We start from the raw sequence: 195,463 nt of genomic DNA on the forward strand, positions 1-195,463 counted from the left end.
CTGGTTGTGCTGCCTCTGGTTGTGCTATTTCTGGCTGCACAGCTTCTGGCTGCGTCGTGCTGGCTGGAGGAACAGCGGGTGCAGGTTCAGCAGCAGGTTGCTGAGGTGCAGGAGCTTGAGGCTGCGGTACAGGTACTATTTCACGAGTCCGCTCAATAATTCGCTCACGAACTTCTGTGTTGTTTGTCTCGGTTTCCTCTTGGGGTTCTACAGGTACGGGTACGGGCACAACCGGAGTTTGGCTCTGCTGATTGACAAAATACAGAGCACCTACGGTTAAGCCCAGAAGAGAAGTCAGCAGAATGCCAAGCAATAAACCTCGTGAAGCGCTATTGTCGTCTCTAACTCGCAAGTTCTCTTCGTATGCCTGACGCTCGACAACACGTCCCTGCGTATATCCATTCTGATAAGAGGCGGGAGAAGCGGTTCGGTTACCGTTGCCGATAGAAGGATTGGGGTTTACTATATCCTGATTTCCTAGCTCTACCTCGCGGTCGTTCAAGATGCGGCGACGGTCAGAGACTTGATTACCAGAAGTAGGATAAACCTGATGATGATCGTTTTGGATAGAGGTAGGGCGATCGCTCTGAATGCGAGTTCGATCGTTGTTATTTGAGTGAGTCATATTACACCAACAGAATTCAATCAAAAAGACATTTATATTAATCTGACCGTTCTCAATAGCCTTTAATTTACTATTGTTAAATCAAGGTCAAAGCTTCTTCTGGCAGAGCTTTAGAGCTATGAGAACTACATCAGGAGATGCACTTTTAACTGAGCAATGCAGACATCTATGAAAGGAGCGAACAAATACAAGTTAACAAGAACCATCCAGAAAGAACTCCTTCTGAGGAAATGGATGTTGTGATCTATCTTTGGACTGAATTCACCTCAAAAAGCAGCAAAAAATTATCCCATTTGAAAGAATGGCTTCCGTAAGATGGAGCGGTCTGCAATAGGGTATAAACATCAAGACCTCCAACTTCTTGAAGAAGTTGGAGGTCACAATAGGACTGCTACAAATAGGTTGAATTAGAATGCCCTTTAACGCAGCAAAGCGTCCCAAGTTGCGGGTCCAACTACTCCGTCTGACTCAAGCCCAGAATTACGCTGAGCAGCTCTGACTGCGTTCTGAGTTTCTGTGCCAAAAACGCCATCTACGGGGCCATTAAAAAATCCTGTGGCTCGTAGCCGTTCTTGTAGTTGAGTGACGGCTGGTCCGCGCATTCCCACTCTGAGGATAGGCAGATCTACGCTGGACTGAGCCGTTGCTTGAGCGCTGGAGTTGGCTGCTTGAGCAGATGTTCCGGCTTCCATATTGCCTGCACCAGCAGCAGGTGTAGGGTTAGGCGCTGTACTGGCTGTCTCGGTTGCGTTAGCCACGGCAGCCGATGGGGTCGCAGTCGGCTCAACGGAAGAAGGCGTTGGGAAAGCAAGGGTCGCAGCCGTTGTTTCAGCGGTATCAGGTGTAGCTGGACTACTTGCAGAAGGAGCGATCGCCCCAGTCGCAGAGGACATTCCGCTTACTGAAGGAGACGCAGGTAGCAATCGTTCCCATGTTCCGGGTCCAACAACCCCATCTGCGGTTAACCCTGCTGCTTGTTGAAAGGCGGTAACGGCGATCGCAGTACTCTCCTGATACACACCGTCCACTACGCCGCTATAGTAGCCCAAAAGCTTGAGCATTGCCTGCAACTCTGCAACCTGTGTACCCTGGCTACCCACTCGCAACGTGATGCGGCTACTTTCCAGTGGCAAAATCTCAGCATTCGGTGCAGGCGCTTGAGCTTCCTGGCTACTGCCGGGTGAAGCGCTTAAGCCAAGCAGCATAAAGCAGCCAATCAGTGCTACCTGCCCAATTTGCAGGCATCGAGGGAATGGGGTGGCGGTCCCCGGATTTTGCATCAAGTGAGTGCGGCTGGGCTGGAGTCCTGTTTGCATTGAGAGACCACGACTGCGGATCAAAATCCTTCTGAGTTTATCCCAAATTCTTGTCATGATGAATGAGGCGATCGCCAGAAATCCACAGATACAGTCAATGCGCTATTCACTTTCCAGCCGATTTCAAGCTGTTTTACTGGGAGCCGCTCTGGGAGAAATTTTAGGCACTCAGTGTCAGGTTATGCAAAGCCAACAGCCGCAAGTCAAACAGCCCTCTCAGTGGACGAGTCTAAGCCGTTGGGGGTTTAGCGACTCAACGCTTGCAAACAGGATTGCGATCGCACCAGCTTGGGGTCGCGTAGCTGTCCAGCTGATAAAAGGACTGATTCGAGGCGGCGGTGGCGAAACAAGCTGGATTAATGAGGTATTGGATGTCTTAGAAATTCCGTTTGAACAGTCGAACAGAGAACCGAATTCTGAACGAAATTCATCTGAACAAGATGAGGGCAGCCCCCTTCCAGACTTTCCACAGATTGACGCGGGGTTGGCGATCGCTGCCCTTCCGATTGCTCTGTTTTTTCATGCTGACCCTCATCAGCTAGAACAGGAGCTTCAACAGGCAGACAAAGTTTGGCGACATCGACCAGAGTTAAGTGATGGAGTTCTTGCCATCAGTTATGCCCTTTCCCTAGCGCTGAGAGAACAGCTTGACCCAACCCAACTCATTGCTGAAATCGTTGAAGAACTGGAGCTGAACCGCGATCGTCCCACAACGACAGACCCATCCGCTCCATCTAATTCTGCTAATTTTGTTGAGCAGCTTCGATTCGCGCAATCCTTAAACCAGACTAGCCTTGATAGAGCGACAGCTCAGATTCGCGACCAGCTTAGCAAATCACAAACTGGATTAGATGCGCTGACCATTGCGATCGCCTTTCACTGTTTTCTCAACACACCAGAAGACTTTTGCCTTTCCGTTATTCGTGCTGCCCAACTTCACCGAAACCCGCAAACCACCTGCCTTACAGCCGCCCTATCTGGAGCTTACAACGGGATTAGCAGCATTCCCTTAAGCTGGCGGAGTGCTCTGAGCCGCGGCAGTTCTGAACACTCACCCCTAAACCACCTGTGGGGCGTCGCTACCGAAGCGGAACTGCAACAGCTGTCTGACCAACTTTTAGCCGCCTGGTCTGGAGCCTATGACCTGGTTCACCTACTCAATTACCCCGGACAGACTTTTGCGATCGCGGCCCCAAAGGTCATTCGTCCCCACTAAACCCCACTCAGCAGACCCATAGCGTTTAGCGTTAATTGTAAGTAGATGGAAGGGCACCCCGCTCCCCGGGGTGCCCTTCCATCTGTAGACTCTTGTGCACCAACCTGTTTAGCTACAGCAATGAGTTCATACTTTCAACTACAAATGCTCAGCACTCTTTACTGTATCTTTCGCCTGGCTTTACAAATTTACATGCCTAAAATCTAGCTTGGATATACTATTACTCAGGGTTAGCTTTTTTGCTGTAAATCAGACAACGTGAAGTCGCCACTGTTCATGTCCATCTACCAAAACTCCCGCCTTTAGTGTGGCGTTGGTATCTCCAAAAGTTCCATTGTTTTTGCTAACACAGCTTGAGTTAGCACAGCTTGATCTAGCAAATCGATTCGGTGGTGGTAGATGCATCTCTTAGATATTTCTCAAAGGCGCTTTAACCGGCTTGTAAGGCGGCTGTTTGGGAAAGCAAAGCGCTATACCGAGGCTGATCAAACTCGCCGATTTCTGTCCAAGGTTTCAAAACTCAAGTCCAAACAGATTGCAGCGATCGCTCTCCGCCCTAATCCTCTGCGGCGAAAGTCGTCTGAGCGGGGTGGCTCCCCTTCACCTGTGGCTTTGATTTTGGTGGTTGTTTCTCTCACCAGTGCAATTGGGCATCGATTTTATAACGAACCCAAGCTTGACGTAAACACAATTGCCCCTCAAACCATTCGAGCGCCTGAGTCAGCTAGCGTTGTAGATAGTGAAACAACTGAAACCAAGCGGCAAGATGCCCGCACCGGAGCAGTTCCCGTTCTAATGGTTAACCAGGCAGTCAACCAAGAAATTTATCAGACATTACAGCGCTTGTTTGCTAGAGGCGATGAGTTGCGTCAGCAAGCAGGACCCCTGCCCTATATTGAAACTTCAGTATTATCTACCGGGACTCAACGCCATCTGCGACAGGCGCAAGAATGGGAATGGAGGACGATCCTGGCATCGGTGAATTCAGGAGCCCAAGCAACAGCTCCTCGCACTCGTCCAGATTCGCCATCTCAACCGCCAGGTGTGCAGGCAAGTTCTTCTCAGCAGCTTGCGATCATTGAGCTACAGGCTTATCAACAAAATGCTTCAGCGGAAGATTTCTCAGCTTTGAGAGAAGTCATCGTCCGTGCTCGCCAACGCTATACCACCACGGCAGAAACACTGGAGTCTTCTCTCAAAGACGAGCAAAGCAAGTTTTATGACCCCAGTTTCTTTAACCTGACAGATGCTGAGTGGAGCAGCACCAAATCCGGAGTTCGCCAAGCTCTGGAACGCATCCTACTTCAAGGAATTCCGCCAGGGCTACCTGATTCGCTACTAGAAAATGCAGTTCGGGCACAGCTTGATTTGACAATTCCAGCTGCATCAAAACCGCTGGCAAGCAAAGTTTTGATGAATGCCGTGCGCCCTAACCTGGTTCAAGATCCGGAGCAAACCCGTCTACTTGCCGAGCGGGCAGCCGAGGCAGTTGAGCCTGAAGTTGTGGAGATTAGGCGGGGTGAGGTGATTACTCAGGCAGGTGAGCCGATCAGCCAGTCCGATTTTGTCTTACTTGACCATTTTGGCTTGAGCCGCCGAGGAGTCAACTGGTTGGGTGTGATTGGCTTTGGCGGTTTGGTGGCGGGTGGGATAACTATTTTTCTGCTGGTTGAGCGGCGGTTTCATCCAGGCTTGCGACGACGCGATCACTTCCTGGTGGTTTTGCTGACACTGACGACTCCCCTGCTCATCGCGCTGGGCGTTCCGGCAACCAATTTGCCTGCGTTAGGACTGCTGATCGGCAGTTTCTACGGTTCTGCTTTGGGCATTACGGTAGTGGGTTTATTAAGCATCGCCCTGCCAATTGGCATGGAGATTTCCTGGGTCACGCTGACTGCCTGTGCGATCGGTAGTATTTTGGGTGCGGGCATGGCAGGGCGACTGCGATCGCGTGAAGAGCTGGCGCTATTGGGTGGCGGAGTAGGTTTAGCCCAAGGGATTATTTACCTGCTGCTGAGCCTGATTTTGACGACGCCTGCTAACCCCGTTTGGTATGCAGTTTTAACCCAATCGGTGCTGCAAGGGTTGATGGGGCTTGCTTGGAGCATTGTCGCACTGGGTATCAGTCCTTATTTAGAACAACTTTTTGACCTGGTTACCCCGATTCGTCTTGCCGAATTGTCTAATCCCAATCGCCCGTTGTTGAAAAAGTTAGCTTCTGATGCTCCGGGCACATTTCAGCACACCCTATTTGTCGCAACCCTGGCTGAAGCTGCGGCCCGTGCATTGGGCTGTAACGTAGAACTGGTGAGAGCGGGAACGCTCTACCACGATATTGGCAAAATGCATGATGCGCTGGGCTTTATTGAGAATCAGATGGGCGGGCCGAATAAGCACGACCTGATCGATGACCCCTGGAAGAGCGCAACCATTATCAAAAAGCACGTCAGTGAAGGGGTCGTAATGGCGCGAAAATATCGCTTGCCCAAGGCAATTCAAGCCTTTATCCCGGAACATCAGGGCAGTATGCTAATCACTTATTTCTACTATCAAGCGCAACAGCGAGCGAAAGAAAACCCCGACCTGGTGATTAACGAAGCCGATTTCCGCTATGACGGACCCATTCCTCAGTCTCGCGAAACGGGGATTGTGATGCTGGCAGATTCATGCGAGGCGGCACTGCGATCGCTCAAAGATGCTAGCCGCGATGAAGCTTTAGCAATGGTTAACCGCATTCTACGGGCCCGCTGGCAAGATAACCAGATGGTGGATTGTGGGTTAACCCGAGCAGACATGACTAAAATTGCCGAAATTTTTGTGCGCGTCTGGCAACAGTTCAACCACCAGCGCATCCCCTACCCCAAAGCAGCCTTCGGTACACAGCCTGCTCCTGCTGCGAAGTAAGCGGCAAACGTCAAGCAAATATCAAGCAAACATCAGGCGTTAGTGACCTGTTCAAATCGAGTTGCCAAATCTTCAATTGCTGCTTTTCGAGCAATCTGATTTATCCACTCCACAGGAATGTTGTCTAACCCATAGTAGATTCCGGTTAGACCTCCTGTGACAGCAGCAGTTGTATCGGTATCGTCGCCCAAATTAACTGCTTTCAACACCGCTTCAGCATAAGAATGAGTGTTGAATAAACACCAGAGCGCAGCTTCTAACGTATGAATCACATAGCCACTCGATTGAATCGCATCAACAGGTAAGCTAGCGATCGACCCATTTGTGATCCGCTCAAAGTGCGGCAGTTCTGAACTGTAGGGTGATTTCTGATAAATTTGCTGAACTCGTTCCCACCCCTGCCGATACGCCGTTTCCAGATCAGACCCTTGCAGCAGATCAATGGCAACACTGATGTAAATGCCACACGCAATCTGAGAACGAGGATGAGCATGGGTAATGCTGGAAACTTGATGGACGCGATCGATCAACTCCGGGAAATCTAGCCGCTTGTGCCAGTACGCCATCGGCAAAATTCGCATTAGAGAACCGTTGCCATTGCTGCGATCGCTGCTCTCACCCGACTCCAAAGGAGAAATGCCGCGCTGTAATTTGGCGATCGCCACTTGAGTCGTGTTTCCCACATCAAACGTTTCACCATGTGCCGTCCAGTACGCTTCACTGTACCAGCAGCAAAATTTTTCGGCGATGTCCTTCGGCGAATATCCGCTACAGAGGCTTTCTGCCAAACAAAAGGTTAGCGAACTGTCATCAGACCAGGTACCGGGCGATTGGTTCCAGGTGCCATAGCCCTGCATTCCTGCAACTGGAGCTATTGTCCGTTGAGCCCGACTTGTAAACTCGACTGGAACGCCCAGCGCATCTCCAACACACAAACCCATAAACCCAGATAAACAGCTAGACATAGTTTTTATTGAGGACTCTGAATGTTCCCTCTAGGCTATTGCGAACGCAATCAAAGATCATCAATAGCCAGAAGCCAGTTATGAGGAAGACAAGAAATGGAATGATGAGAGGGAATGCTTCCGATCGAGTAGAAGCAAATAGTAGAAGCAAATTAGACTGCGAAACTGCTGCTGCTCACTAGATCTGAAACATTCACAGGAATCTTCACAAAATAAATTAACCCAGCCCTTAGAAGATATCCTTCCAAGAACTGGGTTTATAACATTGCACTATTTTGCGCTTGCAGTCTGAATCAGTGCTACTTAACGGGCTCGCGAACTACCCCATCGGGCATGGTTGCCCCCTCTAGAGATGCGTCCTTGAGGTTAGACTGCTCCAGTTTAACTCCGGTCAAATTTGCGCCTGTGAAATTTGTCCCGGTCAAATTTGCGCCTGTGAGGTTTGCACCTGCCAGGTTTGCACCTGTGAGGTTTGTATTCCACAAGTTAGCGTTACGCAGATCTGCTCCGCTAAGACAGGAATAGCTCAGGTTGACTTGAGTCAAATCTGCTTCACTAAAGTTAACACGCCTTAGATTTACACTTCTTAGTTTTGCTGCAATCAAATTGATGCCGCTAAAGTTTCTCTGTCCGGCAGCATACCGGCTCAGAAGTTCAGGAGTTTTCATGGTTTATTTCTTCTAGTAGCGACGACGGTTATTATTGCCCCAACCGCCGCCACCCGAAGAGCCTCTATCTTCGCGAGGTTTTGCTTTGTTAACTCTCAAATCACGCCCCATCCACTCGGCTCCATCCAATGCTTCGATGGCTGCTGCCTCTTCTGCATCTGTCCCCATTTCAACAAAACCAAAGCCTCTCATACGACCCGTTTCCCGGTCAGTTGGTAACTGAACTCGCTTAACCGTACCGTATTCAGCAAAAACGGTGTTGACATCAGCTTCGGTGACTTCGTAGGACAGATTACCTACATAGATTGACATAAGCTACTCCGGTTAGAAAAATATCTGAGATCCAAATTTCGGATAGCCGTCTGCCGATGATATACAAACTAAACTTACACCGAATTAAAGCCTCACATTTACTATATCCTGAATCTTTGCTGGAGCAAGCGTTTTTTACCGCTCGTTCAAATTTTGTAGGTTAGGAAGGTTAGGAAAGAGAGAATGTAGACCAATTGTAATGATTGAAATTCAGTTTCTACAGCCATCTGGCTTTAATCATCAAGCTTCTTAAGAGATGATTTTAAAACTGAGAGTGTTTATATTTAAACATTTACATTCGGTCAAGCAGATTTGATTTGCGATCGCTCAAACCCTTCTCTGAGGGGAGTTCAAACAGGATTTCTATAACTTAATGAAGGTTAAGATTCAATTGTTCAGATAACTTAACGACCAATTCACAATTTTAGAGATAAGGTTAAGTTAACTGATGGGGAAGACAAACCCATATTTTATAAATTTTGACAGTTCGTTTTTGAAACCAGAGGATAAAGACATGTTGAGCACAGATACATATAACTTTGAAGTTCAGCCCGGGACTCGTAATCACAAAGGATATTTTGTTCAAGAAACTGCTTACAAGCTAGTTGGAATTGATCAGGCGGGTTGGGCACTGATTTGTCTGGACAACACGACTTGCCACTATGTTGATCCTGATAGTCTTCAGGAGTTACTAGGTTAAAATGTCGTGTAGCAAGGAACACAATTTCCTTTGGTTTGAGGACTGACGTTGCAGATTGTGAACGAAAATTGGGGCGTAGGGGCGTAGTTCCCGCGCCCCAATTTGTTTCTTTTGATGGTTCTTACAACCGCCAATTTCACAAATTATTTAGCCCTGCTATATGCTGGGAAAATATTCTGGGTCAATATTCATAGTGTGAGGCACGACTTAATGCGGGTTTTACTGCTTTATCCCCTTTTCCCAAAGTCATTCTGGTCTTTTGATAAAGCTTTGGAGCTGGTTGGTCGTAAGGTTTCTCTCCCTCCATTGAGCCTAACTACGGTCGCTGCGATCTTGCCTCAAACCTGGGAGTTTCGTCTAGCTGACCGCAACGTCCGACTAGAGAGCGAAGCTGACTGGTATTGGGCAGATTTAGTCATCATTTCAGGCATGATTGTGCAGAAGCCTGACATGCTACACCTGATTAGCGAAGCAAAACGGCGCGGCAAGCGGGTTGCTGTTGGTGGTCCTTACGTTACCTCTGTGCCGGAAGCGGCGCAAGAAGCGGGCGCAGATTTCTTGGTGTTAGACGAAGGCGAAATCACCCTGCCGATGCTGGTGGAAGCGCTGGAGCGAGGAGAAACTTCAGGCGTATTCCGTGCCAATGGGGAGAAACCTGATGTCACGACGACCCCCGTTCCCCGATTTGACTTACTGGATTTGCGGGCATACAACGATATGTCAGTTCAGTTTTCGCGGGGTTGCCCGTTTCAATGTGAGTTTTGCGACATTATCGTACTGTACGGTCGTAAGCCTCGAACAAAGGCTCCCGCTCAGCTTTTGGCAGAGTTACAAGCGCTGTATGACTTAGGCTGGCGGCGATCGATTTTTATCGTAGATGACAACTTCATTGGCAATAAGCGCAATGTGAAGCTGCTACTGCGAGAACTAGCGCCTTGGATGAAGGAACACGGTTATCCATTCCGTCTGACTACAGAGGCTTCTGTAGATTTGGCTCAAGATCAGGAATTATTGGATTTAATGATTGCAGCTAATTTTACAGCTGTGTTTTTAGGCATCGAAACCCCCGATACAGAAAGCCTTTCTTTAACTCAAAAGTTTCAAAATACGCGCAACTCGTTAATAGAATCTGTGCAAAAGATTAACGAAGTAGGTCTGCGAGTCATGGCAGGTTTCATCATCGGGTTTGATGATGAGAAGCCAGGAGCAGGCGATCGCATCGTTGAATTTGTTGAAGCGACCGCAATTCCACAAGCGCTCTTTAGTATGCTTCAGGCCTTGCCCAATACGGCTCTGTGGCATCGACTTGAAAAAGAAGGGCGATTGCTCGATGGCGACGATGAAGCTAACATTCACCAGACGACATTAACCAACTTTATTCCGACTCGCCCCCTAGAAGAAATTGCACGGGAATATGTCCGTTGTTTCTGGGATTTGTATGAGCCTAGCCGCTATTTAGCGCGAGTTCATCGTCACTTTCTGGCTATGAAACCAAACCCTAATAAGAAGAAGTTTAAAGTGCCAGAATTTTCTGACATTCGGGCGCTTTTTACCATTTGTTGGCGGCAAGGGATCAAGCGAGATACACGCTTTCAGTTTTGGCGGCAGCTTTTCTCAATCATTCGGCACAACCCAGGTGTGTTTGAAACCTATCTAGTTAACTGTGCTTTGAATGAACATTTTGCTGAATATCGTCAAATTGTGCGAAATGAAATTGAAGCGCAGTTGACGGAGTATCTAGCAGCGAAAGCAGAGTCCAATTTGAAAACTGCCGAACTGCAAGAACCCGCCGTTCTGTAGTATGGGCGCTTTTATAGTGCTAGTCGCTTAAGTTAGAACAAAGAAGGGAGGCAGGTCGAAGACCTGCCTCCCTTCTTTGTTCTAGCCTGTATGACTATAGCGATACCTTAACGCCTCACTCATACCTGTGGAAGACCGTGCCACACGGAGCTTCTAGACAAAAAACGTTTTGATCGAAATAGGCAGTGTCGTATCAACTCAGTTGTTCAGGATCAATCCCTAGCTCTCGTAGCTTTGCTGCTAACGCCTCAGCACGTTGACGTTCTTGCTCAGTCTGTTCTGAACTCCACAAAAGCAGATTTCCAGACGCATTCCACCAGCGCAACCAGTTGATTGTATGTCCTAACCGTTCTCCTCTCCAAATTCCTAGCCACAGGTCTAACTCAGGAATATGAATTCGCCCTTCCAAGTTGACAGGTTGCAGCACATAGCGCCCTGCTTGAAGACAGCGCACCTCTAGTTTGGGTTCATAAGGATCGTAAGTAACATAGGTCGGAACTTGTAAGATGTGTTCGTAAAAGTAAAGCTTGCCGTAGGGTGGCGTAGAGCGAACCGATAGTTCACCACCATCTTCTTCGGATAAAAACTCCATCACAACTGCCACGCGATCACCTTCTCGATTTGGGGTATAGCTGCGGCGAATTACCCCCTCAGCTACGGGATTTACACGAGGCACGTAGAGCCAATCAGGAGCTTTAACAACATTTTTTTATTGACAGTAGCAACCAGCCCAAAATTGGAGACAATCAGCATTTCAGGCAGAATTCGCTGATTTGCGCCTAGTGCATCAGTAAGGGCTGCTGCTAGGAGTGGTTGTTGAATATTTTCCACCGGGTCGTCAGGTAGTTTGTAGCCGGCAGGCAAAATGTCCCAGGTAACAGTTGGGGGTGATTGAGTGGATGGATTGTGTGAAGCGTGTAAAACCATCAGATTGCTCTCAACCTGAACAAATCATTGCAAAAGAAGCTTAGGAATAAACAAAATTAGTACATTTGTTGTCGCCTCAAGTATATCAACTTAACTTCCTGCTTCCTGAAGTTGGGTGGCAATGCGTTCACCAAATTCTGGGTCGGTATTTGCTAACCCTAAAAGCTGCAAGTATTCTTGCCAGGTTAAGCCTGTGGAAGCGATCGCCTTAAACGCTTCTGCCTCAATCTCTTGCTGAACTTGTAGTGATTCAGATTCGGTTTCTGCACTTTGAAGCTCACCTTCTCGTTGCTCAACCAACTTGATCACCTGTACATAAGCTTGAACAAACTGGCTCACCTTTTCTGAAGAAATATCATTAACGTCTGGGCTGGAGCGGTTAGGCGTTGTTTCCTCCAAAGTAGGAGTCGTCTCCTGGTTGGAGTTTGGTTGTGCAGCCCAACTCACTGGAGCAATAGCCAACAGTCCCCATGCCCAAGCTGACACCACCAAAACAATCCGTTTTAACCAAATCCAGAAAGTTGAACACATCGATATTCTGAGCTGTTGATTTTGAGATGTTGTAAATTCAATTCTTTTATCGTCTGAAACCCGTTTGGGCAGGATTCTCCACCCGGCAACATTTCAAAAGTTGAACAGGATTTTGAGATAAAAGCGGTTTTTGCAGTGAAGCCCTTAGAATTGAGGGAGGCGATGAGTAAATATACACGGTGAGAAGCATTATGGCGGGCGGCGATCAGACCTCTGGGACACTCTCAGATCGAGAATTGCAAATCCTGGAACTGGTGGCTGGTGGCTTGACCAACCAGGAGATTGCAGAAAAGTTAGAAATTAGCAAGCGCACTGTTGACAACCATATCAGCAATATCCTGACCAAAACTTCAACCGGCAATCGAGTTGCTCTGGTCAGGTGGGCCTTGCAGTGGGGGAAAGTTTGTATTGATGAAGTTAACTGCTGTACTTTGCCCATTTCTAGTGATGAAATTATTTCTTAATGAGTGCGTTTAGCTGAGATGATGAATCAACCGATCGCCCAAACTGGTGCCCAAACTGGAGATGTAGAGCAGCCTTACCAAATCCAATGTGATCGGTTGCCGTTGGCAATCTATCGCGAAGTAGTAGCCCATTTACGTCAAGTTGCGGGGGTCGAGGCGGGGTTGTTGCCTCAGACATCTCAAAAGTTTGACTATTTACAGAGTCAGGTGGGTGGGCTGTGGATTCAATATACGGCAGCGGCTGACCAGGCTTCGCATCTACGGGTGGAGCAGATTTTGGCGTACTATGGCGATCGCTACGGCAACTGGGAAGTGGTTAAACCGACTGAGAAGTAATCTGAGAAGTAATTCATGGGCGCGATTCAGGCTTTGAGAGGAACCCGCGATATTTTGCCAGAGGAGGTCAGCTACTGGCAGCGGGTAGAGACGGCTGCAAGAGATATTCTGGGCAGGTCGGCTTATCGAGAAATTCGGACTCCTATTTTTGAGCAGACTGACCTGTTCGAGCGAGGCATTGGTGAAGCAACCGATGTCGTAGGCAAGGAGATGTACACCTTCAAGGATCGGGGCGATCGCTCCCTTACCCTGCGTCCTGAAAATACTGCTGGCGTAATTCGCGCCTTTATTGAGCATCACCTCCACGCTCAGGGTGGGGTGCAGCGGCTCTGGTATACCGGACCCATGTTTCGCTACGAGCGTCCCCAAGCGGGGCGGCAGCGGCAATTTCACCAGTTAGGCGCTGAGTTGGTCGGCAGTCCCGATCCGCGTGCTGATGCAGAAGTCATTGCGATCGCCACCGACCTACTGCAATCGCTGGGCTTAAAGGCACTGCGAATGGACTTGAATTCAGTAGGAACTATCGCTGATCGGCAAACTTACCGAGAAGCCTTGGTTGCCTATTTCACGCCTCACCAAGCGGAACTAGATGCTGACTCTCAGGATCGGCTGACGCGCAACCCGCTACGAATTCTGGATAGCAAAGATGAGCGGACAAAGGCGATCGCTCAAGACGCACCGAGTATTTTGGACTATCTCAGCCCTGATTCTCAAAAGCACTTTGACCGAGTACGGCAGCTTTTGGAAGATTTAGGCATTTCCTATCAACTGAATCCTCGCCTAGTACGAGGGCTAGACTACTACACGCACACTGCATTCGAGATTATTTCTGATGACCTAGGTGCCCAGTCCACTGTTTGCGGTGGCGGTCGCTATGACGGCTTGGTTGCAGAATTAGGCGGACCAGAGACTCCCGCTGTGGGTTGGGCGATCGGTCTAGAGCGGCTGATTTTGCTGCTGCAACAGCAATCCCTTGCAACAGCAGCCGTTGATTTTTACCTCGTGTCGCGGGGCGATCGCGCTGAAGCCCAAGCCTTGAAACTTGCCCAAACCCTCCGTCAGCTTGGATTTGCAGCAGAACTTGATCTCAGCGGCAGTGCCTTTGGCAAACAGTTCAAGCGGGCAGATCGTAGTGGTGCAGTCGCTTGCCTGATCCTGGGTGATGCCGAAGCAGACAGCGAAACGGTTCAGATCAAGTGGTTAAAGTCAGGAGAACAGGAGGCGATCGCCCAATCTGATCTACCAGACAAAGCCGATGACCTACGCCGCCGAATTACAGATTTCAGAGAGGGCGCATAGAACGTGTAGGGACGCAGCATTCGGGCAACAAAAGCGTTAGAGGCAAAGACTTGAATCCGAATGCTACGCCCGGTTCGGATTCAACCCCAGTTCGAGTTCAGTTCAAGAGTATGCCAAATCCGACATGACGTTCGGATGAAAATCAAGGGTGAATCACAAATGGTTTGTTATGTCCAACTGGGCATGGCATCCGGAGGGCGTGGCATTCGGACGAAAATCATCGGTATATCGCGAGAAGAGTTTTCTGAATGCCGCGCCCCTACGTCATTCTTCCTCATTCCCCCCTTTCACCAACGCGACTCCGATCGCATCCACAACTCTTGCCACTGGAATGATTTCTAAACCAGAGTCAGAATTGGCTTGGGTATGAGGCACGATCGCCCGCTTAAACCCTAATTTTGCAGCTTCTTTGAGCCGTAGCTCCATTTGCGAGACGGGACGCACCTGTCCACCTAAGCCGACTTCGCCGATCAGCACCGTACCCGGATCAACGATGCGATCGCGGAAACTGGCAGCAACAGCGATCGCCACCCCCAAATCCGCTGCGGGTTCTCCTACACTCAATCCCCCAGATGAAGCAACATAAGCATCCAGCTTAGACAGCGGGATTCCCACCCGCTTTTCTAGCACTGCCAGGATTTGCAGCAGACGGTTGTACTCAATTCCCGTTGTGGAACGGCGCGGGGAAGCATAGCTGGTTGGACTGACCAATGCCTGCAACTCCACAACTAAGGGACGGGTACCTTCACAAGCGACGATTGTGGCTGTTCCTGAAGAGGCTTCATCCCGATTGCCCAAAAATAGCTCTGAGGGATTTGTCACCTCTTCTAAACCGCGATCGACCATTTCAAACACGCCTAGCTCATGGGTTGCGCCAAAGCGGTTTTTCACCGATCGCAGCAAACGATGACTGGCAAAGCGATCGCCCTCAAAGTACAGCACCGTATCAACTAAGTGTTCCAACACTTTAGGACCAGCGATCGCCCCTTCCTTCGTCACGTGCCCCACAATAAACAGCGTGATGTGTTCCCGTTTGGCAAGCTGCATCAGCGCCGATGTACATTCCCGTACCTGAGAGACTGAACCGGGAGCCGAATTGAGGGTGGCAAAATAGAGCGCCTGAATACTGTCGATAATCGCCACCTGCGGTCGCAGCGATTCCAGTTCCAGCAAAACTGTTTCTAAATCCGTTTCCGGCAACAGATAAAGATTGGACTCTGAGGGCGCAATTACAGCAGCTCCAGTTGCTCCATTCCTACCGTCTGCATCCTCTGCCACAGCTTGTCGAATATTTGGGGGCTGACGAGAACTTCCATTTACATCTCCCTCTTTGCCCTTCTCTGCCCCACACAAACGCTGCCAGCGCAGTTTCACCTGCTGCCCCGACTCTTCTGCACAGACATAAAGCATTCGGTATTGCGCCGATAGCCGATTGGTCACTTGCAGCAGCAGCGTTGATTTGCCGATACCCGGATCACCCCCAATCAGCACCAGGGAACCCGGAACAATGCCGCCTCCTAAGACCCGGTCTAACTCCGTATAGCCAGAGGACAATCGCGATTGAGGATAGTCGGAAATCTGCGGTAAAGTCAGCGACACAATTGCTTGAGGCGCAGTTGACTCACCCGATCGCCTAGATTTTGTGCTGGTTTTAGCAGCGATCGCCCCCACCCTTGAAGAACTTGCACTAGCAGGTACAACCTGCTCTACCATTGAGTTCCAACTGCTACAAAAGGGACACTTACCAAAATATTGAGGAGACTCTGCTCCACATTCGTTACAAACATATTGCGATCGCGACTTTGCCATTTTTATTAATGTTAGATTTGTTCAGCCCTGTTTAATTTTCAGCAAGAATCTTAAGAAACCGTGAAATGTAGCTCTAGCGCGATTTTCAGCGATCTCAGAGGGATCTTAATGAGGTAATATCTTAATGATAAAGTGATGAAAAATTAATTATCGAAAAGGTCACTTAAGGAGCGTTGAGTAAGTTGGAAAATCATAAAGAAAAAATACTGGTTGTGGATGACGAAGCCAGCATTCGTCGTATCTTGGAAACTCGTTTATCGATGATTGGCTACGACGTAGTAACAGCTGCGGACGGTGAAGAAGCTCTCGACACATTTCGCAATGCTGACCCCGATCTAGTCGTGCTGGACGTAATGATGCCCAAGCTAGATGGCTACGGAGTTTGTCAAGAGCTACGCAAAGAGTCAGACGTACCCATCATCATGCTAACTGCCTTGGGTGATGTGGCTGATCGCATCACGGGCTTAGAGCTGGGCGCTGATGACTACGTTGTCAAACCCTTTTCCCCAAAAGAGCTAGAAGCTCGAATTCGCTCTGTGTTGCGTCGAGTCGAAAAAGTTGGCACCACTGGAATTCCTAGCTCCGGCGTGATCCACATCAACAATATTCGGATCGACACCAACAAGCGACAAGTTTACAAAGGCGACGAGCGAATTCGGCTGACAGGCATGGAGTTTAGCCTGCTAGAACTGCTCGTGGGGCGATCGGGAGAACCCTTTTCTCGCTCCGAAATTTTACAAGAAGTGTGGGGCTACACACCAGAACGCCACGTTGATACACGGGTTGTAGATGTCCACATTTCACGCCTACGCGCCAAGCTAGAGGACGATCCTAGCAACCCAGAATTAATTTTGACCGCACGGGGCACAGGCTACTTGTTCCAAAGAATTATTGAGCCTGGAGAAAATGAGTAGTTCGTTCTATCCGTCCCAGGAGAGAGTCCATCTGATAGAATTTTTTAGGTTTCTATAACTTTGGTCAATGGGATCAACTCGGGCACGGATTGCAATTGACGCGATGGGCGGAGATCATGCGCCCGCCGAAATCGTCGCTGGGGCGTTAAGGGCACGCGAAGAACTGGACGTAGAAGTTTTGCTGGTGGGCGATCCGCAGCAAATTGAAACGTCTATGAAACATCACAACGCTTCTCAGGTAGAGGTCGTTCCGGCAGAAGGCACGATTGAAATGCATGAAGAGCCGCTTAGTGGCTTGAAACGCAAGCCTAAAGCTTCTATCAATGTCGCGATGGAATTGGTAAAGCAGGGGCGGGCCGATGGAGTGGTTTCAGCCGGACACTCTGGGGCTGCAATGGCAGCGGCACTGTTGCGTTTGGGACGGTTGAAAGGCATCGATCGCCCTGCAATCGGTGCAGTACTGCCCACTCTAATCGCCAGTAAACCAGTGCTGATCCTGGATGTTGGGGCGAATGTAGACTGTCGCCCTAAATTCTTGGAACAGTTTGCGATGATGGGCACGATTTATTCTCACTCGGTGCTAGGCATTGAAGAACCTAAAGTCGGACTACTGAACATCGGCGAAGAGTCTTCTAAGGGAAATGATCTGGCCGTTCGGACGCACCAAATGCTGCACGACAACCCTAAGATTCCGTTTATTGGTAATGCCGAAGGACGAGATGTGCTGTCGGGTAACTTTGACGTGGTCGTCTGTGACGGATTTGTGGGCAATGTGCTGCTGAAGTTTGCCGAAGCGGTCGGTGAAGTAGCGCTGCACATTTTGCGTGAAGAATTACCTCAGGGTCTACATGGTCAGGTGGGTACAGCTTTGCTGAAGCCCAATTTGCGGCGGATCAAGCAACGAATGGATCATGCTGAGCATGGTGGCGGTCTGTTACTGGGCGTTGCTGGAATCTGCATCATCAGTCATGGCAGTTCCCAGGCTCCTTCAATCTTTAATGCCATTCGTCTGGCTAAAGAGGCGGTCGATCACAACGTTCTTGATCAGATTCAATCCCAATACCAGAAGACCGAGGCGATCGCCCCGGACGGAGAGTAACTGTGCATCAATCAGGAATCGGCATTGCGATTACAGGAAGTGGTTCAGCCGCACCTCCTGTTGTTCTCGATAACGCTGGCATGAGCCAGTTTGTGGAGACTTCAGATGAATGGATTTCGTCTCGCACCGGAATTCGGCAGCGTCACCTGTCTGATGCCCAAGGTTCAGTGACAGATATTGCAACCCAGGCGGCTCAGGCGGCGATCGCTATGTCAGGCATCACTGCCGCCGATCTAGATCTGATCATCCTGGCAACCTCCACCTCTGACGATTTGTTTGGCAGCGCCAGCAAAATTCAGTCAGAACTGGGTGCGATCAAAGCGGCCGCCTTTGATATCACTGCCGCCTGCTCTGGTTTTGTGTTTGGCATGGTGACAGCGGCTCAATTTATCCGCACCGGTACCTATCGCAATGTCTTGCTGATTGGAGCCGATCTGCTTTCTCGCTGGACAGACTGGACCGATCGCCGTACCTGTGTCCTGTTTGGTGATGGAGCGGGTGCAGTCGTGATGCAGGCTCATGAGGGAGGCGATCGCCTGTTAGGATTTGAGCTACACAGTGACGGCAGCCAAAACCATTGCCTCAACCTTTCCTATCAGGCAGAGTCTAAAGAACTGATTGAGGGAGTTAGTGTCGGTAAAGGCACCTACCAACCTATTACGATGGACGGTCGGGAAGTGTACCGCTTTGCCGTCAAGCGAGTTCCCGAAGTTTTGGAAAAGGCTCTATTCCATGCCAGCCTCACCGTTGAGGATGTCGATTGGCTGCTGTTGCACCAGGCCAACCAGCGAATTCTCGACGCAGTTGCCGAACGGCTCAACATTCCCAGTCAGAAAGTCCTCAGCAACATGGGCGAATATGGCAATACCTCCGCCGCGTCGATTCCAATTGCGTTGGATGAAGCTGTGCGAGATGGCAGAATTCAACCCGGCGACGTGATTGCCGCCTCTGGTTTTGGAGCCGGACTGACCTGGGGTGCAGCTATTTTTCGTTGGGGCAAATGAAGTAGGGGCAAATGAATATGACTAAAACCGCGTGGGTGTTTCCTGGGCAAGGGTCACAGGCGATCGGCATGGGATCTGACTTACTCGATCTGTCTCTCGCTCAAGCAAAAATTGATCAGGCTGAGCAAATTCTCGGCTGGTCCATCCCTGAGATTTGCCAGAGCGAAGACGACAAAGTATCCAAAACGCTTTACACTCAGCCCTGCCTCTACGTCATCGAAAGCATTTTGGCGGAGCTTTTGCTCGAAAAGGGTCAACAGCCTGATCTGGTTGCAGGTCACAGTTTGGGCGAATACGTTGCGCTTTGCGTGGCAGGCGTGTTTGACTTCGAGACGGGATTACGTCTAGTCAAGCGACGAGCAGAGCTGATGGATAGCGCTTCAGATGGGATGATGGCTGCGCTGATTGGCTTTGATCGGGAGCAACTAGAGCAGCAGATCCAGCAAACTGAAAATGTGGTGCTAGCAAACGACAATAATTCAGGGCAAGTCGTGATTTCTGGCACGCCCGAAGCAGTAGAACAGATTCTTTCTCAGGTCAAGGCAAAGCGGGCTGTTAAGCTCAATGTCAGCGGTGCGTTTCACTCTCCGCTGATGGCAGAAGCCGCTGCTGAGTTTAAGTTAGTCCTAGACATCGTCGCCTTTCAAACCGCCCGTGTACCTGTCTTGTCTAATGTTGAGCCAACGCCTGCTACAGATGGGGAGGTACTGAAGGATCGGCTGGTGCGCCAAATGACTGGCTCAGTTCGCTGGCGAGAAATTTCTCTACGCTTGCCTCAGGAAGGGATGGAGCGGGTCATTGAGATTGGCCCAGGCAAAGTGCTGACCGGATTAATTAAGCGGACTAGCCCTGAATTAAAGCTGCAGAATATCAGCACGATTGAGGAACTTAGCGCTGCAAACTAAGTAGTAACTAAAGCCGTAGGATGGGTGGAGCATCGCAGAACCTGTGCTGTCAGAAGACTTTAGCCATTGAAGCTAACCCATCAGATGAGACTAGACACGCTGTGGATTGGGTAAAACCTAAGGTCTACCTAGTCTTTGTTGGGTTCCGCTTTGCTTCACCCAACCCACTACGGCGACTGTTTAAGTTGACACAACACAAAAAAGCTTGTACGGATTTCAACCAACTGATTGCGTAGGCTTAGCAGATAGGTTATAAGCCTTAGCCGATGGGTTCAGTAGACTGAGCGCCAAATCATGTCTGTGGTTTGAACGTATGTTAGTTTGTGTACTAGACATCTATCTTCGTACACAAACTTGCCAGTGGCACCGTAAAAACTCCTGAATTACTGTAGGGAGTTTCTTTGCGATCGCTTCCAACCATAGCAACCGAGTGAGAAGCTATGTCCTCACTGAACATTTTGGCGCAAATCTCTTTGGCTCAGGTGATTCAGTGTCATCCTCCGATTTTTGCCCCTGGTGCTCCGATCCAGCAAGTAATCAGCCGCAAGTCACTGGACTAATCACACTGCAAAATATTGCTGAATCTTTGGAGCAGCTTGTTGTTGAATACACCGATCGCATTGAGCAAGAAACGAGCGATCGCCAGAGCGACTGAGCAAGCCAATTTGCATCGCTGTCTGCACAAACCCTAGCAGGCTGAAGAACTGATTGAAACCATCAAATCAGGTTTAATGAAACTATGAATAAACCCATTATTATTTGTGTTGATGATGAGCCTGCGGTACTAGACAGCCTTAAAATTGAGCTTAAAAAAGCATTAGGAGATGAATGCATTATTGAAACGGCTGAAGGTAGTGAAGATGTACTAGAGCTGTTCCAGGAACTGTTAGATGAACAAGCCGAAGTCGCCTTAATTTCAGCTGATTACGTGGTGCCTGGGATCAAGGGCAATGAATTGTTGGGGTGTATTCATGAGCGATCGCCCAACATGCTCAAAATCACACTAACTGGGCAAGCAACCTTAGAGGCAGTAGGCAATACACTTAGACAAGCTAGATTGCATCGCTACATTTCTAAACGCTGGCAGCCTGAGGATCTGATAGCCGTTGTGGACGCAGTTCATAGCTATCTGCAAGACCGAAAACTGTCTAAACAAACCCATACATTACAGGAAGTCAATCAGCAGCTAAAACAACTGAATGCTTCGGTGGATCAAAGGATTCAGGAACGAACTGGGATTTTGGAGCAAGAAGCTTCCGAACGACAACAAATGGAGTCTGAACTGCGCCGACGAGAGCAAGAATTTAGAGCGCTAGTTGAGAATTCACCAGACGCAATCATGCGGGTTGATCGGCAGGTTCGATATTTGTATGTCAATCCAAAGGTGGAGCAAGAAACAGGAATTCCTGCCTCAGCGTTTATTGGTAAAACCAATCAGGAATTAGGGTTTCCTGAGCCATTAGCAACCCTTTGGCAGGATGCAGTTCAGCGAGTTTTAGAATCTGGGCAAGAACAAAGCTTGGAGTATGAAATCTCGCTGCCGGATAAGACTGCTTATTATTTTTCTCGCATTGTTCCTGAGATTGCACGAGATGGCTCAATTCAGTCTGTTTTGATTGTTGCGCGCGATATTACCGATCGCAAACAAGCCGAAGAAGAACTGTTTCAAAGTAAACGGTTTATTGAACGAGTAACTGACGATTCACCACAGCTTTTATATATTTTTGACCTGACAACGCAGGGAAGCATTTACGTTAATCATCAAATTTATGAAACGTTAGGCTATCACCCAGAAGAAGTTTTGCAAGCAGGTTCACAATTTCTTTTAGATAAATTTCACCCTGAAGATCAAGGGGTTTTAGCGGAATACGTCAATGCTTGGGCAGAGGTTGCAGATGGTCAGGTTGTAGAGCGGGAATATCGGCTCAAGTGTGCCAATGGCGAGTGGCGCTGGTTGCGATCGCGCGATGTCGTCTTTACCCGAGATGAGAACGGGGTTCCAACTCAAATTCTCGGTACTGCTGTTGATGTGACCACCCGTAAGCAAACTGAAGCCACATTGCAACAACAAGAACAGTTCCTCCGCAGCATTTATGAGGGGGTTGAAGAGTCCATTTTTGTGATTGACGTTTTAGAAGATGGCGAATTTTGCTATGCCGGGTTGAATCCTTCTCATGAACGCTTTACGGGCATTTCGTCTACCGATTTGTGTGGCAAAACGCCTGAGCAAGTGTTTCCACTAGAGTCCGCAACAGCAGTACGGCGACACTATCAGGACTGTGTGGATCTGGGCAAAGCCATCGGCTATGAGGAATGTTTGCCTTTTAATGGACAGGAGGTGTGGTGGTTTACCAACCTGGTGCCGATCTGGAATGGCTCTCGGATTCATCGCATCATTGGCACCTCAATTAACATCACCGATCGCAAACAGACAGAGCAAGCGCTCCAAGCCAGTCTGGAACGTGAACGAGCTGTCACCCGTGTGATTGAGCAAATGCGCCAGAGTCTGGACGTAGAGACAATCTTTAAAGCAACAACTCAGGAGCTACGGCAATTATTGAAGTGCGATCGCGTCGTTGTTTATCGCTTTAACCCGGACTGGAGCGGTAACTTTGTCTCTGAGTCGGTTGCCAGCGGTTGGATTCCTCTAATTCAAAAACAGGAACTTGAACCTGATCTGACGCAAAATTTCACTAGCAGCAAAGACTGTAAGGTGAAGCGACTAGAACCACCCACAGATTTTGTCCAAGATACCCACCTGCGAAATACTCAAGGAGGTATCTACAGTCGAGGCAATCGGGGAATCTGGGTCGAAGACATCTATCAGGCTGGGTTTAGTACTTGCTATATCGAGTTGCTTGAGCGGTTGCAAGCTAGAGCCTGCATGACGGTTCCGATTTGGCAGAGCAACAAACTGTGGGGACTGCTCTCTGCTAACCAAAACTCAGGACCACGCCGTTGGGAAGAGGCCGAGATAGGTATCGTCATTCACGTTGCAGCACAAATGGGAGTTTCCCTTCAACAAGCAGAACTGTTTGCTCAGGTGCAGCACCAGGCAGCAGAGTTGCGAGAAGCCAAAGATCGGGCAGATGCCGCCAACAAAGCGAAAGGCGAGTTTTTGGCAAACATGAGCCATGAACTGCGAACGCCCCTTAATGCAATTTTGGGATTCACTCAGCTTTTAGGGCGAACTCCTGCCAGTGCGCCAGAAGCTCAAGAATATTTAGACATTATTCTGCACAGCGGTGAGCATTTGCTGGAACTGATCAACGACGTTTTGGAAATGTCCAAGATTGATGAGGGTCGAGTCACGCTCAATCAAACCTGCTTTGACCTTTATCAACTGCTGAATAGCCTGGAGGAAATGTTTCGGCTCAAGGCGAAGTCTAAGGGACTGGAATTGCGATTCAATCGCACTGCTCAGGTTCCCCAGTTTATTCAAGCAGATGAGGGAAAACTTCGTCAGATTCTCATCAACCTGCTGAGTAACGCAATTAAGTTTACTCAAACTGGAAGTGTTCTGCTTGGCGTTGCGACGAGGATTGAGGAATCTGTGGGGAGGGACTACGAAAGCAGACCGATGACCAGTCCAACAGGGCAGGTAACGCTTTGTTTTGAAATTGAAGATACCGGACAGGGAATTTCGGCAGAAGAGCTTGACACCGTGTTTGATGCTTTCGTGCAGGCAAAAGCCGGACAACAAGCTCAACAGGGAACCGGTCTAGGGCTGTCGATTAGCCGCCGCTTTGTGCAACTGATGGGAGGCGACATCACGGTTAGCAGCACTGTGGGACAAGGCTCGACGTTTAAGTTTGAGCTTCGAGTTGACTCAGTTGTTTCTGCCAATCGACAAGGAAATACTCCTACACCCAGGAGGGCTGTCCGACTGGAGCCGCATCAGCCAACTCGCCGGGTGCTGATCGTCGAAGATCAGATTACGAATCGGATGATTATCGTGAAGCTACTGACTAAGATGGGGTTTGAGGTGCGAGAGGCGGGGAATGGCAAAGAGGCGATCGCCCTTTGGCAAAGCTGGTTGCCTGATCTGATCCTGATGGACATGCAAATGCCTGTAATGGATGGCTATGAGGCAGCTCAGCAAATCCGAAAACGGGAGCGAGAAGCACAACTATCGTCCGATTATCATTCCCACACTGCAATTATTGCCCTAACGGCCAGTGCCTTTGATGAACAGCGACAGCGGATGCTAGAAGCTGGCTGCGACGATTGCCTCTATAAACCGATTGGAGCAGATGAACTGTTGACGGCGATCGCTCAACGTTTAGGCGTGCGCTATGCCTATACTGAAACCCCTGAACGAGCTAATGAACTTCAGCAAAACACAGATACACCTGCCACAGAACGACCTTTACAGGCTTCAGATTTGAAGGTGATGCCACTATCCTGGCGCACGGAGCTACAGCACGCCGCGACTCAACTCAACCCTAGCCTTTGCACAAAGCTGATTAAGCAAATTCCTGCGGAACATGCAGAACTTGCCCGCGCACTGAAGAAGGTAGTCTATAATTTTCAGTTTGCGACCCTGATTGAGCTAGCTCAACCTACTCAGAGTCAGGAGTAGCGATCGCCACAAAAATGGTTTCCCAGGACGGACAAAGACTAGAGCTGGAGCCTATATGTCAAATCCCGATTCTAAATCAGCTGTTGATCTGTCCGAGGGGGAAAGGCTGTCTCTACCACCAGCGATCGCTTACTACATTCGTAGACTGCTGCGCCGCAACCTGGATCGGCTCCAGTCTAACCTGGCTCCAGAATCTGCAATTACCGTTAACGCTTTGAGCGATTTTGACGCAGTAATTGCAGACCTTTATGTGGAAACTGAAAAAATCAACACAGCCGTTTTAGAACTCAAGGCTCTGACGGTATCTCACCAAACGTTTAGTTTGCAAAAGTCAAAGCACCGTCAGGAATTGCTGGACTTAGAGCAACAAATCTTTGAGTTACTAGGCTTTGAATGGCAAGAAACAGACTACCAAAAAGTAATTTTGGTCGTAGATGATACACCCGAAAATTTGCATCTCTTATCTTCTACGTTGAGTCAGCAAGGCTATGACATTCGGGGGGCGATTAGCGGCTCAATTGCCCTGACTGGAATTCGCAACATCATGCCCGACTTGATTTTGCTGGATATTATGATGCCAGGAATCAACGGCTACGAAGTTTGCGAACAAATCAAAGCAGACACGCTGCTGCAAGACATTCCAATCATTTTTATCAGCGCCGTTGACGATGCCTTAGATAAGGTTAAAGCGTTTGAAGTTGGTGCGGTCGATTACATTACAAAACCCTTTCAAATTGAAGAAGTGCTAGCTCGCGTTGAGCTGCAACTTAACACCCGCAGTTTGCAAAAGCGGTTAGAAGAGCAAAACGTTCGCCTACAGCAAGAAATTGGCGATCGCCAGGACGCCGAGGACAAATATCGCAGCATCGTTGAAAACGCCATCGATGGTATCTTTCAAACCTCTCCTGATGGGCGTTATCTCAGCGCCAACCCTGCTCTAGCTAAAATCTACGGCTACGAATCGCCTGACGAACTAGTTGCCCAGATCAGCAATATTGGCCGTCAGCTTTACGTCCTCCCGACCCGTCGAGCCGAGTTCATCGCCTACATGCAGCAATACGGCATAGTTTCAGATTTTGAGTCTCAGGTCTACTGCAAAGATGGCAGTGTTATCTGGATTTCTGAAGATGCTCGGGTGGTCAAAGACGCAAATGACACGCTGCTGTACTACGAAGGCAGCGTCAAAGATGTTACTGAGCGCAGACAAGCCGAAGAAGAATTACGTCAAGCCCGTCGAGCCACAGAACAGTTGTTGCTCAACATTCTGCCCCAAAAAATTGCTGAGCGACTAAAGCGAGGACAGGCGCAGGTAATTGCTGATAATTTTGCTGAAGTCACCATTTTGTTTGCAGATATCGTTAACTTCACGCCCTATTCAGCCCAGGTACCACCTGTTCAACTGGTGAGACTACTGAATCAAATTTTCTCGACTTTTGATCAGCTCGTCGAACAGTATCGCCTGGAAAAAGTCAAAACTGTAGGAGATGCTTACATCGCGGTGGGTGGCTTGCCTCAGGTTAAACCCGACCACGCTGAAGCGATCGCAGACCTAGCTTTAGCCATGCAGCAGGCGATCGCCCAATTTCACCGCGATACAGGTGACTCCTTTTGCCTCCGCATCGGTATCAACACCGGTCCTGTCGTAGCGGGCGTAATTGGCACCAAAAAATTTAGCTACGACCTTTGGGGGGATACAGTTAACGTCGCTAGTCGCATGGAGTCCGAAGGCGTAGCCGATAAAATTCAAGTAACAGAAGTAACTTACAACGCCCTACGAGAGAAATACATCCTCAAGCCCAGAGGCAGTATCCGGATCAAAGGGCGGGGCGAAATGATGACCTACTGGTTACTTGGCAAGAAAGGGGAAAGCGCTCAGAGCTAGCAAGTGAAAATAATGGCAACCGAAATCGAACGAAAATTCCTGGTAGTTGGAGACGAATGGCGGAAATCTGCCATTGGAACGCTCTACCGTCAGGGTTACATCTTCTCAGACGTGCGGCGAACTGTGCGGGTGCGGGTTGCAGGCGAAAAAGGATTTTTGACGATCAAGGGTACGGCGGTTGGACTGGTGCGTCCAGAGTTTGAGTACGCAATTCCAACCGAAGACGCAACGCTAATGCTAGACACGTTGTGCGATCGCCCCCTGATCGAGAAAACCCGACATGTCCTTCGACAAGGTGATTTAACCTGGGAAATCGACGAATTTGCCGGAGAAAATCAAGGGCTGATCGTGGCAGAAGTTGAACTATCTGACGAAAATCAGCCCGTCGAATTGCCCTCCTGGATTGGACCAGAAGTTTCTCACGATCCGCGCTATTTCAACGCCGCGTTGGCCAAAAATCCTTTCAGCCATTGGAAGGAAGAGGCTAGGGGCTAGGAACTGGTTTATTTCCTGGTGCTTCCTGGTTCCTAATCTCCAGTTCGGGAACCAGGAAGCACTAGCCCCTAGCCCCCAGCCCCTAACCCCTCTTCAAACAGCCGCTAACTCCTTTCCTTCTGCTACACCTTCTGACATTTCAGCGGGTACTCCATCCTGTACGAGAGAAGGCTGCTGTCCATTTCGCTGGATCAAATTTCCCACCATTGCTAGCAGCGCATTAACTTTGCGAGTCCGCCATTCATCTACCAGGGCTATCACCTGATTGTGAGGCAGACGACGCTCCATTGCTTCTAGCAAGTAGGCGGCATGTCCCTTCTCATCTTGGGCAATGCTGAGAATGCTCTTCTTCAAATTGACACTCTGAGGATCGTCGGGCAGAGCGTTTGCCATTCGCGCAAAATCTTTACAGGCATCTAGCTCCAAAATATGAGTGCTGCCCAAAAATACAAGCCAGTCAATTTTTTCTGGACTCATATTTTCCCTAGAATAGCCCTCAAAGTAAGCATCAAAGAAAGGACTGCGCCGCCGCTCATCGGGTTTACCTTCTGCTGTGGTTTGGGGCACCTGCTTAAAGTCAATCACTTGTTTGTTGAGTTGCTTTAAGGCGTGGGCAAAAATCTGTCCGTGTTTGCGCTCGTCTTGAGCGTGGCGGCTAAGCTTTTCGGCTAACCAGTCATCCCCCTCCGCAGCGGCTCTCTGGCTGAGCGCTTCTAAAAAAGGGACTGAGCCTGATTCTGCAAGTTGAAAACCTGCTAGCAAGTTCGGGCGAGTCTGCAAATCCCGCATATTGCGCGCCGTGATGTAGGCGACTGCACCAGAACCAACAAGATGAAAAATTTGGGTGAACAAGTTCATAGCACCATCAAAGAGGAGAGTGTCTATGGTTCATCCTAATGAGTTTTGTAAATTTGGGGGTTGAGGTCTAAGGATAAGACAGGCAGTCACTCACACCCTCTGGAGCCTGCCAATATCTATAAGGCACAATAATTTATAAGGCACAATAATAAGAAGTCTTCGCTTAGCCTATCTGCATTCAGGCAATGCTGAAGCTCGTGCTATGGTTGTTCGCTACCATTGAAGCTGAAATGTGACCCAATGTGACGGGCTTGCACTTGCCTCTACAAGCTGATGTGCTTCTTTGACGATCTACCGATTTGGCAAATGATCTAGCAGATTTCATTCTCTGGCTCTCGATTGGTTTTGAATTGGTACTCCCAGTAAGACAGCGATGAAAGAATTATTTTTGGCTCAAGGACGGTTTTGGATGGCAGTGGCGATCGCCACCAGCGTTAGCTTCATTCCTATTGCCGCCCAAGCTCAGTTCATAAAAGATTCAGGGCAATCGGGTATAGAAGCTGCTCAACCTCGATTTACTAGCCCCACTGCTCCTGCGGTAGCGCAGACTAGTCCAACTAGCGCAACGATTAGCCGCGATCAGGCTCCGTTGCCCCTGAGTGCGGTATTAGAAACACCAATTGAGCAGTTTGAGCCAGCTTTTGCAGATGTGTCTACCGACCACTGGGCATACGAAGCTGTAACCCGCTTGTTTTACAGTGGCATTGTTTCGGGCTATGCGACTGAGTAAAATCTAGAAACTTAGCCTGAGTCCAAAACCTCATCCTCCTAGACGAATGCGGCTTGGATTTAGGCACTGTAGTCTACTGTAGTCTACTGCTGCTTCACGGTAAAAAGTTGATGAACTCATCTATGGCTTCGGATTCCCCACCAGATTCGCTTCCCAGTGTTTGGCACAATCTTGAAACTGAGAAAGCGCTGCGGTTGCTTCAGAGCGATCGCCAGACAGGTCTAACCGCTCAGCAAGTTCAAGAACGGTTACAGCGTTACGGTCTAAATGAGCTAGAAGAGCGCGGCGGACGCAGCAACTGGGCCATTCTGGTCGATCAGTTCAAGAACATCATGCTGCTGATGCTGATCGCAGTTGCGATTATCTCAGCCATTATAGACATTCGCAGCGCATTGGCAGAGGGAGTCACACCTGTTCCCAAAGACGCGATCTCCATTTTTGCGATTGTGATTCTCAATGGAGCGTTGGGTTACATCCAGGAAAGCCGCGCTGAGAAAGCCTTGGCAGCGTTGAAACAGCTTGCTTCGCCTAAAGTTCGGGTAATCCGAGACAGCAGAACCATGGATATTGACTCTAAAGAGTTGGTACCCGGTGACTTGATGCTGTTAGAGGCAGGAGTACAGGTTTCAGCGGATGGTCGTCTATTAGAGGCTTCAAATCTGCAGGTGCGAGAAGCTGCCCTCACCGGAGAGGCGCATGCCGCCAACAAACGGGCTGAAATTGAGTTGCCTGATGATACACAGTTAGGCGATCGCATCAACCTGGTCTATCAAGGAACTGAAATCGTGCAGGGGCGCGGCACCGTGTTAGTCACGGGCACGGGCATGAAAACAGAGCTGGGCCGCATTGCCGAATTGCTCCAGTCCGTTGAAACCGAGCCAACCCCGCTACAGCAGAGAATGACGCAACTGGGCAACGTCTTAGTTTCAGGTTCGCTTGCCTTGGTTGCGCTGGTCGTGATTGGCGGCTTGCTCCGAGCTGGAAGCTGGGAACCTTTAGAAGATTTACTAGAAGTTTCACTCAGCATGGCGGTGGCAGTTGTGCCGGAGGGCTTGCCTGCCGTTATTACTGTCACCCTGGCATTAGGAACGCAACGGATGGTGCGCCGTCACGCGCTGATTCGCCGACTGCCTGCGGTGGAGACGCTCGGTTCTGTCACCAACATCTGCTCTGACAAAACGGGTACCCTCACCCAAAATAAGATGGTGGTGCAGTCGCTCCATACGGTAGATGCTTCCCTGCGCGTCACTGGAGAGGGCTATGACCCGACGGGTGAGTTTTACCATGACAACGAAGTTGCGTCTCCCCAAGACAGACCGGACTTAAAGGCGCTTTTGCTAGCGTGCATAATCTGCAACGATTCGATTTTGCAGAAAGAGAATGGAAGCTGGACAATTCTAGGTGACCCGACTGAAGGTGCCTTGCTAGTCGTTGCTAGTAAAGCTGGACTCGACCGTCACTATTGGACAGAACATTTGCCTCGCGCAGCTGAGTTTCCCTTCTCGTCTGAGCGCAAACGCATGAGCGTAATCGTGAAGGATGAAGGAAGAGGGGCAAAGGATGAACTGGCTAGCTTTATTCCTGGGGCAGAGTCACTCGTTTTATTCTGTAAAGGATCGCCTGAACTGGTGCTGGAGCGGTGTCAACAGATTCGCGTGGGCGGGCAGGTACAGCCCCTGACAGAGGCGCATCGCAACCAGGTTTTACAGACAAACAACGATTTGGCATCGCGCGGTTTGCGGGTATTGGGCTTTGCCTACAAGCTGCTCAATCAAGTACCAGCAGAAGGTTCCGATGAAACGACGGAGCAAGAATTGGTTTGGCTGGGCTTGGTGGACATGCTGGACGCACCCCGACCCGAAGTGCGTGATGCGGTTGCCAAATGCCGCACCGCTGGAATTCGTCCAATTATGATCACGGGTGACCACCAGTTGACCGCACAGGCGATCGCCGAAGACTTGGGCATTGCTAAACCGGGCGATCGCGTCCTCACTGGCCGCGAGTTAGAAAGACTAGACGCAGCAGGCTTAGAGCAAGAAATCGATCACGTCAGCGTGTATGCGCGGGTTGCTCCAGAACACAAACTGCGAATCGTGCAGGCCCTCCAGCGTCAGGGCAAAGTCGTAGCGATGACCGGCGATGGCGTGAACGATGCGCCTGCTTTGAAACAAGCAGACATCGGTATCGCGATGGGCATAACGGGCACAGACGTGAGCAAAGAGGCAAGCGATATGGTGCTGTTAGATGACAACTTTGCCACGATTGTCGCCGCTACGGAAGAAGGACGAGTCGTCTACACCAACATTCGTCGCTTCATCAAATACATCCTCGGCTCAAATATTGGCGAAGTGTTGACGATTGCAGCTTCCCCAATTTTGTTGCCGATGGGGGGCGTACCGCTCACTCCACTGCAAATTCTATGGATGAACCTGGTGACAGACGGCTTACCCGCCCTAGCGCTAGCTGTAGAACCAGCAGAACCCAACGTGATGAACCGTCCACCCCACGACCCAGAGGAAAATATCTTTGCGCGGGGCTTGGGACTTTACATGGTGCGAATTGGTATTATTTTGGCAATCCTGGCGATCGCCCTGATGGTGTGGTCATACAACTACAGCCAGCAGTCTGGTGACCCTGAGCGGTGGAAAACAATGGTCTTCACGACCCTTTGTTTAGCGCAGATGGGACACGCGATGGCCATTCGCTCAAACAGCCGTCTCACCATAGAGCTAAATCCCTTCTCAAATCCCTTTATCTTAATGGCGGTTGGCTTAACGACGATCCTGCAACTGCTGCTAGTCTATGTTGAGCCATTGCGGAACTTCTTTGGAACGCACTACCTCAGCCCGTTTGAACTTGCAGTTTGCATCGGCTTTAGCTCACTCATGTTTGTTTGGGTTGAGCTAGAAAAGCTGTTCATTCGCCTATTCTTAAGCAGACGCATGGGCTAAACGCACCGTACACCTTGTAAAAATGTATTTGAAAACTCTCCACCTGCGCCAATTTCGCAACTACCGAGATCAGCAGGTGGAGTTTTTTGCACCTAAAACCATCCTGTTAGGAGACAATGCTCAAGGTAAATCCAATCTTTTGGAAGCTGCCGAACTGCTGGCAACCTTGCGCTCGCACCGGGCAACTCGCGATCGCGAACTCGTGCAAGAGGGGGAAGCTATTGGTCAAATTACTGCCACGCTCGAAAAAGACACAGGCTTAACCGACTTGGCGATCGCCCTCCGCGCTAACGGTCGCCGCACCGTTGCTCTAAACGGTGAAACGCTGCGAAGACAACTCGACTTTTTAGGCGTCATGAATGCCGTCCAGTTTTCTAGCCTGGATCTGGATCTGGTGCGGGGCGGACCTGGACAACGACGTAGTTGGCTGGATGCTCTGCTCACCCAACTGGAACCCGTCTATGCCTACATCTTGCAGCAGTACAATCACGTTTTACGCCAGCGCAATGCATTCCTCAAACAGCAGCGGAAAGATGGCGATCGCCCAGTTCCAGTTAGCTTTGTAGATGAGGCAGTCCCAGCAGTTGAATCGTTGGCTGAATCGGCTGGTAGTGAGGTGATCCCACCCGATGCAACCCAGCTTGCCATCTGGGATGCTCAACTTGCGGCAATTGGCTCCCGCGTGATTCGTCGTCGTGCCAGAGTGATAGAACGGCTGGCTCCGATCGCCCAATCCTGGCATCAGGCGATCAGCGACAACAAGGAACTGCTTGAAGTAAACTACGCTCCCAATGTTGGATTGGAGCAGGATGATCCCGCTGTGGTGCAGCAGGCGTTTCTAGCAAAAATTCAGCAGCGGGCGATCGCTGAACACTATCAGGGCACAAGCTTAGTCGGACCGCACCGCGACGAAGTGGAATTCACCATCAACCAAACCCCTGCACGGCAGTACGGCTCCCAGGGACAGCAGCGAACCCTGGTACTGTCGCTGAAGCTAGCAGAATTAAAACTAATCGAATCCGTTGTTGGTGAAGCGCCCTTGTTGCTGCTAGACGATGTATTGGCAGAGCTAGATCTGAACCGCCAAAACAAACTCCTGGAAACCATTCAGGATCGATTCCAAACTCTGATTACTACAACGCATCTCGGTTCCTTTGATGCACAGTGGCTTAAATCTTCTCAAATTCTTACGGTTGAGGCAGGAAAAATTTGCCAATCGTGAAACCAGCGATTTCAACCACTGGATGATTAGACATCCTGCATGAATTACTTTTTGAGGCGTGAATGGTAATGTGGCTGCGCTGCACTAACATTCACGCAGGAGGTCTATTGATAAAACGAGTAGTCATACCAATCACACACCGGTTGATAGCCGATCGCCTGATAAACGTGATTGGATGTAGAATTCGTCTGATCCGTAAACAACATGCAGTAATCACAGCCCTGGTCTAGCAACCTCTGGCTGAGTGCCGCTACGCAAGAACTGGCATAGCCTTTGCGGCGATATTCAGGCGGTGTGTAGACAGGTGAAATCCAACCGCCATTGGGTAAAGACTTTCTGCCGCCAGCCATTGAGACGGGCACTCCATCGTGCCAAAGATACAGCGTTTTTTGGGCTAGAGCACGATCAACTGAAGCTTCGGCATTATTTTCAATTTGACCTAATGCTTCAATGTCGAACGCTTTCAACCAGTTGATTAGGAGGGAGCGATCGCCTTCCTCAGCAAGCTGCAAGTATCCACTCGCCTGAGGAATGGACTGTACCTGCACAAGCTGATTTGCCCACAGTTTCAGGCTCAGTTTGTAAGATTGCTGTGTTAAGGCCTGCCACTTTTGGGCAAAGGCAGTAGCAATGTCTGGCAAACTGCTGACACCCGGTAGCGGTTCCTGATGAGTACTCAGGTCTTGAGCAATCAAATCTAATGCTGCAAAATCCCGCACTTGGGACAAAATTAAATAGCGGGGCGAAATCCATACGGCAACAGCAAGAATATCCTCTGCTTCTACGGTTGCCAGGTAAGGAGGGCGAGCGCGAGGTTGAGGATTGTGCAACAGGGCATAGCAGGCTCTCAGCAGCATACAGTGCTGCGCTGTGTGTTGCTCCAGGTGATCTTTTACTCTTTCATAGAAGCGATCGGCAGCCTGAAAGTGGTTAAGCTTCATACAGCTTTAGGCGATCGCCCTCGACACTTTCTGTCGTCGTTCAGAGCTAATCGGCGTAGCTTGCAGTTCAGGCGGATAGAGTTCCTTTAGCGTATCCAGGAAAGCGTACACAGCAGGCGAATGCAGGGCATCTGCCAGCATTACCACCTGGATATGGCGATAGAGCGGCACGGGCAAGGAACAAACTTGAATTTCTGGAGGCAGCGGTTCGGTCGCCAGACGAGGCAGCACCGTTACCCCCAAACCGCGCTCAACCATGCCAACGCTAGTTGAATCTTCCTGAATGTCATAGGCGATGTTGATCGGCTGCCCCAATTCAGCAAAGTGTTGACGAGTCAAAACGGAACAGTAATCTAACTTGGACTGCCCAGAAGTCATGATCATCGGGTAAGTTGCCAGTTCCTCCCAAGTCAGAGGGGTCTCGGGACGCTGCAATTTGGGCGGCAGCAGCACGACGTATTCATCGCGCATTAGCTCCCAACCCTCAAACCCGTCAGTGATTGGCATACAGGTAAAGCCGACATCTACCCGTCCTTCGCGCAGGGCTTGCTCGACCCGATCGTCATCGCGGTATTCAATTGGGGTAGTGGTGATGTCAGGAAAGTAGTGCTTTAACCGCACAATCACTTCAGGCAGGAGACGAGTTGCGACGCTGCGAAACACACCGACGCGCACCTGTCCGCCTTTCAACCCTTTGGTCAGGTTGACTTCCTTGCCGATGACATCCAGCAGCTTCAGCATGTCTTCAGCGTGATCTTTGACCCGTTCGCCAATCGGGGTGAGTCGTGCGCCATGTCGTCCGCGTGAAAACAGGACGACACCTAATGATTCTTCTAGAGCGGCGATCGCATGACTGATTGCTGACTGAGAAACCTCCAGACGCAGGGCAGCTTCGCTAAAATTGCTGACTTCTGCGACTGCAACCAGCGCCCGCAACTGGGAAAGCTTAATTCCGTCCAGGTTACCTGTTCTCATAAAACATCCCCAATTCTGGTTTGATTTTCGCGCAACTGCCCCGATCAATCCAGTCTTTTCCATGAATTTTATTAATGGAAGCTATGCACCTCTTTGTTAGATCACCTCTTTAAGATGAAAGGGCACCCCGCTGAGCGGGGTGCCCTTTCATCTATGGCTCTAATTCGACTATTCAGTCGGAAAATCTCCGGGCTGAACGGTCAGGTTCACCGTTTCTCCATTGCGAAGCACCTGCATCGAGAGGTCTTCACCCACGCTGCTATCTGACACAATGCGCTGCACTTCCTCAGAAGTGGGTACAGCCTGTCCACCAACCTGCTGAATTACATCGCCAGCTTGCAGTCCCGAACTAGCGGCGGGGGAGTTGGGTTCAACTGCAATAATTACAACCCCTTCCTCTACTGGAATCTGCACATCAATGTTGGGATCTTGGCTAAGGCGCTCTTTTAACTCTGGAGTAATGGTCGCCATCTGAATGCCCAGATAAGCGTGTTCAGCTCGGCCCGTTTCAATGAGCTGGTTGGCAATGTCTTGAGCCGTGTTGATGGGAATGGCAAAGCCTAAACCCTGTGCACCACCGATGATGGCGGTGTTCATCCCGATTACTTCACCCCGCTCATTCAGCAATGGCCCACCAGAGTTACCAGGATTGATAGCAGCATCCGTTTGGATGAAGTCTACTCGTTTGTCGGGTACACGCACGTCTGCGCTGCTGCGTCCTGTGGCACTGATGATCCCGGCAGTGACAGTGTTGTCGAGTCCAAGGGGGTTGCCAATGGCGATCGCCCATTCTCCCGGTCGAATTTGCTCCGAATCGCCCACTTTAACGGTGGGTAGCCCGTTCGCCTCAATTCTGATGACTGCAACGTCTGTGACGGGATCAGTTCCCAATACTTCACCGCTAAACTCGCGCCCGTCTTTAAGCGTTACTGTTACCTGGTCAGCACCATCTACAACATGGGCATTCGTTAAAATCAGTCCGTCTGCATCAATTACAAATCCTGACCCTGTTCCCTCTTCGACCCGAGTTGGAGGTGAATTGGGATCGCCCGATTCACCAAAGAACCTGCGTCCGAAAATTTCAGGTATACGAGTACTGACGGTACGTGAAGAATCGATTCTAACCACAGCGGGACCAACTTGCTCAACCGCTGCTGCGATGAAGTTTTGGTTGACTGGGATTAGCGATGCACTGGGAGCCGCCGAGTTGATGGGTAGTTCGCTTGTTTGAGTCTCAAGGGGTGGCTGAGCCGGAATGGGCAGCTCAGACCCCACCAAACGATTGCCGATGATGCCAACTCCTGTACCTGCTAAGATCAGCGCCAAGTAGACGGGTGCCTGTCTGAAGGGATTGCGTCTCTTGCGATCGCTAGGTGCATCCGTTGCAACAAAGTCAGAAGCAGGAATTGAATCTTGCAGATCAGTGTTTTGATGGTCAGAGTCGTTGCGACGGCTTATTTTCATAGTCCTCCGGAGTGTGAGATGCTAGCGTGAATAATTGGATTTTGAATGTCTCGTTCAGTTTGTTGCGCTTGCTGAACCGAGATGTAGGGCAGGTCATGCCGTGGGCTGATTTAGATATCTCTGCTACTAGTATCTAAATCTTAGATAGCCTTTGTGACATTGACATGGCGACCTTACCGCAAGTGAGTGAAGATTTGGAGTAAAGCGTTAGGGCTACCGATGGGACTTTAAGCCGTCTAAGAGATATAAAGGAATCTTGAAGTTTGTCATCTCAACTTCATCTCTGCAACATCTCGATGACAAGTCTGCCTGGTAGTTTTTAATCACAGGTGAATGAATGCTAGGGAGGGAGGCGACCGCTGCTGGCTCTCAAGAAGCCTAGTCTTGATAGCAATACCTTCAGCGATCGCCCACTCCTTTTTTTCCCGATCGAAGGAAGCTCATCCTAGCGTCACATCTAGAAACATCATGATCACGAATCCGACCATCACTCCGGCAGTCGCAGACTTTTCACAGCCGAGGCGATGGGATTCAGGAATAATTTCATCGCTGATCACAAACAGCATTGCTCCAGCCGCAAAACCCATCGCCACAGGAAGGAAGGGTTGAGCAATTGAAACTGCACCAGCGCCAATAACGCCACCCACGGGTTCAACTAAGCCCGTTATCAAGCTAATCAAGATTGCGTCTCGTTTGGAATAGGCCTCACCCAGAAGCGAGATCGCTACGACTAACCCTTCTGGAATGTTTTGTAGACCGATGCCCACAGTCAGGGCAATCGCATTGGAAATGTCATCTCCACCAAAGCCAACCCCAACTGCCAACCCTTCTGGGAAGTTGTGAATGGCGATCGCAATCACAAACAACCAGGCTCGCTTCAGGTTTGCTTGTTTGCTACCCTCTTGTCCCTTAAAGAAGTGTTCATGCGGGAAATAGCGGTTGCTCAACCACAGAAACACGCCACCTAAGACAATACCAAAAGCCACAATCGTTGCGGCATAAACGGAGCTGTTAATCTGAACAGTGGCAGCTTCTAACCCTGGAACCACTAGCGAAAAGGCTGTCGCTGCTAACATCACGCCCGCACCAAACCCCAACAGGACACCCTGAGCATTTTGGGTGATTCGGGTGAAAAACAGGATGGGCAGTGCTCCTACGCCTGTTGCCAGACCTGCGATGGCACTGCCCAACAATCCAAGATAGAGGGTGGGAAGTTCTAGCATGAGTTTTATAGCTAAGAATAGCTCCGACCGCGCCACTGAGTTGGAGTGCGGAGGGAAGAAAGCAAAATCCGCAGAACTGCCGCCGGATCAGCTAAAGGAGACAACCAGAAAGCCCACTTTCCTTTGTCTGAGGTGCGGGCATAGGAAGGCGCGATCGCCCAAAGCAAAGCAACCCGCATGATTACCAGAGCCGTGTTTAGTACTAGTGCCACCAACACAGGTAAGGAATTAAAGCCTACCGCCACGAGTGCTGCAAGTCCCAGCAGGTTAATCAGGGGCAAACCTTGGACAGCCAATAGAAATGCTAAGTCGCCCCATTTTTGGGCAACGGAGGAGGCATCTTTGAGATCGAGCGATCGCCCCCATTCACGCCAGGTTTCCGCCACCCCTTCATACATCCGCACCTGCAACAGCTTTGCGCCATCCAAGAAGCCAACTTTTGCGCCCCGGCTGGCAGCATATCGAGCCAGAGTGACATCATCGCAAAATGAACTGCGGGCGCTGGTGTAGCCGCCTAAATCGGTGAGGAGCGATCGCCGACAGAGAAAACATTGCCCATTAGCCATGACTCGCTCTGAACTGTCTGTCGCTGCTCCCGCCGGGCCAAACCGATACACCAGCGTCATCAGCAAAGCAGGCTGAAGCCAAAATTCACCCGAGCTTTTGAGAATAAACTGAGGCGACAGCGAAACCAGGTCATAGCCTTGCTCGGTTGCCGTTGAAACTAGACTGGCAACCAAACCTTTTTGCGGGCGCGTGTCTGCATCAATTCCCAAAATCCACTCGCTGCCCTCGGAGCTAGACAAGAATCCGTTGTGCAGCGCCCAAGGACGACCCACCCAGCCAGACGGCAGAGGATCATCGGTCATTAGCCGAAAACGGGGATCGTGCTGCTGTGCTGCCTTCACCAGATCGACCGTACCGTCCTGGGAGCAGCTATCAACAATAATTATTTCCCGCACTTCGTATCCTTGGTGGCTAAGCCCGTCAAGACAGGGACCAATTCGCTCAGCTTCATTCAAAGTTGGAACCACAACGCTCACCTGACCCAGCAAATCGGGCGTAGGTTGGCAAGGGGAAAGAGGCGGCTGCCGCCCTGGCCCTTGAAGTAAGCGAGAAAGTAGAATGGCGATCGCCGGAAACTGCACCAAAACGAAAAAAAAGGCTACGGCCCCAACCCAAAGGTCAGCAGCAGTAGCCCATACATTTCCAACAATCATCACTTGGCACTAACTCCAACAGCAGCGGGAGGCTGCTTGGGCTTTAGCGATTCCGTCTCACTAACAAATCCGGTAACAGAAATTGCTTCAAGGTCGGCAGTTTGTGATGTGCGCCAGCAGATCACAGCAGGAACCACCCCTAAAACAACTCCCAGAACAACCGGAATCCAGATTCCAGCAGCCAAACTCATCACCGTGGCGAAAACAAAATTGCCCAGGTAGATGACGATTGGCAGATTCAGTTGAGAACGCTGCAAGACGGGCTGTCGCGTGCGCCAAAATAGAGCCGCTACCGTCATAAACACTGCACCTGTACCCATCCATCCAGCAAAGTTTTGGTAGGGCATTCCAAAGAAAGCTCCGGGCTGATGCCAGTACCAGAAGGGCATTGCCGTTTGGCTCATAGCTGGATCAAGCACAAAGTCCCAAGAGGTGAGTAGCAAAGCGCCCAGGGCGATCGCCACAATTTGTCTCAACCAGCCAAACTTGGGCAGCTCACCTGCCGCATTCACCTGACCAATTCCCAACCCGGCACGAGCTAGGAGGTAAGAGGCTAAACCCAGGTAGAACCAGGACAGAGGGATAGTAAATGGCACCAGACCTGCAATTTTGTACCCCAAGCCACTCAAGTAGCTGTAGTCGCTAAAAGGAAAGCCAGTGCTAGTTCCCAGTAGCTCACTGCTTAAAGAAATTAGAATTGCTGGCAGCATAAAGACTAGCCAGTTGCGTAGACCCAGCGTGCGATAGGCATAAACCGCAACGGCAATCGTCCCCAGCAAAATATAAACCACACCACCGCCAGCCATACTCCACTGAAAGAGAGTTTGTCCCGCAGGCAGCAGTGAGAGAAATTCAGGATGCGGCATCACCAGCAGCAGCCCTGCCAACCCGAAAGCCATTGCTCCGAGGTGACCAATTAGACAGAAGCGTTCAGCAGTAACCAGTTGCTTCATTACAAACTCTCCAAAGTAGGATGCTTAACGTGAGCTTCCTATTAGTTTACAAATGTTTAAGAAAAATCTGGTGACAGAATAGTACCGCAAAATCAGCAGATTTGTAAATTTCACTTCCTATATTAGGTTGAATATTTTGGAACAGATCCCGCTTCAAAATACTCTGCCTTAGTTGGTATAAGTATCCCGGATTCTATAGACTTGCTAGAGAAACATGATGTGCAATTGGGTACATCTTTGCAAGTACAGTTTCTTCTTATTGCATTTAGCTAGGGATTACGGTGTTTTTAGAAACTATTTTGATTGGGTTAGGAATTGTTGCGCTGCTGCTGGTACTGGGTGCCTTGGCGCTAGAAATTCGGTATCGCCGCCATCCCGGAAACGATCTGGTGATGACATCGGGCGACTGGAATTTGGAGGTATACGAACCTCATCGCTACCTGCTGGTAGGCGAACCGGAACTGCCCAGCCGTAGCCCCAGAGTCGAAATCATGGTGTTGGAAGTTGAAGCCGATGTGACGCTGCTTTCAAAGGGAAGCTTGGACGAGATTACTCACACGATTAAAGTCACACCACGCCATCCCGATACGCCAGCCCGACCGGATGGTTACTGGTTTGGCTACATCATTAAGCGCCACAAGACCACCCGTCTAGAAGTGTCGCTCGACATTCGTGGGAAAGAGCTAAACCAGCTTCAGGCAGCCTGGGTACGAATTCGCTATTTGACCTACGGTCCACGCGGCAGAATTCCCAAAGTTTGCCATGTGATCGTGCCCCTCAAGTTTCCGGCAACGGAAGATTCACAACGTTGGCGGCCTACGCTTCATGCCGATGTGCTGCCGGTTAAAACTCACCTGCTGACTCAGCTGGACAATCCAGTTGAAATTGTGAAGCGGTATGTGATGCCCCATGCTCAACCCGGAGATATTGTCACGATTGGCGAAACGCCTGTAGCCGTGATGCAGGGACGGTTTCACCATCCTAGTGAAGTGCGTCCGGGATGGGTGGCGAAGCGGCTGTGTTTCTACTTCATGACGACTTCCACGCTGTCTTCTGCCTGCGGAATGCAGACGCTGGTGGATATTGTTGGTCCAGTGCGGGTGGTGTTTGCGTTTGTAGCGGGGGCGATCGCCAAAAAATTCCTTAACCAACCGGGGATGTTCTATCAACTTGCAGGCGAACAGGCACGACTAATTGACGACGTAACGGGTACTTTGCCTCCCTACGATCAGTTCATTGTGTTGGGACCGGAAAACCCGCAGCAAGTGGTGGATCAGATCAAAGCTGAGACAGGTCTGTCTGCTGCGATCGTAGATGTGAATGATCTCAAAGCAGTTAATATAGTGGCATCCACTTCTGGTATTTCAAAAGGTTTACTAGAGCAAGCTTTGGTCAGCAACCCGGCTGGCAACGACGACCAACAAACGCCAGTGGTGTTAATTCGCCCAACTGAAACAGCCGTTAACCCAAAGTCTGCCCAACATTCAAAGCCAACGACTTGAGCAAGATCAATTCTGGGGCTGATAGATTTTGGAATTGCTGTCAAGATAGTAATGACGACTGAATAGTTAACCCTGGCTAAAGGCGATCGCTCATCGATCGTTTTATTAGCGATAGACGGCGTAGACGCAAGTTGGACCTTACATCCCATGACTTCAGCGCTTCCTCAAACCACAAACATTACCGTTCGCCCGTTCCAGTTCCGGGATTTGGAGGCGATCGCGCATTTCTCGTTGGAAGGGGCCGAGGTCGAGCAGCAAAGCGTCTCCCTCAAGTTGGGGCAACGCCTCCAGCACCTTCGTCGCTGGTATGGACTACTCAAGTTTCTCAGCCTATTTCCCAACCCACTTCAGCATCTCTTCTCAGCCTACGTTGCTGAGCAAGGGAACCGAATCCAGGGGATCATTCAGGTTTCGCCGTTTAACCGCACGCGCAGCACCTGGAAAGTTGATCAGGTCGCAGTTGAGGCGATCGCTCCCGCTAAGGGCGACCAGCCGCTTTCCTCAGACATTGGCTCACAGCTATTGCGCTACTGCTTCCAGGCAATTTGGGAAGCGCGAACCTGGCTGATTGAGGTAGATGTGAATGACAAGTCTGCCCTAGCGCTCTATCGCCAAAACGGATTTCAGTCTTTGGCAGAAATGACCTATTGGGCGATCGCCCCAGAGCTACTCGAAGCTCTGGCAGAGCGTGAACCTGACCTGCCCAACTTGCTGCCTGTCAGCAATGCCGATGCTTCCCTGTTGCACCAGCTCGATACGGCCTCCATGCCGCCCCTGGTACGTCAGGTATTCGATCGCCAAATTTTAGACTTCAAGACGAGCCTGCTGGGTTCCTTCTACTACGGCATGACCAACTGGGTTAGCCACACCGAAGTGATTAGCAGCTATGTGTTTGAGCCGCAGCGCAAGGCCGCTATTGGCTACTTCCAGATTAAGCTTTGCCGCGACGGAAGTCGTCCTCATGTAGCGCAACTTACTGTTCACCCGGCTTACACCTGGCTCTACCCAGAGCTGCTGTCACAGATGGCGCGAATTGCTCAGGAATTCCCAGCTCAGACGTTGCGGTTAGCTTCAGCAGACTACCAGCCAGAACGAGAAGAATATCTGCAGCAAATTGGTGCCAGCCGCACTGAGCACACCTTGATGATGTCGCGCTCCGTCTGGCATAAACTGCGCGAGGCAAAGCCTGTCTCTCTCGAAGGGCTACACCTCTCCGAGGTACTGCAAGGCTTCCAGCCTGCTCGCAAGCCTGTTCCCAGTCGCATTTCCTTGATTAAGTCAATTCCGTCGCTGCCGCAGCCTGGGTCTGGGCAAACTCCATCGACCTCACCTGCCGAGTCCCAGTCCTCAAACTCGGCAGATAATACTCTGCCCGATTTACCCGATAGTCCTAATCTAGGATGATATCAGCGCTGGGATTGGATGTCGGCAAAAAGCGAATTGGAGTCGCAGGCTGCGATCGCACAGGGCTCATTGCTACCGGACTAACCACCATCGAACGCCGTTCTTTCCTGCAAGACGTAGAGCAGTTTCGCTGCATCGTTGAGGAACGTGAGGTGCAACTGCTCGTTGTTGGCTTGCCCTACACGATGGATGGCTCTATAGGGTTTCAGGCAAAACAGGTGCAGAAGTTTGCCAGTCGGCTCAGTACAGCACTTCAGCTTCCTGTGGAATACGTAGACGAGCGGCTGACTTCCTTTGAGGCAGAACAGGCTTTGCTGGCAGAAAATCGCTCCCCTTCGCGCAACAAAGCTTTAATCGACCGTAAAGCCGCCGCCATTATTTTGCAGCAATGGCTTGATGCGAGACGCAATTCTCAATAGGCCGTTTCGGTATAGTTAGGGTACAAACAAAATTCAATCAGACTAGTTATGGTTCAAGTACAAATCATTGTCTTTGATGGATTTGATGAGCTTGATGCGATCGCTCCCTTTGAAGTTTTGCAGACTGCGGCAGCGATGGGGGCTGACGTCCAGGCAGAACTGGTCACTCTAGACGGCTCCACAGAGATTATTGCAGCCCACGGCTTACGGATTCAGCCGTGGGCAAAGCTCAGGGATCAACTAGACATTTTGATTGTGCCAGGTGGAGGTTGGGGAGACCGGGCCAAGCAAGGAGCATGGGCAGAAGCCCAGAGAGGCAAAATACCCGCAGCAATTTCTCAGTTGCACCAGAGCGGCACAACAATTGCTTCAGTGTGTACAGGTGGGATGTTAGTTGCCAGCGCAGGACTGCTAAAAGGTCGTCCAGCCGTCACTCACCATGTGGCGATAGAAGAGTTGAAAGCCATGGGTGCAGAAATCGTCAATGCTCGTGTTGTAGATGATGGCGACATCGTCACAGCCGGAGGCGTCACTTCTGGTATAGACCTGTCGCTGTGGTTATTGGAACGATATCTTAGCCCTCAAGTCGCTTATGAGGTAGAGCAAGAACTAGAGTACGAGCGTCGGGGTGTCGTATGGCAAACAGTTAAAAACGCCCTCTAAAGGGAAACTGGAGCTGCCGAACTAGCTTTCCTATGCTAGAGCCTAGTCACCCAGCAAATCACCCAAAATCACGACAAACTTGTTTTAACCTTCTTGCTGAAACGCATGAGTGGAGATAACTTCTGGGAGAGGGCGAGTCAAATCAACCCAATTAGAATTATTCAGGGAGTGAAACGGATCTAGTCATGCTGTAAAGTTTTTTGTGGCGGGGCTGTAGTAATACTCCTTGCCGATCGCTCTCATCCTGAAATTCAGGGAGCAGCATACAGCAAGACGCAAGTTGTGATCAGAGGAATAGCATGACCGATTCAGATATGAGCAGAGAGAATCCGGGAATGGATGCAGACGAGGCAGACATCGACGCACCAACCGTCAGCTTGACCGATGAACAGGGGCGATCGCTGCTTTGCTATGTCGAACGTTCTTTGGAAGTTGAGGGTAAAGAGTACGTGCTGCTGATGCCCGTTGACAACCCCATTGAGATTTTTGCTTGGGAAGCAGATGAAGAAGATGAGGATGAAGAAACTCTGATCGACATCGAAGATGAGGAAATTGATGACATTTTCCCAACTGCCCGTGCAGTTTTGGCGGAGCAAGACCTCACCCTCAATCGCTCAGCGCTGACTCTGACTGCTAGCGGAGATCTGCCAGCAGCAACCGAAGATGACATCATCACCTTAGACATTGGCGAAGATGAAGCCAACCTGGACTCTGAGCAGTTTCAGCTTTTGACAAACTTTTATTACGAAGAGCAAGAATACGCTGTTTGTACGCCGCTCGATCCTCTTTTATTTTTCGCTCGGATGAATTCGGAAGGCAACCCTGAACTGCTTTCACCAGAAGAATTTCAACTGATGCGATCGCAGTTAGAAGATCAGCTATTTGACGATTTGGAGTAAGTTTTTCCTTTAAGTGCAGAAATGAGTGGCGATCGCCACTCCCTCTATTTTCTATATCCTATTTCCCAAATTGGGGTAAGCGCTCTTTTGGGGTGATGGCTCATAGCAACTTCACCCCCCCTCACTCACGTCATTCTTCACTAGGCTTTACGATGAACGATTGATCTACCCATTCTCAAACCACAAGATCTCATGACAGTCACCCAGCGCATCTCCAAGTGGTTCTTTTACCTGATTGTTTTTCCTGCGACGCTCGGTCTGTGTGGATGGCAAGGTTGGGTTTGGTGGAGTTGGGCAAACGCGCCCGCAGATGCTGCAACCGAACAGCCTGCTACAGCTGAACAGCCTGCTACAACTGAACAGCCTGCTACAGCCGAACAGCCTGCCACAACTGAAGCCAAAACAGTTCAGTTTCAAATTCCAGAAGGCACATCAGCTCAACAGATTGGGCAAGACCTTGAAGCTGCAGGTTTGATTCGTTCTACAACGGCCTGGAATTTGTGGACTCGCTGGCAAACGTTGCAAAATCGTGAGGGTGGCTTTTTAGCTGGCACTTACGCACTGTCACCGAGTGAACCGATGGAGGCGATCGCCAACAAAATTTGGCGGGGAGAAGTCGTCCAGCTCAGCTTCACCATTCCTGAGGGATGGTCGACTAAGGAAATGGCGGAATATTTTGAAGAGCAAGGCTTTTTCACTGCTCAGGAGTTTCTAGCTGCGACTCGGCAAGTTCCGCGTGACCAATATCCCTGGATACCCCGGCAGCTTCCCCTTCTAGAAGGGTTCCTTTATCCCGACACCTACCAGGTTGAGGATGAGGTAACACCTGAATCAGTAATTAACCAGATGCTAGATCGTTTTGAGCAGGTTGCCCTACCGGTTTATCAGCAGGGACAAACGCAATTTTCCTTGCTGGAATGGGTGACACTCGCTAGCATCGTCGAACGAGAAGCAGTAATCAGCGAAGAGCGTCCTCAGATTGCTAGCGTGTTTGCCCGTCGCTTGCGAGAGAATATTCCCCTAGGAGCTGACCCCACGGTTGAATATGCCCTTGGCATTCGCCAAACTCCAGAGCAACCTTTAACCTTGGACGAGGTCAACACGCCATCTCCCTACAACACCTATGTCAACGCAGGGTTACCCCCTACGCCGATTGCCAGTCCAGGTGTGTCTAGTCTGGAAGCTTCTCTAAACCCAGCCGATACGGAATATCTCTTTTTTGTCGCCCGCTATGATGGGACTCACGTCTTTAGCCGTACTCTGGCAGAACATGAAGCTGCCCAAGCTGCCATTCAAGACGATATAGCAGCTCAGCAACAAGGCAGTGAAAACTAGCTACCGCAGGAATCTGTGAGGGTCAACTGCAGGGATCAACAACCAAGTGTATCCAAACCCATCTAAGATTGAGACGGAGTAGCCCTGGTATCGCTTAGGGCATCTTCAACCAAGAGGGCAAACGTTATCTGAACTTCAATCCTTTTATGTCTTGGGGCAAACTGTTACAACCTGATCTAATTTTGGGAGACTCGATTTTGAGTTTGTCTCCTAAGCTGTTACAGCATTACAACCTGAAGGGGTTGGTGTTGGACGTAGACGAAACCCTGGTACCCATGAGTGCTGCCGAAGTTTCAGAAGAACTACGGCAGTGGGTCGAGGAAATTCGCCCATCGGTAGCGCTGTGGCTGGTCAGCAATAACCTGAGTCAAAACCGGATTAGCCGCATTGCTCAGTCGCTTAACCTGCCCTACATTTTGGGCGCACGTAAGCCTTCTCGTCGCAAGCTGAGGCAAGCCGTCGAGGCAATGGATATCCCAGTCGAGCATGTGGCAATGGTGGGCGATCGCCTCTTCACCGATGTTCTAGCAGGAAATCGGCTAGGCATGTTTACAGTTTTGGTCGAGCCGATGGTCAATCCCGCTAAAGTTGCCCGGCGACACCCAGTGCGAACTGTGGAAGTTTGGCTTTCGCAAATCTTAGGAGCTTCCCTGACCCAGCAACATAACTTTACAAAACCTGATGAATTCTAAAGAATGTAAATATAAAGAAAACCTTAAAGCAGCCAGGACAATCCAATTTTTCTGGCATTCTACTAATAGATTAAATGGGGTCAGCAAATATAAAGACCCTAGCCCATAAATCCCTATGAATACTCTGTAGAGCGCCAGTCCGGCTTTTGTAGGGCTGGCGCTTTGCACATTGGGAGACTTAACGCTGTACTAAGGGACTAGGACTGGAGCAGAGGGCTAAATTCCCAAAGTGTCAGAGGTTAGTGAAAAATGAATAGCAGATCGTTAAGTGTTCGTTACAAAAGTTTTACTCCACTCTCATGAAGGCAGCCCAGACTTTAGTCATCAAAATCGGTACTTCTAGCTTGACTCAAGCGGATAGCGGCTATCTCGCACTCTCCACGATTGCGGCTTTAGTAGAAACGCTCAGCCAACTGCGTCGCCAGGGGCACCAGGTGATTTTGGTATCATCGGGTGCCGTTGGCATTGGCTGTGCTCGACTCGGCATGAGCGAACGCCCCCGCACCATAGCAATGAAGCAAGCCGTCGCCGCTGTCGGACAGGGAAGACTGATGCGGGTCTATGACGATTTATTTACCTCGCTCCAGCAGCCGATCGCCCAGGTGTTGTTAACTCGCAGCGACCTGGTGCAGCGCAGCCGCTATGTCAACGCCTATCGCACGTTCCGCCAATTGCTGAAGTTGGGAGTGGTACCAATTGTCAATGAGAACGATACGCTAGCCGTCGATGAGCTAAAGTTTGGCGACAACGATACGCTTTCAGCGATGGTGGCGAGTTTAGTGGAGGCAGATTGGCTGTTTCTGCTCACGGATGTCGATCGCCTCTATTCTGCTGATCCGCGCTCCAATCCTGACGCTAAACCGATTAGTCTGATAGACAAATTTGACCAACTGGAAGCACTCAATGTGGAAGTGGGCGATCGCGGCTCTGCGTGGGGCACAGGTGGCATGGTGACAAAAATTGCAGCCGCCCGAATTGCCGCAAATGCTGGAGTTCGCACGGTGATTACAGAAGGGCGATCGCCCCATAACATCGAGAAAATCCTTCAAGGAGAAGCCTTGGGAACCCAGTTTCAGCCACAGCCACAGCCATTCAACGCTCGAAAGCGCTGGATTGCTCACGGACTGGTGCCTGCCGGAAAGCTGTATCTCGATCCGGGTGCGGTCACTGCCATTTCTCAGGCAGGCAAATCACTCTTGGCAGCCGGGATTGCTGAAGTCGAGGGAGAGTTTCAAAGCCAGGATGCTGTGCAATTGTGCGATCGCAGCGGACAGGAGGTCGCTAGAGGCATCGTTAATTACAGCAGCAGTGAGCTACAAAAAATTAGAGGAGTTCACTCCGATAAAATTCCAGAAATTTTGGGCTATTCAGGCGCAGAAACAGTAGTTCATCGTGACAACTTAGTTTTGAATACCTGATGCAACTTCAATTTAGCTACCTTTTTAACAGAAACGGAGGGAGGGCTAAGCCCTCCCTCCGTTTCTGTTACTGAATTAAGTGCCTACCGATCTTTAGAACGCGCCAAAGTTGTAGCCAACACCTAGCATCAAGCCTACAGCCGGATTGTCAAACACAGTTGCATTCACAGCAGCCGTTGCAGTAATCCGGGATGTGATAGGCACATCTACTCCGCCTGAAAGCAGGAAGTCAACGCTACCATCATCTCCAGTAGAGATTGCAACGCCACCTCCAACATAAGGAGAAACTCGAAGACCTAGTTCTCCTGATACATCCTCTGTTACGTCGGTTACGCCAGGGATAAAGTCAAACGTGACGGGAACCAAAATGGTTGGATCATCAGAGAACAGGACAGCCGGACGTACAGACAAAAAGCTGGTTAAACCAATTTTGCTGAAGACGGCAAAACTACCTTCACCGAGGGCTGTGTCTCCATCACCGAGCCCGATGTTACCACCGACACCAATGTAGCTGGGACCAGACCGAGTTGAGCGACCGGGTGTAACACTCTGAGCAACTTGCCCAGCAGCAGGTTCAACGCTAGTTTCTTGTTCTTCAACAGTCTGACCGTCAACCATCTCAGGCTGTTCGGTTAAAGCTGCCGCAGAAGTTGAAGCTGTACTGTCTTCTACATACTCTTCGGCTACAGTTACAGATTCAGCCGGAGCTGCAGTGGAATTAGCTTGCTCCGTTTCAGGAGTCGCCGTGATTACTGGCAGTTCTTGAATGTCTGCCAGTTGAACTTGCGCTTCAGTCGTTACATCTAGTGCAGTTACATCTGGTGCAGTCAGACTTTCGCTGTCAGCAGTCACAGTCTGCTCAGGTTGAACGGGGGCGATCGCCAACCCAAGTTGAGTTTCTACTGCCTCTACTTCGCTTGCAGGCTGCTCACTCACAACATCAACCGATGCAGAATCTACAGTATTAGCCTGCGCAACCAGTGCATTGGAAACAAGGGCTAAAGCAGCAAGACTCAGCGAGACAGAAACATGTCTAAATAGCATGATGTTTACACTCACTCCTCAATGGTTCTTAGAAATTAAATGTCGATGCAGTCCAATCTCAGGTGGGTTGCCGTCTTCGACTTACACAAGTGCCTTGGAAACAGAGTAGTCAAGATCAAAAAGTACTCAGGTAAACCCATCGGTGAACCACCTGGTAGTTTGGACGTAAAAAGCCAGTTTTTGAGCCTTTACGTACAAATTTGATATCATTCAGACACTCAGTAGCGAACAATAAGCACTGGTATAGCCTGGGGCAAATGCCAGAGAATGGAACAGGCTCTATCCGCCAATTTAGGAAATTATGACGGCATATGCCACCAGTCTTGAGGCATATATGCAAATTTCGGTCGCAAAAGTCCAATTCTTTGCAAATTACTCTGGATTTTTAAGACTTGCTAAAAATCCGATCGCTCTTTGATTACTTTTCTCTCCAGTACTTTTTTCTACACAGTACTTTTGGAGTTGCCAACGGGTTCAATGACTTCTCTGACTCGATAAATTGGGCGACCCTGAGACTCATGGTAGGTTCGCATAGACAACTCCGCCAACAGCCCAAAGCTAAATAGCTGAACTCCAGTGAGGAACAGCACAACCGCCAGAATCAGGAGGGGGCGATCGCCAATGCTTTGATCTAGCCCCAGCTTGAGAAAACTGAGGTACACGCCCAACAGAATCCCCAACGCCATCGAAACTAAACCAAACCAGCCAAACACATGCATCGGGCGGGTGAGGAATTTTTTCATGAAGAAGATCGTAAACAGATCCATCAACACGCGAAACGTTCTCCCCAAGCCATATTTACTCTGTCCAAAGCGACGAGCATGATGGCGCACAGGCATTTCTGTGATCCTGGCTCCTTCGATAAAAGCCAGCGCGGGCAAAAAGCGATGCAGTTCCCCATACAGGTTCAAATCGGCGACCAATTCTGAGCGGTAGGCTTTGAGCGAGCAGCCATAGTCATGCAGCTTTACGCCAGTCACTTGCCCAATCAACCAATTTGCTATTTTGGAGGGCAGCAAGCGAGTTAAGGCTGCATCCTGCCTGTTTTTGCGCCAACCGCTAACCAGGTCATAGCCTTCCTCTAATTTCGCCACCAGTTGCGGAATGTCTGCTGGATCATTCTGCAAATCTCCATCCAGCGTAATTAACACGGCACCCCTAGCGTAATTAAAGCCAGCCGCCATAGCTGCGGTTTGTCCATAATTTCGCCGCAAAACCACCACGCGTAAATCTTTTCGCAACTTTGCCTGCTGGTAAAGCAACTCCGTCGTGCCGTCGGTAGAGCCATCGTCTACACAGATAATCTCATAGGAAAAATGATGGTCTTTGAGAATTTGCGAGACCTGATCCAGCAAATGGGGAACACACTCTACCTCGTTGTAAATCGGCACGATGATAGACAGGTCAAGCTGTAGCGCTGACGCAGATCGGTCGCTATGGTAGTCGGGATGCAGCACTGTTTTCATGGACACTCACTCACACTCAAACTGAATACTCACACTTGATCGCTTGCAATCGCTCTCTAGAAGTGTCGCCGTATGGCTAAGCTATATTCTACGGCTGTAGAGCCAGGCTATTCCCGCACCTGCTAGTTCTGCTAAAAGGCTCACTAAGCGGTAGACTGCGACTGCACTGACGACCATTGCAGGTGGAAAGTAGTTATCCAGAAGGGCGATCGCCGTTGCTTCAAAAACGCCAATGCCACCGGGTGCGCCAGGAATTATCAATCCTAGCAGCCATGCAACGCTAAAAGCACCTAGCAATAACGGAACTTGATCCCAGGTGATCGCCCTGAGCGCCATCACCGTGAAACAAAAGCCTGCGCCTCGAAGCCCCAGAAATATTAACTCTCCCAGGAGTGGCAAGAAAGGATAATGCTGAATCGGAGGAATAGCCGGAGCAGGATTTTCAGTGCTATCAGCATCAACCCCTGTTTTGGGCTTTTTCAACCGACCGACTAACCGAATTGCCGGATTCAAGCTACGGGGATGCACCGCAACCAGCACCACGCCTAAACCAAGCAATTGCAAACCTTTGTAAGCTGCCGAACTGCTGACCAGCGCAACAATCAGTGCCGCTGCCGCCATCAGCAGCGGTTCTAGCAAAACGCTCAAGCTAGCAATTTCTAAAGGAATGCCTGCGGCTTTAGCCGCCCAGGCGCGTCCATAAAAGTGCCAGACGTTCCCCGGCAAATATTTGGCAACGTTCGTTTGCAGGTAAACTCGACTGCTCCAAAAGCCAGACACCGGATGATTTAACCCCGCTAAAATCCATCCCCATACCCAACCCGTCCAAACATGCGCTAGCAGCGTGATAGTGAGAGCGATCGCCAAATATCCCCAAGCTTCTGCTCCTACCCGAATGGATGCAACTTCCTGCCAATGATCCCTCAAGGTTTTAGCAATGAAAAATAGCGTCCCACCCAGGATGAACCAGCGGAGGTAAGGTTTTAGTTTTTGCATGAGGGGAGGGAGAAAGAGGGAGGTTAGGGATTAGGGGTGCGGAGTACTTTATACAGAATCCGTTTCGTAAAGAAGAACTATTGAGTGTACGGGCGAAGCATTCGGCAGAAGAATTGTGCTTCAGTGGCAGAGATTGTGACCGAATGCTTCGCCCCTATAGATGCCGCTATCCTACAGACAAATTTGGTACCACCTATTTAGGAAGAGATGGGGGATGCCTTTAAAGACTTGTGCAATTAGAGTTTTAGGTGTCAGGACTTTTATAGCTGGCGATCACGCGACCTGCACCCCGTAGCTGATGATAGTAGGCTTTGGCGATCGCTCCCCCCTCAGCAGACAGCGGATCGATACCAATACCATTGCGCCCGATCGCCTTACCAGAGCTGTGGATGTAGCCTTCTTCGCCCAGATAAAGTCCAACGTGAGTACAGCGATCGCGACTGCCAAAGAAAACTAAATCTCCTGGCTGCAACTCCTCTACAGCAATCGGTTGAACAAATGCCTCCTGCTGATAGGCATCTCTGGGTAGCCAGATGCCAACCGCAGCAAAAGCCGTTTGAACTAATCCAGAACAGTCATAGTTCGGCCCAACCGTGCCGCCCCAGAGATAATGGTTAGGTTGGGTCATCGCTTTGCGGGCAAAAGTAATCACCCTGGGTAAACGGGCTTGGATTTTGGATGGGGAGATGGCGATCGCCCGATAATTTTCTTCTGCCACGCTCAGCAAATCCAGGTCTTCTAAGGGCAGCCAGCCTGGATAGTCATCTTCACAGAGGCAAACTTTAACCGCACCTGTACTGTTTTGAACTGCTCCTAGACTGTCTTGAGGCTCTAAAGCGGCTTGATCTGAGAGTGATACAATACGCAACTGACGACCCGCTACTGCTTGAGTTGCCAGGTCTTTGAGTTCAGGCGAATCATACAAGTTGAGGTTTGTTTGACACTGATATTCAACTGGTCGTCCCGCAATCAGAGCCGACTGCAATTCTGAGAAAGAAACCATATCTAAAACTCAAAATTCAAAACTATTTCTCAACTGGGTATGACATTTTTTCGTCGAGATGAATCGTTAGAACAGTGGGGCGATCGCATTCTCGCTGCGACCTGGGCAGAATTTCCGGGCTTAGCCCAAAACCAAATTGCCCTGACCTGGATCGTCTACGATGATCCGGTTCCTGTAAATACCGGAGGAGCACTTAGCCCCGCCGAATTTTGGCAGCACTCGGTACGCGGCTTTGCCTATCGTGGGGTCGAGCGAATTTATCCAGCCAGCGTCGTAAAGCTGTTTTACCTGGTCGCCGTCTATGAATGGCTGGAGCGCGGCATGATTGCCCCGTCTGCCGAATTAGACCGGGCGATTCGCGACATGATCGTAGATTCAAGCAACGACGCAACTAGCCTGGTAGTAGATATATTGACAGGCACAACCAGCGGGCCAGAACTCCCTGCCGCTCCGTTTGAAACCTGGAAAAATCAGCGCAACCTGATCAACCGCTATTTTCAGTCACTCAACTGGACTGAATTGGAAACAGTCAATATCAATCAAAAAACCTGGTGTGACGGCGCTTACGGACGCGAACGAGCATTTCTGGGAGAGCTAATGGAAAACCGCAATATGCTGACAACAAACGCCGTAGCGCGATTGCTGCACAGCATTATAGGCGGTGTGGCAGTGTCATCGGGGCGATCGCAAACGATGATGGCGCTGATGCAGCGTCGTCTTGACCCGGAAGCCCTGGCTGCCGATCCTGAAAATCAGGTGACGGGCTTTTTGGGTGCAGGACTGCCTCAGACTGCCAGGGTATGGTCTAAGGCAGGGCTGACCAGCAAAGTTCGCCACGATGCCGCCTATGTAGAATTGCCGGAGCGATCGCCCTTTTTGCTGGTCGTTTTCACTGAAGGCGAAGCGCATAGCAAAAATGAAGCCATCCTTCCATTCGTGGCTCAACAGGTAACCGCCGCGATTGACTCAATAAGCGCCTCGACCTAGCCGAACCGTTTTCTGAGAATCGATGCTCCAATCAGGTCTAAGGCTTTTTGCCTGGCGCAAATAGGGATGATGAATCTCAGCTAACGGGTCTAGCATGTTGACGTGGATCAGCAGACGAATACAGCGCTCTAGACTGCCCTCGACATGCATTTGCTGGACATCCAGCAGCGGTACATTTTGCCAGTGAACCCGTTCACGGGCGATCGCCGCTGGAAAAATCGCATCCAAATCACGAGTCACCGAAAACGTAGCGCTGACAATATCGTCCGGGTCAATTGGGTTGAGGCTTTCCAATTCATCTAGCAGTTCCCTCACCGCATCGCGAATTGCCTCAACCGAATTTTCTGAGACTGTCGTTGCCCCTCGAATTGCCCGAACTTTCCAGCCCACGTTAAAGCCCTCCCATTAAATGACTAGAAGCTATATTTAGTTTGCGCCCCCAAGCGGACGTTTGAGAAGTCTAGCCTATAGCCTGAATCAATGCAGGATTAACTCTGAGGGAAGAAATTGAGTTTAATTCAGTTTAGGTCACTTCCAGCACCTATTTGCCAAACGACCTAGAATCAATGCCCCTAGGGACGGTATAGCCACAGGGGTAAACCGCTTGTAGCTAATTCAAACTCTACCCAGTCAACTCCGGTTGACAGTCCCGTATGCAACTGAACACTACCCGACAGGACCCGATTTAGCAGGCTTTTTCGCTCCTCCAGGGTATAGCACTGTGTTTTGTCGGGGTCAAGTCCAGCCAACTCTGCGGCCCAGCGGCGAGCATCTTCTTCGGTCCCCAAGCGATCGACTACGCCTAACGCTAGTGCCTGCTGTCCGGTAAAGATACGTCCATCTGCAAAGCTCTTAACCGTATCTACAGCAAGATTTCTAGCTTCGGCAACTGTTTGTACAAATTGCTGGTAGCTGACATCGATCAATTCCTGCAAAATGTGCTGCTCCGGCTCAGTCAACTCTCGATCAAAAGCGAGGATGTCTTTGTAGGGTCCAGACTTGATCACCTTAAAGGAAACGCCAATTTTATCAAGCAGGCGTTCCAAGTTGTTACCCCGCAGGATCACACCAATGCTGCCGGTAATCGTCCCAGGATTGGCAACAATGTGGTCAGCTCCCATGCCGATGTAAACCCCTCCCGAAGCTGATATGTTGCCAAAGCTAGCAACGATCTTGACCTTTTCTCGCAGCTTTCTGAGAGCGCTGTAAATTTCCTGAGAATCGCCAACTGTTCCACCGGGGCTGTCAATTCTCAGCAGCAGCACCGGAAATTTTCTTTCTTCAACTGTTTTGAGAGCTTCTAAAACTCGTTTGCGGGTTGATCCAGCGATCGCTCCGGTAATTTCAATGCGGGCAATTTGTTTCCGAGAACTCGGCTTAAAGGGCCAGATCATAATGTAGTGAAGCGATTAGACAGTTAAGTTTATTAAGCAAGGCTAAATTATAGTGTGCCTTATCTAGAGAAATTTGGTGGAGCGATCCAGCACCACCGCCACAGCAATTCTTAATATAAGTACATATTCAGTTAATATATGTAAAAGCCTGAGCCAGAATCATGCATCTAAAACTAACCGAGTCCCGACTACCCTTTGCATCACTTCTGCTGATTGCCCCCTTCTTCCTTTGGGGCACTGCAATGGTGGCGATGAAAGGGGTGATGCCTCACACAACTCCGCTGTTTTTGGCAGGCATTCGGCTAGTGCCCGCAGGCGTGTTAATTCTGATTGTTGCTGCACTCATGGGCAGGTCCCAACCCAAAGGTTGGCTTGCCTGGCTCTGGATCGGCTTATTTGGGCTTGTAGATGCGACCTTATTTCAGGGTTTTCTGGCAGAAGGGTTAGCTAGAACCGGGGCTGGTTTGGGTTCAGTCATGATTGACTCACAGCCACTCGCAGTCGCGGTGATGGCACGGTTTTTGTTTGCGGAACAGGTGGGACTGTGGGGTTGGCTGGGGTTGGCGTTTGGTGTATTTGGAATTAGTCTGCTGGGCTTACCGGATGCCTGGATTTTGGCTTTTTTACACGGTGAGGTATCTGTCAGCGGGCAAATCGGGGTAGAGGCAGTGCAGCGGCTTTTTCAGAGTGGCGAATGGCTGATGCTGCTGGCAGCACTATCGATGGCGGCAGGTACGGTAATGGTGCGGTTTGTTTGCCGCTATGTCGATCCGGTTGTGGCAACGGGCTGGCACATGATCTTGGGGGGAATGCCCTTGTTTGCACTCTCTGCAACGGCAGAGGCGCAGCAGTGGGTACAGCTTCAACTTCCTGACTGGATGGCTTTGAGCTATTCAACGATTTTTGGCAGTGCGATCGCCTACGGCTTGTTTTTCTACTTTGCTTCTAGCGGCAACTTGACCAGCCTCAGTTCATTGACCTTTCTCACGCCTGTCTTTGCGCTACTGTTTGGCAATCTATTTCTAGCGGAGGTGCTTAGCCCAATTCAATGGATTGGGGTCGGCTTTACCCTGGTCAGTATCTATTTGATCAATCAGCGGGAGAATTTGGCTGAGAAGCTTCAAGGTTTGATGCAGCGGCAGAGGGAGCGATCGCTCACATATCAGGCAGCAAGTAGCACTGAAGGCAAATCTGCCTTTTCAAATTCGCTACCTTTACCGAACAGTGATCCTACTGAGGTATCATCGGTAAACATAGGGATGCGTGACTCAGAATCAGAATAGCTTTAACAGGAAATATAGACAGACAAAAAGAAACTCGGTCCGGCTGTCAATTTTGTATTGAGAATTAGCAATATCTAAAATTGAGAGAGCGATCGCCCTATTGCGGCGTTTGAGATGATTGATTTCTATAATTGAGTCTGTCTACACAAGCTAAGAATTGGACTAGCATCAAGTCTTGTTAGTTATAGCTGCTTATCTAACTATGTCCGAGTTTGACAAGCTGAATATGAATATTATGTCTTGACTTAATATTCCTGTGTTTTTTCTGTGTTGGTTGCCAAAATCTAACTCTGATGTTTCGTTTTATGAGTAACATCTATTCTCAACTCATGTCTTTAGCATTTACCCTGGCAAAAGCCGCACTCCTGTAGCCCAGCTAGATTTTTACTCCTAAACAATCGGGAATCGTTTTGTGGAATAACCATCAGGATTGAGTTAGCTTGAGTTGACATCTGCTCGAATACCCGGACTAGATCTTCGATCCCAAACTCGAACTACCATGTCCTATCGTTTAAGTTTATTGTTAGTTACCTGCCTTACGGGCCTTGGTGTAATCCCCGTCTTACCTCTGGGATTGCGAGTCGATGCAGCTGTAACGCTTCAAGAAATCACAAACTCCACGGATGCTTTTGCTCCGGGTCAACGGTCTGGCACTAACGCTTTCATGATGGAGCTAGCCCAGTCCGAGTCTTCGCCTTCTCCATCTGCTACGCCAGAATTACCGAATCTCTTGCCTGGTAGCCAGGGGCAAGCTGTGACTCAACTGCAAACCATTTTGCAGGAGCTAGGTCACTACACCGCAGCAGTTGATGGAAAGTATGGAGACAGCACCGCTGAGGCAGTCTCCAAATTTCAGCAAGCAGCAGGTCTAACGGCAGATGGTCGAGTTAACACTGAAACTTGGGAAAAACTGATAGCAGCCCAAGCAACAGAGGCAATAGAAGCAACAAATACTTCAACCGATGCTTCAGGAGCTACAGAATCAACCGCCGAAACTGAATCTGCTGAGGCAACCAATGCATCCAGCAGTGGTCTAACCTGGTGGATCTTGAGCTTTTTGGTAGTCCTGGGGGTTGCAGGTGGACTGTTTTACTTCCTACGGATGGAAAAGCTTGATGCAAAGCGTCCTAGTTCCTCATTAAAAGGTGGATTAGCTGACCAGTCGCCGACGCTGGAAACCCCCACCCGCCCGTATTTCCCAAACGGCAGCAGCAAGCGTGATTTAGTTCGTTCTGAGGTAGTTTCCGGACACATGGAAGATGCTTCAGATATGGAGGGGACTTCTCGACTCTCCAAGATAGACATCGTTCAGGAGTTAGTCAGAGATTTGCACAGCCCTGACCCCAGTAAGCGACGCAAAGCAATTTGGGAATTGGGACAGCGGGGAGATTCGCAATCACTTCAGCCACTAGTAGATATGATGATTGATGCGGATTCCAGCCAACGAAACTTGATCTTGGCAGCTATCTCGGAAATTGGCGTGCGATCGCTCAAACCCGTTAACCGTGCCCTGCTGATCTCGCTGCAAGACAATAGCCCTGACGTTCGTAAAAACGCGATTCGAGATTTGACCCGGATCTACGATCAAGTCGCGCAAGTTAGTCATCTGCTGCGCCATGCGGCTGAAGATGGCGACGACGAAGTGCGGGAAACAGCCCGTTGGGCCTTGGGTCAGCTTAATCGCATTAAAACTTTGACCGACTCTTTGCCAGAGTCAGGGGCAAATTCAACGGCTCTCCCGAATTCTGTAAAACAAGAGCAACTGCCGCAAGATTCCTCGACTAGCTCTGATCGCCATACTGAGGAATCCGAGCCGCCTAGCTCAAATTATTACTCAGAAAATTCGTCTGGCTCAAATTATTACTCAGAGGATGCTCCCGTTTCAGGGACAAGCGATTCAAACTCAAATTCAAACTCAAATTCAACCAACGAAACTTTCTGGTAGCGCTATTAGTTGCAAATGTAGGTTGGATTGAGGCACGAAACCCAGTGAGTACAACAGTTGTGTTGGGTTCCGCTTTGCTTCACCCAACCTACTGATTCAAGAAGGGGGTTCCGGTGCAAAGAACTCATAGCGATTTTTGCCTAGCTCTTTAGCACTGTACATGGCTCGGTCTGCTTTGACCATCAAATCATCCATGTCCGTTCCATCGAGGGGATAGATGCTGATGCCAAGGCTGGTCGTGATCAGAATGGACTGTTCTTCCAGGACAAACTTTTTTGCGAGCGTCTCCAAAATCTTTTCAGCCACTCTAGCAACATCTTGAACACCAGGAATTGCTGGAAGCAACACAACAAATTCATCCCCACCCAAACGCGCTACCAGGTCGCTGCCTCTGAGGCATCCTGTTAACCGTTGGGCGACTGCCTTGAGCAGCAGGTCACCGACCTGATGCCCAAGCGTGTCATTGATGGCTTTAAACCCATCCAGATCAAGAAACAGCAATGCAGCTAGCTGTCCGTGGTCACTAGCCCAAACTAAAGCCTCCTGCAAACGGTCTTGCAGCAGTTTTCGATTAGGTAACCCGGTCAGCGGATCGTGATAGGCCATTTGCCGCAGGTGGGTTTCAGCTTGCATTAGCTCAGCGTTAGAGCGCACCAATTCGGCAGCGGTGCGTCTCAATTCTTCTTCTACTTTTTTGCGCTGAGTGATATCGCGAATGATGCCGACCAGAAACTGGTTGCCCGCTGCATCTCGGTGGAGCGATCGCTTGGTTGCAATCAGGTGGGTGATTCCGTGAGCATCGGTGAATTCTTCTTCACTTTCTTGAGCGGTTCCCGTTGCAAAAGTCAGTTCATCTTGCTGCCGAAACGCGATCGCTTGTTTCTCTGAGAAAAAATCGCTGTCTGATCGTTCTAAAAGTGCTTGCAGCGGCTGCCCAATTAAGCGACAGTAAGCCTCGTTGAGTACGATCCAGCGATGGTGATTGTCCTTCACAAATATCGGGTCGGGAATGGTGTTAATGACAGATTGCAGAAATTCTTTTGACTTTTTCAACTCTTCCTGGAGGTGAGCAATGTAACCCGTAACGGCAACCGCAGAACCGACCAAAGCCATCGCAGCAGGAACCAGCGGAATCCACCATCCTTGAAGTAAGGCAAGGTAGCAAATTCCGGTTAGGCTGGCGCTGACAACCAGAACGCTAAGTGCAGACTTGCGCGGAGATCGAAGCTCCCAGACTACGCTAGCCCCGACCCAAGACCAGACCAAGATCCAGCCAAGTTCCAGTGGATCGGGCCAAACTCTAAGGAGCGATCGCCCCTCTAGCGCTGCCCCTAAAATTTGATGAATAAAATTGGCATGAAGCTCAACCCCTGACATCTGACGGATTTCTTTCCCCAAGCCGCTACTGTTGGAGGTATAGAAAAAATCCTTGAGGCTGACTGCCGTAGAGCCAATTAAAACAATGCGATCGCGCAGCAAATCGGGCGGCACATTTCCGGTCATCACATCGCTCAGGGAGATCATCTCGAACCCAGACGGAGCATTGTAAAAGTTGACCAACACCTGATACCCGCCGCTATTTCTCATTCGTATATAGCCACCATCACTGGGCTGAAACTGATGGAAGACTGCCTGCCCTAACTGGAGATACTTAGGATTGACATTGGCTGGTTTTGGCTCAACGTTTTCTGACTGCAAATAGACTAGGGCGAGCTTTAACGCAAAACTGGTGTGAGTTTGCCCATCTACCGTCCAATACAGCAAAGAGCGACGGATTCTGCCATCGTCATCTACGACAACGTTGTTAAAACCGATTTGATTTCTGTTGCTTAGCGCGGCAGGTGGAGCAACTGCAAAACTGTTTTCGTCCTCAATTTTTTCAATTCCGACCAGGTTAGAGGTTGTCTCAAAGACCTGCTCTAGCTCAGACTGACCTGCCCCAACCGAAAAGTCTCGGTAGATGTCCAGCCCAATTGCACGAGGCTGATAGGAAGCTAGCTTTTGCAGCAGTTCTGCCATTCTTTGGTCGGGCAGGGGCCATTCCTGAATTTGCCGCAAATCTTGCTCATCAATGCCGACAATTACGATTCGATTGTCAATCGCTTCTGCAGGACGCAAACACGAAAGCTGATCAAGGGCTGAAAGCTCTGCTGACTGCAATAGCCCAAACATTCGCAGTAAAACGACGCATCCTGCAACACTTGTAGCAGTTGGCCAAACTCGGCGATCGCCCTTCAGCCATTGCTTAAAATTTGCTCGTGGACGGGTTGCTTCTTCGTCTGGCTGCGTGGGTAGGTTCAAGTCTGTGCCCTCTATTTCAGCTACGGTTCATGCAGCAATGTAAACAAGAAGGAAAGAAATGAATTGGAGGAATGCAGTCCCTCAAGCTCATCCTTTCTTCTGACGCTAACTGAGCTGCCCCTGTAACTTTTTTGCCTAGAGTGCCCGGTGGAAGCTGAATAATATCTCCCTCAGTTGAACTTTTTTATCTTTTCTAGAGAGTAAAATTTGTCACCTCCCTCTAGAAAAGTCCTGGGGTTGCCAACTCCTTACAGAAATCCATCGCACCTTCAAGCCTCATCTTTCCAAACCCAGTCAACATTGGGTTTGATTTTGGCTAAGTTCTAACCTTTATTTAGAAGGGGAATCTGGATACGAAAGGATGAATTGGACAAAACTTCGTTAACGCCTGCAAAGTCAAGCTGAATCTGCCCTGAGATCACTGCGATCGCTGCGGTGATAGCGATCGCCTGAATAACGGAGACAGCTTTGTAGCTAAGGGAGCGTGCCATGACGAATTCTCTGATCAGGATATTATTCGTTATCGTGCCTATTTAGAGAAATAGAAGTGACTTCAACGCCCTTCTTGGTGAGATCTTCATCACAACTAACACCAATTCCTAAAATTAGGGCTATAGGTGGAGGGGCATCCCACAGAGCGGGATGCCCCTCCACCTATAGCCTCTTTTGAGAGAAACGTTATAACAAGTTACCTTCCTAAAATTTTTGGGAAAGCCAAAATTTTTTAGTTGCTTGAGAGGGCCGTCCCACCTTTGCAGTAGAATGACCTTCTGTGGAAAATCTGAATTGATGGCTAGGGTGCAAGCAACGGTGTTGACTTCCCCATACCAATTTTCCAGCTCATTGCTCAGACACTCTTGTTGAACTCGCCTGCCGATCATGCCAAAGGTTCTCGTCTCAGATCCAATTGACCAAGTTGGAATCGATATTCTCTCTCAAGTTGCCCAGGTCGATGTCAAAACAGGTCTACCAGTAGAAGAGCTGGTTCAGATCATTCCAGACTATGACGCACTCATGATCCGCTCTGGCACCCGTGTGACGCAAGAGGTGATTGAGGCTGGGACTCAGCTCAAAATTATCGGACGTGCGGGCGTTGGGGTTGACAATGTTGACGTGCCTGCGGCGACCCGTCGCGGTATTGTTGTCGTCAACTCGCCCGAAGGAAACACGGTTGCCGCAGCCGAACATGCGGTGGCAATGATGCTGTCGATGTCGCGGCATATTCCTGATGCTAACCAGTCCGTTAAAAGCGGCAAGTGGGATCGCAAAAGCTTCACAGGGGTAGAAGTTTATAAGAAAACATTGGGGATCGTAGGGCTAGGCAAAATTGGCTCTCATGTGGCGGCGATCGCCCGTTCAATGGGAATGCGCCTGCTGGCCTTCGATCCGTTTCTCTCTACCGAACGCGCCGACCAAATTGGCTGCCAGTTAGTTGAGCTAGACTTGCTGTTCCAAGAATCGGACTACATCACACTGCACTTGCCCAAAACGCCAGAGACCTATCACTTGATTAATAGTGAATCTCTGGCAAAAATGAAGCCCACCGCTCGAATCATCAACTGTGCCAGAGGTGGCATTATTGACGAGCAGGCATTAGCAGAGGCGATCGAGCAGGGCAAAATTGCTGGGGCTGCGCTGGATGTATACGAGACAGAGCCGCTGGGTGATTCTCCTTTGCGATCGCTGGGTAAAGAGGTCATCCTGACTCCGCACTTGGGTGCATCCACAGAAGAAGCTCAGGTTAACGTCGCTATTGATGTCGCCGAGCAAATCCGTGATGTGCTGTTAGGATTGCCCGCTCGTTCTGCGGTTAACATTCCTGGTCTACGACCTGACTTGTTGGAAAAACTGCGTCCTTACTTGCAACTGGCAGAAACCTTAGGCAACCTGGTTAGCCAACTGACAGGAGGACGGGTCGAGTCATTCAACGTCAGGCTGCAAGGCGAGTTAGCCAATAGCGAAAGTCAACCTGTTGTAGTCGCTGCGCTGAAAGGACTGCTCTCTCACGCCCTGCAAGAGCGAGTCAATTACGTCAACGCCAGCATTGAGGCAAAAGAACGGGGAATTCGGGTGATCGAAACCCGTGATGCTGCGGTCAAAGACTATACGGGATCGCTGCACCTGATGGCTAAAGGCTCTCTCGGCGAACATTCAGTGACGGGAGCGCTGTTGGGCGATAGCGAAATTCGGATCACCAGCATTGACGAATTTCCGATCAACGTTCCGCCTAACCGCTACATGCTGTTTACGCTGCACCGTGACATGCCAGGAATCATTGGCAAAATCGGTTCTCTGCTAGGCAGCTTCAATGTCAACATTGCCAGTATGCAGGTTGGACGCAAGATTGTCAGAGGTGATGCAGTCATGGTGCTAAGCATCGATGACCCACTGCCCGAAGGCATTTTGGCAGAAATCGTCAAAGTCCCAGGCATTCGCGATGCTTATACCGTAACGCTTTAGCCACGATCAAAAAATTCTATCTTGATCCATCTGTTCGCTTAGCCAAGCCCGAATGGTTTGGTGCACTTCTCCAGCAACCTCATCTAATCCATGACCTGCGTTGGGGTAAAGCACCAGCCGCTTGGGCTCAAGTGCCCTATTGTAGACGTAGCGTGAGCAGAGTGACGACAACACAGAATCGTGTGTACCATGCAGCAGCAATAGTGAGCAGTGGCTTGCCAATGCTGAAACAGAATCTGTGCCGTAGGATTGTGTTGCTAGAGTCACCACCGTGCGAACCACCTCTGCTTGAGCTGCTGCTTGAATTACAACCGCACCGCCAAAAGAATGACCAATCAGGGCGATCGCCTCAATTCCTTCATTCTCTAGATAATTGATGCCCGCTAACACGTCTAGAACGGACTCTTTCAGGTGCGTGGAGTTGCGAAACTGAAGGCGTAGTGCAGCAATGCCATCACTCATTAAGTCTTGACAAAGCCGAGGATAAAGCCCTTGCGCGGGGGTATCCCAATTTCCACCAATTCCACCAACCCAAATCGCAGCTTGTTTAGTTGCTTCTATTCGGTAATATTGGCAATGAACAACTCCTTGGGGTGTTGCCAGTTCAATTGGATAGTAGCTGTGCTGACGGGGTTCGCCCCCAAAATCTTGAAACATCGTTCTGAAAGGCTTACTGTTGCTAGATAGCACACGCTTTCTCCTATCTTGTATAGATTCAGTTTCAACGTGGCGGGGATAAATATCCTCTACCTGAAGCCCAGGATAGGTCTGCGATTCCATTAAGATGAAAGGTTACCCCAAACACAGTTAGGCCGTAGAAACGGTTACTTATTAAATACTTATTGAATAGGTAAACAGGGACGGAGATTCTCATCAAAAACGTAGCATCCGTTCACGTCCAAGCTGTTCTCTAAGTTAATGACATCCTGGCTGCTAGAACTCACGGTAACATCTGGAATAGCCCTCTGGTTTTGACTACTGCTGCGACTGTTGGGATGGGTAGCACAGATTCGGGTTAAATTCACTACTCTGCCATCTTCGGTTCATATGTAGCAAAAGAAAGTATCGTTCAAGTTAGATTCGCTCAACAGCGGAGAGATCAATGGAAAAATAAGAGTGTCGCCAGCAGCAATCTAGGTAAGAGAGGCGATCGCCAACCATAAGAAAGTAACCGTCAAAACACCTGTCAAACTCAAAAACTTCAGCATAGGATTACTTCGATACAATTGGAGAACTCACTTACAACTCAAAACTCAAAATCTATCACTTGCATAAATGCTTGTGTGGAAATGCCAACGCTAGTTAGCACAATGCTTAACGCACTTACGACGGGTAATATTTTCAGCAATCGCCGTTGACTGAGAACTTGTTTTAACAGTCGCTTAGTGTAAACGAGCAATCACTCCAATCCAGTCAGCACGATCGCTAAACCTGTACTGAACGCCAGCACCAACACCAGCCCAACAGCCACATTACCTAAAGCGATCGCGCTAAGCAACAACTAAATCATGTACCTAATCGTGAGCATGAGTATGGCTATGGATAGGGAAACCCTCACACTCACTATGTCTTTGAATCGGGATAAGCCGCTTATGTTATGGAAAAAGTTCTTTCAATAATCGGCTTATGTTAAAGCGCTGCATGAGTAGGTTCAAATCGCCAGCAGTACTCCACCAACTGTATATCCTACAAACCCTGACGTGGTGAGAGCGATCGCTGAGTTGGGGTCAATACAAGTAGACTTCATCCATTTGGATTGCAGACGAAGCAATTTTTTTGGTGCTGTGAACAAAAGCCTCAGCCAAAGTCTCAATATCCACCCAATCTGCCTCTGCGTTTGGTCTCGCGTTCGGCTTGACGAAAGAGGAACAGTCCCAAAGAAAAATAGACGACTCCATTGGCGAGGGCGATCGCCCACTGTCCCCAGTTCAGCCCCAATTCCCGCGCCATCAGATCTCGCAGTAGTCCTGCTCCGGGTGTCATCGGCAGCAGCAGCGCAAATATTCTGCCTGACCCAACCCAGGTCTCAGTAGGAACGGATAGTAAAAATAGCAAAGCAAATTGAAAAATACCGAGTAATTGTTGGACTCGTTTCAACAACAGGGCTAGGGACCCCATTGCAAACGCTAGCCCGTAGGCTCCTAGCAGCACGGTGATAAAGGGCAATAGCAGACTGGGCGGAAAGGAAAGCTGACTGCCCGTGATCGCAATGATGATGAGTAAAATGCTGATATTAAGTGTGATTTGAATGGTGAGACTGGCGATCGCTCTCACCAAAAAAACCTTTGATGCATTAAAAGGTGAGAGAAAAAGCTGCTCCAAAGTTCCGGTTTGCGCCTCATTTTGCAAACCTCCAGCAATGTCACTCATGATAAACAATACTAGTGTCCACAGGACATAGCCAATTACAACGGCGTCCAGGCGATCGCCAAACTGAAGCCCTGGTCCTGCAATATATTGGGCACTGAGAAAGAGTCCATAAAAAATGGAGGTTGTGATAATGATGCCGCCAATTGCCTCTGTAGAATAGCGAATCAGTTGAATCCAACTGCGCCTGAGTTCTGCCAAAAATAGCTCAACCAAGGGTTTTCTCCCGCACCAGTTTTAGAAAAATATCTGTTAAGTTCGCTTGATCTCGGTAGACTCTGACCAGTGGTAGAGGCTTCAGCACATCAAGGATTTGATATAGCTCGTCTGACTCACGCACATAAATCAACTGTCCTTGAAAGGTGCCACCTAACTCTTTCACTTTACTCACTTTTTCTGAGTCTAAAGGATGCTCTAGCTCAATCGTGTAAGCGGTTCCTGAGAACTGGCGAATCAGTTCTGAAGTAGGTTCTTCAATTGCAATTTTGCCCTGTTGGATAATTGCGACCCGATCTGAAAGTTCTTCTGCAATGTCGAGTTGATGTGTAGTGAGTAAGATGGCTCGCCCCTCAGCAGCAATTTCACGAATCAACTGTTTTACGGTTTGGGTAGCTTCTACATCCAGTCCTAAAGTGGGCTCATCCAACAACAACAGTTGCGGATCGTGAATTAGGGAAACGGCGATCGCCAGTTTTTGCTGCATCCCGCGTGAGAGCGTTTGCACGGTCGTACTTCTTTTGTCGGCTAGCCCAAATCGTTCCAATAATTCTTGCCCACGCTGCCGAGCAGTACGACGAGTTAGACCGCGCAGCACGCCAAAATATTCCAAATTTTCCTGGGGCGTGAGTCGCCAGTAGAGGTTGCGGTTGCCCTCCAAAACAGCACCAAGCGATCGCAAGGCACGTGAGTCGCGATGAGGATTGCGTCCAGCAATGCTGACCCACCCCTGATCAGGCAAAATCAGCCCAGCAATCATCTTGATCGTGGTTGTTTTTCCGGCTCCATTTGGCCCTAAAAATGCCAGAACCTCACCCACCGACAATTCCAGGGAAACATCCTGAACTGCTTCTAGCACCTTGCCCTGAGATCGATAAGTTTTTCGCAGACGTTGAGCTTCGAGGACTCTCATAGTATTTCTAAGATTGACTGAAGTAGAGAGCCAGAAGAAGCACCTCTTAACCTGTATTCTCACAAATTTGAAAGGGGTAAGGTAAGCTGCAAAATGGTAGATGTGCTTTTATCTAACTCACGCTAGCCTGATCGGTTGATCCGTGTGAATGAGGTGTACGTATGTTTATTCCACCGGGATTTTATCAACACTCTGTCATGACCTCACTGGGAAAGATGGTCTACTACACGGCTGAGGGTCAGCCTTGGGTGACTCAAGAAGTGCCCCATGCCGATGTCCCTACACTCGTCTTCTTTCACGGCTTTGGTGGCGGCTCTTCTTCCTATGAGTGGTCTAAGGTTTATCCTGCCTTTGCCGCCCAATATCGCATCCTGGCACCTGACCTGATCGGCTGGGGGCAGTCTGACCATCCCGCCCGCGACTATAAAGTTGAGGACTATGTAAACACGCTGATTGAATTCATGGAAAAGACGTGCAGTGGACCGACAACGGTGATTGCGTCGTCTTTGACGGCTGCTTTTGCGATCCGAGCGGCGATCGCCCGTCCTGAATTGTTCAAATCCCTCATCCTCACTACCGCCGCAGGGCTATCTGACTTTGGTGAAAACTACACTCGCAGCTTCTTCACTCAATTAGTGAATATTCCTGTAGTTGATCGCCTGTTTTACACTGCTGGAGTCGCTACCGGCTTTGGCATTCGCAGCTTTTTGGAACAGCGTCAATTTGCCCGTCCAGAGCGAATTTCTGACGAAATTGTTGAGGCATACCTGGAGTCGGCGACCCAGCCCAATGCTGAATATGCAGCCCTTTCGTTTGTGCGGGGCGACCTGTGCTTTGACCTATCGGAATACATGACCCAGATCACCGTGCCAAGCGTAATCCTCTGGGGTGAAAAATCTCAATTTACGGGTCCAGAAATTGGTCGCCGTCTAGCTGAAATGAATCCTACTGTGGTTCAATTTCATCAGCTTACTGATGTTGGGCTAACTCCCCAGCTCGAAATTCCTGCTGTCACTGTTGGCTTGATTCAAAAGTTTCTACCCCCGCTAGAGCCAGCAGAATAGAGCATCAGCATAGCGAGCAACTACAGAGGACAACAAACTACGGCTATGACCTATTGCCTGGGCATTATTACTCAACATGGACTCGTGATTGCTGCTGACTCTCGCACTAATGCGGGCGTAGACTACATCTCTACCTACCAAAAGCTATTTGACTTTTCCTTGCCTGACCAGCGAGTAATTTTGCTCTGCACGTCTGGCAATCTGTCGATGACTCAGGCTGTTCTCCATGCCCTGCGGCGTGACCTTAAACTAGGGGAAGGGGACACCCTTCACAGTTTGCCTACCCTATTTGACACGGCTCGTTACGTAGGCGCTAAAATTCGTCAAGTGCAAGAGCAAGACCGCTCATGGCTAGAGCGCGACAAAATTGACTATCACTGTAGCTGCCTCCTGGGAGGACAACTTCCAGGGGAAGAGCCAGCACTCTATTTAATCTATAGCCAGGGCAATTTTGTTCAGGCGACCCGAGAAACACCTTTTCTGCAAATTGGTGAAACCAAGTATGGCAAACCGATTCTCGATCGCACCTTAACTTTTGAAACGCCCCTAGAAGCCGCCACAAAATGTGCGCTTTTATCAATCGACTCAACCATGAAATCCAATATCTCGGTTGGGCCACCGATTAATCTCATTAGCTATGCTGCTAACAGCTTTAATGTTAAGCATCAGCTGCGGCTCCGAATTGGAGATCCGTACTTAGCCAAAATTCGCAAGCTTTGGGAAACGTCGCTTCGTCAAGCGTTTGACCAAATGCCCGATATCGAGTGGGATCACGATTTAGGAAACTTACAGGAAGATATTTTCACAGATTAGTGGCTAATGTGAAGAGATTTGCCTGATTTTTCAAGCTGTCCTAAAAGCTGTCCTAAAAGCTGGATTTACGACTATATAGACTGACCAACAAGCTTCTGTGAACTTCAAGTTATGCGCTTGACAGGACTGCATCTGCAAGACAATCATGGATTATTACGGTGAAAATACCTAAGGTCAATAACTCGTTGAGGCTCTGAAGTGCTAGCTACAGTAAAAATACGTACTAGCAAACGACGCACAAGCTCTAAGGGGTGCAGAAAATTAAAGCTGTGTTGCAGAAAGTCAGAGTTGTGTTGCAGAAAGTCAAGGTTGTGTTGCATATTAGAGTAGGTTGTTGCATGGACTGTTTCTATAGATTGTTCAGAGCTGTCCTTCCGAACTGATTTTCATCTACCAGGTTCATTTCAGTTCGTTCTACCTACAGATTTATCTACCGCAGTTTTAATTGCACCGTTTTTTAGTCTCAAGCGGTGTCCTAGTTGGCATAGTTTTTACCAGTACCAGTAGAAGTTTATTTGCGTGTAAGAAGGGAACCCAGTGTTAGCCTGACAACATCTAATTTGACGCTCCAAACGACTCTCCTCCCTTACTCTCTTTTGACACAGGCTAGGGTAGACACAGTCTTGCCTGAACTCAAAATGCTGCTTTTAGCCCTCAAGTGGGATCTTGAGGAATTGCGCTAAAAGCAAAAGCTTACATTCTTAGATTGAGAGATCAGGATCATTTCTTAAACCAGCCTCTGACACTTCAACTCAATAGAAGTGAAGGGATTTGCTTCGACTACCAATTTTTAAGTTAAACCTCTTCAAAATCTGCCTAAAGACGCGCAGCACACCAATCGGATCAGATATCTCATTCCCATGCTTACTCCAACATCTATTAGCTCATTAGAACCTCCTGTAAAGACTTGTGAGATAGAAAACCTCAGCGAATTGATTAAACATATTCAATCCTGTGAACTGCAACAGTTTACAGGACGACTAGATTTAGATATTAAAGAAGCCTCAAACTCACTGTGGAGTTTGTTCTTTTATACAGGAAAGTTGGTTGGAGCCGCCAGTGAGATGCATTCAGTTCGATGCTGGTATCGCCAAATGGCTCAAGCTTGTCCCCAATTCAAGCAGGCTACCTATGAGCGCAAGCTAGACCAACCGCAATGGAGTTATTTCTCCATCCAAAATTTGTTGAAGCAGGGAAAAATTCCACAGAAGCAGTTAGAGAGTGCGATTGAGGGCTGTGTCACTGAGATTTTGTTTGATATTTTTCAGCAAGATCAGCAACAGGTTGAGCGCTTGCCGATCCAGTTAAGTTATCGTCGGGTTCCTCCTAAATTTCAAGATTTGCTGCAAATTCCCATTTCAGCTCAGCAGGTTTGGCTCAAGGCTTCACACGACTGGAAACTGTGGCAGCAGGCGGGTTTTGATCAATATTCTCCAAATCTAGCTCCTGTTATTTGGAGTAAAGAGGAATTACGCAAACATACTTCACCTGCGGCATATCAGAATGTGACTGCGTTAGTGGATGGCGATCGCACTCTACGAGATTTGGCAATTCGACTAAAACAGCCCTTGGTATCTTTAACCCGTTCCATCATGCCCTACGTTAACCGAGGCATTATGGGGCTAATTGAAGTTGAGGACTTTAACACTTCAGCCTTACCTAACTCTAGTGCTGCTCCCTCTACATCGACAGCTAATCAGCAAGAGCCAGCAAAACCTCTAGTGGTTTACATTGATGACAGCCGCTTTGACCGAATCACAATGGGACAGATTTTGCTCAAAGCAGGCTACCGATTCATCAACATTCAAGACCCATTACAGGCATTGCCAACGCTGATTGAGCAGAAACCTGATCTCATTTTTCTAGACTTACTCATGCCGGTCACCAATGGATATGAGGTATGTGCCCAGATTCGCCGTGTCTCAGCACTTAAAAATACCCCAATCATCATGGTGACTAGCCGAGATGGAATCGTTGATCGAGTACGCGCCAAACTGGTGGATGCAACTGGCTTTATTGCTAAGCCAATTGAATCAGAAAAAGTACTCACAACTTTGCTGGAGCATCTACCAACGGTTCAGGCTGATCATCCTTCTCCTCAGCCTCAAACGTTAAACAGAAACCTGATTGATTGGCAAAAAAAATTGGGAAGCCCTGTAAAGCAACTCTAACTTCCCTGAAAAGACTCTGCTGGGTCAATGGCAAGAAGAGTTTTACAGCCCAATGGACGGAATCAGGAAAGTATCCGGAGAAGCAAGCCAATTAAAGGGTAAAAGCAGATACCACTTATAAGTTCTATTTTGTAAACACGGCACATGAGTACAGTTCTTTTAGTTGAAGATAGTCGCACAGAAACCGAGGTGCTTACTCGATTTCTTAAACAAGCAGGGTTAGAGGTAATCAGCGTTGCGTCTAGTGAAGATGCTCGGCTTAAGCTTCAGTTGTATAAGCCTGACCTGGTGTTAATTGATGTAATTTTGCCAGGACAAAGCGGGTTTGAATTCTGTCGTGAGTTAAAAACTAATGCCAACACGCAAGGAATTCCAGTTGTAATTTGTTCAACCAAAGGAACTGAAGTCGATAAACTTTGGGGCTTGCTGCTGGGGGCAGATGCCTATATGCCTAAACCTGTTGAGCAAGAAGAATTAATCCATACCGTAAAGCGGTTAATGACAGTGTGACGTAGAACAAAATTTTATGGCAACTTCACTTGATCCAAAGCTGCCAGTGAGTTCAATGCTGGCAGCGGCGAGTCTTGATTTTCTATCGCCCGAATTGCCGCCACCGGACAACCGGGAGCGGTTACTCCGCGTACATTTGAGTTTACAAGATAGCGCCTTATTACCGCTGAAACACACAACAGAAGTAATCAGGGTAAATGGAGAGGATATTTTGCCCATTCCTGAAATGCCTGATTGTGTCTTAGGCATTTGTAACTGGCGAGGAGAAATGCTTTGGCTAATTGACATGAGTCATTTGGTGGGGCTTTCTCCCCTATCCTGGCGAAAACAAGGGACGGCAACACCCTTTGTAGTTGTAACTGAAAGTGATGAACAGGCATTAGGACTGCTAGTGATGCAGGTTGAAGAGGTTGAGTTCCATTCCTTAGAAAACCTCCAGGCACCCACATTAGGCTTGCTTTCGCCGGGGTTAATGCCATTTGTGTTAGGGGTTTTGCCAAATAGTGGCACTCCTGTTTTAGATGTTTTGGCGATCGCTCAGCATCACTTTGAATAACTCAATGAGTTATTCGTTAAAAGCTAGCAGCTCAATCTTAGATCATCCGCACCAGTCAGCAAGGAGAACCAGTCGTGCAAAAACTTGATCAATTTCAACAATTTCTAGATGCTCACCCTTCAAATGGGCTACCCCCCAACTCAGCATCTGGTTCTACTTCTAACTCTGTTGTGAATGGCACCATGACTAACACGACTGAAGAAGATGTACTTCAATGGCTGCTCAACCTGTCCAATCAGATGAGCCAAACAGAAACCATTGATCTTCTGTTAATGACCGTGGTGACAGAAGTTCAACGATACTTCCAGCTAGATCGGGTTTTGGTTTACCAGTTTCACAATGAGAACAATGGTGCTGTTTTGGCGGAAGCCATTGTCTCAGGATTTACTCCCACTATTAATGAAGCGTTGCCAGCGATCGCCTTTGGAGCAGCTCACTCAACCCTTTATCAGCAGCAGCAGATGATTGCGATCGAAAACGGCGCAAAATATCTCACGCCTCATCAGCGCCAACTGTTAGATCGGTTTCAGGTCGCGAGCAGCCTCAGCCTTCCTGTTTTGCTACGGGGCGGCGTATGGGGTCTGCTGGTCGCCCAACGATGTGCGATTCTGCGCCCCTGGAGTGAAACCGAAAAGCTGGTGTTGCATCAAGTCAGGACTGAACTTCAATTACACCTTCAGCCTTTAGCGCTACACGCACAGCAACGGCGACAAGTTAAGGTAGAGGATGCTTTCGCCCAAATTCTAGAGAGAACGCAGCCCTCCTCAGATACCAACACAGCACTTGCAAACTTGTGCCAGGAGTTAAGACTGTTTTACCGAGCCGATCGAGCAGTCGTTTACCGATTTCATTCTGACTGGAGCGGTGAGTTTGTGGCTGAGTCAGTTGCGGCCGGCTGGATTTCGGTGATTCAAGAACAGGAAATAGATCCTAGTCTCAGATCAGCCGATATCATCAACCACGATCGCTGCACTACAAAGCGGATGGGTTCTCCCCCCCAGCCCAATGACAATATCAAAATCCTCAAAGATACTCAGGGCGGCAGCTATGTAAAACGGATGGATGTGAAGCAAGTCAACGATATCTCCAAGGCTGGTTTCTCCGCTTGCTACCTAGACACGCTGGAAAAATATCAGGCTAAAGCCTATCTTATTGCTCCTATCTATGAAGGCAACGAACTTTGGGGACTGCTCGCCATCTATCAAAACACTGCACCTCGGCAATGGCAGGAGCAGGAAGCTGCACTGTTGTTAGTCTTAGGTGAGCGGCTGAGCATGATGTTGACGCAGTTGAAATATCTAGCGCGACTGCAAGAAAAAACAGACCAGCTCCAAATCCAATCTCAACAGCTTACAGAATCGGTAGAGCAAGGAGTAGCCCACAACAAACTCATTTCCAGAATTGGACTGGCTCTAGTTCAAGAAAAATACTCGCCTGACAGTCTTTTAGACTTTGTGGTGAGAGAGCTTCGCAAACAGTTAAAGAGCGATCGCATTGCTGTTTATCGCTTTTACCCAGATTGGGGCGGTGAGTTTGTGGCGGAATCGGTTGCTGAAGGCTGGGTAAGATTGGTGACTCCAGAAATGAATACCATTTGGGAGGATAGTTACCTTCAGGAAACCCAGGGGGGACGATATCGCAACAATGAAACCTTTGCGGTAGATGACATTTATCAAGCAGGACATGCAGAATGCCACATTGAGGTGCTGGAGCAATTTGAGGTAAAAGCTTATGCGATCGCTCCCATCTTCCAGGGTAAAAAACTGTGGGGGCTGATCGGAGCCTATCAAAACAGCCACTCTCGGCATTGGAATGAACTGGACGTAAATCTTTTATCTCAAGTAGGTGTACAGATTGGGCTGGCACTCCAACAAGGAGAATATTTGGAGCAATTACAGCAGCGATCAGAGCAATTAAGCAAGGTTGCAGAGCAGGAGCGGTTGATTACAGAAGTTGTTAACCGCATCCGGCGATCGCTTGACATGCAGCAAGCCTTTAAAACAACTACCCGAGAAATCCGCAATTTCTTAAAGGCTGATCGGGTTGCCATCTTCAAGTTTGACCCAGATGGTCGAGATGGCAGGACTGTTGCAGAAGATGTTAATTCTGCCTACACGGCTGCACTTTCTGTTAAAGTCACCGATCATTGTTTTAGCGAAAACTTTGGTCGAAAGTATAAACAGGGCTGGGTGAGCACCATTCCAGATATCTATCAAGCAGGTCTAGCAGACTGTTACATTGAAGTCCTTTCCCAATTTCAGGTCAGAGCAAATCTAGTCGTGCCCTTACTCAAAGGAGAGGAACTATGGGGATTGTTCTCCATTCACCAGTGCAGCGGCCCACGAGAGTGGCAAGACTCTGAAATTGAATTTGCCAAGCGAATCGCAGCTCAGCTAAACGTGGCGATTCAGCAAGGGGAATACCTGGAGCAAGTACAGCAAAAGTCTGAGCAATTAGCAAAGGTTGCCGAACAAGAGCAGCTAGTCACCAAAATTGTGGATCGTATTCGGCAATCACTCGACACTCAGCAAGCCTTTAAAACAACCGCTAGAGAAATCCGCAATTTCTTAAACGCTGATCGAGTCGCTATTTTCAAATTTGACCCAGGCGGCCGGGATGGCAAAACCGTTGCAGAAGACGTTCGTTCTGCTTACACCGCTGCACTCTCTGTTAAAGTTACCGATCATTGTTTTACCGAAAACTTTGGCCGGAAGTATAAGCAGGGTTGGGTAAGCAAAGTCTCAGATATTTACGAGGCAGGACTAGCAGACTGTTACATTGAAGTCCTTTCTCAATTTCAGGTCAGGGCAAATTTAGTGGTGCCTTTGCTCAAAGGAGAAGAACTATGGGGTCTATTCTGCATTCACCAGTGCAGCGGCCCACGAGAATGGCAAGACTCTGAAATCGACTTTGCAAAACGAATTGCGGCTCAGCTCAACGTCGCCATTCAGCAAGGGGAGTACCTGGAACAATTGCAGCAAAAGACAGAACAGCTTGCCACTGCCGCCCAGCGAGAAAAGATGGCAAAGGAGCAGCTTCAGCAAGAAGTAATGCAACTGTTGTCGGCAGTTCGTCCGGCGTTGGATGGCGATCTGACGGTTCGGGCTCCCATGACCGAGGATGAAGTGGGCACGATCGCCGATGCTTACAACAACACGCTGGGCAGTCTGCGACAGATTGTGACTCAAATGCAGATTGCCTCTCAACAAGTTGCCCAAACTTCTCAGATCAGTGAGTCCTCGATCGCCAGTCTGACTAACCAGGCAAAACACCAGTTTCAAACGCTGAGTCAAACTTTAGAGCGGGTACAGCTTGTGGCCAGTTCCACAGAAGCAGTGGAGGCAAGCGCCCAACAGGTAGAGGTCGCTGTACAGCAGGCGAATCAAATTGTTCTCGCAGGTGATGCCGCAATGGATCGCACCGTAGATGAGATGCAAAACATCCGTGAAACGGTGGCAGAAACGAATAAGCGACTGAAGCGACTGAGCGAGTCTTCACAGAAGATTTCTAAAGTGGTGAGTCTGATTAGCAATTTCACCACTCAAACTCAACTGTTAGCGCTAAACGCTTCGATTGAAGCGACGAGAGCCGGGGAATATGGACGCGGCTTTGTAGTGGTTGCCGATGAGGTGCGATCGCTGGCTCGTCAGTCTGCGAATGCGGCAACCGAGATCGAGCAACTGGTGCAGGAAATTCAGGCAAACACCGCCGAGGTGTCTACTGCAATGGAAACTGGCATTCAACAAGTTGCATCAGGAACCACCGTGGTTAGCGAGGCCCGTCAAAACCTGAATGCGATCGTTGCAGCCACCGACCAAATCAGTCAGCTTGTGGCTAGCATCACTGGCGCGACACAAGAACAAACGCAGCAGTTTAAATCGATGAAGCTGACCGTTGCTGAGGTCGCAGAGATTGCTCAGAAAACCTCAAAAGATTCTGTCGAAATCTCGCAATCATTCAAGGAACTGTTAGCGATGTCCCAAGACCTGCAAGTTCAAGCCAATCAGTTCAAAGTCAAGTAAGCTTCACTCATCTTTCTGTTAGGGGCGAACGAATGTTTGCCCCTACCTCATGTTTACTCCGTAGCATTCACACCCACCAACCATGCCCTTAGATCCGGACATTCGCGAGGAAACCTATCCCTACTTTTTGCAAGAGGCACCAGAACTATTGCAAGCTCTGGAACAAGGTTTGCTGGATTTGCAAGACGGTTGCAGCATCAATCAAATTAATGCCTTGATGCGAACGACCCACACGCTCAAAGGGGCAGCAGCAAGTGTGGGGCTAGAAACGATCGCCAACATTGCCCACTCTTTAGAAGATATCTTTAAGGTGCTTTGCAGACCTGAAGTCATCATCGATCCAGATGTAGCGGCTTTGTTGTTTGAAGGATACGACTGTCTGGCACGACCGCTAAGGGCTGAAATTACAGGTAGCTCGATCAATACTGCCGAAATTCTTGACCGCTCGGCTGCCATTTTTGCCCAGCTTGAGGCCCGGTTAGGAGACTGTTTTAACCAAGAGGATTACCTGCCTACCTCAGAGGAGCTAGGGTTTGATATCACACAGTCCATGTTTGAAGTGGGCGTTACCCAACGGTTAAATGACCTGGCTCAAACAGTTGCCCAGGCTCCTCCTCATAAAGTTGCGGCGACTCTCCAAATTCATGCCGAAGTGTTTTTTGGTTTGGCCGAGTCCTTGAGCTTGCACGGATTTGGGGCGATCGCCGCAATCACACTTGCAGCCCTAGACCAACATCCTGATCAGGCTGTCACCATCGCGCAATTAGCTTTAGCTGATTTTCAGGCAGGATGCGCGGCCGTGCTAGCAGGCGATCGCACTCAAGGAGGACGCCCCTCCCTTGCCCTGCAACAGCTTGTAGAGCCCGTTCCAGCTAACGTGACGGAGACGTCGCAACCGGACTGGTTAAGCGAATTTGACGCTGCCTTCGAGCAGGAAATTCAGCAGCAGGAGCAGAGCGATGAACTCAATTTAGAAACTACATCTGATGCAGCCTTAACAGATGTAGTTTTGGGAAATTTGGAAGACTTGGAAGATCCTACTATCCGCTCTTTTGAATTAGAAGCAAGTTTAAAGGATAAATTTACCTCAGTTGACCTAGAACTTCCCCTAGAAGCCTCAATCTACCCAATCGGCTTCCCAGAAGACTCGGCAGTCATTCTTCCGGATACTGAAACCGAGCTTGAAGCGGATACTGAGGCAACGATTGAAGCCGCTACAGAAACTATTACAGATGACATTACAAATAACTTTATAGAAGACATTACAACAGGAGACATTACAAATGACATTGATATTGCCCCTATTAACTACCATGAAATAGAAACCAACCATTCTACAGCGACCCAGACTTCGCCTGATTCCATCACGGATACAACGGACACGTTAGAGGAGCCTGTTGTTTCAATTGCTTCGTCAGATTCTCAATTGGAAGACACGAGTGGCGATCGCGATACAACCCATGAGATTATTTATGCTTCCGAGCAATTCACTGTTGAAGCGATCGCCAATACAACGGAAACTACAGCCACCAATGATATTGAGCACTCTACTCCTTCCCTAAAAACTCACCATCAAAAACATCGAGGATTGTGTAAGGTATTTCAATGGATTCGAGATTCCTTCCTGATTCAAGCTGGACTGCACCCCGACAACCAGTTTTCTGAGCAAATCGGAGACTCAGCAGAGGTTCCTGCAACTGCGACTCTAATGCAAAGTTCTGCTGAGCAACCATTAGAGGAAGCAGATCCAAAAGAGGTAAGCCCCAAAGAAATACCCTCAAAAAAGGTAAATCTAAAAGCGGAAGATCAAAAGGTTGCCCCAGCAGAAACGCAGCATGAACAATCTGCCGCTTTATTGATGGAAACCGTCTGGGCACCCTTTGTCCTGGATGAACTCATCGTCCAGCCAGAGGGGGCGATCGCCGATTCACCTTCTACACTTTCCCAATCACTCGCTCCCGGCTCTTTAACCACTACTAGGGAACCATTTCAGTTATGGCCCCTGCAAGAAGAAGATTCGCCTTCCCTGCAATCAGAACCTCAAACTAGATCTCAAACTACGTCTAAAGTAGCTGATTCGATCGCTTCCAAAAAACATTTTCGATCTAATCAGGTGCGGGTCAATGTAGAACATCTTGACCAGCTAAATTATTCAATTGGGGAATTGCTGACTCAACAAAATCGTCAGTCGCTCCAAAATGAACGCCTGCAAGCGGAAGTAAAACTACTATTAAAGCGGCTAAACCAGCACCAGCAAGTGCTGAGCCAGCTTCAAGATCAGGTCGATCGCCAGCCTTCGCAATCGTTATCTGTTGAGCGAAAACTGGTAGCAGCCAAGCGCACAATGTCTCCCCTTCAGGCTTTGCCTTCAACGTTTGGCGATCGCTTCGATACTTTAGAACTGTCTCGCTATAGTGATTCTCATTTGCTGGTTCAATCTTTGCTAGATGACACGATGCAAATTGCTGAAGCGGCTGAAGCGATTGACCTATTCTCTCAAGAGTCTAATCAAATTTTCGAGAAACAGCAGCGACTGTTAGCCGGAACTCGTGATGCATTGATGCAAGCTAGAATGCTGCCCTTGAGTGAGGTATTCAACCGTATTCCACGTGTTTTGCAAAAGTTAAAAACCTCAAGCGACAAGCAAGCTCACCTGGAACTGCACGGAACGGAAGTATTGGTTGACAAGGCGATCGCCGAGAAACTCTACGAGCCGTTGCTGCACCTAATTCGCAATGCGTTTGATCATGCCATTGAGCCAGTTGTAATTCGCCGCCAACAGGGCAAGCCAGATGTCGGGCAAATTGGAATTAGCGCCTATCACCAGGGCAAATATTTGATTATTGCGGTGCGAGATGATGGCAAAGGATTGGACTATGAGCGAATTCGGCAGCGACTGGTTGAGCGTCAATTGGTTTCATCCAACCAGGCAAGTACTCTTACTCAGTCTCAGCTAATCGATTTCCTGTTTGAACCAGGCTTTTCCACGGTTACCCAGGTCAACACCACTTCAGGACGAGGAGTGGGTCTAGATGTTGTGCGAGAGCAAATTCTGGGATTGCAGGGGGCAGTCAGCGTACAATCGGCGATCAATCAGGGAACTACTTTTACACTTCAGATTCCGCTGAGTTTGGCGATCGCCAAACTGTTGATTTGTCAGGCGGGTACTGGAACTTACGCACTCACCACCGACGCGATCGAGCAGATTCTAATTCCCACATCTGAACAGATTCAAGAGCGGCAAGGTCGCAAAATCTTGCACTGGCAGAAAGCAGGCACTTCACAACTAATCCGGATTCATTCCATTGCAAAACTGCTAAACTACCGTTCATCCATTACGTCTTTATCACCTCAACCCGCATCTGTCACTTCACCCTCAGACAAACACGTCCTCTTGATTCGCCATCAGGGAGAACTGATCGGCTTGGAAGTCGATCACCTGATTGGAGAGCAAGAACTGGTGATTCGTCCGTTGGGAACCAGACTGGGCTCGCCCAATTATGTCCAAGGGGCAAGTGTTTTAGCCGATGGACGGCTCACTTTAGTCGTGGATGGAGGGGCATTATTACGGCAAGTCCTCAATCAACCGCTAGCCCCTCGTTCTTCAAGCGTTGCTCCCATGAGTTCTCAAATCATGGAGCAACCTCCACTACAAACAACGGCTACTCTCATTCCCACCTCTAACTCTAAGGAGTGGGAGGATGATAAAACAATTTTGATTGCAGAAGACTCGATCACAGTGCGACAAACACTCACCCTAACGCTACAAAAAGCAGGCTATCAAGTGTTACAAGCCAAAGATGGACAAGAAGCGATCGAGCAACTGCAACAACCCAATAATGTTCGGTTAATGTTTTGCGATCTGGAAATGCCTCGAATGAATGGCTTTGAATTTCTTAAACAGCGACAGCAGTTTCCGGCGATGGCAAAAATTCCCGTGATTGTTTTAACCTCGCGCAGTGGCGAAAAGCATCGTCTGTTGGCAATGGAACTGGGTGCAACGGCTTACATCACAAAACCCTACATCGAGCACAAGCTGCTAGGAATGGTGGCAGACCTGTTTGAACCAAAAGAGATAGAAGTGGCCGCGGACTGAGTTCATTACTGAGCAGAACTATGCATGACGATTCAAAATTAGAGAAGCTGATTGTTTTTGCGATCGCCAACTATGATCTAGCGCTGCCCATTGATCAAGTGCTGCGGGTAATCAACTACCCCCTTGATACAAGCAAATCACTCGAAAAAATCGGGTTGATTCAATGCGGTCGCCACACGATTAGAGCAGTGAATTTATCTCAGCAGCTTCAGCTCGAAACCCCTGATGCCCAGTCTTTGCCATTTCTGATGTTAGTTCGAGGGATAGATCAAGAACTGTGTGGCATTCCAGTCTCCGCTCCACCCGATGTGATTGAAATTTCTATTGAGGCACTACAGCCGCTCGAATGGACTTCTACCACATCCCCGTTGCTCAAAGTAGTCAGCCATACTGCTGTCGTTAAGCAAACGGACGAAACCCTATCTATCCTTTTGCTTGATCTGTATCAAGTGCTAGCTGACTCAACACAAAAACTACTAGGTGCATCTATAGCTTGAGCTAGCCTTCCCTTGTCATCTCTATCATAAAGGCTACTTTGCTTGCTTTTGCTTCTGTTCAAGCTTCTGCATGGCAAACAGAGCGACCCCAATCAAGACAAAGGAGAAAATTGTTGTTAGAGTTCCTAGCGCGTACAGGGCTGGGGATGTAACGTTTGTGGTCATTCCAAAGATCTCTAGAGGCAGCGTGTTAGTTTCTCCAGAGATGAGAGAGGTGCGGGTAAATTCGTCGTAGGAAAGGGTAAAGCCAAGTAATCCAACGCCAATCACACTGGAGGCAATCAACGGAAAAACAACTCGCCAAAAGGTTGTGCGATCGCTTGCTCCCAAGTCTCGTGCAGCTTCTTCATAGGCAGGGTTAAAGCGTCCAAAGATACCCAACATGATCAGGAAGGCGAAAGGCAATGTCCAGGTCAGATGTCCGACCAGCGCCGAGGAATACCATTGAATCGGCAGATTCAATAAGTTGAATACAATTCCTAAACCGAGGGAAACCAAAATGCTGGGAACGATCAGACTCGATATGGTGAGATAAAAAATCAGATTTGATCCTCTAAATCGGTAGCGAAAGGCTAGTCCTGCCATGACGCTAAACACAACTGTGATTACCATGATGGATAACCCCAGCAGAAGCGATCGCTGAAAAGCGGTGACAAAATCACCCACTCGCTGTGGACCAAACACCGCCATAATCCAGTGAAAACTAAATCCACGCATAGGGAAGAAAAGCTGTCCCTCTGGACCCTGAAACGATAGCAGAAATACTGCAAACATTGGCCCGTAGAGAAACAAAACAAACAGTCCAAAGAAGCCTAGAAGTAAGTAATCAGAGAGCGATCGCTTCTTCTTTTCTGAGCTTGAAGAGAGGGATTGAGTTGCTTGTGCCATAAGAGGGATGAGGTATGAAGGATGAGGGGTAAAGTGGCTACTTAGAGCTGCTTCCGAATATCTACAACTCGCAAAATCGCAAACACGATGAGCAGGGTCAGCGTTAATAGCACGATCGCATTGGCGGCAGCAGCAGGATACTGCAAGCTATCGATTTGATTTTTGATCAAGTAACCGACTGAGGAAGATTTGCCGCCACTCATGAGTCGCATCGTGGCAAACTCTCCCATTACTAGCGTCACCACAAAGATGGTACCGATCGCAATTCCGGGAGCTGATAAAGGTAAAATAATTCGCTTTTGGATATTAAAAGCAGAGGCACCTAAATCTTCTGCGGCTGAAATCAGAGCGCGATCGATCTTCATCATGCTGTTGAAAATGGGAGCGATCATAAACAAACAATAGAGATGCACCATCGCCAAAATCACCGCAAAATCAGAGAAAAGGAACATCTCAACAGGGCGATCGACAATCTGTAAACCCATGAGTGCTTTGTTGATCAAGCCTTCTCTTCCTAGAAAAGGAATCCAGGAGATCATGCGAATGATGTTGGAAGTGAGAAACGGAACTGTACAAATCAGAAACAAGATCGTTTGCCACTTTGTACTCTTGATCCGAAATGCCAGGCAATAGGCAACCGGATAACTAATTAAAACGCAGACCAGCCACACCAGAAACGCAAACTTGAGAGTGTTAACGTAGGTCGATAAATACGCTGGAGAGGTAAAAATTCCGATGTAATGCCTCAGTGTGAAACCGGGAGTAGTGGCAATGCCGTTAAAGTTCCAGAAACTCACGATCAAAATAACGGCAATGGGTAGCACCAATCCAAACAAAAAGACCAGGGTTTGGGGTGCCGCCAGGAGGTAGGGGCGTAAGGCTTTTGATTGAGTCATGGTAAGGATGAAGGGATGAGGGATGAGGAGTAGGCGATGAGGATTAGGCAACGATGAATTCTGTCCACTTGTAGACGAGATATTCCTGTTGCTGCATAAATGAGTTCCAGCAGACGACGTTGCCCATTCGTTCGGTGAAGGAACCGCCATCACGCACGGCACCCGCTGATTCAATCTTTTTACCGAAGGGATCAATCATGTCGATCGCCGCTGGTTTTCCTTCATACCAAAAATCCCATTCTTCAGGTTGCATAAAGTTGCGAGCTTTCTCAGGCGCGGCACTGTAATACCCCTGTCGACTCAAGAATCCGCCTACCCAGCCATCTAGCATCCAGTTGAGGTAGTCGTAAGCTGCATCTAAGGCAATGCCAGAGAGATTTTTGGATAATCCTAAACCACCCCCCCAACCGCGATAGCCCTCCTTCAAAGGAGCATAGATGCATTCAAATCCTCTCGCTTTCACAGCCGTGACCGCAGGCGACCACATCGATTGCAGCACGACTTCACCGGAGGTCATGAAGTTAACCGACTCATCAAAACTCTTCCAGAAAGCACGGAATTGCCCTGCTCGCTTTTGCTCAATCAAGAGTTTGGTGACTTGATTCAATTCTTCTGGAGTCATGTTGCCTTTATCTTCAAAGGTCATCAACCCCTGTGCCTCAAGCACCATTGCCGCATCCATAATGCCAATGGAGGGAATATCCAACAGTGATGTTTTCCCTCTAAATTCTGGGTTAAACAGCTCTGCCCAGGACTCAATTTTTCGACCTACCAGATCAGGACGGTAGCCCAGCGTGTCAGCGTTGTACTGAAAGGGAATCATCGTTGCCCAGTTGGTAGGCTCTGGAGCAAATTCTGTAGAATCTTGTCCGGTGACATACATCACCTTACGGGGAGCTGTGCCTTGAGAGGTATTCACTCTCGCACCAGAATACAGTTCTCCGGTGGTAAAAATTGGGGTAATTGCATCAAATTCTTGAATGCGGCTCACCTCAATCGGCTGAAGGTTTCCAGACGGCACCACCAGCGGCAAACTAAAATACTCACCATCATAAATGTCGTACTGTTTTGGTTGAGTCACGGCAATTTGTACATTTTCTGCCGTACTCAGCGCCCGCATTTGAATCTTAAATCCTAAGTCTTCTTCGGCTTTGACCCGGATATCATTGATTTGTGCGGCTCCTGTACCAATCAAACGTAAGGTGACATCTTTGATCTTATTAGTATTGATGGTCGGGCCTTGCGCTGGGTTGTTAGGTGTGCCGCTGGGAGCTTGAGCTTGGGGAGACGAACAGCGTGCAGCTGCTAATGCGGCTCCCGTCGCTAATCCTCCTTGAATGAAGGTGCGTCGATTAATCTTAGACATGGAGTGGGTGCTTGATAATGGGTGGTTGGGGATTGACCGATATGACAAGCAAATGACGAGTTCATAACAAATTAGTGGGGAAGAAATACACAATTTCCTTCTGACCAACGCAATGTCACCAGTTGTCCTTCAGCGTAGGAACCTGTTTCCCAAGCTGTGGTAGGAGATTTGTAGAGCAGTTCTTTGCCTGTCTTTTCTTCCATCAGAACAACCCGTGTAACGTAGCCTGTCATCTCAATGGAGACAATTCGAGCAGTAATGTGATTTGCACGAGGAGTGGGTTTTTCACTGGCTGCATTAGGGTAAGGTTCGATTTGCATCAAATCAGGACGAATCGAGCAAGCTGCCATTGAACCCACTGGAACCGCATATCCACGAGAATAAAGTGAGCCAATGCCTTCTACGCCTAGCTCAATCACATCCATACCGGTACCTGGATCGGGAGCGCAGTGAAGGACTTTGCCCTGAAAGATGTTGTTGTCGCCCATAAATTTTGCGACAAACTGAGAGGCAGGCAATCTAAACATTTCTGCTGGAGTTGCCACTTGATCTAACCGTCCCTGACTCATGACCACGACCCTATCTGAGAGGGAGAATGCTTCTTCAGTATGGTGTGTGACTTGCACAAAGGTCATGCCAAATTGCTTTTGAATCCGGCGCAGTTCGGTTCGCATTTGGACTCGCAGGTTCTCATCTAATGCGCTCAGGGGTTCGTCTAGCATCAACACTTGTGGACGAGTGACTAGCGATCGCGCCAAAGCAATTCGCTGTTGTTGCCCGCCGCTCAGTTGGCTAGATTTGCGATCGCCCAAATGACTTAGCCCCACCAACTCCAGCATTTCGCCGACACGGGCTTTGCGCTCCTGTGCTGAAATGTTTTGCATTTCCAAGCCAAACTCAATGTTTTGCCAAACCGTCATATGGGGAAACAGCGCATAGCTTTGAAACATCATGGATGTATTGCGCTTGGCGGCAGGAATGTTGTTGACTCGGCGATCGCCAATTAAAACATCTCCACTGGTGATCTCCTCATGCCCAGCAATCATCCGCAATACCGTTGTTTTGCCACAGCCGCTTGGACCTAGCAAACAACAGTAAGAGCCTGCTGGAATGTCTAGCGTGACGTTTTCAACTGCCGTTACAGGACCGTATTTTTTGGTCACCTGTCGAAGTGACACCCCTGCGGCCGCATTGGCTAAAGCGTGTTGAATATCAGTTGCCTGTACTGCGGTGGCTCCATTAACCAGGGTCTTTCGTGCGTCGATCGTCATAGCCTTCTCCTACAAAACAATAAGATAGACACAAGAAGCTGCCGCATTAACCTGCTGGAGGATTAACCCGTTCATGCTTTAATTGTGAGAACCTCAGGGCAACACTTTAAGTGCGAGGAAAGCAAACAGTTCCTATCTTTTTTCAAAAAATTCACCAATAGCAACAGCGGTTTAGCTGCTGCTAAGAAAAAACAATTGAGTTTAGTTAATCGTTTCATCTCAAGCAAATTTGTATTACTGAAAACAGTTTTGTTTAGATACCTCTAGGGTATTAGGGGTAGCAGGGTGGGAGCGATCGCATACTTGTTGATCAAAGAGATGATTTTAGATAAGTCGAGCAGTAGATTGTTATCTAGAGAAGTAGAGGAAAAATTCTTACACCTGACCTGAAATATATTCATCCCAACATTACACAAAATGAATTGTGCTAGTTCGCAAAATAAATGTAAGGATTTGTAAAATTGTAAGATTGCGTGTTGAACCGCCTCGATGTATGGAATTAACAGGCAACATCATTTAATCCCATTAATTTAGGAGCGTTGATGGATGCGGGTATGATTTACGGATTTCAAGCCCCTCTGTAGGGTCATGGCAATGCCATGACCCTACGAAATTCATACATCAAACCAGCAACACTCTCTAGGGAAAGGGCGATCGCTACACAAACGCACTAAGCTTGTATACAATACCTGTATACATAAATCTCGGGGCATTATCCAGAAAACATTGCATGAGAAATATTGCTCTTCCCTGACCGATTAAACTCTACTGGTAAATTGTCCTGCAATCACCCAGTATTCTCACAAATGCTTTCATAGCCAAAGATTTCTGACTATGGTTCGTACCTCCAAAGCGGCTCAAACATCCCAGTCAAAAGCAATTGAGAAGCCAACCGAAGAGTTTATTTACACCGAACTTTACAACACTATCTGTGAACGACAGTTGCTTCCCAAAACCAAATTAGGAGAAGCGATGTTGGCAGAACATTATGGCGTGAGCCGCACCATTATTCGACAGGTGTTACAAAGATTGGCGGGCGATCGCCTGGTCAAGCTAGAACCTAATCGAGGGGCATTCGTAGCCCATCTCACGTTGAAAGAAGCACAGCAAATTTATGAAGCGTGGCGATTAGTAGAAGCAGCCATTATTCGTGAAGTCGTTAAAACCATCACGCCAGAGCAGATCGCATCTCTACGAAAACTCATTACAGCCGAGCGAAAAGCTTGTGATGCAGAAGATTATCCTTTGCTAGCTCGCTTGTCGATGCAGTTTCACACGCAACTGGCTGACCTATGCAGTAATCAGTTTCTGAGTCGTTTTCTCAAAGAGTTAATTCCTCAGACCGCACTGGCTTACTTCTATGAAGTGAAAAAGATGCCAGTCTGCATGAAGGATGAACACGGTGAAATTCTCGATTTAATTGAGTCCGGTGATGAGGAAGCTGCCGTTGCTGCGGCTAAACGACATTTGGATGGCATTGAAGCGGCCCTGAATGCCCAAGCCTCTCTCGATCAGCAAGCGTCTCTCGTAGACAAGCTGAAATTGAGAGTGCCTTCACTATCCTGAGTCTGAATCGTCAGAAGTGAGATTTTTCTTTGGCACATTGGGTAAAAGTTCTTCCTGTTTTGCCCAGTTATAGATTGTGCTGTGACTAATTCCCGTTAGCCCCTCAATTTCACGCAGCGTTAGCCCAGAGTGATACATGCGAATACAAATTTGCTTGGTGTCGTCAGAGTAGCCCCGCTGCACATAAGTCTCGATAAATTGGCGACTACAATTCTTGCATCGATAGTTTTGTTTACCCCGTCGATGTCCATTTTTTTGAGATTGCTCTGACCCACAGTGAGGGCATTTCATCAGAATCGGCTTTGATTCAAGGATGCATTGAGATAAGACCATTGGTTGTACAAGTCCATGAATACAGTAGACCTTTAACTCCTGCATTTACAGGCAAGAATTAAACAGTCGTTGAATTAGGGCTTCAAGCTAAATTTGGGAAAAAAGTTAAATTCAGCTCAAGATTTTTAGGAGTTGAGACTACCTCAACTTGCATACGTTTTTGTCTACCAAAATTGTATACAAAATTTGTACGCAGAATCTGTGTTAAGTGTTACGTTTTGCTTCATCAAGGGAGTGAGCGACTTTTGATTCGTCTTCATTCCCCAATTGCTACTTTGAGAGTGTTTAGGTTGCGCTCGCCCAAAAAACTTGTACTTACGGACAATACGGAGGCAGTAGTGTAAAACAAAGGTAGTTATTCCTCACCCATCACCATGTCTAGCCCCGCGCAAGTATTTATCTGCTACGCGCACAAAGTCAGCTATTCCTCGATCGCCTGCTGATGCACCTAGCACCGCTGGAGTAGGAGATTAGCGTTTGGTCAGATCAGAGATTGGAGATTTTTCAAGAGGGAGGGGACAAGCTCTACTTCAACACCTCGCTCTGCGAGTCTTTAACTCAGTAGCGATCGCATTCCCCATACACAGATCACTCCAGTTGCCATTGCCAAGAGCGAAACGCGGGTTTTCCAGGCAACGAGAATGGTGGCGATCGCTGCCACCACTTCTGGCAGTCCACCTCCGACAATATTGGGCGCAACGATAGAAACCAGTACCGTTCCAGGAATGTATTCTGACCAGATTTTTACTTTTTCGGATAGGGTAAAACGCTGCACAATCCACAGTCCGCCTGCTCTGGTGGCATAGGTGACGACTGCCATTCCCAAAATCACCCAAAACGCTTCAGGACTAATCTGCATGACGTAAAGCTCCTACGAAACTGCCGATGATTCCGCCAATGAGGATGTACCAGTTGCCCGGAAGCCAATGAGAAGTGGCGATCGCGGCGATCGCAGCAACCAACCACGGCAAAAAGTCAGACTTGCCCCGCCACAGTGTCACCAACAGTGCAATAAATACAGCCGTGAACGCAAAATCCAAACCCCATTGGGCAGGATCATCCAGGGCTGCACCGACGGTTTGTCCTAACAGCGTTGAACCTGTCCACGCAATGAAAGCAACAATTCCGCTGCCGATCAGAAATGCACCGTTGAGATTTCCCTTAGAAAACTCACCCATCGTCAATGCCCAGCTCTCATCAGATAAGAAAAACAGCGCTCCATAGGCTTGCCAGGGACGAAGGCGCAAGAACCAGGGACTTAGCGCCGCGCCCATCAGGATGTGTCGCAGGTTAATCACCAAAGTGGTGAAAATGATAGTGATAGCAGGCAATGGAGTTTGCCAAAGCTCAACGGCAATAAATTGAGACGCTCCAGCAAAAACAAAGCTACTCATAAATAGCGCTTCAGCTAAACTCATGCCTGCCTGACGCGATAAAGCGCCAAACACTAAACCATAGGCAAAGATGCCAATGGCGATCGGAATGGTTTGCTTGATGCCAGCCACCAATCCTGCTCGATCGAATGTGACAGATGCTTCCATAAGCTGCAAACCGCTAGAGCAATGATGAACTCTAGCTTACAGACATCCGCAATATGATTCTTGAAGAATATTGCCCTCTTTGGCGTAAAACATGTGGCAGGGAATACGCCTTGTAGCGACTTACTTAAAAAGCGGAATTATCCAAGCAGCCGTAATGCTAACCAAAATTGCTAATTCTAGAACGGGCATCGCTTGAACTGCCTGAAACCAGGCTGTCCCTGAACTTTGTCGCAGGTTTGACCACCAGCTAGAGAGATGGGTAGACCACAGTTTAGGACTATCCTGCTCACGAAATCGCCAGTTCAGCATGGACAGCAATAGAGGCACCCCACCCACTTTTGCATTTATCAGAAGGTGAAGAGCGATCGCCACCACCACAATCACCCAAGAAATTAAGTGTGCGTAATACCAGGCGTGGTTGAGTTCTCCTCGTGGCAACCATTTCTCACTCATCATCTTGCCGCTAAACAGAGCAAAGGTGAGTGCAATTAGTGTAAAGGTGTTAGTGAACCGATTGAGTGTATACCACCAAATGGGTTTACCCACTTTAGACAGTTGAGGAAAAGAATCAGGTTGAACCAGTCGCCTTTGTCCTCGATGAAATGCATAAACCACAAAGGCAGGAAAAATCAATAAAGTCCACAGTCCAAAAGTTCCATGTATTCCTTCAATTTCCCGATAGTCAGGAAGTGGAATTTTTCCCCAACGCCCGTCATAGGTGTTGTAAGTCCAAAAAGCGGTGAGAACTGCACAAATGAGAAAAAGCCCAGTGAGTCCATGCAAAGTCCGCAGGAGGAATGGTTGATATGGCTGACTTGGTTTCATAGAACAAAGCTGTCTGTCATGCTGTAGTGGAGGCTAACTTCTTGCAGAACACCCAGATTATCTATATGACTAGTCATATACTAATATGAAAATATATCGGCTTCGAGGGTGTTACTCATCTTCCCCTTTCGTTTAGTGAATTGCTTATGTCTCTTGCCCATGTCATTCTCGGTTTGCTCCAACAGCAAGAGCGGACGGGCTATGACCTCAAAACTGAGTGCTTTGATGATTGCATTGCCCATTTGTGGCCGGCTGACCAGGCGCAGATTTATCGCACTCTAGATAAGCTAGAGGCGCACGGCTGGATTAGCTGCACAGTTGAGATCCAGCACGATCGCCCCAATCGCAAAGTCTATCGCATTACCCAGTTTGGGAAGGAGGAGCTAACCCAATGGCTTCAGACCCATCAGCCTCTACCAATTTTGCGAGAACCGCTGCTTGCTCAACTTTACTTTGCGGCTCAGCTACCCGATCAGGCGATTGTGGAGCTATTGGAGCAAGAATATGCAGCACGGCGCGAAAAGCTAGCTGAGTGTGAAGCTATTCAAATTCCATCTGTGGATGATCCAGCTGCGTCTCGCGACCCCAAAATGCATCAGTTGGTATTAGATTTAGTGACCCGACGAGAACAGACCTATTTAGATTGGCTGAGGGATGCGATCGCAACAATTCGTACTGAGTCAGCCTAATTCCATTGACGCTGTTGTTTGAGTGGTTAACCATATGAATGAGGCATTTGCATCTAATGATATGCAAAGCAGCATTCATTCACCGCTGGTTTCAAATATGTCACTACTTACAACGGGTGATCCGGCTCCCTGGTTTGTCCTTCCTTCAACCTCAAATCCAAACTACATCTTTGATACGGTTGGTGGACATCGTGTCATTCTTTGCTTTCTAGGTAGCTCAAAGCTAAAAGTATCAGCAGCTGTATTAGAAAAATTTTGTAAATTACAGCAGCAGTTTGAACAGTCTGAGACTCCATTTTTTGGAGTTTTCATTGATCCGGACGATGCTTCCCTGGCTCATCTGGTCCAAAATCCTACCTACTTTAAGCTGCTTTGGGATTTTGAGCAGAAAGTGAGTCTGCAATATGGAGTCTGCGGAGTGAGCAATGAGGAAGGGGGCGATCGCCTCCACTACGCTCCGACTACCTTTGTCTTAGACGAAAATCTTCGCGTTCTCCAGACTTTTCCCATTCAAGACCCGACTCATCACGTCGCACAAGTGCTTGACTTTGTTCAGGCACTACCTGTGGAGGCACCTCGGTTTGCCAGCAGACAGGCTCCGGTTTTGCTCATTCCTAATGTGTTTGACCGTGACTTTTGCCAGCATCTAATTCATCTTTATGAAACCAAAGGCAGCAGAGACTCTGGCTTCATGCGTCAGGTTGATGGTAAAACGGTCGAGGTAATGGATTATGAGTTCAAACAGCGACGCGATTTTCTAGTAGAAGACCCACCTCTACTAGAACAGGTCAATCATCTGATTCTGCGGCGAATCAAACCCGAAATTGAAAAAGCCTTCCAATTTAGCATCAGTCGATTTGAACGGTATCTGGTCGCCTGCTACGAATCGACCAACCAAGGATTTTTTAATCGCCACCGCGACAACACTACGAAAGGAACTGCCCACCGTCGATTTGCCATGTCGCTTAACCTCAACACAGGCGACTATGAGGGAGGCTGTTTGAGCTTTCCAGAATATGGAAATCAGCTTTACCAACCTGGCGTAGGGGAAGCGATTATTTTTTCTTGTTCCTTACTGCATGAAGCAACGCCCGTAACTAGCGGTCGGCGGTTTGTGCTGCTGTCTTTCTTTTATGACGATGAGGATGCCAAGCTGCGCGAACAAAACCGCAGGTACGTTGTCCTCAACTCAGAAACGAACCCTACTTCCAAGGCAAGCAGCGCTCAGCCCCAAAAGTCATCGTTAGGATTCCAACCTAAAAATCGTAAAAAGCGCTAATAACTACTAGTTTTCTATAGTTTCCTATTTTTGACGCTTTATTGCTTGCCTGTCTCTCGGCTAGGAGTCAGGCACCTAACCGATTGAATCATCGTCTCTTAAGCAATGCTGTAGACTTTCAAAATTTTCTAAATTGTGTCACAAAAGCACTTAATACTGAACCGAGAAAGCTCTAAATTAAGAACTAAGGGTGTTAAGCACGATAGGGGTGTCGAGGAAAAGAAATTATGCGTCAAGTTTTATTTGTAATTGCTGGCTGTCTAGCTTATTTAGCTTTCAAAAGTTTTGCAGATGCGTCTGTGCTGGTTGTCACCTCTGACCCTTCGCTTAGCGGTCTTTTGGCTTCGTCACCGCTCGAAGCGTTTGTAAATCAGGCTGATTTTGGCAGTAGCCCTGCCCCTGCACCAGATCTCTTATCTTTTGTCATGTATGAGGCAGATCCGGTCGAGTCTTCGGTCAACCTGCGTGACTGGATGCGACTGTTGAATCTGAGCGAACCAAATTCGCCTGAAAATACGCTGGCTCACATCGTTGCCTGCTTATTTACCCGCGACCTCGGTGTTAGCGGCAACCTTGAGGCTTCTGTAGATCGCTGGTTGAGTGAGCAGGGGCAAGCAAACAAATCTGCCTTGCTGCCCTTTGATATGTCTTCTCCTTGGGTGAATACGCTGAGCTTGGCAGGAGTAGACGAGTCACCAGAAGGCGATCGCATCACTTATCACCTGCAAGGCACCATGCGAACCTCCGTCCCCAACGAATTCTTCCCGGTTGAGCTATCGATCGAGATGGTCAACGATGGAGAAGGAGGCTGGCTAGCTGAAGACTTTGAAGTCTCCCCCAATGGTGAATTTGAAGCACTTCCCAATGCTGGATAAGGGGATCAGGGACTAGGGATTGGGGTCAGTCGCACTCTCGCTAATCACCAGGAAACGAGGGAAACTTACTGACTCCATTCATCCCAAGCTGCGCGGGTCACCTTGGCGATAACTTCTTCGCGAGTTGCATCATCAGCTCTAGAATCTGAGACAAAAGCTGCTACTGCCAAATGTCTACCATTGGGCAGCGTCACCAGTCCGACATCATTGGTTGCTGCGGTTATACCGTCTACGGTACCGGATGAACCTGTCTTGTGAGCTACAACCGTTCCTTCAGGCAACAGTCCTTTAATCCGCTGTAAGCCTGTTGGGGTCTCTGTCATCAGTTGCAACAGCAATGCTTGACTAGAGTCTGAAAGTCCTTGACCTTCGTGCAGTGCGTGCAACAAAGCGACTGCTGCATCAGGTGTTGCATAGTTGCGATACTGCAATGCGCTGTCTTGCCCTAGCTCCTTTTCTGTATCGGCTACAACAATGTCATTGATGCCCAAACCACGCAAATATTCAGTTACAACTTCCGGCCCGCCAACCAGACGTAACAGCACGTCGCAAGCTGTACCATCACTTTCAGACACCATGTACTTCAGCAATTCCGCCACACTTAGCTCTACCCCTTGCGGATTTGCGTCTCGAATGGGGCTGTGCTGAAAGTCCGAGACAAAATCGTCAGGTTGAACCTGAACTCTCTGCTCCAGGTCTAGCTTGCCTTGATCGACTTGAGCCAGTACAGCCATCCCAATGGGAAACTTGTAAACGCTTTGCATCGGGAATTGCTGGTCGCCGTTGAGCGTAACCGTCTCTCCAGTTTCTAGCACCGTGGCTGTAACTCCAACCCGTCCTTGAGCAGTATTGGATATTTGCTCAATCTGGTTATAAAGTTCGTTCTCGCTGTTCTCGCTGGGTGTGGTAACTTCTCCCGATATACCTGTTCTACCGTCCTGGTTAACCGCTCTACTGCTGGAGTCAGTGTTTGTACAGCTAGCGGCTAACAAGGATAGACAAAAGCCGCAAAGCCACAGCTTTTTCAGCATCATTGAATTCATAAACTTCTGGGGAACCAAAACAAACAGCTTGAAGATACATCTACAAAATGCTGGGTTCCAGAATTTATGAAATTATTAGTAGGTTGTAATAGTGGGAATCTCAAAATAAATGAGGATGTTCACCTTCTAAGATGGTAAGTAGGTGGACATAAATAAATGGTGCTGTAGGGTGCTGTTAGGCGTAAGCCGTAACGCACCGCATCGCAAGGCTTTGATGCGTTACGCGATCACTAACACATCCTACAAATAATTGGGGCTTTCTACTTATCGAAAACGCTCTCAATTTAAGTCAAGCAAGACACGGTCTAGGTTACATAGTCCGGGCTATGAGGTTGCGAAGCCTTTACTCGCTGTTTTGGTTGATTTCGATGCAGCCGAAGTGAACTTGACGATCTTAGTGTTTGGTTTGGAGCGGTGCTGTTGCTTAGCCAGATAGCGTTCGTTAATTTCAACCAGGCTGCGACAACGTTCATATTCATTCTGAAAAAGCTGATAAACATCTTTGTAAGACAGATGAATATTAAATTCCAATTCTTCAATTTCGAGTAAGTTTAGCGTTATTTCCAGAAGTTTTGTCCTGGTTTTGGTGTCATCGAGTTTAGGTTCTCTACATGTCTGCAACAGTTCAAAGTGTGTCTCGACCGGTACATATGGCTTTATGTCAATCGCAAAGTCTTTTGTACCATTACTCCTTGTATAGCTGACAACTCGCCCAACGGCCTCGTACCCGCCAAACCGTTCAAGTTTGTCTGCTGCATGGATATCTTTATCCAAATAAAGCCAAACATGATCCAGTACTCTTATCTGCTCCTGACAACCTTTGTAGGGAACAACCTTGACGTTTCGCAGCAGAAAAGCAGTATCTCCAGTTTTGTTAGCCGTTTCCCAATGGTTTAAACATCCCTGAAAACGAACGGTCTGGCCCAGCCAGTCAGCAAGAGGTCTACAAGCTATCGATGACTTCTGCATCTTGATACTCCCATAACTCTTCTTCTACTTTTGAAAGCAACGTACCCTGCTACTGAACTGAACCTGGCTGAATATAGCTGGATTCCCAAGCGATTCGATCGTCGGAAATCTAGACATCAAAATTACGTAAGAACTAGGCTGATTTCTTCTGCCGCACGGGGCGCTTGTAGGCAGACTTTTTCTTAAGTCCGACGATTTGGGCTTCGCTGCTATCGGCTCCAAATTGGGCAACCACAGCATTTTTAGCTTCAAGAATCGTGTTGTGAAACATCCACTCAGATTGACGGGCAGCATCCAAAGCAGCGCGATATTGAGCTTTGAGTTGGGCTTCGAGCTTCTGTGATTTCAACATCTCAACTTGTGCTTGCTCGATCTGAGAAATTGAGGCTTCTTTGCGATAAGGGGCATATTCAGTGATGGTTTGCAATCCTTCAAAGATGTCTTGATCCGCATTCAGGACACTCGGAGCTAAGCGATTGTTTGTGTTTTGGGTCGTCATTGTTCGGTTCCTTTGGAATTGACTGGATGATGTGAAGGTGCCCGATCGCAGCCAAGGACTAATGAACAAGCGATTGTTCTTAAAAAATCTTAAACAAGAGTAGGCAATGAATTTCGAGAGTTTACTTCATCTCGACTCATCAATTCGTTCAATTGATGGGTCGATTCGTAGATTCGACTAGTCAATTCGTTCAATCGACTAGTCAATTCATTTACTCGACCAGTCAATTCGTTCAATTGATAGGTCAATTGGTTTACTTAACGAGTCAATTCGTTCAATCGATGGGTCGATTGGTTTGCTCAACAGTTTGCTTGACGAATCAACATAGAGTTACAGCACGTCGCTGTAGCTGCATAAGAGGTGAGTAGAGAGAATGTACTGCATATCCCATAGCACATTCCCCATCCCGTAAGAAATCTGAGAATATGCAGAAAGATTCGGCTATCCAGCCTAAGCGACGCATTATGTAGAAAAATTCGAGCTAAGCACTGAATTTCCGGTGTTATGCTGAATCATTCTGCCTAAGATCCCACAGTTGGATCTTAGGCAGAAACTTTCTGTCTAATAAGTTGTTGAGCTGCCTGGTCCCAACTGTTAGTGCCTGGGAACCCTATACCAACAGCGGAGTTGGAGCCGACGAACACCGTTAGTCCGACGACGCGACTAAGCGGCGTTCGCGGCTCAACTCCGCTTTATACAGCCTGCTCTGTGCGTAAGGACACATTCTTTCGTATACTCATCCTCGACGTGCAGTACTTGTGAAGGTGGTTCGCGTGCCAACGCTTCAAGTCCAAGAAGCTTACTCTTTTTACAGAACATTTATCCTTGATTACAGCCGCAATAAAGCCGAGATTTATGAGCAGTATGGCTTTTCCTTGCAAGGAAGCATAGGTTCAAAAGATTGGGAAGTATTCGCGGCAATTTTAGTGAACGATAGAGCAAGAAGAGGCGATGGGGCAGATCTGGTGAACTACGAAGTAAAATCTGCCACGATTGGAAGTAGCTTTGAGTACCAGTACCACAGAAATCGTGGACTAAATAAACTAACTGATGACAGGGATGTAGATCACATTTTCGTCGCTAGAAGTGAAACCTATATGAATGTTGAAGTTTGGTTAGTTGAGCGTACCAAAATAATCCCTATATTTGATAGGTGGCTGCCCGAACTCATTCAAAACTATGAAGCCGCAGACAGGCAAAGATTTCGACGTTCAGTGACTTACGGTTTTGTTAGGAACCAAGGCATTCGACTACTAGAAATCACGGGTGGAGAACTACGCTATTTTCTTTAAACGACTTAGCTAAAGGATTCAAGATATTTTCAGCAATCCAGACAATAACAGGTACACAAACAGCATCGCCAAACCCTGTCAAAGCTTGATTGATTTGTAGTGGGAGTGGATAATTGTCTGGAACACCTTGCAGCCTCGCATACTCCCGGGGTGTCATGAGGCGCATTTTTATAGTTCCTTGTCCAACTCGAACAAGCATTTGCCGACTGCTACCACCTCTAGCAGTTCTGAGACAACCAGCAAGACCATCTTTTCTAAGTTCTGCCCTTTGCTTACCTTCACGAACTCGCCTATACATAGGGCAGTATGAATATGTTGATAACTCCTGTAGTCCTTGTAAGTATTCGAGATTGATGGATGACATCATATTTAAATGACGTTTTACCTCATTGTCAGACCACCAGCGATCATCGTCATCTGAAATGTTTTCTATGACAAAGCTCAAGTCAGCTTTTATCTTTTCTGGCAGTGATGGAACATCCAAAAAGTTCCAGCATAGATCGAGATTGGTTATAACTGCCTTTCCGAGTGCCTGCGTTTTAAGTGAGGAAGAACGCTTAGAGAAAACGAATATATCCTGATTGGCGTTAGATGCTTGCATTCCGACAACGAATACTCTCGGTCTGCTTTGAGGTACAAAATGAGCCGCATCAATAGCAAAAACATCACAAGCATAACCTAGCCGATTCAATTCTTGAATTGTGATTCTGAAGTCTTGTCCGCTATTTGACGTTAGCCACCCGGCTACATTTTCCAGCATCACAATCTTAGGCTTATTTACTTGACTATCAAGGATTTGGGTAAATCCCCAAAAAGCACTAGAATGCTGTCCATCAATACCCTCTAAATTACCTGCCAAAGATAAATCAATACAAGGAAATGATGCTGTTGCAAGTATCGTGTCAGGAATATCGGCAGGACAAATGGAAAAGATATCTTGAACCTTATAATGCTTAGTTGCGTCTTGAAAATGGGCTGAGTACATTTCAAACTTGCTATGCGCCCAGTCGTTAGCAAAGACAACGTTCCAACCTACTTGCTCTAGTCCTAATCTGACTAAACCAATTCCTGCAAAGTACTCCGCACATGTTAAGTGACCGTAAAGACTTACAGGCTCTCTTACACCAACTAAAGCCTTGTTTTTCATTACAGAAAGAGGCATAGTGCTTACGTTACCAACTTTACAAGAGTAAATTCATAGCCATTGCTATGAAAGCATAGCGTTATCCTTACTGCTGAGTCAACTAAATTTATGAGGCGATTTGGGGAGAAGCTATATCAACTAAGGATGCGGCGAGGCTTGACATTGACAGAACTAGGTGACCTGCTAAGTGTTCACAACACATTTGTATCGCAAATGGAGAAGGGGAGGAAGGTTCCTAACGCTGAAATGATTCTTAGAGTGGCAGATGCTTTTGGCGTGACTACTGATCAATTAATGCGTGATGAGTTGGATTTGCCGGAAGAACATTGCTGAAATGCTGTACAACAACGCCCATGCACCCGACCGCTGAGAGGTTGTCTGTTGAGCAACCGAGACTGTCTGCGGCGGGTGATGGGCAACGTTAGACTGCCAAGTCCTCCATGAAGGCGCAGCTTGGAGGTTGCCTATCGGTATCCAGCGCGATCGCTCATCTTGTAGGGTACGTCGTGACGCACCTCTTTGCATTTAATTGCGTAATTTCTAATGATATTTACCCGCTTTTGAGTGGGTGTTGAAGTGAGTTTGGTTAGAGGATAGAGATATTGAGAGTTTAGATTCTCAAAGGTGCGTGGTTACTTGGCGTGCTGTGATAAGAAGTTGAGCGATCGCTCCCATGCCAGCTTTGTAGCCTCTGGATCGTAGCTATCGTTATTCTCGTTACCAAAGGCGTGCTGCGCCTGATAGCGATAGAGCTCGTGATTGACGTTGCCTTCCTTTAATCGTGCCTCCAGGTCATCAACCTGTTCGGGTGGGAAGAAGCTATCCTGCTGAGCAAAATGTCCTTGAAAAGGAATGCTAATCGTGCGGGTATCAGCAGCTTCAGCGGGTGGAACCCCATACCAGGAGATAGCAACATCAGCTTCGGGGACGTGAACCGCCGCTAATACGGTTAAGGCACCCCCCATACAAAACCCCAGAACTGCTACTTTGGGACTGTTTTGCTGGAGATACTGTATGGCACCGCGAATGTCCTGAGTTGCCGCATCGCCAAAATCAAGTTCGTTCATGAGATGGGCTGCTTCTGCCTCTTCGAGAGTGACCTTTCCCCGATAGAGATCAGGCACCAAAACTCGATATCCTTGCTCGACGAGCTGATTGGCTACGCCTTTGATTTGGTCGTTCAATCCCCACCATTCTTGAATGACGACAACTCCAGGAGCATTACTTTGATCGGCAGGCTCAGCATAGTAGCCAGAGCAGGTTTGTCGATCTGGACGCTGAAAGGTGATAATTTCTCCCATGAAGTTTCTCCTAAAAATTAGATCTCCTGCAGTCCGTTTTTTTGGGTCGCTTATCGAAACAGCTTAGTCTGCCGAACGATTAGCCCAAGTCCTCCTAACAGCAAGGCTACTACCAGAATGATGATAGGCAACCGTGATGCGTGAGTTTGGTTAGCAGGAATAGCCTGACTGTCACCAGAGACATTATCTTCACGGGATTGATTATCTACCGTTTGAGTTTCTTCCGTTGAAGTGGTCGTTTGAGTCGAAGGACTAGTTATTGGCGCAGTTCCTCTACCCACGATCGCCACATAGCTTATTTCAAAGGGCTGGAAGTCTGCTCCGGCTTGGGGCGCACCGTTGAACCGTAGCTCATATTCACCTGCTTCTGGAAAGACGACTTCAGCGCCAGGAATGCCCTGATATTGTTCAGCAGAGATTGCTTCAAGGGTCGGCTCTAGCACCGGAGCTTCCCCTTCAGTGTAGGGAGCGGAATAGACCGTTAGCTTACAGTTACATTGCTCTAGGGGCACGATCGCCCCTCCTTCCTGAGTGAGAGCAACCCAAACTTGGGCAGGCTCTCCCGATTTGGGACTGTGGTTTGGTTCAATGTGCCAGAGTCCAGCGACGTTACCAGAGACTTCAACTTTGTGGGCAAGGGTGGACGTTTCTGCCCATAACAAAAGTGGGGCTGTGAGTAAAACAGGAGTTAATCTACTGATTTTTACTGGGGAAAACATAAAATTTTTCTAATGCGAGGAATGACCAGAAATGGCGCGATCGCACTAACACCACTAAGAGGGCAATCCCTCCTAACACCACTGCTGCAATCTGATTCACCAGGGATTGCTCAAATCCACCCAGATAGTGAGAGCCCAGTAGAATCGTATGAATAGCAGCCAGAATAAATGCTGGAACGCTGAGCAGATGGAGCGATCGCCAGTGTTTTCCTAATCGTTTCACCATGCGATCGAAACTGGTGAGGGCTAGTGGCGCAAGCAATGCTAACGATACAATGCCTGCCCAACTGCCGATTTGATGAGTGGGTAGCAAAAAGGGAATGGCTTGAACATTCCAGCCCATCGTGAGTGTGTGACCAATGTGAGCCAGCGCCAAAATGAATGCTCCTACACCCAGCGCACGACGATAGCGGAGCGGTTGCCCCCAAAGCCGACTAATAGGACGGGCAATCAACGCTAGCATCAGGCAAACCAGGGATGCGTGCCCGGTGTAATCGATCATGTCCCCTGTTCGCAGCAAGGTGAGAATGCCAATGGTGAGCGTGAGCCAACCGCCCATGCGAAAAAGTTGACTGCGGCGATCGCCACTCACCAGCGACCCGACCAGTCCTACACCCAGCATCAGCGGCAACGTTCCTAGCCCAAACGCCAGCATGGTGACACTGCCAATCCAGGGATCGCCTGTCTCTGCTGCCTTAATCTGTGCCGCGTAGAGGAAACCGCAGGGAATCAGCCCCCAAACGATACCCAACAGTGCCGGAGTCCACCAGTGAGACGAAAGTGATAGTTTCACCATGCCGCTGCTGAGGCGGTTGTGCCAATTCTTTTGAGTAAGCGGATGTAAAAGTGGCAGACGTGGGACAGACTCCGGGTTGATTTGCGATAGTCCAAACCAGATTAGCAAGATGCCCGTCAGAATAGCCATACCTTGACGCAAAGCACTATCAACTCCAGCAAACTGCCCACTTGCAATAAGTACGGAACTCAACGCACCAATGCCTGCTCCCACGAGGGCATAGCTGAGCAACCGACCTAGATTGAGCAATCCATGAAAGCAAATCTGCTGCTGCCAGGATGGTTTTTCCTGTTGTTGTGACAGGGAAAAGGCGACAGTGATTGGGCCACACATACCTGCACAGTGTCCAAAGCTTCCCAAAAATCCTAGAGTGGCAATTAGCAGCAAATCCAGCATGGTCAATCTAAAGCAACCGTCGATAACTGAAGTCTCTGGATCAAGCTTAGAGTTTGTTGAGCAGCGATCGCCCCTCTCTGAGTAGAGAAGTACCAGGTTGTCTGCCGAAGATGGCGATCGTCAACAGGATCGCAGATGACTGTTTCCACACGAACTCCTTCAACTGGATCAGACGTTTATCATCCCCACCAACTCTTCGGTGTTCGTCAAAAAACAGGCTGTAAAACTTTCACGAAACTTTCAGGGTTGAGCGCTCGCTCAACCAGTTTGCATCTATTCCACCTGATCGGGATCAAGCCCCATTTCTCTCAGACGTTCTGCTAAACGGTTCGCTCGCTGCCGTTCTTGCTCTGCAACTTCCTGAGCGGTTGGCAAGAGAGTCCCCTCTGGGGTTGCCCAGCGTAACCAACGGGTGGTGATGCTCTGATAGGTTCCCTCCCACAGGGTGAGGGTGAGTTTAAGCTGTTCGCTAGTTAATCGCCCCCAATCATCTGGCTCCATCGATTCGTAGAAGCCGTTGTGAGCCGTGAAGCCAGCCAATTCGGTGGTGAAAGGGTCAAACCAGATATATTCTGGGACGCGCAGTTGATCCTGATAAATTTGCTTCTTCTCGACTTTGTCGCGGATGGCAGTGCTTTCTGAGATCAGTTCTATAACTAAATTGGGTGATTTTTCTTCTTCCCAAACGACCCAGCTTTTGCGCTCTTTTCTGGGAACGCCCAAAACGACAAAGAAATCTGGCCCACGGAAATCTTGATTTCGTGCTTGTTGAAGGCTGAAGTAGACAAACATATTGCCGCCGACGAAGAAATCTTGGCGGTCAGCCCAATGTAACTCCAGGGATTCGATCAGCAGGCGCATTTGAGCGGCATGGCGAGGTGTTTCCATTGGAATGCCATCGTCGTAAGGAAGTTCATCTTGGGTCGGAGGGATGGTAACTCCGTAATATTCCAGCTCGCGCCGTCGGGATGATTCGATGTCGATGGACATGGTAGCAACTCCGTGTCTGTAGTCTGCGATCTACCTGTGAACCAGGGGCTGAACGGCTAATGATGTAGATCCTAACTACATTGTCCCTCGTTCTGCCTGGTGTTTGATCAAGCGTTGCACACTGGCGAGAGTTGGGTTGAGTTCGTAGCTGCGGCGTTCGGGGTGATTGAGGTAGGCAACTTGTTCTTGCTCGATCATCAGCACATCCTGACGCACTAGTCCGTCTAGCAGTTTTTGAGCCGAGCCAAACATCTTGTTTTTGACAAAGCGGCGAAAGCGTTCGGGGAGTTTGTGCAGACGATGGAAGGCGTTGAGCGAGGTGAAGTGAATCAGGTAAGCCTTGGTGCGGGTTTCGTGGATGGGGCAAAACAGGCAGTAGATTTTGAAATCGTTGCCTAGCGCCGATGCCCAATGGGGGTAAACGTAGCTGACGTCGAGCGGTTCGGGGTGGAGCCGCCGCAGTGCCGGAAAAATGAGTTGCGAGACTGACCAGATTTTGTCGATTTTGTAGTAACTCTGTGCCTGATAGTGAGCATCAACGCGATCGCCCCCTTCCTCTAACCCCTCCAGCTTTGCCTCAGCCCAAGCCTGATAGTCGTCGTGCAGATGCCCGTGATACATATCCATCAGGTTTTCGATCAGAAAAGAGAAGTGAGCGTTGCACTCAATGATCGAAACGGTGGCAATGTAGTTGAGGTGATCCCATTCGGGCAAGCCCATTGGCTGCACAGTAGGCTGCATTTCTCCACTGATAGATTCCTGCAATCCTTGGGTGCTGGGATAGAGCCAGATGAAACCATCTTGATCCCGCACAGGATAGCGGCGAATTTGGCAGGTAGGTAGCTTCTGGTTGTCTGCCAGGTAAGGGACAGCGGCGCACTGTCCTGCTGAGTTGAACTGCCAGCCGTGATAGGCGCACTCCAGCCAATCACCAATCACCTTGCCTTCGCTCAGCTTGACGTGACGATGGGGGCAGCGGTCTTCTAAGGCATGAATCTGACCTGTGCGATCGCGATACAGCACGATATCCTGATGCCAGAGTGTGATCCCCACGGGCTGCGTCTGCACTTCGCTGCTGCGGGCGACGACATACCAATGATTGGGGTTGATGCCCAGCCGCCGCACATCTCGATGGGTAGAAGAAACGTCCGTGATCATATCTGCAACATTCCTTGGGGATTTACCGAGAGCAGCGATCGCCGCTGAAGCCCTTCCCGGTAAAGGATCTCGTTTGCTGCCAGTAGGCCGCTGCTGATTGCCCGTTCCATTAAGCCGCAGGGGAAGGGCATCTTGACCCAGTCTCCCGCAAATAGCAGGTTAGCGGCAGAGGTGCTGGTTTCGGGGCGATCGGCGTAGCTGTTGGGCGGGAATCCGGCGAAGTTTTTCTGATTCACCAGTTCCCGATGCAAAACCGTTGCCTGTTGCAGTTCCGGCACGATTTCGTACAGTTCTTGCTCAAAGGTGGTCAGCAAAGCCTGTTGCGTTGGGAACTTGGCTTCTTTGTAGCAATAAGCGTGAAGCTCGACAACGCTACCCCCCGTACGTTCTGCCCAATCGATGTAATCTTCCTGGATGCGGTGATAGAGGGTGATGCTGTCGGTGAGGCTATAGCCCGACAGGGAAGCAAAGTTGCTGTGCTGCCAGGGAAAGTCACGGTCAAACCAGAACCGAGCCACTGCAAATGGGTCAGCCACCGCTAACTGTTTGACCTGCTGTGCCACCTGAGGATGGGCTTCACCTTCAGAGAGAGAAAACAGATGTTGAACGCCCGGTACGTCTGCCGCAAATACATAAAAGTCTGCTTCTACAGTTTCGCTCGGCATTGCTTCAGCGGCGATCGCCACCAACTGCACCTGTTCTTCTTGCCGCTGGATCACCTGAAAGCGGGGCAAATCGCGCTGGGCGGGACCACGCTGAACTCGTCCCTGTGAGTTATACATTGCGCCATGACAGGGACAGTGAAACGCACCGTCCTCCTCTTCGTGCACGGTGCAGCCCTGGTGAGTGCAGCTGAGGGAAACGGCTTCGTTGCTGTTGGCAGCGACCGCATAGACCGCATCGCCCGCGCCAAAGTATTCCAACTGATCTGTGCTAAGCAGCGGATTGCGCTTTACCCAGAACGGCACCCGACTGCTGCTATTTCCTTGCTGATAGCTGAGGGCTTTTACCTGCCCCTGATCCCAGCGCACACCGCTGACGGTGACATCCGTGAGAATGGTGCCGCCACTTTGCTGAATCGACTGGGCGATCGGATCTACCAGGCTTCTGCCCATGTCTTGCCGAGTGCCGTTAAATGCCAGCCCTTCTGGATTGCCAAAGAAGTAAAAGTGAAAGAACTGCATTAGCTCTCCCGCACTCATGACATCGGGTGCATTCAGGCTGGACTTGGCGAAGGGCAGAAAGTAAAGGTCGTACAGCCCTTGAGGAAAGCCTTCTTTCGTCCATTCCGCCACGGACAGATGGTCGAGCCGCTGGAAACTCTTTTGAGCATTGAATCCAGTAATTTCACGAAACACCTGCCAGTGTTCATACTTGGTTAGGTTTAACCCCCAACTCAGGCGATTGGAAGAAGACACCGCCAGATCAACAATATTCCAGGGGAAGGCAGAGTGGCTGGGGCGGAAAACTTCGGGGCGATACTGGCGATCGCGATAAACCACCGAGTAATATTCCAGCGACTTGAAGTTATCCGTTGCACCGATCTCCTGAACTAACCCCTTCAAGTTGTAATACTGCGGGAAAAAGCCGTGGAACCCATGCTCCATCATGAGCGTTTGGTCGCCCACCTGGATTTCCCAACTGGCAACTTTGCCGCCCAGTTGAGCCGATCGCTCTAAGAGCGTGACGGCAAATCCACGCTGGCTAAGTTCATAGGCACAAGCCAAACCCGCCAAACCACCCCCCACTACAGCAACACTTTTGGGCTGGTTGAGATAGCGGGGTAAGTCAAGCGTGTCTTGCTGAAAGACGGAAGGCTGGGGTTTGGCGAGGCGAGAGTAGCCGACCAGTCCTCCTACGGTACCGATTCCGAAAAGCTTGAGTAATGTTCGTCGAGAGACGGATTTCAACAGGGCAGAACCTAACGCTTCACTCATTATTTACGAAAACTAAGGCAGGAATGGATGTTTGATGCACTGAGCACTTTAAGACATGAATCATACCAACCCTGGGCGATCGCCCTCTGCTCTATCCAAACCCTAGTAAAAGCCTTATGAAATGAAGGATTCAGCCCTTTCTAGTGAAATCGTTAGCCGATAAAGCTCTTTATCATGTCTCTACATTCGAGAGAATACCCGATTTGTTGATCCCTGCTGTTCAAGCCTGTTTCTAGCGAGAACGGGACGATCAAGCTCCACCTAAAACTCGTAGGATGCGTTAGCGTCAGCGTAACGCATCAAAGCTTTGACAGACGTGCGTTACAGCTCTGCCCAACGAACCCTACAGCGTTGCGTAATGCTCCTGTGTCTTTGCGCCATGCTACTTTGTCTTCCCGCAATGCTGCTGCGTCTTTGCGCCATGCTCCTGCGTCTTTGCGCAGTGCTCCTGCATCTTCCTGCAATGCTCCTGCGTCTTCCCGCAGTGCTGCTTTGTCTTCCCGCAGTGCTGCTTTGTCTTCCCGCAGTGCTGCTGAAACGTGCAGCGCCTCAAACGTGAGTTGGGTCAAAGGAACATCCAACATAAGTTGAGGGCACGAAACCCAACACAGTCCTTTGCTCCTGGATTTCGTGCCCTCAACCTAGCCTATAGTCAACTAACTTGCATAGTTCCTCTGCTGTAGGGGCTTGGCAGTGCCAAGCCCCTAACCGGAATACCGCACTTCATTAAATTCATGCTCCTTACTGTTTCGGTTTTGCTGCCTGCGTATCAAACACCGCGCCAGCGCCATAGGAATCAATATCCATTGCTTCAGAACCACCTCTGACCAGCAAACTCAGCATTGAGCCAAGCTGAAACCAGATGAGTAGTGCAGTTGGCACCACAACGATCGTTGCCAATCCAGCGGCAAACCACCAAACCAGGCTAAATACTGAAAAGCTAGCCGCCATGAAAACCACCAGGCAGACCGTCAAGCCGAAATAAGCGGCGATCGCATGGGGCGTTGCATAGTTGATTTTGGATTGAGACTGACGGTTTGTATCCCACTGAGCGACCTGATATTCCAGGATGTCTTTGAAAATGAACCCAAAGGCGATCGCAAAGAAATTGCTCACCATAATCAGCGTAAACACAGGAGGATTAGTAAAAGGTTCAGGGTTCATGATTAAATGCTCCGCAGGAGTGCTCGTCAGTTAACAAATGTAAAGATAAGTATATAGCAAGTCGTTTGATGCTGAGGTCTTATGACAGTCTGCTCTCTGGCGTGGCGATCGTATAAACCCGTAGGGGCGCGGCATTCGACCCCTATCTCTTGGTTCTGAACCGGACCCCACTCGAATGCCACGCCCGGTTCGGCACAACCATTCCCTTAACGCGTCCAGTTCGGCACAACCATTCCCTTAATCCGAACCGGGCGTGGCATTCGGGCGAAAAAAGAGGATGGGTGGCGAATAAAGTTTGCCGAATGCTGTGCCCCTACGGTCTAATTCAGATTAGGCATAGATTTTAGGAACTGGAATTGTGACCAATCACTCTGAAGGGATGCAGCCCATTGCCTCTCTGTTTCGCACTCCGCTTTACGAGCTGTATCGCGAAGCTCAAGCCCGCATTGTCCCTTTCTCTGGATGGGAAATGCCTGTGCAGTACAGCGGCATCTTGCCCGAACATCGGGCTGTGCGTGAGGCAGCGGGGATGTTTGACATCTCCCACATGGGGAAGTTTGCACTAAACGGCGCAGATGTGATCGACGCGCTTCAGCTACTTGTTCCTTCTGATTTGAGTCGTTTGCAGCCCGGTGAAGCACAGTACACGGTTTTGCTGAATGCTCAGGCAGGGATTATTGACGATCTGATCGTTTACTACCAGGGAGTAGACGCGAAGGGCGATCAGCGGGTGATGCTGATCGCCAACGCAGCTACAACAGTGAAAGACCGTGATTGGCTGCTGGCAAATCTGAGTTCAGACCTCAACTTTCAAGACTTGTCGCCTACAAAAGTTTTGTTAGCGGTGCAAGGACCAAAGGCAGTTAGCTTACTTCAGACCTGTGTGCAGGAAGATTTATCTCAGGTCAAACGGTTTGGACATCGGGAAGGCAGTGTTTTGGGACAGCCCGGTTTTTTGGCACGGACGGGCTATACGGGCGAGGATGGCTTTGAGGTGATGGTCGATCCGCAGACGGGGATTGATCTGTGGCGATCGCTCCTCAAATCTGGCATTACCCCCTGCGGCTTGGGCGCACGCGACACCCTGCGGCTCGAAGCGGCAATGGCACTCTACGGGCAGGACATTGACGAAACCACCACACCGCTCGAAGCGGGTTTGGGATGGCTGGTTCACCTTGACCGCAAAGGGGACTTCATCGGTCGCAAGGTGCTTGAGGAGCAGAAGCAATTTGGCGTAGCGCGAAAGCTAGTCGGGCTACAGATGGAAGGGCGAAACATCGCCCGTCACGATTATCCAGTGCTGTTTAACCAGGAAAAGGTTGGGGTTGTTACCAGCGGTACCGTGTCTCCAACTTTGGGGAAGGCGATCGCCCTTGCCTACGTTCCCACTCACTTAGCTAAGACGGGGCAAGAGTTAGACATTGAGATTCGCCAGAAAGCATATCGGGCGATCGTTGTGAAACGTCCGTTTTATAAGTCGGCAGCAATTCCTACGCTTTGAGGGGCGATCGCACCCATTGCTCTCACCTCTGCTGAAGTTTTTGCTTAGGACACTTGCTTGAGTCACTACAGTTTCAGCAAATCTGAAATCTATGAGCATTTTTGTCCGGCTACTGTAGCTTTTTCGGCTTTTACGGAATAATTTTGTTTGAGGTATTCCCCTCAAATCTTTATTGGCAACCTGCTATGGCGCTCGAATATCCCGAAGACCTAAAGTATCTCGACTCCCATGAGTACGCTCGGCTAAATGGCGACATTGCCACCATTGGCATTACTGCTTTTGCGGTTGATCAGCTTGGCGACATCGTTTTCCTGGAGTTGCCCGACGTTGGCTCAGCCCTGACCAAAGGAGAAACCTTTGGCACTGTCGAATCTGTGAAAGCGGTAGAAGATTTGAACGTTCCGATCTCAGGCACTGTAATCGAACGAAATGACCCAATGGTCGAAGCGCCTGAGCAAGTGGCAAAAGATCCTTACGGTGAGGGCTGGCTGCTCAAGGTGAAATTTGAAGATGCCAGTGAGCTAGACAGCGCTTTGTCTGCCAGCGAATATCAGGCGCAGGTCGAAGGGGAATAGTCTGTTTAGCCTGACCAGACCCAGGCAGCTAAGGCAATTATTCTGCTATTTATTGCAAAGTATTGCAGAATAGTCAGAAATCTGATCAATTCAGATCCGTTCTGATCTGTCTTTGTTGTCGTTCCCCCTGCACTGCCTCCATGTCTTCAGATTCTCTTGATCTGCATCCCTCATCCGATTTGAGCCAGTCCGATTCTGATGCGTCATACGCTCAGGTTGACTCGTCTGCCGTCTTCCAAAATGGGAATGGCTCCGCTAACGGGTCAACCAAACAGGCATTTGGTGAAGCGCAAGGGGAGTTTGAGCGCAGGCATATTGGACTCAGTCCAGCGGACGTAGAGGAAATGCTGGAAGCTTTGGGCTTTTCGACACTGGAGGCACTGATCGATCAAACGATTCCGCCTGCAATTCGTCTGCAAAAGCCGCTGGAGCTATCAGGTGGGTCGAGTGAATATGAGGTGTTGCAAGAGTTGAGGGCGATCGCCACTCAAAATCAGATTTTCTACTCTTTCATTGGCATGGGCTACTCGAACTGCATTACGCCCCCGGTGATTCAGCGCAACATTCTCGAAAATCCGGGTTGGTACACCCAATACACGCCCTATCAGCCAGAAATTGCTCAGGGACGACTGGAGGCAATGCTCAACTTTCAGACAATGGTGATCGACCTGACCGGACTGGAGATCGCCAACGCTTCTTTGCTTGATGAAGCAACCGCTGCTGCCGAAGCGATGACAATGAGCTACGGCTTACACAAAGGCAGTGCCAAAGCCTTCTGGGTTTCCGCAGCCTGTCATCCTCAAACCATTGACGTGATCCAAACTCGCGCCAAGCCGCAGGGGATTGAGGTGATCGTGGGCGATCACCAAACCTTTGAGTTTGATCAGCCTATTTTTGGTGCACTGCTGCAATATCCGGCGACAGACGGCACGATTTACGATTACCAGGAATTTATCCAACGGACGCATGAGGCAGGCGCACTGGTAACAATGGCAGCAGATTTGCTCAGCCTCACCTTGCTGAAGCCACCAGGGGAACTCGGTGCAGACATTGCCGTGGGCAATACCCAGCGGTTTGGCGTTCCTCTGGGCTATGGCGGTCCCCATGCAGCCTACTTTGCCACGAAGGAAGCGTACAAACGGCAGATTCCAGGACGACTGGTGGGCGTTTCTAAAGATGTATCGGGACGACCTGCACTGCGACTGGCGCTGCAAACCCGCGAACAGCATATTCGTCGGGACAAGGCGACCAGCAATATCTGTACGGCACAGGTGCTGCTGGCGGTGATGGCGAGCATGTATGCGGTCTATCACGGGCCGGAAGGACTGCACCAGATTGCCCGTCGCATTCATCAGCGCACTGCAACTCTGGCAGAGGGTTTGCAGCAATTGGGCTATGAGGTGGGTACGCCATTTTTTGACACGCTGCGAGTAGAGGTAGGCGACCGGGCTGAGGAAATTTTGGAACGGGCGATCGCCCACCGCATCAACTTGCGTCGATTGGGCGATCGCGCCATTGGTATTTCCTTGGACGAAACTACGTCTGAGCCGGACCTGCTGCACCTCTTTAAGGTTTTCCTAAAAGGAGAAACGCCCCACTTTACCCCATCGACTCTTTCTCCCCGGAGCAATTTTCAAATTCCAGTCGTCCATCAGCGAACGAGTGCTTACCTGACCCATCCCGTTTTCCACCGCTACCGCTCTGAGACGGAACTGCTGCGCTACATTCATCGGCTTCAGGCAAAGGATTTGTCGTTGACAACGGCAATGATTCCGCTTGGCTCTTGCACGATGAAGCTAAACGCGACGGCTGAAATGATTCCAATTAGCTGGCCTGAGTTTGCTCAGATTCATCCCTTTGCGCCGCTGGCACAAACTCAGGGCTATCAAACCCTGTTTCAGCAGCTAGAGCAAATGCTGTCAGAAATCACCGGATTTGCCGGGATCTCGCTTCAGCCTAATGCCGGATCGCAGGGCGAATATGCTGGACTGCTGGTCATTCGGCAATATCACGAGCAGCGTGGCGAAGGGCACCGTAACATTTGCCTGATCCCAGAATCGGCGCATGGTACTAACCCCGCCAGTGCAGTCATGGCTGGGATGAAGGTTGTCCCGGTTGTTTGTGATGCAGACGGCAACATTGATGTAGCTGACCTAAAAGCAAAAGCCGAGAAGCATCGCGATCATCTGGCAGCGCTGATGGTGACCTATCCTTCGACTCACGGTGTGTTTGAGGAGGCGATTCAAGAGATTTGTGCGATCGTCCACCAGCACGGCGGTCAAGTCTATATGGATGGCGCAAACATGAACGCCCAGGTTGGGCTTTGCCGTCCGGCAGATTTTGGCGCAGATGTCTGTCACCTCAATTTGCACAAAACTTTCTGCATTCCTCATGGCGGCGGCGGACCGGGTATCGGACCAATTGGCGTAAAACCCCACTTGAAACCCCTCCTGCCAGGTCACTCTGTCGTTGACATTGAAGAAGTCTACTCAGAAGGTGACGTTCAAAGTTCAAAATCCAAAGCTCAACCTGCTCGAATCGGTGCAGTTGCTTCGGCTCCCTGGGGCAGCAGCAGCATTCTGCCAATTTCCTGGATGTACATCGCCCTAATGGGATCGACTGGACTGACTAGAGCCACACAAGTCGCGATTCTGAATGCTAACTACATCGCTAAACGATTGGAGAATGATTACCCCATTCTCTACAAAGGCAAAAATGGACTGGTTGCCCACGAGTGCATTTTGGATTTGCGCCAGTTTAAGAAAACCGCTGGGATCGAAGTTGATGATATCGCCAAACGGTTGATTGACTACGGTTTCCATCCACCAACGGTATCCTGGCCGGTTGCCGGCACGGTGATGGTGGAGCCCACCGAGAGTGAGTCCAAGCAAGAGCTAGACCGCTTCTGTGATGCCATGATCGCAATTCGCGAGGAGATTCGCGAAATTGAGCAGGGGAAAGCCGATCGCCAAAACAACCTGCTCAAAAATGCACCCCATACTGCCGAAATTCTCATCAGCGATGAATGGGAACGTCCTTACTCTCGTAAGCGCGCTGCTTACCCAACTTCCTGGACGCAAGAAAACAAATTCTGGGCTTCAACCGGACGAATCGATAATGCCTATGGCGATCGCAACCTAATTTGTGCCTGCCTACCTATGGAAGCTTACGCAGAATAGGATAGAGAAACGCAGGTTGGGCTGAAGCATGAAACCCAACAGGTCTAAAACTCTAAGATTGTCGGGTTTCGCTAGCTCAACCCAACCTCTAGGTCAGGAGCGTATCCTATGGTTCAAAGCCTACCGATTAGCAATTTAAGTTTGTACGATATCAAAGCCAAGTTTGATTTGAGGGAAGCGCAGGACGAATCCTTCTTCCCGGAATGGTATCAGGAACTACCAGAGCTAACCGAATCGGAACAGCAAGCTTTGGATCAGATTAAGCGCAACTTCCTATATCTAAATGAATCTCCCCTAGCGGAAGTTGCTGTGAAAATGGTTGTTTTGTCGCCCTTACTGTCAATGGCAGGCTTTTATCAGCCACCGTTTCGCTTTTCTACGGAAGCATCGGTTCAAATCACTGCTGAGGATGACGGGCAATTGTTTCGTGGAAGGATTGATGTGCTGGTGCTGCAAGAGCGCTTCTGGATTCTCACTGTTGAATCAAAAGAAGCTGGCTTTTCACTCAAGCAGGCGATCGCCCAAGCACTCGCCTACATGACGGGTAATCCTTACCCTGAACGCCCCGTTTTTGGTCTAGTAACCAACGGTAGCCACTTCATTTTTCTGAAGTTGACTCAACGCGAAATACCTCAATATGCTTTGTCAGATGAATTCTCTTTAATGAAGCGCAGTAACGATCTATATCATGTCCTTAAGATCTTGAAGCACCTGGGAAAATCGCTAGTCTTTTAGGAGAATCTTGACGGAGAAGGACGCATGACAAACTGGTGGCAAATCTTCCCACAGGGGCGGCAAACGCTGACGATTGAAGATGCTGAAGGTGAAAAGGTGGCGATCGCCTACGGGGAAGCCGGAACCGGACAGCCCCTGTTTTTGCTACACGGCATTGGCAGTTGGAGCTATAGCTGGCGGCACAACGTCAAACCTCTGTCGCAGCACTTTCGAGTGATTTGCCCAGATGCAAAAGGTCATGGCTTCTCGCCTGCCTCCACTGCACCGGAAACGGTCGGGCATCAAATTGTCGAACTAACCCGGATCATCCAGGCATTGACCGATCAGCCTGCCATTTTGGTGGGAGAATCTCTGGGCGCGTTAACGGCTTTGGCGGTAGCACAGGCTCATCCAGAGTTGGTCGAACGGCTGGTGCTGATCAACGTGCCGATCTTTCCGCGACAGTTGCCGAGTTTGGGAATGCGATCGCTTGCTGACATTCCTCTAGATCTGGTGCGCTGGTTTGATCAGTCACGCCTGATTCGTTCCTTTGCGCCTGTTGTCCGTTCCATCACCTGGCTGATGCGGCAGGAAGTTGTCGCTGACCCAAACTCCATTACAGATGAGGAAATTTACTGGCTCACCTATCCCTATGTTGAGTTCCCCGGCACAATTACTCAGTTTGCGACAGATTTACAGCAATCGGCGCGAGAAATTCGCAATTTGCAAACCGGACAACCGAGTATCATTCGCACCATTCAGCAAGATCTAGCCAAGGTGGTTTGTCCGACGTTAATTCTGTGGGGAGAGTGCGATCGCTGGTTTCCCGTTGCGGATGGCGAAAAACTTCACGCTCACCTGCCAAACTCGCAGTTTCAGGTTATTCCCAACTGCGGACACAATTCCTCTAGCAGTGCGGCTCCAGTAAATGAAGCGATCCTGACCTTTATGCAAACAGAGGCGGCTACTCGGTAAGGGGCGATCTCAAGACACAGCCTGTCTGAGGAGGAAATATCTCTACGCTCAAGTTTGTAGCAGATTTGAGAAAAATTTGCTGCTGGCTGACTCGATTCAGACCATAGCCCCAGATTGATCCCAATCTCCAATTTCTATCGCTTTAAGCAAACGCTGAACCCAAATCGGGAGGAACGTCCTGCCAGCGACCAGGACCGATCGCCCGCAATGCTTCCTTCAACACAACATCTCCGGTGTACAGCGCCCGACCTACAATCACTCCCGTTACACCCGTTGGCTCTAGCGCCAGCAGACTGAGCAAATCGGTTGTGGAGCTAATGCCGCCGGACGCAATAACGGGAACCGAAACGGCTTCTGCTAGCTCTCTCAATGCCTGCTGGTTAGGCCCTTGCAGGGTGCCGTCCCGGTGAATGTCGGTGTAGATGATCGCGGCAACGCCTGATTGAGCCATTTGCTGAGCCAAGGCGATCGCCTCTACCTCAGAAGTCTCTAGCCAGCCGCGAGTCGCGACTTTGCCATTTCGCGCATCGATGCCAACGATGATTTGTTGGGGAAATTCCTGACAAAGTTGATTCACCAAATCGGGCTGCTCGACTGCGACCGTTCCTAGAATGGCGTAGCGGACTCCCATCTTGAATAGGTTAACGACACTTTGGCGATCGCGCAGTCCACCGCCCACCTGAACGGGCACATTCACGGATTGGGCGATCGCCTCAATAGCCTGCCAGTTAACCGGATGCCCTGCCTTTGCTCCATCTAGGTCAACCAGGTGCAGCCGAGTTGCGCCCTGCTCAACCCACTGCTGCGCTACAGCTACCGGATTTTCGTCAAACACCTGAGACTGCTCATAATCTCCCTGATAAAGCCGGACACAGCGTCCTTTGAGCAAATCGATCGCTGGAATCACATCCACAGCTGCTAATCCTCTCTATATCTATCAACCACAACGCGTTAGACCCACTCTTATCTAAGGCAGGATGTTTTAAGGCGTACCCCGCTCCAAAATACCCAGCCTGATGTAGAAACGGTGTTAGGACTCTGCTTACATTAAAGAAAGCCAGAATCATAAAATTGTGCACCGTTCCGCGCCCATAGTGTATGGTATCCCCTAAACGTATTGAGAGGCTCAGATGTACAGTCAAGAAGGTTATACGCAACTGACGTTTCACTACATTGACGGTCGTAGTGAGTCTTTTACGGTTTACGAACCGATTGAAGACGCTGCCAACCCTCCAGGACTGAATTTAGAGGTACGCCACCTGTTAGAAAAAGACTGGTGGATCGTAAACCTAGAGGAACAAACGGTGTTTATCAACATTGATAATGTGATCAAAGTTGAAGTGAAGCCTGCTATTCCTGACCTCAGAGGGGAAGGCGTTTTTTCTAATGCTGACCAGGTGACTACCATTAATCGGATGCGATAAGGATAACCATGCAGCCAAGCGTAAGTCTAATTCGGGCTGAAAGTTATGAAGTTCAGCAGCTACGGGCTCATTTAGAGCAGTTGCTAGAGCCTCTGGGCGGAATGGCGGCGTTTGTGAAAGCGGGCGATCGCGTCTTACTCAAGCCGAATCTGCTGACGGGGGCACGTCCCACTAAGGAATGCACGACTCGTCCAGAGGTGATCTACTGTGTTGCCCAAATGGTGCAAGAAGTAGGTGGAAAGCCCTTTTTAGGGGACAGCCCCGCCTTTGGCAGTGCCGCAGGAGTAGCCAAGGCAAATGGCTATTTGCCCTGGCTAGAGAAATTGGGTGTCCCCATTGTGGAGCTGCAAGGCAAGCGCTACGAAACGGTTAGTGCAGACTTTAACCATCTGCTGCTTTGCAAGGAAGCGATGGAAGCCGATGTGGTGATCAACTTGCCTAAGGTGAAATCTCACGTGCAGTTGACGCTAACTCTGGGTGTGAAAAATCTGTTTGGCTGTGTTCCTGGCAAGATGAAGGCTTGGTGGCACATGGAAGCTGGGAAGGACAGCGATCGCTTTGGCAACATGCTGGCCGAGACGGCTCGGGCGATCGCCCCTAACCTGACCATTATGGATGGCATCATCGGTCATGAAGGCCAAGGTCCCAGCGGTGGTGAACCTCGTCTCTTGGGTGTTTTGGGCGCTTCGGCTGATGTGTTCGCGCTTGATCGAGCGATGGTAGAAATCCTCAATGCTGACCCCGCTGCGATCCCCACAGTGGCTGCTTCTCAACGCTTAGGAGTTTGCCCTGAGTTGGAATCTATCCATTTCCCTCATCTCATGCCCCAAGAGCTAAAAATTCTCGACTGGAAGCTACCCGAACAGCTGATGCCGATTGACTTTGGTGCACCTCGCGTGATCAAATCGACCTTCAAGCATCTCTACATTCGGTTCATTAAAGAACCCATTGCAGCTTATGCTTCCCAGGCGCATTTGTAGTTTGAGAGAAGTTATACCAAATCGTCTATAAAGTAGCAGTATCGGTAGGGGCGAAGCATTCGGTTACAATCCTTGCAACTAAAGCACAATTCCTTGACAGAATGCTTCGCCCGTACACCCAATAGTGCTTCTTCCCAAAGCGGATTCCGTATTAGATGATGTTCTGGGAAAAGATTTAACCCTCGGGTAGGGGCGGATTTTGACAGAGCCTTTGCCCATAACCGATAGCTTAGTTGCTAGACCTGCCCTTAGGCGGTGTTAGCTACAAACTAGACTCTTCAAGAATTTCCTCAGATTGACCCGGTAGCTCTATCGAAGAGATGATTCTGGGAACAGGCAAGAGATACCGGGTTTTTCCTAGTTCTTCCTGCAATTCTTCTGTTTGGGCTGCGATCGCATTATATTGATTGACCAACTTAGAATACTCAGCGTAAAGCGAATCATACTTGGCGACGGCAGCATTATGGTCACTTGCCATTTGGTTATGCTGCTCAACTGCTTTGGTATAGTCTGCCTGCAAAGAAGCCGGGATTCCGTCTGGATAATCCTGATTAAATGTGGTGATTTTTGACTGCAAGGTCTGAATTTCAAAGCTAGATGAACTTAGCTCCAGCGTCATCTCTTTTAGCCAAGATTCCATCTCTTGCATTGCAGAATGCTTTGCACCAAGTTCTACCTCAAGATTGCTGAGTTTAATCCGGTCGTCCCGCTTATCAAAGTTTTGGACGCTGACAAAAACCAGATTCACGCCGAAAAGAAATGCGATCGCTGTAACCAGTCCAAGTAGCCGAATTCTAAACATCGTTTGCACTCTCTGATGCTCTAACCAATCTTTTAAGCTAGCTGCTAGCAAGCCGCCCACTGGCGATCGCTAACAATAGGGATAAGCCAAATGCCAGCCGATACCAAACAAAAACCCAGGTACTTTGGCGCTGCAAGAAACGAATCAACCAGGCGATCGACAGATAGGAAAAGATGAAAGTTGAGATAATTCCCACAATCAGGGCAGGCAAAACATCCAGGTGATTTCTGATCTCGGTCGACTGGTAAAGGGTGGCGATCGCCAAAGTTGGCAAACCTAGCAGGAAAGAAAACTTGGCTGCTGCCTGTCGCTCCAGTCCCAAAAACAGAGCCATGGTCATCGTCGAACCAGAGCGAGAAGTTCCTGGAATAATCGCCAGCATTTGCCCCAACCCCACCAAAATTCCGTCCTTGATTTCAAGCAGGTTGAACCCCCGCTTGCGACTGCCAATTTTCTCAGCCAGACCCATCAAAAGCGACATTATGATAGACATGCAAGCAATGACCAACGCCCCCTCTAGTACGGATTGAGTTGCCTCTGGCAAAAGCTTTTTGTAAAGCAACCCTCCTGCCAATGCGGGCACCGTACCAATCGCAATGCCAACAAAAATTTTCCACTCCTCTTGTTCCCAGTTCTTTTTGCGAAAAGCCGTCCAGCTTCCCGTCAAAGTCTGGTAGATGTCTGACCAGAAGTAGATTAGTACTGCAATGACGCTGCCAAACTGAATTGCGTCTACAAAATACTTCTCTCCCAAAACATCCCAGCCAAACACTCGGGTAAACACGAGCAAATGCGCTGTACTGCTAATGGGCAGGAACTCGGTTATTCCCTGAACAAGCCCCAAAATAACGGCTTGCAGCAGATTTACTTCCCCAGCGGCGACAGACTCGGTTTGAGCAATCAATGAGGGCAGGAAGGATGCGGGCATTAGATCATGAGGTAAGGCAAGTGTGCATTCCACAGACTGAGTCCAACTTGTTAAGTTGGTCATTAGAGTTAAACCTGCATTGATTTCGGCCAAACCCATGCTCACTCCTCAATAAAGTCCAAGTTTCAACAAAATTGCTGCCCTAATTTAAGCTTGAATTGCTGAATGTGTCTGCCTTAAAGCCTCAGCTATACAAAATCTTTTCACCCCGGCACTATTCAAGCGACAGGCTAAAAGATGCCAAATCCCTACGCAAATCTTACGCAGTAATCTGCCTCTATCCCGGAATTTTTAGAGAATCAGGAGCTTGGAAGGTTTTGAGAAGGCGCGTTTTCGGACTTAAAAAACTGCGCTATTGTTGTTAAATATGCCCCCCAGGGGGATAATTTTGTGATATGTTAAAAAAAGTAAATTAATACTCATAATACTTTGTCTTCTTTTACTCCGTCATCGACAGCCCTCTACCAGGCTCGTCTAAAAGAACCCTCTTTAACTGAAGCGCCTTCCGAGAGTTGGGTGGGCGATCGCATCTCACCAAGTCGCATCTCGCAGTCCTGGCGGTTTTTTGCAGCTTCTGTATTTTTAGTATCGGTACCTGTTTTTTTTCAAGCCCCGTTAGTTAGATGGTCGCCTTGGCTTAGCTTAACTCTAACTTTGGCTTGGCTAGGGTTGGGCCAGTGGCTTCAATCTCGCCCTTCAAGTAATCCCTCTAGTAAGCTCTGGGGCGATTTGCTATTGGGGTTCGCTTGGACGTGGCTAGCAGGTTCGATTTACTGGGGTTGGTTTAGATGGGAGCCACTCCTGCATTTGCCGATTGAAGCGGTCGGACTGCCATTCACCCTTTTGTGTCTAGCCAAACAGCGCGGAAAGGTGGGTAACTGGTTCTATCTGGGTTCCTTATTTGGCACAGTCATGACGGATCTGTATTTCTACATAGCGAACCTGATTCCCCACTGGCGACAGCTAATGCAGGTGGAGCCGAGCCAAGCGCAGTCTATTTTGCAGGATGCGGTGGCTCAAATTCAAACTCCCTGGGGAGTCTGTTGGGCTACCTTTCTGATCATCATTCTTCTGGTGGTGGGTTGTTTACCCATCCGCTCTCGACAGCTACACTGGAGAACGTTTAGTGGAGCCGTGTTGAGCACTTTGCTAGTTGATGGTTTGTTTTGGCTAGCTGCTTCCTCCGTCTGAGTCAAGATATGATTTGAGGTATCCTGAGTCGACACGGCAACATAGTTCACTGAAGACACAGGTCCTTGGCACTGTTGCGCTAGTATGGAATCTCCTGCTAAGGAGCGTTGCGCTATGGCACCGTGCTGAAGTTGGGTCTACAGAGAATTATTGAGGTTAAGGTTTCCAATATTTGTATTTTGGGAACCTTCGTGAGTTATGGATAGATGCTTCAGGATGCATCATAGGGAAAGATCAGCGGTTCTTAGCCTGTGGTGACTTCACAACCCGTTCCCCATCTGATACTTCGTAACGAGTCAGGTAATCGTTATCTCTCCTTAGCAGGCAGCAATTGCTGGACTGTCGGGCGAGGTGATGATAACAACTTTGTGCTGCCTGATCGCTGGATTTCCCGTAACCATGCCATGCTTCAACGGATGGAGACGGGAGAGTTTTACTTGATCGATTTAGGTAGCCGCAATGGTTCGTTTGTCAACGGACGGCGAGTCAGTGTGCCTGTAACGCTACAAAATGGCGATCGCCTCACCTTTGGGCAGACCGAGCTAGAGTTTTACTGCCCTCCCATCGAGCACATGACTGACGCTTCGATGGGGGGAGTGCCAGATTCAGAAGAATTTACCGCTACAGCAACCCTGCATGTGCGACGGTTGATCTCGGTGCTGGTGGTTGATATTCGTGACTTTACGGTGATGACCCGACAGCTTGACGAGAAAGTGCTGTCTGAGGTGATTGGCACCTGGTTCCGCTGTGCAGGAGACATCATCCGCGAATACGGAAGCTGGGTTGATAAATACATTGGCGACGCGATCATGGCGGTCTGGATTCATGGCGCTCAAGGCGTTAGCCATGATGAAATGATCCGCATTGCTCATGCCCTCAGCGCTCTACACAAGATGACTAGTCAGCTGCATGAGCGCTATCCTTTGCCATTTCCGCTACGGGTTGGGGCAGGCCTAAATACGGGCTACGCGATGGTTGGAAATACCGGAACAGGCGATCGCCCTGATTACACTGCTTTGGGTGATACAGTCAATGCGGCCTTCCGACTAGAATCGTCAACTAAGCAAATCGGTATGGATGTTGCCTTGGGCGAAACAACCTACAAATATTTAGCAGCCTCTGGTGCTAACCCCAAACTATTTAATCAATACACCGTCAGTATGAAGGGTTACGACTCGCCGACCTTGACCTATGCAGGCTCTTTTGCTGATCTGAATACTTTTCTGCAGATAACCGGGAAGGTGTAGGGATCAAAGGCTATCGTTTGGGGATCGATTGAAAAATTGGACGGGAAGATTCTCAAGGGTGGCGATCGATTGACCAGCGGAAGTGGTAGTCTCTAAGTAAGCGCTGTGTATAGCTTGCATTGCATAGGTTTGAGTTCAATCGATTTAGATTAATTTGGAGCGGGAGGGATCTTACTAATGAGACGACTGGTTGGCGTAGTGCTGGTTTTAGGTTTACTGGTCGGTTGTTTAGGATGGCTAGGGTTGCCTCAACCAGCCATTGCAGCTAATTTGAGTAGCCTGACCTTCAATTCATCCCCAGTCTTGGCAGCAGATATCCGAAACAGTGTGGATGACAAGATGCTTGAGCTGGGTAGAAAGTTGGACTTAAACAACACAAATGTCCGTGCTTTCACCCAATATCCCGGACTGTATCCCACCTTGGCTCGGATGATTGTTAAGAATGCACCTTTTGATGAAGTTGAAGATGTCCTGAACATGCCCAACTTGACCGATCGCCAGAAGGAAATTTTGCAGGCAAATCTGGATAAGTTTACCGTGACCCAGCCAGATGATGCTTTTGTTGAGGGAGGCGATCGCTTTAACAACGGCATTTATCGATAGGACTGGTTAAAACCGAGTTAAATTTAATTCTTTCATCTCTGTCGAATTCGACTCGCTCTCTGTACAGTAGGTTTAATCCAAAAGTTATTTCAGGTCATCCTGCATTGCTTTTGCTACTGTTCTCAGGGAGCGATTTTTAATTGCCACATTCGTTAGATTTTGATGTGCTTGATTTAGCCCTCTCTCAGCCATTTGATGTTTTAGTGGTAGGCGGTGGGGCAGCGGGGCTATATGCAGCACTTTGTTTGCCGGAGCATTTTCGCGTCGGACTGATTACCAAAGATACGCTCTCGCTTTCTGCCAGTGATTGGGCTCAGGGCGGCATTGCAGCGGCGATCGCTCCCGAAGACTCTCCTATCCTCCACATCGAAGACACGCTCAAAGCTGGAGCCGGACTGTGTGACCCTGCTGCTGTAAAGCTGCTAGTTGAGCAAGCCCCCCGCTGTATTCAATCTTTAGTCGAGATGGGTGTTGGGTTCGATCGCCACAACGGAGACCTGGCGCTCACTCTGGAAGCTGCTCATTCTCGGCGGCGTGTACTTCATGCCGCAGATACAACGGGCCGGGCAGTCATCACCACGCTGACGGCACAAGTACTGAGCCGCAAAAATATTCAGGTGTTCTCGCAAGCGTTTGCCGTAGATCTCTGGTTAGCTGCCGATCGCTGCAAAGGCGTTAGCCTTGGCTACCAGGGAAAAGTAATCTGGCTACAAGCTGGAGCCGTTGTGTTAGCCACTGGCGGCGGCGGACAAGTTTTTGCTCAAACGACTAATCCTGCTTTAAGTACCGGAGATGGTGTGGCAATGGCGTGGCGAGCAGGCGCACAGCTGCGCGACCTGGAGTTTGTCCAATTCCATCCCACCGCATTGACTAAAGCGGGCGCACCCCGATTCTTGATTAGTGAAGCCGTTCGGGGAGAGGGCGCACATCTGGTTGATGAGCAGGGGCAGCGATTTGCTTTTGACTACCATCCTGACGGAGAGCTTGCTCCCAGAGACGTGGTTAGTCGGGCAATCTTCAGCCACCTGCAAAAAACGGCGACTGATTTGGCGACAGCCCATGTTTGGCTTGATCTGCGTCCCATTCCAACTGAAACGATCCGGCATCGCTTTCCCAACATTATTCAGGTGTGTCAGCAGTGGGGCGTAGACGTGTTCCATGAACCGATCCCGGTTGCTCCTGCTGCCCATTACTGGATGGGCGGTATCACGACCGACTTGATGAGCCGCACTTCGATTCCAGGACTGTATGCGGTGGGAGAAACAGCTAGCACGGGCGTACACGGAGCCAATCGACTGGCTAGCAACTCTCTGTTGGAATGTTTGGTTCTTGGCGCGCAGCTTGCCCATCTGGAGCTTCAACCCGCTTCAGAATTAGAGAGCGGAAGAGCGGGAGAGCAGGAGAGTGGGGAAGTCTCGCTGGCTTACACTCCAGATGCGGCGGAGGTCGCTCAGGTTGAAATGCTGAGGCAGGAAATTCCTAAGCTAGTTTGGCAAAGTGCTGGAATTTGCCGAGAACAGCGATCGCTTGAAGAGGCGATCGCCCAAGTCGAAACCTGGCAACAAAAATTTGCTGTGCTCTCACTCACTCAAACTTTGGTAGACCTGCAAGTAGATCACTTCTTGCAGCTAGACGTTCCTAACCCTGACTTGCTGCTGCGAACCTGGGGCGAAACGCGCAATCTTTTAGATACCGCCTATCTGATCCTGAAGAGCGCTGCCTTGCGCACTGAGAGTAGGGGCGGACACTACCGGCTGGATTATCCTCACACAGAACCTGACTGGCAAGTCCACACATTGGTTTGCCATCAAACCTGGCAAACCTCGACCGCTTCTCCCCAACCCTCAAACTTTAACCCCTAACCCCTTTACCTTCCAGAAAAGGCTTTGCCAACAGCAGGCTACAGATCGTCTTCGCGTCTACCGCTTCACCTGATTGGATGGCTTGCTCTAGCTCTTGAGGAGTCATGAGAATAGTTTCCATATCCTCATCTTCGTCTTGGCTGGGTGGAAGCTCAAGCTTCTCCAAGTCCTGGGCTAGAAACGCGTAAATAATTTCATCAGAGTAGCCGGGAGCCAAGAAAAACTCTCCCAACTTTTGCCAGCGATGAGCCCGATATCCAGTTTCTTCCTCAATTTCTCGCTGCACGGTTGCTGCCGGATCTTCGTTCGGTTCGACAGTTCCCGCCGGAAACTCTAGCAGACGACCCTGTGCTGCAAAGCGATATTGCCGCACCAGCACCAGCTTTCCATCAGGAGTGACTGGAACTGCCAGCGCCCCTCCCGGATGGCGAACACATTCCCAATCGCCTTCGACCTGATTGGGCAGGCGCAAACGAGTGACTTCAAAGTTAAACTTTCGTCCCTGGTAGAACAGCCGTTTGCTGAGAAGTTGGGAAGGCTCTTGACCGGGTGGCATGAAGGGGGATGGGGATTAGGGATCGGGGGCTAGGGATTGGATACTGCTCCAAAAGCTTCATCGCTATTGGACGAAGTTAGCGGCAGCCTGACTGGTGGAGGTGAGGTAGAAGGTGCTGGCGGGTTTCATGGCTAGACCAACGTCCCGAAGTCCTTTGATTGCTAGCATCGCCTCACTGTCGGGCTTAGCGGGAACTTGAGCGTTCCGGAAGCCGTTGGTTAGCTGGGCTAGAGCTTCCTGCAAAAGCTGACCTGCATCCATTGCCAGCCAGCCCTGATCAGTTTTTTGACGAAACTCAAAGTGCAGGTGGGGCCCAGTCGAATTGCCCGTACTGCCGACGCGACCAATCACTTCACCTTGCTCGACCCATTCTCCTGGCTCGACAAACAGTTCAGACATGTGGGCGTAGAGCGTTTCAATGGTTTCGTCGCCGTGGGACATGACGACCGTTAAGCCATAACCGCCCATGAAGTTAGCGATCGCCACTTTTCCGGTGTAAGCCGCGACGACAGGGGTGCCCATAGGTGCGCCAATGTCGGTGCCCTGGTGCAAGCGATAACCACCAGAAATGGGGTGCAGCCGCCAGCCAAAGGCAGACGTGATTACAGAGGGAATCGAGAGCGGAAACATCAGGCTGACGTTGCCATTTCCAGGGAGAGCGGAAGGGCGAATGGTGCGGCTAAAGTATTCTCTGCCTGAAGGGGTGGTGCCGCCGATGGTCACGCCGCTAGGTCCAATGCTGACTGGACCTAACCGCAGAGTACGATCGCCACTTTGCGAGGCGGCTACGGTTTGAGAATTGCAGATGCTAGCGGGTACATTTTGACCGCTCGCTACCGTTGCCTGACAGCCTGTTGAGCGCTCAGAGAAGACTACCGCAGGCTGTTCATAGCCTTGGGTTGCGCCGATGCTGTACTCGGTCGAGTCAATGTAGCTGTTTTGCTCGACTGCTGGAGCAGAGTTGGATGGACTTAAGTTGGATGGACTTAAACTGTCTGCTGTAATGGGTGTGTCGCTAGACAGCCCAGGCACCACAATCGTCGAAGCATCGGGTGCAGGTTGGCTGGAGGCTTGACTGGGAGAAGAACTAGGGGCAGGGCTTGCTGCTGGGGGTTGCGTCACAACGGGAGCCGGAGCAGGTTCAGGTTCAACCACGACTGGAGCGGGGGGCGCAGGCTGCGGGCTGCTTTCAGCAGGCATCAGCAGGTCTTGAGCGCTAGGAACAATTACTTCCGAAGCATCAGGTGTTTGGGCAAAGGTGACCATACTGCTGCTGAGGATGCCTAAGCCACCTAGCCAGCCGATTCTTCGAACTAGTAGCGATCGCTGAACGGAAGATTGGGTTGAAATTCGAGTATTACGTCGTTGAGTCATCACTGCGTCCGCTACGTTAAAAACTTGCCCTGAGCGATTTAGGCTAACTGTTTAAGTCTTATTTATATTGCACTCAACCTATGATGATGCAACAAACCGGGTGAGACTTCCTCCAGGTGGTCATCATTCTAGTCGTCTACTTGGGGCATTCGGTTCCATCAGCATGGAATTACGATGATTTGCCAGCAGACTAGACTGATGCACTATTGCCCAGATTGCCATACCCCAGACTGATTGTACCGGGCTTGAGGCTAATTTCGGTTGAAGTAGCGGGATTTTCCTGGTTCAAGCAAACTTGCAGGTCGCCTGTTGCAGAAACACCCGTGACCTGTGCGGTCTGCTCTGCCCCAGGCTGATCGATTGTAACAAGGTGCCCGATGCTGGTTAGGAGTGCCTGATAGCGCGGCAAGATTGCTTCGATGCCGTGCTGCTGCCAGAGTTGATAGCCAGCCATCATGCCTTGCAAGGCGATCGCCGCCAGCATTTCTAATGAAGAAATCGCCGGATCGGGCTGCTTCAGAATTTCCTGCAAGTTAATTCCTGTGGGTGGAACGGGATTCTGCCAATTGATCCCCACGCCTACGATCGCTTGTGTGATTTGCCCCTGCTGCATTCGCGTCTCAGTCAGAATGCCACCCAGCTTGCGTTTCTGCACAACCAGATCGTTCAGCCATTTCAGCCCGACTGGAATACCGTAGTTTCGCAATGCTGCTGCAATGCCCCAAGCGCTACAGAGTGTCAGTTGAGCGCTATTTTCTACAGGAAGATTGGGGGTAAGCGCCAGGGATAAGTACAAGCCGCCTGGAGAAGACTGCCACTGTCGCCCCCATTGCCCTCGCCCAGACTGTTGCTGAAGGGCGATCGCCACGGTGCCTTCGGTTGCGCCCTGGTCTAGCAAATTCCAGAGCACACGATTGGTTGAATCAACGGTTTCAAATAGGTGAACTGTAAACGACGGCTCATTGGCTTGGGACAATTCTTGCCCTGATCGAATCTGATCGCGGCAATGCGATAAGGCGGTTTTGAGCTGATCTGGATCGAATCTCAAGGGTGAAGTCAGCCTGAATCAATGCGGGTTAGACTAGCATAGATTTTGCCCCCTTCACCCATGACAACTTCTGTAGCAACCTGGCAGTGGCAAACTTGGCAAGGGCTGCCATACCTGACCTGTAGCCTCCTGGAACCCTGGTCGCACGGTTTTTTTACCCAGCAGTTTTCGCCGCGATCGCCCGCTGAATTGGTGAAAGTGCTTGATCCGGCAGTTCCGGCTTATCGCATCCGCCAAGTTCACGGAAACAGGGTGCTAAGTCCCTCGGAAGTCGAGCAGTTTCAGCAGGAGCAAATGTCCTCTGAATCAGGCGATGAAATTGAAGTTATCTTTCCCCCTGCGGATGGCTTGCTGACGGAGCAAGCAGGCCAGGCAATATGGGTCTGTAGTGCAGACTGTGTGCCTGTGCTGATTGCAGATGTTGAAACTGGGCAAACAGCAGCAGTTCATGCAGGTTGGCGCGGTACAGCGGGCGCGATTGTGCCAGAAGCGATCGCTCGCCTGTGGACACAGGGCAGCAAACTGCACAATTTAAGAGTCGCAATGGGGCCTGCGATCGCCGGAGAAGTTTACCAAGTGTCCACCACGGTTGCGGCTGAGGTTGGGGCAACCGTGGTGCAAGATGTGGTTAAAACAGAACCTACTCCAGAGCCAGAGGTGATTTTGGCAGCACTGAGAGAATTGCCAGAGTCTCCTTTGTTAAGTGACCCCCAGCCAGGACGGGTACGGCTAGATGTGCGACGAGTCAACGAGCTTCAGCTTGAGCAGGCGGGCATTCCCCCAGAACACATTGCGATCGCCCCCTACTGTACCTATCAGCACGCTGAGCATTTCTTTTCCTATCGTCGCGATCGGCTCAAAAAAGTGCAGTGGTCAGGAATTGTGAGTCGGAGACTGCCCTAGCCCCTAGCCCCTCTTCTAGTCACGCCAAAGAGCAATCCCACCCAGTAAACCCATGATGTTTTCCACGATGGTGACGTTGGCGGGTAAGTTGAGCGTGACTTGTCGGGCTTCGCCGCCCCCGATGTAGAGACGCTCGTAATTAAATAGATGCTCTAGAGTGGCGATCGCTTTTTCTAGACGACGATTCCAGCGCTTTTTGCCAATCGATTCTAAGGCTGTCCGTCCAAGCTGCTCTTCGTAGGTTTGATCTTTGCGAAACGGGTGATGTCCCATTTCTAAGTTGGGTACCAGTTTCCCATCGACAAATAGAGCAGAGCCAAAACCCGTACCCAGCGTGATCACTAGTTCCACACCTTTTCCGGAGACGGCTCCTAAACCCTGAATATCAGCATCGTTCGCGACACGGGTAGGTTTGCCCAGTTTTTCAGTCAGGGTTTTCTCCAGGTCAAAGCCGACCCAGGAAGTATCAAGATTTACGGCAGTGTCAATGATGCCCTGCCGCACCACGCCTGGGAAACCGACAGAAACCCGATCGAAAGCTTGAGCAGATGCAAGCTCGGCGATCGCCCCGACAATTTTTTCTGGCGTAGCAGGCTGAGGTGTATCTACCCGCGATCGCTTGTTCTGAGGCTCGCCTGTCTCGTCTAAAACCAGCGCTTTGACTCCGCTCCCACCAATATCAACCGCTAAAGTTTTCATTCCAAAGTTTATAAACTGTGAGGATACCCTATAGCCGTTCAAAATGGGTAGGATTTGCCCTAAAGGAGGTACTTCTCACAACTACCCATCTTCAACTGATTTAAGCAATTAGTTTCAGAACAGCCATATCGATCCTAGATCATTTTCCTAGATCATTTATTAAAATGAACGAATTGGGAAAGACCAATCCCTGTGGGGATTTGCCTCTCGCAACTCGTTTCACAATTGATTTGAGATTGCTACAGTTTAGCGATAATAAAAGTCGTAGTCACTGAGAGAAATGATTCTGGAACGGACTGCGTGATAGTAGAATCTGGCTTTTTCAGTGACAACTCGAAGAGTTTTAAGTACCGCTTTTTCTAATAGCGATTGTTGTGGATGTTCAATTTTGTATTGGGTGTCAAAATATTCCTGCTTGTCTTTTGGTTCGGCTTCTCCGTTAGAGATTTTTGCCTTCTCAATTTTGTCATCAAAGAATTCAACCCCTTCCATTGAATCGTGCCTGACTGGCAGACCCACTTTGGCTGCAGCTAACCCCATTGCTGTGCCGCATCCACGATAAGTGCCGTGTAGCTCAAAGTAACGGGCGATCAATTCAAACTGCTCTAGAAATTCAATTTCTTTTCCTGCATCTTTCTTCAACACAAACAGGAATTCGTAGACCCATTTAACGTTTTTGTCCTCTAGATTGATGTCTAACTTTTGAGACAAATATCTCAATCGTTCCAGCCATTGAAGCCTGATTTTTCTGAGGCGATCGCTTTTCACGTCTACACGCAGCTTTTCCTGTTTAATAATGCTGGAGCAACTTCTAGCTGTAATTCCTGGAAGCCACTCATGGTCCTGAGGAAAAGGTGCCAAGATGCGAACATCTGAGTCAATATTGACACAGTAATCAAACATGGATAACGCCTTCTCTAACAAGCATTTTCTGTCATTGCTGTGGTAAAAAAAGTGTCTTCGATGCTGAATGGGAATAACATTACAGCAGTCCGCAAAGGCTTTCGACTTATCTGTAAAAATGAGAAAAGGAGTACCAGAGGAATACTTCTCTAAATCCTTTGCTAGCTCCCTTGCCAAAGCTCGATAAGTTGAGCCATAGGCCAGAGTGCAAAAGCAAAAAGTTTCTTGCTTCTGAGTCATTTCTCTTATTTACAACCTATTAAAATTACTGATAGAGAGTGGTAAAACGATCTAAATTTAATTTTAGTTGCTTCAATAGACCGCACCCTAATTGACCATATCCAAATTAGATTATTTGAACCTGCTCAAGATAGAAGTCTACCAAAAGATAGAATTTGTCTTCTAATCAAGTCTATGGGTTGAATTTTATAGAAATAATCAATGCGCTGTGGCTTACTACATCTCATCCTGTTTCGATTGGAATCGATAAAAGACGTATCCATCCCGAAACGGATAGTCATCTGAGACGTGCTGAATAATTCCCTGGTCGAGCAGGATTTGCCCTAGATGGATAGCTTCTTCACGAGTACAGTTTTGGGTTTGCACTAACCATGCCACAGCTTCTGAACCAATAAAGCAAGCCGGATAAAGGTTTTGGCGATACCAGCGATCGCTCACCTCCACACCAGCCGATCCTTGTATAGCTGTAGCGATCGCCTGAATCTTTTCATCGGTCAACAGTTCCGCAGGGGCAATGGTGGCCGATCGCTCACTCGCTTCAGCGGTGTTTGTTGCACTGCCGATGAGGGACAAAGTGGGTTTGTCAGTGTCGCCATTGGAGAGTTGGGGAGAATTTTTGGCATTCGCGGCAGGAAGCTGTCGCCACAATGCAACGAATTCTTCGAGGTGGGGCGATCGCAAGTGCAAATCCCGTTGGGGAAAAGGAACCGTGATGCCGTATCGCCTTAAGCTTGTCTCAATCCGATAGTACAAATCGCTTTTGACGCGAAACTGCTTTTTGGGTTCGCCCGTCCAGACCATTAGCTCAAAGTTCAGCGCACTATCTCCAAGCCCCTGAAACCAAACCTCAGGAGCGGGTCTAACTAAAACATCGGGGTGACTGCGGGCAGCTTCTAGCAATGCAGCCTGGACTCGATTTGTATCAGAATCGTAGGCGATGCCCACGGGAATCCGAATTCGCGAAACCGGATCGCCATGACTCCAATTGACCACTTCGGTTTCCAAAAATCGGGAATTGGGCACGATGATTGTCACCTGATCGAGCGTGCGAATTTCGGTACTGCGCGCCCCAATGCGTTCGACGGTGCCCATCAGCTCTGCGACTTTGACAAAATCTCCGACCTGAATTGGGCGTTCCAGGGTAATAATCAAGCCGCTGATGAAGTTGTTGGTGATGTTCTGAATACCAAAGCCAATTCCCACACCCAGGACGCTAGCAATGATGGCGAGAGAACTAACATCTAAGCCCCAGATCTGCAGCAGGACGATGAGCCCTAAAAAAGCTAGCGTGTACTGGGTCAAGATAGCAATGACATCCTGAATCCGGAGTTCTGCACCCGTTCTGCTGAGGATGTAAAACCGAAATAGCCGAGTAACGGCACTGACTGCAAACCAGAGCCCGATGGTGAGCGCTAACAGCAGCAGCAGTTGCAGCGCTGAGTAATTGCCTTCTCCTAAACCCACGATGGGAGTGTTGAGGAAGTTAAGCAGGGAGTAGCGTAACCCCCTCATCTCCGGAAACAAATCGGTGATATAGAAAGCGACAGCGGACCAGAGCCCGATTTGAATGCCTAACAGAGCAAGCTGCAAAAATAGTCGAGCAGATCGTTCTCTCGGATGAAATAGAGCATCTGGATCGCCTAGCCAGTCGCTCAGACGGTGAGACAGCCATTTCCCTAGAAACCGCAGCCCCAGATGAAAGGCGATCGCCACCACCAACACAACCGCACTAAATATTGCGGCCTGTTGAAAGTAAGCGGGCGATCGCTCTAACTGTCCCCGACGCAAAGCTGCCTCAATGTCACTTCGCCAGAGAGTCGCCTGACTTAAAGGGTTGATGCCTGTGGTGACATCACCGTCAGTGACCGTGATCAGGTTGCGGTTGCTGGCTTCACTCCGAATGATCGTCAGCTTGTCATCACGCTCTACCCGAATGTCAGTAGGCTCAGCCGATCGCACTTCCTGCCGCAGCGCTTCGTTAATAATTTCAGCCCGCTCAACGGCCGTTAGATTTCCCGATCTGCCGATTTGAAATAGCTCAACTCCATCCACTACCACGGGTGCTTTAACCGTCTGAGTCGCTAACGGAACTTGAGCTATTCCTGGAAAAGTCAAACTCAACAGCAGCGTTAGCGCTCCCAGCAACAGCCACAACCAACGACGGTTCCGATGCAGGAGTTTGGGAAGGGGTGATGGCAGCATAGAGAGAAATTAGTTGAAGGCGGGGAGAGCATTATGGGTTATTAGTCGTCTGTCAAGAGACGGCTTTGCTCCGCCGCTGCATTTGGAACGCGGGGGCGCAGTTGTTCTAGTAAAGTGGTTGCCACAAACCAAACGCCTAACCCCATCAGCAGCAAAACACCCAACCCCACCAGCCACATTAGCAGCGTATTCTTCTGCAATGGGTTTCCTTGAGCATAATGAGTGTGTTCTCGGACATTCAGTTCCGTTGAGTTGCTGTCATCAAATTGGGTCAGGGCTGCAATGATTTTATAGGGACCGATTCGCAAGGTGTCTTTGCTAGACAAAGGCTGGCTGCCCTTTTCAATCAGGCGACCGTTAAGGTAGGTGCCATTGGCGCTGCGGTCGGTGATGTAAAGCTGGCGCTCGGCAAGGGTGATTAGGGCATGAAAGCGAGAAACCTGTTTGTGAGGTAGCTCTAACCGCGAAACGGCTTTTTCGCCCAGATTTTCGGGCATCTGATCCATTTCTCGCCCCAGTGCGATCGGCGGAACTAAAACTGGCTGCTGTAGCTCACCCGTCACTGGGTCTTCCCACGTCAGTTGCACGTAAAGAGATGCGTCGTCAGACATAGCAAGGTTTCCAGCGATTATTTGCAAGTTGGACTCACTTCTGAAAGTAACCTATATAGTGCCAATCATCTAAGATTAGGACGAAAAGAGGTGGGGTCTTGCGCCGTCTCTTTTCGCCCTAATTTGATAACTTTTTGATGACTTACGGCTATAACTGAGACTGAAACTCAGCTCAATATTCTGCGTCTTAAGTCAGGGAGGATGCTTTTAGGAAGTGCCTGTCTCCGAACTGCACTAGAAAATTCTCCGGATTTGACCAGAATCATCGGCTAAATTTGAGCGAAGGCTGCGATCGCCCTGCTATTTCCAACCCAGCAAGTGAACATTTTACGGCTGTTTCAACCTATCGATCCCGACCGACCTCTGGGGGGACGCTACAAAGTCATTAGCCAGCTCGCAGCAGGTGGCTTTGGTCAAACCTTTTTGGCAGAAGACCTGCATTTGCCTGGAAATCCTCGCTGCGTGGTCAAGCAGCTTCAACCTCAAGTCAAAGATCCAACCAGCCTGCAAATTGCGAGACGGCTATTTGACACCGAAGCTCAGGCTCTCTATAAACTAGGTAACCATGACCAGGTTCCGCGACTGCTGGCTCACTTTGAGCAAGACCAGGAATTTTATCTGGCTCAAGAACTGATTGAGGGAGAGCCGCTAAGCGAGGAAATGAATGGGCAACCCTGGCGTGAAAGTCAGGTGATTGCTTTGCTGCGAGATACTCTGACAGCACTTGCCTTTGTGCATCAGCAAAACGTCATTCATCGCGACATTAAGCCGTCTAACCTGATTCGGCGCAAGTCAGATGGCAAGATCGTGCTGATCGATTTTGGAGCCGTGAAGCAAGCTAGCACAGTGCTGGTGAACCCGGAGACTGGCCCAACCCAAACTATTTCGATTGGCACGCATGGCTACATGCCCAATGAGCAGTTGGGTGGAAATCCTCGTTTTTGCAGCGACGTTTATGCTTTAGGGAAACTGGCAGTTCAGGCGCTGACTGGGGTGCCACCGAGGATGCTGCATGAAGATCCGCACACGGGCGAAATTTTGTGGCGCGATCGCGCCCCTCACGTCAGCCCACAACTGGCAGACATTATCGACAAAATGGTGCGCTATGACTTTCGCGCCCGTTACCCGACAGCAGCGCAAGCTCTAGCAGATGTGCAACAGTTGCCCGTTCCTGCTGATGAGTCGGTTGTGCTGCCAGTCAAGCAAGTGGTTGTCGAAACTCCTATCGGAACGCAGTCAGCTCAGGAAGCAGATATTCCCACGGCAACAGCTCCTACACTAGCCGCTAGTGAGTTACTGGGTAAACCTTCCGCTCAGCCAACCGAATCGCTGTTGCCCCCTCCCCCTTCCCGTCCTGCTCCATCGCCCGCTCCCCTGCCTGCTGTTGCCTTGGCGACTCCTACACCTCAGCGGGCAGGCACTTCTTCAACCGGACTTCAGTCAATCTTGACGCAAATTCAGACCCTAAGACCCATTCCCGTGCTGGTAGGAGCGGGTGCCGTAATCTTAATTTTTTTAGTTGGCAGAACGGTTACAGCTCCTCGTGCTGAGCAGACGGCTTCCAACAACTCCGTTCCTAGCGCTGTGGCTGAAAGTCCAGAGAACTCAGAGTCTGACGCGGAAGCACAAGTTACGGCTCTGCTGACGGAGGGCGATCGCCTGCGACAGGCAAACCAATACCAGCCCGCCCTAGATCAATATGATCAGGCGATCGCTCTTAACCCCGACAATTCTGAAGCTCACTGGGGACGCTGCTATAGCCTGGTTTACATGCAGCAAATTGACTCCGGCATTACAGCCTGCAATCGGGCCCTAGAAATTCAGCCTGAGTATCCAGAAGCACTGTGGCTCAAAGGATATGCTCTAGATCAAAAGCAACAGCACACCGAGTCCTTGAAGCTATATGACCAGGCGATCGCGCTCAAACCTGACTTTGCTCAAGCCTGGAGCAACAAAGGAACGGCACTGCTGCTGTTAGAACGTCCTCAGGAAGCGATCGCTGCTTTCGACCGCGCCACCGAACTCGACCCCAACCTGGCAGAAGCCTGGAACAATCGAGGAGCCGCCCTTTGGAGCCAACGCCGGTTTGACGAAGCAATCAGCTCTGTTAATAAGGCGATCGAGGTCAGGCCCGATTACCAGGATGCGATTAATCTGCGAGAGCAGATGCGGCAGCAGTTAGGGAGATAAGAGGCTAGGAACTCTCAGTCCCCAACTGCAAACCTTAACCTAAACGCAATCTTCAAATTACCTTGTCTTTAGTTGAGCAGCCTAATGTAGTGTACAGAACATAGGCTAGCAACTCACATGCTCCATTCTTTTGCTCTAGAGGCTTCTCCTCAGCCCGATCTGCGCCAGCTTCTAGAAGACCTTTACCGAGGAAGAAGTTTGCACCCCTACTGTAGCGGTCAGGCAATACCCATGCTGCCTCATGAGATTTGGGTTGTTTGCCGGGGTGTGGTACAGCTTGGAACACTCTATGACACAGGCGACGAAGCTTTAATCGGTTTAGCCTGTCCCTCAATGCCATTTGGATTGTCACTCGCTCTAATTCGCCCCTATCATGCAGTTGCGCTGTGTGATGTTGACCTGATGCGCTTGACGCTGAATGAGGTTGAGCAATCGCCCATGCTAGCTCAGGGAATTTTTCGTCACGTCACTCGACGGCTGCGCCAAACAGAAGCGATTTTGGCAATGGTAGGCTATCGTCGCGTTGAAGATCGGTTACGTCATCTATTGCTACTGTTGAAGCAAGAGGTGGGTCAGCCTATAGCAGGAGGAACTCGACTGACAGTCAGGCTAACGCATCAGCAGCTTGCAAATACAATTGGGACTACTCGCGTCACAGTCACTCGTCTATTAAGTCAGTTAAGGGAAGAAGGCTGGTTGATCATTGACAAGCATCGACACATTGTCCTTTTGCCTCATGCAAAGGTATAGCAATGGGTCATGGGTCAGTGATTTAGGGATTAGGTGACGGATGAGAAAATCAAATAACAGTCGAACAACAGTCAAATAAGAACAACAGCCGAATAACAGAAGCAGGGAACACTAGACTGACAGCACACTTCTAGCAACTCTATCTTACGAACGAGCAAGCTCGCTGGATGCTGAAGTGTTTGAGGCTTCAGCGGGGGGCTCAGATGGAATCGGCTTTAAGATGACTGCCTCGTAGGGAACCACACCTGATGATTCGCTTTGGATGCAGCGAGCAGCCTGCATCGATAAGTCAAGCGATCGCCCCTCGATATAAGGGCCACGGTCGTTAATTCGTACGACGACCGACTTGCCGTTTCTCAAGTTTGTCACTTTAACAAAGGTGTCAAAGGGTAGAGTGCGATGGGCAGCCGTCAAATCATGTTGATTAAACACTTCGCCCGTTGCAGTAATTCGACCATGGAAATAAGGTCCATACCAGGATGCAAGTCCCCCGAAGGTTTGCTCCGTCTCGACTAGCCCCATCAGGTAATCGCGGGTTTCTGTCACTGAGAGCGTTTCTCCTCCTAATGCCGTGCGGAGGTTGTTGACCCAGGAGATTGCCAGTTGTTTGCTGTCGTGGTTGATGTCGTCTGCCAGTTGATCATTCACCACAAACAGTACTTCCCCTTCTGCCTTAGCTCCAGGTTGACTATCTATGACCGCAGGACGTACCGCAGATGGAGACAAGTCACGGTCTTGCAAAGCTTGTCTGATCTGATTCGCAATTTGACTGGCGTGGGTCTGACTGGGAACTTCTGCAACCAGATGACCTTTCACCCGAATCTGAAATACAGTCTCGCTGTTGGGTTGATTGGATGCTGCACTAGATTGAGACGCATCGCACTGACTCGCCGATTGAGCCGCTGCACTAGCAGTATTAGCAGAACTGTAGCGGCCAGCCCGCATCACTGTAACTGAAGGAACACCCGCCCACAGATTTTGGCGCACGACCTGGGGCAAGTTGGGCAAGTTGTTTAACACTTGCAGAATTTTGCGAGAAGAATCACTCTCTGCGCGATCTGACTTGGTGCTATCCTGCATGGCAATGCGGGAAGCCCCTCGCGAGCCTTGAGCAATCACCCAATTTGAGGTATGGCTTGGGGCAGCCATTGCGATCGCCGGTTGACTATCTCCGCCAGGACGAACCAGAGAGTAGCCCCCTACATTCCACCACGAAGAATGCGAGCCTGGACGAGGCGAGTTTGAGCGTAAAGATTCTATCCCCCCATTCAAATTTGTCTTCAAATTTAGCAAGGCTGACCAGGGACGGGCAGCATCAGGAGATGAAACGGTTCGATTAGGGGTTTGATTAACTGAAGGATATGAGATGGAGTTACTTACCACAGCAAAGGCTTTGTCAGAAAGCACCCTGAATAACTCGTCCGGAGCTTTAAAAAAGCTATAGGGCGAGAAAAAACTGCCGATGTAAGAAGCAATCCAAAGAAATCCAAGAAAGTTCATGAATCAAGAATGTTACGGTAGATTGCGTTAAATTGGCACAGTATTCGATTATACGGTTTTAGAGACAAGACAAATCCTCCCCAGGAAGAATTGACGATCCCCGTCGATTTTTCCCAAAGGCAACTAATTACTCTCAGTTTGAAGATAATTTTGGCTAAATCTGCTGATTTGCTCACTCAGGAAAGCTGGGACTCAAGTTTGAAGCAGCGCTTGCAAACGCACCTGCATCAACTGGTTCGCGATCGCCACCCCTACCTAGCGAGTGCGGGGCATTTTTTTGTGAAGCAATACATTCGTCAGCAGTTAACTCAGTGGGGAGAGGTAGAAATTTACGAGTTTGAGTTTCAGCAAAAATGTCACCAAAACTTAATTTTGAATCTGCCGGGTCAATCTGTTAGACAAAGGGCTCCGATTCTGATTGGCGCACATTTTGACGCGGTTCCTGGCTCTCCTGGTGCAGATGATAATGCAACTGGGGTAGCGGTTTTGCTAGAGTTAGCGCGATTGTTTGCGGCTAAGCCAACCCCCTGCCCGATTCGCTTAGTTGCGTTTGACCTGGAAGAAATGGGGCTTGCTGGCAGCGATCGCTATGCTGCACATCTGCACCAGCAAAACCAACCCTTACGTCTGATGCTGTCGTTAGAAATGTTGGGCTATTGCGATCGCACCCCCAACTCCCAACGCTACCCTGCTGGACTTGCACGATTTTATCCAAATCAGGGCGATTTTATTGGGCTGATTGGCAATCTCAAAACGATTCCTGATTTGATTCGCCTGAGCCGCAGCATTCGTCGGGTCGGCGTACCGTGTGAATGGCTCCCTGCGGGAAATCGAGGCATGATGGTGCCCGATACGCGTCGCAGCGACCATGCCCCATTTTGGGATCGGGGCTACCGAGCACTAATGGTCACTGACACCGCAAACTTGCGAAATCCGCACTATCACAAAGAGAGCGATCGCCTCGAAACCCTTGACCTCGATTTTCTTACAGGGGTTTGCCAAGGACTCAACTATGGACTTCGCCAACTGTAAGGTCGCAAGCAAAAATTAAAACAAAGAAAGACAATCTGATCAAAACAGATATCCCCAGATAGGCAACCTATATTGATTAATTTGAGGGCTAAGTCATACCCTCTCGATTCACCTGCCAAAAACAGTCAGGTTTCAATCCATCCACAATTCTATGGAGTTGGTATGTCCTACGTTAATGGCACGATGATGCAATTCTTCCATTGGTACATTCTCCCGGATGGAAGCTTGTGGAATGAACTCAAACACAATGCAGCAGATCTAGCCAAAGCAGGTTTCACCGCTCTCTGGTTGCCTCCTTCTTATAAAGGAAGTGGGGGTGGCTATGACGTTGGCTATAGCGTTTACGATATGTTTGACCTGGGCGAATTTGACCAAAAAGGTTCAGTTGGCACCAAGTATGGCACCCGTGACGAATACCTCGCCGCAATCAAAGCAGCCCAAGCCGCAGGTATTGAAATTTACGCTGACGGCGTATTCAACCACAAGAATGGTGGCGATGAAATTGAAGAAGTTACGGCTATCCCGGTTGCCTTTGACAATCGCAACTGTGAAGTGAGTGGCTCCCAGCAAATTAAAGTTTGGACACATTTCAAATTTTCGGGACGGGGCGACAAATATTCCAGCCTCAAGTGGCACTGGTGGCACTTTGACTCGGTAAACCACAACGCAGATCGCCCCGGTGACAGCACAATTTACCGATTTAAAGACAAACAGTTTGAAACTGGGGTAGACCCTCGACTGGGCAACTACGACTTTCTAATGGCCTGTGATTTGGATATGGGAGTCGATGAAGTACGAGGTGAACTTAAGTATTGGGGTGAGTGGTTCCTTGACACGACCGGAGTGGATGGGTTTCGCCTTGATGCCGTGAAGCACGTTCGCGCCTGGTTCTTTAATGAATGGCTCGACCACGTCCGGCAGCACACGGGACGCAATCTCTTTGCAGTGGGTGAATATTGGGCAGACGATGCAGAAGCGCTGCACTGGTTTCTCAAAGAAACTGGTGGGCGAATGTCACTGTTTGACGTGCCGCTACACTACAACTTCAGCCAAGCCAGTAAGTGTGGTGGCAGCTATGACATGCGGCAAATTTTGGATGGCACGCTAGTCCAGCAACAGCCTGCCCTGGCAGTCACTTTTGTAGAAAATCACGATTCTCAACCGCTCCAGGCACTCGAATCAGTGGTTGAAAGTTGGTTTAAGCCGCTTGCCTACGCAATTATTCTTTTGCGGTGTGAAGGATACCCGTGTGTATTTTACGCCGATTACTATGGTGCACATTACACCGATAGGGGTTACGAGATCTGGCTAGACAAGCACGGCTGGCTGATCGACAAATTTCTCTACGCGCGCAAGCACTTTGCCTATGGTGAGCAGTACACCTATTTTGACCACCCTGATGTAATCGGCTGGACTCGTCTAGGCGACGAGGAGCATCCCAAAGCAATGGCTGTGTTGATGAGTGACGCTGCAGGCGGCAGCAAATGGATGGAAGTTGGCAAGCCCAATACCACCTTTTATGACTTGACCGAACACGTTGACAAACTGATTCAAACCAATGAGCATGGCTGGGCAGAATTTTGCTGCAACGGCGGGTCTGTTTCGGTTTGGGTAGAGAAGTGAGGGTGTTTAGGGTTTAGAGCTTCTAAACCCCAAACTTTCAAGTTTCTAAAAATGTAACCAATTTAACTCCTGCCCTGCTGAGATGTCACATTAGGAGAGTGAGCGTTTAAGCGCTGAACCAATTCCGATTTAGCGCCATCTTAGTGAGGAGAATGATTATGAAGTCTGCATTTATGCCGCTGTTATCGCTACGCAAAGTTTGCTACGTTTTGCCTGTGGCGATCGCCACGACTCTACTCAGCTTACCGATGGTTTCGCCTGCTTTAGCTCAGGAACAGCTAACCAGAACCGTCACGGTAACGGGACGTGGTATTGAAAACATTCCAACTACGATTAGTCAGGTACGTTTGGGCGTTGAGGTGCAGGGCAGAACGGCTGAGGAGGTGCAGCAGGAGGCGGCACAACGCACAAATGCAGTTGTGGAATTGCTGCGATCGCGCAATGTCGATAAACTCACCACCACCGGAATTTACCTCAGCCCTCAATACAACTTTGAGAATGGTTCACAGGAGTTAGTTGGCTATACGGCTTCTAATACTGTGAGCTTTGAAATTTCGACTGAGCAAGCGGGAGACATTTTAGATGCCTCAGTCAATGCGGGTGCGACTCGGATTGATGGCATTAGCTTTACGGCTGAGGAGGAAGCGATCGCCACTGCCCAAAATCAGGCTTTGCGAGAGGCAACCCAGGAAGCTCAAGAACAGGCGGATGTAGTGCTTGGTGCACTGGGACTAACCCGTGATGAAGTAGTGAATATTCAAGTGAATGGTGCAGTGCCCCCCATGCCTCCGATTCCATATGGCAGAGCGGCAAGTGAAGCAGTAGCTTTATCTGATGCACCAACCCCTGTTGTCGGTGGCGAACAGCAGGTGGAAGCGTCTGTAACGCTTCAGATTAGCTACTAGGAGAATCAGGGGCTAGGGCTAGGGGTTGAGGGCTAACTCTCTAGCCCTCAACTCCAATTAGAAGGCAATAAACTTCTCAGAGCGTACCTGGTTTGGGTTTGCTCCCATAGAGAGAATAAACTCGTAGATTTCGGAAACGCGATCGCCCACTCCGCAGATGTCAATTTCAAACTGAGAGAGGTCTAGGTCTTGGGCAACCAGTGCTGATTCTGGGCTGCGGTGAATTGCTTCTACGTAGTGGAACGGTCGCCATGCTTGTTGGAGCGATCGCCAGTAGTCGTGATACGGCAAACAGTCTACTGTCTCCGGGTTCGCCAAGACTAACCACACAGGTTGACTGTGACCGCAGTCTCGCAACCAATCAATTTGGCTCTTCAATGGGGCAATTCCTGACCCTTCAGCAACGTAGAGGCGAGGACGTTTTGGCAGTTGATTGAGCGTCATTAACCCGTAAGGTCCCCGCACTGGAATTGTTGCCCCAATTTCTAGATCTTGTATGTAAGCAGAACTCCAGCCCACCCGAGATACGCAGAGCTCAACTGTTGGGCAGCGCTCTGGAGAGGAGGCGATCGAGTAGATTTTGCTAAACTTGCGTCCGTCTCGTTCAAACTTGGGCCAAACGGATTGCCCAGGCAAAAACTTAAACTCTGGATTGCTTAGATGTACCCAAATAGATTTGATCGTTGGGGTAATGTAGCTAGAATCCAATATCGTAGCGAGACAGTCCATCGGTGCCGATGGACGTAAACATTCCAAACTTTGCATTCGCTTAACCCGTGCATCGCGGGTTTGACACAGAACAAATGCTTCAGATAGGCATCCTGACTTAAAAGGAGCAATTAGACCGACTTGGGCTAATGCCTTTTTCACAGTTGCGGCACAGTGCCGGATTTTCACCGAACTTTCCCCAAGTTGAACTTCACGTTCAACTCTGGTTGGGCTGATTCCCCAACCAATCTAGAAGCCATTGGGGCATTCTAGCTCAAGTGGTTACCCCAATTAAGTTGCTTAAGAAATTCAGATTTCAAGATGGACTCAAGGCACCTGGATTAGAATCAGTCCAGTTACAGCAAACGAAACGTGTCTTAGATTTTCACCATGAGCAACTCAGAAGCGTGGTACATCGTTAAGCAAAGCAGTGGACAGTGCGAAATTTTGCCGCACCCACCCACTGAGAAAGATTTAATAGGAGCCGAAAAGTGGGGACCGTTTGCTTCAGAGACAGAGGCGATCGCCCGTCGAGTCGGCTTAATTCGCGCGGGTAAGTGCCAGCCCGCTTAGATAGTGCTGCTGGTTAAAGCTTAAAAGGTTAGGACCGAAAGATTACTGCGGCTGCGGAACCGTCTCTGCCCTCTGGTTTTGCCTTTCGGCAGTGATGCGTTCGTTCAACACTTGCAGCGCTCTAGCGTATTGAGGATCGGCTGTAGTGCCAATTTGGGTGCGATCGTCTAGAAGCTGCTCCTGCTGCTCTTCGGTCAGCTCAATCTCCACATCGGGTGCGATTCCGGCGTGGTTGATGTCTCGACCGCTAGGAGTTAAATATTTTGCAACCGTGACGGCAATTCCTGAACCATCGCCCAGTCCTCGCACAGACTGCACTAACCCTTTACCAAAGGTTTGGGTTCCGACTAGTACGGCGCGATCGTTATCTTGCAGCGCACCTGACAAGATCTCGCTGGCGCTAGCTGATCCGCCATCTACCAGCACCACCAGAGGCTTATCGGTCAATGCTTGACCATTTGCACTCTCTTGATCGGATATACCCTGGCGATCGACTGTCGAGACAATTACCCCGCCATCTAACCACATCCGGGCAATATCAATGCTGGAATAGAGCAATCCACCTGGGTTAGAACGCAAGTCTAGAATGTACCCCGTCACATTTTGTGACTCCAGGTCTTGAATCGCTGCCTGCATTTCCTCAGCCGCATTAGCGCTAAACTGCGTCAGACGAATATAGCCAACTCCGCCGGTTGAGCCTTCTTGATAGCTGTAGCGAACTGGATGTAGCTCAATCTGCGCCCGCTGCAGCGGAAACTCAAGCTGCTCTTCACCTCGACGAATAGTTAGTGTAACCTCCGAGCCAGCCGGTCCGCGAATGAGATTAACAGCCTGGTTGACATCCATTCCTTCAGTGCTTTGACCATCGATCTGGACGATGACGTCTTGCGCCAAGATACCCGCTTCAAAGGCAGGCGTGTCTTCGATGGGGGAAACAACAATTAGCTCGTCTGTTTCTTCGTCTTGAGCAAGCTGAATTCCAACTCCTGTTAGCTCTCCAGACGTGTCAATCTGCATGTTCCGGAACTCTTCCGGGTCCATGAAGCGAGTGTAGGGGTCTTCAAGCTGCTCCAGCATGTCTCGAATGGCATCGTATGCTTCTTCGCGGGTGCCATAAGAACGCCCCAGATAGTCCTGGCGAACAGCCCTCCAATCGACTTGATTGAAGGTAGCATCGACATAGTTGCGATCAATTAATTGCCAGACTTCATCAATCAGCTCTTTGGGACTCTCCTGCAGGAAGGCTTGCCCACCCGACATGTGTACACCTGCGCCAGTAACGACCACAGCAGTAACTGCTACTGCTGTTGCACCGAGGACAAGCCCACGCTTTGTGATCACCATAGTCTGAAATTGAGGAGAGACTGCAATTGGAGTACGCTCAATCTAACACAGGCAAGGCTGGACGGCAGGTGCGATGTGCCAACAATCAAAAAATCTGGGGATGATCTGAACTAATTTAAAGACTCAGTTAAGGTTCGACCCAACGTCCATCTGCCTTGATTAAGCCAATCAACTCCTCGACTCCCCGATCCTCCGGAACCTTCTTGATCTCTTCGCGCCCACGATAGAGTGAGATGTAGCCTGGTTGCTTACCGACATAGCCATAGTCAGCGTCAGCCATTTCGCCAGGACCATTGACGATACAGCCCATTACTGCGATGTCTAGACCTGTCAAGTGCTTGGTCGCTTCACGAACTTGATGTAGCACTTCTTCCAGGTTAAACAAGGTGCGTCCGCAAGAAGGGCAGGCGACATATTCCACCATTGTTTTCCGGAGTCCCAAAGCTTGCAAGATGCTGTAGCAAACTGGGATTTCTTTTTCTGGAGCTTCGGTTAGAGAAACGCGAATCGTGTCGCCAATGCCGTCTGCCAGCAAAGTTGCAATTCCTGCGGTGGATTTGATCCGCCCATATTCGCCGTCTCCAGCCTCAGTCACGCCTAGGTGTAGAGGGTAGTCCATATTCGCCTCATTCATTCGCTTGACCATGAGACGATAGGCTGCGACCATCACAGGCACTCGTGATGCTTTGAGTGAAATGACCAGATTACGGAAGTCTAATGATTCACAGATGCGAATGAATTCCAGAGCGGACTGCACCATGCCTTCGGGTGTGTCGCCATAGGTAAACAGCATTCGTTCTGCTAAGGAACCGTGGTTGACTCCAATTCGCATTGCCTTTCCCTGATCCCGTAGGGAAATGACTAGGGGTTCTAGGGTCTCGCGAATTTTTTCGCCAATTTCGTCAAATTCGGTTTGGCTGTATTCAGTGCGATCGCCCGATGGCTTTTCAAATACATAAAGCCCTGGATTGATTCGCACTTTATCAACATGTTTAGCCACTTCCAGCGCGATTTTCATGCCGTTATGGTGAACATCGGCAACCAATGGCACAGGCTGGTAAGTTTGAATCAGCTTCTGTCTAATTTCTCCGACTGCTTTAGCGTGAGCCAAACTGGGCACCGTTACCCGCACAATTTCACACCCTAGCTCATGCAGACGGCGGATCGCTGCAACAGATCCATCTACATCCAGTGTGTCCTCGTTGATCATCGACTGCACGACGACAGGATGATTACCCCCAATGGTGACGCTACCCACTGCGACAGGACGAGTTTTGCGGCGATGAATCGTGGTATCAAAAGCGGCTGAAGTGCTGGAAGCACCGGGAACAACTGAATTTTGCAGAGTCTGCATATACGATTGGGCTAATTGTGGTGGTTAAGACTATCGAAATAACAAGCCTCTGCTTTCCAGATTGCCACAGATGGTGTGCGTTTGGCTCTTACTCTTTTCTGGGTAAAAGATTGGTCTACAAAGGGATTGATTAAGGTAATTTTACTGCTGTAGCAATTCAAAAGTGGGGTGTGAAAGGTGCATCTCGACGGTGGACGCCTTTCCCAATCTACTTTTGCTCTATCTTAAATTGCGATAAGTCGATTGAGATGAGCTAACATAATCGCAAGCAAAATTAAAAACAATTCTTGAGGTAATGGTATGGGTGTGAGGTTCAAGAGTTTACTTGGTACGTTAGCACTAGTTGCCTCCTTTACGGCGATCGCTGACGTGGCTAGTGCCCAAGAAGTCAGAGGCGATGTACAGACACTTCCAGAGGCTTTCGAGCGGGCTTTCTTCCGCAACGATCGCAGCTACTACGAAAATCGATCGCTGTTTCGGCAAGCCAACTATATTTTGGGGCAGGGTTCCATTATTCAAAATGGTTTCCCCGAAAACGAAATTACTAGAGACGCTAATTTGGTTAACCGGGTTTATGACGAGGCACTAGCCATTCAGAGCACGAGCGATCCACTAATTCGCACGGCTGACCTGCCTACCCCTTACACCACATCGCTGCAACTCCTTCCAGTTCAGGCTCCACAAACAACACCGTCCACGTCATTCTCACTGCCTCCTGTGCAGAGTGCTCCCTTTAGCACACCCGTTGCTGTACCCGCTGCTCCTGGACCTGTTCCAGCACTCTGGTAGTTAAGGCATTCCTTAATTTGAGTTTGAAATAGAGCGTTGGACAAAGCTTCCACGCTCTATTTTTTATGGCAACACCGTCGTGTATCTAGGCAAGATCAAGACAACTGGGAAAAGGGTACGCCAGAATTGAGAAGCGAATTCAACTAGAATATGCTTCTCGAAATCGCTGCGACTTTACTGTTGGGAACCTGGCTCTTCTGGCTAGGGATGCGACTGGGAAAAGTGCTGCTTCGTCAGGGCGTTACTGCTAACGACCTGTTCAAAGGAAAAGCTCTCTTCTCTTTTATATTTCTCGGTGTCTACGTCGGACTGTTGGTGCTGGCGCTGAATCTCCCTCAGTGGCAGCTTTTGCCCCTGGAATGGCGAGCGCATGGAATGCGAATTAGCTGGACTGCGATGCGGATACTGCTGCTGGGGTTTTGCGGTACAGCTTTTGTTGTCAGTTGGCAAACTGCAAAAACGCAAGTCTTGGCAGTGATTTTGATTGGTTTGTTGGGTGTCGGTGGGTTTAGCGGAGTAGAAGCTTATGTATTGGCTCCGATTCACGCCTCTTTAGGCAACAACCTGCAAGCCAACGGAGTGTATAAGCAAACGTCTGCTAGCAGTTGCGCGCCGGCTGCCCTAGCAACGGTGCTGCGTCTATGGGGAATTGATGCCACTGAATCAAGCGTTGCCCGTCTAGCGGGAACTAGTCGTCTGGGAACCTCGATGCCACAGTTGATCATGGCAGCTCGTGCTCTGAACATGGATGGACTGGAGCTAAGTCCAACCTGGGAGCAAATGCAGCAGATTAACCGACCCGGAATTTTGGGGGTTTGGCTATTTGATGGAATGCGTAAAGCCCCTCATGCGGTAGCGCTTCTGGTTCTGGATACTGATACAGCCACGATCGCTGACCCTGCTAGAGGCAGAATTTATCACTTGAACCGAACTCAGTTCAATCAGGTTTGGCGGCAGCAATATGTGCCAATTTTTTCGCCAACTGAAACCCTTTTAACTCCTGAACAAGCGGCTGAGCAGCTTGCTCGATTGGGCTATTTCAGTCAGGTGTCAGGTGAGCTGAGTCAGGCTATTCGCAGTTTTCAGACCGCAGTGGGAGTGAAAGTGACGGGGGAGCTAGATCCTGAAACTGTCTTGTTAATCAGCGGTTCTAGTCTGAGTAGCGTACCAACTCTCACCAAACCCTCTTTAGAAATCGTCCAAATCGTCTCTTGAGTATCGGCTTGATGGGACGGGAGAACGCCAGAGGGGAAGGACGATCGCCACTCCAACCATGCCCAGGGCTACGCAAGAGGCGAGCACCAACCCCAAGGGAATCTCGACCGATTGCAGAAACAAAAATTGAATGGTGACAGGTCTGGCATTTTGAACTGAGATCAGGGCGATCGCACACACCCAACCTGCAACAATCACTGAGGTCAAAAAATTCGCCATGAACTGAAGGGGGAGAGAAGTACGTGTTTACAAGGCTCCATCTCAAAGTTTTGAGCAAGCTCTCCGTGGTTTTAGGGATGAAATCAGCCTCAAAGTGATCGCGATCGCCTACCCTAAGGGTAATTTAAGTCTAAATACCTCATCAGGGCGATCGAACTTCACTTACATCCCATCGTAGAGTAAAGCCTATGAACCCGACCTACTCCATCCATCGCAGTATCCGCGTTTTGAGTATTACTGCCATCCTAGTCAGTATTTCTGCCCTAGCACCATTCTCTAGAGCGCTAGCGCAGCCAGATGCAGGAGAGTTGTTTGAGAATGGCGTGGAGGATGTCAACGACGGCGACTATGAAGAGGCAATTGAAGAATTTAATCAGGCGATTCAGCTTGACCCTGGATATGCCGCAGCCTATGTCTATCGCGGTTTTGCCCGTGAAGCTTTAGGCGACCAGGAAGGCGCATTTGCAGACTATAATCAGGCGGTTCAGCTTGACCCAGCCTATGCAAATGCCTATTTCAACCGGGGCAGAATTTTTTATAGCCAGGGAGAAGAACAGCAGGCACTAGCTGACTTTGATCAGGCGATTCAAAATGATCGGCGCTATGCTGCGGCTTACCTCTACCGAGGCATTATTCAAGCCGATGCAGAAGACTATCAAGGCGCACTGCAAGACTACGAACGAGCGATCGAGCTACGTCCCGACTATGCTGAGGCTTATGTGAGACGCGGCTCAGTTCATCTGGCTCAAGACCAGGTACGAGCAGCGATCGACGACTTTGACCGAGCGATCGCAATTAACCCCAGCTATGCAGAAGCCTATCTTAATCGCGGCAGTGCTTACTACCGCATTGGCAATCAACAGACGGCGATCGCTGATTTTGACCGGGCGATTGCCCTTGATGATACTTCCGCCACGGCTTACTACAATCGCGGCATTGCCCTTTCTAATGCGAACGACCCGGAAGGCGCACTGGCAGACTTTGACCGAGCCGCTCAGCTTGACCCAGAATATACGCAGGCTTACTTTAGTCGAGGTGTAATGCGGGCGGCGTTGGGAGAATCTCAGGCAGCGCTAGAAGATTTCAACAGAGTTTTATTGGTTGACGCTGACTATGCTCCTGCTTACAAGGAGCGCGGCGACTTGCGGTCAGAACTGGGTGATGCTGAAGGGGCGATCGCAGACTATACAGAGGCGTTGGCGATTCAGCCCGATTATGCCGAAGCTTACAGCGGTCGGGCTAATGCTCGGGTAGCATTGGGCGATGATGGGGGCGCAACTCAGGATTACAGTCGAGTGATTTCACTCAACCCTACCAGTGCCCAAGCTTTTGAGAACCGAGCAGAAATCCGCTCAAATCAGGGAGATATGCAGGGTGCAGTGGAAGACTACACCCAGGCAATTCGCTCAAATCCTCAAGATGCTGATTCTTATTACAGTCGAGGACAGCTTAAGCTGAGACAGGGCGATCGCCAGGGAGCGCTCTATGACTTCCAGCAAGCCGCTGACCTCTATCTAGAACAGGGTCGTGCAGAAGGCTATCGTAGCGTTCTTAGTGAACTTAACCGACTGCAATAGAGGCGATCGGTTGCCTAAAATGCGACAAAGCGCACTCTGTAGTACAGGGTGCGCTTTTGGTAGAGTCAATTCTTCTGGGGAACCAGACAAAAGCTTTTTACTGTCGGTCTTGCAGCGATGACTCTATATTCTCTGCTTCTGCAATGCTTTGTTGAGCAGTAAATGGTTTCCCATTTGCGCCTTCTAGAGCGGAAGCAGGAGTTTCAGCCTCAATTCCAGTTTCCGATTCATCCGAATCCTGAAACACAATCCGCAGGAAGGCTGGAGCCAGGAAGGTTGTCAGAATCACCATCACGATGATGGCAGCTTCTAAAGACTTAGAAAGCGTGCCTGTTGCCGAACCAACTCCGACAAACACCAAGCCTACCTCTCCTCTGGGAATCATGCCCACGCCGATCGCCAGTCGATTAATGTTGGGTTTTCCAAATACCGCTAGTCCTGTGACCAGCTTGCCGAGGATGGCAACCACGACCAGAAAGGCAGCAATGACCAAACCCTCACGATTTTCAGGAATTGTCGGATTCAGAACGCTCAGATCTGTGCGCGCTCCAACCACTACAAAGAAAATCGGAGTGAGAAAGTCAGCCAGGGGAATTATCTGTTCTTCTAACTCCTGCTGCTTGTCAGTTTCTGCCAGAATTAGCCCTGCAGCAAAAGCGCCCAAGATTGCCTCTAGCTGAATTGCCGCGCCGATGTAAGACAGGATGAAGGCAAAAATTAGAGCTGATAGCAGCAGTTGCCCTCGTGTTTTGAGTTTGTTAACCAATGCAACAAAATAGGGGCTGAGCAAACGACCCACCAGAATTGAGCCAACTAGAAAAACGCCTGCCCCAACAATCAGGTAAATTACATTGCTAATTTCGATTTCACCGGTCTTTGCCAGACTTGCAACAACTGCCAGTACCACAATTCCCAGTACGTCATCCAGTACGGCTGCGCCAATGATGATTTGCCCCTCCTCAGAACTGAGGCGCTGGAGCTCAGCTAGCACTTTGGCTGTTATGCCGATGCTGGTTGCGGTGAGGGCAGCCCCAGCAAACACCGCCGGAATCGTAGGTAAACCAAAAAACACAATCAGCCCAGCCGTGCCTGCCGCAAAGGGAACTACGACACCCACGACCGCTACCACAGCTGCCTGTGGTCCAACTCGAATCAGTTCTTTTAGGTCTGACTCTAAGCCAATTTCAAATAGCAGGATGATTACCCCTAGCTCTGATAAGACTGAAATCACCTCACTCTCAGTCTCAAAAACGCCCAGGGCTGCATCAGGAGACAAACCCGCTGTCGCTTCTAGCAGAGCAACAATCAGTGAATTTGTTCCCTCGATCGCACCGTTTGGAAAAACTATCAGGTGCAGCGCAGAGATGCCTACCACTACCCCGCCCACCAACTCTCCTAAAACAGCGGGCAGGTTAATTCGGGCGCAAAGCTCTCCACCAATCTTGGCTGCCAAATAAATGACGACCAGACTCATTAACACTCCAGCTAGCACCAGAGGCGCATTTTCGGCTTCTGGTGTGGCTGCTAGTAGAGGAGCGACGCCACCGTGAAATTGAAGTAAAGGATTTTGTAGGGATGCAACTGCCCAAGAAGTCAGATCTACCATGCGTTCGACAGAACTCATCCTGTCTACTGTACAAGTTTCTTCACAGGATCAGAAACATCTAAATAACGTTTCTCTAAAAAGAGGATACAGATGGGAGGGCACTCCGCGACGTGGGGTTGCCCTCCCATCTGTACTCCCCTACCCCGGTGTTCTAAAACAGAACCTAAGCCTAAACAAACACGCGATGCTGAAGTGAAGGCATTTGACGGCGAACTTGCTCTAAACGAGAAGGTTCAATTGCGGCGATCGCTGCACCCGGTTTGTCGCCTGCATCTGACAAAATCACGCCCCAGGGGTCAATGATTACTGCATGTCCGTGAGACTGCCGCCTAGAATTGTGTTTTCCGGTTTGGGCTGGCGCAATTACATAGCAGGTGTTTTCGATCGCTCGGGCTTGCAAAAGTACTTGCCAATGGTCTTTGCCCGTGTAGGCTGTGAAAGCAGCCGGAACGAACAGCACTTCTGCCCCCATTTGAGCTAGGTGGCGATAAAGCTCAGGAAAGCGCACGTCGTAGCAAACTGACAGCCCCAGATTGCCCAGCTCTTTAGAGGGATAAACGGGTGGTAGCTTCAGCCCAGCTAGTACGGTATGCGACTCCTGGTAAGTGTTGCCATCGGGAAGGTTCACGTCAAACAGATGCACCTTTTCGTAGCGCGACAGTTCTTCCCCATTCGCACCGATTAACAATGCCGTGTTGTGAACCTTGCCGTTTCCACTTGGTACTGGAAAGCCGCCGCCTAGCAGCATCACCTGATAGCGCTGCGCCATGGTTTTGAGAAACTTTTCGCTACCTTGAGCGATCGCCTCTGCTTGAGAAATTTTGGCTTCCTCATCTCCTAAAAAAGAAAAATTTTCGGGCAGACAAACAAGCTCTGCCCCTTGACGCACGGACAAATCAATCAGGTCTTCTGCCTGCGCCAGATTTTTTTCCAGATCGGGCAAGCTATTCATTTGGATTGCAGCAGCAAGATAAGACTTCATACGCTTCATCAACACAGCGGAAAAACTACGGCAGTCGGTGCCTAACCTTAAATTCTCCGTTAAAAGGACACCATTTACTTAAAGTTTATCTAAATCGGCTGGCTAAGTTTTCTAGAGATGAGATGAAGTAACTTCTTGCCTTTGGGGGCAATCGCTATTAAGTAACAGACCTAGCCAGTTGACAGTTACATTTAATGCTTTAGCAAAGACGATAGTCTTTCTCAACACGGAGAGAAAGACTATCGTCTTATGGAGCCATTAACTTATGGAGCCATTAAAAAGAATAGATTTTCGAGAGAGAAGCCGAAACGGAAAACAATCCGACTGTTCTTGCAGAAGTAGAGGAAGCGAGGCAAGCTCACAAGTCAGAAACTTATTATCCTAATTCAAAGGTATGTGACCTTTGAATTAGGATAATCTGATGAAATATAAAGACACGAGTTCAGGTAGAAAACTTTTAGGCGATCGCCTGTTTAGATCCAGAGCTAAACTCCAAAATAGGTAGAAAAATAGGTAGCCGCGATCGTACAAAAATCCCCTGCTAATGCAGGGGATTTCTTTGACATCCGATTCACACTTTGAAGCTAGCTTTTTGGCAGGTCAACCCTGATCTCTTTTGCCTTCTTTCGCCTTAGTAAACCCGACGAGCGGTGAACTGGTAGTACAAGAAGATTGCTAGCATTGCGCCCAGAACGGCAATTAGCAGACCAGGAAGTGTGAAGCCAACCGAAGCAAGGGCGAATTGACCCGTGGTCAACAGGGTGTAGAGCGTTCCACCCAAGAATGCACCGATGATACCGAGCAGCATTGTGCCGAGGATGCCGCCGCTTTGGCGACCGGGGTAAAGCGCTTTAGCGATCGCACCTGCAATCAAACCCAACACGATCCATGCAAGAATTCCCATTTTTTCTCTCCTTCACTTAATTGTTAGCTTTTGTTCAGTTGCTTTTACAGAGGTTTTGAATCAAACCGTTTTGCAAGTTTGCAAATACTCTATTCTCAAACTACGAACTTACCGAATCAAATTGACCCTAGATGCCTACCGCTTTCAATTTGTTGAAAAGTTGCAATCTTTCAACTTTTAAAGCAAGGTAGAGAGAGCAATAAGCGCTTCATTTACATCTGTGCCAGTGAACTATATGCACCGATTTGCAACACTCATGTTTATCACATTTAAGTCACAGTTGAAGAATCACTAGTGTGAGATTTCATTCGGTGCCGTTTCTATGTTTTAAAGATATCAATTCACAAATTTAAGAGACACTATCGGACGGATGAAGTTTAAGTCATAGAACTAGTAGCCTCTCCCTACCCTGATGTATAGCAACTTGAAAAAACTAGGGCTTAAACCCTCTGTCAAAGGAGCGATCAAGCCTGAAGGATGGTTCCTCCAAAAGCGAGAGCTAACCCAGAACGACCGGACTTCAGAAATCTATTGACACCCCCGCTACACTTGAGGTTACGGGTCACTTCCTCTTTGTGTGTATCAATGATTTCTGAACTCTTGAGGGCGATTGAGTCGCTGGACGTTCCTGCGGATTGGGTTGGGTTACGAGCCGTTAAAGAATCGGTTGGGGTACGAGCAGTACGAGATGGTTTGCCTCGCAGCAACGGCAAGTCAGTTAACCAGGGCGTAATGGTGGAAGTCCTGGTGAATGGACAGATTGGTTATGGTGCGACAAACTCACTAGATCTAGATAGCCTGCGGGCAGCGGCAAAACTCGCCTATGAGCAGGCGATCGCCGCTAGCCCGTGGACAATTCATCCGCTGACTTTAGCGGCACGACCCAAGGTAGTGGGCGAGTACATTTCTCCATTTGTGAAACCGCTGGATGCACTTACACCAGGGGAAATCAATGATTTGCTGGTACGACTGTGCCAAACATTGAAAGTTTCTGACCAGATTGTGCAGGCGGTGGCAACGGCGATCGCCAATGAAACCGAAACCTGGTTTGTCAGCAGCAACGGCTCTGAGGTGTACCAAAAGCTGGTGATGTTAGAAACCCACTTTGGCGCAACTGCTCAAGAGGGGGCGATCGTGCAGCAGCGCAGCAACAATGGCTATCTGGCGCACTGCTACCAGGGCGGTTGGGAGTTATTTCCAGAGCCGAACCTGTGGGAACGAGCCACTCAAGTTGGCGAACAGGCAGTAGAACTGTTGACGGCAGAAGATTGCCCCAGCGAAACCACGACGCTAGTGCTGGCTCCCGACCAGATGATGCTGCAAATCCATGAGAGCGTTGGGCATCCCTTGGAGCTAGACCGCATTTTAGGCGACGAACGCAACTATGCAGGCGGCAGTTTTGTTAAACCGCAGGACTTTGGACAGCTTTCCTACGGCTCCGAGCTGATGAACATTACTTTTAACCCCACCGTGCCGGGGGAGTTTGCCAGCTATAGCTTTGACGACACGGGCGCACCCGCCACGCGAGAATATCTGATTCAAGAAGGCGTGCTGCAGCGGGGCTTGGGCAGCCTTGAAAGTCAGGCAAGAACGGGCATTCCGGGTGTTGCCTGCGCCCGTGCTTCCTCCTGGAATCGACCCCCGATCGATCGCATGGCAAACCTCAACCTGGAGCCAGGAAGCGATTCCTTTGAAGCCCTGACAGGTGACATCGAGCGGGGCGTTTACATGGAGTCCAACCGTTCCTGGTCAATTGACGATCAGCGCTACAAGTTTCAGTTTGGCTGTGAATACGCCAAATTAATCGAAAATGGCAAGCTGACCAAAACACTGCGAAATCCGAACTATCGGGCAACTACGCCAGAGTTTTGGCATAGCCTAAAGCGGATTGGCAACGACACCACCTGGCAAATGTACGGCACTCCATTCTGCGGCAAAGGTGAACCCAATCAGGTGATTCGCGTGGGTCACGGTTCCCCAGTTTGCGTGTTTGAAAATGTGGAAGTGTTTGGAGGGGGAGAGTAATGCTGGAAACGCTGACAGAAAGTACAACCAACAGCCCAATGGAAACGACCTTTGACCAGATTGTTGCAGCCGTTTTGTCGGAATTAGGGACAGACGAACAGTTGACCCTGCAACTCACTGGAGAGCAAAGTCAATTTGTCCGATTCAACGGCGCAAAGGTGCGGCAGACAGGCAGCGTCGCCGATGGTGAGCTGCATTTAAACCTAATGAAGGGCGATCGCAACAGCTACCGCGAATTTCCCTTCACCGGAAAGCTCGAAACCGATTTGCTCCAGGCACAGGCAGCCCTAAAAGAACTGCGCGAAGAAGTACCGCAACTCCCGGATGATCCGTATCTGGTATGGCCAAAAGGAAATGCCACTAGCCACGAAGTGAACAAGGGAAAGCTGTTAGCGGCGGGGGCGATCGCCTCCTCCATCCTGCCCGAAGTCACGGGTTTAGACTTTACCGGCATCTACGCAGGCGGTTCGTTGATTCGTGCCTATGCCGACTCCGCCGGACAAAAACACTGGTTTGCCACTGAAACCTTCTCGCTTGACTATTCCCTCTTTACCGAAGACGGGCAAGCCGTCAAAGGCACCTTTGCTGGCAGCGAATGGAGCCAGGAAGCCTACGCCGCCAAACTTGCCGAATCCAAACTCCAGCTCGAAAGACTAGCCCAAACGCCAAAACCCGTTCCCAAAGGACAATATCGCACCTACCTTGCCCCCGCCGCCGTCGCCGAGCTAATGGGAATGCTCTCCTGGGGTGCAGTCAGCGAATCCTCCATGCAGCGAGGCGGTAGCGCCCTAGGACTGCTGCAACGCGGCGAAAAGCAACTTTCCCCCCAATTCACCCTCAAGGAAAACTTTAGTCGTGGCTTAGTTCCCCGATTCAACAACTGGGGTGAAATCGCGCCCGTCGAGCTACCGCTTGTTGAAAACGGCAAGCTGGCTAACACTCTAATCAACTCTCGCACCGCTAAAGAATATGGCAAAACCGCCAACGGTGCCGACGAAGGAGAATCGTTGCGATCGCCCGAAGTTTCCCCCGGTAACCTTGCCACCGCCGACATTCTCAGCAAGTTGGATACCGGACTGTACCTGTCCAACTTGCATTACTTGAACTGGAGCGATCGCCCCACCGGACGGATCACCGGCATGACCCGCTACGCCTGCTTCTGGGTAGAAAACGGCGAAATCGTCGCCCCAATCGAAAACCTACGCTTTGACGAAAGCCTCTACCGCTGCTTCGGCGAAAACCTGATCGCCCTCACCGACTTCCAGGAATTCATCCCCGAAGTCGGCACCTACGGCAACCGCAGCCTAGGAGGAATTTGGGTGCCAGGAGTCTTGAGTGAGGAGTTCACTTATACGTTGTAGGGACTAGGGGCTAGGGACCAGGGAGTGAATGCAGGCAAAGCCTGCAACTAAACAAACCCTTGAGACACCACCGATGCGAAGCGCGTCACGCCACCTACCCCAGACTGATCGGAGGGGGTTTGGGGGACGCGTTTGTCCCCCAAACCCCCATTGGGGGAGACCCCCAAGGCTCGGATTCTTTTAACCCAAAAACAGCCTGTAAGAAGCGAGGACAACTTATCGTTGACCTGCCGCCTGAAAATCCCCCAGATTAAACAAAAACGGTACCCCTCCCGACTCACCATTCGTCACCAACACATTCGGCATCTGAGCGCCACCCTCTCGCCAAGCCTCGATCGCCTCCTTCAACAGCACCAATTCACCCCCCTCAGCCTTCAGCGTCTCCGCCAACAGCCGCTGAGCTTCCGCTCGTCCCTGAGCCCGGTTAATGTCCGCCTGAGCCGCTTGAGACGCTTCCTGAGCCACATAAACCGCCCGTTGAGCCCGCTGTTCCGCGATCTGCTTTTCCTCTACCGCATTAGAAAACTCGCGAGAAAAGCTGAGGTCGATCACACTGGTGTCTAATACGATTACTGCGTATTTTTCCAGGCGATCGCTCAACGCATTATCAAAATCCTGCTTCAGTTCATCCCGCTTAGTGATTGCCTCCTCCACCGTTCTGCGGGCAGCCGCAATCTTAAAAGATTCCTGAGTTTGCGGCGCAATGATCTTAGAAACCAAATTTTGCAACGTTCCCTGACTCCGTCTGACTTGCACCACTTGAGTGGGGTCAAGCCGAAAGTTAATGGCAAAGCTAGCCGTCAAGTCCTGAAGATCCTTCGTCGAGCTTTGAGCCGGAACCTCAAACTTTTGCACCGTCACGTCATACACATCGACCGCCGAAACCAGCGGTGGCTTAAAGTGCAGCCCTTCTAGTAAAGCGCCATCCCTCGCTTTACCCAGAATGCTAATCACACCCGCCTGACCTGGGTTAATGATGACGAAAGAATTGAGTCCGATGAACAGAATTGCCGCGACCACAATCCCTAAGATTAAGCCAGACAAATTCTGTGTGTACTGGTTCTTCAAGTCTGCTATCTCCTTGTTGAGCACTGATTAAGCACTGAGCCATCTGCTTAAAGGCTAGCAGGGGAGTGAGAGGAATTGGAGGTTAGGGGCAGGAACCGCCTTGAATCCAAGACGATTAGTCGAGTTTGAGGGCGTTGACGGGTACATCTTCCCAGGATGTAACAGTTCTGAGGCGAGCAACCCAACCTGCGGCTTTTTGCTCGTCTGTGAGATTTTCCTCATACGAGTCGTGACACGCTTCTGCGTGTTCCTGGTTGCAGCAAGCAATGCAGGAGGAAATGATGCCCGACGGATCGACTTGTTCATTCACCCAGATAGTCATGATGTTTTGCTCCAAGAGTAGGTAGTTGGGGCGATTGGTTGTGCCACTAATTTGGTTTTATCGAAGAAAGTTGGGCAAAGCAAGGAGTTTCAACAGTTTTCAATGTTATTTAGCAGTTTTTGGGAAGTGGATGAGGGATGCTGGAGGTGACCGAGGTTTCGTGAAAGAATCCGAGCCTTGGGGGTTTTCCCCAAACCCTCGTTGGGGGACGAACGCGTCCCCCAAACCCCCTCCGATCAGTCTGGGTAGGTAGGCATAACGCGCTTCGCATCTGTGGTGTCTCAGCAGTCTGTGGTGCAGGCTTCGCCTGCTGGTTCCCCTAACCTCCTCATCCCTAACTCTTAGCTCCGCTCCCAGCAAGACTAGCGATCGCCTCACCCGTCACCCGACAAATTCTCCAGTCCGGTAAGATGCTTGCGCCCATGTATTGGTAGAAGGCGATCGCCCGTTCATTCCAGGTTGCGACTAGCCATTCCAACCGTCCACAGTGGCGATCGAGAGCAATCTGGGCCAATTTTGCCAGCAGAGTTTTACCAATTCCCTGAGCCCGATATTCGGGTAGGACGAATAGATCCTCTAGATAAATTCCGGGTTGCGTCAGGAAAGTGGAATAGTTAGGCGAGAAAGTAGCAAACCCAACCAGTTGGTCCGCTTGCTCTACGACCAATGCTTCTAGGTAGCGGGGAGAACCAAACAGGTGCTGACTCAAGGCATCTGGATCGCTGTTGAACTGGTGAAGCTGCCGGTCAAACTCGGCTTTAGCTTGAATCAGTTGAAACAGTTCAGACATATCATCTGACGTGACTGGACGAATTTGTGCCGCGATGTCGGAATTGCTTAAAGCAGCAGTGTGTGACAGACGGTCGCGGGTAACGCGACAAATGCGGGTGTCTTCGCCAATGATGGCTCCAATTCGGCGATAGAAGGCGATCGCAGGCTCATTCCAGTCCAGCACCGACCATTCTAACCGTCCACCATCGCGCTCTAGTACCTGTTGCGCCAGGTGGAATAGCAGCATCTTACCGATTCCCTGTCCTCGGCATTCCGGCAGCACAAACAGGTCTTCCAGATAAATTCCCGGTTTCGCCAAAAACGTGGAATAGCTGCTAAAAAATAGAGCAAACCCTACAGGCTTGCCGTCCTGCTCTGCCAGGATTGCTTCAACGCAGGGGCGACCAAACAAATGTTCTCTCAGTGCCTCAGTGCTTCCCACCACAGCATCCGAAAGCTTTTCGTACCCCGCCAACGCTTGAATTAGCGCAAACAGAGTCGGGACATCATCAGCCGTAGCTGAACGAATCGACACAGTTGAAATGGCAGAAGGATTGAGCATAGGGGATTACGGCAAAATTTTTCCCTATCACCCTAGCGCGATCGCCTACCACCGACGCAATCGACCCGCAGCATTGCTGCTATCGAAATCTTTCATAGTCCGCCTCCCAGATTAGCGCAGCCAACCCTTTAGCCGCGCTGCGACCTGAGGACGACGCAGCTTTCGCATCGCCTTCGTTTGAATTTGGCGTACCCGTTCCCGCGATAGGTTAAACAAGCCACCCACTTCTTCGAGCGTATGCGCTTCCCCTGTAGTCAGTCCGTAACGCAGGGAAATAATATCCTTCTCGCGTTCTGTCAGCACGTCGCCCAAAACGCTGTAAATTTCCTGGCGCATCATTGTCTCGCTCATCTGCGCCTCTGGCGATTGGGTATTGCTGTCTTCGAGCAATTCCATCAGTTCGGTATCTTCGCCCTTACCGACGCGATGGTTGAGCGAGAGCGATCGCCGTCGCACCTGTTGCAGGTTCCGCAGTTGCTCAGGGGTTAGCTCCAGAGCTTCTGCTAATTCATTCTCAGTCGGGTTACGGTTTAGCTCTTTCCGCAGATCCCGGTGCGCCTTTTTCAGCTTGTTCAGCTTCTCGACAATATGAATCGGCAGACGGATTGTGCGGGCATCATTGGCGATCGTGCGCGTGATCCCCTGCCGAATCCACCAGTACGCATAGGTGGAAAATTTATAGCCCTTATCGGGATCAAACTTTTCGGTGGCGCGATTTAGCCCTAAAGCCCCCTCTTGAATCAAATCCAGGAAAGGTACGCCCCGGTTGAGGTAGCGTTTGGCGATCGACACAACCAAACGCAGGTTTGAACGAATCATTTTACGCTTAGCGGTGCGACTGCGATAAAGCTGATGCTCAAGCTGCCGTTCGGTTAGCCCCAAGTGATTAGCAATGTCTACCTTAGTCGGATTGCGGCCCAGTTCACTACGGAGGCGATCGCGCAACTCCTCAATTTCTGCAAAAAACTGAACACGCCGCGCCAACTCTACCTCTTCATTCGGTTTGAGCAAGGGGTAGCGTGCCATCTCCTTAAAGAAAGCACCCACGGCATCATCCGAAACCGTTTTACGATATCCGGGCGAATAGACCGCTGCTAAAGCATCCGGCTCATCGTCAGGGGTATCGAACGGTTCCAATTCCTCGCCTAATCCCTGACCCTGCAACCCTTCAAACAGCTCTGTGTGAGCAGAGGTGTCCAATGCTCGGCTGTCCTCAGCAAAAGCACCTTTCATTTTTGTATCTTCTGTTGCTAAAGTGCTGCTTTTATCGGAGAGAGAACTACTCATTGTCTGTCCCGAATTACGATTAAATATTGCTGTCATATTAAGACGGTCATCCTACTTATCGTTCTGTTTGCAGATGTCGATGAAATACTAAATGTGACTGAGCTAACTATCTTGAAAATTTCTGCTTAATCTATCGATCAAGAAAAACTTTTTGTATTTTGTAGAGGATTAGCTGCTGTACTGTGCCAAAGCAGCAATTATGGCTTAAAGGATTAGTTTGAAAACTGATTGAATAGATCATACTCAAACACTAAATCAGAATCAGGTGTCACAATGTCTTCTGCTAAACCTACCTGAAACTACAGTCTTAGCTGTTTTCCTGGCTACAAAACTGCGTCACAATCGCATCAATGTTTTAAGCTCACTCTGTTAAAACTTATCAGCAACAGCAGCGCTATCCAGTATAAACAGATCCTATAAGCCGTTATGTAATGTAAATACCCGATATGGGCGATACAGATATCGGCTGATAATCCTAATGCTATCAAGCTGGAATTAGACAGTCGTTCATAGCAGGTATCCTTCAGGTATCCTTAAACTCAGCAAAGCACTGTTCCGATAGATTGAATGTACTTAAATGGGAACAACTATAGCAACCTCTATAGATGCCCCTGAACCACTAGATTCTCATGGGCTTGATGTGAACCTATCTATCAATGGAGATAAAACGGTCGCGACTGATCTACCTGATTGGGGTGAACCTATTACTCATCCCCAAAAGTGTAATTTTTTGATTCTGTGAATAGATTATTCTCGATGGTTTTTGGCAGAAACGCTTAGGTTTCTTAGAACCGTTAGAAAATTTCTATACTTTTGTTTCCTTTTCTCATACAGTTTTTAATCTCACCTCTTATAAGAATCCTGCTTGATCTATGAAAGGGCTGCTATTAATGCTTTTAGCTTGTGTTTTAACAGAGGCTTGTGAAAGCGATCGCTCTCCCACAAAAGCTTTCACAACCTCTCAAGATTGCTACAGAAATGAGTGTTAATTCAGACAGGAGTTTGTAAAAAGGTTTGCAAACCAACGGTGTGTATGAATTTGAAGTAACAAAACTGGTGAACCGCGAGGAGCTTTAGCAACAATTTTCACAAACCTTTGGGTCTGCTCTAAACTAAATGAGAGAGATTCAGGCTGCCGCAGTTAGTTGAGAATGCCTGGGTCCTGTTTTTTCTTTCTCACTTGTGTTCATGCCTCAAAATTTGCTTGCGTCGGTGATGCCCGATAACGATGCGCCGTCCAACTTTGCCCGCAGCACCACCGCAGAAGCTAGAGGCACCTATGCAGATCCAGAGTGGGTTGAAGTTTTAGTTGATTGCCCCGGTGTACAGGGGCTATTTACCTATCGAACGGGTTCTGTGCAGGTGCAGCCGGGCGATATTTTGAGTGTACCGTTTGGCGCACAGCAGGTGGGGGCGATCGCGATTCGTCTTATCCCCCAACCGCCCCCTGATTTAGACCTATCCAGCATTCGTCAGGTCGAGGAAGTCGTCAGCCCAGGCTTCTTTCCACCAACCTACTGGACTCTGCTGCATCAAGTCGCAGACTACTACTGTGCCACCCTGATGCAGGTGGTGCGGGTGGCGTTGCCGCCGGGGCTGTTGGGGCGATCGCAGCGACGCATTCGATTAACAGATTTAGCTAAATCTTTGTTTAGTTCAACTGCGGACCCTACTGCGGTACTTGATCCCGCAGCAATGCAAGTTTTGGGCAAGCTGCAGGCGCAAAAAGACGGAGACTATACCTGGCAATACTTGCAGCGACAGATCCGTGGGGCAAGTCGGGGACTACAACAACTGTTACAGCTAGGCTGGGTAGAGAGCTATTTAGAACCTCCTACTGGCGTGCGCCCAAAACGGCAGCAGGCAGTTGTGCTGACCGCTAACCCACCAGACGTTTCGCTCAGTCCCAGGCAACAGGAGATTGTAGACGTACTGAAGCGGCGCGGCGGCGACCTGTGGCTCCAGGAACTGTTGCAGCTTTGCCACACTAGCTCGTCGGTGCTAAAAGCGCTGGAGCAAAAGGGGTTTGTAGTGATTCAACCCCGAGAAGTACTGCGTAGCGAAACGGGGCAGTCGCTACAGTCCGACTTACCCAAGCTATTAACGACGGCTCAGGCAGAGGCACTTGCGGCGATCGCTTCCCTCCAGGGCTATGTCCAGGTCTTGCTGCATGGCGTTACCGGGTCGGGCAAAACTGAGGTGTATTTACAGGCGATCGCCCCCATTTTGCAGCAAGGAAAGTCAGCCCTGGTGCTGGTTCCAGAAATTGGCTTAACGCCACAGCTCACCGATCGGTTTCGGGCCCGCTTTGGGGCAAAGGTAAGGGTTTACCACAGCGCTCTATCTGATGGCGAACGCTACGACACCTGGCGACAAATGCTCAGCGGCGCTTCCCAAGTCGTTATTGGTACGCGCTCTGCCGTTTTTGCACCACTGTCTAATTTGGGTCTAATTCTGCTTGACGAAGAACACGACGGCAGCTTCAAGCAAGACCAGCCTGCCCCCTGCTACCACGCCCGCACCGTTGCCCAGTGGCGAGCCAAACTGGAAGATTGCCCGTTAATCTTAGGGTCAGCTACGCCCTCACTGGAAACCTGGGTATCTAGTCGAGTGAACCCTGAAAAGCCCATTTCCTCCTCCCTCGACCCCCTTCCCCTCTACCTTTCCCTACCCAACCGCATCCAGGCACGACCTATGCCACCCATTGAAGTGGTGGATATGCGACGAGAACTAAAACAGGGAAATCGCTCAATTTTTAGCCAGTCGCTCCAGGATGCGCTGCAACAGTTACAGGCTCAGGGGCGACAGGGTTTGCTGTTTATCCATCGACGTGGACACAGCACTTTTGTCTCTTGTCGGAGCTGTGGTTACGTATTGGAATGTCCGCATTGTGATGTCTCGCTGGCATATCATCAAACCCAGGCTGATGCTACATCTTGGCTGCGCTGTCACTACTGTGGCTATGGGCGATCGCAACCTTCTCACTGCCCAGAATGTGACTCTCCTTACCTGAAGCATTTTGGCAGCGGCACCCAGCGGGTGATGCAAGAACTGTCTCGGCAGTTTCCTCAACTCCGCTGTATCCGGTTTGATAGCGACACCACCCGCACCAAAGGCGCGCACCGAACCCTGCTGACCCAGTTTGCTCAGGGGGAATCCGATCTGCTAGTGGGGACGCAGATGTTAACCAAGGGGATTGACTTACCCCAGGTAACGCTGGTGGGCGTAATCGCGGCGGATGGGCTGTTGCATTTAGCGGACTACCGGGCTGGTGAACGGGCTTTTCAAACGCTTATTCAGGTAGCAGGGCGGGCCGGACGGGGAAGCGAACCGGGAAAGGTCATTCTGCAAACCTATTCACCTCAGCACCCAGTAATCGAAGCGGTGCGGCGACACGACTATGAGCCGTTTGTTGCCACTGAGCTGCAACAGCGGCGATCGCTCAACTATCCGCCCTACGGACAACTGCTGCTGTTGAGGTTAAGCAGCCCCGATGCAACAGCGGTGCGTCAGACCGCAGAGAAACTGGCGAGTCAGCTTCGTCCCCTTTGCGATCGCACTCACTGCGAACTGCTAGGCCCTGCACCTGCCGCCATTCCTCGCATTGCCCGCCGTTATCGCTGGCAAATTCTGATAAAGTGTCCGCCTGGCTCTAGTCTGGATCGCCCAGCGCTGATCGAGTTGCGATCGCACTGCCCCGCCCAAGTCAGCCTTACGCTTGATGTAGATCCGCTAAGTCTGCTCTAGTGTCGAGGGTTAAATTTTTGTGCGTACCACACACAAAAATTTAACCCTTTCAATCAGCTTTGAAATATGCTCTATTCCTGCTGCCGCTTGGCTTGCTGCTTTTGCCGACGACGGTGAGAGGCGATGATCGCCTTGTCGACCGGAAAACCTGCGACTGGAATCACCTGAAATTTACGCTCTGCTTCAAGCTGCTTTAGCTCGGCATAATTGATCCAATGAATGCAATCAACCGGACAGGTATCGATCGCCTCTTGAATCAACTCTTCTGAGTCGCCATCTTGCCGAATGACGCGCGATCGCCCGTAGTCAGCTTCGATGTAAAACGTATTGCGGGCAACATGGGCACAGTGTTTGCAGCCAATACAGGTAATTTCATCTACATAGACACCCTTTTGGCGCACCGTACCGCCGAGTTCAGGCTCTAACCCAGTACGCTCAGCCTGGTTTCGCAATTGACCACCAAGTTCAGGCTCAAATCCGGTTTGGGCAGAATTGCCAGGCTGATCGGCTGAGGTAAAGGAAAAATCGCTCATGAGACTAGCATCCTTACAATTCAAACAATCTGCCGATATGCGGCTGATACAAGACAAGGGGCTTAAGCCCCTTGTTCTACACAAAATTCAGTTTGGATTAGGACAGTCATTAAGCGCTCCAGCGCTGAAGTACCAGGCGGATAGAGCCGTCCTTGTTTTGCTCTTGCTCGGCTACCTGAAATCCTTGACGTGAAGTTTCTTCGACTACGGTGTGGTAGGCATAACGCTGAGTCACGCGGCTCAAAAAGCCTTCAACGGTAAGCGGCTGTTGCCAATACTGAAGGTCGGCAATCAGCTCATATTCCTGACCGTTCCAGGTAAAGCCGATATCGTAGCCGTTGTCCTGCTCAATGGCGATCGCCGCATTGCGAGTTTGCCCCCGATATCCTCTGACCTCTTTAGGACCAGCCTGCCAGTCAACCCCAACATCGGTCAACGCAGCTTGCAGAGAAGAAAGGTCACGAATTTGAGTCTTGATTTGGCTAAAGTGTGACATGGGAATTTTGAATAAATTTGAAATGGTGAAATGGACAACTTGAAAAAACAAAACTAGGGAGAAAACTTACCACTCGCTAAAGCTGGCTCTCGTTTCGACAGAGGCAGACTGTTGCACGGGTTGGGCAAAATATTCGGAAGTTTGCTCTTGAGTTAGCACAATACCTAGACGGGCCTCGATTGCAGCAGTAACTTCAGCGCAGGATGAACCTACAATCCCAGTCACCTTTTCCTGGACTCGACCGTCAGGATAAATTACAAACTCAAGTGTTTCCATTCGCCCGTACTACCCTTAACAATTTTTGAACTTTGACTAACAGCGTAGCCACTAAATATTGACTAACAATGTAGCTTCAGGTAGAAATCTGACTACTGCACTACGAGATGATTCTATTAAATTAGGCAGAAGAATTTGAATCAGTCTGAGTCAAAACGTAAGAAAGCTTAATGTAGCCAAGAGTCTGTGCTATCGCTAGTAGTCAGTTTCGCTTAACTTGCCAGTGCAGTCAAGAAACACGGGATAATGAGAGCTTGTTCAAGTTGAGTGAGACGCTATGAGTGGACAAGTCGCAAGGCAGGCACGTTCAGCAACGCAGCCACCGATGCAGGTAGGAGTACTGGGCTTTGGCGGGTTAGGGCAAGCCGCCGCCCGAATGCTTGTGCCAAAGCAAGAAATGATGTGGGTTGCTGCTGCCGATCAAAAAGGCTATGCTTACGCCGGGTCAGGGTTGAACTGGGATGAGTGCGTTGCTGCTTATCAAAAAGGGTCGCTGGGCTATCTAGAGCCAAGCGGAACGTTGAGCAATTCCAGCATTCAAGACTTGATCCAGCAGGCGGGTCAGGTGGAAGGCTATTTTCTGGCACTGCCAAATCTGCCAAATACCTTTATGGCAGAGGTAGCGCGTCAGTTCATTCAGTCAGGTTGGCGCGGCGTGCTGGTCGATGCGATTAAACGCACCAGTGCGGTTGAACAACTGCTGCACTTGAGTGACGACCTGCAAGCAGCCGGAATTACTTACCTGACCGGATGTGGTGCAACGCCAGGGCTGTTGACGGCAGCAGCAGCGATCGCCGCCCAAAGCTACGCCGAAATTCACCAGGTAAAAATCACTTTTGGGGTCGGTATTGCCAACTGGGAAGCTTATCGCGCTACCATCCGCGAAGATATTGCTCACCTGCCGGGTTATGACACCGAATCTGCCCGCCAGATGACCGACGCCGAAGTTGAAGCACTGCTCGACCAGACCCACGGGCTGCTCACCTTGGAAAATATGGAACACGCTGACGACATCATGCTAGAGCTAGCTGGCATTTGCAGTCGCGATCGTGTCACCGTCGGCGGAGTTGTCGATACTCGTAACCCCAAAAAGCCACTCAGTACCAACGTCAAAATCACCGGACGCACTTTCGAGGGCAAAATCTCTACCCACACGTTCACGCTGGGTGACGAAACCAGTATGGCAGCGAACGTCTGCGGACCTGCCTTTGGCTACCTCAAAGCCGGAATCAGCTTGCATCGGCGGGGCATCCACGGGCTATTTACTGCCGCTGAGGTCATGCCCCAGTTTGTCCGCTGAATAGTATGAATCCGATTGCGCCATTCTAAACGCACGTCGTGCGGCTAAATGGTGCAGAGCCGTATCACCTGCAGTGTGGGTGATACAGTTCTGCGCGTCTATAGAACTGCACTAAATCTAGTGCATTTGGCTGTTGACATCCTTTTGGTGTTGTGGGGTTTAACACCTTAAGGGTCGACCACCATTTGAACTTGGGACAAGACGGGTAAGAATGATGAAGTTTACATTCCCTAACGTTCGGGTTGAGCTGCTGTAAGCGTACTTTCTTCTAAGCCAAAAATGTTCGATTTATCCAAAAGCAACCTCTCACCGCTGTTGATTGAAGACCAGAACACCCCTGAAACTCAGGACTCGTGGAAACATTCATTCCCTAGCAAAAATATTAGGAAGCTACCAGATCGGCTAGCCCGTCCCTGGATCAAGGTTGGACTTGGCTGTGGGGCGATCGCCCTTCTAGGAGCAGCAGGACTATTCTGGCGCTTTGCCCAATCCCAAAAGCCTCCCAGCGTTTGGATTTCTGGCATAGAAGTGTCTCAATCAGAGGCATCAAAAATCATTTCGTCGCCGCGTCCGACCCTCAACTCATTGTCCAGCCCGATTCCCCTCGCGGTTAATCAGACCAAATCCAAGCCAGACTCAGCCATCTCTAAGGTTTTTCCCCGAGAGATTGACTTGAAGATTGGGGAAACTGTCTCCATTCAAGGAGACCTAGAAGCCAGCACCCAGCCCTATATGCTGCAAGCCAAGCAGGGGCAAATTTTGACTGTGAGGCTACAAGGGGAAAATGTAGAAATGCAGGTACTGCAAGCAAACCAGCAACCCGTTGCTACTAACACTAGCCAAACTGCCACTTGGAGCGGTCAATTACCCGCCGATGATCACTACTTCATCCAAGTTTCTGGTGCTGGCTCCTATGCTCTCAGCGTCACTCTATTGCCGTCGCCTTAGACCCTTGAGCAACGTTTGAGTGACGTTATATTGCTTCAAAATCTATTGCTTGCCTCCGAGCATCATTCGGGTGACTAAAGAACGCCATAGCCAATCAGGCAGAATAGCGTGCATCAACAGGAAGGCTTCGCCATGTGGAGAATAGCGCAACCTTGGTGAGCGATCGCTTGCAGCCCGATAAATCGCTTTAGCAACCCCTTCCGGACCAGGCAACGAGTCATTTATTCCTTCGCTGAACTGCTTCATGCGCTCAACTAAATCAACATAGTCGGGATGTTTTACCCAAATTGAACCCTGATTGATGAAATTTGTTTTAATTCCACCTGGTTCAATGATCTTGACCTGAATGTTGAAACGCCGCAGTTCATATCGTAAAGCTTCAGAAAGCCCTTCCACAGCCCATTTCGTCGCGTGGTAAGAGGAAGTCAGTGGAAAAGCAAGGCGACCTCCGATGGAAGCAACATTGACAATAGTGCCGCCTCCTTGCCGTTTCAGAATTGGCAGGACGATTTGCATCGTAGACACTAACCCAAACACGTTGGTTTGAAACTGTCGCTCTAATTGCTCAGGTGTAACCCCTTCGAGTGGACCCATGAGCGCATATCCAGCATTATTCACCAGTACATCAATTTGCCCAAAAGACTCTACTGTCTCACGCACTGCACTCTCAATCGTTTCAGGAGATGTGAGATCAAGACGGGGACAGATGATTTTTTCTGATTTTGTCCAGCTTTTTGGGGTGGGTGCTCGCATTGTTGCTGCCACATTCCAGCCCTTTTGAAGAAAATACTTGGCAGTTGCTTCACCAATTCCACCTGAAGCACCTGTAATCAAAACTGTTTTACTCATGCTTGATATCGATTTCAAAGTACTAGCTGATATCAGGCAGCGTAAACTATGGAGTATACTCCATAGTCAAGTCAATCTTGTAAGGTTTAAGTTGCTGCAATGCTAATTGGTGAACTGTCTAAGAAAACAGGATTATCGAAAGATACAATTCGGTTTTACGAAAAGATAGGACTAATTGTGGCAAGCGATCGCTGTGCAGGAACAAGACTCTACAAGGAATACAGCTCAGAAACGATAGAGCGCCTGCTAATGATTAATCAAGGCAAAAGACTGGGATTTACGCTGAACGAAATGAAACAATTGCTCGATGAGTGGAGCGGCGGCACGATTCCCAAGCAAGAGCAAATCAAAATCATTGAACGCAAAATTGAAGAAATCACTGAAAAAACACAACAGTTAAACACAATTAAAACTTATCTCGTCAACAAACTGAACAAGCTAAACGAAGAAGTAATACCGTAGGTTGGGTGACAGGTTTAACTTTGCGAGAACAGCGACGACAACGCTAGCCACACTACCAAATCTTTGCCATCTGCAAAACGAATCCAGGTAGTTCTGGGTCAGCGCTAACCGATGCAGGGTCGTTTAAGATTTCGGGTCTTTGGTTGGGTCGATAGAGATGAACGGTGCGGTTCTTGCGGTCAATCAGGAAACCTAGCAACGTGCCATTGTCAATGTACTCCTGCATTTTGGCTTGGAGTCCGCTGAGCGTGTCACTAGAAGACCGTAGCTCTATGACAAAATCTGGACAGATGGGCGCAAATGAAGCTTTTTGTTCTTCCGTTAGTGCATTCCAACGATCGCACTTAATCCATGAAGCATCGGGCGATCGCGTTGCTCCATTCGGGAGAGTAAAGCCAGTGCTGGAATCAAAGCCAACTCCTGTACCATCCTGCTCTGCCCAACTTCCAAGCTGAACAGCAAGGTTGAAATTGGGGTTGCCCGTGTCAGAAAAGGCAGGTGGCATGATAATCACTTCCCCGGTCGCAGTTCGCTCAATCCGAAGATCTTGATTAGCCTGACAAAATTCGTAGAACTGTTCATGGTTCATGGTGGCGATCGAGGGGAGATTCACCGTCAGGGGAATGCTTTCGGTTTAGATGAGTAATGTTGTCATAGCCGATCTTCCTGATTGCGGATGTCATAGATTTACCCCAGATCACGTTCGAGAGCTTCGCTGCTGATAGACACAGCAGCGAAACAAAATGACTGTAAACCACTGCCTCATTGTAGGTTGGGTGAAGCAGGGCGGAACCCAGCAACCGTAGAGTCTAAGTTCGTTGGGTTTCATGCTTCAACCCAACCTACGCTGTTAAACATACAAAATTTTTCTCACTACTGAGCTCCAGCTTCCTCCCAGTTAAAAAAGTTGAGGCTTGGAAACTAGACAAAAAAGAAGAGGGAACGCAACAGTGTTGCGTTCCCTCCTAAACTAACTAGATAGTTTTCCTAACCCTCGATCGCCTCCTTAGTCTCCGATTCCAAATCAGCATAACCGGGAGTTGCGGGATTGGGTGCTGGCTGAATCGTGGTGATGGTTGGCTGAAGCATGGGAGTCAACAGCACCGCGTTATTCGCTAGGGTGAACAGCGGATTCGAGAGAATGCCTGCGAGTGAAGTGGTCACCAGGGCAAATACCACGCCAACTTGAAGAGGACGCATCCCTGGCAAATTCCAATTTACAGCAGGGTAGTTCTTCACTGCTTCGGACATTTCTTCTGGCTCTTTCACCACCATCATCTTGACGACGCGGATGTAGTAGTAAATCGAGATCACGCTGGTGATTAGTCCTAGCAGCACTAGCCAGTAAGCTCCAGCTTGCCAACCTGCCCAGAACAGATAGAGTTTGCCAAAGAAGCCTGCCAGTGGCGGAATTCCCCCCAAGGAGAGCAAGCAAACGCTGAGGCAGAGGGTGAGCAGTGGGTCTTTTTGGTACAGTCCACTGTACTCGCTGATTTCGTCGGTGCCCGTTCGCAGGGTGAACAGGATGATGCAGGCAAAGCCGCCCAGGTTCATGAACAGGTAGATCAGCAGGTAAAAGATCATGCTGGCGTAACCTGCCTCGGTGCCCAGGACTAACCCGATCATGACGAAGCCTGCTTGACCAATGGAGGAATAAGCCAGCAGTCGCTTCATACTGGTTTGAGCCAGAGCGACCACATTTCCCAAGAGCATACTGAGAATTGCCAAAGCCGCCAGGACAAAGTGCCACTGCTCGGAAACGGCAGGGAAAGCGCTGACTAGCAGGCGAATTGCCAGAGCAAATCCAGCAGATTTGGAGCCAACGGAAAGGAATGCGACAACGGGAGTTGGGGAGCCTTCGTACACGTCGGGAGTCCACTGGTGGAAGGGGACGGCAGCGATTTTGAAGGCGATTCCAGCGATCACAAAGACCAGGGCAATCAGCAGTCCGATGGATTGGTCAACGTTGTTGGCAAGAATGTTGGCGGTGATGGCGGTGAGGCGAGTTTCACCACCGGACAGACCGTAGAGCAAAGAAATCCCGTAAAGGAAAATTGCCGAGCTAGAAGCGCCGATCAGCAGGTATTTCAATGCTGCTTCGTTGGAGCGGGGATCGCGCTTCATGTAGCCCGTCAGCAGGTAGGAGGAGATGCCCAGCGTTTCAAAGGACACGTAGGTCATGACTAGCTCGTCTGCCCCTGCCATGAACATGCCGCCCAAGGTCGCAGTCAGCAGAATCACGAGAAATTCTGCCAGGGAGGTGCCTGACTGCTCAACATAGCGAACGGACATGAGGATGGTCAGTGCCGCCGAGAGGGCAATGATCACTCGGAAGATAACGCTAAGAGAATCGCTGTTAAACCCTCCTAAAAAGGAAATGGAGTTGGGGTTATTCCACTGGAAGTAGAGGGCGACGACTGCGGCTAGCAATCCGGCGATCGCCACATAGGGTGTCCAGCGTGAAGACGTTCGTCCCACAATCAGATCACCGACCAAAACCAGAAGCAGAGTGGCAATAATGATCCCCTCTGGCAGGATGGTTCCGGCGTTGAGTTGGGCTACGAGGTTGGCAAAATCCATAAATTTTGACTGGGTTAAACGAGATCGGCAGGTTAAAGGATGAACGAGATTAAATAATTTGGAACAGGGCAAAGCAGCAATCGGTCAAGAGTTACCCGTGATTCCAACCGTTAGTGACCTTTTGTGCAGTCTGATCGCAGTCCTTCCATAGTGGATCATACCTTGCAAACCTGGTTAATCTGGGGCGATCGCCACAATCTCACCCTTGATTTCTACTGATATCCGCTATAAGTAGAGATCAGAGTATCGACTCACACTGTTGCATCAAACCCTTAACCCTGGTTAGGTTGAAAGTTAATCTTTTGCATTTGCATCTCGTTACGCCAGTACAGTGAAGGCTAGAGTGAAGTTCAGAATCTGAATAATCTCGTGACCATCACCTGCTGCTCGTCATCGTTGCAGTCTACAGGTCAACTCTTGGTTTCCTTTTGAAGCGCGATTGAGCCTTATGTCAACTCTCGTCATCGTCGAATCTCCCACCAAAGCTCGGACTATTCGCAACTACCTGCCTTCGGGCTATCAGGTAGAAGCGTCGATGGGGCATGTCCGCGACCTGCCGCAATCCGCCAGCGAAATCCCGCCCCAGGTGAAGGGAGAAGAGTGGGCAAAAATTGGAGTCAACGTTGACGCTAATTTTGAGCCGCTGTATGTCATTCCGAAAGACAAAAAGAAGGTTGTCAAAGCGCTCAAGGACGCACTTAAAAACGCTCAAGAGCTAGTGCTGGCAACCGACGAAGACCGTGAGGGCGAGAGCATTAGCTGGCACCTGCTGCAAGTGTTGAAGCCGAAAATTCCGGTCAAGCGGATGGTGTTTCACGAAATCACCGAAGACGCAATTCAAGAAGCTTTAACAAATTGCCGCGATGTCGATGAGCAGTTAGTTCATGCCCAGGAGACCCGACGAATTTTGGATCGACTGGTAGGCTACACGCTGTCGCCGCTGCTATGGAAGAAAATCGCCTTTGGATTGTCGGCCGGTCGGGTTCAGTCGGTATCCGTGAGACTGTTAGTCAGCCGTGAACGCCAGCGACGCGCCTTCCGCAAAGGTTCCTACTGGGATCTGAAGGCGATGCTGACGAAAGACGAAACGCCGTTTGAAGCTCGTCTGGTAACACTGGGTGGCACTCGGTTGGCAACAGGCAGCGACTTTGACGAATCGACTGGACAAATCGTTGCCGGTCGAGAGGTACTGCTGCTAAATGAGGCAGAGGCAAGAGCACTTCAGGAACGGCTCCAGGAAAGTGAATGGACAGTTTCTAACCTGGAAGAGCGGTCTTCTACCCGCAAACCCTCTGCCCCCTTTACCACCTCGACGCTTCAGCAGGAAGCAAACCGCAAACTGCGGCTGAGCGCACGGGAAACCATGCGAACGGCACAAAACCTGTATGAGCAGGGCTACATCACCTATATGCGGACGGACTCGGTGAATCTGTCACAGCAGGCGATCGCCGCTGCCCGCAGTTGCGTCGAGCAGATGTATGGCACCAACTATCTAAGCCCCGAACCTCGCCGCTATTCCACCAAAAGCAAAGGTGCACAGGAAGCCCACGAAGCCATTCGTCCGGCAGGTAGCACCTTTCGCACGCCTCAAGAAACGGGGTTAGATGGTCGGGAACTGCGGCTCTATGACCTGATCTGGAAGCGCACTGTCGCAACTCAGATGGCAGAGGTGCGTCAGACCCACATCACTGCTCAAATTCAAGTCGCAGATGCTAGCTTCCGCGCCACGGGCAAGCGAATTGATTTTCCGGGCTTCTTTCGGGCATATGTGGAAGGTTCCGATGATCCCAACGCGGCGATCGAAGACCAGGAAGTGATTTTGCCAACGCTGCAAGTTGGGGATCACCCGGGTTGCACGGAATTGGAGGCGATCGGACATGAAACCCAACCGCCTGCCCGCTACACCGAAGCTTCTCTAGTGAAAATGCTGGAAAGCGAAGGCATCGGTCGTCCCAGCACCTATGCCAGCATTATTGGCACGATTATTGATCGGGGCTATGCCCAAATGGTTAACAACAGCCTGGTTCCTACCTTTACCGCTTTTGCGGTCACAGCGCTCTTAGAAAAACACTTCCCTGACCTGGTCGATACCAGCTTCACGGCTCGCATGGAGCAAACTCTGGACGAAATTTCCACAGGCGAGGCGGACTGGCTGCCCTACCTGAAAGAGTTTTACCTGGGCGAGGCTGGGCTTGAAACGCAGGTCAAAGAGAGAGAAAGCCAGATTGACCCGAACGAAGCACGGGCAGTCGAGCTAGAAGGGCTAGCGGCAAAAGTGCGAATTGGGCGCTATGGTCCATACATTGAGGTCGAAAACGGCGGTGGACCCGTTAAAGCCTCAATTCCACAAGACCTGACCCCAGCTGACCTTGACCCAGATCAGGTAGAAGTACTGCTGCGCCAAAAAACTGAAGGGCCAGACAAGGTCGGATTCCACCCTGAAATAGGCGAACCGATTTACATGCTGATTGGTGCCTATGGTCCTTACGTGCAGTTAGGCGATGTCACGGAGGAGAACCCCAAACCCAAACGTGCCTCTTTGCCCAAAGGCGTGAAGATGGAAGATGTCACGCTGGAAATGGCGATAGGGCTGCTGGCTTTGCCTCGTCTACTAGGCGCTCACCCCGAAACGGGTGCTAAAGTTCAGGCAAACCTGGGACGGTTTGGTCCGTATGTGGTTCACGATCAGGGTAAGGAAGGCAAAGACTATCGATCTTTAAAGAAAGACGATGATGTGCTGACGGTCACGCTAGAGCGGGCATTAGAGCTACTTGCAGAACCAAAGAGCGGACGCGGTAAGCGCAAAGCAGCAGCTAAGCCGCTGCGTGAACTGGGTGTCCATCCCGCCGATAATGAGCCAGTTAACATTTACGACGGGCCTTATGGTCCTTACATTAAGCATGGCAAGGTGAATGCTTCACTGCCAGAAGGCGCAACCGTTGAGTCTGTAACGCTAGAAGTAGCAGTAAAGCTCTTGGCTGAAAAGGCTGGCACCAAGACCAAGGCAAAGTCTACTCGCGGACGTAAGGCACCCAAAGCGGCTGAGATCGAGGTAGACGATATCGACACAGATGACCTTGAGACAGACGAGGTCAATGAGGTAGAAGAGTCAGCCAACGGTAAAAGCAAAACGACTAAGTCCGCTGCTAGCCGCAAAACGACAAAAACCAGTTCAACCTCATCGAAGTCGACGCGATCGCGCACAACCAAAACGGGTTCTACCCGCAGGACCAGCAAATCGAGTAAATCTAGCTAGTCCTTGCTAGGACAGCGTTGAGGTAACGTCGCACGAGGTACTGCTGTTGCTCAGCGGTAAATTTTTCAGGGTTAATTACTAACTCTGTTCCGATACCGTCAACAAGCGCAATCAGGGCATTTGCTTCTTGAAGATTCTGTTGGGTATTTGAATGCAGCGTCTAGATCTTCGACTTCTCTAAAGAAGTCGAAGATCTCAATCCCTGGGGGTGCTGTTTTTACAGATCGGGAAAAACTTCCTTCACCGCCGGATGCACCAGTTGATGATTGTGGACGTTTAGCCCTTTGCCCAGTGCCGGATCGACATCCAATGCTTTGATGCCATAGTTAGCTAGCTTCAGCACGTAGGGGAAAGTGCTGTTGTTAAGTGCCTGAGTTGCAGTCCAGGGAACGGCTCCTGGCATATTAGGTACACCATAATGCACGACTCCTGACTCAACATAGGTGGGATGGCTATGAGAAGTGGGGTGCAGCGTTTCAATGCAGCCACCCTGGTCAACCGCAACGTCTACAATGACTGAACCGGGACGCATCTTTTCAACGATGGCGCGAGTTACTAACACAGGTGCTTTGCGACCTGGCACCAACACCGCCCCCACCAACAGATCGGCATCAGGAACGACGGCTTCAACTTGAGGAGCAGTGCTGTAAAGTAGCTCAACCCTGGAGCCAAAGAGCGTTTCTAGATAAGCCAGGCGTTCTACGCTGATGTCGAGAATCTGCACCTGAGCGCCCAGTCCGATCGCCATCTTCGCGGCTTCAGTTCCGACGACACCACCGCCCAAAATCACAACTTTTCCAGGACGCACACCCGGTACGCCGCCCAAAAGAACACCTCGTCCACCCTGCTGCTTTTCGAGAAAGCGTGCTCCAAACTGCACTGAGAGTCGTCCGGCAATGATGCTCATTGGGGTTAGCAGAGGCAGCGTCCGATTAACCTCGACCGTTTCATAGGCGATCGCCGTCACCCCCGACTCAATCAGTCGCTCGGTCAGAGGCCGACCTGCTGCCAAATGCAGATAGGTAAACAAAAGTTGCCCCTGCTGAATCAGAGGATACTCAGGAGCCAGTGGTTCTTTCACCTTAACTACCAGTTCATGGTTCCAGACATCTTCAGGCTGCAACACAATCTTTGCTCCTGCCTGAACATAATCCTCATCGGTAAAGCCTGCCCCAATTCCTGCCTCGGTTTCGACAAAAACCGTATGACCGCTATCACACAAAACTCTCACACTGTTTGGACTCAACCCCACCCGAAACTCTAGATCCTTCGTTTCCTTGGGCACACCAATTTCCATTGCTACCTCGTTGATAACCCATCTTTCTAGCTTAGGTGGGATTTGAGGGGGTTGGGGTTTATTAGATCTTCTGCGTGAATGGTAGCGGGACTGAGCAGCACTACCATTCACGCTTCAAGTGATTTATGCAGGAGGTTTTTGATCGGGACAGTCTCGATTTTCTAAAGAACCATCGGGGAAAGTGGTGCCGCACAGAAATGCAGCTTTGAGGTTGTTGGGGTCAACGACAGTTTTCCAGAGGTTTGCCTGACTCAGATTAGTTCGGCTAAAGTTGGCATCGATTAAAACGGCACCAATCAGATTTACCTCATTTAGATCGGCACCGTTTAGCTCCACCCCATACAAATCAGCTCCATCCAACGTTGCGCCGTCCAAGATTGCCCCCGTTAGAACAGCCTGGTTAAGCTTGGCGCGGTGTAGCCTGGTTCGACGGAGATTTGCCCCGATCAAGCGTGTGGCTCTCAGGCTTGTTTCAGAAAGATTGCCCTGACTAAAATCAACGCGATTGAGAATTGCACCATCTAGAGTTGAGCCACTTAAGTTAACTTGATTGAGGTTTGCCCCCTCAAACACCGCATTAATTAACAGGCTATTTGTTAGGATTGCTTGACTCAAATCAACTCGGCTGAGATTTGCTTGGCTCAAATTGGTTCGGTTTAAGTTTGCCTGATTTAAGTTCGCGGCGCTGAGATTGGCATAGCTGAGATTGGCAGTGTCCAGGTTGGCATTGCTCAAGTTTGCGCAATTCAAGTTTGCTTGGCTGAGGTTCGCATGGTTGAGGTTTGCACCACTCAAGTTTGCGCCGCTCAAGTCTGCACTATTCAAATCACAATGACTCAGGTTTGCTTGGGTTAGGTTAGCGCCTCTCAGACATAGCCCACTTAAAGTCAATCCATTCAGATCTTTGGTACGACTCAACTGCCGTAAGGCGATCGCTGCCTCTAATCGCGTCAATTCGTCCTGGCTTACCAGTCGCAGCAAAATAGACTGCACATCAGGATCTTGAGAAATATCTACCTCTTCAGAAACCTCTACATCTGCATCTATCTCTGCATCTGTAGCGACATCATCTGTAGTGATACTACTTGTGCTGACATCATCTCTGGTGACATCATCTGTGGTGATACTGCTAACCGCTAGCTCCACTCCAGTCCCATCAGGTATTGACTCAGAGGTACTGAATTCGGCAAGGGTGGTTTCTATAGCACCCGTTTCTCCGGTATCAGCAAAATCTACTAGGTGATTCGACTCTACGGACGGTTCATGGCGGATCAGCTTGTAACCCATTGAGATTGCCGCGAAGGTACCGACCCCAGCACAAAAAAGCGAAATTTGTCTAACCGTTTTTGCTTCTCGCAGTTTTTCTTCTAGTAGCTGCTCAGGCAAAAACGCCATGCCTAAGGAAAGGACTGTTAATCCAACAGGCAAACCTAACCAAAACAAGTTTGCAGGCGATCGCTCAAGATTACTCAATTCACTCATACCGTCCCATCTTGCTTGACCAAGCTCTGTTTCCTCAGAAGAAGTTTGAGAAGTCTAATTTGTTGCGTTTGTTGCGTCATTCGGTGTAGACGTTTAAGCAAAAGTTCACAGTTTATTTTGAAATCCGTGTGCCAAATGCTACGTCCTTACAAGAGACATTTGCTACTTCTTAAACATTCTCTTAGGCTTTCCTATTTTTCTTTAGAAAAAGATTGATTTTACTAGTTTACACAAGCTATTTTCTAGGAATTTTTGCTAATTCAGGGCGAATAAAAATATCTTTTGCGAGAAATTATTTTTATTTGGCGATTATTCCTGATTCGCCAGGAAAAGCCTGAAAGTCCTATACAGATAGACTACCTATTTCTATCTCTTCAAGCATTTAGCGCATTGAGGAGATAGCAAAAGCCCTTTTTAAAAGAGTTAGTTTTCGGAAAAAGTAAAGAAATAAACTTTCAAAAAAGCGAGATATGAAGGGCGATCGCCCTTCATATTTTTGCCGCAGAAATAAAACCTAATTAGATCAAAAATCCTCTTAAGATCTAACCATTTTCAACCGAAGAAACAACGTATTTAAAGATTTCAAAAAGTTAGAAGAAAATACTAACCATTTCTAACCAAAGTGCATAAGATGTGGCTGTAGCGTTTTCTTCAGTACCCATGACTCAGGCAAGCTCAAGCAGTTCCACCATTTACTTAGCAGGTGACATTGGCACGTCTGGTTCCAAGTTTTTTTACCGGGTTCGCGATGATCAAAAAGAAGCCCTCTGGATGGGGGCAGGCGTAGCTGATGGCTTGACCACTCTGGCGCTCTCAATTTTGAATGCGGGCGGACGTCCTCAAGACCATGCGTGGTTACAAGTCGGCAATGAGGTCATCCTGGTTGGCGATGCCGCAAAAACCTTCGTTGAAGGCAACAGCTTGGTTGAAAATAAGGCAAACCAGGCCGTTTACAAAATTATTGCGGCGCTCGGCGTAATTGCTGAAAAGGAGCGGATGCCCAGCCAATACGAAGCCATCATCTGGCTGCCGCTGCCCCTAACCGAGATGAATACCAAAGACGAAATTGCTGCCAAGCTCACCCAGACCGCCCAAAACTTCCGCTTCCGGGGTATGGCTCAGCAGGTTCGCGTTAGCCTAAAGTTCTGCCCAGAAGGGTTTGGGCTTTACCTCAACCGCAAAGCACAGCTTGACGCGACAGGCATTCCAATTGATCAGCGACGCACCTTCATCTTGATGATGGGCCACAGAAATCTGTCGGTTCTCTGCTTTGAGCAAGGCAGTCTCAAGAGCGCCAAATCTAATTCTGATGGTCCTGGATTCTGGCCTGTGTTTGAGCGGGTTGCCCGTAGCTGTGGTGTGACTCCCGCTGACTATCCCGCCCTGATGGCTGCCCTCTCAACCGGAAAAACCACTCAGGTTTCTCAGGCAAAGGGCGAACTCTATGATTTCGCTGCTGCTGTTGAGGCCGTCAGACAAGCCTACTGGAAAGCCGCTCGGATTTATTTGCAAGACAACCTATTAGGACAGCTTTCTGATGGTACAGCCGACATCATCATCAGTGGTGGTGCCGCCTTCGTCATGCGTCAAACCATTAAAACCTACTTTGATGGGCTACGGATGGCAGACCAGGTGATCTTTGCAGACGGCAAACAAGAAAAGCTAGACGAACTGGTGAATGAACTGCCCGAAGCAACTGATATGCCCTCAATGGTGACGCGGATGTCTGATTGCTATGGCTTGTTCCAGGGGTTGGTGAGCAAGTATAGTGAGGTTCTAGCTTAGCTTGGGCGGGTGCAATGGCTACCAAAACAAAGACCGTTCGCCAGCGAGTTCAGTTTGCCTTCAATGCTGATACAGACTCGGTGGTGGGAGCCGTCTTCCAATATCTGATCAAAAACCATCGCTTCAGCAGTCGGGAGGGGAAACGCAAAGGAGTAGACGCAATCGTCGCCTTTTACAAACCCTTTGCCTACCAGGGCACCGCAATGAGTGAAGGGGAACTTCAGGCGATCGCCCGAGATGCAGTAGAACTCCTCTCCCGACAGATTGAGCTACTTTGCAGCAGCTTTAACATCGAACGTCCCGGCACATTGACCCAACCTTTTTCCTGGAACGACCTCAAAGTTGAGCTAAGGCAAATGCTGAGCGAATCACTCACAGCCGAATTGCTCAGAGTGCATCCAGAACTAGAATCAGCGATCGCCATTCCTGACTCTCTGTTTGCAAACCCAATCACAGATGAAGGGTTTGACTTTGACGAAGAAAACCTGCTGGGCGATTTGTGTAGCAACGCTGAAGCAGCAGCCTAGCCGTGTGCCACGATCATGCTTCAACCCAAGGAGCCAGCTAAAGAGTTGGGACAACAGGCACGACAACAGTACCTATTGCAATCCAGACAAATCATCGGACAACCCGACTTAGACTATTCCACGCTTTATCAGCGCTTTGCTGAGAACGACTGGGCAGCCATCAAGCTCGATGAAGCAGTTGTAATGGCTGCTCTCAAAGCTGGCATCACTCCCAAAACAACAGTCAACATGCTGCATCAAGGTCCTTATGTGCAGTATCAAGTCCACGTCAGACAAGTACCCGTTCTGGCCATGAGCCAGTATGCCAGAGGTACGGTGATTCAGGTGATGCATCAACTGCTGAAAGACCGACGGCGCGGCTCAGGGTGCAACTCCTCTGTAGATCAGTATGACCACCAGTCCAGCATGAAACTTTCGTAAACCTTTCACAATCGAGCCAAGGTTAGCGCGAGTTAATGCCTGAATGGAGAAGTGCATCCTCAGCAAGACCAAAAGTAAACCTCTTGCATTAGACTCCTATATCGGTTTAAGCCCCGCTTCGCTGTCATCACTCCAATCCGACACAGCAGTTTGCAAGAAGTTCAGTTTCTATGAAAAAGAATAACGCTGACAGGCTAAAGCAATGATCAACGAGGAATATCTAGCGCTGCTCAAAGAAGGCGTAGAAGCTTGGAATGAGTGGAGGCGAAAGAATCCGATAATTCCTGACCTAACGCGGGCCGGACTGCATCAGGCAACTCTTAGTGAGGCAAACTTTCGTTGGGCAGACTTAACTCAGGCCAATCTCAACCAGGCTGACCTAACTCAAGCCACTTTTCGCTGGGCAGACCTAACCCAAGCCAATCTCAGTGAAGCTAATCTCACCGAAGCAAATCTTAGTGCAGCAAACCTCAGCCAAACCAATCTCAGTGCAGCGAACCTGGCAGGTGCCAATCTGCGAGATGCAAACCTAACCTCGGCAAATCTAAGTCGCGCAGATTTAAGCAAAGCAGATCTGAGCGGACAGGATCGCAGCGGCGTAATTTTGGTAGGGGCAGACTTAAAGGATGCCAACCTAAGTGGAGCCAATCTGAGCGGTGCCGATTTGACCAGAGCCGACTTGAGTCGGGTAAATTTGAGCGAGGCAGACCTGAGTAATACTGACCTCAGCCGAGCCAATTTAAGTCGCGTAGATTTGAGCAAAACTGACCTGCGTGGAACCAATCTCAGCGGTACAGATTTGAGACGCGCTAATTTAACCGGAGCAGACCTGAGCGGCACAGACCTGCATGGAACTGATCTGCGTGAAGCAACCCTGATTAGAGCTAACTTGAATGGGGCAAACCTAACGGGAGCAAACCTGACTGGCGCAAATCTATTTAAGGCTCAGGCTTTGGGAACCAATTTTACACAAGCGATTCTTGAAGAAACTTGTGTAGAGGATTGGAGTATTGATCGCGAAACGAATTTCAGTGGCGCAATTTTTGCTGCAGTGGGGTTGGATAGCAGTCAATCGATATCCCTGCCTCCCCAATCTTCACGGGCAGTTAGTTTGCAGTCTACCCCTCAGTCAAACCAGGACATTGACTCTGCCTCAGTAGACACAACTCACTCAGCTGATATTGCACCAGAGACGGTTGAGTTGGTGTTTGATGACGGGATTGACTGGCAGGCTTTTCTCCTGGCATTTCAAGATCTGCAGGTGAAGTATGGTGAGCAAAACTTGACGATTCAGGCGATCGCTAATCCCAACGAACTCACCTGCACCATTCAACTCAGCCTCCCTCTAGGAGCAAGCAAAGCAGAACTTGAGGGCCAAGCTAGAACCCTATACAAAGTGCAGTTAAAGGCGCTAGAACTAAGCTATCAGACTGAGTTGCAGGCAACAGATGAGCAAATTGCGACCTATCGACGACAGAGTGCCGATTTGCTAGAAGTAGTGAAATTACAAGCCATCCGAGCTACCCAAACGGAAACACAGTTTGAGGAAGAACACAGTTCATCGGATGGAACTTCTCAAGATCTGTCTAGACGTATCAAAATCACACCTGAAGTTAAAAAGGCGATCGTTAAAGGACTGGACGCTTATGCCCCTCCAGCGCTTAAGCAACCTGTGTTTGAACTAGATGCCTTTGAATCTCCGCGGTTTGACAACAACTCAGAACCTTGAGATGTGTACCTAGTAGTGTGTGCCTGGTTGTGATGGTGATTATGGCAACGGGTAAAACAAATTGACCGTTGCCTACATCAACAACAGTTAGACTCAACAGTTACCCTCAAACAAGTTTGTGAGATTTAGTAGTTAAAACTGCAACTACAAGTAAAACCGCGACTACAAGAACAGAGCCCGTGCGAACGGACTTCAGCTCATTTAGACTTTTTCACCTGCGTAGGCAGGTTTTGTTCATATAGTCGCGACTTCTTATCAAAGCGACCTTGAGAGCTGCCTCTAAGAGGAAATGCTAGCTGCCGCTGCTGCTTTAGAAGCACTGTAACAACCCTTCTTGCCGCGATACCACTTATTATCTTTCAAGCCAACCGAGAGTACGTTAGAAACGCGATCGCGAGCCTGATTGCGAAGTTCTGAAGGCATCTTATCTGTAAAGATGGCACTCACAATGGCCGGAGTTTCCAGCGCTTCATTCGAGTAGGTTTGTAAGACCGTAGAGACCGCATCGGGTAAAGACGCTTGCCCAAACTCTTTCTTCATGTATTGCTGCCAGTTCTCCGTTTTTCGAGAACCTTTAGTGCGAGTTGGGGTTGTTTTCTTTTGGGTGTTATTAGAAGAAGAGGCTTTCCTACCTCTTTTAGGCTTTGTCTCTGGCGCTTCGGTTGCTTCAACAGGCTTAGCTGCTGCAGAACCATTCAGACTATCAATTTTAGGAAGAGCTTCATTAGAACCTCCTTCACGGCCTGGAGCAAAGATTCCAATCACGGTCTGAAGACCTTTACGCTTTTGTTGAAGTGCTTCCAGTTGAGCAGCTAATTCTGTTTCTTGAGTTGCCAGATCAGAGTCAACTTCTAGCAACTTAGTTAAGGTGGGGTCGGAAGCTGGAGCAATTTGAGTACTTGGCACAGTTAGGAGTTCCTCTCTTTTTTAGAAAACTTTGGAGCTTTTGCAAAAAATAGCAATACTCCGGTGTAAGTGAATGTATTTTGAATAATAATTCACAATCTGCTGATTAGAAACAGTTTTTCTACAAGACCCAGCGCAGTTTTAAACAGGGTTGGGGTAGCCCCAAATGAGAGATGTTTTGGGATAAAGACGACACTGCTCAAAATTACTGCCTCAACACAGCTAACCTGGCTCGCAGGAGAACAGTTGTGAGAAACGCATTCCTAGGAGAACTGCCTTTTATAATTTATTTGGGATCGCTACAAGGCTATTACAAGGGATTAGGAAGATATAGCTGTTTTGTTGACTGATGTAGCCAAAAGAGATTTAGAAATCGACTTGAAGCATGTTACGAACTGCGAAGGTGCTCCAAATTAGCCACGTTTGGCAAATTGATTTTGCGAATGAACTGTAAGATTATTTTCATTGCATCCCGTTCAATTTCCAGCCTTGAAGTAAATTTCAGGTTCAAGGCTGAAAATCTGGAGACAGAATGGTCTTTCCGTTAACCCTTTTGGTGAACTGGAACGGGCTTTAGTGGGCAATTTGAATTCGCTTTAATGGGGTGTTTGAAACAGAGTGACTCATCTTAACAACTGATTTAGGACTGCTATGTAAAGGAATGTAATTGATTGGTGCGCTGGAGATAAACCTAGACTTTTTGCTTGAATGGGACATTTCTACAAGTCTGCTATAGGAATGACTCATTGCTGGGGATATTGTCTTAATCTGTAAGGCAGGAGTGAGCGATCGCCCTCCTGGTTTTTGCAGGTAATACAGCATGTAAAGTCATGACTGAACTCAATCACACTGACCCATCTTCCGTTCAACCCCAACAAGGGATTGAACCCACTGGTAAGGTGAAGGTTACAGATAAGCTAGTAGAAGATTTGAAGGTGGCACTCAGCAGTCAACCTTTATCTCGTACTTTGACTACGTGGAATAGTGCTACTGCAAACCTCGTGAAACTGTTGCCTGTAGACCAGATTGCTCAAACTGTGGTGAAGTGGTTTAGCGTCAGCGAAGACCAGGTTGCAGAAATTTTAGAAACTGTCCGGGCAGAACTCCCCACCACTGAAGCACTGTTGATTGGTAAACCCCAGGCTGGCAAAAGCTCTATTGTGCGTGGTCTAACGGGCGTTTCGGCAGAAATCGTCGGGCAAGGTTTTCGTCCCCACACTCAACACACAGAACGCTACGCTTATCCTTCTAATGACCTGCCGTTATTGATTTTCACAGACACCGTAGGGCTGGGTGATGTCAATCAAAGTACTGACGCAATCATTCAAGAACTGGTAGGCGACTTACAAGAGAGCGATCGCCGTGCCAGGGTTCTGATCCTTACCATCAAAATTAATGACTTTGCCACTGACACTTTGCGACAGATCGCTCAACAGTTGCGCCAAAAGTATCCAGAGATTCCCTGTTTGCTAGCTGTGACCTGTCTGCATGAGGTGTATCCTCCCAGCACCGCTGACCATCCCCCTTATCCACCCGATTTTGCGGAAGTCAATCGTGCCTTCACGACTATTCAACAAATCTTTGAGGATGTGTGCGATCGCTCCGTCCTAATCGACTTCACTTTAGAAGAAGATGGCTACACTCCAGTTTTCTATGGTTTGGAATCATTTCGTGACACGCTAGCCGATCTGTTACCTGAAGCCGAGGCCCGGGCGATTTACCAACTGCTCGACAAAGGCGCAGGCGACCAGATTGGCAACCTTTATCGAGATACGGCCCGTCGCTATATGTTGGCGTTTGCAACTATGGCAGCGGCGATCGCCGCGATTCCGCTTCCCTTTGCCACTATGCCGGTGCTGACTGCCCTCCAGGTGTCTATGGTGGGCTTGCTAGGGAAACACTATGGACAGACGCTTACGCCCTCGCAAGCGGGCGGCGTGGTGAGTGCGATCGCAGGTGGATTTTTGGCCCAGGCAATCGGACGAGAATTAATCAAATTCATCCCCGGCTTTGGCAGCGTCATCGCCGCATCCTGGGCAGCTGCCTACACCTGGTCGTTGGGGGAAGGAGCCTGCGTTTACTTTGGAGACCTGATGGGCGGCAAGAAACCCGACCCACAAAAAATTCAGGCAGTGATGCAAGAGGCTTTCCAAGTCGCAAAGGAACGCTTTAAGGGCATCAAAACCTGATGGAACTCAGGTACTTGAAAGAGCGTCTTACATTGTTTTAGCCCGATCGTAGGAGTTGTCATTTAAGGGCTATCACGGTAAATGTAAGAAAACTTCAAGAAAGCAGACATTTAAGGCATGGAAGCACGGTTCGTTAGAACGCTGGTTTTGTTTTTGGTTCTTACCCTGGTCTTTGGGGTTCTGGAGCGCCTTTTCCCAAGCATTCCTGACCAGCCCAAGTGGCGGAGAGGAGTTTGGCTGGATACTTTTTATTGGTTTTTCACCCCAATGGTGATCCAGATCATCAGCATGGCGACGATCGCCCTTGTCCTGATCCCGCTTTACCTACTACTAGGGCGAATCACTATTCAGAATGGAGGATTGTCGTTTGATATCAATCAGGTTTTAGCGGGCTACGGGCCGATTTCTCACCTGCCGCTATGGGTGCAAGGGCTAATTGCAATCTTCATTGGTGACTTTGTCGGCTACTGGACGCATCGTTGGCACCATACCCGCCAGCTTTGGGATTTTCATGCCGTTCACCACAGTGCTGAGGTAATGGACTGGCTCACAGCAGTGCGGCTGCATCCAGTAAATGATATTATCTCGCGGGTGTGTCAGGCGACTCCGGTGCTGCTGTTGGGCTTTTCCCCGATCGCCGTTGAAGCTTATGTGCCGCTGCTGTCGAGCTATGTTGCTTTCATTCATGCGAATGTGTCCTGGACCTATGGACCGTTTCGCTACGTGATTTCTAGCCCTGCTTTCCACCGTTGGCACCACACGACAGAAGAAGAGGGAGCAGGCAAGAATTTTGCTGGACTTTTCCCAATTTTTGATCTGATTTTCGGTACGTTTTATATGCCTCAAGGCGAACAGCCGAGGAACTTTGGGCTGATTGGTGAAACGATCAAGGAAACATTTTTTGACCAGTTACTTTTCCCTTATCGAAACTGGAAGATTGTCAAAGCCTGGTTTAATTCAAATCAACCTGTAGTTGAGTTTGCAGAAAAGGAACCTGTCAAAGTTTCGAGTAGCTGACACCACAAATCCTTGTATAGGGGCAAGGCATTCGGTCGCAAACCTTCTGGTGTAAGTTGGGTGAAACAACGTAAAACCCAACATCCACCTAAATTCTGTTGGGTTACGCATTCGCTTCACCCAACCTACGATACACCCGTAGTTTTGGGAGTTTTGTCAGTCAACCAGCACAATTCCTCTAGCGAATGCTTTGTCCCTACACAAAAATAGTGTTTCGTTATGAAAAAGATGGAAGAAAGGTAAAGCTTTTCTCCCATCTTTTTTAATGGTCCATCATGACTTTTGACTGGGGTTTTGCAGGTTGTAGAGTAGCCCCAGTGTGGGGTGATAATTGCTGCAAGATTGGAGCGATCGCTGCCAACATTGCACTGCTCCTACTGGGTCTTCGGCGACCAAGTGACCCATTCCTTCGTTCATCAACAAGCCTGGATGTTCTAAATAGTTCTGGGAAAGCTGGCTGTATATGGGTGCAGCTTTGTCGTATTGCCCTTTCTTAGCCAATGCATTAGCCCGTGCCAATTCTTTTAGAGCAGGATCGCGACCTGACATCGACTTGATTTTGATGTAAATCGAAGCAGGTATTCCCAGGATAAAGATTAGGTTTGTTAGAAACGTTTTCCAGAACAAGCCGTTTGCACAGTGGTCACACACATAGCGGCGTTTGTAGGAGAAAGCGTAAGCGATGACGAAAAAGAAAAAGTAGAATTCTGTATAGCCCCTGATCCGATCGAATAAACCACATTCATCACACACTCGGTAGGTTGAACCTTGGGCAAGCGGCGGCTGATTCTCCTTCAAGATACTTTCGCAAAAACGGCAGTAGATATGAGAACTTCGCTCATAGTCAGTTAGATCAAGAGTCGCTTCACAATCCGAGCAGGAAACGACTCGCAGCAAATGTCCTTGACCAATTTCTAATAGGTGCTGTTTGCGTTTATCAATTGCTTTTTGGGAAGCAATTCGGTCAACTTGTTTTTCTAAATCTTGAGCCTTGACTCCACTCACCTCAAGTACGATTGCAGAGCCTCCAGCTAAGGACTTTTGTAGGCTTGAACTCAAGTTGTTAGTTGAGGATAGGGCAAGGACGATGCGTTGATCGCGAGTGGTTGTATCCACAATGTCGTCATAACTCAAAACATCTTTTTCTAAAACAATGCTGTCTTGAGTTGCAGTTCCTTTTTTGGGGAATAAGCTCTGAGTCCGTCCGTTTTTAACAAACTTAAACTTGAAAGGAAGATCAGCGGTTGCTGTCATGAAGAACTCCTAAAACGGTGTAACGTGATGATCTGAAAAGCGATCGCCATCCTGCATAGTTCTCATCACTAATGGCAGGATGTGTATGGCTGCACCCGTCACGCTCCGTTACTACAGTTTCTGAGTTCTCTTTACCGGACGGAACTGAATTGAAAAAGTTAAGGGAGTGCCCCGTCGGGGCACTCCCTTAACTTTAATTACTGGTTTAATTACTGACCTAGGTAGTGTTCAAAGCGCTGTTGGGCTTGTTCAACTGATAGGTTTTGTGTCCAGTATTCGATCAATGTATGACCAAATGCCCATGCGTTGCGGTCGGGGGAAGGCGGATTTTCTAGCAGCAGTGGCCAGAGCGATCGCAAGTCAAACTCTAACGCCTTTGCGCCACCTGGATTTAATAGTGAGAACAGGTCATACGCCATCTGAAGTTTGCCAATGACAATAGGCAGTTGCTCAACCGGAATTTGTTCTGCTAGAGCAAAAGCTAGAGCAGGCGATCCGGTAGACAGGGTTGAGAGAAATTGCAGAATTGGACTTTTGAGGAATGCGGCTAGTCCTTGCGTGGTCGTCATTTGAAAGGTGTAGCGATCGATGATTTTGGCAGCAGCAACGGTGCGAGCATCCAGGTTCTGCAGAAAGCGGGCGAGCCGAAGCTGCTTGGCTGGGGCGATCGCTTCCACCAACGAAACAGACAGTGCATCAGCATTCCAAGCAGCTCGACCTGTTTTAGAATCTGCGGTGACGATGGGCAATACCTGATTGCAAAACTCACCTAAAAGCTGAGCGCGGTATTCGGTCGCTTCTCGAATTGATTTTTCTTTAGGGCGATCGCCCCATTGCCAGTCGTAGGGTGGTTCCCACTCGCGCAAAGGACGCAGTCGATCGACTTGAGTGACGATGGCGATCGCGGGTAAATTACTCACTTCTGCCTGCATATCTTTGAGAAAGTCCACATCCATTTGCAGTGCCGGGTCAAGGGCAGGCGTGACCAGCAGCAGCAGATCGGCATCGTTAGCATAGTCCAGCACCAACTCTCGAAACTCGGCTCGATCAGCCTGTTCATAGCCTGGGGTATCCCAGAGAGAAAGCGTTTCCCCGAATTCCGTTTTCCACTGATAGTTCTGAATCTGGTCGGTGCTGGGCAACATATCCACCACAGCCAGGTCAGCCTGAAACAGTGTGTTGATCAAACTGCTCTTTCCCGCTCCGGTGCGCCCAACTAGCAGAATGCTGACAGGCTTTTGCTCGACCGTTTCAATCGATTCTGACTGGGTCAGGATTTCTCGTAGCGTTTGAGTTTTTGCTTTAGGAAGCGCAGGTTCTGGTGCGGGTGCTACTCCTGGTAAGGTGCCTGTAGAACCGCTGTAAAGGGCGATCGCCTGCTGACACAGATTCCGCAATGCTGCCTCGCGTAAAAGCTGGCTCAAATTCACCAATAGCTGCTGGGTGGCGCGATTGTTGTAAGGCTCCGTCGCCTGCCTTGCTGCCGCCGCGACCGGATTGAGCAACCACTGCGCCCAGTTCCAGGCTCGCAACAGTTTGCGGGCGGATGGCTCCAGCTTACGATACACCTCAAATGCCTGGTATGCCTGCCCAACGGTGAGTTGATTGAGTGCAGGAGAGAGCTTTTGCATCCACCCGTCCAGGTCGTCCACCGTGCCACGAATTAGCCCGTATGCCTGGGGAACGTAGATGTTGAGCAAAGGATACCGAACTTCGGGATGGTAGATGTGGGCGATCGCCACCACCACATCCTGACAGCGCCGCCAAAACGTTGCCCAATCTTCCCACACAGGCAAGTCGGTCTGCGTTTCCTGAAGAATCTTTTGAAGCGCTGCCTCTGCCTTGCGGGTTGCCTCATTCGCTGACAGGGCGGGAGACAGCTCAGGAGCAGATTCCAGCTCTTCGCTTACTTCTGCCAGCACTGCTTCGACCTGTTTTAGAGCAGGCTGCGTCCAGCGCACTAGCAGCCATCGCCACCCGACAAACAGCAAGATAAACACGCCCCAAATCCAGTTAATGCCCCAAGCGTGAATCTGCCATCCCGCTGCTGTCAGTAAAAAAGTCGCAATTATGGCGATCGGAAGTGCCAACACCGCCCACTGCCACCGCTTTAGTCGCCCCATTGCCCTATGCCAAGAAACTTGTCTCCAGTGTATGGAAGTTTTGAGCGATTGATATGCAACATTCAATTAATCGCAGCAATGCGTTATTCCATGCAGCAAAGTGTTGAGCGATCGCAGCAACGCATTAAGCCATTGCAGCTAAGCATTAAGGCGATTTCTGGGAAAGAAATTACTGTATGAGTAGCAATGCCTTGGTACGGGCGAACGGCCGTTCGCCCGTACAGGAAGTCCAATCTTCCTCAGAAATCTCCTAGGTTGTTGTAATCAGGCATTGAGTATTAAGGCCCAGCAATAAGCGATCGCAGTCAAGCACGAGTACAAAACCCCTACGAAATGATTCTCATTCCGAAAATATGAATAACTGTTCATACGTTTTAGAATTGTGCTAGAGTTCGTAAAATTTTTCCTCCAGCACTTCATGCAACGGCTATGACTCAAACTCCAGCGCTTAAAACTCAGCAGATGCAGATAGGCGGCATGGACTGTGCAAGCTGCGCCGCAAAGATTGAGACAGCCTTGCAAAAAGTAGCAGGTGTGGTTGAGGTGTCAGTCAGTTCTACGACTGAGCGCTTGATCGTCTCTTACGATTCACAGCAGGTGAATGAGTCAACGCTTCGCGATCGCATCAATGCTTTGGGCTACACCATCGTCACTCCTACAGCACACTCTCACGCTAAAACTCATTACTCCAAAGATCACGAGCATAGCCACGACCATCATCACGGGCATGACGATGAACATCATCACGACCACGATCACCACCACGGTCATGGAACCGGCGAGTTTGCGCTCAAGACAGAACTCCTTTCAGTGCTCATAGTCGTGGCTCTTTTAGTCGGAGGCATGATTTTTGAGGAGGTTCTGCACAACACCCCCTACAGCTTTGGAGAATACGCAGTCTTCATTCCTGCTTATCTAATTGCGGGTTGGACGGTGTTAAAGATTGCTGGACGCAACATTCTCAGAGGGCAGGTGTTTGATGAGAACTTCTTGATGACCATCGCCACGGTTGGAGCGATCGCTATTCACCAATTGCCTGAAGCTGTTGCTGTGATGCTGTTCTATCGGGTTGGAGAGTTATTTCAGGAATACTCGGTGGGGCGATCGCGCCGTTCGATTAAAGCCTTACTAGAAATTCGCCCTGACACTGCCAATGTGAAAGTAAATGGTTTGATCAAAGCTGTCTCACCAGAAACGGTGAATGTCGGTGAGCTAATTCTAGTTAAGCCAGGTGAGAAAATTCCGCTGGATGGTGAGATTTTTGAGGGCAGTTCTCAGATTGACACTTCAGCACTAACGGGAGAATCTGTTCCACGCACGGTCAAAGTTGGAGAATCTGTTTTGGCAGGCATGATTAATCGGACTGGAGTATTAACCCTGCGAGTCACAAAGCCATTTGAAGAATCTTCGATCGCCAAAATTCTAGATCTGGTCGAAAACGCTACGGCTAAAAAAGCACAAACTGAGAAGTTTATTACTCGGTTTGCCCGATATTACACGCCTGTAGTTGTGATTTTGTCGTTGGCGATCGCCCTCTTTCCTCCCTTGCTAATCCCTGGTGCAACTCATGCAGAGTGGATTTATCGTGCTCTAGTATTGCTCGTCATTTCTTGTCCTTGTGGGCTGGTGATCAGCATTCCGTTGGGCTATTTTGGAGGCGTAGGAGGAGCCGCGAAACGCGGAATTCTTGTCAAAGGTTCGGTATTTCTTGATGCCCTCACCGCTGTCAAAACTGTTGTTTTTGATAAGACTGGAACGTTAACTCAAGGAGTTTTTAAAGTCACTCAGGTTGTGACAAAAAATGGGTTTTCAGAGTCAGAATTGCTCACCCTAGCAGCAAAAGCCGAATCTCACTCCAACCACCCTATTGCTCAATCAATTCGAGCAACACATAGTCAACCAATTAATCATGCAGATGTGACCGAATACGAGGAAATAGCAGGCTGTGGTATTCGAGCTAAGGTGAACAATCAGAACGTGTTAGCAGGAAGCGATCGCCTCCTCCGCCAAGAAAACATTGATCACGATACCTGCCAGGTAGAAGGAACGGTGGTTCATCTAGCAGTAGACAATCACTACGCGGGTTATATTCTCATTGCAGATGAAATTCGAGAAGATGCAGCACAAGCCATCCGAGATCTCAAGCGAGTTGGCATCAAGCAAACCGTGATGCTGACAGGTGACAACAAACAGGTTGCTCAAACTGTAGCCAGACAATTGGGTTTAGATTCCTATATTGCTGAGTTATTACCCGAAGGCAAAGTTGAGGCAATTGAAAGGTTACTGAGTCAATCTGGTAAAGACAAAGTTGTCTTTGTCGGAGATGGCATCAACGATGCACCCGTGATTGCAAGAGCCGATGTTGGAATGGCCATGGGTGGGCTAGGTTCCGATGCTGCAATAGAGACAGCAGACGTAGTGATTATGACCGATGCGCCATCCAAAGTGGTAGAAGCGATTCAGATAGCCAGAAAGACACGCAAAATCGTAGTGCAAAACATTGTGCTGGCAATGGCGATTAAGGGGCTATTTATCATTTTGGGAGTATTTGGCGTGGCAACACTCTGGGAAGCTGTTTTTGCTGATGTGGGTGTTGCACTGCTGGCAATTCTCAATGCCAGTCGAGCGTTAAAGCTGAACGAGAACGCTTAATCTTGCACAGCCGACATTTATCTGACCTTTGCTCTGACTCTTTGTCAATATTCGAGTGGCGCAAGATCTGGTTCGGGATAGTGAGGTTGATGGAAGAAAAATTGCCGTTAGGGGAATAAGTTCCCCTAACGGCAACATCGACAAAATATCGGGACTCGACGCTATAGGGAGTTACACCGTCGAACTGGGTGCCCTGAATACAAAACTCGCTGGTCTGCTCCATCACAGTCAGATTGGTGAAGTCCAAACACTAGTTCTGGGGGACTGGTGTTTGGTCGTGCGCTTAGAAGAGCGCCTTCCTGCTCAGTTAGATGAACCGATGCAAAAACGACTGCTACAAGAGCGATTTGAAGAATGGCTGCGATCGCAAGTTCAAGCACTCAACGAATTTGACCAGCGCTGGTTTGGCATAACTCCAGAGCAGCAGACTTCTTTGTAGAGAAGGACTGACTTACATCAGGTTCCGATTAAGTGTAGAGGTCAAACATCACCTTCCAGTTTAGGAAGAAACGCTATCCAAATCCAACTTCCATTCATGCTTCAAAAGATTCTGATACATCGTCTTTTGAGACATCATAAGTCTGTGTTGTTCAACCAAAAATTCTTGCGCCTGCTCATGAGACATCTGTTTTACCTGATCTGCAAAGATCCGGAGGCTAAATTCTTGATCTAAAGTGAGTTCAATTGATTGGTTCATAACTGCCTTCTAATAAAAAACAAAAGCTTTGAATCTAGTAACGCACTAACGGTTTTAAAACTTGAGCCTAAACTGACTGATCACACTCAGCATTTGAGAGAGGTGAATTAATCTATGTGAGCGTGAGCATTAGGTTTTCGCCAATCAGGAACAAAATTTTGACTTATTTATTGCGCTATGTAAACTAGTATAACAAATTATTTACATAGTTTCACAATCTAAATCAAAAGATGCAACCTCATAAAAACGGGATTAGGGTGATTGAGCTGATAAAAAAATCCACCTGCTTATCTTGAATAAGCGGTGGAAGTTAAAGCAATCAAGCGATCGCACTTTACAGAATAAGAGCAAAATCAAAAGGCATTAGTGAAAGTCTATTTTGAAGAGCCAAATAGCCCTGATGTTCTTCCATCATGCTTTTTGAGGTCTTTCTTCTGTTTTCGGGTTTCATCAGAAACGGCTTTTGGTTTTTTAGGTTCTTTATTGCTTTTTCTTTGCTTTGACATAAGATCTCCTCAATCAAAATTTTCAACATACCTTAGACAATGATTAGCAGTACTACTTAGCTAACTGCACCTCTAACCAGCGGCAGATTGTTGCTCAATCACCTAGACAATTGGCAGATTCTAAATAATCCTTCAAAACTTCATTGGCATCCATTTTGGCTGCCTCGCAACGTGTAGCGTTGTCGCTGTTTATATCTCGATTCTAGTTTGCAATGACTTGCTTAAACGCCCGTCTGAGTGATTAGTTATGTGTAGTTCCATTCGGCATTTTAGTTTTGCTCAACCTTGCTCTATCCATATTTACTCCTTGAATATTTGCCCCCGTTAAATCTGCTTCACCCAGATATGCCCCATCTAAATTTGTGTGGCTAAGATTTGTCTGCCGTAAATCCGCACCCGTCAAATCTGCACACCGCAAATCTCCCCCGCTCAAATCTGCTCTACCCAGGTTGGCTTGCCGCAAATCTGCCCCCCCTAGATTGGCTCCGCTGAGGTCTGCCCCACTCAGATCAGCGTGAGTCAAATCTGCTCCACTGAGGTCTGCCCCACTCAAATCAGCGTGAGTTAAGCAAACTTGAATCATTTCTGCATTAGCTAGGTTGGCTTGATTCAGTTTTGCTTGGTTGAGATGAGCCTCAGTCAGATCTGCTCCACGTAAATCAGCCCCAATCAACTCGGCTCCAATCAGCGTTGCCCCAATTAACTTTGCATCGGTTAGGCAGACTTGAACCAGGTTTACATGACTAAAATCTCGTTGTCCTGTGGAGTAGAGTCTCAAAATCTCTTGAGCATCCATAATTTTGTCCTTCGATCGAGTTGGTTTTATTAAGGTGAATATCGAGTTGAAATAGCATCTTCGAGCTATCTAAGCGCTTCACGAAATGTAGAGATAAAAATATTGGGTTGGAAGCGATCGCACACAAATCCTATGAAACGCATGGATCATGAGAATCGGACTCCAGCAGAGCGCTTGCACTTCTCACAACCCAGCCACAATCAATTGACCCAAAACTAGGAAGTTAGCGACGTACTAAGGTCAACAGTTCCCTGGGTGAAGCCAGCAGATCAATCGCGACAAAGAAGATTTTGCCTTCCGGATCAAGCAAAAACCGCCATGCAATATTCATGCCCACGCTACTACCAAACCAGGGAGTTTGAACCTTGCCAGTCACTTTAATTGGGGTATACCCCTCTTCCACACTTTCCACAACGCCCTGCTCGGGCATCAGCTTCAGTCCCTGGCATTCCTCTCGCATATACGCAAGAATCAAGTCGCGACCCAAGATTGGTTTTTGAAAGGGAGGCTGTAGGGCACCATTGGGCGCAAATAGGTCAACAGCGACCTCAAAGTCATTAGCGTTCATATTGTCGATGTAGCTCAAAACTGTTGGATGAGTTACACCTTCAATTTGGATTTGGGTTCGGTTTGCCATCTCCGTGGGTATCACAACCGGATCAGCAACCTTTTTAGGACTGTCTAAATCCTGCGAGTCAAACCCCATATTGACTACGGTGCTGCGGAGAATAGTGATTTGCTGTCCCGGATCAGCATTCTTAATCGACTTCAACACCGCATTTGCCTGAGAAGAAAGCTGATAGCCCTGAGGAATCGGAGCGACAAGTCCTTTTTCCATCCATTCTCCCAACTGATTCCAGAAGCCGAGTTTGATATTCATGGTGAAAGAACCATAGGTCCGGCAAATGGGTGTATCCGCATGGTTGGTTAAATCACACATCACCTGCGTTTGCTCAGCAGATGACATTTGCTTAATCTGGTCAAGAGTGCTCTGAGCAAACATCATGTTGGCGGCACCCGGAGCCGCAATAGTGATCGTTTTACCCATCTCAGTGAAGGCAAACCAAATTAATGCCAGTTGGTCTTCTGCTTTGAGTTTGTCAAATTGCTCAATTGTTTTTGGAACAACAGCAGAAACCTTGGTATCAGGAAAAATAGAGCGAGCAGATTCGGTTGTAAAAGTCATAGAAAACTCCAAAATTTGGACTACACTGAATCTGTCAAAAGTGATAGATGGATGTAACTGTTCCATGCAAGGTAGAACAATTTCAGGAAAAGGAATACAGCTATATCCGTAAAAGCTTAAAGGTTGACAGTTAGATTGTATTGAGTGAATGATGACAGCAAGCTGTTTAAGTTCAGTAGAACAACTTGCTGCAATCTACCCAGGCTATAAATTCCTAGCTAGCAGCCAATGCAACGAACCTTATTGAAGCGACAGAGAGTACAGTTCCCGTTCTTAGAGAAGCATAGTGTCGCTGTTGTTGTCGTAAAGAATATGCTGAAACAGAAATGATAGGCTCAATTGCGTAGTTATTGATGAGACCTTCATCGTCTGAGATGTAACCAACCATAAAACGAGTAGCAATCAGTCGAGCGCCATCAGAGCGAATATTAGCTTGGACTTCAGCCGAAATTTGTTCACTGCCATCGCTGCGATGCTTTTCAGGAAGGTTGAAGGTTTTCCCTCGGCTTTTGGTGTAGCTCGTGGGTGTCCTTTTTGCAAGCCTTACAACATCATCATAGTCTATTTCAATGATGATTGAATTACGCTAACAGAGTGCCGACCACGGCATCAACTGTGCAAAATCATACACTCTATAGGTTGTGGTTATTAAAAACAAAATTAATCCATTAGTTGAAGCTGCTGAAATCGCAAAGCATCTGCAAGGCTTTTCCTAAGCTGATCGAGGTGCTATCAACTCAGTGGCTTTCGATTCGATGGGTGAATCATCAATTAGTTGAGCTTCAATTTCATCTCGCACAATTTGGCGGTAGTCGATGAAGTGTTCTAGATGCGCGCAATTAGTCAGGTAGTGTTTGAATACGCCTGGATTATGCTGAATGATTGAAAACAACTGCTGCCAAAACTGCCAGCGGGTGTTGCGTTTTAACCCTTGTCGCCAGCAAATAATGAACAGGGCTCGCAGGTCTATGAGTGCTGGCAGCTTGAATTTTTTCTTATGAGGTTTGGGTTTCATGTCAATGAAATGGCGATAGACCCGTGCCAGGTAGCGATCGGGTTCATATAAATCCCAAAAGCAGCGGACATATTCGTGAGCAATCTCTACTAGGGGACGGGTAGGAACAAAATTAATTAACGTGGTTTGATGAATATTAGCCTCCCCCGTTTCGAGTAATCTTCCTTCTTTTTGCAAGCGCTGCGATAGAGCAGTATTGGGTAAGGCTTGCAGCATACTGAAATGAGCCTGGGGAATAGCCGTAGCTTCCACAAAGTCAATGATGCGATCGCCCGCTCCTGATTTCTCGCCATCAAACCCAATGATGAATCCTGCCATCACTCGCAGCCCTGATCGGTTAATAGTTTGAACGGATTCTATGAGCGAGTTGCGCGTATTTTGAAATTTTTGAGTCAGAGATAGGCTATCAGTATCTGGAGTCTCTATCCCTAAAAAGACGGCACCAAAATTTGCAGCAATCATCAAATCTAGCAATTCCTGATCTTGCGCCAAATCGACAGAAGCTTCGGTTGAAAAACTAAAGGGATAGCCTCGTTCTGCCATCCAAGGAGCCAGTTCTCGCAGCATTAGCTTGGCATTCCGTTTGTTGCCGATGAAATTATCATCTACAACGAAGATCGATCGCCGCCATCCCAAATCGTAGAGCTTTTGCAACTCTGCTAATAATTGAGCAGGTGTTTTGGTGCGAGGTTTTCGTCCGTACAGCACAATAATGTCGCAGAATTCGCATTGATAGGGACACCCCCGCGAAAACTGAACTGACATATCGCTGTAAGCGTTTAGATTAAGCAGATCAAATCGTGGAAGAGGGGTAGTTGTGACATCTGGTTTTTCACCGTTAGAGCGGAAAACTCCTGTAGTCTCTCCTCGTTCCAGCGCTTCGACTAACAAGGGTAAGGTGATTTCACCTTCATCTAACACCAAAAAATCAGCTCCAGCCACTTGTGCAGCATCAGGAACAGAAGTAACGTAAGGGCCTCCGACCGCAACTCGCTTGCCCCGTCGCTTTGCCGCTTCAATCAGATGCAGCATGTCTTCCTTCTGCACAATCATGCCAGAGATGATCACCAGATCTGCCCAGTACCAATCTGCTTCACTCTCATAGCCCACATTTCGGTCTACCAAACGAAACTCCCAGGTTTGAGGCAGAATAGCAGCAACAGTGGTCAAACTCAACGGCGGAAGAGAAACTTTACGCCCGATCAATTCAAGAGCTTTGTCGAAAGACCAGAATGATTTTGGGAAGAGAGGATAAAGTAATAAAACTCGCATAATACTGCTTTTATTGATTGCCATAGTGTTGTTAATCCATAAGAATTTAGCCTAAGAAATCTAGTCTACAAACTCTAATTACAAAGTTTTGCGAAGACCGAATCCTTCGCTAACTTGCAGTGTTTTACAATCAATTTTTCTTGATTTTGTCTTATTGATTAGAAACGAATAGACTTCTAAATAGGATTCTGACAACGCTTCAAATAAAATACGTTCTTCTGAGAAAACGACCCGCTCAAAATTACACCTTGCTCCACTCATCGCCCGAATGACTTGAATACTGCTTGTGTCATTCATGTAATAGCAAAGAATCTGAGGGTGTTCTTGAGAAGATTCAGTTGTTAAAAGGGAAAGTAAGTAAGTCATAATCTTTTGAAATTAAATTTAGATGAAACATCATTTTTATGCTGTCAAGCAACATCCCATAAGAACGATTGAAATAATGTTGATGCAGGTGTTTGAATTGTATAAGTTGCATCAAAACGTATTAAAATTTTGCAATCAAAATCGGTGCTACTCAGGAGATGGACGACTATAAAAGCTGGGAAAGCAGACAGGAGAGGCACTTCCCTGGTTGAAACAGTATTTAGTACTGCTTACCTGCTTAGTAGTCTGTCAACAGCAGAGTTAACAATAGTAAGGTTGCCTGAGACGAAGAATTGAGGGTTTGTTTGTACCCATTGCTCTGGATGACTATGATGATCGATGCGATTAGAAGAGCGATCGAGGACAAGGATCTTAGGCATCGATTCAACTCACCCTAACACTCGAACACAATGTGCCCCAGCGTTGAAGGTTAAGCGGATAGGCAACACTTGATAGGAGTGTCAGTCGCCAGATCTCCTGGACAAAACGATTGAGGTCAATAGGCTTGAGCAAATATGCTTCAACCTCCAATCCCCACTGTTGAGCAAAGCTTGTTGAAGAACTGGTCGAAGTAACTATGACAGGGAGCATTCTGCCCGTGGTGAGCGTAAGATGCTTGACGTGTTGAATGAGTGGATAGATACCTTCACCCAGGAATCTTGTCTCACAAATCAAAATGGTGGGGATGCGCCACTCTAGAAAGTCTAATGCGTCTTTGATTGAGCTAATTGTGGTCACTCTTGCTCCATAGCTTTCCAGTAGACAAGCGTACAAATCTCTGCTGTCGCGATCGTTGTCTACTACAAAGATTTCCACATTTTTGAGTAAACCAGGATTAAGCAAGAGTTCATTCGTTATCAACATGTTGATTCCTCGCTTGTAGTGATGATGACTGGAGCGAATGAACTGATCCGACAAGCTTGCTTAAGTGGCAAATGTAATTTTGCCTTTTATGGCTGGCATTAGCTGGTGACAATGCCTACAACGCCAGTAAAACCTACCAAAACAAACATGACGGAGCAAAACATTTGAGCAACACGGGCATAGTCGTCTACTACTCATAAACTGATCAAGATTAATAGGATCAGCTTGCCAATCCCCCCTTAGAAAGGTTTGTTTTGACAACTGTTTCAGTAGCCTTGTGTGAGAGGTCATTGAATCATCCGTATTCTGAAACTTTGCATTCTAAACCTTGGGTAAAGCGGGTTTAGCTGGCTTTTCTAGTACTTTGAAGCGGTGCTGTTTGATTTACTGTAAGACTTGATTGACTACAGCTCGATTCGGGATGGAATAACGCAATAAGAGAAGTTTGTCAGCGCTTCAAGTCTTGCACTGAACCCCTGAGGAAATGAAATTAGATACAGCTATTGAAGTGCGTTAATCAAGTAGTCAAAGTAAGAACCAACTTCAGTGGACTCTTCTGGCGACAATATTGTGGTTGTGGCACCTTTCATTGCCCGCACGCCTTCAGCTACAGCATCAATGGGAGTGCCGAGAGAATGATACATTTGGCGGACTCCAATTACCCCAATTTCCTCAAGAGGAGTTGTTTCTCCAGCCGCCACGCTGTAGGTAATTAAGCGCAGGTAGTAGTCTAAATCTCGCAGGCAAGTCGCAGTCATAGCTTCACCATAAGCGTTACCACCGGGTGAGACGAGGCTGGGACGACGCTGGAATAATTGGTTGGCGGCTTGCTTAATAATGCGATCGCGACTTTCCGTTAAAACTCTGACTAATCTTAGGCGGCGATCGCCACTCACTACGAAACGCTTGGTTTGATCCGTCTCTCCGGGAGTTAGATAGCGGCATTCAGCATCAGCATCCACAATTATTTTTTTCAGGACTTACGCAGATGTACTAAATGTGGTGGTCAGCTTAGCCCAATTTCATAGCAAGAGTGGGTGATTTGAGTTGCCCAATCAAATAGTGGGATAACAGTCTGCTCTTGAG

At 49.2% G+C, this 195,463-nt stretch carries 172 protein-coding genes and 1 riboswitch (1 of these 173 running past the window's edge); of the genes, 80 read left to right on the forward strand and 92 right to left on the reverse strand.

The genetic code is table 11. From position 1 onward, the window contains the following. Both H6F93_RS03215 and H6F93_RS03220 read right to left on the reverse strand, forming a co-directional pair. A protein-coding gene (locus H6F93_RS03215; protein ID WP_190679186.1) for a hypothetical protein crosses the window boundary here: on the reverse strand, positions 1–625 show its 5' portion. It extends 74 nt beyond the left edge of the window; 625 of the gene's 699 nt are visible here — the first part of the coding sequence; it begins with the start codon at positions 623–625; its stop codon lies off the left edge, out of view. Positions 626–1,044: 419 nt separating this feature from the next. Next, positions 1,045–1,941 (reverse strand): peptidoglycan-binding domain-containing protein, encoded by an 897-nt coding sequence (locus H6F93_RS03220; protein ID WP_190679188.1) that lies wholly within the window; start codon positions 1,939–1,941, stop codon positions 1,045–1,047. Positions 1,942–1,996: 55 nt separating this feature from the next. Here H6F93_RS03220 and H6F93_RS03225 point away from each other — a divergent pair, with 55 nt between their 5' ends. After that, entirely contained in the window at positions 1,997–3,157 is a 1,161-nt protein-coding gene (locus H6F93_RS03225; RefSeq protein ID WP_190679191.1) for an ADP-ribosylglycohydrolase family protein, read from the forward strand. Positions 3,158–3,556: 399 nt separating this feature from the next. Beyond that, complete coding sequence (locus H6F93_RS03230; protein ID WP_190679193.1) at positions 3,557–6,061, forward strand: HD family phosphohydrolase; 2,505 nt, start codon at positions 3,557–3,559, stop codon at positions 6,059–6,061. A 32-nt stretch (positions 6,062–6,093) separates the two neighbouring features. Here H6F93_RS03230 and H6F93_RS03235 read toward each other — a convergent pair whose 3' ends face one another. The 3 genes from H6F93_RS03235 to rbp all read right to left on the reverse strand — a co-directional run bounded on the left by H6F93_RS03235 (position 6,094) and on the right by rbp (position 8,006). Continuing rightward, positions 6,094–7,026, reverse strand: coding sequence for an ADP-ribosylglycohydrolase family protein (locus tag H6F93_RS03235; protein WP_190679195.1), 933 nt, complete (start codon positions 7,024–7,026; stop codon positions 6,094–6,096). A gap of 299 nt (positions 7,027–7,325) precedes the next feature. Beyond that, the gene (locus tag H6F93_RS03240) at positions 7,326–7,694 is read right to left on the reverse strand and encodes a pentapeptide repeat-containing protein (RefSeq protein ID WP_190679198.1); all 369 of its coding nucleotides are present in this window, start codon (positions 7,692–7,694) and stop codon (positions 7,326–7,328) included. A 12-nt stretch (positions 7,695–7,706) separates the two neighbouring features. After that, the gene (gene rbp / locus H6F93_RS03245) at positions 7,707–8,006 is read right to left on the reverse strand and encodes an RNA-binding regulator (protein WP_190644800.1); all 300 of its coding nucleotides are present in this window, start codon (positions 8,004–8,006) and stop codon (positions 7,707–7,709) included. A 514-nt stretch (positions 8,007–8,520) separates the two neighbouring features. On the opposite strand from rbp, the gene H6F93_RS03250 reads away from it, so the two are divergent. Both H6F93_RS03250 and H6F93_RS03255 read left to right on the forward strand, forming a co-directional pair. Further along, a complete protein-coding gene (locus H6F93_RS03250; RefSeq protein WP_190644799.1) occupies positions 8,521–8,706 on the forward strand; it encodes a hypothetical protein in 186 nt (61 codons plus the stop codon). 210 nt (positions 8,707–8,916) lie between these two features. Continuing rightward, on the forward strand, positions 8,917–10,506 hold the full coding sequence (locus tag H6F93_RS03255) for a B12-binding domain-containing radical SAM protein (RefSeq protein WP_190644798.1): 1,590 nt from the start codon (positions 8,917–8,919) through the stop codon (positions 10,504–10,506). Between the two features lie 193 nt (positions 10,507–10,699). Here the strand turns inward: H6F93_RS03255 and H6F93_RS03260 are convergent, their stop codons facing one another. From H6F93_RS03260 to H6F93_RS03265, 3 genes are all read right to left on the reverse strand, one after another. Further along, on the reverse strand, positions 10,700–11,182 hold the full coding sequence (locus H6F93_RS03260; RefSeq protein ID WP_524537885.1) for a Uma2 family endonuclease: 483 nt from the start codon (positions 11,180–11,182) through the stop codon (positions 10,700–10,702). Further along, entirely contained in the window at positions 11,170–11,433 is a 264-nt protein-coding gene (locus H6F93_RS35635; protein WP_524537886.1) for a hypothetical protein, read from the reverse strand. The genes H6F93_RS03260 and H6F93_RS35635 overlap by 13 nt, the downstream gene beginning before the upstream one ends. A gap of 90 nt (positions 11,434–11,523) precedes the next feature. Then, a complete protein-coding gene (locus H6F93_RS03265; RefSeq protein WP_190679201.1) occupies positions 11,524–11,964 on the reverse strand; it encodes a DUF4168 domain-containing protein in 441 nt (146 codons plus the stop codon). Positions 11,965–12,143: 179 nt separating this feature from the next. Here H6F93_RS03265 and pedR point away from each other — a divergent pair, with 179 nt between their 5' ends. Genes pedR through hisS form a run of 3 tightly spaced genes read left to right on the forward strand, consistent with a single transcriptional unit; the run spans position 12,144 to position 14,063 of the window. Continuing rightward, positions 12,144–12,428 (forward strand): photosynthetic electron transport-dependent transcriptional regulator PedR, encoded by a 285-nt coding sequence (gene pedR, locus H6F93_RS03270; protein WP_524537887.1) that lies wholly within the window; start codon positions 12,144–12,146, stop codon positions 12,426–12,428. A gap of 18 nt (positions 12,429–12,446) precedes the next feature. Then, entirely contained in the window at positions 12,447–12,764 is a 318-nt protein-coding gene (locus tag H6F93_RS03275) for a hypothetical protein (protein WP_242042168.1), read from the forward strand. A 15-nt stretch (positions 12,765–12,779) separates the two neighbouring features. Beyond that, complete coding sequence (hisS, locus tag H6F93_RS03280) at positions 12,780–14,063, forward strand: histidine--tRNA ligase (RefSeq protein WP_190679203.1); 1,284 nt, start codon at positions 12,780–12,782, stop codon at positions 14,061–14,063. 264 nt (positions 14,064–14,327) lie between these two features. Here hisS and radA read toward each other — a convergent pair whose 3' ends face one another. After that, positions 14,328–15,872: a DNA repair protein RadA gene (gene radA, locus H6F93_RS03285; protein ID WP_190679205.1), complete on the reverse strand. Its 1,545-nt coding sequence runs from the start codon at positions 15,870–15,872 to the stop codon at positions 14,328–14,330. Positions 15,873–16,054: 182 nt separating this feature from the next. Between radA and rpaB the strand changes: the two genes are divergently transcribed. The 8 genes from rpaB to H6F93_RS03325 all read left to right on the forward strand — a co-directional run bounded on the left by rpaB (position 16,055) and on the right by H6F93_RS03325 (position 26,753). Next, the gene (gene rpaB / locus H6F93_RS03290; protein WP_190644792.1) at positions 16,055–16,786 is read left to right on the forward strand and encodes a response regulator transcription factor RpaB; all 732 of its coding nucleotides are present in this window, start codon (positions 16,055–16,057) and stop codon (positions 16,784–16,786) included. Positions 16,787–16,853: 67 nt separating this feature from the next. After that, the gene (gene plsX / locus H6F93_RS03295; protein ID WP_190644791.1) at positions 16,854–17,885 is read left to right on the forward strand and encodes a phosphate acyltransferase PlsX; all 1,032 of its coding nucleotides are present in this window, start codon (positions 16,854–16,856) and stop codon (positions 17,883–17,885) included. Positions 17,886–17,887: 2 nt separating this feature from the next. Continuing rightward, the gene (locus tag H6F93_RS03300; protein WP_190679207.1) at positions 17,888–18,889 is read left to right on the forward strand and encodes a beta-ketoacyl-ACP synthase 3; all 1,002 of its coding nucleotides are present in this window, start codon (positions 17,888–17,890) and stop codon (positions 18,887–18,889) included. 17 nt (positions 18,890–18,906) lie between these two features. Next, positions 18,907–19,794 carry an ACP S-malonyltransferase gene (fabD, locus tag H6F93_RS03305; RefSeq protein ID WP_190644789.1) on the forward strand — a complete coding sequence of 296 codons (888 nt, stop codon included), beginning with the start codon at positions 18,907–18,909 and terminating at the stop codon, positions 19,792–19,794. 430 nt (positions 19,795–20,224) lie between these two features. Continuing rightward, positions 20,225–20,449, forward strand: coding sequence for a hypothetical protein (locus H6F93_RS03310; RefSeq protein WP_190679209.1), 225 nt, complete (start codon positions 20,225–20,227; stop codon positions 20,447–20,449). Between the two features lie 84 nt (positions 20,450–20,533). Continuing rightward, positions 20,534–24,376 carry a PAS domain S-box protein gene (locus H6F93_RS03315; RefSeq protein ID WP_190679210.1) on the forward strand — a complete coding sequence of 1,281 codons (3,843 nt, stop codon included), beginning with the start codon at positions 20,534–20,536 and terminating at the stop codon, positions 24,374–24,376. Between the two features lie 55 nt (positions 24,377–24,431). After that, the gene (locus tag H6F93_RS03320; protein ID WP_190644786.1) at positions 24,432–26,258 is read left to right on the forward strand and encodes an adenylate/guanylate cyclase domain-containing protein; all 1,827 of its coding nucleotides are present in this window, start codon (positions 24,432–24,434) and stop codon (positions 26,256–26,258) included. A 12-nt stretch (positions 26,259–26,270) separates the two neighbouring features. Then, on the forward strand, positions 26,271–26,753 hold the full coding sequence (locus H6F93_RS03325) for a CYTH domain-containing protein (protein ID WP_190644785.1): 483 nt from the start codon (positions 26,271–26,273) through the stop codon (positions 26,751–26,753). A gap of 93 nt (positions 26,754–26,846) precedes the next feature. Here H6F93_RS03325 and H6F93_RS03330 read toward each other — a convergent pair whose 3' ends face one another. Beyond that, the gene (locus tag H6F93_RS03330) at positions 26,847–27,611 is read right to left on the reverse strand and encodes a ferritin-like domain-containing protein (protein WP_190644784.1); all 765 of its coding nucleotides are present in this window, start codon (positions 27,609–27,611) and stop codon (positions 26,847–26,849) included. A gap of 373 nt (positions 27,612–27,984) precedes the next feature. Here H6F93_RS03330 and H6F93_RS03335 point away from each other — a divergent pair, with 373 nt between their 5' ends. The 3 genes from H6F93_RS03335 (at position 27,985) to recF (ending at position 32,514) form a co-directional block, all read left to right on the forward strand. Continuing rightward, entirely contained in the window at positions 27,985–28,341 is a 357-nt protein-coding gene (locus H6F93_RS03335) for an S-layer homology domain-containing protein (protein ID WP_190644783.1), read from the forward strand. Positions 28,342–28,463: 122 nt separating this feature from the next. After that, positions 28,464–31,292 carry a cation-translocating P-type ATPase gene (locus tag H6F93_RS03340; RefSeq protein WP_190679212.1) on the forward strand — a complete coding sequence of 943 codons (2,829 nt, stop codon included), beginning with the start codon at positions 28,464–28,466 and terminating at the stop codon, positions 31,290–31,292. A gap of 22 nt (positions 31,293–31,314) precedes the next feature. Next, positions 31,315–32,514: a DNA replication/repair protein RecF gene (gene recF, locus H6F93_RS03345; RefSeq protein ID WP_190644781.1), complete on the forward strand. Its 1,200-nt coding sequence runs from the start codon at positions 31,315–31,317 to the stop codon at positions 32,512–32,514. Positions 32,515–32,618: 104 nt separating this feature from the next. On the opposite strand, the gene H6F93_RS03350 is transcribed toward recF, so the two are convergent. The 6 genes from H6F93_RS03350 to cruF form a co-directional block, all read right to left on the reverse strand. After that, the gene (locus tag H6F93_RS03350) at positions 32,619–33,455 is read right to left on the reverse strand and encodes a GNAT family N-acetyltransferase (protein WP_190644780.1); all 837 of its coding nucleotides are present in this window, start codon (positions 33,453–33,455) and stop codon (positions 32,619–32,621) included. 6 nt (positions 33,456–33,461) lie between these two features. Further along, positions 33,462–34,430 (reverse strand): LysR family transcriptional regulator, encoded by a 969-nt coding sequence (locus tag H6F93_RS03355; RefSeq protein WP_190644779.1) that lies wholly within the window; start codon positions 34,428–34,430, stop codon positions 33,462–33,464. 168 nt (positions 34,431–34,598) lie between these two features. Then, on the reverse strand, positions 34,599–35,894 hold the full coding sequence (locus H6F93_RS03360; protein WP_190679214.1) for an HhoA/HhoB/HtrA family serine endopeptidase: 1,296 nt from the start codon (positions 35,892–35,894) through the stop codon (positions 34,599–34,601). 440 nt (positions 35,895–36,334) lie between these two features. Beyond that, on the reverse strand, positions 36,335–37,117 hold the full coding sequence (locus tag H6F93_RS03365; RefSeq protein ID WP_190644777.1) for a ZIP family metal transporter: 783 nt from the start codon (positions 37,115–37,117) through the stop codon (positions 36,335–36,337). A gap of 11 nt (positions 37,118–37,128) precedes the next feature. Continuing rightward, on the reverse strand, positions 37,129–38,337 hold the full coding sequence (cruG, locus tag H6F93_RS03370) for a 2'-O-glycosyltransferase CruG (protein ID WP_190679216.1): 1,209 nt from the start codon (positions 38,335–38,337) through the stop codon (positions 37,129–37,131). Further along, complete coding sequence (cruF, locus tag H6F93_RS03375; protein ID WP_190644776.1) at positions 38,337–39,290, reverse strand: gamma-carotene 1'-hydroxylase CruF; 954 nt, start codon at positions 39,288–39,290, stop codon at positions 38,337–38,339. The genes cruG and cruF overlap by 1 nt, the downstream gene beginning before the upstream one ends. Positions 39,291–39,571: 281 nt before the next feature. Between cruF and H6F93_RS03380 the strand changes: the two genes are divergently transcribed. The 8 genes from H6F93_RS03380 (at position 39,572) to proB (ending at position 47,622) form a co-directional block, all read left to right on the forward strand. Beyond that, a complete protein-coding gene (locus tag H6F93_RS03380; RefSeq protein ID WP_190679218.1) occupies positions 39,572–40,792 on the forward strand; it encodes a F420-0:Gamma-glutamyl ligase in 1,221 nt (406 codons plus the stop codon). Between the two features lie 147 nt (positions 40,793–40,939). Continuing rightward, positions 40,940–42,196 (forward strand): GNAT family N-acetyltransferase, encoded by a 1,257-nt coding sequence (locus H6F93_RS03385; protein WP_190679220.1) that lies wholly within the window; start codon positions 40,940–40,942, stop codon positions 42,194–42,196. Continuing rightward, positions 42,193–42,615 carry a Holliday junction resolvase RuvX gene (gene ruvX, locus H6F93_RS03390; RefSeq protein WP_190679222.1) on the forward strand — a complete coding sequence of 141 codons (423 nt, stop codon included), beginning with the start codon at positions 42,193–42,195 and terminating at the stop codon, positions 42,613–42,615. The genes H6F93_RS03385 and ruvX overlap by 4 nt, the downstream gene beginning before the upstream one ends. A 48-nt stretch (positions 42,616–42,663) precedes the next feature. Further along, the gene (locus H6F93_RS03395; RefSeq protein ID WP_190679224.1) at positions 42,664–43,278 is read left to right on the forward strand and encodes a DJ-1/PfpI family protein; all 615 of its coding nucleotides are present in this window, start codon (positions 42,664–42,666) and stop codon (positions 43,276–43,278) included. Positions 43,279–43,577: 299 nt separating this feature from the next. Next, entirely contained in the window at positions 43,578–44,177 is a 600-nt protein-coding gene (locus H6F93_RS03400; RefSeq protein WP_190679226.1) for a DUF3727 domain-containing protein, read from the forward strand. Positions 44,178–44,369: 192 nt separating this feature from the next. Further along, complete coding sequence (mltG, locus tag H6F93_RS03405) at positions 44,370–45,512, forward strand: endolytic transglycosylase MltG (protein WP_190679228.1); 1,143 nt, start codon at positions 44,370–44,372, stop codon at positions 45,510–45,512. Between the two features lie 146 nt (positions 45,513–45,658). Then, positions 45,659–46,204 carry a YqeG family HAD IIIA-type phosphatase gene (locus H6F93_RS03410; RefSeq protein WP_190644770.1) on the forward strand — a complete coding sequence of 182 codons (546 nt, stop codon included), beginning with the start codon at positions 45,659–45,661 and terminating at the stop codon, positions 46,202–46,204. Positions 46,205–46,503: 299 nt separating this feature from the next. Further along, positions 46,504–47,622 carry a glutamate 5-kinase gene (proB, locus tag H6F93_RS03415; RefSeq protein ID WP_190679230.1) on the forward strand — a complete coding sequence of 373 codons (1,119 nt, stop codon included), beginning with the start codon at positions 46,504–46,506 and terminating at the stop codon, positions 47,620–47,622. A 93-nt stretch (positions 47,623–47,715) separates the two neighbouring features. Here proB and H6F93_RS03420 read toward each other — a convergent pair whose 3' ends face one another. The 4 genes from H6F93_RS03420 to H6F93_RS03435 all read right to left on the reverse strand — a co-directional run bounded on the left by H6F93_RS03420 (position 47,716) and on the right by H6F93_RS03435 (position 52,131). After that, positions 47,716–48,666, reverse strand: a complete 951-nt coding sequence (locus H6F93_RS03420) for a hypothetical protein (RefSeq protein WP_190679232.1) — start codon at positions 48,664–48,666, stop codon at positions 47,716–47,718. A gap of 443 nt (positions 48,667–49,109) precedes the next feature. Next, a complete protein-coding gene (locus H6F93_RS03425) occupies positions 49,110–50,132 on the reverse strand; it encodes a glycosyltransferase family 2 protein (RefSeq protein ID WP_190644767.1) in 1,023 nt (340 codons plus the stop codon). Positions 50,133–50,213: 81 nt separating this feature from the next. Beyond that, positions 50,214–51,128 carry a lysylphosphatidylglycerol synthase domain-containing protein gene (locus H6F93_RS03430; RefSeq protein ID WP_190679233.1) on the reverse strand — a complete coding sequence of 305 codons (915 nt, stop codon included), beginning with the start codon at positions 51,126–51,128 and terminating at the stop codon, positions 50,214–50,216. Between the two features lie 244 nt (positions 51,129–51,372). Next, positions 51,373–52,131 carry a C40 family peptidase gene (locus H6F93_RS03435; protein WP_190679234.1) on the reverse strand — a complete coding sequence of 253 codons (759 nt, stop codon included), beginning with the start codon at positions 52,129–52,131 and terminating at the stop codon, positions 51,373–51,375. A gap of 39 nt (positions 52,132–52,170) precedes the next feature. On the opposite strand from H6F93_RS03435, the gene H6F93_RS03440 reads away from it, so the two are divergent. Beyond that, the gene (locus tag H6F93_RS03440) at positions 52,171–53,118 is read left to right on the forward strand and encodes a serine hydrolase (RefSeq protein WP_190679235.1); all 948 of its coding nucleotides are present in this window, start codon (positions 52,171–52,173) and stop codon (positions 53,116–53,118) included. Here the strand turns inward: H6F93_RS03440 and aroH are convergent. Both aroH and sppA read right to left on the reverse strand, forming a co-directional pair. After that, positions 53,098–53,508, reverse strand: coding sequence for a chorismate mutase (aroH, locus tag H6F93_RS03445; RefSeq protein WP_190644763.1), 411 nt, complete (start codon positions 53,506–53,508; stop codon positions 53,098–53,100). The two genes, H6F93_RS03440 and aroH, sit on opposite strands and share 21 nt — an antisense overlap. Positions 53,509–53,690: 182 nt before the next feature. Continuing rightward, positions 53,691–54,512 carry a signal peptide peptidase SppA gene (sppA, locus tag H6F93_RS03450; protein ID WP_190644762.1) on the reverse strand — a complete coding sequence of 274 codons (822 nt, stop codon included), beginning with the start codon at positions 54,510–54,512 and terminating at the stop codon, positions 53,691–53,693. Positions 54,513–54,673: 161 nt separating this feature from the next. Between sppA and H6F93_RS03455 the strand changes: the two genes are divergently transcribed. Together H6F93_RS03455 and H6F93_RS03460 are read left to right on the forward strand one after the other, a co-directional pair. After that, positions 54,674–55,795 (forward strand): DMT family transporter, encoded by a 1,122-nt coding sequence (locus H6F93_RS03455; RefSeq protein ID WP_190644761.1) that lies wholly within the window; start codon positions 54,674–54,676, stop codon positions 55,793–55,795. A 499-nt stretch (positions 55,796–56,294) separates the two neighbouring features. Beyond that, the gene (locus H6F93_RS03460; protein WP_199313452.1) at positions 56,295–57,740 is read left to right on the forward strand and encodes a peptidoglycan-binding protein; all 1,446 of its coding nucleotides are present in this window, start codon (positions 56,295–56,297) and stop codon (positions 57,738–57,740) included. Positions 57,741–57,836: 96 nt separating this feature from the next. Here H6F93_RS03460 and H6F93_RS03465 read toward each other — a convergent pair whose 3' ends face one another. Beyond that, a complete protein-coding gene (locus tag H6F93_RS03465; protein WP_242043286.1) occupies positions 57,837–60,041 on the reverse strand; it encodes a CHASE2 domain-containing protein in 2,205 nt (734 codons plus the stop codon). A gap of 323 nt (positions 60,042–60,364) precedes the next feature. Continuing rightward, on the reverse strand, positions 60,365–60,532 hold the full coding sequence (locus tag H6F93_RS03470; protein WP_190679236.1) for a hypothetical protein: 168 nt from the start codon (positions 60,530–60,532) through the stop codon (positions 60,365–60,367). Between the two features lie 388 nt (positions 60,533–60,920). Here H6F93_RS03470 and serA point away from each other — a divergent pair, with 388 nt between their 5' ends. Then, a complete protein-coding gene (gene serA, locus H6F93_RS03475; RefSeq protein ID WP_190679237.1) occupies positions 60,921–62,501 on the forward strand; it encodes a phosphoglycerate dehydrogenase in 1,581 nt (526 codons plus the stop codon). 6 nt (positions 62,502–62,507) lie between these two features. On the opposite strand, the gene H6F93_RS03480 is transcribed toward serA, so the two are convergent. The 3 genes from H6F93_RS03480 to H6F93_RS03490 all read right to left on the reverse strand — a co-directional run bounded on the left by H6F93_RS03480 (position 62,508) and on the right by H6F93_RS03490 (position 65,997). Next, a complete protein-coding gene (locus tag H6F93_RS03480; protein WP_190679238.1) occupies positions 62,508–63,158 on the reverse strand; it encodes an alpha/beta hydrolase family protein in 651 nt (216 codons plus the stop codon). Positions 63,159–64,310: 1,152 nt separating this feature from the next. Next, positions 64,311–65,084, reverse strand: coding sequence for an ABC transporter permease (locus H6F93_RS03485; RefSeq protein WP_190679240.1), 774 nt, complete (start codon positions 65,082–65,084; stop codon positions 64,311–64,313). After that, positions 65,077–65,997: an ABC transporter ATP-binding protein gene (locus H6F93_RS03490; protein WP_190644756.1), complete on the reverse strand. Its 921-nt coding sequence runs from the start codon at positions 65,995–65,997 to the stop codon at positions 65,077–65,079. The genes H6F93_RS03485 and H6F93_RS03490 overlap by 8 nt, the downstream gene beginning before the upstream one ends. Before the next feature lie 161 nt (positions 65,998–66,158). Here H6F93_RS03490 and H6F93_RS03495 point away from each other — a divergent pair, with 161 nt between their 5' ends. The 8 genes from H6F93_RS03495 to H6F93_RS03530 all read left to right on the forward strand — a co-directional run bounded on the left by H6F93_RS03495 (position 66,159) and on the right by H6F93_RS03530 (position 79,726). Then, the gene (locus H6F93_RS03495; RefSeq protein WP_190679242.1) at positions 66,159–67,061 is read left to right on the forward strand and encodes an alpha/beta fold hydrolase; all 903 of its coding nucleotides are present in this window, start codon (positions 66,159–66,161) and stop codon (positions 67,059–67,061) included. 45 nt (positions 67,062–67,106) lie between these two features. Continuing rightward, a complete protein-coding gene (locus tag H6F93_RS03500) occupies positions 67,107–67,874 on the forward strand; it encodes a proteasome-type protease (protein WP_190679245.1) in 768 nt (255 codons plus the stop codon). An 860-nt stretch (positions 67,875–68,734) separates the two neighbouring features. Next, positions 68,735–70,045, forward strand: a complete 1,311-nt coding sequence (locus tag H6F93_RS03505; protein ID WP_190679247.1) for a response regulator — start codon at positions 68,735–68,737, stop codon at positions 70,043–70,045. A 144-nt stretch (positions 70,046–70,189) separates the two neighbouring features. Continuing rightward, entirely contained in the window at positions 70,190–70,555 is a 366-nt protein-coding gene (locus H6F93_RS03510) for a response regulator transcription factor (protein ID WP_190679249.1), read from the forward strand. Positions 70,556–70,571: 16 nt separating this feature from the next. Next, a complete protein-coding gene (locus tag H6F93_RS03515; RefSeq protein WP_190679251.1) occupies positions 70,572–71,111 on the forward strand; it encodes a chemotaxis protein CheW in 540 nt (179 codons plus the stop codon). A gap of 74 nt (positions 71,112–71,185) precedes the next feature. Continuing rightward, positions 71,186–75,133, forward strand: coding sequence for a GAF domain-containing protein (locus H6F93_RS03520; protein ID WP_190679253.1), 3,948 nt, complete (start codon positions 71,186–71,188; stop codon positions 75,131–75,133). 82 nt (positions 75,134–75,215) lie between these two features. Continuing rightward, positions 75,216–79,229, forward strand: a complete 4,014-nt coding sequence (locus H6F93_RS03525) for a response regulator (protein ID WP_190679256.1) — start codon at positions 75,216–75,218, stop codon at positions 79,227–79,229. Between the two features lie 20 nt (positions 79,230–79,249). Beyond that, positions 79,250–79,726 carry a chemotaxis protein CheW gene (locus tag H6F93_RS03530; RefSeq protein ID WP_190644748.1) on the forward strand — a complete coding sequence of 159 codons (477 nt, stop codon included), beginning with the start codon at positions 79,250–79,252 and terminating at the stop codon, positions 79,724–79,726. A gap of 33 nt (positions 79,727–79,759) precedes the next feature. On the opposite strand, the gene H6F93_RS03535 is transcribed toward H6F93_RS03530, so the two are convergent. The 4 genes from H6F93_RS03535 to H6F93_RS03550 form a co-directional block, all read right to left on the reverse strand. After that, positions 79,760–80,614 (reverse strand): ABC transporter permease, encoded by an 855-nt coding sequence (locus H6F93_RS03535; RefSeq protein WP_190679258.1) that lies wholly within the window; start codon positions 80,612–80,614, stop codon positions 79,760–79,762. 41 nt (positions 80,615–80,655) lie between these two features. Then, positions 80,656–81,510, reverse strand: a complete 855-nt coding sequence (locus tag H6F93_RS03540; protein ID WP_190679260.1) for an ABC transporter permease — start codon at positions 81,508–81,510, stop codon at positions 80,656–80,658. A gap of 43 nt (positions 81,511–81,553) precedes the next feature. Next, positions 81,554–82,876 carry an ABC transporter substrate-binding protein gene (locus H6F93_RS03545; RefSeq protein ID WP_190679262.1) on the reverse strand — a complete coding sequence of 441 codons (1,323 nt, stop codon included), beginning with the start codon at positions 82,874–82,876 and terminating at the stop codon, positions 81,554–81,556. Between the two features lie 71 nt (positions 82,877–82,947). Continuing rightward, on the reverse strand, positions 82,948–84,147 hold the full coding sequence (locus tag H6F93_RS03550; RefSeq protein WP_190679264.1) for an ABC transporter ATP-binding protein: 1,200 nt from the start codon (positions 84,145–84,147) through the stop codon (positions 82,948–82,950). Between the two features lie 834 nt (positions 84,148–84,981). Here H6F93_RS03550 and H6F93_RS03555 point away from each other — a divergent pair. Further along, positions 84,982–85,713, forward strand: coding sequence for a GntR family transcriptional regulator (locus H6F93_RS03555; RefSeq protein WP_190679266.1), 732 nt, complete (start codon positions 84,982–84,984; stop codon positions 85,711–85,713). Here H6F93_RS03555 and H6F93_RS03560 read toward each other — a convergent pair. The 4 genes from H6F93_RS03560 to H6F93_RS03575 all read right to left on the reverse strand — a co-directional run bounded on the left by H6F93_RS03560 (position 85,705) and on the right by H6F93_RS03575 (position 88,412). Then, the gene (locus tag H6F93_RS03560) at positions 85,705–86,046 is read right to left on the reverse strand and encodes an IS1/IS1595 family N-terminal zinc-binding domain-containing protein (RefSeq protein WP_190679268.1); all 342 of its coding nucleotides are present in this window, start codon (positions 86,044–86,046) and stop codon (positions 85,705–85,707) included. The two genes, H6F93_RS03555 and H6F93_RS03560, sit on opposite strands and share 9 nt — an antisense overlap. 553 nt (positions 86,047–86,599) lie before the next feature. Then, positions 86,600–86,905: a branched-chain amino acid transport AzlD family protein gene (locus tag H6F93_RS03565; protein ID WP_190643165.1), complete on the reverse strand. Its 306-nt coding sequence runs from the start codon at positions 86,903–86,905 to the stop codon at positions 86,600–86,602. Beyond that, the gene (locus tag H6F93_RS03570; protein WP_190679270.1) at positions 86,895–87,587 is read right to left on the reverse strand and encodes an AzlC family ABC transporter permease; all 693 of its coding nucleotides are present in this window, start codon (positions 87,585–87,587) and stop codon (positions 86,895–86,897) included. The genes H6F93_RS03565 and H6F93_RS03570 overlap by 11 nt, the downstream gene beginning before the upstream one ends. Before the next feature lie 120 nt (positions 87,588–87,707). Then, positions 87,708–88,412, reverse strand: coding sequence for a cytochrome b/b6 domain-containing protein (locus H6F93_RS03575; protein ID WP_190679271.1), 705 nt, complete (start codon positions 88,410–88,412; stop codon positions 87,708–87,710). A 146-nt stretch (positions 88,413–88,558) separates the two neighbouring features. On the opposite strand from H6F93_RS03575, the gene H6F93_RS03580 reads away from it, so the two are divergent. From H6F93_RS03580 to H6F93_RS03590, 3 genes are all read left to right on the forward strand, one after another. Then, positions 88,559–89,101, forward strand: a complete 543-nt coding sequence (locus H6F93_RS03580) for a PadR family transcriptional regulator (RefSeq protein WP_190643168.1) — start codon at positions 88,559–88,561, stop codon at positions 89,099–89,101. 97 nt (positions 89,102–89,198) lie between these two features. Then, positions 89,199–90,380, forward strand: a complete 1,182-nt coding sequence (locus tag H6F93_RS03585) for a 2OG-Fe(II) oxygenase (RefSeq protein ID WP_190679272.1) — start codon at positions 89,199–89,201, stop codon at positions 90,378–90,380. Between the two features lie 227 nt (positions 90,381–90,607). Next, positions 90,608–91,255, forward strand: a complete 648-nt coding sequence (locus H6F93_RS03590) for a hypothetical protein (protein ID WP_190643170.1) — start codon at positions 90,608–90,610, stop codon at positions 91,253–91,255. Between the two features lie 65 nt (positions 91,256–91,320). Here H6F93_RS03590 and bla read toward each other — a convergent pair whose 3' ends face one another. From bla to H6F93_RS03605, 3 genes are all read right to left on the reverse strand, one after another. Beyond that, entirely contained in the window at positions 91,321–92,298 is a 978-nt protein-coding gene (bla, locus tag H6F93_RS03595; protein WP_190679273.1) for a class A beta-lactamase, subclass A2, read from the reverse strand. A 324-nt stretch (positions 92,299–92,622) separates the two neighbouring features. Then, a complete protein-coding gene (locus tag H6F93_RS03600; protein ID WP_190643172.1) occupies positions 92,623–93,267 on the reverse strand; it encodes a hypothetical protein in 645 nt (214 codons plus the stop codon). 133 nt (positions 93,268–93,400) lie between these two features. Further along, positions 93,401–93,766: a hypothetical protein gene (locus H6F93_RS03605; RefSeq protein WP_190679274.1), complete on the reverse strand. Its 366-nt coding sequence runs from the start codon at positions 93,764–93,766 to the stop codon at positions 93,401–93,403. A gap of 773 nt (positions 93,767–94,539) precedes the next feature. Between H6F93_RS03605 and H6F93_RS03610 the strand changes: the two genes are divergently transcribed. Next, on the forward strand, positions 94,540–95,058 hold the full coding sequence (locus H6F93_RS03610) for a hypothetical protein (protein WP_242043287.1): 519 nt from the start codon (positions 94,540–94,542) through the stop codon (positions 95,056–95,058). On the opposite strand, the gene dcm is transcribed toward H6F93_RS03610, so the two are convergent. Continuing rightward, positions 95,027–96,220: a DNA cytosine methyltransferase gene (gene dcm, locus H6F93_RS03615; RefSeq protein ID WP_190679275.1), complete on the reverse strand. Its 1,194-nt coding sequence runs from the start codon at positions 96,218–96,220 to the stop codon at positions 95,027–95,029. The genes H6F93_RS03610 and dcm overlap by 32 nt on opposite strands. 90 nt (positions 96,221–96,310) lie before the next feature. Here dcm and H6F93_RS03620 point away from each other — a divergent pair, with 90 nt between their 5' ends. Beyond that, positions 96,311–96,535, forward strand: a complete 225-nt coding sequence (locus tag H6F93_RS03620) for a helix-turn-helix domain-containing protein (RefSeq protein WP_190679277.1) — start codon at positions 96,311–96,313, stop codon at positions 96,533–96,535. Here the strand turns inward: H6F93_RS03620 and H6F93_RS03625 are convergent. From H6F93_RS03625 to H6F93_RS03670, 10 genes are all read right to left on the reverse strand, one after another. Next, the gene (locus tag H6F93_RS03625; protein ID WP_190679392.1) at positions 96,494–96,727 is read right to left on the reverse strand and encodes a hypothetical protein; all 234 of its coding nucleotides are present in this window, start codon (positions 96,725–96,727) and stop codon (positions 96,494–96,496) included. The genes H6F93_RS03620 and H6F93_RS03625 overlap by 42 nt on opposite strands. 107 nt (positions 96,728–96,834) lie before the next feature. Beyond that, complete coding sequence (locus tag H6F93_RS03630; RefSeq protein WP_190679279.1) at positions 96,835–97,503, reverse strand: dienelactone hydrolase family protein; 669 nt, start codon at positions 97,501–97,503, stop codon at positions 96,835–96,837. 50 nt (positions 97,504–97,553) lie between these two features. Further along, positions 97,554–98,222 (reverse strand): hypothetical protein, encoded by a 669-nt coding sequence (locus H6F93_RS03635; RefSeq protein ID WP_190679281.1) that lies wholly within the window; start codon positions 98,220–98,222, stop codon positions 97,554–97,556. Continuing rightward, the gene (locus H6F93_RS03640) at positions 98,197–99,414 is read right to left on the reverse strand and encodes an urease accessory protein UreH domain-containing protein (protein WP_190679283.1); all 1,218 of its coding nucleotides are present in this window, start codon (positions 99,412–99,414) and stop codon (positions 98,197–98,199) included. Before H6F93_RS03640 ends, H6F93_RS03635 begins: the two co-directional genes overlap by 26 nt. A 2-nt stretch (positions 99,415–99,416) precedes the next feature. Beyond that, positions 99,417–99,563 (reverse strand): hypothetical protein, encoded by a 147-nt coding sequence (locus H6F93_RS03645; protein ID WP_190679286.1) that lies wholly within the window; start codon positions 99,561–99,563, stop codon positions 99,417–99,419. Positions 99,564–99,687: 124 nt separating this feature from the next. Beyond that, positions 99,688–100,404, reverse strand: coding sequence for a Uma2 family endonuclease (locus H6F93_RS03650; protein WP_190679288.1), 717 nt, complete (start codon positions 100,402–100,404; stop codon positions 99,688–99,690). A gap of 75 nt (positions 100,405–100,479) precedes the next feature. After that, positions 100,480–101,562: an aromatic ring-hydroxylating dioxygenase subunit alpha gene (locus H6F93_RS03655; RefSeq protein WP_190679290.1), complete on the reverse strand. Its 1,083-nt coding sequence runs from the start codon at positions 101,560–101,562 to the stop codon at positions 100,480–100,482. Further along, entirely contained in the window at positions 101,559–103,499 is a 1,941-nt protein-coding gene (locus H6F93_RS03660) for an FAD-dependent oxidoreductase (protein WP_190679292.1), read from the reverse strand. The genes H6F93_RS03655 and H6F93_RS03660 overlap by 4 nt, the downstream gene beginning before the upstream one ends. Before the next feature lie 299 nt (positions 103,500–103,798). Then, positions 103,799–104,083 (reverse strand): hypothetical protein, encoded by a 285-nt coding sequence (locus H6F93_RS03665; RefSeq protein WP_206755701.1) that lies wholly within the window; start codon positions 104,081–104,083, stop codon positions 103,799–103,801. A gap of 157 nt (positions 104,084–104,240) precedes the next feature. Beyond that, positions 104,241–104,663: a hypothetical protein gene (locus H6F93_RS03670; protein ID WP_190643182.1), complete on the reverse strand. Its 423-nt coding sequence runs from the start codon at positions 104,661–104,663 to the stop codon at positions 104,241–104,243. A 358-nt stretch (positions 104,664–105,021) separates the two neighbouring features. Between H6F93_RS03670 and gcvT the strand changes: the two genes are divergently transcribed. From gcvT to H6F93_RS03695, 5 genes are all read left to right on the forward strand, one after another. Beyond that, on the forward strand, positions 105,022–106,164 hold the full coding sequence (gene gcvT, locus H6F93_RS03675; RefSeq protein ID WP_524537888.1) for a glycine cleavage system aminomethyltransferase GcvT: 1,143 nt from the start codon (positions 105,022–105,024) through the stop codon (positions 106,162–106,164). 185 nt (positions 106,165–106,349) lie between these two features. Then, positions 106,350–106,739 carry a glycine cleavage system protein GcvH gene (gcvH, locus tag H6F93_RS03680; protein WP_190679295.1) on the forward strand — a complete coding sequence of 130 codons (390 nt, stop codon included), beginning with the start codon at positions 106,350–106,352 and terminating at the stop codon, positions 106,737–106,739. A gap of 140 nt (positions 106,740–106,879) precedes the next feature. Then, on the forward strand, positions 106,880–109,918 hold the full coding sequence (gcvP, locus tag H6F93_RS03685; RefSeq protein ID WP_190679296.1) for an aminomethyl-transferring glycine dehydrogenase: 3,039 nt from the start codon (positions 106,880–106,882) through the stop codon (positions 109,916–109,918). Between the two features lie 108 nt (positions 109,919–110,026). Beyond that, positions 110,027–110,653: a type I restriction endonuclease gene (locus H6F93_RS03690; RefSeq protein WP_190679297.1), complete on the forward strand. Its 627-nt coding sequence runs from the start codon at positions 110,027–110,029 to the stop codon at positions 110,651–110,653. 24 nt (positions 110,654–110,677) lie between these two features. After that, positions 110,678–111,607, forward strand: coding sequence for an alpha/beta fold hydrolase (locus H6F93_RS03695; protein WP_190679298.1), 930 nt, complete (start codon positions 110,678–110,680; stop codon positions 111,605–111,607). A gap of 142 nt (positions 111,608–111,749) precedes the next feature. Here H6F93_RS03695 and hisA read toward each other — a convergent pair whose 3' ends face one another. Continuing rightward, positions 111,750–112,520, reverse strand: coding sequence for a 1-(5-phosphoribosyl)-5-[(5-phosphoribosylamino)methylideneamino]imidazole-4-carboxamide isomerase (hisA, locus tag H6F93_RS03700; protein ID WP_190679299.1), 771 nt, complete (start codon positions 112,518–112,520; stop codon positions 111,750–111,752). A 217-nt stretch (positions 112,521–112,737) separates the two neighbouring features. Here hisA and H6F93_RS03705 point away from each other — a divergent pair, with 217 nt between their 5' ends. Together H6F93_RS03705 and H6F93_RS03710 are read left to right on the forward strand one after the other, a co-directional pair. Next, entirely contained in the window at positions 112,738–113,031 is a 294-nt protein-coding gene (locus H6F93_RS03705) for a hypothetical protein (RefSeq protein WP_190643189.1), read from the forward strand. A gap of 8 nt (positions 113,032–113,039) precedes the next feature. Then, entirely contained in the window at positions 113,040–114,011 is a 972-nt protein-coding gene (locus tag H6F93_RS03710; protein ID WP_190679301.1) for an Npun_F2552 family protein, read from the forward strand. Positions 114,012–114,273: 262 nt separating this feature from the next. On the opposite strand, the gene H6F93_RS03715 is transcribed toward H6F93_RS03710, so the two are convergent. Together H6F93_RS03715 and H6F93_RS03720 are read right to left on the reverse strand one after the other, a co-directional pair. Next, positions 114,274–114,813, reverse strand: a complete 540-nt coding sequence (locus H6F93_RS03715; RefSeq protein WP_190643191.1) for a hypothetical protein — start codon at positions 114,811–114,813, stop codon at positions 114,274–114,276. A gap of 37 nt (positions 114,814–114,850) precedes the next feature. After that, complete coding sequence (locus H6F93_RS03720; RefSeq protein ID WP_242043288.1) at positions 114,851–115,840, reverse strand: undecaprenyl-diphosphate phosphatase; 990 nt, start codon at positions 115,838–115,840, stop codon at positions 114,851–114,853. Positions 115,841–116,170: 330 nt separating this feature from the next. On the opposite strand from H6F93_RS03720, the gene H6F93_RS03725 reads away from it, so the two are divergent. The 4 genes from H6F93_RS03725 to nadB all read left to right on the forward strand — a co-directional run bounded on the left by H6F93_RS03725 (position 116,171) and on the right by nadB (position 120,644). Next, positions 116,171–116,932 carry a DUF3120 domain-containing protein gene (locus H6F93_RS03725; RefSeq protein WP_199313453.1) on the forward strand — a complete coding sequence of 254 codons (762 nt, stop codon included), beginning with the start codon at positions 116,171–116,173 and terminating at the stop codon, positions 116,930–116,932. Between the two features lie 251 nt (positions 116,933–117,183). Further along, entirely contained in the window at positions 117,184–118,179 is a 996-nt protein-coding gene (locus H6F93_RS03730) for an FHA domain-containing protein (RefSeq protein ID WP_190643192.1), read from the forward strand. A 177-nt stretch (positions 118,180–118,356) separates the two neighbouring features. Beyond that, entirely contained in the window at positions 118,357–118,782 is a 426-nt protein-coding gene (gene psbU, locus H6F93_RS03735; RefSeq protein WP_190643193.1) for a photosystem II complex extrinsic protein PsbU, read from the forward strand. Between the two features lie 140 nt (positions 118,783–118,922). Beyond that, positions 118,923–120,644 carry an L-aspartate oxidase gene (gene nadB, locus H6F93_RS03740; RefSeq protein WP_199313454.1) on the forward strand — a complete coding sequence of 574 codons (1,722 nt, stop codon included), beginning with the start codon at positions 118,923–118,925 and terminating at the stop codon, positions 120,642–120,644. On the opposite strand, the gene H6F93_RS03745 is transcribed toward nadB, so the two are convergent. From H6F93_RS03745 to H6F93_RS03755, 3 genes are all read right to left on the reverse strand, one after another. Next, positions 120,634–121,200, reverse strand: coding sequence for an NUDIX hydrolase (locus H6F93_RS03745; RefSeq protein WP_190679303.1), 567 nt, complete (start codon positions 121,198–121,200; stop codon positions 120,634–120,636). The genes nadB and H6F93_RS03745 overlap by 11 nt on opposite strands. A 63-nt stretch (positions 121,201–121,263) precedes the next feature. After that, positions 121,264–122,574, reverse strand: a complete 1,311-nt coding sequence (locus H6F93_RS03750) for a M23 family metallopeptidase (protein ID WP_242043289.1) — start codon at positions 122,572–122,574, stop codon at positions 121,264–121,266. A 190-nt stretch (positions 122,575–122,764) separates the two neighbouring features. Further along, complete coding sequence (locus H6F93_RS03755) at positions 122,765–123,622, reverse strand: biotin--[acetyl-CoA-carboxylase] ligase (RefSeq protein WP_190679305.1); 858 nt, start codon at positions 123,620–123,622, stop codon at positions 122,765–122,767. 60 nt (positions 123,623–123,682) lie between these two features. Here H6F93_RS03755 and pgeF point away from each other — a divergent pair, with 60 nt between their 5' ends. Then, positions 123,683–124,525, forward strand: coding sequence for a peptidoglycan editing factor PgeF (pgeF, locus tag H6F93_RS03760; protein WP_190679307.1), 843 nt, complete (start codon positions 123,683–123,685; stop codon positions 124,523–124,525). 15 nt (positions 124,526–124,540) lie between these two features. On the opposite strand, the gene H6F93_RS03765 is transcribed toward pgeF, so the two are convergent. From H6F93_RS03765 to H6F93_RS03780, 4 genes are all read right to left on the reverse strand, one after another. Then, on the reverse strand, positions 124,541–125,224 hold the full coding sequence (locus tag H6F93_RS03765; RefSeq protein ID WP_190679308.1) for an ROK family protein: 684 nt from the start codon (positions 125,222–125,224) through the stop codon (positions 124,541–124,543). A 246-nt stretch (positions 125,225–125,470) separates the two neighbouring features. Beyond that, complete coding sequence (locus H6F93_RS03770; RefSeq protein ID WP_190679310.1) at positions 125,471–126,367, reverse strand: hypothetical protein; 897 nt, start codon at positions 126,365–126,367, stop codon at positions 125,471–125,473. A gap of 216 nt (positions 126,368–126,583) precedes the next feature. Beyond that, positions 126,584–128,569 (reverse strand): mechanosensitive ion channel domain-containing protein, encoded by a 1,986-nt coding sequence (locus H6F93_RS03775; RefSeq protein WP_190679313.1) that lies wholly within the window; start codon positions 128,567–128,569, stop codon positions 126,584–126,586. A gap of 41 nt (positions 128,570–128,610) precedes the next feature. Further along, positions 128,611–129,180 carry an FHA domain-containing protein gene (locus H6F93_RS03780; RefSeq protein ID WP_190679314.1) on the reverse strand — a complete coding sequence of 190 codons (570 nt, stop codon included), beginning with the start codon at positions 129,178–129,180 and terminating at the stop codon, positions 128,611–128,613. 318 nt (positions 129,181–129,498) lie between these two features. Between H6F93_RS03780 and H6F93_RS03785 the strand changes: the two genes are divergently transcribed. Then, the gene (locus H6F93_RS03785; RefSeq protein ID WP_199313455.1) at positions 129,499–131,370 is read left to right on the forward strand and encodes a protein kinase domain-containing protein; all 1,872 of its coding nucleotides are present in this window, start codon (positions 129,499–129,501) and stop codon (positions 131,368–131,370) included. A gap of 117 nt (positions 131,371–131,487) precedes the next feature. Next, positions 131,488–132,120, forward strand: a complete 633-nt coding sequence (locus H6F93_RS03790) for a Crp/Fnr family transcriptional regulator (protein ID WP_190643202.1) — start codon at positions 131,488–131,490, stop codon at positions 132,118–132,120. Positions 132,121–132,264: 144 nt separating this feature from the next. Here the strand turns inward: H6F93_RS03790 and H6F93_RS03795 are convergent, their stop codons facing one another. Beyond that, positions 132,265–133,620 carry a septal ring lytic transglycosylase RlpA family protein gene (locus H6F93_RS03795; RefSeq protein ID WP_242043290.1) on the reverse strand — a complete coding sequence of 452 codons (1,356 nt, stop codon included), beginning with the start codon at positions 133,618–133,620 and terminating at the stop codon, positions 132,265–132,267. Between the two features lie 150 nt (positions 133,621–133,770). On the opposite strand from H6F93_RS03795, the gene H6F93_RS03800 reads away from it, so the two are divergent. From H6F93_RS03800 to H6F93_RS03810, 3 genes are all read left to right on the forward strand, one after another. Further along, positions 133,771–134,652, forward strand: a complete 882-nt coding sequence (locus H6F93_RS03800; protein ID WP_242043291.1) for a M28 family peptidase — start codon at positions 133,771–133,773, stop codon at positions 134,650–134,652. Positions 134,653–134,814: 162 nt separating this feature from the next. Further along, positions 134,815–136,275 carry an alpha-amylase gene (locus H6F93_RS03805; protein ID WP_190679315.1) on the forward strand — a complete coding sequence of 487 codons (1,461 nt, stop codon included), beginning with the start codon at positions 134,815–134,817 and terminating at the stop codon, positions 136,273–136,275. Between the two features lie 158 nt (positions 136,276–136,433). Then, positions 136,434–137,180, forward strand: a complete 747-nt coding sequence (locus H6F93_RS03810; protein ID WP_242043292.1) for an SIMPL domain-containing protein — start codon at positions 136,434–136,436, stop codon at positions 137,178–137,180. Positions 137,181–137,237: 57 nt separating this feature from the next. Here H6F93_RS03810 and H6F93_RS03815 read toward each other — a convergent pair whose 3' ends face one another. Continuing rightward, complete coding sequence (locus H6F93_RS03815; protein WP_190679316.1) at positions 137,238–137,945, reverse strand: FAD-dependent oxidoreductase; 708 nt, start codon at positions 137,943–137,945, stop codon at positions 137,238–137,240. A gap of 29 nt (positions 137,946–137,974) precedes the next feature. Further along, positions 137,975–138,130: riboswitch (cobalamin riboswitch) on the reverse strand. Positions 138,131–138,278: 148 nt separating this feature from the next. On the opposite strand from H6F93_RS03815, the gene H6F93_RS03820 reads away from it, so the two are divergent. After that, positions 138,279–138,461, forward strand: coding sequence for a transposase (locus H6F93_RS03820; RefSeq protein ID WP_190679317.1), 183 nt, complete (start codon positions 138,279–138,281; stop codon positions 138,459–138,461). Positions 138,462–138,503: 42 nt separating this feature from the next. On the opposite strand, the gene ctpC is transcribed toward H6F93_RS03820, so the two are convergent. Both ctpC and ispG read right to left on the reverse strand, forming a co-directional pair. After that, complete coding sequence (gene ctpC, locus H6F93_RS03825; RefSeq protein ID WP_190679318.1) at positions 138,504–139,805, reverse strand: carboxyl-terminal processing protease CtpC; 1,302 nt, start codon at positions 139,803–139,805, stop codon at positions 138,504–138,506. A gap of 127 nt (positions 139,806–139,932) precedes the next feature. Beyond that, entirely contained in the window at positions 139,933–141,159 is a 1,227-nt protein-coding gene (ispG, locus tag H6F93_RS03830; RefSeq protein WP_190643207.1) for a (E)-4-hydroxy-3-methylbut-2-enyl-diphosphate synthase, read from the reverse strand. A gap of 300 nt (positions 141,160–141,459) precedes the next feature. Between ispG and H6F93_RS03835 the strand changes: the two genes are divergently transcribed. Both H6F93_RS03835 and H6F93_RS03840 read left to right on the forward strand, forming a co-directional pair. After that, positions 141,460–141,948, forward strand: a complete 489-nt coding sequence (locus H6F93_RS03835; protein WP_190679319.1) for a hypothetical protein — start codon at positions 141,460–141,462, stop codon at positions 141,946–141,948. 150 nt (positions 141,949–142,098) lie between these two features. After that, a complete protein-coding gene (locus H6F93_RS03840) occupies positions 142,099–143,163 on the forward strand; it encodes a cysteine peptidase family C39 domain-containing protein (RefSeq protein WP_190679321.1) in 1,065 nt (354 codons plus the stop codon). Here the strand turns inward: H6F93_RS03840 and H6F93_RS03845 are convergent. Next, positions 143,137–143,382 (reverse strand): lipopolysaccharide assembly protein LapA domain-containing protein, encoded by a 246-nt coding sequence (locus H6F93_RS03845; protein ID WP_190679323.1) that lies wholly within the window; start codon positions 143,380–143,382, stop codon positions 143,137–143,139. The two genes, H6F93_RS03840 and H6F93_RS03845, sit on opposite strands and share 27 nt — an antisense overlap. A gap of 188 nt (positions 143,383–143,570) precedes the next feature. On the opposite strand from H6F93_RS03845, the gene H6F93_RS03850 reads away from it, so the two are divergent. Beyond that, complete coding sequence (locus tag H6F93_RS03850; protein WP_190643210.1) at positions 143,571–144,959, forward strand: tetratricopeptide repeat protein; 1,389 nt, start codon at positions 143,571–143,573, stop codon at positions 144,957–144,959. A 97-nt stretch (positions 144,960–145,056) separates the two neighbouring features. Here H6F93_RS03850 and H6F93_RS03855 read toward each other — a convergent pair whose 3' ends face one another. The 3 genes from H6F93_RS03855 to H6F93_RS03865 all read right to left on the reverse strand — a co-directional run bounded on the left by H6F93_RS03855 (position 145,057) and on the right by H6F93_RS03865 (position 148,451). Beyond that, on the reverse strand, positions 145,057–146,583 hold the full coding sequence (locus tag H6F93_RS03855; RefSeq protein ID WP_524537889.1) for a cation:proton antiporter: 1,527 nt from the start codon (positions 146,581–146,583) through the stop codon (positions 145,057–145,059). Between the two features lie 151 nt (positions 146,584–146,734). Then, complete coding sequence (locus H6F93_RS03860; RefSeq protein WP_190641546.1) at positions 146,735–147,547, reverse strand: carbon-nitrogen hydrolase family protein; 813 nt, start codon at positions 147,545–147,547, stop codon at positions 146,735–146,737. Positions 147,548–148,178: 631 nt separating this feature from the next. Beyond that, positions 148,179–148,451: a GlsB/YeaQ/YmgE family stress response membrane protein gene (locus tag H6F93_RS03865; protein ID WP_190641545.1), complete on the reverse strand. Its 273-nt coding sequence runs from the start codon at positions 148,449–148,451 to the stop codon at positions 148,179–148,181. A 585-nt stretch (positions 148,452–149,036) separates the two neighbouring features. On the opposite strand from H6F93_RS03865, the gene H6F93_RS03870 reads away from it, so the two are divergent. Continuing rightward, a complete protein-coding gene (locus H6F93_RS03870; protein ID WP_190679325.1) occupies positions 149,037–150,476 on the forward strand; it encodes a TldD/PmbA family protein in 1,440 nt (479 codons plus the stop codon). Next, complete coding sequence (locus H6F93_RS03875) at positions 150,476–151,837, forward strand: TldD/PmbA family protein (protein ID WP_190679327.1); 1,362 nt, start codon at positions 150,476–150,478, stop codon at positions 151,835–151,837. Before H6F93_RS03870 ends, H6F93_RS03875 begins: the two co-directional genes overlap by 1 nt. A gap of 216 nt (positions 151,838–152,053) precedes the next feature. Here the strand turns inward: H6F93_RS03875 and H6F93_RS03880 are convergent, their stop codons facing one another. The 4 genes from H6F93_RS03880 to H6F93_RS03895 all read right to left on the reverse strand — a co-directional run bounded on the left by H6F93_RS03880 (position 152,054) and on the right by H6F93_RS03895 (position 155,793). Next, on the reverse strand, positions 152,054–152,905 hold the full coding sequence (locus H6F93_RS03880; RefSeq protein ID WP_190679329.1) for a prohibitin family protein: 852 nt from the start codon (positions 152,903–152,905) through the stop codon (positions 152,054–152,056). 115 nt (positions 152,906–153,020) lie between these two features. Further along, positions 153,021–153,227 carry a glycogen debranching protein gene (locus H6F93_RS03885; protein ID WP_190641541.1) on the reverse strand — a complete coding sequence of 69 codons (207 nt, stop codon included), beginning with the start codon at positions 153,225–153,227 and terminating at the stop codon, positions 153,021–153,023. Between the two features lie 334 nt (positions 153,228–153,561). After that, positions 153,562–154,560: a GNAT family N-acetyltransferase gene (locus H6F93_RS35640; RefSeq protein ID WP_190679331.1), complete on the reverse strand. Its 999-nt coding sequence runs from the start codon at positions 154,558–154,560 to the stop codon at positions 153,562–153,564. A gap of 111 nt (positions 154,561–154,671) precedes the next feature. Next, positions 154,672–155,793: an RpoD/SigA family RNA polymerase sigma factor gene (locus tag H6F93_RS03895; protein ID WP_190679334.1), complete on the reverse strand. Its 1,122-nt coding sequence runs from the start codon at positions 155,791–155,793 to the stop codon at positions 154,672–154,674. Positions 155,794–157,035: 1,242 nt separating this feature from the next. Between H6F93_RS03895 and priA the strand changes: the two genes are divergently transcribed. Further along, positions 157,036–159,594: a primosomal protein N' gene (gene priA, locus H6F93_RS03900; RefSeq protein ID WP_242043293.1), complete on the forward strand. Its 2,559-nt coding sequence runs from the start codon at positions 157,036–157,038 to the stop codon at positions 159,592–159,594. A gap of 71 nt (positions 159,595–159,665) precedes the next feature. Here the strand turns inward: priA and H6F93_RS03905 are convergent, their stop codons facing one another. From H6F93_RS03905 to H6F93_RS03915, 3 genes are all read right to left on the reverse strand, one after another. Next, complete coding sequence (locus H6F93_RS03905) at positions 159,666–160,127, reverse strand: ferredoxin (protein WP_190679336.1); 462 nt, start codon at positions 160,125–160,127, stop codon at positions 159,666–159,668. Between the two features lie 109 nt (positions 160,128–160,236). Further along, positions 160,237–160,623 (reverse strand): DUF1257 domain-containing protein, encoded by a 387-nt coding sequence (locus H6F93_RS03910; RefSeq protein ID WP_190641538.1) that lies wholly within the window; start codon positions 160,621–160,623, stop codon positions 160,237–160,239. 66 nt (positions 160,624–160,689) lie between these two features. Beyond that, a complete protein-coding gene (locus H6F93_RS03915) occupies positions 160,690–160,899 on the reverse strand; it encodes a DUF2997 domain-containing protein (protein ID WP_190679338.1) in 210 nt (69 codons plus the stop codon). Positions 160,900–161,176: 277 nt separating this feature from the next. Here H6F93_RS03915 and bioU point away from each other — a divergent pair, with 277 nt between their 5' ends. Continuing rightward, positions 161,177–162,199, forward strand: a complete 1,023-nt coding sequence (gene bioU, locus H6F93_RS03920; RefSeq protein ID WP_190679339.1) for a (S)-8-amino-7-oxononanoate synthase BioU — start codon at positions 161,177–161,179, stop codon at positions 162,197–162,199. Between the two features lie 279 nt (positions 162,200–162,478). After that, the gene (locus H6F93_RS03925) at positions 162,479–163,147 is read left to right on the forward strand and encodes a hypothetical protein (RefSeq protein ID WP_190641535.1); all 669 of its coding nucleotides are present in this window, start codon (positions 162,479–162,481) and stop codon (positions 163,145–163,147) included. 42 nt (positions 163,148–163,189) lie between these two features. On the opposite strand, the gene H6F93_RS03930 is transcribed toward H6F93_RS03925, so the two are convergent. Next, positions 163,190–163,996, reverse strand: a complete 807-nt coding sequence (locus H6F93_RS03930) for an SDR family oxidoreductase (protein ID WP_190679340.1) — start codon at positions 163,994–163,996, stop codon at positions 163,190–163,192. 99 nt (positions 163,997–164,095) lie between these two features. On the opposite strand from H6F93_RS03930, the gene H6F93_RS03935 reads away from it, so the two are divergent. Next, positions 164,096–164,458: a MerR family transcriptional regulator gene (locus H6F93_RS03935; protein WP_190679341.1), complete on the forward strand. Its 363-nt coding sequence runs from the start codon at positions 164,096–164,098 to the stop codon at positions 164,456–164,458. A gap of 52 nt (positions 164,459–164,510) precedes the next feature. Here the strand turns inward: H6F93_RS03935 and H6F93_RS03940 are convergent, their stop codons facing one another. Both H6F93_RS03940 and H6F93_RS03945 read right to left on the reverse strand, forming a co-directional pair. Further along, positions 164,511–165,047 (reverse strand): Uma2 family endonuclease, encoded by a 537-nt coding sequence (locus H6F93_RS03940; RefSeq protein ID WP_190679386.1) that lies wholly within the window; start codon positions 165,045–165,047, stop codon positions 164,511–164,513. Positions 165,048–165,445: 398 nt separating this feature from the next. Then, complete coding sequence (locus H6F93_RS03945; protein WP_190641531.1) at positions 165,446–167,038, reverse strand: NAD(P)H-quinone oxidoreductase subunit N; 1,593 nt, start codon at positions 167,036–167,038, stop codon at positions 165,446–165,448. Between the two features lie 448 nt (positions 167,039–167,486). On the opposite strand from H6F93_RS03945, the gene topA reads away from it, so the two are divergent. After that, positions 167,487–170,294: a type I DNA topoisomerase gene (topA, locus tag H6F93_RS03950; RefSeq protein WP_190679342.1), complete on the forward strand. Its 2,808-nt coding sequence runs from the start codon at positions 167,487–167,489 to the stop codon at positions 170,292–170,294. Here topA and H6F93_RS35020 read toward each other — a convergent pair. From H6F93_RS35020 to H6F93_RS03965, 3 genes are all read right to left on the reverse strand, one after another. Then, complete coding sequence (locus H6F93_RS35020; protein WP_190679388.1) at positions 170,287–170,451, reverse strand: TetR family transcriptional regulator C-terminal domain-containing protein; 165 nt, start codon at positions 170,449–170,451, stop codon at positions 170,287–170,289. The genes topA and H6F93_RS35020 overlap by 8 nt on opposite strands. A gap of 60 nt (positions 170,452–170,511) precedes the next feature. Further along, entirely contained in the window at positions 170,512–171,591 is a 1,080-nt protein-coding gene (gene ald, locus H6F93_RS03960) for an alanine dehydrogenase (protein ID WP_190679343.1), read from the reverse strand. A 123-nt stretch (positions 171,592–171,714) separates the two neighbouring features. Next, positions 171,715–173,073 (reverse strand): pentapeptide repeat-containing protein, encoded by a 1,359-nt coding sequence (locus H6F93_RS03965; RefSeq protein WP_190679344.1) that lies wholly within the window; start codon positions 173,071–173,073, stop codon positions 171,715–171,717. Positions 173,074–173,733: 660 nt separating this feature from the next. On the opposite strand from H6F93_RS03965, the gene H6F93_RS03970 reads away from it, so the two are divergent. The 4 genes from H6F93_RS03970 (at position 173,734) to H6F93_RS03985 (ending at position 177,534) form a co-directional block, all read left to right on the forward strand. Beyond that, positions 173,734–174,858 (forward strand): acetate and sugar kinases/Hsc70/actin family protein, encoded by a 1,125-nt coding sequence (locus tag H6F93_RS03970; protein ID WP_190641527.1) that lies wholly within the window; start codon positions 173,734–173,736, stop codon positions 174,856–174,858. Between the two features lie 14 nt (positions 174,859–174,872). Then, entirely contained in the window at positions 174,873–175,385 is a 513-nt protein-coding gene (locus H6F93_RS03975) for a hypothetical protein (RefSeq protein WP_190641526.1), read from the forward strand. A gap of 15 nt (positions 175,386–175,400) precedes the next feature. Next, complete coding sequence (locus H6F93_RS03980) at positions 175,401–175,805, forward strand: hypothetical protein (RefSeq protein WP_190641525.1); 405 nt, start codon at positions 175,401–175,403, stop codon at positions 175,803–175,805. A gap of 202 nt (positions 175,806–176,007) precedes the next feature. Next, entirely contained in the window at positions 176,008–177,534 is a 1,527-nt protein-coding gene (locus H6F93_RS03985; protein WP_190679345.1) for a pentapeptide repeat-containing protein, read from the forward strand. 279 nt (positions 177,535–177,813) lie between these two features. On the opposite strand, the gene H6F93_RS03990 is transcribed toward H6F93_RS03985, so the two are convergent. Beyond that, complete coding sequence (locus tag H6F93_RS03990) at positions 177,814–178,440, reverse strand: hypothetical protein (RefSeq protein WP_190641523.1); 627 nt, start codon at positions 178,438–178,440, stop codon at positions 177,814–177,816. 830 nt (positions 178,441–179,270) lie between these two features. Here H6F93_RS03990 and H6F93_RS03995 point away from each other — a divergent pair. Next, complete coding sequence (locus tag H6F93_RS03995; protein ID WP_190679346.1) at positions 179,271–180,629, forward strand: GTPase family protein; 1,359 nt, start codon at positions 179,271–179,273, stop codon at positions 180,627–180,629. A gap of 117 nt (positions 180,630–180,746) precedes the next feature. Then, positions 180,747–181,646, forward strand: a complete 900-nt coding sequence (locus tag H6F93_RS04000; RefSeq protein WP_190679348.1) for a sterol desaturase family protein — start codon at positions 180,747–180,749, stop codon at positions 181,644–181,646. A 273-nt stretch (positions 181,647–181,919) separates the two neighbouring features. Here H6F93_RS04000 and H6F93_RS04005 read toward each other — a convergent pair whose 3' ends face one another. Together H6F93_RS04005 and H6F93_RS04010 are read right to left on the reverse strand one after the other, a co-directional pair. After that, on the reverse strand, positions 181,920–182,900 hold the full coding sequence (locus H6F93_RS04005; RefSeq protein WP_190679349.1) for a hypothetical protein: 981 nt from the start codon (positions 182,898–182,900) through the stop codon (positions 181,920–181,922). A 209-nt stretch (positions 182,901–183,109) separates the two neighbouring features. Continuing rightward, complete coding sequence (locus H6F93_RS04010) at positions 183,110–185,023, reverse strand: GTPase family protein (protein ID WP_190679350.1); 1,914 nt, start codon at positions 185,021–185,023, stop codon at positions 183,110–183,112. Between the two features lie 429 nt (positions 185,024–185,452). On the opposite strand from H6F93_RS04010, the gene H6F93_RS04015 reads away from it, so the two are divergent. Both H6F93_RS04015 and H6F93_RS04020 read left to right on the forward strand, forming a co-directional pair. Then, entirely contained in the window at positions 185,453–187,675 is a 2,223-nt protein-coding gene (locus H6F93_RS04015; protein ID WP_190679351.1) for a heavy metal translocating P-type ATPase, read from the forward strand. A gap of 55 nt (positions 187,676–187,730) precedes the next feature. After that, positions 187,731–188,114: a hypothetical protein gene (locus tag H6F93_RS04020; RefSeq protein WP_190679352.1), complete on the forward strand. Its 384-nt coding sequence runs from the start codon at positions 187,731–187,733 to the stop codon at positions 188,112–188,114. A 60-nt stretch (positions 188,115–188,174) separates the two neighbouring features. On the opposite strand, the gene H6F93_RS04025 is transcribed toward H6F93_RS04020, so the two are convergent. From H6F93_RS04025 to apcA, 9 genes are all read right to left on the reverse strand, one after another. Next, complete coding sequence (locus H6F93_RS04025; RefSeq protein WP_190641516.1) at positions 188,175–188,372, reverse strand: NblA/ycf18 family protein; 198 nt, start codon at positions 188,370–188,372, stop codon at positions 188,175–188,177. 374 nt (positions 188,373–188,746) lie between these two features. After that, the gene (locus H6F93_RS34525; protein ID WP_277881948.1) at positions 188,747–188,878 is read right to left on the reverse strand and encodes a hypothetical protein; all 132 of its coding nucleotides are present in this window, start codon (positions 188,876–188,878) and stop codon (positions 188,747–188,749) included. A gap of 241 nt (positions 188,879–189,119) precedes the next feature. Beyond that, on the reverse strand, positions 189,120–189,674 hold the full coding sequence (locus H6F93_RS04030; protein WP_190679353.1) for a pentapeptide repeat-containing protein: 555 nt from the start codon (positions 189,672–189,674) through the stop codon (positions 189,120–189,122). 223 nt (positions 189,675–189,897) lie between these two features. Beyond that, positions 189,898–190,860, reverse strand: a complete 963-nt coding sequence (locus H6F93_RS04035) for an orange carotenoid protein N-terminal domain-containing protein (protein WP_190679355.1) — start codon at positions 190,858–190,860, stop codon at positions 189,898–189,900. A gap of 214 nt (positions 190,861–191,074) precedes the next feature. Then, complete coding sequence (gene psb34, locus H6F93_RS35645; RefSeq protein ID WP_524537890.1) at positions 191,075–191,248, reverse strand: photosystem II assembly protein Psb34; 174 nt, start codon at positions 191,246–191,248, stop codon at positions 191,075–191,077. A 324-nt stretch (positions 191,249–191,572) separates the two neighbouring features. After that, positions 191,573–193,171: a B12-binding domain-containing radical SAM protein gene (locus H6F93_RS04040; protein WP_524537891.1), complete on the reverse strand. Its 1,599-nt coding sequence runs from the start codon at positions 193,169–193,171 to the stop codon at positions 191,573–191,575. 54 nt (positions 193,172–193,225) lie between these two features. Next, positions 193,226–193,513, reverse strand: a complete 288-nt coding sequence (locus H6F93_RS04045) for a DUF1830 domain-containing protein (RefSeq protein ID WP_190679356.1) — start codon at positions 193,511–193,513, stop codon at positions 193,226–193,228. Between the two features lie 384 nt (positions 193,514–193,897). After that, entirely contained in the window at positions 193,898–194,377 is a 480-nt protein-coding gene (locus H6F93_RS04050) for a response regulator (RefSeq protein ID WP_190679357.1), read from the reverse strand. A 500-nt stretch (positions 194,378–194,877) separates the two neighbouring features. Then, complete coding sequence (gene apcA, locus H6F93_RS04055; protein ID WP_199313467.1) at positions 194,878–195,354, reverse strand: allophycocyanin subunit alpha; 477 nt, start codon at positions 195,352–195,354, stop codon at positions 194,878–194,880. Positions 195,355–195,463 lie beyond the last annotated feature (109 nt).

It is taken from the genome of Leptolyngbya sp. FACHB-671 (assembly GCF_014695745.1).
GTDB lineage: Bacteria > Cyanobacteriota > Cyanobacteriia > Elainellales > Elainellaceae > JAAUTN01.

Excerpts from the sequence above, each read along its gene's own strand:
- H6F93_RS03220 (WP_190679188.1), bottom strand. The coding sequence starts at position 1,941 with ATGCAAACAGGACTCCAGCCCAGCCGCACTCACTTGATGCAAAATCCG.
- H6F93_RS03225 (WP_190679191.1), top strand. The coding sequence starts at position 1,997 with ATGATGAATGAGGCGATCGCCAGAAATCCACAGATACAGTCAATGCGC.
- H6F93_RS03230 (WP_190679193.1), top strand. The coding sequence starts at position 3,557 with ATGCATCTCTTAGATATTTCTCAAAGGCGCTTTAACCGGCTTGTAAGG.
- H6F93_RS03235 (WP_190679195.1), bottom strand. The coding sequence starts at position 7,026 with ATGTCTAGCTGTTTATCTGGGTTTATGGGTTTGTGTGTTGGAGATGCG.
- H6F93_RS03240 (WP_190679198.1), bottom strand. The coding sequence starts at position 7,694 with ATGAAAACTCCTGAACTTCTGAGCCGGTATGCTGCCGGACAGAGAAAC.
- rbp (WP_190644800.1), bottom strand. The coding sequence starts at position 8,006 with ATGTCAATCTATGTAGGTAATCTGTCCTACGAAGTCACCGAAGCTGAT.
- H6F93_RS03250 (WP_190644799.1), top strand. The coding sequence starts at position 8,521 with ATGTTGAGCACAGATACATATAACTTTGAAGTTCAGCCCGGGACTCGT.
- H6F93_RS03255 (WP_190644798.1), top strand. The coding sequence starts at position 8,917 with ATGCGGGTTTTACTGCTTTATCCCCTTTTCCCAAAGTCATTCTGGTCT.
- H6F93_RS35635 (WP_524537886.1), bottom strand. The coding sequence starts at position 11,433 with ATGGTTTTACACGCTTCACACAATCCATCCACTCAATCACCCCCAACT.
- H6F93_RS03265 (WP_190679201.1), bottom strand. The coding sequence starts at position 11,964 with ATGTGTTCAACTTTCTGGATTTGGTTAAAACGGATTGTTTTGGTGGTG.
- H6F93_RS03275 (WP_242042168.1), top strand. The coding sequence starts at position 12,447 with ATGATGAATCAACCGATCGCCCAAACTGGTGCCCAAACTGGAGATGTA.
- hisS (WP_190679203.1), top strand. The coding sequence starts at position 12,780 with ATGGGCGCGATTCAGGCTTTGAGAGGAACCCGCGATATTTTGCCAGAG.
- radA (WP_190679205.1), bottom strand. The coding sequence starts at position 15,872 with ATGGCAAAGTCGCGATCGCAATATGTTTGTAACGAATGTGGAGCAGAG.
- plsX (WP_190644791.1), top strand. The coding sequence starts at position 16,854 with ATGGGATCAACTCGGGCACGGATTGCAATTGACGCGATGGGCGGAGAT.
- fabD (WP_190644789.1), top strand. The coding sequence starts at position 18,907 with ATGACTAAAACCGCGTGGGTGTTTCCTGGGCAAGGGTCACAGGCGATC.
- H6F93_RS03315 (WP_190679210.1), top strand. The coding sequence starts at position 20,534 with ATGAATAAACCCATTATTATTTGTGTTGATGATGAGCCTGCGGTACTA.
- H6F93_RS03320 (WP_190644786.1), top strand. The coding sequence starts at position 24,432 with ATGTCAAATCCCGATTCTAAATCAGCTGTTGATCTGTCCGAGGGGGAA.
- H6F93_RS03325 (WP_190644785.1), top strand. The coding sequence starts at position 26,271 with ATGGCAACCGAAATCGAACGAAAATTCCTGGTAGTTGGAGACGAATGG.
- H6F93_RS03330 (WP_190644784.1), bottom strand. The coding sequence starts at position 27,611 with ATGAACTTGTTCACCCAAATTTTTCATCTTGTTGGTTCTGGTGCAGTC.
- H6F93_RS03335 (WP_190644783.1), top strand. The coding sequence starts at position 27,985 with ATGAAAGAATTATTTTTGGCTCAAGGACGGTTTTGGATGGCAGTGGCG.
- H6F93_RS03340 (WP_190679212.1), top strand. The coding sequence starts at position 28,464 with ATGGCTTCGGATTCCCCACCAGATTCGCTTCCCAGTGTTTGGCACAAT.
- recF (WP_190644781.1), top strand. The coding sequence starts at position 31,315 with ATGTATTTGAAAACTCTCCACCTGCGCCAATTTCGCAACTACCGAGAT.
- H6F93_RS03350 (WP_190644780.1), bottom strand. The coding sequence starts at position 33,455 with ATGAAGCTTAACCACTTTCAGGCTGCCGATCGCTTCTATGAAAGAGTA.
- H6F93_RS03355 (WP_190644779.1), bottom strand. The coding sequence starts at position 34,430 with ATGAGAACAGGTAACCTGGACGGAATTAAGCTTTCCCAGTTGCGGGCG.
- H6F93_RS03360 (WP_190679214.1), bottom strand. The coding sequence starts at position 35,894 with ATGAAAATAAGCCGTCGCAACGACTCTGACCATCAAAACACTGATCTG.
- H6F93_RS03365 (WP_190644777.1), bottom strand. The coding sequence starts at position 37,117 with ATGCTAGAACTTCCCACCCTCTATCTTGGATTGTTGGGCAGTGCCATC.
- cruG (WP_190679216.1), bottom strand. The coding sequence starts at position 38,337 with ATGATTGTTGGAAATGTATGGGCTACTGCTGCTGACCTTTGGGTTGGG.
- cruF (WP_190644776.1), bottom strand. The coding sequence starts at position 39,290 with ATGAAGCAACTGGTTACTGCTGAACGCTTCTGTCTAATTGGTCACCTC.
- H6F93_RS03385 (WP_190679220.1), top strand. The coding sequence starts at position 40,940 with ATGACTTCAGCGCTTCCTCAAACCACAAACATTACCGTTCGCCCGTTC.
- ruvX (WP_190679222.1), top strand. The coding sequence starts at position 42,193 with ATGATATCAGCGCTGGGATTGGATGTCGGCAAAAAGCGAATTGGAGTC.
- H6F93_RS03395 (WP_190679224.1), top strand. The coding sequence starts at position 42,664 with ATGGTTCAAGTACAAATCATTGTCTTTGATGGATTTGATGAGCTTGAT.
- H6F93_RS03400 (WP_190679226.1), top strand. The coding sequence starts at position 43,578 with ATGACCGATTCAGATATGAGCAGAGAGAATCCGGGAATGGATGCAGAC.
- mltG (WP_190679228.1), top strand. The coding sequence starts at position 44,370 with ATGACAGTCACCCAGCGCATCTCCAAGTGGTTCTTTTACCTGATTGTT.
- H6F93_RS03410 (WP_190644770.1), top strand. The coding sequence starts at position 45,659 with ATGTCTTGGGGCAAACTGTTACAACCTGATCTAATTTTGGGAGACTCG.
- proB (WP_190679230.1), top strand. The coding sequence starts at position 46,504 with ATGAAGGCAGCCCAGACTTTAGTCATCAAAATCGGTACTTCTAGCTTG.
- H6F93_RS03420 (WP_190679232.1), bottom strand. The coding sequence starts at position 48,666 with ATGCTATTTAGACATGTTTCTGTCTCGCTGAGTCTTGCTGCTTTAGCC.
- H6F93_RS03425 (WP_190644767.1), bottom strand. The coding sequence starts at position 50,132 with ATGAAAACAGTGCTGCATCCCGACTACCATAGCGACCGATCTGCGTCA.
- H6F93_RS03430 (WP_190679233.1), bottom strand. The coding sequence starts at position 51,128 with ATGCAAAAACTAAAACCTTACCTCCGCTGGTTCATCCTGGGTGGGACG.
- H6F93_RS03435 (WP_190679234.1), bottom strand. The coding sequence starts at position 52,131 with ATGGTTTCTTTCTCAGAATTGCAGTCGGCTCTGATTGCGGGACGACCA.
- H6F93_RS03440 (WP_190679235.1), top strand. The coding sequence starts at position 52,171 with ATGACATTTTTTCGTCGAGATGAATCGTTAGAACAGTGGGGCGATCGC.
- sppA (WP_190644762.1), bottom strand. The coding sequence starts at position 54,512 with ATGATCTGGCCCTTTAAGCCGAGTTCTCGGAAACAAATTGCCCGCATT.
- H6F93_RS03455 (WP_190644761.1), top strand. The coding sequence starts at position 54,674 with ATGCATCTAAAACTAACCGAGTCCCGACTACCCTTTGCATCACTTCTG.
- H6F93_RS03460 (WP_199313452.1), top strand. The coding sequence starts at position 56,295 with ATGTCCTATCGTTTAAGTTTATTGTTAGTTACCTGCCTTACGGGCCTT.
- H6F93_RS03470 (WP_190679236.1), bottom strand. The coding sequence starts at position 60,532 with ATGGCACGCTCCCTTAGCTACAAAGCTGTCTCCGTTATTCAGGCGATC.
- serA (WP_190679237.1), top strand. The coding sequence starts at position 60,921 with ATGCCAAAGGTTCTCGTCTCAGATCCAATTGACCAAGTTGGAATCGAT.
- H6F93_RS03480 (WP_190679238.1), bottom strand. The coding sequence starts at position 63,158 with ATGTTTCAAGATTTTGGGGGCGAACCCCGTCAGCACAGCTACTATCCA.
- H6F93_RS03490 (WP_190644756.1), bottom strand. The coding sequence starts at position 65,997 with ATGAGAGTCCTCGAAGCTCAACGTCTGCGAAAAACTTATCGATCTCAG.
- H6F93_RS03495 (WP_190679242.1), top strand. The coding sequence starts at position 66,159 with ATGTTTATTCCACCGGGATTTTATCAACACTCTGTCATGACCTCACTG.
- H6F93_RS03500 (WP_190679245.1), top strand. The coding sequence starts at position 67,107 with ATGACCTATTGCCTGGGCATTATTACTCAACATGGACTCGTGATTGCT.
- H6F93_RS03505 (WP_190679247.1), top strand. The coding sequence starts at position 68,735 with ATGCTTACTCCAACATCTATTAGCTCATTAGAACCTCCTGTAAAGACT.
- H6F93_RS03510 (WP_190679249.1), top strand. The coding sequence starts at position 70,190 with ATGAGTACAGTTCTTTTAGTTGAAGATAGTCGCACAGAAACCGAGGTG.
- H6F93_RS03515 (WP_190679251.1), top strand. The coding sequence starts at position 70,572 with ATGGCAACTTCACTTGATCCAAAGCTGCCAGTGAGTTCAATGCTGGCA.
- H6F93_RS03525 (WP_190679256.1), top strand. The coding sequence starts at position 75,216 with ATGCCCTTAGATCCGGACATTCGCGAGGAAACCTATCCCTACTTTTTG.
- H6F93_RS03530 (WP_190644748.1), top strand. The coding sequence starts at position 79,250 with ATGCATGACGATTCAAAATTAGAGAAGCTGATTGTTTTTGCGATCGCC.
- H6F93_RS03535 (WP_190679258.1), bottom strand. The coding sequence starts at position 80,614 with ATGGCACAAGCAACTCAATCCCTCTCTTCAAGCTCAGAAAAGAAGAAG.
- H6F93_RS03540 (WP_190679260.1), bottom strand. The coding sequence starts at position 81,510 with ATGACTCAATCAAAAGCCTTACGCCCCTACCTCCTGGCGGCACCCCAA.
- H6F93_RS03545 (WP_190679262.1), bottom strand. The coding sequence starts at position 82,876 with ATGTCTAAGATTAATCGACGCACCTTCATTCAAGGAGGATTAGCGACG.
- H6F93_RS03550 (WP_190679264.1), bottom strand. The coding sequence starts at position 84,147 with ATGACGATCGACGCACGAAAGACCCTGGTTAATGGAGCCACCGCAGTA.
- H6F93_RS03555 (WP_190679266.1), top strand. The coding sequence starts at position 84,982 with ATGGTTCGTACCTCCAAAGCGGCTCAAACATCCCAGTCAAAAGCAATT.
- H6F93_RS03560 (WP_190679268.1), bottom strand. The coding sequence starts at position 86,046 with ATGGTCTTATCTCAATGCATCCTTGAATCAAAGCCGATTCTGATGAAA.
- H6F93_RS03565 (WP_190643165.1), bottom strand. The coding sequence starts at position 86,905 with ATGCAGATTAGTCCTGAAGCGTTTTGGGTGATTTTGGGAATGGCAGTC.
- H6F93_RS03570 (WP_190679270.1), bottom strand. The coding sequence starts at position 87,587 with ATGGAAGCATCTGTCACATTCGATCGAGCAGGATTGGTGGCTGGCATC.
- H6F93_RS03575 (WP_190679271.1), bottom strand. The coding sequence starts at position 88,412 with ATGAAACCAAGTCAGCCATATCAACCATTCCTCCTGCGGACTTTGCAT.
- H6F93_RS03580 (WP_190643168.1), top strand. The coding sequence starts at position 88,559 with ATGTCTCTTGCCCATGTCATTCTCGGTTTGCTCCAACAGCAAGAGCGG.
- H6F93_RS03585 (WP_190679272.1), top strand. The coding sequence starts at position 89,199 with ATGTCACTACTTACAACGGGTGATCCGGCTCCCTGGTTTGTCCTTCCT.
- H6F93_RS03590 (WP_190643170.1), top strand. The coding sequence starts at position 90,608 with ATGCGTCAAGTTTTATTTGTAATTGCTGGCTGTCTAGCTTATTTAGCT.
- bla (WP_190679273.1), bottom strand. The coding sequence starts at position 92,298 with ATGAATTCAATGATGCTGAAAAAGCTGTGGCTTTGCGGCTTTTGTCTA.
- H6F93_RS03600 (WP_190643172.1), bottom strand. The coding sequence starts at position 93,267 with ATGCAGAAGTCATCGATAGCTTGTAGACCTCTTGCTGACTGGCTGGGC.
- H6F93_RS03605 (WP_190679274.1), bottom strand. The coding sequence starts at position 93,766 with ATGACGACCCAAAACACAAACAATCGCTTAGCTCCGAGTGTCCTGAAT.
- dcm (WP_190679275.1), bottom strand. The coding sequence starts at position 96,220 with ATGCCTCTTTCTGTAATGAAAAACAAGGCTTTAGTTGGTGTAAGAGAG.
- H6F93_RS03620 (WP_190679277.1), top strand. The coding sequence starts at position 96,311 with ATGAGGCGATTTGGGGAGAAGCTATATCAACTAAGGATGCGGCGAGGC.
- H6F93_RS03625 (WP_190679392.1), bottom strand. The coding sequence starts at position 96,727 with ATGCAAAGAGGTGCGTCACGACGTACCCTACAAGATGAGCGATCGCGC.
- H6F93_RS03630 (WP_190679279.1), bottom strand. The coding sequence starts at position 97,503 with ATGGGAGAAATTATCACCTTTCAGCGTCCAGATCGACAAACCTGCTCT.
- H6F93_RS03635 (WP_190679281.1), bottom strand. The coding sequence starts at position 98,222 with ATGTTTTCCCCAGTAAAAATCAGTAGATTAACTCCTGTTTTACTCACA.
- H6F93_RS03640 (WP_190679283.1), bottom strand. The coding sequence starts at position 99,414 with ATGCTGGATTTGCTGCTAATTGCCACTCTAGGATTTTTGGGAAGCTTT.
- H6F93_RS03650 (WP_190679288.1), bottom strand. The coding sequence starts at position 100,404 with ATGTCCATCGACATCGAATCATCCCGACGGCGCGAGCTGGAATATTAC.
- H6F93_RS03655 (WP_190679290.1), bottom strand. The coding sequence starts at position 101,562 with ATGATCACGGACGTTTCTTCTACCCATCGAGATGTGCGGCGGCTGGGC.
- H6F93_RS03660 (WP_190679292.1), bottom strand. The coding sequence starts at position 103,499 with ATGAGTGAAGCGTTAGGTTCTGCCCTGTTGAAATCCGTCTCTCGACGA.
- H6F93_RS03665 (WP_206755701.1), bottom strand. The coding sequence starts at position 104,083 with ATGTTGGATGTTCCTTTGACCCAACTCACGTTTGAGGCGCTGCACGTT.
- H6F93_RS03670 (WP_190643182.1), bottom strand. The coding sequence starts at position 104,663 with ATGAACCCTGAACCTTTTACTAATCCTCCTGTGTTTACGCTGATTATG.
- gcvH (WP_190679295.1), top strand. The coding sequence starts at position 106,350 with ATGGCGCTCGAATATCCCGAAGACCTAAAGTATCTCGACTCCCATGAG.
- gcvP (WP_190679296.1), top strand. The coding sequence starts at position 106,880 with ATGTCTTCAGATTCTCTTGATCTGCATCCCTCATCCGATTTGAGCCAG.
- H6F93_RS03690 (WP_190679297.1), top strand. The coding sequence starts at position 110,027 with ATGGTTCAAAGCCTACCGATTAGCAATTTAAGTTTGTACGATATCAAA.
- H6F93_RS03695 (WP_190679298.1), top strand. The coding sequence starts at position 110,678 with ATGACAAACTGGTGGCAAATCTTCCCACAGGGGCGGCAAACGCTGACG.
- H6F93_RS03705 (WP_190643189.1), top strand. The coding sequence starts at position 112,738 with ATGTACAGTCAAGAAGGTTATACGCAACTGACGTTTCACTACATTGAC.
- H6F93_RS03710 (WP_190679301.1), top strand. The coding sequence starts at position 113,040 with ATGCAGCCAAGCGTAAGTCTAATTCGGGCTGAAAGTTATGAAGTTCAG.
- H6F93_RS03715 (WP_190643191.1), bottom strand. The coding sequence starts at position 114,813 with ATGTTTAGAATTCGGCTACTTGGACTGGTTACAGCGATCGCATTTCTT.
- H6F93_RS03720 (WP_242043288.1), bottom strand. The coding sequence starts at position 115,840 with ATGGGTTTGGCCGAAATCAATGCAGGTTTAACTCTAATGACCAACTTA.
- psbU (WP_190643193.1), top strand. The coding sequence starts at position 118,357 with ATGAGACGACTGGTTGGCGTAGTGCTGGTTTTAGGTTTACTGGTCGGT.
- H6F93_RS03745 (WP_190679303.1), bottom strand. The coding sequence starts at position 121,200 with ATGCCACCCGGTCAAGAGCCTTCCCAACTTCTCAGCAAACGGCTGTTC.
- H6F93_RS03750 (WP_242043289.1), bottom strand. The coding sequence starts at position 122,574 with ATGACTCAACGACGTAATACTCGAATTTCAACCCAATCTTCCGTTCAG.
- pgeF (WP_190679307.1), top strand. The coding sequence starts at position 123,683 with ATGACAACTTCTGTAGCAACCTGGCAGTGGCAAACTTGGCAAGGGCTG.
- H6F93_RS03765 (WP_190679308.1), bottom strand. The coding sequence starts at position 125,224 with ATGAAAACTTTAGCGGTTGATATTGGTGGGAGCGGAGTCAAAGCGCTG.
- H6F93_RS03770 (WP_190679310.1), bottom strand. The coding sequence starts at position 126,367 with ATGACTCAGAAGCAAGAAACTTTTTGCTTTTGCACTCTGGCCTATGGC.
- H6F93_RS03775 (WP_190679313.1), bottom strand. The coding sequence starts at position 128,569 with ATGCTGCCATCACCCCTTCCCAAACTCCTGCATCGGAACCGTCGTTGG.
- H6F93_RS03780 (WP_190679314.1), bottom strand. The coding sequence starts at position 129,180 with ATGTCTGACGACGCATCTCTTTACGTGCAACTGACGTGGGAAGACCCA.
- H6F93_RS03790 (WP_190643202.1), top strand. The coding sequence starts at position 131,488 with ATGCTCCATTCTTTTGCTCTAGAGGCTTCTCCTCAGCCCGATCTGCGC.
- H6F93_RS03795 (WP_242043290.1), bottom strand. The coding sequence starts at position 133,620 with ATGAACTTTCTTGGATTTCTTTGGATTGCTTCTTACATCGGCAGTTTT.
- H6F93_RS03805 (WP_190679315.1), top strand. The coding sequence starts at position 134,815 with ATGTCCTACGTTAATGGCACGATGATGCAATTCTTCCATTGGTACATT.
- H6F93_RS03810 (WP_242043292.1), top strand. The coding sequence starts at position 136,434 with ATGAAGTCTGCATTTATGCCGCTGTTATCGCTACGCAAAGTTTGCTAC.
- H6F93_RS03815 (WP_190679316.1), bottom strand. The coding sequence starts at position 137,945 with ATGCAAAGTTTGGAATGTTTACGTCCATCGGCACCGATGGACTGTCTC.
- H6F93_RS03820 (WP_190679317.1), top strand. The coding sequence starts at position 138,279 with ATGAGCAACTCAGAAGCGTGGTACATCGTTAAGCAAAGCAGTGGACAG.
- ctpC (WP_190679318.1), bottom strand. The coding sequence starts at position 139,805 with ATGGTGATCACAAAGCGTGGGCTTGTCCTCGGTGCAACAGCAGTAGCA.
- ispG (WP_190643207.1), bottom strand. The coding sequence starts at position 141,159 with ATGCAGACTCTGCAAAATTCAGTTGTTCCCGGTGCTTCCAGCACTTCA.
- H6F93_RS03835 (WP_190679319.1), top strand. The coding sequence starts at position 141,460 with ATGGGTGTGAGGTTCAAGAGTTTACTTGGTACGTTAGCACTAGTTGCC.
- H6F93_RS03840 (WP_190679321.1), top strand. The coding sequence starts at position 142,099 with ATGCTTCTCGAAATCGCTGCGACTTTACTGTTGGGAACCTGGCTCTTC.
- H6F93_RS03845 (WP_190679323.1), bottom strand. The coding sequence starts at position 143,382 with ATGGCGAATTTTTTGACCTCAGTGATTGTTGCAGGTTGGGTGTGTGCG.
- H6F93_RS03850 (WP_190643210.1), top strand. The coding sequence starts at position 143,571 with ATGAACCCGACCTACTCCATCCATCGCAGTATCCGCGTTTTGAGTATT.
- H6F93_RS03855 (WP_524537889.1), bottom strand. The coding sequence starts at position 146,583 with ATGAGTTCTGTCGAACGCATGGTAGATCTGACTTCTTGGGCAGTTGCA.
- H6F93_RS03860 (WP_190641546.1), bottom strand. The coding sequence starts at position 147,547 with ATGAAGTCTTATCTTGCTGCTGCAATCCAAATGAATAGCTTGCCCGAT.
- H6F93_RS03865 (WP_190641545.1), bottom strand. The coding sequence starts at position 148,451 with ATGGGAATTCTTGCATGGATCGTGTTGGGTTTGATTGCAGGTGCGATC.
- H6F93_RS03870 (WP_190679325.1), top strand. The coding sequence starts at position 149,037 with ATGATTTCTGAACTCTTGAGGGCGATTGAGTCGCTGGACGTTCCTGCG.
- H6F93_RS03875 (WP_190679327.1), top strand. The coding sequence starts at position 150,476 with ATGCTGGAAACGCTGACAGAAAGTACAACCAACAGCCCAATGGAAACG.
- H6F93_RS03885 (WP_190641541.1), bottom strand. The coding sequence starts at position 153,227 with ATGACTATCTGGGTGAATGAACAAGTCGATCCGTCGGGCATCATTTCC.
- H6F93_RS35640 (WP_190679331.1), bottom strand. The coding sequence starts at position 154,560 with ATGCTCAATCCTTCTGCCATTTCAACTGTGTCGATTCGTTCAGCTACG.
- H6F93_RS03895 (WP_190679334.1), bottom strand. The coding sequence starts at position 155,793 with ATGAAAGGTGCTTTTGCTGAGGACAGCCGAGCATTGGACACCTCTGCT.
- priA (WP_242043293.1), top strand. The coding sequence starts at position 157,036 with ATGCCTCAAAATTTGCTTGCGTCGGTGATGCCCGATAACGATGCGCCG.
- H6F93_RS03905 (WP_190679336.1), bottom strand. The coding sequence starts at position 160,127 with ATGAGCGATTTTTCCTTTACCTCAGCCGATCAGCCTGGCAATTCTGCC.
- H6F93_RS03910 (WP_190641538.1), bottom strand. The coding sequence starts at position 160,623 with ATGTCACACTTTAGCCAAATCAAGACTCAAATTCGTGACCTTTCTTCT.
- H6F93_RS03915 (WP_190679338.1), bottom strand. The coding sequence starts at position 160,899 with ATGGAAACACTTGAGTTTGTAATTTATCCTGACGGTCGAGTCCAGGAA.
- bioU (WP_190679339.1), top strand. The coding sequence starts at position 161,177 with ATGAGTGGACAAGTCGCAAGGCAGGCACGTTCAGCAACGCAGCCACCG.
- H6F93_RS03925 (WP_190641535.1), top strand. The coding sequence starts at position 162,479 with ATGTTCGATTTATCCAAAAGCAACCTCTCACCGCTGTTGATTGAAGAC.
- H6F93_RS03930 (WP_190679340.1), bottom strand. The coding sequence starts at position 163,996 with ATGAGTAAAACAGTTTTGATTACAGGTGCTTCAGGTGGAATTGGTGAA.
- H6F93_RS03935 (WP_190679341.1), top strand. The coding sequence starts at position 164,096 with ATGCTAATTGGTGAACTGTCTAAGAAAACAGGATTATCGAAAGATACA.
- H6F93_RS03940 (WP_190679386.1), bottom strand. The coding sequence starts at position 165,047 with ATGAACCATGAACAGTTCTACGAATTTTGTCAGGCTAATCAAGATCTT.
- H6F93_RS03945 (WP_190641531.1), bottom strand. The coding sequence starts at position 167,038 with ATGGATTTTGCCAACCTCGTAGCCCAACTCAACGCCGGAACCATCCTG.
- topA (WP_190679342.1), top strand. The coding sequence starts at position 167,487 with ATGTCAACTCTCGTCATCGTCGAATCTCCCACCAAAGCTCGGACTATT.
- ald (WP_190679343.1), bottom strand. The coding sequence starts at position 171,591 with ATGGAAATTGGTGTGCCCAAGGAAACGAAGGATCTAGAGTTTCGGGTG.
- H6F93_RS03965 (WP_190679344.1), bottom strand. The coding sequence starts at position 173,073 with ATGAGTGAATTGAGTAATCTTGAGCGATCGCCTGCAAACTTGTTTTGG.
- H6F93_RS03970 (WP_190641527.1), top strand. The coding sequence starts at position 173,734 with ATGACTCAGGCAAGCTCAAGCAGTTCCACCATTTACTTAGCAGGTGAC.
- H6F93_RS03975 (WP_190641526.1), top strand. The coding sequence starts at position 174,873 with ATGGCTACCAAAACAAAGACCGTTCGCCAGCGAGTTCAGTTTGCCTTC.
- H6F93_RS03980 (WP_190641525.1), top strand. The coding sequence starts at position 175,401 with ATGCTTCAACCCAAGGAGCCAGCTAAAGAGTTGGGACAACAGGCACGA.
- H6F93_RS03985 (WP_190679345.1), top strand. The coding sequence starts at position 176,008 with ATGATCAACGAGGAATATCTAGCGCTGCTCAAAGAAGGCGTAGAAGCT.
- H6F93_RS03995 (WP_190679346.1), top strand. The coding sequence starts at position 179,271 with ATGACTGAACTCAATCACACTGACCCATCTTCCGTTCAACCCCAACAA.
- H6F93_RS04000 (WP_190679348.1), top strand. The coding sequence starts at position 180,747 with ATGGAAGCACGGTTCGTTAGAACGCTGGTTTTGTTTTTGGTTCTTACC.
- H6F93_RS04005 (WP_190679349.1), bottom strand. The coding sequence starts at position 182,900 with ATGACAGCAACCGCTGATCTTCCTTTCAAGTTTAAGTTTGTTAAAAAC.
- H6F93_RS04010 (WP_190679350.1), bottom strand. The coding sequence starts at position 185,023 with ATGGGGCGACTAAAGCGGTGGCAGTGGGCGGTGTTGGCACTTCCGATC.
- H6F93_RS04015 (WP_190679351.1), top strand. The coding sequence starts at position 185,453 with ATGACTCAAACTCCAGCGCTTAAAACTCAGCAGATGCAGATAGGCGGC.
- H6F93_RS04025 (WP_190641516.1), bottom strand. The coding sequence starts at position 188,372 with ATGAACCAATCAATTGAACTCACTTTAGATCAAGAATTTAGCCTCCGG.
- H6F93_RS34525 (WP_277881948.1), bottom strand. The coding sequence starts at position 188,878 with ATGTCAAAGCAAAGAAAAAGCAATAAAGAACCTAAAAAACCAAAAGCC.
- H6F93_RS04030 (WP_190679353.1), bottom strand. The coding sequence starts at position 189,674 with ATGGATGCTCAAGAGATTTTGAGACTCTACTCCACAGGACAACGAGAT.
- H6F93_RS04035 (WP_190679355.1), bottom strand. The coding sequence starts at position 190,860 with ATGACTTTTACAACCGAATCTGCTCGCTCTATTTTTCCTGATACCAAG.
- psb34 (WP_524537890.1), bottom strand. The coding sequence starts at position 191,248 with ATGGTTGGTTACATCTCAGACGATGAAGGTCTCATCAATAACTACGCA.
- H6F93_RS04040 (WP_524537891.1), bottom strand. The coding sequence starts at position 193,171 with ATGGCAATCAATAAAAGCAGTATTATGCGAGTTTTATTACTTTATCCT.
- H6F93_RS04045 (WP_190679356.1), bottom strand. The coding sequence starts at position 193,513 with ATGACTTACTTACTTTCCCTTTTAACAACTGAATCTTCTCAAGAACAC.
- H6F93_RS04050 (WP_190679357.1), bottom strand. The coding sequence starts at position 194,377 with ATGTTGATAACGAATGAACTCTTGCTTAATCCTGGTTTACTCAAAAAT.